221 protein-coding genes, 1 tRNA gene and 1 pseudogene are annotated in these 223645 nt (G+C 63.8%); 120 read left to right on the top strand and 103 right to left on the bottom strand.

Going from position 1 to position 223645, the window contains the following annotated elements:
• Positions 1-401: 401 nt before the first annotated feature.
• Positions 402-1436, top strand: coding sequence for an aspartate-semialdehyde dehydrogenase (locus NP503_RS17095; RefSeq protein ID WP_023814446.1), 1035 nt, complete (start codon positions 402-404; stop codon positions 1434-1436).
• A gap of 162 nt (positions 1437-1598) precedes the next feature.
• On the opposite strand, the gene NP503_RS17090 is transcribed toward NP503_RS17095, so the two are convergent.
• Positions 1599-2006, bottom strand: coding sequence for an ACT domain-containing protein (locus tag NP503_RS17090; protein WP_127268219.1), 408 nt, complete (start codon positions 2004-2006; stop codon positions 1599-1601).
• A gap of 162 nt (positions 2007-2168) precedes the next feature.
• Here NP503_RS17090 and NP503_RS17085 point away from each other — a divergent pair, with 162 nt between their 5' ends.
• From NP503_RS17085 to NP503_RS17075, 3 genes are all read left to right on the top strand, one after another.
• The gene (locus tag NP503_RS17085; RefSeq protein WP_236382962.1) at positions 2169-3098 is read left to right on the top strand and encodes a bestrophin family protein; all 930 of its coding nucleotides are present in this window, start codon (positions 2169-2171) and stop codon (positions 3096-3098) included.
• Between the two features lie 111 nt (positions 3099-3209).
• Positions 3210-3620 (top strand): DoxX family protein, encoded by a 411-nt coding sequence (locus NP503_RS17080; protein WP_127268218.1) that lies wholly within the window; start codon positions 3210-3212, stop codon positions 3618-3620.
• Between the two features lie 133 nt (positions 3621-3753).
• Positions 3754-4017: a YMGG-like glycine zipper-containing protein gene (locus tag NP503_RS17075; RefSeq protein ID WP_127271330.1), complete on the top strand. Its 264-nt coding sequence runs from the start codon at positions 3754-3756 to the stop codon at positions 4015-4017.
• A gap of 80 nt (positions 4018-4097) precedes the next feature.
• Here the strand turns inward: NP503_RS17075 and rpsP are convergent, their stop codons facing one another.
• From rpsP to NP503_RS17030, 9 genes are all read right to left on the bottom strand, one after another.
• Positions 4098-4499 carry a 30S ribosomal protein S16 gene (gene rpsP / locus NP503_RS17070; RefSeq protein ID WP_013528800.1) on the bottom strand — a complete coding sequence of 134 codons (402 nt, stop codon included), beginning with the start codon at positions 4497-4499 and terminating at the stop codon, positions 4098-4100.
• A 51-nt stretch (positions 4500-4550) separates the two neighbouring features.
• Complete coding sequence (locus NP503_RS17065; protein WP_023811329.1) at positions 4551-4877, bottom strand: chorismate mutase; 327 nt, start codon at positions 4875-4877, stop codon at positions 4551-4553.
• A 7-nt stretch (positions 4878-4884) separates the two neighbouring features.
• On the bottom strand, positions 4885-6444 hold the full coding sequence (gene ffh / locus NP503_RS17060; RefSeq protein ID WP_127271191.1) for a signal recognition particle protein: 1560 nt from the start codon (positions 6442-6444) through the stop codon (positions 4885-4887).
• A 344-nt stretch (positions 6445-6788) separates the two neighbouring features.
• Positions 6789-7076 (bottom strand): addiction module antidote protein, encoded by a 288-nt coding sequence (locus tag NP503_RS17055; RefSeq protein ID WP_127269503.1) that lies wholly within the window; start codon positions 7074-7076, stop codon positions 6789-6791.
• 2 nt (positions 7077-7078) lie between these two features.
• Positions 7079-7366 (bottom strand): type II toxin-antitoxin system RelE/ParE family toxin, encoded by a 288-nt coding sequence (locus NP503_RS17050; RefSeq protein WP_127269504.1) that lies wholly within the window; start codon positions 7364-7366, stop codon positions 7079-7081.
• A gap of 92 nt (positions 7367-7458) precedes the next feature.
• Positions 7459-8391, bottom strand: a complete 933-nt coding sequence (locus tag NP503_RS17045; protein ID WP_127269502.1) for a CPBP family intramembrane glutamic endopeptidase — start codon at positions 8389-8391, stop codon at positions 7459-7461.
• A gap of 154 nt (positions 8392-8545) precedes the next feature.
• Positions 8546-9145 carry a DUF1236 domain-containing protein gene (locus NP503_RS17040; RefSeq protein ID WP_127269501.1) on the bottom strand — a complete coding sequence of 200 codons (600 nt, stop codon included), beginning with the start codon at positions 9143-9145 and terminating at the stop codon, positions 8546-8548.
• Positions 9146-9208: 63 nt separating this feature from the next.
• The gene (locus tag NP503_RS17035; RefSeq protein WP_127269500.1) at positions 9209-10306 is read right to left on the bottom strand and encodes a putative zinc-binding metallopeptidase; all 1098 of its coding nucleotides are present in this window, start codon (positions 10304-10306) and stop codon (positions 9209-9211) included.
• A gap of 90 nt (positions 10307-10396) precedes the next feature.
• Positions 10397-11644 carry an NAD(P)/FAD-dependent oxidoreductase gene (locus tag NP503_RS17030; protein WP_127271188.1) on the bottom strand — a complete coding sequence of 416 codons (1248 nt, stop codon included), beginning with the start codon at positions 11642-11644 and terminating at the stop codon, positions 10397-10399.
• Between the two features lie 141 nt (positions 11645-11785).
• Between NP503_RS17030 and NP503_RS17025 the strand changes: the two genes are divergently transcribed.
• Positions 11786-12583 (top strand): lytic transglycosylase domain-containing protein, encoded by a 798-nt coding sequence (locus NP503_RS17025; RefSeq protein WP_127271186.1) that lies wholly within the window; start codon positions 11786-11788, stop codon positions 12581-12583.
• Between the two features lie 73 nt (positions 12584-12656).
• Here the strand turns inward: NP503_RS17025 and NP503_RS17020 are convergent, their stop codons facing one another.
• Both NP503_RS17020 and NP503_RS17015 read right to left on the bottom strand, forming a co-directional pair.
• Entirely contained in the window at positions 12657-13178 is a 522-nt protein-coding gene (locus NP503_RS17020) for a hypothetical protein (RefSeq protein WP_127273228.1), read from the bottom strand.
• Between the two features lie 5 nt (positions 13179-13183).
• On the bottom strand, positions 13184-14407 hold the full coding sequence (locus tag NP503_RS17015) for an argininosuccinate synthase (protein WP_127271182.1): 1224 nt from the start codon (positions 14405-14407) through the stop codon (positions 13184-13186).
• A 298-nt stretch (positions 14408-14705) separates the two neighbouring features.
• Here NP503_RS17015 and NP503_RS17010 point away from each other — a divergent pair, with 298 nt between their 5' ends.
• Together NP503_RS17010 and NP503_RS17005 are read left to right on the top strand one after the other, a co-directional pair.
• Positions 14706-16781, top strand: a complete 2076-nt coding sequence (locus NP503_RS17010) for a bifunctional diguanylate cyclase/phosphodiesterase (protein ID WP_236382960.1) — start codon at positions 14706-14708, stop codon at positions 16779-16781.
• Positions 16782-16906: 125 nt separating this feature from the next.
• Positions 16907-17548: a LysE family translocator gene (locus tag NP503_RS17005; RefSeq protein ID WP_127271180.1), complete on the top strand. Its 642-nt coding sequence runs from the start codon at positions 16907-16909 to the stop codon at positions 17546-17548.
• Positions 17549-17554: 6 nt separating this feature from the next.
• Here NP503_RS17005 and NP503_RS17000 read toward each other — a convergent pair whose 3' ends face one another.
• The 3 genes from NP503_RS17000 to rlmN are packed head-to-tail and all read right to left on the bottom strand — an operon-like array spanning position 17555 to position 19718.
• Positions 17555-18034, bottom strand: coding sequence for a hypothetical protein (locus NP503_RS17000; RefSeq protein ID WP_127271178.1), 480 nt, complete (start codon positions 18032-18034; stop codon positions 17555-17557).
• Positions 18031-18447: a hypothetical protein gene (locus NP503_RS16995; protein ID WP_236382957.1), complete on the bottom strand. Its 417-nt coding sequence runs from the start codon at positions 18445-18447 to the stop codon at positions 18031-18033. Before NP503_RS16995 ends, NP503_RS17000 begins: the two co-directional genes overlap by 4 nt.
• A gap of 35 nt (positions 18448-18482) precedes the next feature.
• A complete protein-coding gene (gene rlmN / locus NP503_RS16990) occupies positions 18483-19718 on the bottom strand; it encodes a 23S rRNA (adenine(2503)-C(2))-methyltransferase RlmN (protein ID WP_127271171.1) in 1236 nt (411 codons plus the stop codon).
• A 158-nt stretch (positions 19719-19876) separates the two neighbouring features.
• On the opposite strand from rlmN, the gene NP503_RS16985 reads away from it, so the two are divergent.
• Positions 19877-21232: a chloride channel protein gene (locus NP503_RS16985; protein WP_127271175.1), complete on the top strand. Its 1356-nt coding sequence runs from the start codon at positions 19877-19879 to the stop codon at positions 21230-21232.
• Between the two features lie 68 nt (positions 21233-21300).
• On the opposite strand, the gene NP503_RS16980 is transcribed toward NP503_RS16985, so the two are convergent.
• From NP503_RS16980 to NP503_RS16970, 3 genes are all read right to left on the bottom strand, one after another.
• Entirely contained in the window at positions 21301-21804 is a 504-nt protein-coding gene (locus NP503_RS16980; protein WP_127268363.1) for an invasion associated locus B family protein, read from the bottom strand.
• Between the two features lie 270 nt (positions 21805-22074).
• Positions 22075-22437, bottom strand: a complete 363-nt coding sequence (locus NP503_RS16975; RefSeq protein WP_127268362.1) for a YkvA family protein — start codon at positions 22435-22437, stop codon at positions 22075-22077.
• Between the two features lie 123 nt (positions 22438-22560).
• The gene (locus NP503_RS16970; RefSeq protein WP_127268361.1) at positions 22561-22857 is read right to left on the bottom strand and encodes a 4a-hydroxytetrahydrobiopterin dehydratase; all 297 of its coding nucleotides are present in this window, start codon (positions 22855-22857) and stop codon (positions 22561-22563) included.
• A gap of 50 nt (positions 22858-22907) precedes the next feature.
• Here NP503_RS16970 and NP503_RS16965 point away from each other — a divergent pair, with 50 nt between their 5' ends.
• A complete protein-coding gene (locus NP503_RS16965; RefSeq protein ID WP_127268360.1) occupies positions 22908-23426 on the top strand; it encodes a low molecular weight protein-tyrosine-phosphatase in 519 nt (172 codons plus the stop codon).
• Here the strand turns inward: NP503_RS16965 and thpR are convergent.
• Both thpR and NP503_RS16955 read right to left on the bottom strand, forming a co-directional pair.
• Positions 23330-23926, bottom strand: coding sequence for an RNA 2',3'-cyclic phosphodiesterase (gene thpR, locus NP503_RS16960; RefSeq protein ID WP_127268359.1), 597 nt, complete (start codon positions 23924-23926; stop codon positions 23330-23332). The two genes, NP503_RS16965 and thpR, sit on opposite strands and share 97 nt — an antisense overlap.
• A gap of 125 nt (positions 23927-24051) precedes the next feature.
• Positions 24052-24696 carry an arylesterase gene (locus tag NP503_RS16955; protein WP_127268358.1) on the bottom strand — a complete coding sequence of 215 codons (645 nt, stop codon included), beginning with the start codon at positions 24694-24696 and terminating at the stop codon, positions 24052-24054.
• Positions 24697-24781: 85 nt separating this feature from the next.
• Between NP503_RS16955 and NP503_RS16950 the strand changes: the two genes are divergently transcribed.
• The 4 genes from NP503_RS16950 to NP503_RS16935 all read left to right on the top strand — a co-directional run bounded on the left by NP503_RS16950 (position 24782) and on the right by NP503_RS16935 (position 29713).
• On the top strand, positions 24782-25477 hold the full coding sequence (locus NP503_RS16950; protein ID WP_127268357.1) for an ABC transporter ATP-binding protein: 696 nt from the start codon (positions 24782-24784) through the stop codon (positions 25475-25477).
• Positions 25477-28026 (top strand): ABC transporter permease, encoded by a 2550-nt coding sequence (locus NP503_RS16945; protein ID WP_127268356.1) that lies wholly within the window; start codon positions 25477-25479, stop codon positions 28024-28026. Before NP503_RS16950 ends, NP503_RS16945 begins: the two co-directional genes overlap by 1 nt.
• Before the next feature lie 228 nt (positions 28027-28254).
• Positions 28255-29034, top strand: a complete 780-nt coding sequence (locus tag NP503_RS16940; RefSeq protein WP_127271172.1) for a Bax inhibitor-1/YccA family protein — start codon at positions 28255-28257, stop codon at positions 29032-29034.
• Between the two features lie 106 nt (positions 29035-29140).
• Positions 29141-29713 (top strand): GNAT family N-acetyltransferase, encoded by a 573-nt coding sequence (locus NP503_RS16935; protein WP_127269005.1) that lies wholly within the window; start codon positions 29141-29143, stop codon positions 29711-29713.
• Between the two features lie 108 nt (positions 29714-29821).
• Here the strand turns inward: NP503_RS16935 and NP503_RS16930 are convergent, their stop codons facing one another.
• Both NP503_RS16930 and NP503_RS16925 read right to left on the bottom strand, forming a co-directional pair.
• Positions 29822-30208, bottom strand: coding sequence for a DUF2794 domain-containing protein (locus NP503_RS16930; RefSeq protein ID WP_127269004.1), 387 nt, complete (start codon positions 30206-30208; stop codon positions 29822-29824).
• A 607-nt stretch (positions 30209-30815) separates the two neighbouring features.
• Complete coding sequence (locus NP503_RS16925; protein ID WP_127269003.1) at positions 30816-31616, bottom strand: thioredoxin family protein; 801 nt, start codon at positions 31614-31616, stop codon at positions 30816-30818.
• A 172-nt stretch (positions 31617-31788) separates the two neighbouring features.
• Between NP503_RS16925 and NP503_RS16920 the strand changes: the two genes are divergently transcribed.
• Positions 31789-32466 (top strand): ceramidase domain-containing protein, encoded by a 678-nt coding sequence (locus NP503_RS16920; RefSeq protein ID WP_127269002.1) that lies wholly within the window; start codon positions 31789-31791, stop codon positions 32464-32466.
• A 49-nt stretch (positions 32467-32515) separates the two neighbouring features.
• On the opposite strand, the gene acnA is transcribed toward NP503_RS16920, so the two are convergent.
• Positions 32516-35206 (bottom strand): aconitate hydratase AcnA, encoded by a 2691-nt coding sequence (acnA, locus tag NP503_RS16915; RefSeq protein WP_127273510.1) that lies wholly within the window; start codon positions 35204-35206, stop codon positions 32516-32518.
• Between the two features lie 280 nt (positions 35207-35486).
• Here acnA and ccmA point away from each other — a divergent pair, with 280 nt between their 5' ends.
• From ccmA to NP503_RS16895, 4 genes are all read left to right on the top strand, one after another.
• On the top strand, positions 35487-36110 hold the full coding sequence (ccmA, locus tag NP503_RS16910) for a heme ABC exporter ATP-binding protein CcmA (RefSeq protein ID WP_127268182.1): 624 nt from the start codon (positions 35487-35489) through the stop codon (positions 36108-36110).
• A 25-nt stretch (positions 36111-36135) separates the two neighbouring features.
• Positions 36136-36801 (top strand): heme exporter protein CcmB, encoded by a 666-nt coding sequence (ccmB, locus tag NP503_RS16905; protein WP_127268183.1) that lies wholly within the window; start codon positions 36136-36138, stop codon positions 36799-36801.
• A gap of 124 nt (positions 36802-36925) precedes the next feature.
• Positions 36926-37093 (top strand): heme exporter protein CcmD, encoded by a 168-nt coding sequence (gene ccmD, locus NP503_RS16900; RefSeq protein ID WP_127268184.1) that lies wholly within the window; start codon positions 36926-36928, stop codon positions 37091-37093.
• Positions 37090-37668 (top strand): DsbE family thiol:disulfide interchange protein, encoded by a 579-nt coding sequence (locus tag NP503_RS16895; protein ID WP_127268185.1) that lies wholly within the window; start codon positions 37090-37092, stop codon positions 37666-37668. The genes ccmD and NP503_RS16895 overlap by 4 nt, the downstream gene beginning before the upstream one ends.
• A 157-nt stretch (positions 37669-37825) precedes the next feature.
• Here NP503_RS16895 and NP503_RS16890 read toward each other — a convergent pair whose 3' ends face one another.
• A complete protein-coding gene (locus NP503_RS16890; protein ID WP_013528833.1) occupies positions 37826-37993 on the bottom strand; it encodes a hypothetical protein in 168 nt (55 codons plus the stop codon).
• A gap of 261 nt (positions 37994-38254) precedes the next feature.
• Between NP503_RS16890 and NP503_RS16885 the strand changes: the two genes are divergently transcribed.
• Positions 38255-39175 carry an SMP-30/gluconolactonase/LRE family protein gene (locus NP503_RS16885; RefSeq protein WP_127268186.1) on the top strand — a complete coding sequence of 307 codons (921 nt, stop codon included), beginning with the start codon at positions 38255-38257 and terminating at the stop codon, positions 39173-39175.
• Between the two features lie 91 nt (positions 39176-39266).
• On the top strand, positions 39267-39473 hold the full coding sequence (locus NP503_RS16880) for a 4-oxalocrotonate tautomerase family protein (protein ID WP_127268187.1): 207 nt from the start codon (positions 39267-39269) through the stop codon (positions 39471-39473).
• 25 nt (positions 39474-39498) lie between these two features.
• On the opposite strand, the gene NP503_RS16875 is transcribed toward NP503_RS16880, so the two are convergent.
• From NP503_RS16875 to NP503_RS16840, 8 genes are all read right to left on the bottom strand, one after another.
• Complete coding sequence (locus tag NP503_RS16875) at positions 39499-40029, bottom strand: NADPH-dependent FMN reductase (RefSeq protein ID WP_127268188.1); 531 nt, start codon at positions 40027-40029, stop codon at positions 39499-39501.
• A 36-nt stretch (positions 40030-40065) separates the two neighbouring features.
• Entirely contained in the window at positions 40066-40686 is a 621-nt protein-coding gene (locus NP503_RS16870; RefSeq protein WP_127268189.1) for a pyridoxamine 5'-phosphate oxidase family protein, read from the bottom strand.
• Positions 40687-40781: 95 nt separating this feature from the next.
• The gene (locus NP503_RS16865; RefSeq protein ID WP_127268190.1) at positions 40782-41456 is read right to left on the bottom strand and encodes a septation protein A; all 675 of its coding nucleotides are present in this window, start codon (positions 41454-41456) and stop codon (positions 40782-40784) included.
• 61 nt (positions 41457-41517) lie between these two features.
• Positions 41518-43473, bottom strand: coding sequence for a signal recognition particle-docking protein FtsY (ftsY, locus tag NP503_RS16860; RefSeq protein WP_127272404.1), 1956 nt, complete (start codon positions 43471-43473; stop codon positions 41518-41520).
• Between the two features lie 11 nt (positions 43474-43484).
• Complete coding sequence (gene mtaB, locus NP503_RS16855) at positions 43485-44798, bottom strand: tRNA (N(6)-L-threonylcarbamoyladenosine(37)-C(2))-methylthiotransferase MtaB (protein ID WP_127268400.1); 1314 nt, start codon at positions 44796-44798, stop codon at positions 43485-43487.
• The gene (gene dapF, locus NP503_RS16850) at positions 44798-45682 is read right to left on the bottom strand and encodes a diaminopimelate epimerase (RefSeq protein WP_127268401.1); all 885 of its coding nucleotides are present in this window, start codon (positions 45680-45682) and stop codon (positions 44798-44800) included. Before dapF ends, mtaB begins: the two co-directional genes overlap by 1 nt.
• Positions 45683-45776: 94 nt before the next feature.
• Complete coding sequence (locus tag NP503_RS16845) at positions 45777-45938, bottom strand: DUF1328 family protein (RefSeq protein ID WP_013528842.1); 162 nt, start codon at positions 45936-45938, stop codon at positions 45777-45779.
• 83 nt (positions 45939-46021) lie between these two features.
• Positions 46022-47041 carry an MBL fold metallo-hydrolase gene (locus NP503_RS16840; protein ID WP_127268402.1) on the bottom strand — a complete coding sequence of 340 codons (1020 nt, stop codon included), beginning with the start codon at positions 47039-47041 and terminating at the stop codon, positions 46022-46024.
• Between the two features lie 262 nt (positions 47042-47303).
• On the opposite strand from NP503_RS16840, the gene NP503_RS16835 reads away from it, so the two are divergent.
• The 12 genes from NP503_RS16835 to lpdA all read left to right on the top strand — a co-directional run bounded on the left by NP503_RS16835 (position 47304) and on the right by lpdA (position 61003).
• Positions 47304-47843, top strand: coding sequence for a protease inhibitor Inh/omp19 family protein (locus NP503_RS16835; protein ID WP_023811288.1), 540 nt, complete (start codon positions 47304-47306; stop codon positions 47841-47843).
• Between the two features lie 53 nt (positions 47844-47896).
• Positions 47897-49096: a cell division protein ZapE gene (zapE, locus tag NP503_RS16830; RefSeq protein ID WP_127268404.1), complete on the top strand. Its 1200-nt coding sequence runs from the start codon at positions 47897-47899 to the stop codon at positions 49094-49096.
• Positions 49097-49491: 395 nt separating this feature from the next.
• Complete coding sequence (gene mdh / locus NP503_RS16825; protein ID WP_013528846.1) at positions 49492-50460, top strand: malate dehydrogenase; 969 nt, start codon at positions 49492-49494, stop codon at positions 50458-50460.
• Positions 50461-50503: 43 nt separating this feature from the next.
• Positions 50504-51697 (top strand): ADP-forming succinate--CoA ligase subunit beta, encoded by a 1194-nt coding sequence (sucC, locus tag NP503_RS16820; RefSeq protein ID WP_024504973.1) that lies wholly within the window; start codon positions 50504-50506, stop codon positions 51695-51697.
• Between the two features lie 4 nt (positions 51698-51701).
• Positions 51702-52073 carry a cupin domain-containing protein gene (locus NP503_RS16815; protein ID WP_127267774.1) on the top strand — a complete coding sequence of 124 codons (372 nt, stop codon included), beginning with the start codon at positions 51702-51704 and terminating at the stop codon, positions 52071-52073.
• Positions 52074-52114: 41 nt separating this feature from the next.
• On the top strand, positions 52115-53017 hold the full coding sequence (gene sucD / locus NP503_RS16810; RefSeq protein ID WP_063173365.1) for a succinate--CoA ligase subunit alpha: 903 nt from the start codon (positions 52115-52117) through the stop codon (positions 53015-53017).
• A 119-nt stretch (positions 53018-53136) separates the two neighbouring features.
• Positions 53137-56124 carry a 2-oxoglutarate dehydrogenase E1 component gene (locus NP503_RS16805; protein WP_127267775.1) on the top strand — a complete coding sequence of 996 codons (2988 nt, stop codon included), beginning with the start codon at positions 53137-53139 and terminating at the stop codon, positions 56122-56124.
• Positions 56125-56171: 47 nt separating this feature from the next.
• Positions 56172-57452: a 2-oxoglutarate dehydrogenase complex dihydrolipoyllysine-residue succinyltransferase gene (odhB, locus tag NP503_RS16800; protein ID WP_127267776.1), complete on the top strand. Its 1281-nt coding sequence runs from the start codon at positions 56172-56174 to the stop codon at positions 57450-57452.
• A 95-nt stretch (positions 57453-57547) separates the two neighbouring features.
• Positions 57548-58246, top strand: coding sequence for a DUF4241 domain-containing protein (locus NP503_RS16795; RefSeq protein WP_164748784.1), 699 nt, complete (start codon positions 57548-57550; stop codon positions 58244-58246).
• A gap of 51 nt (positions 58247-58297) precedes the next feature.
• The gene (locus tag NP503_RS16790; protein ID WP_236382951.1) at positions 58298-58765 is read left to right on the top strand and encodes a hypothetical protein; all 468 of its coding nucleotides are present in this window, start codon (positions 58298-58300) and stop codon (positions 58763-58765) included.
• Entirely contained in the window at positions 58762-59517 is a 756-nt protein-coding gene (locus tag NP503_RS16785; RefSeq protein ID WP_127267778.1) for an SDR family oxidoreductase, read from the top strand. Before NP503_RS16790 ends, NP503_RS16785 begins: the two co-directional genes overlap by 4 nt.
• Before the next feature lie 55 nt (positions 59518-59572).
• Positions 59573-61003 (top strand): dihydrolipoyl dehydrogenase, encoded by a 1431-nt coding sequence (lpdA, locus tag NP503_RS16780; RefSeq protein WP_329608532.1) that lies wholly within the window; start codon positions 59573-59575, stop codon positions 61001-61003.
• 98 nt (positions 61004-61101) lie between these two features.
• On the opposite strand, the gene NP503_RS16775 is transcribed toward lpdA, so the two are convergent.
• The gene (locus tag NP503_RS16775; protein ID WP_127273296.1) at positions 61102-61449 is read right to left on the bottom strand and encodes a hypothetical protein; all 348 of its coding nucleotides are present in this window, start codon (positions 61447-61449) and stop codon (positions 61102-61104) included.
• Positions 61450-61526: 77 nt separating this feature from the next.
• Between NP503_RS16775 and NP503_RS16770 the strand changes: the two genes are divergently transcribed.
• On the top strand, positions 61527-62120 hold the full coding sequence (locus NP503_RS16770) for a DUF2867 domain-containing protein (RefSeq protein WP_127270062.1): 594 nt from the start codon (positions 61527-61529) through the stop codon (positions 62118-62120).
• Between the two features lie 10 nt (positions 62121-62130).
• Here NP503_RS16770 and NP503_RS16765 read toward each other — a convergent pair whose 3' ends face one another.
• Together NP503_RS16765 and NP503_RS16760 are read right to left on the bottom strand one after the other, a co-directional pair.
• A complete protein-coding gene (locus NP503_RS16765; RefSeq protein WP_127270060.1) occupies positions 62131-63201 on the bottom strand; it encodes a TraB/GumN family protein in 1071 nt (356 codons plus the stop codon).
• Between the two features lie 380 nt (positions 63202-63581).
• Positions 63582-64520 (bottom strand): tyrosine recombinase XerC, encoded by a 939-nt coding sequence (locus NP503_RS16760; protein ID WP_127270058.1) that lies wholly within the window; start codon positions 64518-64520, stop codon positions 63582-63584.
• Positions 64521-64920: 400 nt separating this feature from the next.
• On the opposite strand from NP503_RS16760, the gene rimM reads away from it, so the two are divergent.
• Both rimM and trmD read left to right on the top strand, forming a co-directional pair.
• Positions 64921-65526 (top strand): ribosome maturation factor RimM, encoded by a 606-nt coding sequence (gene rimM, locus NP503_RS16755; protein ID WP_127267360.1) that lies wholly within the window; start codon positions 64921-64923, stop codon positions 65524-65526.
• On the top strand, positions 65523-66227 hold the full coding sequence (trmD, locus tag NP503_RS16750; RefSeq protein WP_127267361.1) for a tRNA (guanosine(37)-N1)-methyltransferase TrmD: 705 nt from the start codon (positions 65523-65525) through the stop codon (positions 66225-66227). Before rimM ends, trmD begins: the two co-directional genes overlap by 4 nt.
• Here trmD and NP503_RS16745 read toward each other — a convergent pair.
• A complete protein-coding gene (locus NP503_RS16745) occupies positions 66209-66961 on the bottom strand; it encodes a sulfite exporter TauE/SafE family protein (RefSeq protein ID WP_127267362.1) in 753 nt (250 codons plus the stop codon). The two genes, trmD and NP503_RS16745, sit on opposite strands and share 19 nt — an antisense overlap.
• Positions 66962-67289: 328 nt before the next feature.
• Here NP503_RS16745 and rplS point away from each other — a divergent pair, with 328 nt between their 5' ends.
• The 7 genes from rplS to leuC all read left to right on the top strand — a co-directional run bounded on the left by rplS (position 67290) and on the right by leuC (position 73290).
• Complete coding sequence (gene rplS / locus NP503_RS16740) at positions 67290-67841, top strand: 50S ribosomal protein L19 (protein WP_013528861.1); 552 nt, start codon at positions 67290-67292, stop codon at positions 67839-67841.
• Between the two features lie 154 nt (positions 67842-67995).
• Positions 67996-68409: an organic hydroperoxide resistance protein gene (locus NP503_RS16735; RefSeq protein WP_127267363.1), complete on the top strand. Its 414-nt coding sequence runs from the start codon at positions 67996-67998 to the stop codon at positions 68407-68409.
• Entirely contained in the window at positions 68406-68915 is a 510-nt protein-coding gene (locus tag NP503_RS16730) for a MarR family winged helix-turn-helix transcriptional regulator (RefSeq protein ID WP_127267364.1), read from the top strand. Before NP503_RS16735 ends, NP503_RS16730 begins: the two co-directional genes overlap by 4 nt.
• Before the next feature lie 177 nt (positions 68916-69092).
• The gene (locus tag NP503_RS16725) at positions 69093-69890 is read left to right on the top strand and encodes a basic amino acid ABC transporter substrate-binding protein (protein ID WP_127267365.1); all 798 of its coding nucleotides are present in this window, start codon (positions 69093-69095) and stop codon (positions 69888-69890) included.
• 201 nt (positions 69891-70091) lie between these two features.
• A complete protein-coding gene (locus tag NP503_RS16720) occupies positions 70092-70901 on the top strand; it encodes an amino acid ABC transporter permease (protein WP_127267366.1) in 810 nt (269 codons plus the stop codon).
• A 55-nt stretch (positions 70902-70956) separates the two neighbouring features.
• Positions 70957-71592 (top strand): class I SAM-dependent methyltransferase, encoded by a 636-nt coding sequence (locus tag NP503_RS16715; RefSeq protein WP_127267367.1) that lies wholly within the window; start codon positions 70957-70959, stop codon positions 71590-71592.
• A gap of 288 nt (positions 71593-71880) precedes the next feature.
• Positions 71881-73290, top strand: a complete 1410-nt coding sequence (gene leuC, locus NP503_RS16710; RefSeq protein WP_127267368.1) for a 3-isopropylmalate dehydratase large subunit — start codon at positions 71881-71883, stop codon at positions 73288-73290.
• Positions 73291-73329: 39 nt separating this feature from the next.
• Here leuC and NP503_RS16705 read toward each other — a convergent pair whose 3' ends face one another.
• Positions 73330-73647 carry a hypothetical protein gene (locus NP503_RS16705; RefSeq protein WP_127267369.1) on the bottom strand — a complete coding sequence of 106 codons (318 nt, stop codon included), beginning with the start codon at positions 73645-73647 and terminating at the stop codon, positions 73330-73332.
• Between the two features lie 160 nt (positions 73648-73807).
• Between NP503_RS16705 and NP503_RS16700 the strand changes: the two genes are divergently transcribed.
• Entirely contained in the window at positions 73808-75004 is a 1197-nt protein-coding gene (locus tag NP503_RS16700) for a diguanylate cyclase (protein ID WP_127267370.1), read from the top strand.
• Between the two features lie 75 nt (positions 75005-75079).
• The gene (locus NP503_RS16695; protein WP_127270056.1) at positions 75080-76297 is read left to right on the top strand and encodes a diguanylate cyclase; all 1218 of its coding nucleotides are present in this window, start codon (positions 75080-75082) and stop codon (positions 76295-76297) included.
• Between the two features lie 62 nt (positions 76298-76359).
• Here the strand turns inward: NP503_RS16695 and NP503_RS16690 are convergent, their stop codons facing one another.
• A complete protein-coding gene (locus tag NP503_RS16690) occupies positions 76360-76722 on the bottom strand; it encodes a hypothetical protein (RefSeq protein WP_127269290.1) in 363 nt (120 codons plus the stop codon).
• Between the two features lie 263 nt (positions 76723-76985).
• Between NP503_RS16690 and NP503_RS16685 the strand changes: the two genes are divergently transcribed.
• The 6 genes from NP503_RS16685 to NP503_RS16660 all read left to right on the top strand — a co-directional run bounded on the left by NP503_RS16685 (position 76986) and on the right by NP503_RS16660 (position 81982).
• Complete coding sequence (locus NP503_RS16685) at positions 76986-77414, top strand: hypothetical protein (protein WP_127269291.1); 429 nt, start codon at positions 76986-76988, stop codon at positions 77412-77414.
• A gap of 260 nt (positions 77415-77674) precedes the next feature.
• Positions 77675-78094 (top strand): succinate dehydrogenase, cytochrome b556 subunit, encoded by a 420-nt coding sequence (gene sdhC / locus NP503_RS16680; RefSeq protein ID WP_032900823.1) that lies wholly within the window; start codon positions 77675-77677, stop codon positions 78092-78094.
• A gap of 2 nt (positions 78095-78096) precedes the next feature.
• The gene (sdhD, locus tag NP503_RS16675) at positions 78097-78492 is read left to right on the top strand and encodes a succinate dehydrogenase, hydrophobic membrane anchor protein (RefSeq protein WP_127269292.1); all 396 of its coding nucleotides are present in this window, start codon (positions 78097-78099) and stop codon (positions 78490-78492) included.
• Position 78493: 1 nt separating this feature from the next.
• The gene (gene sdhA / locus NP503_RS16670; protein ID WP_127269293.1) at positions 78494-80329 is read left to right on the top strand and encodes a succinate dehydrogenase flavoprotein subunit; all 1836 of its coding nucleotides are present in this window, start codon (positions 78494-78496) and stop codon (positions 80327-80329) included.
• 9 nt (positions 80330-80338) lie between these two features.
• The gene (locus NP503_RS16665; protein WP_013528877.1) at positions 80339-81118 is read left to right on the top strand and encodes a succinate dehydrogenase iron-sulfur subunit; all 780 of its coding nucleotides are present in this window, start codon (positions 80339-80341) and stop codon (positions 81116-81118) included.
• A 234-nt stretch (positions 81119-81352) separates the two neighbouring features.
• Complete coding sequence (locus NP503_RS16660) at positions 81353-81982, top strand: YceH family protein (protein WP_127270053.1); 630 nt, start codon at positions 81353-81355, stop codon at positions 81980-81982.
• Between the two features lie 51 nt (positions 81983-82033).
• Here NP503_RS16660 and NP503_RS16655 read toward each other — a convergent pair whose 3' ends face one another.
• The gene (locus tag NP503_RS16655; protein ID WP_127270051.1) at positions 82034-82459 is read right to left on the bottom strand and encodes an OsmC family protein; all 426 of its coding nucleotides are present in this window, start codon (positions 82457-82459) and stop codon (positions 82034-82036) included.
• Between the two features lie 159 nt (positions 82460-82618).
• Here NP503_RS16655 and NP503_RS16650 point away from each other — a divergent pair, with 159 nt between their 5' ends.
• The 3 genes and pseudogenes from NP503_RS16650 (at position 82619) to NP503_RS16640 (ending at position 83937) form a co-directional block, all read left to right on the top strand.
• On the top strand, positions 82619-82918 hold the full coding sequence (locus NP503_RS16650) for a hypothetical protein (protein WP_236382945.1): 300 nt from the start codon (positions 82619-82621) through the stop codon (positions 82916-82918).
• Positions 82915-83270: pseudogene (locus NP503_RS16645) on the top strand (YciI family protein). Before NP503_RS16650 ends, NP503_RS16645 begins: the two are co-directional and overlap by 4 nt.
• A 139-nt stretch (positions 83271-83409) precedes the next feature.
• Complete coding sequence (locus NP503_RS16640) at positions 83410-83937, top strand: hypothetical protein (protein ID WP_127270047.1); 528 nt, start codon at positions 83410-83412, stop codon at positions 83935-83937.
• Between the two features lie 112 nt (positions 83938-84049).
• Here NP503_RS16640 and NP503_RS16635 read toward each other — a convergent pair whose 3' ends face one another.
• The gene (locus NP503_RS16635; protein ID WP_164748783.1) at positions 84050-85327 is read right to left on the bottom strand and encodes a ubiquinone biosynthesis hydroxylase; all 1278 of its coding nucleotides are present in this window, start codon (positions 85325-85327) and stop codon (positions 84050-84052) included.
• A 97-nt stretch (positions 85328-85424) separates the two neighbouring features.
• Here NP503_RS16635 and tesB point away from each other — a divergent pair, with 97 nt between their 5' ends.
• The 4 genes from tesB (at position 85425) to NP503_RS16615 (ending at position 88839) form a co-directional block, all read left to right on the top strand.
• Complete coding sequence (gene tesB / locus NP503_RS16630) at positions 85425-86300, top strand: acyl-CoA thioesterase II (RefSeq protein WP_127267326.1); 876 nt, start codon at positions 85425-85427, stop codon at positions 86298-86300.
• A gap of 217 nt (positions 86301-86517) precedes the next feature.
• Complete coding sequence (locus NP503_RS16625; protein WP_013892292.1) at positions 86518-86856, top strand: P-II family nitrogen regulator; 339 nt, start codon at positions 86518-86520, stop codon at positions 86854-86856.
• 31 nt (positions 86857-86887) lie between these two features.
• A complete protein-coding gene (locus NP503_RS16620; RefSeq protein WP_127267327.1) occupies positions 86888-88309 on the top strand; it encodes an ammonium transporter in 1422 nt (473 codons plus the stop codon).
• A 254-nt stretch (positions 88310-88563) separates the two neighbouring features.
• Entirely contained in the window at positions 88564-88839 is a 276-nt protein-coding gene (locus NP503_RS16615) for a hypothetical protein (RefSeq protein WP_127267328.1), read from the top strand.
• Between the two features lie 88 nt (positions 88840-88927).
• On the opposite strand, the gene NP503_RS16610 is transcribed toward NP503_RS16615, so the two are convergent.
• Positions 88928-89299, bottom strand: coding sequence for a hypothetical protein (locus NP503_RS16610; RefSeq protein ID WP_127267329.1), 372 nt, complete (start codon positions 89297-89299; stop codon positions 88928-88930).
• Positions 89300-89503: 204 nt separating this feature from the next.
• On the opposite strand from NP503_RS16610, the gene NP503_RS16605 reads away from it, so the two are divergent.
• The 3 genes from NP503_RS16605 to NP503_RS16595 all read left to right on the top strand — a co-directional run bounded on the left by NP503_RS16605 (position 89504) and on the right by NP503_RS16595 (position 93985).
• Entirely contained in the window at positions 89504-92173 is a 2670-nt protein-coding gene (locus tag NP503_RS16605; protein ID WP_127267330.1) for a DNA translocase FtsK, read from the top strand.
• A gap of 151 nt (positions 92174-92324) precedes the next feature.
• Positions 92325-93008: an outer-membrane lipoprotein carrier protein LolA gene (locus tag NP503_RS16600; RefSeq protein ID WP_127267333.1), complete on the top strand. Its 684-nt coding sequence runs from the start codon at positions 92325-92327 to the stop codon at positions 93006-93008.
• Between the two features lie 170 nt (positions 93009-93178).
• Positions 93179-93985, top strand: coding sequence for an exodeoxyribonuclease III (locus NP503_RS16595; protein ID WP_127267331.1), 807 nt, complete (start codon positions 93179-93181; stop codon positions 93983-93985).
• A gap of 130 nt (positions 93986-94115) precedes the next feature.
• On the opposite strand, the gene NP503_RS16590 is transcribed toward NP503_RS16595, so the two are convergent.
• From NP503_RS16590 to NP503_RS16575, 4 genes are all read right to left on the bottom strand, one after another.
• Positions 94116-94790 (bottom strand): hypothetical protein, encoded by a 675-nt coding sequence (locus tag NP503_RS16590; protein WP_127267332.1) that lies wholly within the window; start codon positions 94788-94790, stop codon positions 94116-94118.
• A gap of 243 nt (positions 94791-95033) precedes the next feature.
• Positions 95034-96101 carry a glycosyltransferase family 9 protein gene (locus NP503_RS16585; protein WP_164748787.1) on the bottom strand — a complete coding sequence of 356 codons (1068 nt, stop codon included), beginning with the start codon at positions 96099-96101 and terminating at the stop codon, positions 95034-95036.
• A 147-nt stretch (positions 96102-96248) separates the two neighbouring features.
• Complete coding sequence (locus NP503_RS16580; protein WP_023811239.1) at positions 96249-96704, bottom strand: cyclic nucleotide-binding domain-containing protein; 456 nt, start codon at positions 96702-96704, stop codon at positions 96249-96251.
• Positions 96705-96824: 120 nt separating this feature from the next.
• Entirely contained in the window at positions 96825-97508 is a 684-nt protein-coding gene (locus tag NP503_RS16575) for a response regulator transcription factor (RefSeq protein WP_013528898.1), read from the bottom strand.
• A 144-nt stretch (positions 97509-97652) separates the two neighbouring features.
• Between NP503_RS16575 and NP503_RS16570 the strand changes: the two genes are divergently transcribed.
• Positions 97653-98189: a L,D-transpeptidase gene (locus NP503_RS16570; protein ID WP_206517156.1), complete on the top strand. Its 537-nt coding sequence runs from the start codon at positions 97653-97655 to the stop codon at positions 98187-98189.
• A 112-nt stretch (positions 98190-98301) separates the two neighbouring features.
• On the opposite strand, the gene NP503_RS16565 is transcribed toward NP503_RS16570, so the two are convergent.
• On the bottom strand, positions 98302-98568 hold the full coding sequence (locus NP503_RS16565; RefSeq protein ID WP_127269720.1) for a hypothetical protein: 267 nt from the start codon (positions 98566-98568) through the stop codon (positions 98302-98304).
• Positions 98569-98698: 130 nt separating this feature from the next.
• Here NP503_RS16565 and gcvA point away from each other — a divergent pair, with 130 nt between their 5' ends.
• Positions 98699-99634, top strand: a complete 936-nt coding sequence (gcvA, locus tag NP503_RS16560) for a transcriptional regulator GcvA (protein WP_127269718.1) — start codon at positions 98699-98701, stop codon at positions 99632-99634.
• 99 nt (positions 99635-99733) lie between these two features.
• Here gcvA and NP503_RS16555 read toward each other — a convergent pair whose 3' ends face one another.
• From NP503_RS16555 to tsaD, 6 genes are read right to left on the bottom strand one after another with little or no spacing between them, the layout of a single operon-like run.
• Positions 99734-100150: a DUF1761 domain-containing protein gene (locus tag NP503_RS16555; RefSeq protein ID WP_127269716.1), complete on the bottom strand. Its 417-nt coding sequence runs from the start codon at positions 100148-100150 to the stop codon at positions 99734-99736.
• Between the two features lie 50 nt (positions 100151-100200).
• A complete protein-coding gene (locus NP503_RS16550; RefSeq protein ID WP_206517149.1) occupies positions 100201-100899 on the bottom strand; it encodes a methyltransferase in 699 nt (232 codons plus the stop codon).
• Positions 100854-101279, bottom strand: a complete 426-nt coding sequence (locus NP503_RS16545) for an EVE domain-containing protein (protein ID WP_023811233.1) — start codon at positions 101277-101279, stop codon at positions 100854-100856. The genes NP503_RS16550 and NP503_RS16545 overlap by 46 nt, the downstream gene beginning before the upstream one ends.
• A gap of 37 nt (positions 101280-101316) precedes the next feature.
• Positions 101317-101613 (bottom strand): YciI-like protein, encoded by a 297-nt coding sequence (locus NP503_RS16540; protein WP_127269714.1) that lies wholly within the window; start codon positions 101611-101613, stop codon positions 101317-101319.
• Positions 101614-101645: 32 nt separating this feature from the next.
• Positions 101646-102668 (bottom strand): NAD(P)H-dependent glycerol-3-phosphate dehydrogenase, encoded by a 1023-nt coding sequence (locus NP503_RS16535; protein WP_127270042.1) that lies wholly within the window; start codon positions 102666-102668, stop codon positions 101646-101648.
• Positions 102665-103750, bottom strand: a complete 1086-nt coding sequence (gene tsaD, locus NP503_RS16530) for a tRNA (adenosine(37)-N6)-threonylcarbamoyltransferase complex transferase subunit TsaD (protein ID WP_206517155.1) — start codon at positions 103748-103750, stop codon at positions 102665-102667. Before tsaD ends, NP503_RS16535 begins: the two co-directional genes overlap by 4 nt.
• Before the next feature lie 101 nt (positions 103751-103851).
• Here tsaD and hemC point away from each other — a divergent pair, with 101 nt between their 5' ends.
• The 6 genes from hemC to NP503_RS16500 all read left to right on the top strand — a co-directional run bounded on the left by hemC (position 103852) and on the right by NP503_RS16500 (position 109981).
• Positions 103852-104778 (top strand): hydroxymethylbilane synthase, encoded by a 927-nt coding sequence (hemC, locus tag NP503_RS16525; RefSeq protein WP_127269866.1) that lies wholly within the window; start codon positions 103852-103854, stop codon positions 104776-104778.
• A 1-nt stretch (position 104779) separates the two neighbouring features.
• Positions 104780-105496: a uroporphyrinogen-III synthase gene (locus tag NP503_RS16520; protein WP_127269868.1), complete on the top strand. Its 717-nt coding sequence runs from the start codon at positions 104780-104782 to the stop codon at positions 105494-105496.
• Between the two features lie 110 nt (positions 105497-105606).
• A complete protein-coding gene (locus NP503_RS16515; protein ID WP_127270037.1) occupies positions 105607-107121 on the top strand; it encodes a COG4223 family protein in 1515 nt (504 codons plus the stop codon).
• A 10-nt stretch (positions 107122-107131) separates the two neighbouring features.
• A complete protein-coding gene (locus tag NP503_RS16510) occupies positions 107132-108736 on the top strand; it encodes a heme biosynthesis protein HemY (protein ID WP_127270035.1) in 1605 nt (534 codons plus the stop codon).
• 36 nt (positions 108737-108772) lie between these two features.
• Positions 108773-109252 carry a TerB family tellurite resistance protein gene (locus tag NP503_RS16505; RefSeq protein WP_127268697.1) on the top strand — a complete coding sequence of 160 codons (480 nt, stop codon included), beginning with the start codon at positions 108773-108775 and terminating at the stop codon, positions 109250-109252.
• Positions 109253-109267: 15 nt separating this feature from the next.
• Positions 109268-109981: a glutamine amidotransferase gene (locus NP503_RS16500; RefSeq protein WP_127268698.1), complete on the top strand. Its 714-nt coding sequence runs from the start codon at positions 109268-109270 to the stop codon at positions 109979-109981.
• 78 nt (positions 109982-110059) lie between these two features.
• Here NP503_RS16500 and NP503_RS16495 read toward each other — a convergent pair whose 3' ends face one another.
• The 8 genes from NP503_RS16495 to NP503_RS16460 form a co-directional block, all read right to left on the bottom strand.
• Entirely contained in the window at positions 110060-110368 is a 309-nt protein-coding gene (locus tag NP503_RS16495) for an NIPSNAP family protein (RefSeq protein WP_127268699.1), read from the bottom strand.
• Positions 110369-110419: 51 nt separating this feature from the next.
• A complete protein-coding gene (locus NP503_RS16490) occupies positions 110420-111658 on the bottom strand; it encodes an MFS transporter (RefSeq protein ID WP_127268700.1) in 1239 nt (412 codons plus the stop codon).
• Between the two features lie 463 nt (positions 111659-112121).
• Positions 112122-113222, bottom strand: coding sequence for an aminotransferase class I/II-fold pyridoxal phosphate-dependent enzyme (locus NP503_RS16485; protein WP_127270033.1), 1101 nt, complete (start codon positions 113220-113222; stop codon positions 112122-112124).
• Positions 113223-113445: 223 nt separating this feature from the next.
• Positions 113446-113907 carry a MucR family transcriptional regulator gene (locus NP503_RS16480; protein WP_127270031.1) on the bottom strand — a complete coding sequence of 154 codons (462 nt, stop codon included), beginning with the start codon at positions 113905-113907 and terminating at the stop codon, positions 113446-113448.
• Between the two features lie 215 nt (positions 113908-114122).
• Entirely contained in the window at positions 114123-114842 is a 720-nt protein-coding gene (locus tag NP503_RS16475; protein WP_127267459.1) for an ROK family protein, read from the bottom strand.
• Positions 114843-114854: 12 nt separating this feature from the next.
• On the bottom strand, positions 114855-116231 hold the full coding sequence (gene zwf / locus NP503_RS16470; protein WP_127267460.1) for a glucose-6-phosphate dehydrogenase: 1377 nt from the start codon (positions 116229-116231) through the stop codon (positions 114855-114857).
• A gap of 22 nt (positions 116232-116253) precedes the next feature.
• Complete coding sequence (gene gnd / locus NP503_RS16465) at positions 116254-117267, bottom strand: phosphogluconate dehydrogenase (NAD(+)-dependent, decarboxylating) (RefSeq protein ID WP_127267461.1); 1014 nt, start codon at positions 117265-117267, stop codon at positions 116254-116256.
• 63 nt (positions 117268-117330) lie between these two features.
• Entirely contained in the window at positions 117331-119751 is a 2421-nt protein-coding gene (locus NP503_RS16460) for a glucan 1,4-alpha-glucosidase (protein ID WP_127270029.1), read from the bottom strand.
• Between the two features lie 331 nt (positions 119752-120082).
• On the opposite strand from NP503_RS16460, the gene NP503_RS16455 reads away from it, so the two are divergent.
• The 9 genes from NP503_RS16455 to NP503_RS16415 all read left to right on the top strand — a co-directional run bounded on the left by NP503_RS16455 (position 120083) and on the right by NP503_RS16415 (position 131005).
• Positions 120083-121354, top strand: coding sequence for a histidine kinase (locus NP503_RS16455; RefSeq protein WP_127267463.1), 1272 nt, complete (start codon positions 120083-120085; stop codon positions 121352-121354).
• Complete coding sequence (locus tag NP503_RS16450; RefSeq protein WP_127267464.1) at positions 121354-122076, top strand: response regulator transcription factor; 723 nt, start codon at positions 121354-121356, stop codon at positions 122074-122076. The genes NP503_RS16455 and NP503_RS16450 overlap by 1 nt, the downstream gene beginning before the upstream one ends.
• A gap of 80 nt (positions 122077-122156) precedes the next feature.
• Entirely contained in the window at positions 122157-123158 is a 1002-nt protein-coding gene (locus NP503_RS16445) for a YihY/virulence factor BrkB family protein (protein WP_127267465.1), read from the top strand.
• A 195-nt stretch (positions 123159-123353) separates the two neighbouring features.
• A complete protein-coding gene (locus NP503_RS16440; RefSeq protein ID WP_127267466.1) occupies positions 123354-124244 on the top strand; it encodes an SMP-30/gluconolactonase/LRE family protein in 891 nt (296 codons plus the stop codon).
• A 96-nt stretch (positions 124245-124340) separates the two neighbouring features.
• On the top strand, positions 124341-125354 hold the full coding sequence (locus NP503_RS16435; RefSeq protein WP_023811211.1) for an ABC transporter substrate-binding protein: 1014 nt from the start codon (positions 124341-124343) through the stop codon (positions 125352-125354).
• A 49-nt stretch (positions 125355-125403) separates the two neighbouring features.
• Positions 125404-126873, top strand: coding sequence for a sugar ABC transporter ATP-binding protein (locus NP503_RS16430; protein WP_127270027.1), 1470 nt, complete (start codon positions 125404-125406; stop codon positions 126871-126873).
• Between the two features lies 1 nt (position 126874).
• A complete protein-coding gene (locus NP503_RS16425) occupies positions 126875-127855 on the top strand; it encodes an ABC transporter permease (protein ID WP_164748786.1) in 981 nt (326 codons plus the stop codon).
• Positions 127856-127858: 3 nt separating this feature from the next.
• A complete protein-coding gene (locus NP503_RS16420; protein WP_127270023.1) occupies positions 127859-128806 on the top strand; it encodes an ABC transporter permease in 948 nt (315 codons plus the stop codon).
• 126 nt (positions 128807-128932) lie between these two features.
• The gene (locus NP503_RS16415; protein ID WP_127270021.1) at positions 128933-131005 is read left to right on the top strand and encodes a 3-hydroxyacyl-CoA dehydrogenase NAD-binding domain-containing protein; all 2073 of its coding nucleotides are present in this window, start codon (positions 128933-128935) and stop codon (positions 131003-131005) included.
• 347 nt (positions 131006-131352) lie between these two features.
• On the opposite strand, the gene NP503_RS16410 is transcribed toward NP503_RS16415, so the two are convergent.
• Positions 131353-132159, bottom strand: coding sequence for a LuxR C-terminal-related transcriptional regulator (locus NP503_RS16410; protein WP_127270019.1), 807 nt, complete (start codon positions 132157-132159; stop codon positions 131353-131355).
• Between the two features lie 114 nt (positions 132160-132273).
• Here NP503_RS16410 and NP503_RS16405 point away from each other — a divergent pair, with 114 nt between their 5' ends.
• The 6 genes from NP503_RS16405 (at position 132274) to NP503_RS16380 (ending at position 138129) form a co-directional block, all read left to right on the top strand.
• Positions 132274-133410: an ABC transporter ATP-binding protein gene (locus tag NP503_RS16405; RefSeq protein WP_127270017.1), complete on the top strand. Its 1137-nt coding sequence runs from the start codon at positions 132274-132276 to the stop codon at positions 133408-133410.
• On the top strand, positions 133391-134554 hold the full coding sequence (locus tag NP503_RS16400) for a PotD/PotF family extracellular solute-binding protein (protein WP_127266979.1): 1164 nt from the start codon (positions 133391-133393) through the stop codon (positions 134552-134554). Before NP503_RS16405 ends, NP503_RS16400 begins: the two co-directional genes overlap by 20 nt.
• Before the next feature lie 64 nt (positions 134555-134618).
• A complete protein-coding gene (locus tag NP503_RS16395; protein WP_127266978.1) occupies positions 134619-135482 on the top strand; it encodes an ABC transporter permease in 864 nt (287 codons plus the stop codon).
• A complete protein-coding gene (locus NP503_RS16390) occupies positions 135482-136294 on the top strand; it encodes an ABC transporter permease (RefSeq protein ID WP_127266977.1) in 813 nt (270 codons plus the stop codon). The genes NP503_RS16395 and NP503_RS16390 overlap by 1 nt, the downstream gene beginning before the upstream one ends.
• 10 nt (positions 136295-136304) lie before the next feature.
• Positions 136305-137066, top strand: a complete 762-nt coding sequence (locus tag NP503_RS16385; RefSeq protein ID WP_127266976.1) for an SDR family NAD(P)-dependent oxidoreductase — start codon at positions 136305-136307, stop codon at positions 137064-137066.
• A 298-nt stretch (positions 137067-137364) separates the two neighbouring features.
• Entirely contained in the window at positions 137365-138129 is a 765-nt protein-coding gene (locus tag NP503_RS16380; protein WP_127266975.1) for a hypothetical protein, read from the top strand.
• Positions 138130-138274: 145 nt separating this feature from the next.
• Here the strand turns inward: NP503_RS16380 and NP503_RS16375 are convergent, their stop codons facing one another.
• The 9 genes from NP503_RS16375 to NP503_RS16335 all read right to left on the bottom strand — a co-directional run bounded on the left by NP503_RS16375 (position 138275) and on the right by NP503_RS16335 (position 146169).
• Positions 138275-139783, bottom strand: a complete 1509-nt coding sequence (locus NP503_RS16375; protein WP_127266974.1) for an aldehyde dehydrogenase — start codon at positions 139781-139783, stop codon at positions 138275-138277.
• A 20-nt stretch (positions 139784-139803) separates the two neighbouring features.
• Entirely contained in the window at positions 139804-140148 is a 345-nt protein-coding gene (locus tag NP503_RS16370; protein ID WP_013528939.1) for a cupin domain-containing protein, read from the bottom strand.
• 23 nt (positions 140149-140171) lie between these two features.
• Positions 140172-140513 carry a cupin domain-containing protein gene (locus tag NP503_RS16365; protein WP_127266973.1) on the bottom strand — a complete coding sequence of 114 codons (342 nt, stop codon included), beginning with the start codon at positions 140511-140513 and terminating at the stop codon, positions 140172-140174.
• A gap of 17 nt (positions 140514-140530) precedes the next feature.
• Entirely contained in the window at positions 140531-140881 is a 351-nt protein-coding gene (locus tag NP503_RS16360) for a cupin domain-containing protein (RefSeq protein ID WP_127266972.1), read from the bottom strand.
• Positions 140878-142152, bottom strand: coding sequence for a glycosyltransferase (locus NP503_RS16355; RefSeq protein ID WP_127266971.1), 1275 nt, complete (start codon positions 142150-142152; stop codon positions 140878-140880). Before NP503_RS16355 ends, NP503_RS16360 begins: the two co-directional genes overlap by 4 nt.
• A 12-nt stretch (positions 142153-142164) precedes the next feature.
• Positions 142165-143238: an ABC transporter ATP-binding protein gene (locus NP503_RS16350; protein ID WP_127266970.1), complete on the bottom strand. Its 1074-nt coding sequence runs from the start codon at positions 143236-143238 to the stop codon at positions 142165-142167.
• Positions 143235-144029 carry an ABC transporter permease gene (locus NP503_RS16345; RefSeq protein ID WP_127266969.1) on the bottom strand — a complete coding sequence of 265 codons (795 nt, stop codon included), beginning with the start codon at positions 144027-144029 and terminating at the stop codon, positions 143235-143237. The genes NP503_RS16350 and NP503_RS16345 overlap by 4 nt, the downstream gene beginning before the upstream one ends.
• A complete protein-coding gene (locus NP503_RS16340; protein ID WP_127266981.1) occupies positions 144022-144864 on the bottom strand; it encodes an ABC transporter permease in 843 nt (280 codons plus the stop codon). The genes NP503_RS16345 and NP503_RS16340 overlap by 8 nt, the downstream gene beginning before the upstream one ends.
• 240 nt (positions 144865-145104) lie before the next feature.
• The gene (locus NP503_RS16335; protein WP_127266967.1) at positions 145105-146169 is read right to left on the bottom strand and encodes a spermidine/putrescine ABC transporter substrate-binding protein; all 1065 of its coding nucleotides are present in this window, start codon (positions 146167-146169) and stop codon (positions 145105-145107) included.
• A gap of 18 nt (positions 146170-146187) precedes the next feature.
• Between NP503_RS16335 and NP503_RS16330 the strand changes: the two genes are divergently transcribed.
• The 4 genes from NP503_RS16330 to NP503_RS16315 are packed head-to-tail and all read left to right on the top strand — an operon-like array spanning position 146188 to position 151331.
• Positions 146188-147348, top strand: coding sequence for a GntR family transcriptional regulator (locus tag NP503_RS16330; protein WP_236382938.1), 1161 nt, complete (start codon positions 146188-146190; stop codon positions 147346-147348).
• A 10-nt stretch (positions 147349-147358) separates the two neighbouring features.
• Complete coding sequence (locus NP503_RS16325) at positions 147359-148642, top strand: glycosyltransferase (RefSeq protein ID WP_127266966.1); 1284 nt, start codon at positions 147359-147361, stop codon at positions 148640-148642.
• Positions 148643-148647: 5 nt separating this feature from the next.
• Entirely contained in the window at positions 148648-150027 is a 1380-nt protein-coding gene (locus tag NP503_RS16320; RefSeq protein WP_127271820.1) for a glutamine synthetase family protein, read from the top strand.
• Positions 150028-150029: 2 nt separating this feature from the next.
• Positions 150030-151331, top strand: a complete 1302-nt coding sequence (locus tag NP503_RS16315) for an FAD-binding oxidoreductase (protein WP_127271818.1) — start codon at positions 150030-150032, stop codon at positions 151329-151331.
• Positions 151332-151551: 220 nt separating this feature from the next.
• Here NP503_RS16315 and NP503_RS16310 read toward each other — a convergent pair whose 3' ends face one another.
• Complete coding sequence (locus tag NP503_RS16310) at positions 151552-152322, bottom strand: IclR family transcriptional regulator C-terminal domain-containing protein (protein ID WP_127268265.1); 771 nt, start codon at positions 152320-152322, stop codon at positions 151552-151554.
• A gap of 121 nt (positions 152323-152443) precedes the next feature.
• Between NP503_RS16310 and NP503_RS16305 the strand changes: the two genes are divergently transcribed.
• From NP503_RS16305 to NP503_RS16275, 7 genes are all read left to right on the top strand, one after another.
• Complete coding sequence (locus NP503_RS16305) at positions 152444-153301, top strand: CoA transferase subunit A (protein WP_127268264.1); 858 nt, start codon at positions 152444-152446, stop codon at positions 153299-153301.
• On the top strand, positions 153298-154095 hold the full coding sequence (locus NP503_RS16300; protein WP_127268263.1) for a CoA-transferase subunit beta: 798 nt from the start codon (positions 153298-153300) through the stop codon (positions 154093-154095). Before NP503_RS16305 ends, NP503_RS16300 begins: the two co-directional genes overlap by 4 nt.
• Position 154096: 1 nt before the next feature.
• The gene (gene pcaF / locus NP503_RS16295; protein ID WP_127268262.1) at positions 154097-155302 is read left to right on the top strand and encodes a 3-oxoadipyl-CoA thiolase; all 1206 of its coding nucleotides are present in this window, start codon (positions 154097-154099) and stop codon (positions 155300-155302) included.
• Positions 155303-155456: 154 nt separating this feature from the next.
• Entirely contained in the window at positions 155457-156488 is a 1032-nt protein-coding gene (locus NP503_RS16290; protein WP_127268261.1) for a BMP family protein, read from the top strand.
• Positions 156489-156739: 251 nt separating this feature from the next.
• Positions 156740-158251: an ABC transporter ATP-binding protein gene (locus NP503_RS16285; RefSeq protein ID WP_127268260.1), complete on the top strand. Its 1512-nt coding sequence runs from the start codon at positions 156740-156742 to the stop codon at positions 158249-158251.
• 205 nt (positions 158252-158456) lie between these two features.
• Positions 158457-159512, top strand: coding sequence for an ABC transporter permease (locus tag NP503_RS16280; RefSeq protein WP_127269072.1), 1056 nt, complete (start codon positions 158457-158459; stop codon positions 159510-159512).
• A complete protein-coding gene (locus NP503_RS16275; RefSeq protein WP_127269071.1) occupies positions 159509-160453 on the top strand; it encodes an ABC transporter permease in 945 nt (314 codons plus the stop codon). The genes NP503_RS16280 and NP503_RS16275 overlap by 4 nt, the downstream gene beginning before the upstream one ends.
• A gap of 97 nt (positions 160454-160550) precedes the next feature.
• Here NP503_RS16275 and NP503_RS16270 read toward each other — a convergent pair whose 3' ends face one another.
• Positions 160551-161318 carry an SDR family NAD(P)-dependent oxidoreductase gene (locus tag NP503_RS16270; RefSeq protein WP_127269070.1) on the bottom strand — a complete coding sequence of 256 codons (768 nt, stop codon included), beginning with the start codon at positions 161316-161318 and terminating at the stop codon, positions 160551-160553.
• 290 nt (positions 161319-161608) lie between these two features.
• On the opposite strand from NP503_RS16270, the gene NP503_RS16265 reads away from it, so the two are divergent.
• Positions 161609-161764: a hypothetical protein gene (locus NP503_RS16265; RefSeq protein ID WP_127269069.1), complete on the top strand. Its 156-nt coding sequence runs from the start codon at positions 161609-161611 to the stop codon at positions 161762-161764.
• Between the two features lie 109 nt (positions 161765-161873).
• Complete coding sequence (locus NP503_RS16260) at positions 161874-162815, top strand: LLM class flavin-dependent oxidoreductase (RefSeq protein WP_127269073.1); 942 nt, start codon at positions 161874-161876, stop codon at positions 162813-162815.
• 6 nt (positions 162816-162821) lie between these two features.
• On the opposite strand, the gene NP503_RS16255 is transcribed toward NP503_RS16260, so the two are convergent.
• The 5 genes from NP503_RS16255 to NP503_RS16235 all read right to left on the bottom strand — a co-directional run bounded on the left by NP503_RS16255 (position 162822) and on the right by NP503_RS16235 (position 170546).
• The gene (locus NP503_RS16255) at positions 162822-163508 is read right to left on the bottom strand and encodes a cysteine hydrolase family protein (protein ID WP_127269068.1); all 687 of its coding nucleotides are present in this window, start codon (positions 163506-163508) and stop codon (positions 162822-162824) included.
• 98 nt (positions 163509-163606) lie between these two features.
• Entirely contained in the window at positions 163607-165331 is a 1725-nt protein-coding gene (locus tag NP503_RS16250) for an ABC transporter ATP-binding protein (RefSeq protein WP_127273365.1), read from the bottom strand.
• Between the two features lie 109 nt (positions 165332-165440).
• Positions 165441-167444, bottom strand: coding sequence for a Fe(3+)-hydroxamate ABC transporter permease FhuB (gene fhuB / locus NP503_RS16245; RefSeq protein ID WP_127276541.1), 2004 nt, complete (start codon positions 167442-167444; stop codon positions 165441-165443).
• Entirely contained in the window at positions 167441-168301 is an 861-nt protein-coding gene (locus NP503_RS16240; RefSeq protein WP_127272291.1) for an ABC transporter substrate-binding protein, read from the bottom strand. Before NP503_RS16240 ends, fhuB begins: the two co-directional genes overlap by 4 nt.
• Before the next feature lie 25 nt (positions 168302-168326).
• Positions 168327-170546: a TonB-dependent siderophore receptor gene (locus NP503_RS16235; RefSeq protein ID WP_127270619.1), complete on the bottom strand. Its 2220-nt coding sequence runs from the start codon at positions 170544-170546 to the stop codon at positions 168327-168329.
• A 181-nt stretch (positions 170547-170727) separates the two neighbouring features.
• On the opposite strand from NP503_RS16235, the gene NP503_RS16230 reads away from it, so the two are divergent.
• The 4 genes from NP503_RS16230 (at position 170728) to NP503_RS16215 (ending at position 173984) form a co-directional block, all read left to right on the top strand.
• The gene (locus NP503_RS16230) at positions 170728-171519 is read left to right on the top strand and encodes an ATP-binding cassette domain-containing protein (RefSeq protein ID WP_164748715.1); all 792 of its coding nucleotides are present in this window, start codon (positions 170728-170730) and stop codon (positions 171517-171519) included.
• A 65-nt stretch (positions 171520-171584) separates the two neighbouring features.
• Positions 171585-172556 (top strand): tonB-system energizer ExbB, encoded by a 972-nt coding sequence (gene exbB, locus NP503_RS16225; RefSeq protein WP_127272292.1) that lies wholly within the window; start codon positions 171585-171587, stop codon positions 172554-172556.
• 4 nt (positions 172557-172560) lie between these two features.
• Positions 172561-173028: a TonB system transport protein ExbD gene (gene exbD / locus NP503_RS16220; RefSeq protein WP_127268059.1), complete on the top strand. Its 468-nt coding sequence runs from the start codon at positions 172561-172563 to the stop codon at positions 173026-173028.
• Complete coding sequence (locus tag NP503_RS16215) at positions 173025-173984, top strand: energy transducer TonB (RefSeq protein WP_127268060.1); 960 nt, start codon at positions 173025-173027, stop codon at positions 173982-173984. The genes exbD and NP503_RS16215 overlap by 4 nt, the downstream gene beginning before the upstream one ends.
• Positions 173985-174134: 150 nt before the next feature.
• On the opposite strand, the gene NP503_RS16210 is transcribed toward NP503_RS16215, so the two are convergent.
• From NP503_RS16210 to NP503_RS16185, 6 genes are all read right to left on the bottom strand, one after another.
• Positions 174135-174455: a hypothetical protein gene (locus NP503_RS16210; protein WP_164748714.1), complete on the bottom strand. Its 321-nt coding sequence runs from the start codon at positions 174453-174455 to the stop codon at positions 174135-174137.
• Between the two features lie 109 nt (positions 174456-174564).
• Positions 174565-174825 carry a hypothetical protein gene (locus NP503_RS16205; RefSeq protein ID WP_127268062.1) on the bottom strand — a complete coding sequence of 87 codons (261 nt, stop codon included), beginning with the start codon at positions 174823-174825 and terminating at the stop codon, positions 174565-174567.
• 4 nt (positions 174826-174829) lie between these two features.
• Positions 174830-175084: a hypothetical protein gene (locus tag NP503_RS16200; RefSeq protein ID WP_127268063.1), complete on the bottom strand. Its 255-nt coding sequence runs from the start codon at positions 175082-175084 to the stop codon at positions 174830-174832.
• 68 nt (positions 175085-175152) lie between these two features.
• Positions 175153-176115, bottom strand: coding sequence for a SagB/ThcOx family dehydrogenase (locus tag NP503_RS16195; RefSeq protein ID WP_236382936.1), 963 nt, complete (start codon positions 176113-176115; stop codon positions 175153-175155).
• Positions 176116-176645: 530 nt separating this feature from the next.
• Positions 176646-177395 carry a helix-turn-helix domain-containing protein gene (locus tag NP503_RS16190; protein ID WP_127268065.1) on the bottom strand — a complete coding sequence of 250 codons (750 nt, stop codon included), beginning with the start codon at positions 177393-177395 and terminating at the stop codon, positions 176646-176648.
• A gap of 346 nt (positions 177396-177741) precedes the next feature.
• Positions 177742-177817, bottom strand: a tRNA-Ala gene (locus NP503_RS16185).
• Positions 177818-178073: 256 nt separating this feature from the next.
• Between NP503_RS16185 and NP503_RS16180 the strand changes: the two genes are divergently transcribed.
• Positions 178074-178364: a YggT family protein gene (locus NP503_RS16180; protein WP_023811703.1), complete on the top strand. Its 291-nt coding sequence runs from the start codon at positions 178074-178076 to the stop codon at positions 178362-178364.
• 13 nt (positions 178365-178377) lie between these two features.
• Positions 178378-178695, top strand: a complete 318-nt coding sequence (locus NP503_RS16175; protein WP_127268066.1) for a DUF167 family protein — start codon at positions 178378-178380, stop codon at positions 178693-178695.
• Between the two features lie 19 nt (positions 178696-178714).
• Here the strand turns inward: NP503_RS16175 and NP503_RS16170 are convergent, their stop codons facing one another.
• From NP503_RS16170 to NP503_RS16160, 3 genes are read right to left on the bottom strand one after another with little or no spacing between them, the layout of a single operon-like run.
• The gene (locus tag NP503_RS16170; protein ID WP_127268067.1) at positions 178715-179596 is read right to left on the bottom strand and encodes a MurR/RpiR family transcriptional regulator; all 882 of its coding nucleotides are present in this window, start codon (positions 179594-179596) and stop codon (positions 178715-178717) included.
• Positions 179593-180660 (bottom strand): ABC transporter ATP-binding protein, encoded by a 1068-nt coding sequence (locus NP503_RS16165; protein WP_127268068.1) that lies wholly within the window; start codon positions 180658-180660, stop codon positions 179593-179595. The genes NP503_RS16170 and NP503_RS16165 overlap by 4 nt, the downstream gene beginning before the upstream one ends.
• Before the next feature lie 2 nt (positions 180661-180662).
• The gene (locus NP503_RS16160) at positions 180663-181469 is read right to left on the bottom strand and encodes an SDR family oxidoreductase (RefSeq protein ID WP_127276572.1); all 807 of its coding nucleotides are present in this window, start codon (positions 181467-181469) and stop codon (positions 180663-180665) included.
• 179 nt (positions 181470-181648) lie between these two features.
• On the opposite strand from NP503_RS16160, the gene NP503_RS16155 reads away from it, so the two are divergent.
• The 4 genes from NP503_RS16155 (at position 181649) to NP503_RS16140 (ending at position 186250) form a co-directional block, all read left to right on the top strand.
• Positions 181649-182881, top strand: coding sequence for a sugar ABC transporter substrate-binding protein (locus tag NP503_RS16155; RefSeq protein ID WP_127268520.1), 1233 nt, complete (start codon positions 181649-181651; stop codon positions 182879-182881).
• Positions 182882-183041: 160 nt separating this feature from the next.
• The gene (locus NP503_RS16150) at positions 183042-183911 is read left to right on the top strand and encodes a carbohydrate ABC transporter permease (protein ID WP_023811708.1); all 870 of its coding nucleotides are present in this window, start codon (positions 183042-183044) and stop codon (positions 183909-183911) included.
• On the top strand, positions 183908-184732 hold the full coding sequence (locus tag NP503_RS16145) for a carbohydrate ABC transporter permease (RefSeq protein ID WP_013528984.1): 825 nt from the start codon (positions 183908-183910) through the stop codon (positions 184730-184732). Before NP503_RS16150 ends, NP503_RS16145 begins: the two co-directional genes overlap by 4 nt.
• Before the next feature lie 24 nt (positions 184733-184756).
• The gene (locus NP503_RS16140) at positions 184757-186250 is read left to right on the top strand and encodes a M81 family metallopeptidase (protein ID WP_127268519.1); all 1494 of its coding nucleotides are present in this window, start codon (positions 184757-184759) and stop codon (positions 186248-186250) included.
• A 147-nt stretch (positions 186251-186397) separates the two neighbouring features.
• Here NP503_RS16140 and NP503_RS16135 read toward each other — a convergent pair whose 3' ends face one another.
• The 6 genes from NP503_RS16135 to NP503_RS16110 all read right to left on the bottom strand — a co-directional run bounded on the left by NP503_RS16135 (position 186398) and on the right by NP503_RS16110 (position 191688).
• Positions 186398-188452, bottom strand: coding sequence for a M3 family metallopeptidase (locus NP503_RS16135; RefSeq protein ID WP_127272099.1), 2055 nt, complete (start codon positions 188450-188452; stop codon positions 186398-186400).
• 95 nt (positions 188453-188547) lie between these two features.
• Complete coding sequence (locus NP503_RS16130) at positions 188548-188982, bottom strand: nuclear transport factor 2 family protein (RefSeq protein WP_127269640.1); 435 nt, start codon at positions 188980-188982, stop codon at positions 188548-188550.
• On the bottom strand, positions 188979-189623 hold the full coding sequence (locus NP503_RS16125) for a carbonic anhydrase (protein ID WP_023811712.1): 645 nt from the start codon (positions 189621-189623) through the stop codon (positions 188979-188981). The genes NP503_RS16130 and NP503_RS16125 overlap by 4 nt, the downstream gene beginning before the upstream one ends.
• 148 nt (positions 189624-189771) lie before the next feature.
• Positions 189772-190542, bottom strand: coding sequence for a DUF429 domain-containing protein (locus NP503_RS16120; RefSeq protein WP_127269641.1), 771 nt, complete (start codon positions 190540-190542; stop codon positions 189772-189774).
• Positions 190539-191423 (bottom strand): pyridoxal kinase PdxY, encoded by an 885-nt coding sequence (gene pdxY, locus NP503_RS16115; RefSeq protein ID WP_127269643.1) that lies wholly within the window; start codon positions 191421-191423, stop codon positions 190539-190541. Before pdxY ends, NP503_RS16120 begins: the two co-directional genes overlap by 4 nt.
• 13 nt (positions 191424-191436) lie before the next feature.
• Positions 191437-191688 (bottom strand): hypothetical protein, encoded by a 252-nt coding sequence (locus NP503_RS16110; RefSeq protein ID WP_127269645.1) that lies wholly within the window; start codon positions 191686-191688, stop codon positions 191437-191439.
• A gap of 162 nt (positions 191689-191850) precedes the next feature.
• Between NP503_RS16110 and NP503_RS16105 the strand changes: the two genes are divergently transcribed.
• From NP503_RS16105 to ppa, 6 genes are all read left to right on the top strand, one after another.
• On the top strand, positions 191851-192489 hold the full coding sequence (locus tag NP503_RS16105; protein ID WP_127269647.1) for a LemA family protein: 639 nt from the start codon (positions 191851-191853) through the stop codon (positions 192487-192489).
• 258 nt (positions 192490-192747) lie between these two features.
• Positions 192748-193599 (top strand): YgcG family protein, encoded by an 852-nt coding sequence (locus NP503_RS16100; RefSeq protein ID WP_127272093.1) that lies wholly within the window; start codon positions 192748-192750, stop codon positions 193597-193599.
• A gap of 4 nt (positions 193600-193603) precedes the next feature.
• Entirely contained in the window at positions 193604-194485 is an 882-nt protein-coding gene (locus NP503_RS16095; protein ID WP_127272090.1) for a YgcG family protein, read from the top strand.
• An 8-nt stretch (positions 194486-194493) separates the two neighbouring features.
• Complete coding sequence (locus tag NP503_RS16090; protein ID WP_127271483.1) at positions 194494-195132, top strand: TPM domain-containing protein; 639 nt, start codon at positions 194494-194496, stop codon at positions 195130-195132.
• Between the two features lie 307 nt (positions 195133-195439).
• Entirely contained in the window at positions 195440-195946 is a 507-nt protein-coding gene (locus tag NP503_RS16085) for a GNAT family N-acetyltransferase (protein WP_013528996.1), read from the top strand.
• 112 nt (positions 195947-196058) lie between these two features.
• Positions 196059-196592 carry an inorganic diphosphatase gene (ppa, locus tag NP503_RS16080; protein ID WP_013528997.1) on the top strand — a complete coding sequence of 178 codons (534 nt, stop codon included), beginning with the start codon at positions 196059-196061 and terminating at the stop codon, positions 196590-196592.
• A 225-nt stretch (positions 196593-196817) separates the two neighbouring features.
• On the opposite strand, the gene NP503_RS16075 is transcribed toward ppa, so the two are convergent.
• Together NP503_RS16075 and NP503_RS16070 are read right to left on the bottom strand one after the other, a co-directional pair.
• Positions 196818-197411 (bottom strand): hypothetical protein, encoded by a 594-nt coding sequence (locus NP503_RS16075; RefSeq protein WP_127267936.1) that lies wholly within the window; start codon positions 197409-197411, stop codon positions 196818-196820.
• 45 nt (positions 197412-197456) lie between these two features.
• Positions 197457-198074, bottom strand: a complete 618-nt coding sequence (locus NP503_RS16070; protein WP_127267937.1) for a TetR/AcrR family transcriptional regulator — start codon at positions 198072-198074, stop codon at positions 197457-197459.
• A gap of 72 nt (positions 198075-198146) precedes the next feature.
• Between NP503_RS16070 and NP503_RS16065 the strand changes: the two genes are divergently transcribed.
• Both NP503_RS16065 and NP503_RS16060 read left to right on the top strand, forming a co-directional pair.
• Positions 198147-199430 carry an MFS transporter gene (locus NP503_RS16065; RefSeq protein ID WP_127267938.1) on the top strand — a complete coding sequence of 428 codons (1284 nt, stop codon included), beginning with the start codon at positions 198147-198149 and terminating at the stop codon, positions 199428-199430.
• Positions 199431-199692: 262 nt separating this feature from the next.
• Positions 199693-201267, top strand: coding sequence for an alkaline phosphatase (locus NP503_RS16060; protein WP_127267939.1), 1575 nt, complete (start codon positions 199693-199695; stop codon positions 201265-201267).
• A gap of 91 nt (positions 201268-201358) precedes the next feature.
• Here NP503_RS16060 and NP503_RS16055 read toward each other — a convergent pair whose 3' ends face one another.
• A complete protein-coding gene (locus NP503_RS16055) occupies positions 201359-201640 on the bottom strand; it encodes a hypothetical protein (RefSeq protein ID WP_236382934.1) in 282 nt (93 codons plus the stop codon).
• Between the two features lie 197 nt (positions 201641-201837).
• Here NP503_RS16055 and typA point away from each other — a divergent pair, with 197 nt between their 5' ends.
• Positions 201838-203667, top strand: coding sequence for a translational GTPase TypA (typA, locus tag NP503_RS16050; protein WP_023811726.1), 1830 nt, complete (start codon positions 201838-201840; stop codon positions 203665-203667).
• Positions 203668-203727: 60 nt separating this feature from the next.
• On the opposite strand, the gene NP503_RS16045 is transcribed toward typA, so the two are convergent.
• Complete coding sequence (locus NP503_RS16045; protein WP_127267941.1) at positions 203728-204354, bottom strand: DUF1062 domain-containing protein; 627 nt, start codon at positions 204352-204354, stop codon at positions 203728-203730.
• Positions 204355-204748: 394 nt separating this feature from the next.
• Here NP503_RS16045 and NP503_RS16040 point away from each other — a divergent pair, with 394 nt between their 5' ends.
• Positions 204749-205360, top strand: a complete 612-nt coding sequence (locus NP503_RS16040) for a LysE family translocator (RefSeq protein WP_127272477.1) — start codon at positions 204749-204751, stop codon at positions 205358-205360.
• 147 nt (positions 205361-205507) lie between these two features.
• Here the strand turns inward: NP503_RS16040 and NP503_RS16035 are convergent, their stop codons facing one another.
• Positions 205508-206071, bottom strand: a complete 564-nt coding sequence (locus NP503_RS16035; protein ID WP_127269517.1) for a peroxidase-related enzyme — start codon at positions 206069-206071, stop codon at positions 205508-205510.
• Positions 206072-206207: 136 nt separating this feature from the next.
• Between NP503_RS16035 and NP503_RS16030 the strand changes: the two genes are divergently transcribed.
• Positions 206208-210998: an NAD-glutamate dehydrogenase gene (locus NP503_RS16030; RefSeq protein WP_127328088.1), complete on the top strand. Its 4791-nt coding sequence runs from the start codon at positions 206208-206210 to the stop codon at positions 210996-210998.
• A gap of 84 nt (positions 210999-211082) precedes the next feature.
• On the opposite strand, the gene NP503_RS16025 is transcribed toward NP503_RS16030, so the two are convergent.
• A complete protein-coding gene (locus tag NP503_RS16025; RefSeq protein WP_127268917.1) occupies positions 211083-213227 on the bottom strand; it encodes a TonB-dependent siderophore receptor in 2145 nt (714 codons plus the stop codon).
• Between the two features lie 354 nt (positions 213228-213581).
• On the opposite strand from NP503_RS16025, the gene NP503_RS16020 reads away from it, so the two are divergent.
• Positions 213582-214958, top strand: a complete 1377-nt coding sequence (locus tag NP503_RS16020; protein ID WP_127268919.1) for an MFS transporter — start codon at positions 213582-213584, stop codon at positions 214956-214958.
• A gap of 142 nt (positions 214959-215100) precedes the next feature.
• Here the strand turns inward: NP503_RS16020 and purH are convergent, their stop codons facing one another.
• The 4 genes from purH to htpX all read right to left on the bottom strand — a co-directional run bounded on the left by purH (position 215101) and on the right by htpX (position 221286).
• Positions 215101-216717: a bifunctional phosphoribosylaminoimidazolecarboxamide formyltransferase/IMP cyclohydrolase gene (purH, locus tag NP503_RS16015; RefSeq protein ID WP_127273763.1), complete on the bottom strand. Its 1617-nt coding sequence runs from the start codon at positions 216715-216717 to the stop codon at positions 215101-215103.
• A 294-nt stretch (positions 216718-217011) separates the two neighbouring features.
• Positions 217012-218736 (bottom strand): heparinase II/III family protein, encoded by a 1725-nt coding sequence (locus NP503_RS16010; RefSeq protein WP_127271388.1) that lies wholly within the window; start codon positions 218734-218736, stop codon positions 217012-217014.
• Positions 218737-218884: 148 nt separating this feature from the next.
• Entirely contained in the window at positions 218885-220312 is a 1428-nt protein-coding gene (locus NP503_RS16005) for an RsmB/NOP family class I SAM-dependent RNA methyltransferase (RefSeq protein ID WP_127272502.1), read from the bottom strand.
• Positions 220270-221286 carry a zinc metalloprotease HtpX gene (gene htpX, locus NP503_RS16000; RefSeq protein ID WP_127271031.1) on the bottom strand — a complete coding sequence of 339 codons (1017 nt, stop codon included), beginning with the start codon at positions 221284-221286 and terminating at the stop codon, positions 220270-220272. Before htpX ends, NP503_RS16005 begins: the two co-directional genes overlap by 43 nt.
• A 119-nt stretch (positions 221287-221405) precedes the next feature.
• On the opposite strand from htpX, the gene NP503_RS15995 reads away from it, so the two are divergent.
• Positions 221406-221627, top strand: a complete 222-nt coding sequence (locus NP503_RS15995) for a DUF1674 domain-containing protein (protein WP_127271030.1) — start codon at positions 221406-221408, stop codon at positions 221625-221627.
• Positions 221628-221634: 7 nt separating this feature from the next.
• Here NP503_RS15995 and NP503_RS15990 read toward each other — a convergent pair whose 3' ends face one another.
• Positions 221635-222300: an HAD-IA family hydrolase gene (locus NP503_RS15990; protein WP_127301864.1), complete on the bottom strand. Its 666-nt coding sequence runs from the start codon at positions 222298-222300 to the stop codon at positions 221635-221637.
• A 171-nt stretch (positions 222301-222471) separates the two neighbouring features.
• Here NP503_RS15990 and NP503_RS15985 point away from each other — a divergent pair, with 171 nt between their 5' ends.
• Positions 222472-223341 carry a transglutaminase family protein gene (locus NP503_RS15985; protein WP_127269220.1) on the top strand — a complete coding sequence of 290 codons (870 nt, stop codon included), beginning with the start codon at positions 222472-222474 and terminating at the stop codon, positions 223339-223341.
• The last annotated feature ends 304 nt before the right edge of the window (positions 223342-223645 follow it).

Raw genomic sequence — 223645 nt, 5'->3', positions numbered from 1 at the left:
AATGGGCCTGTCTTCGGCGGGCGTCGGGACGCTCCATGAGCCGGATGGTCATGCCGTTCGTACTTCGTGCCGCCGCCATTGTACAGGGCAACAGGACGCTCATCGCAATTGACTCTTGACGCAAACCGCGTAAAAGCCCGCTTTGAACGGGATCGTTTTTCGATGCGCGGCCTTTTGATGGCTCTTCTTGCATTCGATGCCCCCAGCCTCAATGCACATCATTGGGCCGGGCGCGTCGGCGCGTCCCCTCGTTCCAGCAAAACTATGGCCAAAACCACCACCAAAACGGTGTGACTCCCTTGGCCTAACCACCCTCTCCCGGGTTCGGCCCGGGGGACGGAACCCGCATCGGCCAGCGGGTTTCTCCAAAAACCAAGCGGAGAGGGACAGGAGATTTTTCGATGAGTTTCAAGGTAGCGATCGTCGGCGCCACGGGCAATGTGGGCCGGGAAATGCTCAACATACTGGAAGAGCGCGGCTTTCCGGTAAGCGAAGTCGTGGCGCTGGCGTCGCGGCGCAGCCAGGGCACGGAAGTGTCGTTCGGCGACCGCACGCTGAAGGTGAAGACGCTCGACCAGTATGATTTTTCCGACACCGACATCTGCATCATGTCGGCCGGCGGCAGCGTCTCCAAGGAATGGTCGCCGAAGATCGGCAAGCAGGGCTGCGTCGTCATCGATAATTCGTCGGCCTTCCGCTACGACCAGGACGTGCCGCTGATCGTGCCGGAAGTGAACCCGGACGCGATCTCGCTGTTCACGCGCAAGAACATCATCGCCAATCCGAATTGCTCGACGGCGCAGCTGGTGGTGGCATTGAAGCCACTGCATGACTTCGCCACCATCAAGCGTGTCGTCGTCGCCACCTACCAGTCGGTGTCGGGCGCCGGCAAGGAAGGTATGGACGAACTCTTTACCCAGACCCGCGCGGTCTTCGTCGCCGATGGCGTCGAGGTCAAGAAGTTCACCAAGCGCATCGCCTTCAACGTCATCCCGCACATCGACGTGTTCCTCGACGACGGCTCCACCAAGGAAGAGTGGAAGATGGTCGCCGAGACCAAGAAGATGCTCGACCCCAAGATCAAGCTGACGGCGACCTGCGTGCGCGTGCCGGTGTTCATCGGCCATTCGGAAGCGGTCAACATCGAGTTCGAAAAGCCGATCACCGCCGACGAGGCGCGGGATATCCTGCGTGAAGCCCCAGGCTGCCAGGTCTTGGACAAGCGCGAGGACGGCGGCTACATCACGCCGCTGGAATCGGCCGGCGAGGACGCCACCTTCATCTCGCGCATCCGCGAGGATTCGACCATCGACAATGGCCTGTCGATGTGGATCGTCTCCGACAATCTGCGCAAGGGCGCCGCACTCAACGCGGTGCAGATCGCCGAGTTGCTGGTCGAGCGCGGCCTGATCCAGCCGAAGAAGAAGGCGGCTTAGTTTTCGCTCACGGGCCGTATCGCCGCTGCCGCGGCGGGCCCTCCGCGGGGGCGCCGAACGATCGGCGGCCCGCAGTCGCGTGCTCGGCCTTTGGCCGTTAGCTCCCTTCTCCCCGTTCACGGGGAGAAGGTCCCGGCAGGGGGATGAGGGGCAGCACCAGCCTCAGCTTCGATTCTCAGCCGCCAACCCAACCAGCAGCTCCAGCGCTTCCTCCGCCCGGTCGGCGGGGACGAACAGATGGTCGTGGTAGAAGGCCGAAACCGGGTTCACGCCCATGCCGGCGGCGGCGAGGCGCGTGGTGATGGCGGCGAGGAAGCCGACGGCCTCCAGCGACGAATGGATGTTCAGCGTGACCATCCGGCAGCGGAATGACGCGGTCAGTGCCGCAGCGATGGCCTTCTCCTCGGTTACGATCAGCGTCACGCCCTCGCGCTCGCGAAACACCATCACCGGCTCGAGGCCTTCCGGCTGAGCGACGCCAGGCGCCAGCGTGGCGAAGACATAGGTGCCGGCCAGCAGTTCCGGCGTCATCGATGCCAGCAGTGTCTTCAGATCGGTCTCGCCGGTCATTCGTTTCTCTCGCCTGCAGAAATGGGCCGCAGCCCACGTGCTCTTCAATATCCGCGACCGGCGCGTGCCGATAGTCCTGGCGCTGCAAGGACGACATGGCGATGTCGCTGGCGGCTGGGCTTGCGGACCTGTCGCATCGCACAATAGAGGAGCTGAGGGCCGATGCCGGTCCGTGAAAGGCCTTCGATGATCGTTCGCCCGCGCCCCACATTCCTGCAGCTGTTCTTCATCATGCGCGGTTCGGTCGTGCCACGCATCCTGCCGCAGATATTGGGCTTCGCGCTCTATTCCGCGATCATCCTGGCCGTGGCGCGCCGGTTCCAGCTTGATTTCAGCGTCTTCAACATCACGCCTTTCGGCCTCGTCGGCGTGACATTGTCGATCTATCTCTCGTTCCGCAACAACGCCGCCTACGACCGTTGGTGGGAGGCGCGCAAGCTGTGGGGCGCGCTGGTCTTCGAAATGCGCAACCTGGCCCGCGCCACCACCAGCCTCATCCCGGACCAGACCGAGCAGCGCGCCCTGCTGATGGAAGCGCTCGCCTTCTGTCATTTCCTGCGCGGGCAGTTGCGCAAGATCGACAGCATGAAGGATGCCCGCGCCTTCATCGACGCCGAGGCGGACAAGGCCGCAGCCTTTTCCAATCCGGCAGATGAGATGGTCAGGCGCATGGGCCGGCGTGCCAATGCGCAGCGCCGGGCGGGCGATGTCGACTCGATCGGCTTTCGTATCCTCGATGAGAGGCTCGCGTCGATCGCCGCCATCCAGGCCGGCTGCGAGCGGATCGCCGGTACGCCGTTACCCTTCGCCTACACGCTGCTGGTGCATCGCACGGCCTATATCGTCTGCCTGCTGCTGCCGATCGGCCTGATCTCGACCACCGGTTGGGCAACGCCGCTGTTCACGGCGCTGATCGCCTACACCTTCTTCGGCCTCGACGCGCTTTCGGAAGAGCTCGAGGATCCGTTCGGCACCGAGGCCAACGACCTTGCACTCGACGGCCTCTGTCGTGTCTGCGAAATCTCGGTATTCGAAGCGCTGGGCGAGACCCCGCCGAAGATGATGCCGGCGGAAAAGTTCTATTTTTCGTAGGCGAAGGCGCGCGGGCTTAAAACAATCCGGACCTCTGTCGGATCGCAGCCCCATGCCACGTCCTTGGTTCGACCCCAGCGAAAAGGGCTCGAACCACTAGGAGGGACCACCATGAGCATTTCCGAAACCGCGCCCGTCTCGCCGGGCGCTTTATGGACCGGCCGCGCGCTCAGCGGCGTTATCGTGCTGTTCATGATCTTCGATGGCGTCATCAAGCTGCCGCCGCTCGATGTCGTCACCCAGACGATGGTGCCGCTCGGCTGGCCGGCCGATGCCAATGTCGCGCGCATGCTGGGCGTCATCAGCCTGATCTCGACCGCTCTCTATGCACTGCCGCGCACCTCGGTGCTCGGCGCCATCCTGCTCACCGCCTATATGGGCGGCGCTATCGCCACCAATGTCCGCGTCGACAACCCGCTGTTCTCGCACATGCTGTTCGGCGTCTATCTCGGCATTATCCTGTGGGGCGGCCTGTATCTGCGCGATGCCAGGGTCCGCGCGCTGATCCCGTTCAGCCGTTAGATCCAGATCGAAGCATCGCTTTCCGCTGAAAGCCTGACCCTTTGCCGGGTAATGTCTCAGGGATCGAATCGCGGAGTTGCGAGTTAGAGATTCGCCTGGCGGCGGAGGCGGCTCCTATCGGAGAGGAACGATGATGAAGAAAATGATGCTTTTGATGGCGCTGCTGGTGCCGCTCGCCGCTTGTTCGCAAACGGAAAAAGGCGCGGCCGTAGGCGGCCTCGGTGGCGCTGCCGTCGGTGCGGCGGTCGCTGGCGATCCGGTTGAAGGCGCCGTCGTCGGTGGTGCTGTCGGCGCCGTTGCCGGCGCGCTGATCGGCCGGGCGAGCGAGCGTGGCGAATGCCGCTACCGTGATCGCCGTGGCCGCGTCTACGTCGACCGCTGCCCGGACGGTTATTGATCGGCAGCTCTTACAGACAGAACTGGACAGGAAAACGGCGGGCACATGGCCCGCCGTTTTCCTGGATGCGAATAGAGCAATTATTCGGCGGTGGCGGCTTCCGCCTCGGCCGGTGCAGCGGCGGCGGCCGCAACAGCAGCAGCGGCATCTTCCTGCGCCTTCTTCAGAAGGGCAGCGCGTTCCTGCGCCTTCTTGCCCGGCTCGGCCTTCTTCGGGTTGGAACGGGCGTCGCGCTTGACGAGGCCGGCCTCGTCGAGGAAGCGCAGCACGCGGTCGGTCGGCTGGGCGCCATGCGCCAGCCAATGCTTGACGCGGTCGGCGTCGACCTTGACGCGTTCGCCGTCCTTGGGCAGTAGCGGGTTCCATGAGCCGATCGACTCGATGAACCGGCCGTCACGCGGCGAACGGGCGTCGGCAATGACGACGTGGTAGTAAGGACGCTTCTTCGAGCCCGCACGGGCCAGTCGGATCTTCAAGGGCATTTATTTTCTCCTAAAAAGGCTGATTTGGTTGGTCGGTTGGTGGCTGGTTTCTCAGCCGGCTTTCATCACGCCGTTGGAAGCGGCGATCTGTTCGTGGTGGCGGATCACTTCGCGGACGACGAAGTTGAGGAATTTTTCCGCGAAATCCGGGTCGAGATGGGCATCCTTCGCCAGCTGGCGAAGCCGGGCGATCTGCTGCTGCTCGCGTGCCGGGTCGGCCGGCGGCAGGCCATGCGTCGCCTTCAGCACGCCGACCGCCTTGGTGCAGCGGAAGCGCTCGGCCAGCATGTGGATGAGGGCCGCGTCGATGTTGTCGATCGAGGCGCGGTAATCGGCCAGGAGAGCGCGGGCGTCGGCCATGTCCTTCTCTTCGTTCATGGCGTCCTCACTTCTTCTTGCCAAGGCCGGGCAGCCCGCCACCGCCGAGGCCGGGGAGCCCGGGGAGTTTCATGCCGCCGGGCAGACCGGGCATTCCGCTGGGCAGGCCACCGCCGCCAGGAAGGCCTTTCATGCCGCCGCCGAGGCCGGCTGCCTGTGCCTGCTTCTGCAAAGCTTCGAGCTGCTTGGGGTCCATCTTCGACAGGTCCGGCATGCCGCCGCCCATCATGCCGCCCATCATGCCGCGCATCAGGCCGCCGCCTTTGCCCTTGCCGCCCATCGCCTTCATCATGTCGGCCATGCCGCGGTGCATCTTGAGCAGCTTGTTGATTTCGGCCGCGTCGGTGCCGGAACCGGCGGCGATGCGCTTCTTGCGCGAATGCTTGAGCAAATCGGGATTGGCGCGCTCGGCCTTGGTCATCGACGAGATGATGGCGAGCTGGCGGCCGAACATCTTGTCGTCGAGACCGGCGGCGGCCATCTGGTCCTTCATCTTGCCCATGCCGGGCATCATGCCCATGATGCCGCCCATGCCGCCCATCTTCGACATCTGCTGAAGCTGACCGGCGAGATCGTTCAGGTCGAACTTGCCCGACTGCATCTTCTTGGCCATCGCCGCCGCCTGTTCGGCGTCGATGTTCTCGGCGGCCTTTTCGACGAGCGAGACAATGTCGCCCATGCCGAGGATGCGGTCGGCGATGCGCTTGGGGTGGAATTCCTCCAGCCCGTCCATCTTCTCGCCAGTGCCGATCAGCTTGATCGGCTTGCCGGTGACGGCGCGCATCGAAAGAGCCGCACCGCCACGGCCGTCGCCGTCCATGCGGGTCAGGACGAGGCCGGTGATGCCGACGCGCTCGTCGAAGCTCTTGGCCAGGTTGACTGCGTCCTGGCCGGTCAGCGAATCGGCGACCAGCAGGATTTCGTGCGGGCTCGACACCTTCTTGATGTCGGCCATCTCGACCATCAGCGGCTCGTCGATATGGGTGCGGCCGGCGGTGTCGAGGATGACGATGTCGTGGCCGCCGAGCTTGGCCGCCTGCACGGCGCGGCGGGCGATGTCGACCGGCGACTGGCCGTCGATGATCGGCAGCGTGGCGACCTTGACCTGTTCGCCGAGCTGGCGAAGCTGCTCCTGCGCGGCGGGGCGCCGCGTGTCGAGCGAGGCCATCAGGACCTTCTTGTTCTGACGCTCGGAAAGACGCTTGGCGATCTTGGCCGAAGTGGTCGTCTTGCCCGAACCCTGCAGGCCGACCATCATGATGACGATCGGCGCCGGGGCATTGAGATCGATGGCGACGCCTTCGGCGCCGAGCATCTCGACCAGTTCGTCATGGACGATCTTGACGACCATCTGGCCGGGCTTGATCGACTTGACCACGGCAGCGCCGACGGCCTTCTCGCGCACCTTGTCGGTGAAGGAGCGCACCACTTCCAGCGCCACGTCTGCTTCGAGCAGCGCACGGCGCACCTCGCGCAGCGCCGCCGAGACATCAGCCTCCGATAGCGCGCCGCGGCCGGTCAGGCCGTTCAGGATCGAACCAAGACGTTCCTGTAGCGATTCAAACATTCGTTTTCCTTTTCCCTGGCATCCGGATGATGCCCGAGAGGTAATGCGTTCGCGCCCAGTGTCCAACCAAAAGCCAAAACCAAAAAGCACCCGGGGGCGCTCAGCGCTGCCGGGTGTTGGCCTCCAGGATCGATTTACAGCACTTCACCTCAAAGAGGTTTCGGCGTCCTGGTCGGCTTGCTCGGAGGGATACTCGTCGCGGAATTCGGGGCGTGTAGACAGGAAATCGGACACGGAGTCAAGACGAAGACCGGATTGCAGGGCGTGCGGCAGCCACGGCAGTGGTTGCCGGCATGCGAATTGGGCAAACAATTCTGCGCGCGAGGGGTCTTTGGAAACCCTGATTAACTAGACGGCTCGGCTGTGATCTTCACCCCGAGCGCCTTTGTGACACCCAGTAGCGTCGAAAGGCGCGGGTCACCGTCTGGCCTCAGTGCTTTGTAAAGAGCTTCACGAGTGACGCCTGCTTCCTTTGCAACAGCGGTCATGCCGCGCGCACGAGCAACAATGCCGAGCGCGTTTGCTATATAGCCAGGGTCGCCGGTCGCAAAGGCGTCGGCCAGCAGCTCGGCCTGCCCTTCGGCGCTGCCAAGATGCTCGGCGGGATCAAACGGAACGGTTTCGATTGCCATGATCATAGCTCCCTGGCCATCTGAATGGCCTTTTTGATGTCGCGGCCCTGGCTGGACTTGTCGCCGCCGCAAAGCAGGATAATGATTTCGTTGCCGCGCTTGATGAAATAGAGGCGGTATCCAGGGCCAACGTCCAACCGAAGTTCGCCGATGCCATCGAAATACTTCACGTCTCCGATGAGGCCGGACTGGACGCGGGCGATGCGGATCGCGATCTTTTCGGCGGCCCGCTTATCCCTCAGGCTGTTGAGCCAGTCGCGAAAGTCGGTGGTTTGGCGAACCTCGACCATCTGTGAACTATAGTTCACAGGCTTGATGTGTCAATCCATATGTGAAGAATAGTTCACAGTCCGCAACAGCCTAGACGGATTTCCCGGCTCGACTATGGAAATTCGGCGGCGACCTTGAGCGGCGAACGCGGATGTAGAAGCAGCACGATGGTCAGCATGCTGCAGGCGATGCCGATGAAGGCGATGAGAACCGCATCCGACGTCGCCCAGCCCGGTCCCTCGAGCGGCCTGGCATTGAACAGGGCGAAGGAATTGTAGCTTTCCTGATGCGAGATCAAGAGAAACCCGGTCAGGTTGTTGCCGAGATGAGCACCCAGTGCGGCGCCGAGATTGCCGGTTGCGTAGACGATAAGCGTCAGCAGCAGCGCGAAAGCGGCGATCGACGCCAGCACGCAAGCATTGATGGCTGGTGACGAACTCGCGCTCCAATGCAGCGAGGTGAACAGCAGGGCCGGCAGCAGGGCCCAGATTACCGGGCTCGTGAACCGGCTGGCGAGACCGCGCAGCAGATAGCCGCGAAACAGCAGCTCTTCCGAAGAGGTCTGCACCAAGGTGAGCGCGGCGATCGGGATCGCAAACAGCAGCCAGGATGACAAGCTGATCGGGCCACGCGTGATCTGCGGCTGCAAGAGATAGAGCAGGACCTCGGATATGAACGACGTGATCAGCACGGCGATCAGCCCTTTGAGGAAGTCGGGCCATGAAACTCGTCGGCTGTTGCCGATCAGCGCCGACAGCTTCTCGCCATGCACCCAGCGCATCGCGACCCACAGGCCGATCCAGATGCCGGCAAACGAGACGAGCGCGGTGAGGATGCCGAGGGGCGAAGCGAGGAAGCCCTGAATGCCGGATGATGGGGTCGCCTGCCAGGCGATGAACGCATAGGTGCCGCCGACCAGCACGGCCACGGTGGTTGCTGCCCAAAAAAGGACCACGATCCCCGTTCCGAGCAACAGGCGCGGTAAGGTCGTCCTGGCGTTCGGCGAATGCCTGTAACGCTCGAAGGCGGCCGGATCGATGGTCACGCGGGCTCCCTTGCCAAAGTCATCGCCTATTGACTAACCGATGGCCGGGAAAATCGGAATGGTTTTCCGCAAAGGACTAGGCCAGAGCGCAGGAGAGCGCCGCGCGGCGGCGCGGCCTGCTGGCGGCCGCTGCTGTCACAGCGGCCGCTTGTCGTCAGCGAACGACGTACATGATGCGCCGGGTCTGCGGATCGATCAGCGCCCGCTGGCCGTTCACATAGACATAGCGGTAATTGTAGTCCGGAATCTCGCGCAGCTCGACGGTGTCGGGCAGGGTCGCGCCGGTCACCACTTCGCCTTCGAGATAGATGGGATCGAGGCGATGTGTATCGACATAGGTGCGGACTTCAGCCGGAGGCGGCGGGAAGTCATCCACGACCGGATCGCTGGCGATGATCGCGCCGGTATAATCGGTCGAGTAGTTGCCGATGTCCTCCGGCGGCGAGACGACAGCAACGCTGGAGCGCCGTTCCGTCAGCACCACGCGGCTGCCGCCGATATCGGCCGTCACATAGTCGGAATAGACCCAGCCCTGGCCGCCGGCCTCGGCTATGGTGCACCATTTGCTGTTTTCGATGCAGCCATTGAGCGTTGCCGACTGGCCGGCGGCGAGCACGCCGATCACGGGATATTGCGGGCCGGGTCCGGCGCGCACGTTAAGATCGGTGACGGCTGAGACGGCGGTATCGGCAAACGCGGCGCCTGACATCACGGTCAGCATTCCGGCTACCGCAGGAAACAACAGGGATTTCATGGTTTCTCTCCGTTTTCATGGTCCCTCGCCAGCGAAAACGGGGCAGCAGCTCATGCGTTCCCGCTAAAGCGCCTGCGCCAACTCACGATTTGTTCCGTGTTCTCCAGGCAAATCGGTCAGAAGTTCGTGAACGAATTCCAATTTCCGTGCCGTGACGTCCGAAATGACAAAGGGGTAGAGGTCGGGCAGGCCCATGCAGCGGTTGATCGAATTGGAGGCTTCCGACAGCACCAGCCAGCGGGGAAGAATCTTTTCGAAAGGCTGGGGCGCGGTCGCCGGCTCCGAGGGTGCGGCCTGCAACCCGCCGCCTGTGTCGCCGCGCGGCAAGTCGTTGGCCTCCACCGTCTCCAGCCGGCCGAGCGGAAAGTTCAGCGCGTGCACCATTTCCAGCGTGTCGGTGATGTGCAGGTGATGAGCCCAGGTCTCGGCCCAGTCTTCCCATGGATGCGAGGTCGCATAGGCCGAGATGTGGCCTTGCTGCCAGTCGGGCGGCGCACCATTGGCATAATAGGCCTTCAGCGCCTGTTCGTAATCGGCGCGGTCGTCGCCGAACAGTGCGCGGAAAGCTTCGAGCCTGTGCGGATCGTCGCGGATGAGGCGGTCCCAGTAATAGTGCCCGAGCTCGTGGCGGAAATGACCGAGCAAGGTGCGGTAGTTCTCGCCCATCTCGACGCGCCGCTTCTCGCGCTCGGCCGAATCCGCCTCGGCGACGTTGAGCGTGATCAGGCCATTGTCGTGGCCGGTAAGAATCCGCTCGCCGCCGGGGCCGCCGCCGATCGGATCGGCGAGGAAGTCGAATGCCAGGCCGATCTCGTCGGCCGGGTTCTGCTTGGGCGCCACCGGCAGCCCGAAGGCCAGCAGCGAGTAGATGGCGCGCTTCTTCGCCGCTTCGACACGGATCCAGCGGCGGCGGTTGCCGTCGACGGAGAGATCCGGGATCAGCTGGTTCAGCACGCAAGCGCGGCAAAAAGCGTGACCCGGTTCCGCCATCCAGTTGCAGGCGCATTCATCGGCGTTGGTGCACTGGAAGACGCCATCGACGCCCGCCAGCGCAAAACAGGCGTGCTCGGGATCGTAGAGCACGGGGTTCCCGCAGTTCAGGCACTGGGCGTTCTCGAAATAGATGCGATGGCCGCAATGCGGGCAGTCGAAGAGTTTCATGTCGGTCTCAATTCACCGGAGGTGACACAAATGTTCACGGCGGCCCGTGCCCAACGCGAACAGCCGCGCGGTGTTCCACATTACCTGAAGCTATTTGGCCGCAAGCTGGGCGACAACCTGCCTTGCCACCGCCTCGCCCGACAGCCGTGCGCCGCCGCAGGTCTGGACCAGCGAGCCGGCCAGATGCTCGCCGGCGAAGAAGATCTTGTCGGCCACCGGCTGCATGAGTGCGGCGCGCGCCAGTGAACGGCCGGGGCGGGCCGCGGCATAGGCGCCGCGCACGAAGCGCTCGCCGCCCCAATTGGTCATCATTGCGCGTCCGACATGCTTGCGCGTATCGCCGCCGAAGATGCCGCACAGCCGGTCGACGACGAAGTCGATGCCGGCCGCCTCGCCGGCCGCCGACATTTCCCAGGCGAAATCGCCGCCGACGAAGCCGACCATCAGGTCAAGGTCGAACGGGAAGCAGAGGAAATAGATGTCGTGCCTGGCCATCCGCTCGATCAGCAGGTCGTCGAAGGGCTGCAGCCCGAGCCTGGTGCCCGATATCTCGACCGGCAATTTGGTCAGCATGCCCATCGGCAGGTCGAAGAAGGCGCCGAAATGCGTGTCGGGCAGGGCCGGCGAGAACGCGATCTCCTCGAAGGCGAGCACCGCCGGCGAAGCGGTGACGATCACTGCTTTGGCGCGGACGGTGCCGCGATCGGTGACGCAGGCGACGCCGGGCACGTCCCACAGGATCTTGCGCACCGGCGTCGACAGTTCGACCGGCACGCCGGCGCCGAAACGCGCCACCAGCGCGCCAAGGCCCTCCTTGCTGAAGTAGTTCGGGTCGAGATCGGCCGCGGCCTGGAAGTCCAGGATCGAGATTTCGTCCTCGTCGGCACCGAAATCCATCGGCCCGGCGAAGGTGGCGGCGGCGCGCGGCGCATGGCCTTTTGCCAAAAGCGCCGAAAGACGATCGTCATCTCCGTCCTTCACTTCATGCCTGGCCAGCAGTTCGAACAGCTTTGCGTCGGCGGCCTTCATGTCGGCTTCTTCCGCTTCGCTCGCCTTGCGCTCGCGGTAGTAGAGATGATCAACGTTCATGTCGTGATGATGCAACGTCCAGCCTGCCGCCTGGGCTTCGGGAAAATAGGGATTGCGGTCGGCGGCATGCAGCCAGGCGCAGCCGATGTCGAAAGGCACGCCGAAATGCTGGTCGCTGGTCCAGGCTCGCCCGCCGATTCGGTCCATCGCTTCGAGCAGCGTGAAGGAAAGCCCCGCGGCCTGCAGGGTCCTGGCGGCGGCAAGACCCGCCGAGCCGGCACCGATGATGACGACATCAACGTCTTGCATGCAGCCCCCTTGCCACAATAATCACTTGATCCTAGGCAAATTCCACGGCATTCGCCAGCATTGCAGCGGTGACAGTGACAAGTGCGCGTTTCGCTGGCAAGTTCGCAATTGGGACGTGATTCAGGCAACCAGGAGATCAACATGGCAATTCTTGCCAAGGGAAAGATGTTTGCAGCGGCCGTGGTGGCGGTGCTTGCGCTGGCGACGGGCGCACAGGCAGCGGCCAGCTGCGGCAAGACCGGCGCCGGCTTCGAGGCCTGGAAGCAGGATTTTGCCGCGCAGGCCAGGTCGGAAGGTGTAGGCGCCAAGGGGCTGGCCGCTCTGGCCGGGGCGAACTACGCGACCAAGACGATCTCCGTCGACCGCGGCATTCACAAGGCTTTCAGCGGCTCGGTGGACGATTTCATGCGGCGGCGCGGCGGCGCGGCGATTATTTCCAAGGGCCGGTCGCTGAAAAAGTCGAATGCGGCGCTGTTCGCCAAGATCGAAGCGAATTACGGCGTGTCGCCGGGCGTGTTGCTCGCCATCTGGGGTATGGAAACCGGCTTCGGTTCGGCCATGGGCAACCAGAACACCGTCTCTGCCATTTTGACGCTTGCCTATGATTGCCGCCGCCCGGGGTTCTTCTACCCGCATGCCATCGCAGCCCTGAAGCTGGTTGATCGCGGGGCGTTGTCAGCCTCGTCGGTCGGCGCCGCGCATGGCGAGATCGGACACACGCAGTTCCTGCCAGGAAACGTCCTGAAATATGGCGTCGGCGGCGGAAACCTGCGCGACAAGGGCACGGCGCTGGCTTCCACCGCCAACTTCCTCAAGGGCCATGGCTGGCGGGCGGGCGCGAGCGCGAGTGCGAATATGGGCGCGATTGCCGGCTGGAATTCCGCGAGCGTCTATCAGCAGGCCATCGCCCGCATCGCCACGGCGATCGACGGCGATTGACGGACCATGCACCGGGCAGAAGGGCCCCGGCCATTTCTGACTTGATCGAAAACCCGGCGCGAATGCCGGGTTTTTATTTGATTTCGAGCGTGTAGGAGCAGCCGGCCAGGGTCTTGCCGGGGTGGGACTCGACGGTCGAGACGTTAAGCTTGACGTCCGTGGAGAAGGTCAATCCTTCCGACTCTTCGGTGCTGTGGACAACGACCTTCTCGCCAAGGAATTTTTGCGGCGTGGAAAAAACGGCCATGACGTTGAGTTCTTCGGCAAGCTCCGGCGCGGCAACGCCGTCGAGCACGGCCATCGGCCCCGCAGCGGTAAACACGATCGATCCTGTCTCGCGGTTGAACACGCGGATTTTGGCCGGCAGTTCGTATTGGCTGAGAAACGGATTGCCCGAGGCAACCTCCTTCCAGCCAAGCGTTTCAACGGCGCCCGGTGCGCTGGACAGCCACAGGGCAAAGTCGTTGTAGGTCGGAACGTCCGCCCTGCACTCGATCAGCGCCGGAAGGTCGAGAGAGGCGGGGTCGAACTCCTGGCCCGCCGCCGGCGTCGCCAGAACAACCAGGGGCGCCAGGCAGCGACCGAAACCGCGCATCCGCCCTACTTGGCGCGGTTGCGCGCGGCCAGCGTCCTCAGCCGCAGCGCATTGAGACGGATGAAGCCGGCGGCGTCCTTCTGGTCGTAGGCGCCGCGGTCGTCCTCGAAGGTGACCAGCGCATCCGAATAGAGCGTCTTCTTCGACTTGCGGCCGGTGACCATGACGTTGCCCTTGTAGAGCTTGAGGCGCACCGTGCCCTCGACCTCTTCCTGGCTCTTGTCGATCATCGCCTGCAGCATCAGCCGTTCGGGCGCGAACCAGAAGCCGTTGTAGATCAGCTCAGCGTAACGCGGCATGAACTCGTCCTTGAGATGGGCGGCCCCACGGTCGAGCGTGATCGATTCGATGGCGCGGTGGGCGGCAATCAGGATCGTGCCGCCTGGTGTTTCGTAGACGCCACGCGATTTCATGCCGACGAAGCGGTTCTCGACCAGGTCGAGCCGGCCGATGCCATTGTCGCGGCCAAGATCGTTGAGTGCCGCCAGCATGGTCGCCGGCGACAGCTTCTTGCCGTTCAGCGCGATCGGATCGCCCTTCAGGAACTCGATCTCGATCTCGGTGACGGTATCAGGTGCGTCCATCGGCGAAACGGTGCGCTGGTGGACGAATTCGGGCGGCTCCACCCACGGGTCTTCCAGCACCTTGCCCTCGGAGGACGAATGCAAAAGGTTGGCGTCGACCGAGAACGGTGCGTCGCCCTTCTTGTCCTTCGGCACCGGGATCTGGTGCTGCTCGGCGAAATTCATCAGGTCGGTGCGCGACTTGAATGACCAGTCGCGCCACGGCGCGATGACCTTGATGTCGGGGTTCAATGCGTAAGCCGAAAGCTCGAAGCGCACCTGATCGTTGCCCTTGCCGGTGGCGCCATGCGCGATCGCGTCGGCGCCGGTTTCCCGCGCTATATCGACCAGATGCTTGGAGATCAGCGGCCGCGCGATCGAGGTGCCAAGCAGATAGGTGCCTTCATAGACGGTGTTGGCGCGGAACATCGGGAAGACGAAGTCGGACACGAATTCCTCGCGCACGTCGACGACGCGGATGTCCTTGATGCCCATCATCTCGGCCTTGCGACGGGCCGGCTCGAGTTCGCCGCCCTGGCCGAGATCGGCGGTGAAAGTCACGACTTCGGCGCCGAGTTCAGTCTGCAGCCATTTCAGGATGATGGATGTGTCGAGACCGCCTGAATAGGCAAGCACGACTTTTTTGACGTCTTTGGCCTTGGACATTTCTACTCCGTCGATGGCGGACGCCCCAGCCTGGGCGTCACGGATTGTCGCAGCGCCTTTTAGCAGGAACGGCAGAGCGAGCAAGCACGCGTGCATGCACGGCTTCTGGTCCAGCGCATGGCCGGGGGCGGCCGGCAGCGAAAACAATCTGCTGCAATCAAAGGCTGCATTTGCTGGAGGGACTTAATCAAGTTTTCACGCCGTGCCGCTAACACTTACGACAAAGCCGCCTTGACCACGTTCCGGGCGGCTTCTTGCCTGCTTTGTCGTGGGTGTCCTCGGACTCGGGCCGTTCTTGATGCGCGTTATATCATGCATCGCCATGGAGCATAATCTGTGGCTTGTCCTGCTGGCGGCGCTGATGTGCGTCACCGGCTGCTGGGTGACGATCGGCCTCTTCGACCGTTCGAGGAAAACCGCCGGCGTGCAGATGAAGGGCTGGCTGTTCCTGACCGCGGTCGCCGCCGGCTCGTCGATCTGGTGCACCCATTTCATCGCCATGCTGGCCTACCAGCCCGGCGCGCCGATCACCTTCGATCCGGTCCTGACCATGGCATCCCTGGTCATCGCCATCATCGGCACCGGGCTGGGCTTCACCCTCGCATCCGGCAAGAGCCGGCGCCTGGCTCCGGAATGGGGCGGCATCGTCGTCGGCCTGGCGATTTCGTCCATGCACTACACCGGCATGATGGCTTATCATGTTGCCGGCATCGTCGAATGGGACGGCTCCTATGTCGTGGCCTCACTGGTCATCTCGGCCGTGTTCTCCGCCTTGGCCGTCGGCCATGCCGTGCGCCGGCCATACCGCTGGTCGCATTATCTCGCCATCGGGCTGCTGGTGCTGGCGATCGTCGGCCTGCATTTCACGGCTATGGCCGCGGTGGCGGTGACGCCGCTGTCCTTCATCAGCACAGGCACCAATCCCGATATTCTGGTGGCAATGGCGGTCGCCGTCGCCGTGGTGGGCCTGATCGTCGCGGCCACCGGCTTCGCCAGCTATCTGATCGATGAGCGTGGCCGTCTGGAGAGTTTCGAGCGGCTTCAGCATCTCGCCCTCAACGACGCCCTTACCGGCCTTCCCAACCGGGTCTCCTTCAACGACCGCCTCGACCATGAGATCGACCGGGCACGCGAGGGCGAGGACACAATGACGGCGGTCATCGTCATCGATCTCGACCGCTTCAAGGAGATCAACGACCTCAGGGGGCATGCGGCCGGCGACCAGGCGCTCAAGATCGTCGCCCGCAGGCTGGCGAAACTCACCGGCGAGGGCGAGTTCGTCGCCCGGCTCGGCGGTGACGAGTTCGCCGCGATCAAGCGCTTCAAGGATCAGAAGGACCTTCTCGGGCTGGTCTCGCGGCTGGAGAAATCCCTGTTCGAACCGTTGCGGCTCGACGATTTCGAGATCGCCGCGGGCGCCAGCATCGGCGTCGCCGTCTATCCGCGCGACGGGGCCGACCGCGAGCGGCTGGTCAGCAACGCCGATCTTGCCATGTACCGGGCGAAGAACGACGTCACGCGAGCCGTCTGCTTCTACGAATCCGCCATGGACGAGACGGCGCGGGCGCGCCGCGCCTTGGCCACCGACCTTCGCCAGGCGATCGACCGCGGCGAGCTTTCGCTGCACTATCAGGTGCAGACCTCGGTCCCGACCGGCGCCACCTGCGGCTACGAGGCGCTGCTGCGCTGGACCCATCCCGTGCACGGCATGATTCCGCCCGCTGAATTCATCCCGATTGCCGAAGAGAACGGCTCGATCATGGCGATCGGCGAATGGGTGCTGCGGACCGCGTGCCGCCAGGCGGCCTCGTGGGGCAATGGCCACAAGATCGCGGTCAATCTGTCACCGGTACAGTTCGCCCATGCCGATCTCGCCAAGCTCATCCATCAAATCCTGATCGAGACCGGGCTGTCGCCGAAACGGTTGGAGCTGGAGCTCACCGAATCGACGATCGTCGCCGACAAGGTGCGCACGCTGCATGTCCTGCGCCAGATCAAGGCGCTGGGGGTGACGATCGCGATCGACGATTTCGGCACCGGCTATTCATCGCTCGATACGCTGCGCTCGTTTCCCTTCGACAAGATCAAACTCGACCGCTCGTTCATGGCTGACGTCGAGCGAAGCCCGCAGGCCAAGGCCATCATCCGGGCGGTGCTGACGCTGGGCCGCAGCCTCGACATTCCGGTGCTTGCCGAAGGCGTCGAGACGCATGTCCAGCTCACCATCCTGCAGGTCGAAGGCTGCAACGAGGCGCAAGGCTATTTCCTCGGCCGGCCCAAGCCGATCGACCAGATCACCGGGGACGCCGATGTTAGCAACGATCAACTCGTCGCGGAGGAGCCGGCGAGGATGCGGCTGAGCAGGCAGGCATAGGACGCCGCGGCCGGCCGTCCAGCGAATGCCTTGCGGACGCCTGCTGGATCGACATCGGGTGGCTGCTGTGTCTGGCATCGTCATGGCGCATCCTGTATAGGCCTCCCAATTCCCTGGGGCCGCTCATGTCGTTCATTCCAGACACCGCCACGCTGATCCAGTTCGCCATTGCCACGGTCATCCTGGCGATCACGCCGGGTCCGGACATGACGCTGTTCGTCTCGCGCACGCTCAACCAGGGCCGTGCCACCGGCTTTGCCTCGATGGCCGGCGCGCTGTGCGGCACGCTGATCCACACCACGCTGGTGGTTGTCGGTGTCTCGGCACTGATCGTCGCCTCGCCGATGGCTTTCTTCGTGCTGAAGATCTTCGGCGCGGGCTATCTCGTCTTCCTGGCCTGGCAGGCGATCACCAGGGGCTCGGCCTTTTCGCCGGAGAAGAAGACCGGCCCCGAGATTTCGCTGTTGCGCAGCTGGGCGGCGGGACTCGGCGTCAATCTGCTCAACCCGAAGATCATCCTGTTCTTCATGACCTTCCTGCCGCAGTTCGTCTCCGCGCATGATCCGAACGCCCCGGGAAAGCTGTTTTTCCTCGGACTCATGTTCATCGTGTTGTCGGTCCCGGTGACCGTGCCGATGGTGCTGGCGGCGGAAAAGTTCTCGGCGGCGATGAAGGCCAGCCCGCGCGTCACGCGGGTGGTCGACTATCTCTTTGCCGGCGTGTTCTCCGCCTTCGCGCTCAAGATCCTGACGGCCCAGGCGAAATAGCGGCCGTCATCCTGCTCGACCACCATCGCCGGATTCTGGTTCGCCTTGCCACCAGCTTCCGGCCCAGCGCCCGGCGCTGAGCCAGTAGAAGATGCCGCCGACCATGCCGCCGCCGATCACCGCCATGATGGCGCTGGTGTCCCTGACCGTGAAGGCGGTGTCACCGCTGTGGTCGGCAAGCCCGAGGAAAACGCCGGCAACCGCCGCGCCCGCCAAGGCATAGTACAGCCAGTCTCGCCGGCCGAGGATCTCGGCAAGCAGGATGACTATGCAAGCCGGCATCAGGGCGAAATAGGCGACGAACAGGGCGACGAAGGGAATCGAGAAATACAGGGAAGCCGTCACCGCCGGTTGCGCTTGCTCCGGTGCGTAGCCGAGAGAGGCCAGGAACAGGATGTTGAGGAAGGCGCTCGCCGCCAGCGAGGCGATGGCATAGCCGAACAGGATGACGGTGAAACGGATGAGGTAGCCGACGAGACGGGTCATCCCAGATCTCGGCCCAAATCCCGGCGCATGCCCGACTTGCGTCCGGCCAGAAGCCAGTAGACCGAACCGGCGGCAATGCCGGCGGTGGCCAGGAAACCGAGAAAGCCCGGATTGAAGATAAAACTGCCGGCCGAGCGCGGCATGGACACGCCAAAGGCGATGGACGTGATCGCACCCGTGGCGGCAAAGTAGAACCATCCCCGAAGCGAAAACCATTCAGCGACAAAGAGCGCCGGGCCGACGATTAGCAGCGCGGCGATCGTCACGGTCAACACCGCGAGCGGGAAGGAACCCAGCCAGTCGAAAGCGAAAATGATGGACCAGTTGCCATCTTCCAAACCTTCCAGAAGAGCGATCAGCAGCACCGGGACCAGGATCGAGGTCAGCACGGCGGCGATATAGCCGACCGCCATCACGGCGAGGCGCTTCAGCCAGGCGACGGGGCGGCTCACGCCTCGCCGTGCCCCGCTATCATCATCGCTTCCAGCGCCAGCCGGTCGACCTTGCGCATGCGCTCGGAGTCGGACTTGAGCTGGCCGCAGGCGGCGAGGATGTCGCGGCCGCGTGGCGTGCGGATCGGCGAGGCATAGCCGGCGTTGTTGATGTAGTCGGCGAATTTCTCGATCGTCTCCCAGTCCGAGCACTGGTAGTTGGTGCCAGGCCACGGGTTGAACGGGATCAAATTGATCTTGGCCGGAATGCCCTTGAGCAGCTTGATCAGCCCCTTGGCGTCCTCGATGGAATCGTTGACATCCTTCAGCATCACATATTCGAAGGTGATGCGCTTGGCGTTCGACAGGCCGGGATAGGCGCGGCAGGCGGCGATCAGCTCCTTCAGCGGATACTTCTTGTTGATCGGCACAAGCAGGTCGCGCAGATCGTCATTGGTGGCATGCAGCGAGATCGCCAGCATGACGCCGATCTCCTCGCCGGTGCGGAAGATTTCCGGCACGACGCCGGAGGTCGACAGCGTGATGCGGCGCTTCGACAAGGAAAGGCCGTCACCGTCGGAAGCGATCAGCAGCGCCTTCTTGACCGCTTCGAAATTGTAAAGCGGTTCGCCCATTCCCATCATGACGATGTTGGACACTTTGCGGCCCTCGGCCGGCACGATGGCGCCGTCGGGCGTGTCGCGGTCGGGAAAATCGCCGAGCCGGTCGCGGGCGGTGAGCAGCTGGGCGAGGATCTCCTCAGCCGTCAGATTGCGCACCAGCTTCTGCGTGCCGGTGTGGCAAAACGAGCAGGTCAGCGTGCAGCCCACCTGCGAGGAGATGCACAGCGTGCCGCGACCCTCTTCGGGAATGTAGACAGTCTCGATCTCGACCGGCCGGCCGGCGCCGCGCGGCGGAAAGCGGAACAGCCATTTGCGCGTGCCGTCGGCGGAAATCTGCTCCTCGACGATCTCGGGCCTGGCGACGGTGAAGTGCTTGTCCAGTTCGGCGCGCAGATCCTTGGAAATGTTGAACATGCCGGCGAAATCGGAGACGCCGCGCACATACATCCAGTGCCACAGCTGCTGGGCGCGCATTTTCGCCTGGCGCTCGGGCACAGTGCCTGATGCAACCAGAGCCTCGGCGAGCTCGACCCGCGTCAGGCCGATCAGCGACGGCTTTTCGGGCTGTGCCGCGCGGGCGCGCAACGCGTCGCGGGCGCCGTCAGTGGTGAGATCGAATGAAAGGGTCATGGTTGCACTGATATAAGCGGTTTGCGGCCGATTTCACGCATCGTGCCGGAAAGGAAGCGCGGCGCATAGCACAGGTTGAGGGCAGAGTCATGGGTTGTGCCGGTTTAACCTCTGGCCTGCACGTGTTAGGGCTCGATACTCCCCGCTCGAGGACAGACATGGCCGGCACATCGCGAAGATATCCCATGCTGCGGCGTTCGCGCGCGATGTGGGGCTCACGGCGGGTGTGGCAGCCGCGCCTGGTGTTCTGGGCCGGGGCGCTTGGCATCGGTGTGATCAGCGTGCTGTTCGCGGTGCTGGCGGACAGGGCGCAGGAACTGTTTCACCTGATGACAGGAGACGGAGGCGGCTGGCGTTTCTATCTGCCGCTTGCCGTTACGCCGTTGGGTTTCGTGCTGTGCGCCTGGCTTGCCCACACCTTCGTTCCCGGCTCGCAAGGCAGCGGCATTCCGCAGGCGATCGCCGCCCGCCATCTTCGCGACGACGAGGACCGAAGTCATATCCTGTCCCTCAAGCTGGTGGTCGGCAAAATCATGCTCACCATCGTCGGCCTGTTCTGCGGCGCCTCGATCGGCCGCGAGGGTCCGACCGTGCAGGTCGGCGCGTCGCTGATGCTGCAGGCGGCGCGCTGGGGCGGCATGGTGCAGGCGCGGGGCCTGATTCTGGCCGGGTCGGCCGCCGGTATCGCCGCCGCCTTCAACACGCCGCTGGCCGGCATCGTCTTCGCCATCGAGGAGATGGGCCGCACCTACGAGGCGCGTACCAACGGGCTGGTGCTGACGGCGGTGATCCTGGCCGGCCTCGCCTCGCTCGGCCTGCTCGGCAACTACACCTATTTCGGCGTCGCCAAGGACACGATCTCGTTTGCCGCCGAGTGGCCGCTGGTGATCGCCTGCGGCGTCATCGGCGGCGGGCTCGGCGCGCTGTTTTCGCTGCTGGCGTTGAAGGCGACACGCCGGATCCGGCGCTGGAACACTGGGCAGCCTTTGCAGCGCGCTTTGCTGGTCGCGGCCGTCTGCGGGCTGCTGGTTGCAGTGATCGGCATCGCCTCGGGCGGGCTGACCTTCGGCACCGGTTACGTGCAGGCACGGGGCGCCGTCGAAGGCACGCCGCTGCCATGGTTCTTCTTTGCCGAAAAGTTCCTGGCGGGACTGCTGTCGATGATCTCGGGCATTCCGGGCGGCATCTTCGCGCCCTCGCTGGCGGTCGGCGCCGGCATCGGCAGTTCGCTCGGCCTCCTCTTCGGCGCCAGCACGGGGGCTGCGGCACTGCTCGGCATGGCCGGCTATTTCGCCGGGGTGGTGCAGGCGCCGATGACGGCTTTCGTCATCATCCTGGAGATGACCGGCAATCACGACAATGTCATCGCGCTGATGCTGGCCTCGATGCTGGGCTACGGTACGGCGCGGATGATCTCGCACGAGCCGCTCTACCACGCGCTGTCGCGTGTTTTCATCGCCGAGGCGATCCGGCGGCGGCGGGCGGAGGCCGGGCCGGGATCGGCGCAAGGCTGAAAGCAAAAAGGCCGGGCTTCGCGGCCCGGCCTTTCATTCAAAGCGAAGTGCGTGCCTGCACTCCTTGCCTATTTGCACTTGGCAATCGACGTCAGCGCCGCCGAAATACCTTTCAGCGAGAAGACATAGGAGGTGGGATTGCCGCGGCCGGACTTCGCCGTCACCTTCATGTCGGTGCCGGTCTTCATGGCGGCGATCAGCACCGGCTCCTCGGCGGCATTCTCGACCCAGGCCGATTTTCCGCGGGTGAACATCGAAAACGTCTTCTTGTCGATGGTCACGGTGGCCTTGGAGCCGTCCTGGAAGTTGTAGCCGGCAATGAATTGCGGCTCGTAGGACACTTGCTGGCCGGGCCGCTGGCTGACGAAGAAGAACATGTCGCCATGATCGAGCGTAGGCGGCTGCTTGTCGGTCGGCACGGTCAGGACATAGCAGACCTTGCCGCCCGATGCCTGGTAACTGTAGGTGCCCCAGGCATTGTGCTGGCCGATCTTGGTCGCCGACTGCGCCAGCGCCGGCGCTGCCACGGCCACCAGGACCAGGCTCGAAACTAGTGCAATTAATCCGCGCATCGCTTTTCCCGTATTCCAAATGGTGCGGAGGCAGGCCGGCTTGGCGTCCTGCCCGTCGCTTCATTTTGATTTAATCTGGGTTACCAAACGGTGAATTTCCGAAGAGAAAAGGACCCTCACCCCGAGGAAACCGCCGCCATTGCCGCGCCGCCGCCTTGCGAGCGGCTGGCGCGACATCCCTTTGGCGACTTGGAGGCCACGAAAGCGGCAAGAGTTTGACTTTTTACGCTGCCGCAGAAAGCCGGCTTCAACGGCGTTCCGTGCGTGAGTTCAGCCCTTGTCGGCCATGGCGTCCCTGGCGGCTTGCCGGTGCGCAGTGGTGATGTGGGCGCTGACGGCGGTGATCGCGGCGGTGAGCACGGCGATGTCGTCGGTGAAGCCAAGCCCGAAGACGAAGTCGGGGATGACATCCACCGGCAGCACGAAATAACCGAGCGCCGCGAGCAGAATGCCTTTGGCGCGCAGCGGGGTGTTCTTGTCCATGGCGCAGTAGTAGGCGGCCACGACCTCTTCCATGTAGGGGATCTGCAGCGCGGCCTTCTTGGCTGTGCGCCAGAATTTCTCGCGCACTTCGCTCTCGTTTGCCAGCTTGCCGCCAAAGCCGAAGAAATCAAAACCGGATTGTTGCGCCATCAGTGTCTCCTTGCGAGCGCCCATGCGCATCCGGCGCATGCCCGCGGGGGAAAATGTGGTGAAACCCGACCCCCGCTACAAGATGCTGGTGCCGATTTGGGCCTGCCGAGGCGATACCAGGCCTCAGGCGCCGGCAAAGCGGTTCATTTTCTTGGCCAGATCGATATCGAGCGTGGTGACGCCGCCGGCGTCGTGAGTGTTCAGCGTCACATCGACGGTCTTGTAGACATTCGACCAGTCGGGATGATGGTCCATCGTCTCGGCGGCAAGCGCGACGCGGGTCATGAAGGCGAAAGCCTCGGAGAAATTCGCGAAGGTGAATGTGCGCTTGATGGAAGCGCCGTCTTCCGCCAGCGCCCAGCCGTCAAGACCGGTCAATGCGGCTTCAGCGGCTTGCCTGCCCAGTTTCTCTCTCGCCATGTCCATATCCTGTGCTATTCGAAAACGACCCTTACCATAGCGACGGATCGATGAGCGCGAAGCCCATAAACTCCATTCTCTTCGTCTGCCTCGGCAATATCTGCCGGTCGCCGTTGGCGGAAGGTGTCTTCCGCGCGGTTTGGGCCGAGCGCGGGTCGGCCCGGGATATCCTGCTCGATTCAGCGGGAACCAGTGACTGGGAGGCCGGCTCTGCCCCCGATCGACGCGCGATCGCGATCGCGGTGCGGCACGGCGTCGACATTTCCGGGCAAAGGGCGCGCAAGGTCACGCCGCAGGACCTCCACCGTTTCGACCTGATCCTCGGCATGGACCGGTCGAATGTCGCCGACCTGAAGGCGCTGGCGCCGGCGGCCGTGCAGGACCGCATCCATCTGTTCCTGGAGTTCGCGCAGGGAAAGGCACGCGACGTGCCGGATCCTTATCATGACGAGGCAGAAGCCTTCGCTTCCGCCTATCGCATGATCCGCGAGGCGTCGGAGGCGCTGGCGACAAGGCTGGACGCGCGGGCGTCCGTGCCTGACAGCGGCCAGGCTTCCTCGACGATGTAGGGTCCACCGCCGACCGAATCGCGCGACGACATCAGCACGAAACGGCCGACGCGGAACGGCAGCGTCGAGAAATTGCCGCGCGCCGACAGATATTGGGCGACGTCCAGCGGGGTCGAATTGCGTAAGCGTGCCAGCGTGACATGCGGCATGAACTTGCGGGGATCGGCCGGGATGCCGAGCCGCTGGCAGATGCGGTCGATCTCGCCCTGAAGGGCGGCCAGACCGGGCGAGGCGGAAGCGCCTGCCCACACCGCATGTGGCTTCTTCTGGCCGAAAGCGCCGACGCCGGACAGCGCCAGCGAGAAGGAAGGGCGGTGGACGCGGTCGAGCGCGTTGGCGATCTCGTCGGCGACATGGCCGGGAACATCGCCGATGAAGCGCAGCGTCAGATGGTAGTTTTCGACATCGATCCAGCGGGCTCCCGGCAAGCCGCCCCGCAGCAGGGACAGCGAAAGGGCAGCGTCACGCGGAATTTCGAGGGCGGTGAAAAGACGCGGCATGAAGAGCCTCCCTTCCTCGAATCGAACTGTCATCCCCAGCGAATCATCGATAGTCAAACGGAGCAAGAGGTTTGTTGGCCACAGTCCCTGTTAAAAGCCCCCTGCGCGGAAACAGTTCCAATCCGCTAGGAATCGCCCGGCACTGCAGCGATCACCTTCTCGACCGTCGGCAGGATGCGTTCGACTATCTGGTCGACGCCTTCAACGCTCGGATGCAGGCCGTCCTCGAGTTGCATGCCGGGCTGGCCGGCGACGCCGTCGAGAAAGAACGGGTAGAGTACGACGTCGTATTTCTTCGCCAGGTCCGGAAAAATGGCGTCGAACGCATTCTGGTAGTCGGGGCCAAGATTGGGTGCGGCACGCATGCCGGCCAGAAGCACGGCAATCTTGCGCTGCTTCAGCTTGCTCAGCATCTCGTCGAGGTTCTTCCTGGTGATGTCGGGCGAAACGCCGCGCAGCATGTCGTTGGCGCCGAGTTCGAGGATGACCAGTTGCGTGCCGTCGGGCACCGACCAGTCGAGCCGCGCCAGGCCACCGCTCGTCGTGTCGCCGGAAACGCCGGCATTGGCGACGCTCACATCATGGCCTTTGGCGCGAAGGGCAGCCTGCAGCCTGTCGGTAAAGCCCTGGTCAGGCCCAAGGCCATAGCCCGCCGTCAGGCTGTCGCCGAAGCCGACGATTTTGAACGGCTCGGCACGCGCTGACGGCATGGCGCCGCAAATGGCGAGGAAAACCATGAGGCCTGCGGCAATACTGCGTTTGAAAGACATGCGGCAGGCCCCATATGAGCTAGGAATTCTTCAGTCGACGGCTTCCGGCAAGCAGAGCCTTCCCAGATTATAGGACGATTTCATTTTGACAGAAGCCGTCATCGCGCTGAAAGATGTATCCCTGACCCTTGGCGAGGGCGCTTCATCGGTCCATGTGCTGAAGGGTGTCAGCCTTGATGTGGCGACCCGGGAGGCGACCGGCATCGTCGGGCCTTCGGGCTCCGGCAAGTCGACATTGCTGATGGTCCTGGCAGGCCTGGAAAGGGTCGATTCGGGTACGGTCCGAATCGCTGGTGAGTTGCTCAACGGCAAAAGCGAGGACCAGATTGCTTCGTTTCGAGGCCGAAACATTGGCATCGTGTTCCAGTCCTTCCATCTCATTCCCAACATGACGGCGCTCGAAAATGTCGCGGTGCCGCTGGAGCTGGCCGGCCATGCCGATCCGTTTTCGGTGGCGGCGCGCGAGCTGGAGGCGGTTGGCCTCAGCGACCGCGTCACCCACTATCCCGGCGAATTGTCGGGCGGCGAGCAGCAGCGCGTGGCGATCGCCCGCGCATTGGCGCCGTCGCCGCGCATCCTGATCGCCGACGAGCCGACCGGCAATCTCGACCAGGCGACCGGGCGGCAGGTCGCCGACCTCCTGTTTGCCAAGGCGGCCGAGCGCGGCATGACGCTGGTGCTGGTGACCCATGATCCGGCGCTCGCGGCACGCTGTTCGCGCCAGGTATCGATGCGCTCGGGCCGGATCGAGGCGCCGGCGCCTGTCAAGGTGACGGCCTGATGCCGCTGTCCCGGACGTTGAGGCTCGCGGTCCGCTTCTCGTTGCGCGAGATGCGCGGCGGCCTGTCCGGCTTCCTGATCTTTCTCGCCTGCATCGCGCTCGGCGTCGCGGCCATCGGCGGCGTCAACTCGGTGGCGCGTTCGATCACCGCCGGTGTCGCAAATCAGGGCCAGACGCTGCTGGGCGGCGACCTTCGCTTCGAGATCAATCAGCGTGACGCCAGCCAGGCGGAGCGCAGCTTCCTTGACGGGCTCGGCACAGTTTCCCGGACCGCCAGCATGCGTTCGATGGCGCGTCTGGCCGACGGATCCGACCAGGCGCTGGTCGAGGCCAAGGCGGTCGACCATGCCTATCCTCTCTATGGCACGCTGGAGACCGAGCCGGCACTGTCGAAACAGGAACTGTTCGGCGAAGAGTTCGGCGTCTTCGGTGCGGCGGCACCCGACCTTCTGTTCGAGCGGCTGCACGTCAAGATCGGCGACCGGCTGAAGCTTGGTACCGCCACTTTCGAACTGCGCGCCAGGCTGGTCGCCGAACCGGACGCCGTGTCCGACGGTTTCGGCTTCGCGCCAAGGCTGATGATCTCGACGGACGGGCTGGCGGCCACTGGACTGATCCAGCCGGGCAGCCTGGTCGAGAATGCCTACAAGATCCGCCTACCGGCAGACGCCGACGAGGCGCGACTGAAGGGCGTCCAGGACCAGGCGGCCACGGATTTCCCCGAAGCAGGCTGGTCGATCCGCACACGCAGCAACGCGGCGCCCGCGCTGTCGTCGAACATTGAACGTTTCTCTCAGTTCCTGACCCTGGTCGGGCTGACGGCGCTGGTGGTCGGCGGTGTGGGCGTCGCCAATGCGGTGCGCGCCTATCTCGACGGCAAGCGCGGCGTGATCGCCACCTTCAAGAGCCTGGGCGCTTCGGGCGGCTTCGTCTTTGCCGTCTATCTGGTGCAGATCCTGATCATTGCCGCATTGGGTATCGTGCTGGGCCTTGTGCTCGGCGCGCTGATGCCGTTCGCAGCGAGTGCGGCCTTGCAATCCGTCATTCCGGTGCCGGCCGCAGGCGGCTTCTATCCCGGCGCGCTCGGCATGGCGGCGCTGTTCGGCCTGCTGGTGACGTTGGCTTTCGCGTTGCTGCCGCTCGGCCGCGCCCGCGATGTGCCGGCAACCGCGCTGTTTCGCGAGATGGGGCTGGAAGGCCGCGGCTTGCCGCGCCCCGCCTATGTCGCGGCGGCCATAGGCATCGCGCTGTTGCTGGCGGCGCTGGCCATTCTGTTTTCCGGCGACCAGCGCATCGCCTCGATCTTTGTCGGCGCTACCGTCTTCGCCTTCCTGGTGCTGCGCGTGGTCTGCGCACTGGTGCAATGGGCGGCCAGGAAGAGCCCGCGCGTGCGCTTCGTGGCGCTCAGGCTCGCTATCGGCAACATCCATCGGCCAGGCGCGCTGACGCCATCGGTGGTGCTGTCCTTGGGGCTCGGCCTGACGCTGCTGGTGACGCTGGCGCTGATCGACGGCAATCTCAGGCGGCAGATCTCCGGCAGCCTGCCGGAACGGGCGCCGAACTTCTTCTTCGTCGACATCCAGAGCGCCGATGTCGCGTCGTTCTCGGCGCTGATCGGCAAGGAGGCGCCGCAGGGTGTGCTGGCCAAGGTGCCGATGCTGCGCGGCCGGGTGATGGCGCTGAACGGTATCGATGTCGACAAGGTGAAGGTGCCGGCGGAAGGCGCCTGGGTGCTGAGGGGCGACCGCGGCCTGACCTATGACACCCGGCAGCCGGAGAACGCGACGTTGACCGAGGGCAGTTGGTGGCCCGAAAATTACAGCGGCGAGCCGCTGGTTTCGTTTTCGGCGCAGGAAGGCAAGGAGATCGGGCTGAAGCTCGGCGATACCATCACCGTCAACGTGCTGGGACGCAATGTCACCGCCAGGATCGCCAATTTCCGCCAGGTCGAGTGGGAGACGATGGGCATCAATTTCGTCATGGTGTTCTCGCCCAACACATTCGCGGGCGCCCCGCATGGCTGGATGGCGACGCTGACCGAAAAGAGTACCTCGACGGCCGACGACGCCCGCATCCTCAACGCCGTCACCCGCGCCTTCCCGGCGGTGACGACGGTGCGGGTCAAGGACGCGCTCGATGTCGTCAACCGGCTGGTCGGACAGCTCGGCTCGGCGATCCGAGCCGCGGCCGGCGTGGCGCTGATCGCTTCGGTGCTGGTGCTGGCCGGCGCGCTCGCCGCCGGCAACCGGGCGCGCATCCATGATGCGGTGGTGCTGAAGACGCTGGGGGCGACACGCACGACGCTGATATCGGCCTTCTCGCTCGAATACATGCTGATCGGACTGGCCACCGCCATCTTCGCGCTGGCGGCGGGCAGTGCGGCGGCCTGGTTCGTCGTCGCGCGCATCATGACATTGCCGTCGCATTTCATGCCCGAGGTGGCAGTGGCGACCATTCTGTTTTCGCTGGTGATCACGGTCGGCATTGGTCTTGCCGGCACCTGGCGGGTGCTCGGCCACAAGGCAGCACCGGTGCTGCGCAATTTGTGACGACAGGCCCGGAAATGGGCATCCTGGATTAAATCTTGGTAAGAAAGCCCTCCGAAAAGCCGAAGAATCGGCACTTCGCCCTGTCACGAACCGTTACATCCGGTTACGGACTTGTTCTTGACGCGAATAACCATCATATTTCGCCACAGGCATGCTGGAGCCCTGCCAGCGGCGCCTGGGTCCGGAAGGACCTGACACCCGACGGGGCAGAAGCAATAGAGGACTACAATGGCTGATCCCATTCGCAACTACCAGACGCGCGCCGTGCCCGGCGTCAGCGTCGGTGCCGACATCGATCAGGGCCTGCGCGCCTATATGATCAGGGTCTACAATCTGATGGGGCTTGGCCTCCTCATCACTGGTCTTGCCGCGATCGGCACGATCATGCTGGCCACCACCACCGATCCGGCTTCGGCTGTCGCGACGCTGCCAAGCGGCGAGATGCTGACCTCCTTCGGCTACGCGATCTTCGGCTCGCCGCTGCGCTGGGTGGTGATGCTGGCGCCGCTGGCTGCCGTGCTGTTCCTGTCGTTCCGCGTTCAGTCGATGAGCGTTTCGGCGGCGCAGACGACGTTCTGGGTCTATGCCGGTCTCGTCGGCCTGTCGCTGTCTTCGATCTTCCTGGTCTACACCACGGCCAGCATCTCACAGACCTTCTTCGCCACGGCCGCCGCCTTCGGTGCGCTGTCGCTGTTCGGCTACACCACCAAGCGCGACCTGACGGCGATGGGCTCGTTCCTGATCATGGGCGTGTTCGGCATCATCATCGCGTCGGTGATCAATATCTTCCTGCAGTCGTCGGCGCTGTCCTTTGCCGTGTCGGCGATCGGCGTGCTGGTCTTCGCGGGCCTGACCGCCTATGACACGCAGAAGATCAAGGAGATGTATTTCGAGGGCGACACTTCCGACGTCGCCGGCCGCAAGGCGATCATGGGCGCTCTGACGCTCTATCTCGACTTCATCAACCTGTTCATGTTCCTGCTGCAGTTCATGGGCGACCGCCGCTAAAGCGGCATTGGACCATCAACTTCCGGAAGGGCGGCCCAACGGCCGCCCTTTTCTTTTGTCTTGGCCTTTGCTGTTATTGCGAGCAGAGAAACGGCATGCATAAACAATGAGCAATATTGCGATCCGGCCTGCCACGGTGGCCGACCTCGACAGCGTCACGGACATCTATGCCGATGCGGTGACCCAAGGCACGGCGAGCTATGAGCTGGAGCCGCCGAGCCGTGCGGAGATGGGTGTTCGATTCGACAGCCTGACGGCCGGCGGCTTTCCTTACCTGGTGGCGGAGAAGGACGGGACCGTTCTCGGCTACGCCTATGCCGGCGCCTTCCGGCCACGCCCGGCCTATCGCTTCATCGTCGAGGATTCGGTCTATGTCGCGCCCGAGGCCAAGGGCCAGGGCGTCGGGCTCAAGCTGATGCAAAGCCTGATCGAGGCAGTGACGACGGCGGGCTTTCGCCAGATCATCGCGGTGATCGGCGATGGCCGTCCCGACAGCGCCTCGGTGCGGTTGCACGAAAAGCTCGGCTTTCGCCATTCGGGACGCCTTGAAGGTTCCGGCTACAAGCATGGGCGCTGGCTGGACACGGTGTTCATGCAGCTGTCGCTGAATGGCGGTGCGACGCTGCCGCCCGATCCCGAATCGCTGCCGGAGCGGAAGTTTCGCCTTAGGGGGAACTGAAGAATTGAAGAATTGAAGAATTGAAGAAGATAGCGTCAGGCGCCGAGTGCCTTTTCATCAATTAATCAATTCTCCAGCTCTTCAATTCCCCTGCTCTAATTCCCCAGCTCAGGCTTCGACCAGCTTCAGCTTGCTGTCGAACACACCAAGCACGCGGCCAAGTTCCTGACCACGCTTCAAGATGCGGCCGCCGGCGGCGATGACGGCAAAAGCGCCCTGCTTGCGGGCCAGTTTCGGATCCTTGACGATCTGGAACAGCGGCACTTCGCTGGTGCGGCGGAATACGGAAAACACAGCGCGGTCCGCAAGATGGTCGATGGCGTAGTCGCGCCATTCATTGGCGGCGACCATGCGGCCGTAGAGCCTGAGGATCTGGTCCAACTCGCGGCGGTCGAACCGCACCGGCTGATCGAGACGTTCGCGTCGCGCCTCGTGCAGCGGGATCAATATCGCGGATGCGTCCCCATCCCCCGTCCCGCCGCTGTCATCGGTCATGCCTCGATCCTTCAAAATGAATCTTTGCCAACCAAAGTTGGCGTGTTCGCGACTGAATTGCAAGGCCCGGCGAACCAAGCCCCGCGCCGCGCTGTTTCCGTCACGTCCAGTCACTTTTATGAAACGCCGTGTTGGAATTGGTGATGTTCCGCCACATTTCTGCCTTTTTTTATCCGCGCTCATGCCCCAATGTCCGACGAATTTACCGGTGTTGCCTGAGACGGTTCGGTCCGGCACCGGCTCGTAAACCCCAAGCCCCCCGCCCACGGGTCTGCGTCGGATCGAACCAACCTCGGTTCTTCTTCGGAAGAATCGGGTGCGACGATCCCAAAACCTAAATGACCGACGTCAGAAGCAAGCTGACGTCGGTTTTTTATTGGGTGAGAAGCGGTTCGCGCAGCGAACGAAAAGCCAATTGCTTGGCTTTTCGAGCTTCGAACGCCCTGAGCCTGCGAAGGGCCGGGCGTGGTTAGTCGATCCACCCTGCCGGGTCCGCGCTGCTTCGCAGCGTCCCGGCGTTCGCCGGCCTTCATCGTGCCACCGGCACGATGAATTCGCCTTCGACGAACCGGCTGCTCGCCCCACAAGGGGAGAAGGAAAGAAGGCCTTAAGGCTTGTGGATGAACGCGGCGCCGAGAATGGGACCGGGCATGCCGTCCTTGCCGACCGACTGCAGCAGCACGGCGCAGCCGCCCTTTTTGGCAATCTCGCTCATCGGCAGTTCGTAGCGTTGTGCCTTGCCATGCCACATGCCGGCGGTCTGTATCCCGGTGACGGCGTTCCAGTAGGTCATCTTGCGGCCGGTGTTCTCGCCCTCGCCGACCTTGACCGTCTGCGGCGGGTCGAAATAGACGATGACGACATGGGCGTCGCTGGGGCCGTTGCCGGCATCGCCGGCGTCGATCGTCACACGGTCGCTGGTGCGGCTGACCTTGACGGCGACGCGCATGCCTTCGCCGCTCTTGGCCATGCGGGCGAGCGCGCCATCGACCTCGCCGCGGCTGGCACCGTTGACGTGGACACGGCCATTGATAACGGCCTGCGGCGTATAGACGGAGCGGCTGCCGAAGGCGCGCATGTAGTCGTATTGCCGCTCGGTGTTCTCCTTGCGGCCCAGCGTATCCTGCCAGCCGAGATAGTCCCAATAGTCGACGTGATAAGCGAGCGCGACGATATCTTCCTTGGCGGCAAGTTCGGAGAACAGCGTATCGGCCGGCGGGCAGGAACTGCAGCCCTGGCTGGTGAACAGTTCGACCACGCCCAATGGCCTGTCGATCTGGGGCCTGTCGATCTGGACCCGGTCGGCATGGGCGCGATCGGATTCGCCGGCATGCCCGGCGCCGGCAGACGCCGAGAAGGCCAGCGCAAGAGCTGCCAGCCACAATGATTTTCGCGAGGCCATGGCCATTCCGATTCCCGCCGGTGGTGCCGGCTTTATCTTGATTGCTAAAATATGTGGCAGAACCGGAAGTCAACGGGAAGTCACGTTGCGGTGAAATTTTGCCATTGCAGCCGACCGCAACCCCGCAATAGGAAGGATCTGCGCTTCAGGATAGAAACCGATTCGGGCGGCAATCACGATGTGGCAAACGTTTTTGGCGCCAGTCGACCTCTATTGCGAGCGGACCGGCCCGGAATTCTGGTCCGAACCGGTAAACGCCCTGACCAACCTCGCCTTCATCGCCGCCGGCCTGTGGGGCGTGCGCGAGGTACGAAGGCTGGGCACCGGCGCCTTCGCCGAGGTGCTGGCCTGGTGGGTGGTGGCGATCGGCATCGGTTCGACGATCTTCCACACCTTTGCCACCAAGGGCACAGTCTGGGCCGACGTGCTGCCGATCGCCGGCTTCACGCTGGCCTACACGCTGTTCAATCTGCGCCGCTTCCTCGGCATGCGATGGGGCAAGGCCATTGCCATCTTCATTGCCTTCTATGTGCTTGCCGGGGCGATAACCCTTGCCGTGCCTGACTGGCTGCGCCAGGCGTCGAACGGTACGACGGGCTATCTGCCGCCGTTCCTGGCGCTCGCCTTCTTCGGTGTCTGGGTGACGGTGAGCGGCAATCGCGCCGGCTGGTATAATCTGGCGGGATCGGCGATCTTCGTCGTGTCCGTCATCTGCCGGATGATCGACCCGGTGATCTGCGGCAGCTTTCCGCTCGGAACGCACTTCCTCTGGCACATCCTCAACGGCGTGATGCTCGGCGTGCTTTTGGCGGCAGCGGCGCGGTTTGGGAAGCCTAAGGTAGGCAGTAGGCAGTAGGCAGTAGGCAGTAGGGGTCTCTATTCCCTACTGCCTAGTCCCCTATTCCCTAAGCTGCAAGATCGCGCAGCACGTATTGCAGGATGCCGCCGTTCTTGAAGTAATCGAGCTCATCCAGCGTATCGATGCGGCAGATGATCGGCACGTTCTTCACCGTGCCGTCGCCATAGGTGACCTTGGCGATCATCGTCTGGCGCGGTTTGATGGTGCTCAAGCCGTCGATCTCGACCAGCTCGTCTCCCTTGAGGTTGAGCGATGCCCATGAGGTGCCTTCCTCGAAGACGAAGGGAATGACGCCCATGCCGACCAGGTTCGAGCGATGGATGCGCTCGAAGGACTGGGCGATGACCGCGCGGACACCAAGGAGATTGGTTCCCTTGGCCGCCCAGTCGCGCGACGAGCCGTTGCCGTATTCGACGCCGGCGAAGACAACCAGCGGCACGCCTTCCCTTTTGTATTCCATCGCCGCGTCGTAGATCGATTCCTCTTCCTTCGACGGGTAGTGGATGGTGTAGCCGCCCTCGCGGCCATTCTCGCCCAGCATGTGGTTGCGGATGCGGATGTTGGCGAAGGTGCCGCGCATCATCACCTCGTGGTTGCCGCGCCGCGTGCCGTACTGGTTGAAGTCGGCGACGCCGACGCCGTGGTCGGTGAGGTATTTGCCGGCCGGCGAGGCCGCCTTGATCGATCCGGCCGGCGAAATGTGGTCGGTGGTGATCTTGTCGCCGAACAGGCCGAGCACGCGGGCGCCCTTGATATCGCCGATCTTGCCGAAACCTGACGTCATGCCGGCGAAATAGGGCGGGTTCTGCACATAGGTCGAGTTGTCGTCCCACGCATAGGTCTGGCCTTCCGGCGCCTTGACGTTCTGCCAGTACTCGTCGCCTTTGAAGACATCGGCATATTTGCGGGCGAACAGCTCGCGGGTGACGTTCTTCTCGATGAACTCCTGGATTTCGGCCGAGCTCGGCCAGATATCCTTGAGGTAGACCGGCTCGCCGTTCTTGTCCTCGCCTAGCGGCTCGGTGGTCAGGTCCTTTGTGACGGTGCCGGCCAGCGCATGCGCGACGACCAGCGGCGGCGACGCCAGATAGTTGGCCTGCACGTCGGGCGAGACGCGGCCTTCGAAGTTGCGGTTGCCGGACAAGACCGCGGCAGCGATCAGGCCCTTGTCGTTGATGGTCTTCGAGATCGGCGCCGGCAGCGGCCCGGAATTGCCGATGCAGGTGGTGCAGCCGAAGCCGACCAGGTTGAAGCCGATCTGATCGAGTTCCTTCTGCAGGCCGGATTTCTCCAGATACTCGGCCACCACCTGGCTGCCCGGCGCCAGCGAGGTCTTCACCCACGGCTTCTGCTTCAAACCGAGGCGGTTGGCGTTGCGGGCCAGGAGGCCGGCGCCGATCAGCACGCTCGGGTTCGAGGTGTTGGTGCACGAAGTGATGGCGGCAATGACGACATCGCCGTGACCGAGATCATGGTCGGTGCCTTCGACTGCGTAGCGCTTGGAGATTTCGGCGGCCTTCTTGTATTCGGTCTCCATCGCCTTGGCGAAACCTTCCGGAATGCCTTCAAGGGCGACGCGGCCCTCGGGCCGCTTGGGTCCGGCCATCGACGGCACGACGGAGCCAAGTTCCAGCTCGAGCAGATCGGTGAACACCGGATCGGTCGAGCCGGTCTCACGCCACATTCCTTGAGCTTTGGCATAGGCCTCGACCAGCGCGATGCGGTCCTCGCTGCGGCCGGACATTGTGAGGTAGCGGATGGTTTCCGAGTCGACGGGGAAGAAGCCGCAGGTGGCGCCATATTCGGGCGCCATGTTGCCGATGGTGGCGCGGTCGGCCAGCGTCATGTTGGAGAGGCCCGGCCCGAAGAACTCGACGAACTTGCCGACGACGCCCTTCTTGCGCAGCATCTGGGTGACGGTGAGCACGAGGTCGGTGGCGGTGACGCCCTCTTTGAGCTTGCCGGTGAGGCGGAAGCCGATCACCTCAGGCAAAAGCATGGAGACAGGCTGGCCGAGCATGGCCGCCTCGGCCTCGATGCCGCCGACGCCCCAGCCGAGCACGCCAAGGCCATTGATCATGGTGGTGTGCGAATCGGTGCCGACGCAGGTGTCGGGATAGGCTGTCGTTTCGCCGTCCTCGGTGTTGGTCCACACCACCTGGCCGAGATATTCGAGGTTGACCTGATGGCAGATGCCGGTGCCGGGCGGCACGACGCGGAAGTTGCGGAATGCCTGCTGGCCCCATTTCAGGAATTTGTAGCGCTCCTCGTTGCGCTCATATTCCAGCTCGACATTGCGGGCGAAGGCCATCGGCGTGCCGAATTCGTCGACGATGACGGAATGGTCGATGACGAGGTCGACCGGCACCAGCGGGTTGATCTTCTGCGGATCGCCGCCGAGCGAGGCCATGGCGTCGCGCATCGCGGCAAGGTCGACCACGGCCGGAACGCCGGTGAAATCCTGCATCAGCACGCGGGCCGGGCGATAGGCGATCTCGACGCCGGCGGTGCCCTTGTCGGTCAGCCAGCCGGCCACCGCCTGGATCGATTCCTTGGTGACGGAGCGGCCGTCTTCGTTGCGCAGCAGGTTTTCCAGCAGCACCTTCATCGAATAGGGCAGCTGCGAGATGCCGGTGAGGCCGTTCTTCTCGGCCTCGATGAGGTCGAAATAGGCATACTCCGCGCCGCCTGCGGTCAGCGTGCGGCGGCAATTGAAACTGTCGAGGGATTTTGACACGTGCGATCCTTGTCTGTTCAGCCTGAAAGGGAACGGACGCCGATGGCATGCAATCACGCGCAAAGGTGCGGGTACGGCCATTTCCGCTGTCCGTTCCCAAGCAACCCGAGCCGTTCAAGGCGGCGCGTGCGCTGGTTCGGCGCTAATTCTGTTCCCGTGCCGACCGCTGGCACGGATGCACCGCATATAGAGAATTTTCTGGAATAGTTCTAGACAGTTGGAAAGCAAATTTGTGCGATGCGGCAGCGGCCGCGACACATGGTTTCAGGGCAGGCGAGGAATGCGGCTGATCGCCGAAAATCTGGGCGGCGAGCGAGGCGGCGAGGCGGTGTTTTCCGGCATCGATTTTGCCTTGGAGGAGTGTCAGGCGCTCATCGTCACCGGGCCGAACGGATCGGGCAAGTCGACCTTGCTGCGAGTCATCGCCGGGCTGCTGCCGGTGGCGCAAGGCAGCGTGAGGATCGAGGGTACCATGAAGATTGAAGACGGGGACGAAGCGTTCCCGTCTGTTGCCTCGGCCTGTCACTACCTTGGCCACCAGAACGCAATGAAGCCGGCGCTCAGCGTGGCGGAGAATTTGCGCTTCTGGCGCGACTTCAACGGCGACGGACAGCTCGGCGTCGAAGAGGCGCTGGAAACGGTCGGGCTCGGCGGCATCGGCCACCTGCCGTTCGGCTATCTATCGACCGGGCAACGCCGGCGCGCGGCGATCGCGAAACTGCTGGTCAGCCACCGGCCATTGTGGTTGCTGGATGAGCCGACAGCAGGGCTGGACAAGGCGTCGGAGGCGCGGTTTGCGGGGTTGATGGCCAAGCATTGCACGGATGGCGGGATGATTGTCGCGGCGACGCATCTGCCGCTGGGGATCGAGGGGACGGAGTTGAGGATCGGGGGAACTGGTTGATGATGGCGCGCGAGCATCTCATACCATGCTAGCGCTCTTCCTGCGCGACATCCGCCTCAACATCCGTGCCGGCGGCGGGGCGCTGACCGGGGTCATCTTCTTCCTCGCCGTCATCGCCACCATCCCGTTCGGAGTAGGGCCAGACCTGAAGCTGCTGGCCCGCATCGGACCGGCCATCCTGTGGATCGGCGCGCTGCTGTCCTGCCTGCTCGGCCTCGACCGGCTGTTCCAGGCCGACCGCGAGGACGGCTCGCTCGATCTCCTGGTGCTCGGCAATGATCGCCATATGCTGGCCTTGACGGTGCTGGTGAAATGCCTGGCGCATTGGGCGGGCAGCGTGCTGCCGCTGGTCATCGCCGCGCCCCTGCTCGGCCTGTTCATGAACATGGAGCCGCTCGGCATCGGCGCCACGTCGCTGACGCTGCTGGTCGGCACCCCGGCAATCACGTTCATCGGCGCCGCCGGTGCTGCGGTGGCAGTGGCGCTGCCGCGTGGCGGGCTGCTGATCTCGGTACTGGTGCTGCCGCTGACCATTCCGGTGCTGATCTTCGGTGTTTCGGCGAGCTATGGGGCGACCGCCAATCCCGATCCGTTTCTGCAGCCCTTCCTCATTCTTGCCGCGCTGACCCTGTTTCTTGGCGTGCTGGGCCCGGTCTCGGCGGCGCTGGCGCTGCGGCATGGAACGGATTGATGTGGCGTATGACTGCGGCGCGGCGACCGATTGCGAAGCCGACGGAGCGAGGCTAAGGGAAAGGCATGTCTAGACTGGGCGACATGATCGGCTTGGAAGCCCCCACTTCAGCGAGGCCCGTCGCATGAGCGCGCATGCACTCTACGTGACCGCCGCCTATGGCATTACGGCCGTGGTGCTGGCCGGATTGATCGGCTGGATCCTGCTCGACCAGCGGGCGCGCAAGCGCGAACTCGCCGAACTGGAGGCATCCGGCGTGCGGCGGCGCTCCGACAAGGCGGCAAAGCCATGACCACAGAAACGGAAACGCCACCCCCACGCACTCGTCGCCTGTTCGTGCTGTTGCCGCTGCTGATCTTCCTCGGCCTGGCCGGACTGTTCCTGTCGCAGCTGCTGTCGGGGCGCGATGCTTCGGAAGTGCCATCGGCCCTGATCGGCCTGCCGGCGCCGCAAACCAGCCTGCCTGCGCTGGAGGGGTCAAACCTGCCGGGGCTCGATTCGAAAACCTTCGCCGGCAAGGTCACATTGGTCAACGTCTTCGCGTCGTGGTGCGCGCCATGCCGCGAAGAGCACCCGGTGCTTCTGGCGCTGTCGCAGGATAAGCGTTTCACCATGGCGGCGCTGAACTACAAGGACCGGCCGGAAAATGCACGCCGGTTCCTCGGCGATCTCGGCAATCCGTTCCAGGCGATAGGGGTTGACGAAGCGGGCCGCGCGGCGATCGACTGGGGCGTCTACGGCGTGCCGGAGACCTTCGTCATCGGCAAGGACGGCAAGATCGCCTACAAGCATGTCGGCCCGCTGACGCCCGAGACGGCGAGGGATCTCTTGCTGCCACAGATCGACAAGGCGCTGGCGGCACGTTGATATTCAGGTGATGCCGGGCTGCAAACGGCGGCTTCCTGCGCTTCCGGTGCTCACGTACTTAAGTACGCTCCGCTCCGGTTCTCGGAAACCACCGTTTTCGTCTCGGCCTGACCTGAATCTCAACGCACCTTGGCGGTGCGTCTTATCGGACTCGAGATCAGCCGTAGATCTGCTTGTGGATCTGGTAGAGCATTTCCGAGCGGTCGGCGCGCATGTCGGCCAGATCGCGGCTGGAAAAGCTGTCGATTTCGGCGACAAGGCGGTTGTAGTGCTTGCGCTTGGCAATGCTGTTGCGAGCGCGGGTCATGAGACTGTCGAGGATCATAGCAAGGTTCCTTTTTTGGCGCCGCGTTTCGGCGGCGGTTTCTTCCTCCCTTGATCGATACGAAGCATGACATAGTAATGGTGCATTGCAAAAAGAAGATGTTGCAATGCACCATTGCGCTGGACGCATAGCCGGTTAATACGGCGCTAACGTCATGCGCAGAGCCGGCAAGCGATCTTTTGCATGACACTGTGCGTACCCACATTGCCTTCTGTCCCTCCGGCTGGCTTGATCCGGTGTCATTGATGCCGGGAGGAAAGCATGGCGGCCGCAGACTATTATGAAATTCTCGATCCGCGCTTCGCGCGCCTGTTCAACGGCAACGCGCAGGTCGAGAAGCTGTTCACCGGATGCCAGTGGGCGGAGGGGCCGGCCTGGTTCGCCGCCGGCCGCTATGTCGTCTGGTCCGACATCCCCAACAACCGCATGCTGCGTTATGACGAAACCGACGGCAATGTCAGCGTCTTCCGCCAGCCGTCCGGCAATTCGAACGGCAACAGCGTCGACCGGCAGGGCCGGCTGATCACCTGCGAGCATTCGGGCCGCCGTGTCAGCCGCACCGAGTTCGACGGCTCGGTCACCACGATCGCGTCCAAATGGAAGGGCAAGCGGCTGAATTCGCCCAACGACGCGGTGGTGAAATCCGACGGCTCGATCTGGTTCACCGATCCGAGCTACGGCATCGATACGGATTATGAGGGCGACAGGGCCGAGAGCGAAATCGGCGCCTGCCATGTCTACCGGGTCGATCCCGGCACGGGCGAGGTCGAAGCCGTCATCACCGACATGGTCCGGCCCAACGGCCTGGCTTTCTCGCTCGACGAGAGCAAGCTTTATGTCGTCGATACCGGCCGCACGCATGGCGCGCAGAATCCGGCGCATATGCGGGTTTTCAATGTCGGCAAGGGCGGCAAGAAGGTTTCGGGCGAGAAAATCTTTGCCGACTGCACGGCCGGCCTGTTCGACGGCTTCAGGCTCGACGAGGACGGCCGCATCTGGACGAGTGCCGCCGACGGCATCCATTGCTACGATCCGGACGGCACGCTGATCGGCAAGGTCAAGGTGCCGGAAGTCACCGCCAACTGCGTGTTCGGCGGCAACAAGCTGAATTGCCTCTATATCGCCGGCACCACGTCGCTCTACATGGTGCGGCTGATGGTCAACGGCGCCAAGACATACTGAGACTGGAGCACTGGCTGAGACTGGAGCACTGGCGGCCGTTCGACGGTTTCATCGAAGCGGGTCGCGAGCACGAACATCCCGGGAGGACAAAATGCCATTCGTCAACATCCGCATCGTCAAGGAAGTGATATCAGCCGATCCGGCGGGCAAGAAGGCGGACATCGCCAAAAAGGTGACGGCGGCCATCATGGACGCCACCGGGCTGAGCAACGACGATGTCTGGGTGGTTTTTGAAGAGATCAACGCGCGCGATTGGTACGTTGGGAAGACTGATGTGGAGACGCTGCGAAAGGGCTAGCTCGAAGGTCTGGGGTGGCCGCCGCTCAACGCGAGCGGATAAACTCCGCGAAGGCATTCAGCGCATCATGCATCGCCTGCCGGTTCCCCGGCTCGTCGAGGATGCCCTCCACCTCCGGTGGCTTCTTGCCGAGCAGGGCAATCTCCAGCACGTCGTCGCAAAGTGCGAACGACATGGTGCGCATGATCTCGGCCAGTGCGGCGCGGGCGAACAGCGAGCGCGGCGAGGCGTGTGCCAGCATGGCGGGCTTGGCGACAGCGGCATCGCGCGAGACCAGCCAGTCGAGGGCGTTCTTCAGCCCGCCCGGTACGCCATGGGCATATTCCGGACAGGAGACGATCACGCCGTCGGCTCGGCTGACGGCATCGATCAGTTCGGAGGCTTCGAGCGGCGTCCGCTCGCCCTCGTCGTCGGGATTGAAGATCGGCAGACAGCCAAGCCCGTCATAGACGCTGACGCGGCAGCCGGGCAGTGCGTTGCGCGCCAGTGCTGCGATCAGGGCCGAATTGGTGGAAGCCGCGCGCAGGCTTCCGGAAATGGCAAGGATGTTCAGCAAGATGGACCAGTCAGGACGAATCGTGGGTCGAAAAACCTACCACATCGTCTTCTTGTATTCCTCGTCGAGCCAGCGATCGGTCGCCTCGGCGGAATCGGCAACCGCCAGCTGATCGCGCATGATCTGGCCGAGCGTCGGCAGCGTCGCGCGGTCGTACCAGGTTTCCGGCTTCCACAAATCCGAGCGCATGAAGGCTTTTGCGCAGTGCATGTAGGCGGCCTTGACGCTGACCACGACGACGCTTTGCGGCTCCCTGCCGTCGACGGCGAGCCGTTCGCGCAAATTTGCGTCGACGGTGATGCGGGCATCGCCGTTGACGCGCAGCGTCTCGTTCATGCCGGGAATGAGGAAGAGCAGCCCGACCGAGGGATTGAGGAGGATGTTCTCCAGCGTGTCGAGCCGGTTGTTGCCGGGCCGGTCGGGAATGGCGATGGTGGTGTCGTCGAGAACGGTGGCAAAGCCCGGCTTGTCGCCCTTCGGCGTCACGTCGGCGTTGCCGGCACCGTCGGACGAGCCGATCAGCACGAACGGGCTCTTGCCGATGAAGGAGCGGCAATGGCCGTCAAGTTTTTTCAGCTCCTTGCGGATAGAACCGTCGGTTGGCCGTGGCGTCTTGTAGATCGTCCTCAACTGGTCGTGCGTGGTGATGAATTCCATGTCCCTCTCCCCAGAACGGTTCATTGTCTCACGAACGCAGAACCGCTGTTTCCCTTTGTTTTGACGCAGCTCCGGACACTTTTCTTGGAGTTGCTCTATTTCCCGGCCTTCTCTTCTTTGCCGGCCTTGTCCTCGAGTGAATGACGCAGGATCAGCGGCATCTGGCTGAAGGTGAATAGAAGCGTGATCGGCATGATGCCCCAGACCTTGAAAGTAACCCAGGCGTCGGTGGAAAAATTGCGCCACACCACCTCATTGACGATGGCCAGGAACAGGAAGAACAGGCCCCAGCGGAAGGTCAGTTTCCGCCAGCCATCGGCGTCGAGGCTGAAGGCTGAATCGAAGACATAGCCAAGCAGCGACTTGCCGAAGTAGAGGCCGCCGAGCAGCACGCCGCCGAACAGCGTGTTGACGATGGTCGGCTTCATCTTGATGAAGATGTCGTCCTGCAGATAGAGCGTCAGCGCGCCGAAGATGAAGACGACGACGCCCGACACCATCGGCATGATCGGCAAGGTGCGGGTGAGCAGCCACGAGGCGATCAGCGCGATTGCCGTGGCGGCCATGAACAGCCCGGTGGCAACGAAGATCGGCCCGCCGAACTCGGCCAGAACAGGGAATTTCTGCACCAGCCATCCGCTGCGCGCATTGGCGAAGAAGAACACCATCAACGGCCCAAGCTCGAGCACCAGCTTGAGCAGCGGATTGACGCCTTCCTTCTTCTGCTTCTGCGGGTCCGACGGATCGCGTTCGAGAATGGGTGGGTTCATGGAATCTCTTTCTTGCGCATGATCTGATCCAAAAAGTCTGCACCTTTTTGGGACATGCTTGTTAGGCTACTCCAGCGATCGCCCTGGCGAATTCGCTTGCTGAGAACGGTTCGAGGTCGTCGACCTGTTCGCCGACGCCGATGAAATAAACCGGCAATTTGTGTTTTGCCGCGATCGCCACCAGAATACCGCCGCGTGCCGTGCCGTCCAGCTTGGTCATCACCAGGCCGTTGACGCCGGCGATATTGCGGAAGATCTCGACCTGGTTGAGCGCGTTCTGGCCGGTGGTGGCGTCGACCGTCTGCAGCACGGTGTGCGGTGCTTCCGGATCGAGTTTGCCCAGCACGCGAACGATCTTTTCGAGCTCGGCCATCAGTTCGGTCTTGTTCTGCAGGCGGCCGGCGGTGTCGATGATCAGCACGTCGGAACCGGCTTCCCTGGCCTTCTCGAAGGCGTCATAGGCGAGCCCTGCGGCATCGGCGCCGATCTTGGAGGCGATGACCGGCGATTTCGTCCGCTCGCCCCAGATCTTCAGCTGCTCGATCGCAGCGGCGCGGAAGGTGTCGCCGGCGGCGAGCATCACCGACAGGCCGCCATCGGTGAGCTTGGCGGCGAGCTTACCGATCGTGGTGGTCTTGCCGGTGCCGTTGACGCCGACCACCAGGATGACATGCGGCTTGTGCGAGAGATCGAGCTCCAGCGGCATGGCGACATGGGTCAGCACTTTTTCCACCTCGGCCGCCATGATGGCGCGGACCTCGGTGTCGGAGACGTCCTTGCCGTAGCGGCTGGCGGCCAGCGCGTCGGTAACGCGCAAGGCCGTTTCCATGCCGAGATCGGCGCGGATCAGCACATCCTCCAGATCCTGCAGCGTCTCCTCATCCAGCTTGCGCTTGGTGAAGACGCCGGCAATGTTGCCGGTGAGCTCCTTGGAGGAGCGGGCAAGCCCGTCCTTCATGCGCTGGAACCAGGAGCGCCTCGGTGCCGGTTCGGGCGCCTTCTGCGGCTCGGCTTTCTGCTCGACCTTCTTGGTGACGGTCACCTTGCCGGGGGCGGCTTTCGGCTCCGGCGCGGGTTGTGGAAGAGGCTGCGGCTCGGGCGCGATTTCCGCAATGACCGGCTGCGATTCGACCGGGGCCGGCTGGCGAATGAGAGGTGCGATTTCGGCGGCGGGCGCTTCGGCCACGAGAGCAGCCGGCATGGCTTCCACGGGTGGCGCCGAATCTTTCGCAAGTTCGTGCTGCCCCTCACCCCTACCCTCTCCCCGTGAAGGACGGGGAGAGGGAGGCGTCAGCGTTGAGGCTTCGTCTTCGATGTTTGCAAGAGGAGGCGCAGCTTCACCGCTAGCCCCCTTCTCCCCGTCTCTATACGGGGAGAAGGTGCCGGCAGGCGGATGAGGGGCTGCGCTGACCTCTGAAGACGGCTGAAGAGGGGACGGCGCCGGTGTCGGCACCTCGATCGGGGCTGGTGTTTCGGCTGGGACCTCGACAGGCGTCGGCACTTCGACCGGGGCCGGCTCCGGCTGCTTTTCCGGCCGCGACGGGATGATCTCCGGCTCGGCCGGCGCCGGAGCAGGGACTTCTTGCGGCTGCGGTTCGGGCGTGGGTTCCGGAACGGCGGGAGGTGTTGGTATCTCCTCGGGCGCCGGCGGCTCGGCTGGCGTCTCGGGCGCTGGTTCTTCTTCCGGCTCGGGCTCCGGCAGAGGTTCTGGCTCTGAGGGAACAGCCGGCTCCGGTACTGGCGGGATGGTTGGCTCCGGCTCGGGCGCCGGTTCCTCGACAGGCGCCGGTTGCGGCGCAGGAATTACCTCCGGCTCGACTACCGGCGCCGGCGTCGTTTCCGCCTCGGGCAGCGGCTCGTCGCGCTTCAAGAACTCCGGAACGACCTGTTCGGCCGCCGGCTTCAGCGCATCGAGTGCTTCCCATTTGATCGGCGGCAGCGGGGCGGTCTCGTCGATCCGCTCCTCGACAACCTCTTTCTTGCCGAACGAAAATATCTTCTTGAAAAAACCAGCCATGCTTTGCGTTCTCAGGCGGCGCGGGCGGCAAGGGGCGCCGCGATCAGCCTGCTACCATCGTGGCCTGATATCTCAGCCTCGACGATCTCACCCGGTGCGCCCGTGCCGAGTGCGGCAAGCGTAAAACCCTCGGTGCGGCCAAGGCCGTCGCGCTCGATCAGGATCGACTGGCGCGTTCCGGTGAGCGACGACAGATGCCTGAAATAGGCAGCTTCACCGGCGGCACGCAGCCGGGCGGCGCGCTGCTTGACGACCTCGCGGCGGAGCTGCGGCATGCGCGCGGCGGGCGTGCCTTCGCGTGGGCTGAAGGGGAAGACGTGGAGATGGGTCAGGCCACACTCCTCGACAATTTTTTCCGAGTTCTCGAACATTTCGTCGGTCTCGGTCGGGAAGCCGGCGATGATGTCGGCGCCAAAGACGATACCGGGGCGCAGCTTGCGCACATCCTCGCAGAAGCGGATCGACTGATCGCGTAGGTGCCTTCGCTTCATCCGCTTCAGGATCATGTCGTCGCCCGATTGCAGCGACAGATGCAGATGCGGCATCAGCCTGGGCTCGGTGGCGATGGCATCGAGCAAATCGTCGTCAGCTTCGATCGAATCGATCGACGACAGCCGCAGCCGCTTCACGTCGGGCACCTGTTTCAGGATTGTTTTCACCAGTTTGCCGAGCTTCGGCGCCCCCGGCAGATCGGCGCCGAATGATGTCATGTCGACGCCGGTCAGCACGATCTCGGCATAGCCGTTGCCGGCGAGCCGCTTGACCTGCTCGACCACGGCGCCCATCGGCACCGAGCGCGAATTGCCGCGGCCGTAGGGAATGATGCAGAAGGTGCAGCGGTGGTCGCAGCCATTCTGCACCTGGACGAAGGCGCGCGCCCGGCCCTCGATGGCGTCGACCATGTGGCCTGCGGTCTCACGCACCGAAAAGATATCGTTGACGCGCGCCTTCTCGGTGTCGTTGACGCCGAAATCCGGCAGCGCGCGATAGGAATTGGCGTTCAGCTTCTCTTCATTGCCAAGCACGAGATCGACCTCGTCCATGGCGGCGAATTTTTCAGGCTCGGTCTGCGCGGCGCAGCCGGTGACGATGATGCGTGCCCGTGGGTTGTCGCGGCGGGCCTTGCGGATCGCCTGCTTGGCCTGGCGCACTGCTTCGCCTGTCACGGCGCAGGTGTTGAAGATCAAAGCGCCGCCTTCCAGCGCGCCCAGACCGGCACTTTCAGCCTCGCGGCGCATCACCTGCGATTCATAGGTGTTGAGCCGGCAGCCGAAGGTGACGACATCGATGCCCTTGGACACCGGGCTCTTGGGCAGAGCGGACATCAGGCCGCGCTTTCGGTGTCGCGGGCCCATGTCCCGTTCGACGGGTCGAAGCTGCCGGAAAATTCCCATTCGGCGGCGCCGGTCAGCACCACATGGTCATCGTCGCGCCATTCGACATGCAGCGTACCGCCGCCTGGCGTCAACAGGCTAACGCTGCGGCCGGTCCGGTTGGTGCGGGCCGCGGCCACCACGGCCGCGCAGGCGGCCGAGCCGCAGGCCTTGGTCAGTCCGGCGCCGCGCTCCCAGGTGCGGATGATCATGGTTTCGGGCGAAGTAACCTGAGCGATGGTGATGTTGGCGCGCTCGGGGAACATCGGATGGTTCTCGAGCAGCGGGCCGAAGCGGTCGAGCTCATAGGACCAGACGTCATTGTCGACCCAGAAGATGGCGTGCGGATTGCCCGTCGAGACGACCGAGGGGGAATGCAGCACCGGCGCGTCGATCGGGCCGATCTGCAGCTCGATCATGCGGGTGTCGCGGAATTCCTCGGCCAGCGGGATATCCTGCCAGCCGAAGCGTGGCGTGCCCATATCGACCGAGATCGAGCCGTCGGCATGTTCGCGCGCATTGAGGATGCCCGCCACGGTTTCGAAGGTGAAGATCTTCTGGCCGGTCTCGGCGGCGAGCGCCTGGACGACGCAGCGCATGCCATTGCCGCAGGCCTGCGCGCCAGTTCCGTCGGAATTCAATATGTCGATGAAAAAGGCGGTGCCCGGCGTCCTTGCGTCGTGGATCGCCATGATCTGGTCGAAGCTGGTCGCGGCATCGGCGTTCAGCGCAATCGCCGCCGCCCCCGTCACTCGATCGGCACGGCCGCGCATATCGGCAACGATGATCTCGTTGCCGATGCCGTTCATCTTGGCGAAAGGGGCAGTGCTGGCCATTGCTCCGGAAATCCGTGTCCGTTTGGCGCTATATGGCGGAAACGGGCAGGAATTACCAGTGCGCAGCCGCTTGGTCACGGCGAAAGCGCCGGACTCACGTGACGGCGAAAATGCCCAGCACCACCAGCAGGAAGATGATCAGAACGATGCCGATAAGGATCCGCGCGCCGGTGGCGGCGGCACCTGCCAGCGCCGGCATGCCGAGCAGGCTGGCTGCGGCGGCGACGATCAGGAGAATGATGATCCATTTGAGCATGGCAATGCCTCGCAAACCGACAGATTTTTCAACCACTTGAAAACGCGGTTGCCGCGCTGGGGTTCCGTCGAAACCGATGCGGATCAGGGCGCTATGTGCTCCGGCACATCCCAGACCTCGCCCGGCCGCAAGGCGCGAAAGCGCTCGCGCGGGATGCCTTGATCGTCAAGCGCCTCGGTCAATTTGCGCGCAGGCTCGTCGATCGGCTCGTCGGTGAGCTGGAAGGTGCCCCAATGACAGCCGGCGGCATGGGCGGCATTGCACAGCGTCATGCCTTGCACCGCCTCCTCCGGATTCTGGTGCTGCGGCGCCATGAACCAGCGCGGCTCATAGGCGCCGATCGGCAGGATGGCGAAGCGGAAACCGCCATGTTTCTCAGCCATCAGCCGGTAGTTGATGCCATTGTGAAAGCCGGTATCGCCGGCGAAATAGAGCTTGCTGTCAGGCGTTTCGACGACGAAGCCGGCCCACAGCGCCATGCGCCGGTCGCGGGCGCCACGCGCCGACCAGTGATGCACCGGCTCGACATGGACGGCGGCGCCATCGCCGATCCCGACCCTGTCGCCCCAGTCATGCGCCGACAGTCGCATGCCGGGCACGGCGGCTTCGATGATGGCGTCGTTCCCGAGCGGAGTGAGCACCAGCGGGTCGTGGCCGGCCTTCAGCCGCTTCAACGTGGCGAGGTCGAGATGGTCGTAATGGTTGTGGCTGACCAGCACGAGGTCGATCGGCGGCAGGTCGGCAAAGGCGATGCCTGGCGCATTGATGCGTTTTGGTCCGGCGAAGGAAAGCGGCGACGCGCGCAGCGACCACACCGGATCGGTAAGAATGTTCAGACCGGCCGTCTGGACCAGCAAGGTGGAATGACCAACCATGGTCACTTCCAGCGCGGCGCCCTCGACCCGAGCCGTCGGTTTCGCCTGCGGAAAGGGGCTTGCATCGCTCGCCGGCCATTTCGAGCGCTGGCCATTCAACTGCCATTTCAGCAGGTCGGCGAAACGGCCGGGTGGCCGGCCGTCGGGATTGAAGAACAATGCGCCGTCGAAATGGTCGCTGGGCGGGCCGCTGTAATAGCGATTGGCGGCAGTCTTTCTCGCGGCCAATTTGCGGCTCCAGCAGGGTTTCGTTTTCCAGACATAGGCGCTAAGGCGGTTCGCGCAAGCGTCCACCGACGAAGTGTTGACCGGAATTCCCAAGCGACGCGCGACAAACGGTCAGCCGTCGCGATTGCGATAAATTTGCAACAATTCTTGCTGCAAACTGTATTTTAACCATATCGGGTTGAAATTTCGCCACCTTCTCCATCTTGGTGGGGGTGAGATTGTGCGGACGGCTTCCCCCCAGCCGGATCCGACGGAGGTTGGAATGACTTTTTCGAAAACCGGTCTGGTGGCCGTATCGCTGGCGGCGCTCGTTGCGAGTGGCTGTTCGACCTCACGTTTTTCCTCGATGGATGACCAGCAGCCGGCACCGCTGGAGGCCGCGCCCGCCGGCAAGGTGACGGCGAACCAACTGCCGCCGCCGGCATCGCCCGGCACCACCGACCCTTCGCAATTCCCGACCGCGCCGGCGAACACCCAGGTCGCCGCGCTGCCTTCGGACGGCTCGGCGCCGGCCGGCGCTTCGGACGTGACCGCCGCCAGCGTCGCCGGTGTCTGGAACGCCAGCGTTGCGGGCCAGAGCTGCAAGGTGGCGACACCGCAGACCAAATTCGGCGCCGGCTTCCGCGCCGGGCCGCTGCATTGCCCGGCGCCGATGGACGGCATCAAGTCGTGGAACGTCGCCGGCAAACAGCTGACGCTCTATGACGAGAGCGGCGGTGCGCTGGCGCGGCTCTATTCCTCGGGCGGCTCGAAATTCGACGGCCAGACTTCCAACGGCCAGCCGATTTCGCTTACGAGATAGTTTTTGTTTTACGCAATTCCGGTTCCCGGAATTGCTCCAGAACGACGTGACCGATGCATCTGCGTGACGGCCTCCAGACCCATGCGACCGTCAGGCAGCGCTACGACCATCTGGTGGAAACCGGTACGATCGACCGCGATCCGGCGCAGGAACGGATCGTTGCGGCACTCGACCGGCTGACCGATGAGATTTCGGCCAAGCGGCTGGCGCATAAGTCGAGCGCGCTGGGCTGGCTGTTCGCCCGCAAGCGCGAGACGGATGAGGCCGTCAAAGGCCTCTACATCCATGGCGGCGTCGGTCGCGGCAAGACCATGCTGATGGACATGTTCTTCGACTTGCTGCCGGTGCGGCGCAAGCGCCGCGTCCACTTCAACGACTTCATGGCCGACGTGCAGGACCGTATCCAGAAGCACCGGCAGGCGCGCAAGAATGGCGACGTCAGGGAAGACGATCCGATCCCGCCGGTGGCCAAGGCCCTTGCCGAGCAAGCCTGGGTGCTGTGCTTCGACGAGTTCTCGGTCACCGACATTGCCGACGCGATGATCCTGTCCAGGTTGTTTTCGGCGCTGTTTGCCAGCGGCGTGGTGCTGGTCGCCACCTCGAATGTGGCGCCGGAAAACCTCTACAGCGACGGGCTGAACCGCCAGCTTTTCCTGCCCTTTATCGGCATACTGGAGCGGCACACACAGGTGCTGGCGCTCGATGCCGACAAAGACTACCGGCTGGAAAAGCTCGCCCGGACACCGGTCTATGTCACGCCGGCCGATGCGGCGGCGGACCAGCTACTCGACGAGGCCTGGCAAGCCATGACGCGGGGCGCGCCGACCGCCGAGACATCGATTGCCCTCAAAGGACGGCAGGTGATCGTGCCGCGCGCGGCGGGCGATGCGGCGCGGTTCTCCTTTGCCGATCTCTGCGAAAAGCCGCTTGGCGCGCGCGATTTCCTGGCGATCGCCGGTCGCTTCTCAACCATTTTTATCGACCATGTCCCGGTGCTCGGCGAAGGCAAGCGCAACGAGGCCAAGCGCTTCATCCTTCTGATCGACACGCTCTACGACCATCATGTGCGGCTGGTGATGAGCGCCGATGCGCCGCCGCAAGCGCTTTATGCAGCCAAGCGCGGCGTCGAAGTCTTCGAGTTCGAGCGCACCGCATCGCGGCTGATCGAGATGCAAAGCCGCGACTGGCTGGAGGATTGGGCGGCGCGGCAGAAGGGGAAGCCGGCGCCAGGGGCACAGCAGGCGCAGGCCTGAATTTCCAGAGAATCCGTCGGTAGCAATCCTTCGTGTCCCCTCCCTCGGCAGGACAGAGGGGGGGCGCTGTCCCGCCGACGTCTACAACTCGAACCTCCTCGGTTACCCGCATCACAAGGGTGTCATCGCCCGCATTCGGCCTTACGATTTCCGTCTTCATCGGTTATTTCTTCCAAAGTCGGCTTACAAACTTTGACGTTTACGTAAATCCCAAGTGATCTAACCGATTGAAAATACTGACACCAAAATAATCGTTTGAATTTTTTCCGTGCCGGGGCTATTGGGTGCGGCGAAAATTCGCGGTTCCCCGCAGCATTCCGGCCTCTTCTTCGACGCCGCCATCAAGTCACCAGAGATTTGAGACGTCGTCACCGACAAAGGGAAAACATCCTCACATGGCACGCAACAAGATAGCGCTTATCGGCTCTGGCATGATCGGCGGCACGCTCGCTCACATGATCGGCCTCAAGGACCTCGGCGACGTGGTGCTGTTCGATATTGCCGAAGGTATCCCGCAGGGCAAGGGGCTCGATATCGCGCAGTCGTCGCCGGTCGATGGCTTCGACTCCAGGCTCACCGGCATCAACGACTATGCCGGCATCGAAGGCGCCGATGTCTGCATCGTCACCGCCGGCGTGCCGCGCAAGCCCGGCATGAGCCGCGACGACCTTTTGGGCATCAATCTCAAGGTCATGGAACAGGTGGGCGCCGGGCTGAAGAAGTATGCGCCGAAGGCCTTCGTCATCTGCATCACAAACCCGCTCGACGCCATGGTCTGGGCGCTGCAGAAGTTCTCAGGACTGCCCAACAGCCATGTCGTCGGCATGGCCGGCGTGCTCGACAGCGCGCGCTTCCGCTATTTCCTGGCGGAGGAATTCAAGGTCTCGGTCGAGGACGTCACCGCGTTCGTGCTCGGCGGCCACGGCGATTCCATGGTGCCGATGATCCGCTATTCGACGGTATCGGGCATTCCGCTGCCCGATCTCATCAAGATGGGCTGGACCTCGAAGGAAAAGCTCGACCAGATCGTGCAGCGCACCCGCGACGGCGGCGCCGAGATCGTCGGCCTGCTCAAGACCGGTTCGGCCTATTACGCGCCGGCCGCTTCGGCGATCTCGATGGCCGAAGCCTATCTCAAGGACAAGAAGCGCGTGCTGCCCTGCGCGGCGTATCTCTCCGGCCAGTATGGCGTCAAGAACACCTATGTCGGCGTTCCCGTGGTGATCGGCGCCGGCGGCGTCGAGCGTATCATCGAGATCGAGCTCAACAAGAGCGAGCAGAAGATGTTCGACTCCTCGGTGGCGACGGTGCAGGGTCTGACCGAGGCCTGCGTCAAGATCGCGCCGCAACTCGCCTCCAAATGAATCTCCAGCAAGTGAACCCCCAGTCGATCCGGAGACCTTCCAGATGAACATCCATGAGTATCAGGGCAAGGCGCTGCTGAAGAGCTTTGGCGCGCCCGTGGCCGAAGGCGTGCCGGTGTTCAAGGCGAGCGAAGCGGAAGCCGCCGCCAAGGCGCTGCCGGGCCCGCTTTATGTGGTGAAGAGCCAGATCCATGCCGGCGGCCGCGGCAAGGGCAAATTCACCGAACTCGGCCCGGACGCCAAGGGCGGCGTGCGGCTGGCGAAATCGGTGGCCGACGTCGTCGCCAACGCCAACGAGATGCTGGGCAACACACTGGTGACCAAGCAGACCGGCCCGGCCGGCAAGCAGGTCAACCGCCTCTATATCGAGGACGGCGCTGACATCGAACGCGAGCTCTATCTGTCGATCCTGGTCGACCGTTCGGTCGGCCGCATCGCCTTCGTCGTCTCGACCGAGGGCGGCATGGACATCGAAGCGGTCGCGCATGACACGCCGGAGAAGATCATCACTGTCGCCATCGATCCGGAAAAAGGCGTCACATCGGCCGACCTGAAGGCGCTCAACGGTGCGCTGAAGCTCGACGGCGATGCTGCCAAGGACGGCGATACGCTGTTCCCGATCCTCTACAAAGCCTTCGTCGAAAAGGACATGAGCCTGCTCGAGGTCAACCCGCTGATCGTCATGAAGAACGGCCGGCTGCGCGTGCTCGACGCGAAAGTGTCGTTCGACAACAACGCGCTGTTCCGCCACCCTGACGTGCTCGAACTGCGCGACACCACCGAAGAGGACGAGAAGGAGATCGAGGCGTCGAAATACGACCTCGCCTATGTCGCGCTCGACGGCAATATCGGCTGCATGGTCAACGGCGCCGGCCTCGCCATGGCGACGATGGACATCATCAAGCTCTATGGTGCCGAGCCCGCCAACTTCCTCGATGTCGGTGGCGGCGCATCCAAGGAAAAAGTCACGGCGGCGTTCAAGATCATCACCCGGGATCCGGCGGTCAAGGGTATCCTGATCAACATCTTCGGCGGCATCATGAAGTGCGACATCATTGCCGAGGGCGTCATTGCCGCGGTCAAGGAAGTCGGACTGGAAGTGCCGCTGGTGGTGCGTCTGGAGGGCACCAATGCCGAGCTCGGCAAGAAGATCATCAACGACAGCGGCCTCAACGTCGTGTCGGCCGACGATCTCGACGATGCAGCCAAGAAGATCGTGGCGGCGGTAAAGGGCTGAGCGGATGCCTCCGCGCAAGATAAACTTGGTCGAGGCGGCGGATCAAAAGATCAAGAAGGTCTTCGATCCGCATATCGCCGGCGACGTCAACGACAGCCAGGCGAAGGTCGCCAAGTTCGGCGAGGTCTTCGATTGGCACGCGCATGACAATGAGGACGAAGCCTTCCTCGTGCTGCGCGGGCGCATCGCCATCGATTTCCGCGACGGTCCGGTCGAACTCGGCGAGGGCGACTTCATCGTCGTGCCGCGCGGTGTCGAGCACCGGCCGCGTTCGCTCACCGCGGAACCGGTCGTGCTGATGTTCGAGCCGGCGACGACGCTCAACACCGGCAATGCCAAGAGCGACCTCACGGTCGCTGACCTGAAGCGGCTCTGACCATGTTTTCCTCGATCAACGGTTTTTAGAAAAGGGCTCCCATGTCCATCCTCGTCGACAAGAACACCAAGGTGCTGGTGCAGGGCCTGACCGGCAAGACCGGTACGTTCCACACCGAGCAGGCGCTGGCTTATCACGGCACGAAAATGGTCGGCGGCATCCATCCCAAGAAGGGTGGCGAGACGTGGACCGGCGCCAAGGGTGAAAGCCTGCCGATCTTCGCCACCGTCGCCGAGGGCAAGGAAAAGACCGGCGCCAACGCTTCGGTCGTCTATGTGCCGCCGGCGGGTGCCGCCGAAGCCATCCTCGAAGCGATCGAGGCCGAGATCCCGCTGATCATCTGCATCACCGAAGGCATACCGGTGATGGACATGATCAGGGTCAAGGCCAGGCTCGACCGCTCGACCTCGCGGCTGATCGGGCCGAACTGCCCGGGCGTGCTCACGCCCAACGAATGCAAGATCGGCATCATGCCCGGAAACATCTTCCGCAAGGGCTCGGTCGGCGTTGTTTCGCGGTCGGGAACGCTTACCTATGAGGCAGTGTTCCAGACCACCAATGTCGGCCTCGGCCAGACCACCGCCGTCGGCATCGGCGGCGACCCCGTCAAGGGCACCGAGTTCATCGACGTGCTCGAGATGTTCCTCGCCGACGAGGAGACCAAGTCGATCATCATGATCGGCGAGATCGGCGGTTCGGCCGAGGAAGACGCCGCGCAGTTCCTCAAGGACGAAGCCAAGCGTGGCCGCAAGAAACCGATGGCCGGCTTCATCGCCGGGCGCACGGCGCCGGCCGGCCGCACCATGGGCCACGCCGGCGCGGTCATCTCCGGCGGCAAGGGCGGCGCCGAAGACAAGATCGCGGCGATGGAATCGGCCGGCATCAAGGTATCGCCCTCGCCGGCAAGGCTGGGCACGACACTGGTCGAGGCGATCAAAGGTTAAGGGAATAGGGGAGTAGGGCAGTAGGGAAAATAGCAGCGGCAAAAAGCGCTACTCCCCTATTCCCTTATTCCCCTACTCCCTCCAAAAACAGGAGACGGAGCCGGGCTCCGCGGACAAAAATGGCAAGACAAGATCAGGCCAACGACCAATTTTCGCTCACCTCTTTCCTTTACGGCGGCAACGCCGATTACATCGATGCGCTCTATGCCGCCTATGAAGACGATCCAGCCTCGGTCAATCCCGAATGGCAGGAGTTCTTTGCCGGGCTGAAGGACGATGCCGGCGATGTGCGCAGGAATGCCAAGGGTGCCTCATGGGCCAAGCCCTCCTGGCCGCTGCAGGCCAATGGCGAACTGGTGTCGGCGCTCGACGGCAATTGGGGTATCGTCGAGAAGACGATCGAAAAGAAAGTCAAGGACAAGGCGGTCACCAACGGCGTCGTCCTGTCCGACGCCGACGTGCATCAGGCGACGCGCGATTCGGTGCGCGCCATCATGATGATCCGCGCCTACCGCATGCGCGGCCATCTGCATGCCAATCTCGACCCGCTCGGCATCGCCAAACCGCTCGAGGACTACAACGAGCTGTCGCCGGAAAATTACGGCTTCACCGCTGCCGACTATGACCGGCCGATCTTCCTCGACAATGTGCTCGGGCTCGAATTCGGCACCATCCGGCAGATGCTGGAAATCCTGACGCGCACCTATTGCTCGACGCTCGGCGTCGAGTTCATGCATATTTCCGACCCCGAGGAAAAGGCCTGGATCCAGGCCCGCATCGAAGGTGCCGACAAGGAGATCACCTTCACCGCCACCGGCAAGAAGGCGATCCTGCAGAAGCTGGTCGAGGCCGAAGGTTTTGAGCAGTTCATCGACGTCAAGTACAAGGGCACCAAGCGCTTCGGCCTCGATGGCAGTGAAGCGCTGATCCCGGCGCTGGAGCAGATCGTCAAGCGCGGCGGCCAGCTCGGCATGAAAGAGATCGTGCTCGGCATGGCGCATCGCGGAAGGCTGAACGTGCTTTCCCAGGTGATGGCCAAGCCGCACCGCGCCATCTTCCACGAGTTCAAGGGCGGCTCGGCCGCACCCGACGAGGTCGAGGGTTCGGGCGACGTCAAGTACCATCTCGGCGCCTCGTCGGACCGCGAGTTCGACGGCAACAAGGTGCATCTGTCCCTGACCGCCAATCCCTCGCATCTGGAAATCGTCGATCCGGTGGTGATGGGCAAGGCGCGCGCCAAGCAGGATTATCTGTTCGGCCGCAGCCGCGAGGAAATCGTGCCGCTGGAAGAGCGCGCCAAGGTGCTGCCGCTCTTGCTGCATGGCGATGCCGCCTTTGCCGGCCAGGGCGTGATCGCGGAAATCCTCGGCCTGTCCGGCCTGCGCGGCCACCGCGTCGCCGGCACGTTGCATTTCATCATCAACAACCAGATCGGCTTCACAACCAATCCGCGCTTCTCGCGCTCGTCGCCCTATCCGTCCGACGTCGCCAAGATGATCGAAGCGCCGATCTTCCACGTCAATGGCGACGATCCGGAAGCCGTGGTGCACGCCACCAAGGTGGCGATCGAATTCCGCATGAAGTTCCACAAGCCTGTTGTGGTCGACATGTTCTGCTACCGCCGCTTCGGCCACAATGAGGGCGACGAGCCGGCCTTCACCCAGCCGATCATGTACCGCAACATCCGCACCCACAAGACGACCGTGCAGATCTACGGCGACCGGCTGATCGCCGAGGGTCACCTCACCCAGGCCGAGCTCGACCAGCTCAAGGCCGACTGGCGAGCGCATCTGGAATCCGAGTGGGAAGTCGGCCAGCACTACAAGCCCAACAAGGCCGATTGGCTCGACGGCGCCTGGTCTGGCCTGCGCACGGCCGACAACCAGGACGAACAAAGGCGCGGCAAGACCGCCGTGCCGGTCAAGACGCTGAAGGAAATCGGCAAGAAGCTGACCGAGGTGCCGAAGGATTTCGAGGCGCACAAGACGATCATCCGCTTCCTCGAAAACCGCCGCCAGGCGATCGAGTCGGGCGAAGGCATCGACTGGTCGACGGCCGAGGCGCTGGCCTTCGGCGCCATCCTGCTCGACGGCAATCCGATCCGCCTGTCGGGGCAGGATTCCGAACGCGGCACCTTCTCGCAGCGCCATTCCGTGCTCTACGACCAGCGCGACGAGACCCGCTATATCCCGCTCAACAATCTGTCTGCCGCTCAAGCCGGCTACGAAGTCATCAACTCGATGCTGTCGGAAGAGGCGGTGCTGGGCTTCGAATATGGCTACAGCCTTGCCGAGCCGAAGGCGCTGACCTTGTGGGAAGCGCAGTTCGGCGATTTCGCCAACGGTGCCCAGGTGGTGTTCGACCAGTTCATCTCTTCGGGTGAACGCAAGTGGCTCAGAATGTCGGGCCTCGTCTGCCTGCTGCCGCATGGCTATGAAGGCCAGGGTCCGGAACATTCTTCGGCCCGGCTCGAACGCTTCCTGCAGCTTTGCGCCGAAGATAACATGCAAGTGGCCAACTGTACGACGCCGGCCAACTACTTCCACATATTGCGCCGGCAGCTGAAGCGCGACTTCCGTAAGCCGCTGATCCTGATGACGCCGAAGTCGCTGCTGCGCCATAAGCGGGCGGTGTCGACGCTGCCGGAAATTTCGGGCGAAAGCTCGTTCCACCGATTGCTGTGGGACGATGCGCAGCTGCTTTCCGGCCAGGCGATCAAGCTGACCAAGGATTCGAAGATCCGCCGCGTCGTGCTGTGTTCGGGCAAGGTCTATTACGACCTCTACGAGGAGCGCGAGAAGCGCGGCATCAACGACATCTATCTGCTGCGCGTCGAGCAGCTTTATCCGTTCCCGGCCAAGGCGCTGATCACCGAACTGTCGCGTTTCCGCAATGCCGAGATGGTGTGGTGCCAGGAGGAGCCCAAGAACATGGGCGCATGGTCGTTCATCGACCCCTATCTGGAATGGGTGCTGGCGCATATCGATGCCAAGCATCAGCGGGTGCGCTACACCGGCCGTCCGGCCGCCGCCTCGCCGGCGACCGGACTGATGTCGAAGCATCTCGCCCAGCTCGCCGCCTTGCTCGAAGACGCGCTCGGCGAATAGAGAAGATCTGGGCGAATAACAGAACCGAAAGAAAACGGACAGGCACAATGGCTACCGAAATCCGCGTTCCCACTCTCGGCGAATCCGTCACCGAAGCGACCATCGGCAAATGGTTCAAGAAGGTCGGCGACGCGATCGTCGCCGACGAGCCGCTGGTCGAGCTCGAGACCGACAAGGTGACGGTGGAGGTGCCTGCCGCCGCCGCTGGAACCTTAAGCGAAATCACCGCCAAGGAAGGCGAGACGGTCGGTGTCGGTGCGCTGCTCGGTTCGATTTCGGCAGGTGGCGCTGCCGCCGCGCCAGCGACCAAGCCGCAGGCGGTGTCGCAGGCCTCGTCGCCGGATGCGGCATCGACCGGCAAGCAAGCCGCGGCCGAGACCGCCAAGATCGCCGGCGATGCCGGCCCGGTCGAGCCGCGCACCATGCCACCGGCACCGGCCGCAGCGAAACTGATCGCCGAAAGCAATCTCTCGGTCGACCAGATCTCCGGTTCGGGAAAGCGTGGCCAGGTGCTGAAAGGCGACGTGCTCGACGTCATCTCCAAGGGTGCGCCGTCGCAGCCGGCGGAGACGCCGAAGGCGGCACCTGCACCGGTTGCCGTGCGCGCGCCGTCCTCGGGCGACGACGCTTCGCGCGAGGAGCGCGTGCGCATGACCAAGCTGCGCCAGACCATCGCGCGCCGCCTCAAGGAAGCGCAGTCGACCGCAGCCATGCTGACCACCTTCAACGAGGTCGACATGTCAGCGGTGATGGCACTGCGGACCAAGTACAAGGATGTGTTTGAAAAGAAGCACGGCGTGAAGCTCGGCTTCATGGGCTTCTTCACCAAGGCCGTGACACACGCGCTGAAGGAGATCCCCTCGGTCAATGCCGAGATCGACGCCACCGACATCATCTTCAAGAACTATGCCCATATCGGCGTCGCCGTCGGCACCGAAAAGGGCCTGGTTGTGCCGGTCGTGCGCAATGCCGACCAGATGTCGATCGCCGAGATCGAAAAGGACATCGGCCGGCTGGGCATCGCCGCGCGCGACGGCAAGCTGTCGGTCGCCGACATGCAAGGCGGGACGTTCACCATTTCCAACGGCGGCGTTTACGGGTCGCTGATGTCGACGCCGATCCTCAACGCACCGCAGTCGGGCATTCTGGGCATGCACAAGATCCAGGACCGGCCTGTGGTGGTCGGCGGCCAGATCGTGATCCGGCCGATGATGTACCTGGCGCTCAGCTACGATCACCGCATCGTCGACGGCAAGGAAGCGGTGACCTTCCTGGTCCGCGTCAAGGAAAGCCTGGAGGATCCGGAACGGCTGGTGCTCGATCTGTGAGCAAGGCCAACCGCCCCGTGAGCGGCTGGCTGGAACGGTTCGGGTTCAAACTGGGCCGGGCCGCGGGCGGCGCGCAGCGGACTTTTCGGCGCAGTATTTTCTGGCTTGGCTTGTCCACTGCTGTTCCTTCGCTGGCAATCGCCGCCGGATGGAATCCGGCAAAGGTGAGCAGCAACCTCGGCATCTTTGCCCTTAGTGACGTGCAATTGGCGGAGCGGAAGATAACCGTCACCCCGATCGGCCAACTCGAATTGCCGACGGGCGAGATTATGGCCTGCGATCCTCTGGTCACAGGCGATGACTGGCCAGCATTGAGCCGCAAGGTCAAACCTGGAAGTTATCCGGTTTCTCTGTTCGAGGCCCAGGGACGTGTGGCAGCAGCGTTCCTTCGGCTCCGCCCAGGCACGCCGGTCCGCTGGGAACTGGCGACCTTGCCAGACCAGGACGTGTCGACCCTGAAGGACGACGAAATGTTCGGCTACCCCGTCGAAGCCGGCCTTGGCTCTTTCATGGACAAGACGGCGATGGCGCTGATGTCGGCCGAACAGGACAAGCTCAAGGCCGACGAGAATTACTATGACGACGTGCTGGCCGCCGAATTCGCACCCAACCAGGACAGGTTCGTCATGCATCATCCGGTTGCCGGCAACCCGCTCAACATCGCGATGTTCTGGAGCGGCTGGGGTGATGGATTTTATCCGTCATTCTGGGGACTGGACGCAGCAGGCGAGCCGTTGTTGCTGCTGACCGATTTCGGCGTGCTGGAAAACGCCGATGGCCGCGAGAGCAAGTAGGTCGCGCTGATGCAAAGCGTCCTATCGCCCACTATCCGATGTGCAGCCGGGATGCTGGCCGTGTTGTTCACCGACTCTGCCGCAAATGCCGCCTGCCCGATAGAACTCGCCGTCTATGGCGACGCCCAGAGCGGCAGCGAAATCGATTTCACGCCGACCGGCACCTCGGCGACGGTCACCAATACGTTCCGCATGATCCTCGACAACAGTGTGGTGCTCAACGGCATCGTCATGTGGAACGAGGGCGTGTCGCGGCCGAACGGCGCGCTGATGTACAAATGCCCCGAGGGCGACGTCACCGGCGAGGAGCTTGCCGCCTGCACGCCCTGGCATGGCGTCATCTACACGGCGGATGACAAGGGCAACATCGGGCTGCTGCCGGCCGAAGGTGTCGAAGCGCCGAAGACGCTGATCCTGCCGGATCTCGGGCCAGCGTTGCGCCAATCCAGTGCCTATGGCGGCAGCGGGTTTTCGAAAGTGCCGGGGGATGTGTTTGCCTTGAAGGGATGCCAGGAATGAGCGGGACGCAAAAGGTGCTGCTGGTCACCGGCGGCAGCCGCGGCATCGGCGCGGCGATCTGCCGGTTTGGATCGAAGGCCGGCTACAGGGTCGCGGTCAACTACGCTGCGAATCAGGACGCCGCCGATGCACTGGTCGCGGAGATCGAGGCTGCCGGCGGCGAGGCTTTTGCGGTCAAGGGCGATGTCGGCAGCGAGGCCGATATCGTGGCCATGTTCGAGGCCGTCGACCACGCCTATGGACGGCTCGATGCCTTCGTCAACAATGCCGGCATCGTCGACGTCAAGGCGCGCGTCGACGAGATGGACGTTTCGCGGCTGGAGCGCATGATGCGCGTCAATGTCGTCGGCTCGTTCCTCTGCGCCCGTGAGGCGGTCAAGCGCATGTCGACCCGCCATGGCGGGTCGGGCGGGTCCATAGTCAACATCTCGTCGGCGGCAGCGACATTGGGCTCGCCGGGCGAGTATGTCGATTATGCCGCCTCCAAGGGCGCCATCGACACCTTCACCATCGGGCTCGCCCGCGAGGTGGCGCTGGAAGGCATCCGCGTCAATGCGGTGCGCCCTGGCATCATCGACACGGATATCCACGCTTCCGGCGGGCAGCCGGACAGGGTGGAGCGGTTCCGCGACCTGCTGCCGATGAAAAGAGCCGGTACAGTGGCTGAAGTCGCCGGCGCGGTTCTCTATCTTCTCTCCGACGCCGCGTCCTATACGACAGGCGCGATCCTGAATGTAAGCGGCGGCCGCTGAGCGCTCTCAAGCAGATCGAGCAGGATGTTATCCGAAAACCGCGTCACACGGCATCATGCTCAAACAGAAGGACAGTATCATGGCTTATGACGTCGTTATCATCGGATCGGGACCGGGCGGCTATGTCTGCGCCATCAAGGCGGCGCAGCTCGGGCTCAGGGTCGCGGTGGTCGAGAAGAACGCGACCTTCGGCGGTACCTGCCTCAACATCGGCTGCATCCCTTCCAAGGCGCTGCTCCATGCCTCCGAGATGTTCGCCGAGGCCGGTCACTCCTTCGACACGCTCGGCGTCGAGATATCGGCGCCGAAATTGAACCTGAAGAAGATGATGGCGCACAAGGATGCGACGGTGTCGTCGAACGTCAACGGCGTCGCCTTCCTGTTCAAGAAGAACAAGATCGACAGCTTTCGCGGCACTGGCAAGGTGGTCGCGGCAGGCAAGGTGTCGGTGACGGCTGAGGACGGCAAGGTCGAGGAGATCGAGACCAGGAACATCGTCATCGCCACCGGCTCGGATGTCGCCGGCATTCCCGGCGTCAAGGTCGACATCGACGAGAAGGTGATCGTGTCGTCGACCGGCGCTTTGTCGCTTGATAAGGTTCCCGGCCATCTGGTGGTGGTCGGCGGCGGTGTCATCGGGCTCGAGCTCGGCTCGGTGTGGGCACGGCTCGGCGCCAAGGTCACCGTGGTCGAATTCCTCGACACCATCCTGGGCGGCATGGACGGCGAGGTTTCCAAGCAGTTCCAGCGCTTGCTTTCAAAGCAGGGTTTCGAGTTCAAGCTCGGCGCCAAGGTCACCGGTGTCGCCAAGGCCAAGAAGGGTGCGACCGTCACCTTCGAGCCGGTCAAGGGCGGCGCCGCCGAGACGATCGAGGCCGATGCCGTGCTGATCGCCACCGGCCGCCGCGCCTATGCCGACAGTCTCGGCCTCGGGGAAGCCGGCGTCGAGGTCGACGAGCGCGGCCGGGTCAAGACCGATGGCCATCTCAAGACCAATGTCGCGGGCATCTATGCCATCGGCGATGTCATCGCCGGGCCGATGCTGGCGCACAAGGCCGAGGACGAGGGCGTGGCGGTGGCCGAAACCATTGCCGGCCAGGCCGGCCACGTGAACTATGACGTCATTCCGAGCGTCGTCTACACCAGCCCGGAAATCGCCTCGGTCGGCAAGACCGAGGAAGAGTTGAAGAAGGCCGGCATCGACTACAAGGCCGGAAAATTCCCGTTCAGCGCCAATGGCCGGGCGCGCGCCATGCTGCACACCGACGGTTTTGTGAAGATCCTCGCCGACAAGACGAGCGACCGCGTACTCGGCGTGCATATTGTCGGCTTCGGCGCAGGCGAGATGATCCACGAGGCGGCGGTGCTGATGGAATTCGGGGGCTCGTCTGAGGATCTCGCCCGCACCTGCCACGCGCATCCGACGATGTCGGAGGCGATCAAGGAGGCGGCGCTGGCAACGTTCTTCAAGCCGATCCACATCTAAAGGCACTATCCTCGGTCAAGCCCGAGGGTGACGAACGTAGCGATCCCTACAAAACGGCCCGCCTTTCGGCGGGCCGTTCGTATTTGATATCGAGCCGATCAGTTGGCCGGTGCAGGCGCTGGGGCCGGTGCCGGAGCCGGTGCAGGCGCTGGTGCCGGGGCAGGCGCCGGTTCTGCAGGCGCCGGAGCAGGCGCGGGTGCTGGCGCAGGTTCGGCCGGCTTCATCGGTTCGGCCGGTGCCGGTGCGGGCGCCGGTGTGCTGGCCGCCGGCGGCTCGGCGGGTGCCGGGTGCTCACCGCTTCTTCCGAAAATATAATACGCGACAACCGCCAGAATAACGACGACCAGCGCAATCAGCCAGCCACTACCGCCGCCACCGCTCTGCTTGATGGTGGTGTTGGTGGTGTTGGGATTGAACGGGTCGTTTGGATTCGGTGCGTTCGCCATAAAAGTGTCCTCCGTGGATGAAAAATATCAATCAACACCATATAACGCGCAATCATTGAACTGGTTTCACGCTAGGGTTGGAAAACGCCAAAAACAAGGACAATCCCGCCGTTCCGGCGCCGGAATGGCGTCGTTTCGCCATGCAACGCGCCAAGTTGGTGCCTATTATGATCTTTTCGGAGGATTTTGCCGTGACGAATCCCCTGGCAGAGTTTGTCCCGAATCACTGCACTGCCCTCGCCGGAGCCCAGTTCGCCGACCGCTATGTGCTGGTCACCCAGGGTCTTTCTTTAACGGCACTCGGCGCGGCGGAACGCGCCCTGGGGCGAACGCCGCCCTGGGTCGGCAGGCTCATGGCGCTGCGCAACCTTGCCGTCAAGCCGTTCCGGCTGAAGACGGGCCTGGAAGCTGCGGTGTTGCCGTCAGGCCGGATCGGGATATTTCCGCTCATCAGCCAGTTTCCCGGCAAGGTTGTGCTTGGCCTCGACGACCGTCATCTCGATTTCCGTGTCCTGGTCGAAGTCAGGGATCTCGGCATGGGCCGGCAAGAGGTGGCCGCGACGACGATCGTCAAGACGCACAATTGGCTCGGGCGCGCCTATCTTGCGATCATCATGCCGTTTCACCGGATCATCGTTCCGGCGATGCTGGCCCAGATCCTGGCGAAGTAAACTGAAGTAGCTAAAGTCCAACAGGCGTGACGGTGTAACCGGCCTTGCGGAAGTCCTCGACGAGGCCTTCGGGGCCGGGAAGGTGGAGGGCGCCGACCGCCATGAAGACGTTGCCCCTAGCAAGGATCGGTTCGGCATGCTCGACCATCACCTTGTTGCGGCTGGTGATCATGGTTTCCTCGAACGCCGCATAGCCCGCGGGGTCGTCCGTGCCCTCCGGCATGGCCACGCGAAACAGCGGCCAGAACATTCCGGTGTCGCCGCGCTGGTAGAGCACGATCATGGTTTCGTTGATGTCGTTGATCTTATCGCCGAGCTTCAGCGTGTCGACGAGGCCCTTCATGTGAAACGCCAGCGGCAGCGAGGCCATGGCGCGCAACTGGCTTTCAGCAGTCTCCAATCCTTCCACCGGCTTGCCGGAAGCCTTTGCACCTTCCGCCAGCCTGACATCGAGCACCGGGGCGCCGCCTGACTGGCGGGCGAGTTCGCAGGCCGGCAGTGCCATCATGGCCGAGAGCATCCACGGCTTCATCTTGGCAACCGTTGCCGGAGGAATGCCGCGTGCGTCGAGCGCGGCGTTCATGGCCGCCGCATCGTCGGGCGACAGCAGCGACGCCAGCGTCGTCGAATCAGTGAACATCATCAGGTCCGGCTCCTTGAGCATCGCGACCATCATCTTCTGCTTGTCGAGCACGTCCGTGGTTTCGATGATGATGGTGCCGGCGGCGTCATAGGCTTTCTGCGCGTCGGGAGGCAGCGTGGTGACGCGCGGGTCGGTCATATGCATGGTGCCGAACAGGAAGGACGGCTTCTCGCCGGGCTTTTCCAGCTTCCACAACAGGCCCTTGCCGTTCGGTGTCGCGGCGGCTTCCGCTTCGATCTTGCGGTAGGTCGCCGGATCGTTCTTCTGCAAGGCCGACAGCATGTCGGCGCCGGTGCAGGTCGGGATTTCGGCATGCGCCTTGCCGGCCGCGAACAGCAGTACGGCGAGAAACGACAGGAAGAACAGAACGTTGAGCGCGACGAGCAGCTTCAGCGACACGGAAGCTGCACGGTCGGCGATGGCGATGACGCGTTTCATGATCCCATTCCTAGAACCGAAAAGCGGCAAAACGGTTAATTGGTACTGCGAAATTGTCTTCGACCGGCTATCGCCCTCAGCGGACGTCGATGGTGCTCATGACTCAATGATTAGCGGAAACGCCCATTTCTTCGTCATCCATGGGCGGAGCAAGGAGCGTAGCGACGCGGCGCAGACCCGAGGATCCATGCCGGGACTCTGGAACGCTGCAACAGTGCAGAATTCCGCTCCGCAGCACTCCATGGCAAAGGTCGCGGCATGGATCCCAGGGTCTCCGCGACGGAGCTTCGCTCCTGCTTCGCCCAGGGATGACGACGTTGGGGAGGCTTTCGGCCAATGGTGAACGTTTGGCCACCGATACTATGCGACGCTACTGGCGTTCATGCCCGTGGATGGGCTGATTCGTAAATCTCGAGCAGCCTCGCGGTGTCGACGCCGGTGTAGATCTGCGTCGTCGACAGACTGGCGTGGCCGAGCAGTTCCTGGATGGTGCGCAAATCGCCGCCGCGGCCGAGCAGATGCGTAGCGAAGGAATGGCGCAGCGCATGCGGCGTCGCGGTATCGGGCAGGTTGAGCGCCGAGCGCAGCTTGGCCATGTCGCGCTGGACAATGGCCGGGTTGAGCGGACCGCCGCGGGCGCCGCGAAACAACAGGCCCTTGGGGTCGAGATGGTAGGGGCAGAGCCGGCGATATTCGGCGATCGCCCTGAGCGCCACCGGCAGCACCGGCACCAGGCGCGTCTTGCCGCCCTTGCCGGTGACGCGAAGCACCGTGTCGGCCGCCGACGCCAGATCGGCGCCGGCGAGGCCAAGCGCCTCGGAAATGCGCAGGCCGGAGCCGTAGAGCAGTGTCAGCACGGCGGCGTTGCGCGCTGCGATCCAGGGTTCCTCCGCCAGTTGGCCTTCAATGGAAACAACATGCTTGGCATCGCTCGCTGTCAGCGGCTTGGGCAGCGATTTGGGTTGGCGCGGCGCGCGCAGTGCTGCCGCCCCGGCCGCATTGGCGAGGCCGCGCCGCTCGAGGAAACGCAGCAGCGAGCGGATGCCGGCGAGACCCCGGCCGAGCGTGCGGGCACCGGCACCGGCATTGCGCCGCGCCGCGAGAAAGCCGCGCAGGTCAGCCGGGCGCAGATCGGCGATGTCCGAAATGCCGGGCGAGCCGCCACAATGGCCGGTGAGGAAATGCAGGAACTGGCGCGTGTCGCGCTCATAGGCTTCCACCGTCTTGGGCGACAGCCGGCGCTCTCGGGCCAGCATCTTCAGCCAGCTTTCGCGTGCCGCCTGGAGATCGGGTTTGGCCGGGATCAGGAATTCCTGCATGGCGGCATTTTCGGGTATTCGGGTTAGGAAGCGGTGAAGAGCCGTCATTGAAATGACAGCCGGCTGAGGTTAGGAGACCATCGATTGGCGGCAGGTGACTACCTTGGTGATTGGCTGAAATGCCCGCCCCCTTCGTCATCCTGGGGCGGAGCAGGAGCGAAGCGACGTCGCGGAGACCCCAGGATCCATGCCGTGACCTGCGAGCGTTGCTGCGTTACAAGTCTGATAGCTTTGCGGTGGAGACCGCGCGAAGTGTTTGCAAATAGAGAGTTGGCAGGAACGAGACTCGTGACCCTTTCTGAACTGCCGTGCTTTTTGGTCGCCGTAACGGAATGGATCCTCGGGTCTGCGCAGTCGCTTCGCGCCTGCTCCGCCCGTGGATGACGAAGGTAAAAGCGCCATGAGCAAGCCCCAGAACCCTGTCCAGATGGCCGTGATCGGCGCCGCCCATGGCATCAAGGGCGAATTGCGGGTGAAGACCTTCACCGGTGAGCCGCTGGCGCTGGCCGATTACGGGCCGCTCTACGCCAGGGACGGGCGCGCCTTCCAGATCATCGACATCAGGCCTGCCAACACCGTGGTCGTGGTGCGCTTCAAAGGTGTCGCCGACCGCAACGCGGCCGAGGCGCTGGCCGGCACGGAGCTGTTCGTCGACCGTTCGATGCTGCCGGACGATGGCGAGGAAGATGAATTCTATCATGCCGACCTTGTCGGCCTCGAAGTCCGCGACGATACGGCTGCCGTGCTTGGCAAGGTGGTCGCGGTGCACAATTTCGGCGGCGGCGACATTCTCGATGTGACGCTGGGCGGGCGCAAGGGCGTGCTGATCCCGTTCACACAGGCCGCCGTGCCGCAAGTGTCGATCGCCGAGGGTTTTGTCCGTGTCGATCCGGCGGCAGCCGGGCTGGTCGACGACGAGGATGGCGATGGCGATGGCCCGCGCGAGGAAGACTTCGATCCGAAAGGCCGGCCGCGCGGACCGAGCGATGCCGGGGGCAACCGGTGAGTTTTTCCGCTTGCGTGCTGACGCTTTACCCCGAAATGTTTCCCGGCGCGCTCGGCCTGTCGTTGGCTGGCCGGGCGCTGGAGGCCGGGACGTGGTCGCTGGAGGCGATCCAGATCCGTGGCTTCGCCACCGACCGCCATCGCACCGTCGACGACACGCCCGCCGGCGGCGGCGCCGGCATGGTGATGCGCGCCGACGTGCTGGCGAAAGCCATCGACCATGCTTCGCCGGAAGGCGACGCGCGGCCACGGCTGCTGATGAGCCCGCGCGGCAAGCCGCTGACCCAGGCGCGTGTGCGCGAACTGGCCGCTGGGCCAGGCGCCGTCATCCTGTGCGGCCGCTTCGAGGGCGTCGACCAGCGGGTGATCGACGCGCGGGGATTGGAGGAGGTCTCTATCGGTGACTTCATCCTCTCCGGTGGCGAGCCGGCAGCGCTCGTGCTGCTCGATGCGGTGGTGCGGCTGTTGCCCGGCGTGATGGGCAACGCGGTGTCGGGCGAGGAGGAGAGTTTCGAAAACGGCCTGCTCGAACATCCGCACTATACGCGGCCGCAGGAGTTCGAGGGCCGTGAGATTCCCGAGGTGCTGGTTTCCGGCAACCACAAGAAGATCGCCGCATGGCGTCGGGCGGAGTCAGAGAAGCTGACGAAAGAGCGGCGTCCGGATTTGTTGGGCGCCGCCGCTCACCCTTTCCAAAAGTAATAGAAAGCCAGAAACAGACCGACAGCGACGACGAAGCCGCGCACCGCGTTTTGTGGCACGCGCTTGGCGATCCAGACGCCGGCATAGCCGCCGAGCGCGCCGCCCGGGATCATGATGATCGCCTGCGGCCAGGCGACGACGCCGCCCGAGACGAAGACGACGATAGCGACCGCCGCGATGACCATGGCCAGCATGTTCTTCAGCGCGTTCAGCCGGTGATAGTCGCCGGCCTGGGTGAGGCCGAGCGTCGCCAGCATCATCACGCCCATGCCGGCGCCGAAGAAGCCGCCATAGATGGCGGTGAGAAACTGCGCCAGGGAGCCGGCGAGCGAGCCCACCGCCGCTTCATGACCGGGCTTCGGCACTGGTTTCAGCCAGGGGCCGGCTGCGAACAGGGCTGTCGCGGCCAGGAGCAGCCACGGCACCAGAGCGCGAAACGACGGATTGTCGAGCGCCAAAAGGATCAGCGCGCCGGCCAGTGCACCCACGGCCGAAATCAGGCACAGCAGCAGCGCGCCGCGCCAGAAGTGCCTGATATCGGCCGAGTAGGCGAGGGTCGAGGTGATGTAGCCTGGAAATTGCGTCACCGAGGAGGTGGCGTTGGCGACGATCGGCGGCAGGCCGACCAACGTCATGGCGCCGAAGGTGATGAAGGTGCCGCCACCGGCGACCGCATTGGCGGCGCCTGACAGAAAGCCCGCCAGAAACAGCAGGATGGCATCGAAGACAGACATGAATTGCGGCCGCTCAAAACTGTGTTATTTCAGGCTTAGAAAGCCTGAACGACCGGCGCAACCCGGCACGGCAGGATTACGATGGTGCCATGCGAGCAGAAAATGCGCTGCCAAGGCGTGACAAAGCGGCGAAATAGCTGTATGTGCCCGCCCGTACCGGCCAGAAAGAATCTGCCGGACCCGTCAACAATGACGGTGTAGTCGCCCCTGCTGGATGTTTCAAAGACAAATGTCTTGGAGACAAAAGGCATAGCCAAGCGGTCAATGGAACTGCAAGGCGAGTGTCGGACGCTCTGACTGTCGGAAGAACAAGAAGTGGACTTTTGAGATGGATATTCTCCGTCAGCTCGAGGCCGAACAGGCCGCCAAGATCGAAGCCAAGCGCAAGCTTCCCGAATTCCAGCCCGGCGACACCGTGCGCGTCCAGGTCCGCGTGACCGAAGGCACCCGCACCCGCGTCCAGGCCTATGAGGGCGTCGTCATCGCCCGCGCAGGCGCCGGCTTCCAGGAGAACTTCACGGTTCGCAAGATTTCCTACGGCGAAGGCGTCGAGCGCGTGTTCCCGGTCTACTCGCCGATGGTTGAAGGCGTCGAGATCGTTCGCCGCGGCAAGGTGCGTCGCGCCAAGCTCTATTACCTGCGCGATCGTCGCGGCAAATCGGCCCGTATTTCGGAAAACACCGGCGTGCGCGCCCGCAAGCTGAATGATGAGGAGCGCGATGCGCTGAACGCCGAGAAGGCCCGCATCGAGGCCGAGAAGGTGGCAGCAGCCGAGGCCCTGGCCGTCGAGAAGGCCGCCCAGGACGCCGCCGAGAAGAAGGCCGCCGCCGAAGCCGAAGCAGCAGCCAAGGCCGCCGCGGAAGCGACCCCCGCCGAATAAGGTTTTCGGACATCCCATTCAAAAAGGCGGCTTCGGCCGCCTTTTTCGTTTCACCGGACTGTGAACGCTTTCAGCGCCAGAAACGGGATCCGCTGTTGACGGCACATTATCTTGTGTACTAAATAATCGTGTACAAAGTAATTGGAGATTTGATATGGCACTCTACACCACACAGGCTCACGTCACCGGCGGCCGCGCCGGTCATGGCGAGACCAGCGACGGTCTGCTCAAGGTCGATCTGGCAATGCCCAAGGAGCTCGGCGGGCCGGGGGGCGCCACCAATCCTGAGCAACTGTTCGCAATCGGCTATGCCGCCTGCTTCGAAAGCGCCATCCGCTTCGTCGCGCGCAAACAGAAGCTGTCGCTGACGGATGCCGGGGTAACCTCCACCGTCAGCCTGCTTCCCAATGGCGAAGGCTTTAAGCTCGGCGTCGCGCTCGCGGCGGAAACGAAAGGCCTTGATCAGGCGGCGGCGGAAGCGCTTGTATCGGAGGCGCACAAGATCTGCCCCTATTCCAACGCCATCAGGGGCAATGTCGACGTAGCGCTTTCGGTAAAGGCGGCATGACGGAAAAGACGACAAAGAGCACCAGCGACGTCCCGGCGGAGGCCACCGGGACGTTTCACGTTCCGCGGCTCGACCAGCAGCTGTGCTTCGCGCTCTATTCGGCAAGCGGGCTGATGACGAAGCTCTACCGCCCGCTGCTCGATCCGCTCGGCCTGACCTATCCGCAATATCTGGCCATGTTGGCGCTGTGGGAACGAGCTCCAAGCACGGTTGGCGAGCTTGGCGAAGCGCTTGGGCTGGATTCGGCGACGCTGACGCCGCTGCTCAAGCGGATGGAGGCTGGCGGACTGGTCACACGCCGGCGCGACCCCGCCGACGAGCGCCGGGTTATGGTCGAGCCGACAGCGAAGGGCCAAGCGTTGCGTGAGCAGGCCAAAAGCGTGCCGGCGGCGATGCTTTGCAACCTGCCGCTGGATGCCGACGAGTTGAAATCCCTGCACCGCACGCTGACGCGGTTCGTCTCCGGCTTGCGCAAGGCAGATGCCGGCATCGCGAAGCGGAGCTGATCGCTGCCGCGACACCGTTCAATCCTGAATCCCGGAAATGAAGGCACTGGAATCCGCTTTCGCGCATCCTGACGCAGCGGACCGTCTTGCATGACGCTTGCGGAAAGCTAAAGTCGGCGCCGTATTTTCCTGCAAGCCCGGCCATGTCCGGGTCCGTCAATTTCCGGGGAGTGTGTCATGACCAAATCGAAACTGCTGCTGGCAGGCCTGCTTGCCCTCGTCCTGACGCCCGTTGCCGCCTTTGCGCAGGCGCTGCCCGACCTCGGCGGCAAAAAGGTGGTGGTTGTGACCGAAAACGCCTATCCGCCGCTGCAGTTCATCGATGCCAAGACCGGCAAGCAGATCGGCTGGGAGTATGACGCGATGAACGAGATCGCCAAGCGGCTCAATTTCACGGTCGAGTACCAGAACACTTCCTGGGACGCGATGATCCAGGCGGTTTCCGACAACCAGTACAACATTGGCATGACCGGCATCACCATCAAGGACGACCGCAAGGAGAAGGTCGATTTCTCCGACCCCTATATGCGCTCGGAACAGTTCATGCTGGTGCGCGGCGATGAGAGCCGCTTCACTGACGACAAGACCTTCGGCGACTTCAAGGACGGGCTGATCGGCGCGCAGGCCGGCACCACGCCCTTCTACACCGCCGTCTACAGCGTGCTCGACGGCAATGAGCAGAACCCGCGCATCAAACTGTTCGAGACCTTCGGCGCGACCGTGCAGGCACTGAAATCAGGCGACGTCGATGTCGTTTTGACCGATGGCACCGCTGGCAAAGGCTATGTCGACGCCTCCGAGGGCAAACTGAAACTGATCGGCGGGCCGCTCGGCACCGAGGATTTCGGTTTCATTTTCCCCAAGGGTTCCGACCTGGTGAAGCCGATCAACGCGGCAATCGCTGCGTTGAAGGCGGACGGGACGTTCGATGCGCTGAACAAGAAATGGTTTCTTGATTACAAGATGGGGCAGTGATTTCGCGCTGACTTCGCGCTTGAACGCCCCCCTCTGCCCTGCCGGGCATCTCCCCCTCAAGGGGGGAGATCGGCTCTTTTTTCCGCTTTCGCCAATCACCAAAGTTGTAAAAAGAGTGCCGTCGACGAAGCTGCCAATCTCCCCCCTTGAGGGGGAGATGTCCGGCAGGACAGAGGGGGGCGCCTTGGCGCAATCCTTTTGATGCCTCCCGCCTCTTCGTCCAAAGCCGACTTCCCCTGGTGGCTTGTCGTTGCCGCAGCCCTCGCGATCGCGGTGGCCGTCTTCGTCGCCACCAGCAACCTCTATGCCCAGGTGTTCGCCACGGTCGCCAAGGGCATCGGCGTCACCATCTTCGTCACCGTGATCGCCTTCGTGCTGGCGTCGGCCATTGGGCTCGGCATCGCGCTGATGGGAATGTCCGGTTCGCGCTGGCTGCGCCAGATCGCGCGCTTCTATGTCGAGATCGTCCGCGGCGTGCCGATCCTGGTGCTGTTGTTCTGGATCGCCTTTGCCGGCGCGCCGGCCTTCGTCGCGGCCTGGAACGCGCTGACCGCGCCGCTGCAAAACGCCGGCCTGTTCGGCGAGCTTTTGGTGCGCGACGTGTCGCTGCTCTGGCGCGCCATCATGGCGCTGACCATCGGCTATTCGGCTTTCATCTCGGAGGTTTTCCGGGCCGGCATCCAGGCGGTGGAGAAGGGTCAGATCGAAGCGGCGAAGGCGCTTGGGCTGACACGCGCGCAGCGTTTCCGGCTGATCGTGTTCCCACAGGCAATCCGCACCATCCTGCCGCCGCTCGGCAATGATTTCGTCGCTTTGGTCAAGGATTCCTCGCTGGTCTCGGTGCTCGGCGTTGCCGACATCACGCAGATGGGCAAGGTCTACGCCGCCGGCTCCTTTCGCTTCTTCGAGACCTATTCGATAACGGCCTACATCTATCTCATCCTGACCGTCGGCCTGTCGCTGGCGCTCAGGGCGCTGGAGCGGCGGCTGCGCCGCCAGCACGAGGAATAGTTTTTCGGCCAAGGCAGCGCTACGATCCCCGAGCATTCCCCTTGAGGAGGTCCCCATGATCGTCGACAAAGCCAATGCGGCGCTGGATTCCGTCTATACGGCCGACACGCCGGAAGCGCTTGAGGAGGCCTATGCCGCGTGGGCCGCGACCTATGACAGCGAGACCGCCTCGCTCGGCTACCTCCTGCCTTTCCTGATCACCGCCTGGGTGGCGCGTCATGTGCCGGCGGGCGATGGCCCCTTGCTCGATGCCGGCTGCGGCACTGGCCTGTCGGGATCCTCGCTGAAGGCGCTCGGTTACCGCGACATTGCGGGGCTCGACCTCTCGTACGATATGCTGAAGATCGCCGGCAGCCGCAATGCCTACAGCGACCTGAAGCAGGCAATGCTCGGCGAAACGCTGCCGTGGCCGGACGGCCACTTCCGCGCCTTCTTCTCGACCGGCGTGTTCACCATCAGCCATGCGCCGGCGACAGGCCTGCACGAACTGGTGCGCATCACCCGCCAGGGCGGCCACGCCATCTTCACCGTGCGCGACCAGGTGTTCGAGAGCGGCGGCTTCCAAGCCGTGTTCGACGAGCTGGAGCAGGCAGGGAAATGGCGGCCGATCGAGGAAAGCCCGTGGTTCCGCTGCTATGCGATCGCCGAGCCTGACGCGCTGGTGAAGACGTTTGTGTTTGAAGTGTTGTGACTCCACTTACCTTCTCCCCTTGCGGGAGAAGGTAAAGGCGCTGAACGCCGCAATTGCCGAAAACCCAAAACATTGGTATGAGCCACGCCATGGAAGAGCTTTTTGGCGATCCGGCCTACAAGGGGTTCGTGCTGCAGGACAGGAAACGCCTGCCGTCGCGTTTTTCCGCGCGCGTGTCCGGGGCGCTGACCAGCCGACTACCCTAGGCCGACCTGTTCGGGTCCCTTTCGCCGGGCCTGAGGTCCGGTACCTGCTCTTTCCCATTCTCATATCGACGGATTTACGCACATGAGCGCACCGCGCACCCTCTACGACAAGATTTTCGACGACCATGTCGTCGATCGCCAGGACGACGGCACCTGCCTGCTCTACATCGACCGCCACCTGGTCCATGAAGTGACCAGCCCGCAGGCCTTCGAAGGCCTGCGCATGACCGGCCGTAAAGTCCGGCATCCGGAAAAGACGCTGGCCGTGGTCGATCACAATGTCTCGACCTCGCCCGAGCGCAAGTTCGGCATCAAGAACGAGGAAAGCCGCATCCAGGTCGAGGCGCTGGCCAAGAACGCCAGGGATTTCGGCGTCGAATATTATTCCGAGAACGATATCCGCCAGGGCATCGTCCACATCATCGGTCCGGAGCAGGGCTTTACTCTGCCCGGCATGACCATCGTCTGCGGCGACAGCCACACCTCGACGCATGGCGCTTTCGGCGCGCTGGCGCATGGCATCGGCACGTCCGAGGTCGAGCATGTTCTGGCGACGCAGACGCTGATCCAGCGCAAGGCCAAGAACATGCTGGTGCGTGTCGACGGCCAGTTGCCGGAGGGCGTCACCGCCAAGGACATCATCCTGGCCATCATCGGCGAGATCGGCACCGCCGGCGGCACCGGCTATGTCATCGAATATGCCGGCGAAGCGATCCGTGCGCTGTCGATGGAAGGCCGCATGACGATCTGCAACATGTCGATCGAAGGCGGCGCGCGCGCCGGCCTGATCGCCGCCGACGAGACGACCTTCGCCTATGTCAAGGACAAGCCGCGCGCGCCGAAGGGCGCGTCCTGGGATGCGGCACTCGAATATTGGAAGACGCTGCAGTCCGACGAAGGCGCGCATTTCGACAAGGTGATCGTGCTCGACGCGGCCAAGCTGCCGCCGATCGTCTCCTGGGGCTCCTCGCCCGAGGATGTCGTGTCGGTGCAGGGCATCGTGCCGAACCCGGACGACATCGCCGATGAAAACAAGCGCACCTCCAAGCAGCGCGCGCTCGACTATATGGGTCTGACGCCGGGCACCAAGATCACCGACATCACGCTCGACCGCGTCTTCATCGGTTCGTGCACCAACGGCCGCATCGAGGATCTGCGCGCCGTCGCCAAGGTGGTCGAAGGCAAGACGGTCAGCCCGCATGTCGATGCGATGATCGTGCCCGGCTCCGGCCTGGTCAAGGAACAGGCGGAAGCCGAAGGTCTCGACAAGATCTTTGTCGCCGCCGGCTTCGACTGGCGCGAGCCGGGCTGCTCGATGTGCCTTGCCATGAACGACGACCGGCTAAAGCCGCATGAACGCTGCGCCTCGACCTCGAACCGCAATTTCGAGGGCCGGCAAGGCTTCAAGGGCCGCACCCATCTCGTGTCGCCGGCGATGGCGGCCGCGGCGGCGATCGCCGGCCACTTCGTCGACATCCGCGAGTGGAAGTAACCCGGATTTGAACAGAACCCGAGCCGCGCCCGGCTCGGGTCAGCTCTTTCCGTCGCGGCGGACGAGCTCGTGGAACTCCTCGCGGCGTCCCGGCTGTTCGGCCGCGACCACTAGCGCAAGCTGTTGTTCCTCGAAGAGCTTGAACCATTCGTCCCATTCGACGAGTTCATAGCCTCCCGCATTGAGCGGCCGTTCAGGCTGGTCCTGATCCTGATAGGCGTGCTGGCCGAAGACCAGCCTCAACATGGGCTGCGTCCCCGCTTCCGGCGATATGTCGACGATTGCGGGAAAGCCGGCGCGCCCGGCAGCCCATGAGCGGATCGCATCGTGGTCGGTCAGTGTGATTGTGTCGGCCATGGGTCGCTCCAGATTGTGAACGGAGGAACGCTGACTGGGGACTGCGGTTCCCTGACATTATTTTGAGACGGCGGTCCTGCTTACCGCTTTCGCTTAACCGCTTGTTTGGGCTTGCCCTCTAAGCTCTTCCCTGACGTAAGCCAGGGGAAGTCACAGTCGGTTGGACACGGGTCTGCTCATTGCGCTGCTCAACCCGACGATCGCGCTGGCGCTCGGCGCGGCGTTCCTTGTGCTATGGTCCTATCAGCGCCACCGCCCCTATCTGGCCGTTTTGGCGATCAGCTACAGTCTCTCGGCGGCTGGCTTCCTGCTGCAGTATTTCACCTTGCCCATCGGGATGCCGCTGACCAAGCTTACGTCGAACATCTGCTTCACCATCGCCGCGTGCTGCCTGGCCAGCGCTGTCATCCACCGCTATGGCCGCAAGGTGCCCTATGTGGGGATCGCCGTGCTGGCCGGCGGCGGCCTGGCGTCGTTGTGCTGGTTCCTGTTCGTCGCGCCGGATCTCACCTGGCGCATCCTGGCGATGAATTTCGCATTCGGCGGCATCAGCCTTCTGGTTGCTGCCGAACTGCGCCCGGTGCGCAACAACGGCCCGACCGAAAAAATCCTGTTCGTGCTGTCGCTGCTGTCGGGCGTCAATTTCTTCGTGCGCACCCTTGCCGTCGTCATCGCGCATGGGCCCTTCGCCAGCTATGACGGGTTCTATGGCTCGTCCTACTGGACGACGGCGCTGCTGTCGCACGCGCTGCTCTCGCTGCTCATTGCGTTGTGCCTGTTTTCCGCCGCGGCACTCGACGTGTTGAAGGCATTGAAGACCGAGACCTATACCGACCCCCTGTCGGGCCTGCTCAACCGGCGTGGCTTCGAGGAACGCGGCATGCGGCTCTTGCAGCACTGCGCCTCGGCCCGGTTCCCGGTCGCGCTGGTGTTGGCCGACCTCGATCACTTCAAGGCGCTCAACGATGTGCATGGGCATGGCGCGGGCGATCGCGTGATCGCCGACTTCGCCGCCAAGCTTCGGTCGGCGGCCGGCGCGCGCGGTGTTGCCGGGCGTATCGGCGGCGAGGAATTCGCGGTGCTGCTGCCACTCAGCGATCTTGCCGCGGCCCGGCTGTTCGCCGAGGCGGTGCGCACCGTCTATTCGGCCGGTCATGTCGACGGACTTCCCCAGGGAACGAGGGTGACGGCAAGCTTCGGCGTGGCGGCCCGCAGCGGTGGCGAGGCGCTGGAGCCGCTGATGCGCCGTGCCGACGATGCGCTCTACAAAGCCAAGAAGAACGGCCGCGACAGTGTACGCCTGTCCTATGAGCGGCCGGAAACGGCGTTCCTGCCGGAGCCGCTCAAGACCGGCTGAATCTGCCCGGACGGGACGGCGTTAACGTCTTCTTCGCCCGTCGATGATTAGCTGTCGGCGCGGGTGCGGGAGAACATGAGCGGCGCCAACTTCATCCTGTTGATCAATCTGTCGGTTGCCGGCCTGCTGGCGGCATCCTTCATGGCGGTCGCCTTCCACGATGTCGGCCGCGCGCCGGCGCGCTGGCTGGCATTTGGCTATCTGCTGGGCATGGCCTATTCGGCCATCGAATTCTCCATTCCCGCTTTCTCCGACGCGCGGCTCCCGGTCGTGGCCGCCTTCGCGGTTTTCCTTGCCGCCACCATTGCGTTCAATGGCGGGCTTGCCCGCAAATACGGCGTGGCACTGCCCTGGAAGCCGATGCTGTTGTTCCTGTTGACCACCACCATAGCTGTGTATTTCGTGCAGGATCTGCCCCGCCAGTCGCTGATCCGCATCATGGCTTACCAGCTTCCCTATGCGGTCATGCAGTTTGTGGGGCTGGCCATTGTCTGGTCATCGAGGCAAAAGCTTGCCCGTCTCGATCGCATGTTGATGGCCGTGCTGGCGGCGAGCGGTCTGCAGTTTGCCTCCAAACCGTTCATCGCGCATGCGCTTGGCGGCTGGGGCGCCAATCCGCAGGCCTATCTGCAAAGCAACTACGCGCTGGTGTCGCAATCGCTCGGCACTGTCTTTGCGCTGGCGCTGGCGCTGCTGATGCTGGCCATCCTGGTTCGCGACGTGCTCGCCGAAGTGACGTCGAAGTCGGAAACGGACACGCTGTCGCGTCTGCTCAACCGCGGCGGCTTCACCCGGCATGCCGAGCTGGCGGTGCTTGGCGCGATGCGGCAAGGCGTGCCGGTCGCGCTGGTCATCGCCGATCTCGATCATTTCAAGAGCGTCAACGACAGTTTCGGCCATGCGTCAGGCGACCGGGTGATCGAGACTTTTGCAGGCTTCCTGCGCGAAGCTGCAGCCGCGCATCACGTTGCGGGTCGGATTGGCGGCGAGGAGTTCGCCATCATCCTGCCGGGGACCAACCTTGCCGCGGCGCGGCTGTTCGCCGAGGGGACGCGCAGCGCCTTTGGCGGGCTGCCCATCGACGGGCTGCCGGCAGACAACCGCTGCACCGCGAGCTTCGGCGTCGCCGAACTTCATCCGAGCGAAGACTTTGCCGATCTGATGCGGCGCGCCGACCAGGCGCTCTATCAGGCGAAGAATGCCGGGCGCGATTGCGTGCGCGTCTCCGCCGGACCGGCCGGCAACTGGTCGTCAGCCGGAATGGAAGCCAGAGCAATTTCAGGAAAAGTGTGAAACGGTTTTCCCGGGAAAGCGCATAGCGCTTTCCCTTGGGAAATTGCGTCCAAACAAAGTGTCTAGCGGCAGGGGCTGAGTTCGGGCATCTCGCCGTCGGAGAGACCGTACATATAGGAGCGGCCCTTCACCAGCACAGGCGGCCGGTAGCAATCACTGTATCCGCTGATTTCGTCGGCTTCGTTCTCGTAGATCACCTTGGGCTGGCCGGCGCTGGTGTAGTCGGATAGCTGCTTGGCCAGCTTGCCTTCGCCGACGATGATGCGCTTGTAGCCGGCGGCGCTGTCGACAACGAGATTGCCGAAGGAATCAGCGTAGACGCGATCCTGATGCCGGGCGCCGGCGAGCGCTGGCGCTGCAAGGGCTACGACCGATGCCGCCACGATGAGCGCCGCAAGGCGCGATCTGCCTGAATTCGAACGCATGGCGTCCTCCGTGTCCTGAGGGAAAGCCTCCTCGAATCAGAAATTAACGTTTTCTTAACCTTTGTTAAGAGGCCAGCGCGTTTGGCGGCGATGTCTCGGTAAACATGGTTAATATCCGTTAATATCCGACTGGATGGAAAACCCGTTGGCCATTATTCGGCCATGCTTGGCCGCACCATCGCGGCTGGTGTCCGTCTCGGCGTCGGGATGACCTTGATCTTGGCAAAGCATCGCGGCTGGTTTGCCGCGCGGGAGGACAGCATATGGCGCTACGCCGGCCGATTTGGGCGTCCGTTTTCCCGTTGCTCGGGGTCGTCGCTGGCTGTGTGCCACAGGACAGTGGGCCGAAGGCGGCCAATACCGTCGTCGTCTCACCTGCGCCGGCTCAGCAGTCCGTCGCAGCCGCGGCGCCTCCGGCAGCTGCAGCCAAGATCATCACCGACCTTACCGCGCCGCGATCCGGCATAGGCACGGCCACCTACCGATGCGGCAACAACGGTATGATCTCCATCCAAAATCTAGGCACGTCGTTGCGTGTGGTCGGGTCCGATGGCGCGACCGAGGAGTTTGCGGCGTCGCCCGCCAACCAGAGCAGCCGCTACCAGGCGGCCACGCATGACGCAATCGTGATCGACGGACGCGAGGCGCTGGTGATGAAGAAGGGGTCGACGCCGCAGACCTGCAAACGCTAGGGCTAATCTCAACACCGCCGGGCCCTTGGGCCAGACATGTTGCACTGCAGCGATATCGAGCCGGCTTCGGGCCTCCCGGCCTAATCGATTGAAGCCTAAGCCGGCCTTTTAGTCAGACTAAATTACGTTTTCGAAACGGTTTTCTGGCTTTGACGCGGTGCAAAAAGAGCATTAGAAACCGGCTGTCCGAAGTCGCAACCGGAAGCGGCAATGCCGCATTTCCACCTGAGGCTCCAGAGAGACGCCGAACTGGGGGAGCCATGAGCAAATCACCAGCCACCCGCGAATTTGCCAGACGTGAACGGCCGATTTCGCCGCACCTCACCGTGTACCGGCCGCCGATCACCATGACGATGTCGATCATTCACCGCATCACCGGTGGGGCGCTGTATTTCGGCACGCTGCTGGTCGCCCTGTGGCTGATGGCGGCGGCCAGCTCGCAGGCGACTTTCGATTGGGCCAATTGGGCCTTCGGCACCTGGCTCGGCCGGCTCATCCTGTTCGGCTACACCTGGGCGCTGATGCACCATATGCTGGGTGGCGTGCGCCATCTGGTCTGGGACACCGGCGCCGGCCTCGAGAAGCATACCGCCTCGAAGATCGCCTGGGCGACGCTGGCCGGCTCGATCCTGCTCACGCTGCTGATCTGGATCGCCGGCTATATGGCGCGGGGAGCCTGACCATGAGCGGCAAAAACACCGACATGCGCACGCCGCTGGCGAGGGTCCGCGGCCTCGGCTCCGCCCGCGAGGGCACCGGGCATTTCTGGCGCCAGCGCCTGACCGCGATCGCCAACATCCCGCTGATCCTGTTCTTCGTCGGCTTCCTGATCGCGCTCAACGGCGCCGACTACGCACATGTGCGGGCAGCTCTTGCCAACCCGTTCGTCGCGCTGGTGATGGCCCTGGTGCTTATTTCCGGGCTTACCCATATGCGGCTCGGCATGCAGGTGATCATCGAGGATTACGTGCATGGCGAAGGCATGAAGCTGGCGCTGATCGCGCTCAATACATTTTTCACCATAGCGGTCGGCGTCGCCTCGATCTTCGCCCTGCTCAAGCTGGCATTCGGAGGCTGAGTTGGCCAAGGACGCGAAACAAGCCAACACGGCAGGCTATACCTTTGTCGACCACAAGTTCGACGTGGTGGTCGTTGGCGCCGGCGGCGCCGGCCTGCGCGCCACGCTCGGCATGGCCGAACAGGGCCTGCGCACCGCCTGCATCAGCAAGGTGTTCCCGACCCGCTCGCACACGGTGGCGGCGCAAGGCGGCATTGCCGCCTCGCTGTCCAACATGGGTCCCGATTCCTGGCAGTGGCACATGTACGACACCGTCAAGGGCTCGGACTGGCTGGGCGATGTCGACGCCATGGAATATCTGGTGCGCGAAGCGCCGGCCGCGGTCTACGAGCTCGAACATTATGGCGTGCCGTTTTCGCGCACCGAAGAGGGCAAGATCTACCAGCGGCCGTTCGGCGGCCACATGATGAACTATGGCGAAGGCCCGCCGGTGCAACGCACCTGTGCCGCCGCCGACCGCACCGGCCATGCCATCCTGCACACGCTTTACGGACAGTCGCTGAAGAACAACGCGCAGTTCTTCATCGAGTATTTCGCGCTCGACCTGATCATGGAGCCGGACGGCACCTGCACCGGCGTTCTCGCCTGGAACCTGGATGACGGCACCATCCACCGCTTCTCGGCCAAGATGGTGGTGCTGGCGACCGGCGGCTATGGCCGCACCTATTTCTCGGCCACCTCGGCGCACACCTGCACCGGCGACGGCGGCGGCATGGCCGCGCGTGCCGGCTTTCCGCTGCAGGACATGGAGTTCGTGCAATTCCACCCGACCGGCATCTATGGCGCCGGCTGCCTGATCACCGAGGGCGCGCGCGGCGAGGGCGGTTATCTCGTCAATTCCGAGGGCGAGCGCTTCATGGAGCGCTATGCGCCGTCAGCCAAGGACCTTGCCTCGCGCGACGTCGTCTCGCGCTGCATGACGCTGGAAATCCGCGAGGGTCGCGGCGTCGGCAAGAACAAGGACCACATCTTCCTGCATCTCGACCATCTCGATCCCGCCGTCCTGCATGAGCGGCTGCCGGGCATTTCGGAATCGGCCAAGATCTTTGCCGGTGTCGACCTCACCAAGGAGCCGATTCCGGTGCTGCCCACGGTCCACTACAATATGGGCGGCGTGCCGACCAATTACTGGGGCGAGGTGCTCAATCCGACGGCGATCAATCCAGACCAGGTGTCGCCCGGATTGATGGCTGTCGGCGAAGCCGGCTGCGCCTCAGTGCATGGTGCCAATCGGCTCGGTTCGAATTCGCTGATCGATCTTGTGGTGTTCGGCCGCGCGGCCGCGATCCGCGCCGGCCAGGTCATCGACCGCAAGTCGGCGATCCCTTCGCCCAACGAAGCCTCGGTCGAAAAGATCATGGACCGCTTCGACCGGCTGCGCCACGCCAATGGCTCGACGCCGACGGCCAGCTTGCGTGAAAAGATGCAGAAGGCGATGCAGGAAGACGCGGCCGTATTCCGCACGCAGGAGTCCCTCGAAAGCGGCTGCAAGCGCGTTTCGCAGATCTGGGGCGAGTTGAAGGACATCAAAGTGTCCGACCGCTCGATGATCTGGAACTCCGATCTGGTCGAGACGCTGGAGCTGGAAAACCTGATGGCCAATGCCATCACCACGGTCTACAGCGCCGAGGCGCGCAAGGAGAGCCGCGGCGCACACGCACGCGAGGACTTTTCGGTGCGCGACGACGCTGTCTGGCGCAAGCACACGCTGGCCAGGCTCAGCGAAGACGGCAAGGTGACGCTCTCCTACCGGCCGGTGCACACCGAGCCGCAGCTGGCTGAAAAGGACGGCGGCATCAGCCTCGCCAAGATCGCGCCCAAGGCCCGGGTGTATTGAGGATCGAACATGGTTGAACTCACGCTCCCCAAGAATTCGCAGATCAAGCCGGGGAAGACCTGGCCAAAGCCGGAGGGCGCCACCAATCTGCGGGAATACCGCATCTATCGCTGGTCGCCGGACGATGACGAGAACCCGCGCATCGACACCTATTTCGTCGACATGGACGATTGCGGGCCGATGGTGCTCGACGCGCTGCTGTGGATCAAGAACAAGATCGACCCGACGCTGACCTTGCGGCGTTCCTGCCGCGAAGGCATTTGCGGCTCCTGCGCCATGAACATCGACGGTTCCAACACGCTCGCCTGCACCAAGGGCTGCGACGACATTTCCGGCGCGGTAAAAGTCTACCCGCTGCCGCATATGCAGGTGGTCAAGGATCTTGTGCCCGACCTCACCAATTTCTATGCCCAGCATGCCTCGATCCAGCCTTGGCTGAAGACGGTGTCGCCGGAGCCGGCCAAGGAGTGGCTGCAGAGCCACGAGGACCGCGAGAAACTCGACGGGCTCTACGAATGCATATTGTGCGCCTGCTGCTCGACCTCGTGCCCGAGCTACTGGTGGAACGGCGACCGCTATCTCGGCCCGGCAACGCTTCTGCAGGCCTATCGCTGGCTGATCGATAGCCGCGACGAGGCCACCGGCGAGCGGCTCGACAACCTCGAAGACCCGTTCCGGCTCTATCGCTGCCACACCATCATGAACTGCGCGCAGACCTGCCCCAAGGGCCTCAACCCGGCCAAGGCGATCGCCGAGATCAAGAAGATGATGGTGGAGAGAAGGGTCTAGGCGGAGCGGATTTGCTGCAAACCTCGGATGTCGCGATCCGTAGCGCCCCCCTCTGTCCTGCCGGACATCTCCCCCACGTGGAGGGAGATTGGCTGTCATCGCGGCTTAGCCAATCTCAAAGGTTGAAGGATGACGCGCGCTCGGCGAAGCTGGCGAGCTCCCCCACGTGGGGGAGATGTCCCGCAGGACAGAGGGGGGCGCTGTCCCGCCGGCCTCAGAAAGGATTTTAGTCCAATGAGCGACGATCTTCCCATCCTCTCTCCCAGCGAAGCCCGCATCCTCGGCTGCCTGATCGAGAAGAAAGAGCTGACGCCGGATGTCTATCCGCTGACGCTCAACGCAGCACTGGCCGCCGCCAACCAGAAGACGGCGCGCGAGCCGGTGATGGCACTGGAGCAGACCGAGGTGCACCGGGGGCTGAAGCTGCTCGAACAAAAGGGACTGGTGCGGCAGATGTTCGGCTCGCGCGTCGAGCGCTACGAGCACCAGATGGCGCAGCGCTTCTCGCTGACCACGCCGCAGACCGCTTTGATCGGCCTGCTGTTGCTGCGCGGGCCGCAGACGGCCCATGAACTGCTGGCGCGGGGCGAGCGCATGGCGCGGTTCCCGTCGATCGAAGATCTGCGCGCCGAACTCGACATGCTGATCGGCCGTCGACCGCCACTCATCCAGGAAATCCCGCGCGGACCAGGCCAGCGCGAGGACCGCTACGTTCATCTCCTCAGCGGCCCGGTGGACGTTGCCGCCCTTTCGGTGCAGCGCAGTGCATCGGCCCTGCCTGCTTCCGACCTGGAGGCGCGGTTGGAGGCATTGGAGCAGGAAGTCGCCGCACTGCGCGCTCGCCTGGACGCGCTGGGAGCATAGGCCGGCGCGCGCCTGGGCGCTCGCGCCGGGTCTTACACGGATGCAGCGCTTTCAGCCGAGCCGGGCATCAAGCGATACGTTTATGGCGCCGAGCGCCTTCGAGACCGGGCATCCGGCCTTGGCCTTCTCGGCCAGCTCCGTGAATTTCGCCGCATCGATGCCGGGCACCTTGCCGACCGCGGTGAGTGCGCTGCCGGTGATCCCCGTGCCGGGAACCAGCGTCACCACGGCCTTGGCATCGAGTTCGGTGGCTGGCGTGCCGTTCTCGGCCAGGAAATGCGAGAACTGCATGGCAAAGCAGCCTGCGTGCGCCGCCGCGATCAGTTCTTCCGGATTGGTGCCGGATTTGCCGCTCTCGTCCTCGAAGCGCGCCTTGAACGAATAGGGCGTGCCCTTCAAGGTTCCGCTCTGGGTGTCGAGCGTGCCCGTGCCCTCTTTCAGATTGCCTTTCCAGACGGCGTTTGCGGTGCGGTCCATGAATTCCTCCTTGGTTGTCGTGGTTGGGGTTCGTTGTCGAGGCCGAGCCGGCGTCCGGTCAACTATAGCGCGCGCGGACGCGAAGGCCACTGCGCTCTTTGAACCACCGCACGGTGCCGGCACCGGTGGCCAGATTTTTCCGAAAATGCCGGTGCAGAAATGTCGACTTTGATCTGCTTCGCCCGTCCTGCGGATGGCCACGGATTTGTGGCCGGATGGAAGGTTCACATGGACAGTATGTTTTTTGCATCGTGGAAAGGTGCAGGCTGCGGGGCCGGGCGACGAGAAGAAGACTTCTGGCTGCGTCCGCCGGCGTCCGGCTTTGGCCGGCTTCTGGCGGCGGTTGCCATCATCGGCATCGCGGCATGCCTTCTCGATCATGCGGCGGCGGTCAGTGGCAACACCGATGCCCTCGTCGGCGCATCCTATGGTTCACAGCGGCAAGGGGGCTGGAAATGAAATATGTCTGCCTGGTTATGGTGAGGAAAAGGATCTTCACGCGCTGACCCCGGCAAGGTCGGCCAAGCTCGACGCCGATTCGCTGGCCTACGACCGGGCGCTGGAGGAGAGCGGCCTGCTGATCGTCGCGCAGGCGCTGCAATCGGTGAAAACAGCCAAAACCGTGCGGCGGCGTCAGGGCAAGCGGCTGGTTATCGACGGGCCGTTCGCCGAGACCAAGGAGCAATTGCTTGGTTTCGTCATGATCGAGGCCGGAGATCTCGAAGCGGCGCTGGACATTGCCGCTGGTATTCCACTGGCCGAACTCGGCACGATCGAGGTCCGGGCCATCTACGACATACCGGGGTCATAGAGCCCTGCCAGCGTTGTGGCTGCTTCGAAAACCAGAGCGTCGGGCTGAGCGTTCGGGCTTCGGTTCCGTGCGCAACTTTTGCGTGTTGAAGCAAGGCGAGAGTTCTCCTATCGTCGCCGGGGTTCTTGGGGATTTCGACATGCCTTTCCTGATTGCTATCCTTGGCGTGATGGGCGCGGCGGCGTTCTGGTGGTACCGGATGAAGGCCATGAACGAGGCCGCGCGTGACGTTGCCGATGTCATTGGCCGGGTTCAGGGCTCGGTACGCCGCAAGAAGCTGCGCAAGCAGGCGGCGCTGTCGCCGCTGACGGCGATCGATGATCCAGTCGTAGCGGCGGCTACGCTGATCACATCAATCGTCTCCGAGGATGGGCCCATCCTGCCGCAGCGCGAGGCCGTCATCCGCGCGGTGATTTCCGAGATCGCCGACAAGAAGAAGACCGACGAGGCGGTGATCTATGCCAAATGGGCGGCGGCGCAAGTCGACGACGCCACCGTTGTCATCGACAAGCTGGCGCCGTTTCTACGCGAACGTCTCGATGTCGCCGAGCGAAACGATCTGCTGCAGATGGTCAACCGCGCCGCCCAGGGCGGCGAGAAACGCATCGAAATATCCGACCAGAGGATATTGCGGCTGCGGCAGAAGCTGGGTTTCGAGGTCAACTGAGCGCATACCTTGGGCGATTGGCGGAAACGCCATCGCTTCGTCATCCTGGGGTCTTCGCTCCGCTTCGCGTCGCTGCGCCCAAGGATGACGACGTTGGGGGGCGCTGAATCGATCAGATCGCCTCGCCCTTCAATAGTCGCGGCGTGCTGGCGGACAGTCCCGACGCCTGCCGGATAAAAAAATCCTTCAGGCGCGGCATGCGTTCGACGAGACCGAGGCCGATGTCGCGGACGGTGCGCAGCGGGCCGATATCGTTGGAAAACAGCCGGTTCAGCGCGTCCGTGGTGACACCCATCTGCACCGTGTCGAAGCGGCGCCACTGCTGGTAGCGCTCGAGCACGTCGAGCGCGCCGATGTCCCGGCCGAGCCGGTCGGCCTCGACGATCACCTCGGCAAGGGCCGCGACATCCTTGAAGCCGAGATTGAGTCCCTGGCCGGCGATCGGGTGGATGCCGTGGGCGGCATCGCCGGCGAGCGCGATGCGGGGTGCGACGAAGGCGCGCGCAATGGTCAGGCCGAGCGGCCAGGCGCGCGGCTTATCGGCAACGCGGATCTCGCCAAGCTTCAGGCCAAAGCGCTGTTCGAGTTCGTGTTCGAAGAGGAGATCGTCACCGGCCACCAGCTTCTCGGCGTCGGGCGTACGCTCGACCCAGACGATCGACGAGCGGTTGGTGCCGTCCTCGCCGGGCTTGAGCGGCAATGTGGCGAAGGGGCCGGCCGGCAGGAAATGCTCTTCGGCGCGACCGTTGTGCGGGCGTTCATGCGCCACGGTGCAGACGATGCCCGACTGGCCATATTCCCACTTCACCGTCTTGATGCCGGCCATGTCGCGCAGCTTCGAGTTGACGCCGTCGGCGGCGACCAGCAGGCGGGCCTTCAGGGTCGCGCCGTCGGCGAGATGCACTGTGATGCCGGCGCCGTTGGTCTCGAACCCCTGCACGGCGACGCCTTCGATGATGTCGATGCCGAGCTTTTCGGCGCTGGCCCGCAAGGCGCCGTTCAGCACCCTGTTGGCGACCATATGCGCAAAGGGCTCGCCCGGCGCCACTTCGCCGTCGAAGGTCAGAAAGACCGGACGCACCGGATCGGCGGTGCGCGAATCGGTGATGATCATCTCGGTGATCGCCTGCGCCTGGGGCACGATCTCGGCCCACACGCCGAGCTGGTCGAGCATGCGGCAGGCGGCGGCGGCGATGGCCGAGGCGCGGCCATCCCTTTGCCAGGCGCCAGCAGGTGCGGCATCGACGAGAGCGATGGCGAGACCCGGTCGCGCCTGCTTCAGCGACACGGCGGCGGCCAGGCCGACATAGCCGGCGCCGGCGACCAGGACATCGAGCCCAGATACTGTTTTCGCGTTTGCCCCTGTTTTCGTGTCCGCCTTGCGTTCCATCATCTTCGCTCCTGCGCGCCGCCGGGTCCTGCACCCTTGACTGCCTGTCCGTCCTGTCGGAAACCGCCATAACACTTCTGCGGCGAGGGCGCGAAATATGACGGCAGCCATGGACGAGCTTCTCGGCATTCTCGACCTCGAGAAGCTGGAACACAATCTGTATCGTGGTCGCAGCCCCTTGCTCGACTGGCAGCGCGTGTTCGGCGGCCAGACCATCGCCCAGGCGCTGGTGGCGGCGCAGCGGACAGTGGATCCCGATCGGCACGTGCATTCGCTGCACGGCTATTTCATGCGGCCCGGCGACACCAAGGTGCCGATCGTCTACGAGGTCGACCGTATTCGCGACGGCGGCTCCTTCACCACGCGGCGCGTGGTGGCAGTCCAGCACGGCCAGGCGATCTTTTCGCTCGAAGCCTCGTTCCAGCAGGACGAGGTCGGTCTCGAGCACCAGGTGCCGATGCCGCAGGACGTTCCGGGGCCGGACACGTTGCTGTCGCAACGCGAATTGCTGGGCAAATTCGCCGACGCGGTGCCCGATGGCATCAAACGCTACTGGGAGCGCGACCGGCCGATCGAGATGAAGCCGGTGATGCTGAAGCATTACACCAGCCGCGAAAAGCTGGAGCCGAAGCAGAATATCTGGATCCGCACCACAGGTCCGGTGCCGGCGGACCGCGCCATCCAGGCGGCGGTGCTCGCCTATCTTTCCGACATGACGCTGCTCGACACATCGACCTTCGCGCATGGCCGCGCCATTTTCGATCGCGATATCCAGGCGGCGAGCATTGACCACGCCATGTGGTTCCATCGCAGCCATGCGCTCGACGACTGGATGCTCTACACGCAGGACAGCCCGTCGACACAGGGGTCGCGCGGCTTTACACGCGGGTCGCTGTTTGCCCGCGACGGCACGCTGATCGCCTCGGTTGCGCAGGAAGGGCTGATCCGGCTCAAGCGATCGCCTGCAGAGTAGGCATTTTTCAAAAATTGCCTAAGTTTTAGGCAGATGCACCGCTGCAGCTGTGGGCAGGTTGCGTCGGTGTGCTCTCTAATCTCTTTGTTTACAACGGGTTAACACCCTGCTTCGGCACTTGGCACGGAGCTTGAATCCTCGTGGGCACTCTCCGGCTTTTTAGGATCGGTGAAGGTGTGCAAACGCGGGGGACCGCAACAGCGAAGGGTGAAACCTTATGAAAATTGTGATGGCAATCATCAAGCCGTTCAAGCTCGACGAGGTACGCGAAGCGCTTACCGCCGTCGGCATCCAGGGCCTGACCGTCACCGAAGTCAAAGGCTACGGGCGTCAGAAAGGGCATACGGAAATCTATCGCGGGGCGGAATACGCGGTCAGCTTCCTGCCGAAGATCAAGATCGAAGTCGCCGTCAGTTCCGACATGGTGGACAAGGCTGTCGAAGCCATCACCGCCGCCGCCAAGACCGGCCAGATCGGCGACGGAAAGATCTTCGTTTTCGGCATCGATCAGGCGGTGCGCATCCGCACCGGCGAAACAGACACCGACGCGCTCTGAGCGGCGATCACGTATTCCAATGGAGAGTTCAATGAATATTCCTTCCACCTTGAAGTCAGCGGCGCGCTCCGCGCTGCTCGGCTCGTTCGCGCTCGGAGCATTGGGCACGGTCGCCGCATTCGCGCAGGAAGCGGCTCCCGCCGCGGCCGCAGCAGCGCCAGCTTTCACCGTCGACAAGGGCGACACCACGTGGATGATGGTTTCCACCGTTCTGGTGCTGTTGATGACGGTTCCCGGTCTTGCGCTTTTCTACGGCGGCCTGGTTCGCAGCAAGAACATGCTGTCAGTGCTGATGCAGGTCTTCACCATCACCAGCGTGGTCATGATCATCTGGGTTTTCTACGGCTACAGCCTCGCCTTCACCCCGGGCAACGCCTTCGTCGGCGGCCTTTCCAAGATGTTTCTCTCCGGCGTCGATGTGACGACCCTGTCGGAAACCTTTACCAAGGGTGTCGCCATTCCTGAACTGGTGTTCGTCGTCTTCCAGATGACCTTCGCCTGCATCACGCCGGCCCTGATCGTCGGCGCCTTCGCCGAACGCGTCAAATTCTCCGCTTTGATCCTTTTCGTCATCCTGTGGGTCACTTTCATCTACTTCCCGATCGCTCATATGGTCTGGTTCTGGGGCGGCCCGAGCGCTTATAGCGATCCGACGGGCCTCATCTTCAGCTTCGGCGCCATCGACTTCGCCGGCGGCACGGTCGTTCACATCAATGCGGGCATTGCCGGCCTCGTCGGCGCGCTCATGATCGGCAAGCGCAGCGGCTACAAGAAGGATCTCATGGCGCCGCACTCGATGACGCTGACCATGGTCGGTGCTTCGCTGCTGTGGGTCGGCTGGTTTGGCTTCAACGCCGGTTCGAATCTTGAAGCGAACGCCTATGCGGTGCTGGCCATGATCAATACCTTCGTCGCCACGGCGGCGGCGGCGGTCACCTGGATCGTGCTTGAATCGCTGCTGCGCGGCAAAGCCTCCATGCTTGGTGCCGTTTCGGGTGCGGTGACCGGCCTCGTCGCCGTCACGCCCGCTGCCGGCTTTGCCGGCCCGATGGGCGCCATCGTGCTCGGCATCGTCGCCACCTTCGTCTGCTACTTCTTCGTCTCGGTGGTGAAGAACACGTTCGACTACGACGACAGCCTTGATGTCTTCGGCGTCCACTGCATCGGCGGCATCATCGGCGCGCTCGGCACAGGCATCCTGGTCAATCCTGCCCTCGGTGGCGCCGGCATTGTCGACTATTCGACGGCCGACTTTGCTGCCGGCTATGCCGGCACGGCCACCCAGCTCCTGGCGCAGGCCAAGGGTGTCCTGGTGACCCTGCTGTGGTCGGGTATCGGCAGCGCCATCCTCTACAAGATCGTCGACCTGATCATCGGCCTGCGTCCGACAGCCGACGCAGAGCGCGAAGGCCTCGACCTCACCTCGCATGGCGAAGCGGCCTACCACTCGTAAGCCCGTGCGGGACGGCATTGGCCGCCCCGCAATTCCTATCCCGTCGTGATGCTCCCGAAAGGAGTTCACGCATTGAGGCCCGGATCGCATCCGGGCCTCTTTTTTTGGCAAGTCATTCCGGCAATGCCCGCCTTGGCGCAATCACGTTCGTGTGATCAAGCTTTTTGAGGAAACAACGACCGCTCTGGTTCCGAACTGGGGGGACGATCGTCGTTCTGACGCTCGTGCCAAACAACAGGGAAGGAAACCATTTCATGAACCTCAAGAATATCTGCCTTGGAGCGCTCGCTCTTTCCATGGTCAGCGGCTTTGCATTTGCCGGCGCTCTGGATGAGCCCGACAACATGGCGCCGTTCTTCACGGATTCCGGCATGAAGACCATGAAGCCGATGGCGGATTTCAAGACCGCTTTCATGGCCATGCCGATGGAAAAGCAGGAAGCGATGAAGAAGGAATGCCAGGATGCGGCGATGAGCAAGCCGTATGCGGAATTCTGCGCCAATGTGCAGGCGCTCGGCGGCGCCAACTGATTTGTCCGGTCGGGCCGAGGCCCGATCTTTGTTCCAAACGACCAATGGCGGGCCCGGCAGTCCGCCATTGTTTCGGCAGGCGGCAGCTCTATCCGCCGGCGCCGTCGTCCATCATGGTGTTCGTCAGCGCTTCATACGCGCTGCTGCATGTCCGGGAATGCGGGCAATTCCTGACGATCAGCACAGGCGCCACTGTCAGGACCGCGGCGATCAAAACCCGCAGGCCGAGGCCTCGCACTGCAAATCCCTTGCCGAAAAGACCTCTGAACAGAAAATACAGACCTTGTCCGAGGCAGGCTGTGGCGAGGATGTGCAGCAGCGGACCGGTCGCTCTGGCGAAGGGCGTCACATAGCCGTCCGGGAAGCCCACCATGCCGAGTTCGACGAACCAGTGCAAAGCGAGCAGCAAACTGAGCCCTGCCCAGGCCAGTGCCGCCACGCGAAGGAAGACGTGTTGCATGCCTTTACCCAAATTGGCGACCCTCCTTCGCCTACACTCGGCGCCATTCTTCGAGCAGCAAGCGGCTCAACCAGTGGTAACGAGGTTTGATCATCTCAACCTCTTATAGTTAATGCGCCCTTAACCTTCCCACCGATAGTCTGAGACCCGAATCTGCCGGAATGCGCCACGCACCCGGCGAGACCATGACAGACGGGGAAGAGCATGCGTTCAGGGGCTTCAGCACCGCTTGCGCTGGCCGATACGGGGCACGGCATCCAGGCGTTCGCGCGGCGTCAGGTCGGGCGGCTGGTCGGCGTCGGCCTGTTCGCGCTGGCCGCCTTTGGCGTTGCCAGCCTTGCCACCTGGAATGTCGCCGATCCGAGTTTTTCCCACGCGACGAACAACACCGTCACCAATGCCATGGGCTATGCGGGTGCCGTGTTCTCCGACCTGGCCATGCAGTTCTTCGGCCTCGCCGCCGTCGCGGCCCTGGTTCCGACGGTCATCTGGGGCTTCCTGCTGTTTTCCGCGCGCGGCGTCGACAGGCTGCCCAAGCGCGGGCTGTCCTGGTTCGGCTTCGCGCTGCTGGCCGCGGCGATGGTCGGCTGCGTTGTGCCGCCCAAGACCTGGCCGCTGCCCACCGGCCTCGGCGGTGTGTTTGGCGACATGGTGCTGAAGATCCCCGGCGTCGTCATCGGCGGCTATCCGACCGGGCTGATCGCCAGCATCATCGCCATCCTGCTGGCCGCACCCGCGCTGTGGCTCTTTGCCCATGGTTCGGCGCTGATCGGTCGCAAGAACGGCTTCGCCGTGATGGAGGACGAGCCCGCCGCCGATCCGCGCGAGGACGACCTTTTGTTCGACAATGACGAGGACGAAGGCGACGAGGGTATCCTGGCGCTCGGCGCCATCACCCATTGGTGGCTGTCGCTGCGCGCGTGGATGCACCGCCGTGCCTTGCGCCGCAGGCAGGAGCGGGACGAGTACGAGCCGGAGATGGAGCAGCGCTCCACAGCCTGGCGGCGCGCCGCCGAACGGGTCGAATCGGCGGAGTTCGCCGAGCAGCGGATGAGCCAGGATGGCCGCGCCCGCGTCGAGCCCGAATTCTTCGCCGCCATGGTCAATGACCGCAGCGCCTCGCTCGACCCCGACGATGCCGACATCTTCGACGACCGCTTCGACAATGCGGGCGAGGATGCCGATTTCGACGATGAGCCTGTCGTGCAACGCCGCGGCGCGCCGACCGCCAAGGTGCAGCCGTTCCGCTCCGACGCAGCCACCCGCGTCGAGGCGCCGGCGGCGCGCCCCGTGCCCGGCGCCCGCGTCCAGCGCGAGGCGCAGACATCGCTGATCGGCTCGGAAAAGTTCGAAATGCCGTCGCTGCACTTCCTCTCCGAGCCGAAGAACGTGGTGCGCGACGCCAGCCTGTCCAAGGACGCGCTGGAACAGAACGCCCGCCTGCTCGAAGGCGTGCTGGAGGACTTCGGCGTCAAGGGCGAGATCATCGCCGTCCGTCCCGGTCCGGTGGTCACACTCTATGAGCTCGAACCGGCGCCCGGCATCAAATCGTCACGCGTCATCGGCCTGTCCGACGACATTGCGCGCTCGATGAGCGCCATCGCCTGCCGCGTCGCCGTGGTGCCCGGCCGCAACGCCATCGGCATCGAACTGCCGAACGCCAAGCGCGAAACCGTATATCTGCGCGAGATTCTGGCCAGCCGTGACTTCGAGACGACGAAGGCCAAGCTGGCGCTGGCGCTGGGCAAGACCATCAATGGCGAGGCGGTCATCGTCGACATCGCCAAGATGCCGCACGTGCTTGTCGCCGGCACCACCGGCTCGGGCAAGTCGGTCGCCATCAACACCATGATCCTGTCGCTGCTCTACCGGCTGAAGCCGGAAGAATGTCGGCTGATCATGATCGATCCGAAAATGTTGGAACTCTCGGTCTATGACGGCATCCCGCATCTGCTCACGCCCGTCGTCACCGATCCGAAGAAGGCCGTGGTGGCGCTGAAATGGACCGTGCGCGAGATGGAGGATCGCTACCGCAAGATGTCCAAGGTCGGCGTGCGCAACATCGACGGCTTCAACGCCCGCGTCAGCCAGGCGGACAAGAAGGGCGAGAAGATCTCGCGCACCGTGCAGACCGGCTTCGACCGCCAGACCGGCGAGGCGATCTACGAGACCGAGAACCTCGATCTCGAGCCGATGCCCTATATCGTCGTCATCATCGACGAGATGGCCGACCTGATGATGGTCGCCGGCAAGGACATCGAAGGTGCCGTGCAGCGCCTGGCGCAGATGGCGCGCGCCGCCGGCATCCATGTCATCATGGCAACGCAGCGGCCGTCGGTCGACGTCATCACCGGCACCATCAAAGCCAATTTCCCGACCCGCATCTCCTTCCAGGTGACGTCGAAGATCGACAGCCGCACCATTCTGGGCGAGCAGGGCGCCGAGCAGCTGCTCGGCATGGGCGACATGCTCTACATGGCCGGCGGCGGCCGCATCCAGCGCGTGCACGGCCCGTTCGTCGCTGACGAAGAGGTCGAGAAGATCGTTGCGCATCTGAAGCTGCAGGGCGTGCCGGAATATCTCGACGCCATCACCGAGGATGATGGCGAGGACGACGACGAGCCGTCGGGCAAGGGTGGGTCCGGTGGCGGCAACAGCAATTTCGAGGATTCCGACGATCCCTACGATCAGGCGGTCTCCGTGGTGCTGCGCGATGGCAAGGCCTCGACCAGCTATATCCAGCGCCGGCTGGGCATCGGCTATAACCGCGCCGCCTCGATCATCGAGAAGATGGAAAAGGAAGGTATCGTCGGCCCGGCCAACCATGCCGGCAAGCGCGAGATCCTGGTGCCGACCGAAGAGGACAAGTTCTGACCACAAAGCCTGACCCTTGTGACATCCCGGTCCGGCAACCTTGAACCTTTCAAGGCGTTGAAGCGACCAAGGGACGTCTGACCCGCCAAATTTCAGCCTAACTGGGGGTCCAAGCACAGAACAACTCAGGAATCAGATGAGAGTGACCGACATGAAAAACGATCTTTCAGCGCTCAGCACATTTGCTCCATCCCGGCGTCAGTTGCTGGGCCTCGGCCTGGCGTTTGCGGGGGCGGCAGCCTTCAACGCGGTGCCCGGCTTCCAGGTGCTGGCTTCGGCGCAGGCGGCTGTGCCGACCGCTGCGCAGAAGATCGCCGACCACTTTTCCTCGGTCAAATCGATGAGCGGCGAATTCGTGCAGTTCGGCCCCAAGGGCGAGCAGACCGGCGGCAAGTTCTTCCTCGAACGGCCAGGCAAGATCCGCTTCAACTACGACGGCTCTTCAAACTTCCGGGTGATTTCAGACGGCCAGTCGGTGGTCATCCTGAACAAGAGGCTCAACACGTCCGATCTCTATCCGCTGTCGAAGACACCCTTGAAGCTGCTGCTCGACAACAGGATCGATCTCTCCGGCGACCGCGTCAAAAGCGTCAAGCAGGAGGATGACCTCACCACCATCCAGCTCGCCGACAAATCGGTGTTCGGCAATTCGAAGATCACCATGATGTTCGATCCGAAAACCTTCGACTTGCGGCAGTGGACGATCACCGACGCGCAGGGCAAGGACACGACGGTGATGATCTTCAACACCAAGGAAGGCGTCAGCTTCGCCCCTGATACTTTCGCCATCGACTACACGGCGAACCGCGAACTCAACACCAACAAGGCGCGCTAGGCCAATCGCACCAATAGCTGTGGAAAGCGCCGGGTCACGCCTCAGCGGGCGTGGCCCGGCTTGTCTTTGCGGCTTGCGGCTGGCAGTTTCCCGGACTGACTCCGTCGAAAGGCGTCTTCCCCGCCGGGGCCCATCGGTTCTGGCCGGTCGCACGCTGTCCTGGATTGCCAATGCCCTTCTCTATCGCCACCTGGAACATCAACTCCGTTCGCCTGCGCATGCCGATCGTCGAGCGCCTGCTCGTCGAGCATGCGCCCGACGTGCTGTGCCTGCAGGAAACCAAGGTTCCCGACGAACTGTTTCCCGAAAAGGCTTTTCGCAAGCTCGGCTACGAGCACATCGCTTTCCATGGGCAGAAGGGCTACCACGGCGTCGCGACGGTGGCGCGGCGACCGATCGAGGTGGTCGAAAAGCGACGCTTTTGCGAGATAGAGGACAGCCGGCACCTCTCGGTGACGGTGCGGGCCGGCGGCAAGGCGATCCTGCTCCACAATTTCTACGTTCCGGCGGGCGGCGACGAACCGGATCCCGTCATCAACAGGAAGTTCAAGCACAAGCTCGACTTCGTCGCCGAGATGAATGCCATCCGGGCAGAACATGACGAGGTGTCCGGCTCGGTGCTGGTCGGCGACCTCAACATCGCCCCGCTCGAACATGACGTCTGGTCGCACAAGCAATTGCTCAACGTGGTCAGCCACACGCCGATCGAGACGGAAAATTTCGAGGCGATGCGCCGCGCCGGCGACTGGGTCGACCTGATGCGGCTCAACGTGCCGCATGAGCAGAAGCTCTACACCTGGTGGAGCTATCGCGCGCAGGATTGGGAGCTGTCCAATCGCGGCCGTCGTCTCGACCACGTCTGGTCGTCGCCAAACCTGGTGCCCAGCTTTTCCGGCTACGAGATCCTGCGTCCGGCGCGCGGCTGGGAGCGCCCGTCGGACCATGTGCCTGTCATCGCGCGGTTCGATCTGGACTAGAGCAATTCTAGGAAAAGTGTGAAGCGGTTTTCCGTCTAGAATTGCGTCAAAACAAAGAGTTAGAGCAGCTCGCCGTTTCCGTGAAACGGTGAAATGCTCTAGTCTGGTCGAAAATGCCCGCGTGCGGCAGTCAGTCGGCAGAGGTGGAGTCGGCTGGATCCACCCACGGACGGCCCAATCGTGTCACCATCGCCGCGTACCCAACGGCACCTGCCGCCCAAAGGAAGATGCCAAGCTCTTTGACGACGTCTTCGGCGATGGCGGCCGCAGAACCAGGGGTAGGAAACAGATCTCCGATCTGGTCGATGGATGCCGACAGCGCGAGCAGGAAGCCTGCGGCCACAAAGACGATCGTGCCGTCGAATGTCTTCCGTCGCAGCCGAAAGAACCAGAACAGCCCGGCGGCGGCGTAGACAATCATCGCAACGATCTCTGGTATCGCAACCATGGGGAGCACGTCCTCATGGATCAATAACAGGTCATCGAGCCCCAGGAACAGGGTAAGGCCGCCGAGAAACGTGCAATCCCATCGGTGCGTGAGCAGGCCAGCAAACAGGGTCACCGCGCCGGAGCCGATCCACAGTGAAGCACCCAGGGACGAAATCCACCCTGTATAGAAGCCGACTTCGGCGACCGCAGATGGATCTCGATAAAAGATCCACGCGTCCAGACCACGAATCTGCGCAACGAACAGAGCGGCTAAGAGCATCGCGACGTTAATCGCCGTCGCCGTCAGTATGACCAAGCGCCAGGCTATCGTCCATTCGCCGCCATGCTTTGTGTTCAGCGCGTTGTTCTCTGGCATTTGCTATTCTCATTGAGGACTGAGAGGAACTCCATTGGAACCAAAATGCGACAGCCGCCAGATCTGCCGCCGAGAACTCCGCCTGCATTGTGCCGGTGGTCACCATGGTTGCAGCGCTTCGCTCCACCGAACCCATTGTACCATGGCGCCGATGTTCAGGTGAGGCTGGCCTGCAAATGGCCGACCTGAATCTCAACGCGCTTCGAAGCGCGACCAAATGAATTCAAGTTCAAACGGCGCGCTTCAAGTCTTCATGCATGTCGTTGTCGCGAAATTGCTGGGCTGACAGTTTGCGAGATCCGGCAGATGGGGATGGTCGCGGCGGCGCGTCGCCAGCATGCGTTGCGCCGCTTCGATGATTGTCGGCGCAGGCACATTGGCGACCAGACCGGTCGGACTGGCATGGCGGGATTCGATCACGTCCACGCAGTTCGAAAGCGGCCTCCAACGGGCCATGTTGGCGCCGCCACTGAGGATAACCATCGGCGTCATCACGGTTGCCATGAGATGTGCGGTACCGCCTTCGGCGCCGATGTAAAGATCGGCAAACTCGCCGAGCGCCAGCAAGATGTCACCGATATCGACACCTTCGATCGCGGCGGAATCGACAAGCCGCAGCTTCGGTACGCGCTGAGCCAGTTCAGCCATATCGGGACCATCGCCTGGGGTTTTCACATAGAGAAGGTTCGCCCCGTCGGCGATCAGGCTGTCGGCGATCGCGGCAACCTGATCCGCCGACATGCGCTTGCTGGCGCTGCCGTGCGCAGCGATAATGATCAACGGAGCATGCTTGCCGTCCGCAAGGCTCCTGGCCGCCGCTCGCGCGGCCGGGCCCGGCTCTAGCCGATGATCGAAAGGCAGCCGCTTGCCGGCAAGGCGTTCGATGAGGCGGTGGTAGCGCCAGGCATTGTGCCCGGGTCGTGCTTCAGGCCTTTGGCCCAGGCGCCAGGAAAGGGCGAAAGCCGGAAAGTTTGCCTCATAGGCGATGCCGCGGCCGAGCAGTGATGCCGAGGCTTGAAGCAGCCAACGCGCCGAGATGCGGAAATCGACAACGGCCAATCGCCCCTTGCCCTTGCGGTGATCGGCGACCAGGCGCGCCAGCGGCGTGCGCACATTGATCGCATCGACCAAATGGCCGGCATGGCGATTGAGGCTATGTTCAAGGGACGACGACCGGGTGGTTCCGTAGACGATGAAACTATCGGGGAATGCCGTTCTGGCGGCGCGCAAAGCCGGAATCCGGATCAATCCGTCGCCGAACGCGTCATTGCGGGAATACAAGATAATCGTCTCGTACCGCCCTGACGGCATGGCTCGCTCCCCCCAGGAGCCTGGTGATGGCGCCTGCTGTGCCGGCCGCCTTCGGGGTGCTTTAGGATTTCACCTCGGGCCTGTCAACGGACGCTGCCGCGCTTCCGCCTTTGGCCGCGAAACAACAGCTTCGCAGGCGGGCAGCCTTCAGCCGGAGAAGCGCGGGGCCAGTTCCTCGATGCGGCGGATCATCGCCTGAAATTCCTCCGAGATGCGCTGGTGGAGCTTGACCGCGATCTCGGGATATTCCTCCAGGATGCGGCGGAACATCTTGCGGCTGAGCCGCATCACTTCCGAATCGATCTCGGCCGAGGCGCTGGTCAACCGGTTGGTGTCGGCGATCAACGCCAGTTCGCTCAGGATTGTGCCGGGGCCTGCCGTGCCAATCGGGATGCGTTCACCACCCTGCTCCCGGTAGAGCACGATGCGCCCACTGACGACGATATAGGCGGAATCGGCCTCGTCGTCCTCGCGATAAAGCTTGTGGTTGGCAATCAGCCTGGTGTTCTCGGCGCCAAAGGCGAGCAGGCGCAATTGTTCCTGCGTGAAGCCCTCGAAGAGCCTCACGGCGGACAGGACGCGGATGTCGTCATCCAGCGCCATCTAGCTATGTCCCCGAACCGACAGTCCGACTCCTCCTCTGCGAGTTCGATCCAAACCACCCTCCAACTGGATCGTACCCGAAAGCGGCCCCGCCCGACCGCTCATTGGATAATGAAATGTTTAAGGAACCAGCTTGTAGCCGCCGCTTTCTGTCACAAGAATTTCCGCATTGGAAGGATCGCGCTCGATCTTCTGGCGCAGCCGGTAGACATGGGTTTCCAGCGTGTGCGTGGTGACACCGGAATTGTAGCCCCATACTTCCTCGAGCAGCACGTCGCGCGTCACCACCTTCTGGTCGGCGCGATAAAGATATTTGATGATCGAGGCTTCCTTCTCCGTCAGCCGCACCTTGCCGCCGCGCGGGTCGAGCAGCAGTTTCTGGCTGGGCTTGAAAGTATAAGGCCCGACCGAGAAGGTGGCGTCCTCGCTCTGCTCATGCTGGCGCAGCTGCGCCCGAATGCGTGCCAGCAGCACGGCAAAGCGGAACGGCTTCGTCACATAGTCGTTGGCGCCGGCCTCGAGACCAAGAATCGTATCCGAATCGGTGTCGTGGCCGGTCAGCATGATGATGGGCGCCTTGTAGCCGCCCTTGCGCAGGATCTTCACCGCTTCGCGGCCATCCATGTCGGGCAGTCCGACGTCCATGATGAGCAGATCAATGAGGCCGCCGCGCGCTGCGGCGACACCTTTTGCCGCAGTCGATTCCTGCAGCACGTCGAATTCCTCGTAAAGGGATAATTGCTCGACCAGTGTGCCGCGCAGGTCATCATCATCGTCGACGATCAGTATGGTGCGTGAAGTCATGGATCAATCCGTTGTTTTGAAAAGAAAATTCAGTTGACCGCTGCCTGTTTATGCGGAAGCTGACCGGCGCAACAGCCGTTCACAGTGATTTGTTCCGTGGCACGATCATACAAGAAAAAACACGATCGCAATGCAGCCGGCGCAATTTTGCGAAAAGGGCTGCGTGTGCTGACCGTGCGGGCGAGGCCTGGGCATCCAAGCCAGGGCCTGTTGCAGGCCGGGAAAACGGTGTTTGCCTGTGCGTTGGGGCGCGGTGGCATCTCGGCCGGCAAGCGCGAAGGCGATGGCGCCACGCCGCTGGCCGCGATGCGGATATTGTCGGGGTATTTCCGGGGAGATCAGTTCTCCAGCGGCCGCAGGACCCGTCTGGCGATGACGCCGATCGGGCCCGATCTGGGCTGGTGCGAAGTGCCCGAAGACCGCAACTACAACAGGCCGGTCAAGATACCCTATGGCGCCAGCCACGAACGCATGCGGCGCGACGACCGGCTCTACGACGCCTGCCTTGTGCTCGACTGGAACCTGTCGCCGCGCCGGCGCGGGCGCGGCAGCGCCATCTTCTTCCATCTGGCGCGCCCCGGCTTCACGCCGACGCAAGGCTGTGTGGCTGTCACGGCGCAAACCATGGCGCGGCTGCTGCCACTGCTGTCGGACCGGACGGTGGTGAGGGTGGTGAGATAGTAGGGCAGTAGGCAGTAGGCAGTAGGCAGTAGGCAGTAGGCAGTAGGCAGTAGGCAGTAGGCAGTAGGCTACCTGTCGGCGCTGACTTAAATTTTCCTCTACTGCCTATTTCCTACTGCCTATTCCCTGACCTTCGCGGTCTCTGCCAGCCCATGTCTAGCAGGCCCAGCCGGCCAAGCTCCCTGTCCATTGCGCGAGCGACGTCACGGCGCTCGCCGCCGATATCGCGCAGTTGGCGATCGGAGAGATCCTCGACGTTCTGGTAGGTAATGTCGCGGCGGGCGAGGCGTATCGCGACCCGGGCGTGACGCAGCCAGTCGAGAGTTTCGGCCAGCCAGGCCGGGCGGGGTGTCGATGAATTCAAAACGATGATGGACATGGTGTGCTCCGTTCTCCCCGGATATCAAATCCGGCTTGATGATGTTTCGATGGATGGATGATGCCAGATTGAAATCTCTGCGAGAAACGAGTAGTTTTCTCTGGATCATCAAGTTTTATTTGAGGATAGGATGGCTCGTCTTCTGCCCGGGACTCGTGCCTTGAGGACACTGGAAGCAGCGGCCCGGCACCTCAATTTCACCCGTGCCGCCGACGAGCTCGGCCTGACGCCGGCCGCCGTCAGCCATCAGATCAAGGAAATCGAGGATCAACTCGGGCTGGTGCTGTTCACACGCACCAGCCGCACGATCCGGCTCACCGAGGCGGGGACGGTGCTGTTCGACGCCTCGGCCGACGCGCTCGACCTGCTTGGCCGGGCCGTTTCGCGGGCGCAAAAGCTGGCGCGCGGCACCGCCCTTTTGAAGGTAACGCTCGACGCGCAGTTCGCGTCAAAATGGCTGATGCGACGCGTCGACGATTTTCGCAAGCATCACCCCGATATCGAATTGCGATTCGACATTGCCTATGAAGTGCGGGATTTCGAACTCGATGACATCGATGTCGGCATCCGTTTCGGCGCCGGCAAATATCCGGGTCTTCGCACCCACCGGCTGTTCGACAACATTCTCATTCCGGTGTGCAGCCCGAGCCTCTTGACGTCCGGTCCGCCGCTGCGTGAGCCGCGCGACCTCTTCAACCACACGCTTGCGCATATTGAATGGTCGCGGCAAGGCGTGACGTGGCCGAACTGGCGGATGTGGATGGCCGCGGCCGGCATCACTGATTTCGACGACAGCCGGACCGTCGTCTTCGGCAACTCCACGGATGCCGTCCAGGCAGCGCTCGACGGCAATGCCGTTGCGCTCGCCGATTTCGCCATGGTGGCGAACGACCTTTCCCAGGGCAGGCTGGTGCAGCCTTTCGAACTCGGCCTGCGGGTGGCGCCCGAGTTCGCCTACTTCCTGGTCTATCCCGAAAATACCGCCGACGATCCACGCATCGTCGCCTTTCGCGAATGGATGCTCGAGGAAGTCGCCAAGACGCGGACCACGGACAAAGGGCAGTAGGACAGTAGGACAGTAGGACAGTAGGGCAGGGCAGTAGGGATAGGCGTCGGTGCCGTCTGCCCCTATTTCCTACTGCCTTACTGCCCTACTCCTTCTTGATCAGGTTGCCGCCGCGCCGAACCAGCCGATCACGGCGCCGATGATCAGCAGCACGCCGAGCCAGTGGCCGCCGTCGATGAGGGTCAGGTCCCAGCCGAAATTCTCGTAGCGGTGATTGACCGAGAGCGTCGTGGCGACGAAACCCAGCCAGAGCACGAAGCCGAAGACAAGTCCGGCGATCCATGTCGGCTCGCCGCCGGTCATCGCGCCGACGACCAGGGCCAATATGGTGGCCATGACCAGTTCGGCGATGAAGCTGATGACGAAGGGCAGCGGCGACTTCTTCATCATCGCCGGATCGAGCTTGGCGGCCTTCAGCCACGCCTTGCTCAGGCCCATGTACCAAGCGGCGCCGAACAGCCACGCGGCGATCGCGGCAGCGACCACCGCCAGCCAGTTCACTGCTGAAAAATCCATGAGCTCCCCCTCTGATCTGTATGTGATGGAACGCCTGTTCGGCGATCGCGTCAAGCGAACCGCCAGACCGTCGTGCGCTTGACCAGCGCATCCTCCAGCGCCCGCGTGACGGCCACTTCATACACAGAAAGCGGCTCCAGCCCTGCCTTCGGCAGATACGACCGTCCGGGATCGCCGACGAGGATCTCGGCGCCGCGCGCCTTCAGCGTTGCGAACCATGGCATCAGCCGGTCCGCGAAAGATTTGTCGTAGAAAACATCACCGGCCAGGACCACGTCCCAACCTGCATCGGTGCCGATGCAATCCGTGCCGAGGAATTCGGTCCCGACACCGTTGATCTCGCTGTTGAGCCGGATCGCGGTGGCACAGAACGGATCGATGTCGGTTGCGATCACCTTGGCGGCACCTGCCTTGGCGGCAGCGATGGCGACAAGGCCGGAGCCGGAAGCGAAGTCGAGCACACGCTTGCCCCGCGCCGTGCCGGGATTGTCCAGGACATAGCGGGCAAGGCCCTGGCCGCCGGCCCAGGCAAAGGCCCAGAAAGGCGGTGGCAGGCCGATCTCGACCAGCTCATCCTCGGTCCGCTGCCACAAATCATGCGCTTCGTCGGCAAGATGAAGCAGGATCTCCGGGACGTGCGGCGGCGCCATCAGCGCCGTGTTGTCGAGAATGAATTGCCTCGCGCTGTTGGGCGTCAGCGCCGTCACGGAGCCGGCGTCAAGCCGCCCATGCGGCAGACTTCCTTCCATTCGGCCGGCGTCACCGGCTGCACGGAAAGCCGGCCGAGCCGCACCAGCGCCATGTCGGCAAGCTTCGGATTGGCCTTGACCTGCTCCAGCGTCGGCGGGTTCGGCACATCCCTTACGGCGCGGATGTCGACGCATTCCCAGCGCGGATCGTCCGAGGTGGTGTCGGGATGGGCAAGCGCGCAGACTTCAGCGATGCCGACGACGTTCAGCCCCTCGTTGGAATGGTAGAAGAAGCCGAGATCGCCGATCTGCATCGCCTTCATGTTGTTGCGCGCGGCGTAGTTGCGCACGCCGTCCCATTGCGTGCCGGCCTTGCCCTTGGCCTTCAGCATCTCGAAGGAGAACTTGAATGGCTCGGATTTGAACAGCCAGTAGTTCATGTCTTTCTCCTCCTAGGCGTCGCGCGGGCGACCGGGATTAACTAGCCGCCGGCTTGTTGAACGTCCAGTTCCACGGGCGGATTTCGACGCTTTCGAACAGCCCGGCCTTGGCGTAGGGGTCGGCCGCCGAAAGAGCCTGGGCGCCAGCCAGGTCGGACGCTTCGACGACCACGAGGCTGCCATTGGGCTTGCCCTCGGCATCAAGGAACGGACCGGCGAAGGCCAGCTTCTTGTCGCCGTTCAACCCTTCGAGAAAGGCGATATGCTCGGGCCGCGTGTCGAGGCGCACCTGCAGGCTTCCGGGCTTGTCCTTGCAAATCACAGCAAACAGCATCTTTTTCTCCTGATCGTTCAAAGTCGTGGGGATCAATCGTTGGTTTCGGTCTTCAGCGGCCGGGTCATCAAGGCCGTCACAGCCTGCCGGACGGTGATGGCACCGTCCAGTATGGCGGCGACGGCGGCAATGATCGGCGCGTCGATGTTGCGCTCGGTGGCGATGCGGGCAGCGATCGCCGCCGTCGGCACGCCTTCGGCGAGCGGCAATCCGGCAAGCGGCTTGCCTTGGCCGAGCGCCAGGCCATAGGCGAAATTGCGCGACTGGGTGGACGAGCAGGTCAGCAGCAGGTCGCCAAGGCCGGACAGCCCCATCAGCGTTTCGGGCCTGGCGCCGAAGGCAGCGCCGATGCGGCGCAGCTCGACAAAGCCGCGCGTCACCATGGCGGCCTGGGCGCTGGCACCGAGACCCGCGCCAGTGACGGCACCTGCGGCAATGGCAAAGACGTTCTTCAAGGCGCCGCCGATCTCGACGCCGATCAGGTCGTCGTTCGAATAGCAGCGCAGGTTTTCGGCGGAAAAGCGGGCGGCGAGATCGGCGGCCAATGCCTCGTCGCGGGCAGCGACCACAACGGCCGTCGGCAGGCCGCGGGCGACGTCGGTGGCGAAGCTCGGACCCGACAGAGCGGCAACCGGATTGAGCGGCAGGATTTCTTCGACGATCGCCGACAGCAAGGCGCCGGTCTCGCTTTCGATGCCCTTGGCACACAGAACCAGCGGGACACCGGCCGGCATATGGTCCTTCGCTGCCGCCAGCGTAGTCCGCAGCGACTGGGCCGGCGTCACCGCCAGCACGCAGTCGGCACCGTCGAGCGCGGCCTGGATGTTGCTCGTCGCCACGATGCCGGGCTGGAGCGTAATGCCAGGCAGATAGCGTGGATTTTCGCCGCGGTCGATAGCGGCTACGGTGTCCGGGTCGCGCGCGTAAAGGCGGACGAAATGGCCGGCGCGCAGCATGGCCAAGGCCAAGGCAGTGCCCCAGGCCCCGCCGCCGAGCACGGCAACGCGCCAGCCGGTCGGCGCGGTGTCGTTGCCGCCCATTGCCCGCTCGTTCATGCCTTGGCTCCGCGCCGGCCGGAGCCGACCATCGGCGCCGAGATGCTATCCAGCGGCCAGCGCGAGCGCGGCACGAAATCGAAGCCGTTCTCATGCGCCATGCCGGCGCGCAGCCGCTCGACACCGGCCCAGGCGATCATCGCCGCATTGTCGGTGCAGAGCTTCAGCGGTGGTGCAATGAAGGTGAAGCCGGTCTCGGCACAGAGCCGCTCCAGCATGATCTTGATCGTGCGGTTGGCGGCGACACCACCGGCAACGACGAGGGCCGGGTTTTTCGTGCCGGGAAATGTCTCGCGAAAGCGCGTCAGCGCGCGGGAGACGCGGTCGGCCAGCGCATCGGCCACCGCTGCCTGGAACGAAGCGCAGATGTCGGCGACGTCCTGGTCGCTCAGCGGCGCAATGGCGCTCGCCGCCTGGCGCACGGCGGTCTTGAGGCCGGAGAAGGAGAAGTCGGGCTGCGCCGAGCCCTTCATCGGGCGCGGAAAGGCAAAGCGCGAGGCACTGCCGGCCTGTGCCGTCTTCTCGACATTCGGCCCGCCGGGATAGGGCAGGCCAAGCATCTTGGCCGTCTTGTCGAAGGCTTCGCCGAGCGCGTCGTCGATGGTCGTTGCCCAGCGCTGATAGTCGCCGACGCCGCGCACGGCGACGATTTGCGTATGGCCGCCGGAGACCAGCAGCAAGAGATAGGGAAAGTCGAGCCCGTCGGTCAGCCTTGCGGTCAGGGCATGGCCTTCGAGGTGGTTGATGGCGATCAGCGGCTTGTTCGCCGCAGCGGCAATCGCCTTGGCCGTCATCAGCCCGACGATCAGCCCGCCGACAAGGCCGGGGCCGGCGGTGGCGGCAATCGCGTCGATATCGGCGAGTGCCGTGCCCGAATCGGCAAGCGCCGCTTCGATGATGCCGTCCAGCGCCTCGACATGGGCGCGCGCGGCGATTTCCGGCACGACGCCGCCGAAAGCGGCATGCTCCTCGATCTGGCTGAGCACGATGTTGGACAGGATTTTTGGCGCGGCGTCGCTGTCGATGGCCACCACGCTGGCGGCGGTCTCGTCACAACTCGTCTCTATGCCCAGCACGCGGATCAATTCGTCGCTGTCCCTAAAGATTGTATCATGGGGCTTTCCCCGTTAGGAGAACCCCGGAAAAGCCTCGCTTGCCGGGGGGTTATCACGGACTGCGCGCCATGCAAACAATCTTGAGAATCGGAACACGCGGCAGCCCGCTGGCGCTGGCACAGGCGCATGAGGCGCAGGCGCGGCTGATGGCCGCGCATGGCATGCCGGCGGAGGCGTTCGAGGTGGTCGTCATCTCGACCAGCGGCGACCGCATCCAGGACCGGCCGCTGTCGGAAGCCGGCGGCAAGGGCCTGTTCACCAAGGAGATCGAGGAGGCGCTGCTGGCGGGCCGGATCGACATCGCCGTGCATTCGTCGAAGGACATGCCGACGCAACTGCCCGACGGTCTCGAACTCTCGGCCTTCCTGCCGCGCGAGGATGCACGCGACGCCTTTGTCGGCAAGGCGGCGAAGACGATCGCCGAACTGCCGCGGGGGGCGAAAGTCGGCTCGTCGTCGCTGCGGCGGCAAGCGCTGATCCGCCGGATGCGGCCGGATCTCGACGTGGTGATGTTCCGCGGCAATGTGCAGACGCGGCTGCGCAAGCTCGAAGAAGGCGTCGCCGCCGGCACGATCCTGGCCTATGCCGGGCTGAAGCGGCTTGGGCTCGAGCAGGTCGTCACCGATCTGATACCGCTCGATGTCTTCCCGCCGGCGCCGGGGCAAGGCGCGATCGGCATCGAAACCCGTATCGGCGACCGCGATGTCGAAAAAATGCTGGCAGCCGTCCATGATGTGCCGACCGGCCAGGCGCTGGCCTGCGAGCGTGCCTTCCTGGCGGCGCTCGATGGCTCCTGCCGCACGCCGATCGCCGGCTATGCGGCGATCGAGGCCGGAAAACTGTCTTTTGCCGGGCTGATCATCTCGCCCGACGGCACGCAGTCGCACACGGTCGAGCTGCAGGGGCCGGCGCAAGACGCCGCCCGCATCGGCGGTGAAGCGGCCCGGAGCGTGCGCGCCAAGGCCGGCGAAAAGTTCTTCGACGGCTGGCTCTGAAATGCTTCGCGTCCTGGTGACCAGGCCGGAACCAGGTGCTTCGCGCACGGCGCATCGGCTTGAGGAGGCAGGTTTTCAGCCGGTTCTTTTGCCCCTGACCGAAACAAAGGCGTTGCCCGTCGCCGCCGGACTGATCCCGGACAATGCCGTCGCAGTGGCCGTCACCAGCGCCAATGCCATGCGTCATGCGCCGGAAGAAATCATCGCGACGCTCGCCGCCTTGCCTTGTCATGCGGTCGGCAAAAGGACGGCGCAAGCGGCGCGTCGAGCGGGGTTTTTGTCGGTCAGTGAAGGCCCGGGCGATGCGGAGGCGCTGGCCGACAGTCTCGCCGTCGATTTTTCTGGAAAGACGATTGTCTACCTCTGCGGACGCGTGCGTTTTCCGGCGTTCGAACAGAGGCTCGGGACGGCGGGCGTTCGGGTCCACGCCGTCGAGACTTATGACACGCTGACAATGGGGTATTCGGACGAAGTCATCCTCGAACGCCTGTCGGGGCAACCTGCCGACGCGGTGTTGCTCTATTCAGCCAAGGCGGCGGCGGCGATGCAGACCTTGGCAAGACGGCCCGCTCTGCGCGGTCTCTTCGAAAAAACGTGGGTTTTTGCGCTTTCCACGCGCATCGCCGCAGCCTTCGACGATGTCGCCAGCGAAAGGATCCGCATTGCCGCGCAGCCCGACGAGGAGGCACTGCTGGCGCTTTTGCAGGCGCCGCGCTGAGCCGCGTCATCACACCGCCCCTTTTCACCGCTTGGTGATGTGCTAGACCCTTTCTGAACCATCATGCGCCGCCAGGCGTTGAGACGAAGCGAATTGTGCGGAGCCCAGGCATGGTCAAGACGCCGAAGATGCGACACTCGAAAAGCCGCCGCGAGCCGGTGACCATCGATCTCGAGCCGGGCGCCGTCTCACGCATCGCCGACGAGGACGCCGCCACGCAGGAGGCCCGGACAGACGAGGCGAAGGCCGAGGAAGCAGCGAACGCTTCGCAACCCGAGGTTCCCGAAGAGCCGGTTCACGCCGACCAGACCGATCTCGAGCCCTGGGAGCATACCGACGCCCGGGCCGAACCGGAGCAGCCGTCGGCAGCGGCGACAAAGCCCGCTAGCGAGGCCGAGATCCCCTATCCCGGATCGTCCGACGAGCCCGGATCGTCCGACGAGCCCGGATCGTCCGATGCGCCGGCCGGCAAGACCAAAGCCTACGACTACAGTTTCGAGGACGCATCGGCGAAGCGCACGCAGACCGACGGCAACAAGGCGAAACCCGAGACACGGGACGAGAAAATGGCGCCACCCCTTGAAAAGCGCGGCGGCCTCAACGGCGTCGCCGCCGGCATCATCGGCGGCGTCATCGCGCTGGTCGGCGCCGGCGGGCTGCAATTTGCCGGCCTGCTTGGCGCGCCGGGTTCCGGTGCCGGCGTCTCGCTCGATGGCGTCAACGGCGACATCGCCTCGCTGAAGACCGAAATCGCCGGTTTGAAGGACGCCGGCGGCAACGGCGATGGAGCGGCGAAGATGGTCGGCCTGTCCTCGGGCCTTGAACAGGTCAAGGCCGATGTGGCGGCGCTGAAATCGGCTGTCGAGAAAGGTGGAGCAGGCGACGCGGCCGGGGTCGCCGCACTGGGCGACAAGGTTGCGCAGATCGAGACGGCGGTCGCCGCCCTCGGCAAGGCCGGCAGCTCGGCGCCGGTCGATCTCGGTCCGCTCAACGAGAAACTGGCTGGCCTCGACGCGCTGGTGAAGTCGGCCGGCGAGGCTACGACGGCGCAGGAGGGCCGGCTGACAGCGCTGGAGCAGTCTGTGTCGCAGCTGTCCGGCAAGGTCGAGGCGGCGGCGGGGCAGCCGAAGGTTGCGCTTGCCATCGCGGCGTCGGCCTTGAAAGCGGCGCTCGAGCGTGGCGGGCCGTTTTCGGCCGAACTCGAAACCCTCGCGGCGATTTCGCCCGATGCGCCGCAGCTTGCGGCACTGCGCCCCTATGCTGAAAAGGGCGTTCCGACCCGCGCCGAGATCGCATCGCAGGCTGATGCCGCCGCCAATGCCATGGTCACTGCCGCGACGCCCGTCGATGAGAATGCCGGCTTCCTGCAGAATCTGATGTCGAGCGCCGAATCGCTGGTCAAGGTCAGGCCGATCGGCGCCGTCGAAGGCGCCGGCGCACCGGAAACCGTCGCGCGCATGGAGGCGGCGGTCAACCAGGGCGACTACGCGAAGGCACTCAGCGAGTATGAAACGCTGCCCGAGGCCGCCAAGGCCGCTGGCGCGGACTTTGTCGGCAAGCTGAAGGCACGCATCGAGGTCGAAACCCAGGTCGATGCGCTGATCTCGGGCGCGATGAAGGCATGAGGGCAACACAATGATCCGCCTGCTCGCCTTCCTCATCGTCGTTTTCGCGCTCGGGCTGGGCTTTGCCTGGCTGGCCGACCGGCCGGGCGACATGGTCGTCACTTTTAACGGCTATCAATACCAGGTCAGCCTGATGGTGGCGGCGGTGGCCGTCGTTGCCGTGGTCGCCGCGGTGATGATCCTGTGGTGGCTGCTCAAGTCGCTGTGGAACAGCCCCTACACCATCTCGCGCTATTTCCGTGTCCGCCGCCGCGATCGTGGCTATCAGGCGCTGTCGACCGGCATGATTGCCGCCGGCGCCGGTGATGGCGCGCTGGCCCGCAAGAAGACCAAGGAAGCCGCCAAGCTGATCCGTTCCGACCAGGAGCCGCTGATCCACCTGCTGGAAGCGCAGGCGTCGCTGCTCGAAGGCGATCATGAAGGCGCGCGACAGAAATTCGAGAGCATGCTCGACGATCCCGAAATGCGGCTGCTAGGCTTGCGCGGGCTTTATCTGGAAGCCGAACGGCTTGGCGACCGCAACGCCGCCAGGCATTATGCCGGCCGTGCCGCGGTGATGGCGCCGCAGCTGGCCTGGGCAGCGGAATCGACGCTGGAAGAGCTGACCGCGCGCGGCGACTGGGACGGCGCCCTGAAACTGGTCGACGCGCAGAAATCGACACGGCAGATCGAACGCGATGCCGCCAACCGCCGCCGCGCCGTGCTGCTGACCGCCAAGGCGCAGGCGCTTGCCGACAGCGATCCCGCCGCCGCCAGGACTGCGGCGATCGAGGCCAACAAGCTGCGGCCGGACTTCGCGCCCGCCGCCGTTGCCGCGGCTGCCGCATTGTTCAAGCAGAACGATGTGCGCAAGGGCTCGAAGATACTCGAGGCAGCCTGGAAGGCCGAGCCGCATCCGGAAATCGCCGAGCTTTATACCCATGCAAGGCCGGGCGACGCGGTGCTCGACCGCCTCAACCGGGCGAAGAAGCTGCAGGAAATGAAGAAGAACCACGCCGAATCGTCGATGACGGTGGCGCGCGCCGCGCTCGACGCACAGGACTTCTCGACCGCCCGCCGCGAGGCCGAGGCGGCGATCCGGATGGACCGCCGCGAGGGCGCCTATCTGCTGCTCGCCGACATCGAGGAGGCCGAGACCGGCGATCAGGGCAAGGTGCGGCAGCTGCTGTCCAGGGCGGTGCGGGCGCCGCGCGATCCGGCCTGGGTCGCAGACGGCGTGGTATCGGAACGCTGGGCGCCGGTGTCGCCGATCACCGGCCGGCTCGACGCCTTCGAGTGGCGTGCGCCGATGGAGCGTCTCGGCCAGTTGATCGACAGCCATGACGACATGCCAGCCGGTGCGGCGCCGGTCATCGAAGCATTGGCAAAGCCCACGAGCGAAAAAGGGCCGATCGAGGTGATCGATGACGCCGGTGGCGAGACGTCGGCGGGCAAGCAAGCTGAAAGTCGCGAAGAAGATCATGTCAGGCCGATCACGGCAGCGGCCTTCGCCGCGGTGCCGGGCGATGCCGAGGGCGTCGATCCGGCCGAGGAGCTTGCGCGGTTGCCGGACGATCCCGGCGTCGATCCGGACGAGGAAGCGGAGAAATCGCCGCGCCGGTTTCGGTTGTTTTGAGTTGGGCAGGCCGTCAGGCCGTTGGGGTATGGATCTATGTTTGAACGCGTTCTGTCGTTTCTCAGGGATTTGCCGGCCGGCGCCGGCACTCGTGCCAGCACGGACGATCCGCGCATCGCCGCCTCGGCGCTGCTCTACCATGTGATGAATGCCGATGGCGTGCGCCAGGATGTCGAGTGGGAACGGTTCAAGGCGGTGCTGGCGGAGAGCTATTCGATCAGCGGCACGGAACTTGAGGCGCTTGCCGCCGCCGGCGAGCGGGCCGACAATGAGGCGATCGATCTCTATGCCTTCACCAGTGTCCTGAAGCGCCATCTCGATGCCGATGCGCGCAAGGCCTTCATCGGCCTGATGTGGGAAATCGTCTATGCCGACGGCGAGTTGCACGAGCTCGAGGACAACACCGTCTGGCGCGTCGCCGAGCTGATCGGCGTCGAACGCCATGATCGCGTCGAGGCGCGCCGCAAGGCAGCGGCGCACGCGCCCGGCGCCACCGGAACATCGAGCGACGAATAGGATTTTCGCCTTCCCATGCCGCGCCAAACGAGTTCGAAGCCAAAGATACTGATCGTGCTGCATCAGGAGAGTTCGAGCCCAGGGCGTGTCGGCCACATGTTGCTGGAAGAAGGGTTCGACCTCGATATCCGCCGGCCGCCGCTTGGCGACGCCTTGCCCGAAACACTGGACGGCCACGCCGGCACGGTGGTGTTCGGCGGTCCGATGAGCGCCAATGACGAGGACGAGTTCGTTCGCCGCGAGACCAACTGGCTGGAAATACCGCTGAGGGAGAACCGGCCATGTCTCGGCATCTGTCTCGGCGCACAGATGCTGGTCAACTATCTCGGCGGCAAGGTCGAAGGACACGGCGAAGGGCTGGTCGAGGTTGGCTGGTATCCCCTGAAAGCGACCGAAGCCGGCAAGCAACTGATGCACTGGCCGGAGATGGTCTATCAGTTCCACCGCGAGGGTTTCTCGCTGCCCAGGGACGCGACGCTGCTGGCGACGGCCGAGACCTATCCCAACCAGGCCTTCCGCTACGGCGACAATGCCTGGGGCATCCAGTTCCATGGCGAACTGACCAGGGTGATGATGCAGCGCTGGGTGGTGCGCGGCGCGCATCGCTTCGAATTGCCCGGTGCCCAGCCCGGCCGCGATCATCTCGGCGGCCGGCTGATCTGGGACATGCATCTCAAGCGCTGGCTGGACGAGTTCCTGCGGATGATTTTCGGCAAGCCGAGCAGATAGCTAATGCATGTCGCCCAAAAGCGACCTCGGTTTTGGGAAAACGACATGCATAAAACAAGACTTAAAGCGCGACGCGCTTTAAGGTTCGAGCACCGGCCGCAGGAAGCTGCGCTCGTAGCTGAGAATGCTGCGATTGCGTTTTTCCATTTCAAACACTTCCTGGCATTCCGGGTCGGCAGCCATACGCTTGCGATAGACCTCGTAGTCGGCAAGGCTCGGAAAGCTGAACATGGCAAAAGCGATATTGCTCGCCCCCTCGCTCGGAAGGAAATAGCCGTGATGGTTTCCGCCGAGGCGGTTGACCAGAGCTATCCAGCGACGGCCATAAACTTCGAACTCGGCAAGCTTGTAGGGGTCGATGACATATTTCAGGTAGCAAGTGATCATGAGAGCTCCTGTGGCATGGGCGAGGCATGTCGGCTGTCAAACGTAGGAAGATCAGTTGCGTCCGTCGAGATGGCGCACCTTGCGCAGTTGCGGGAACAGCACCATCCACAGGCCCGCTACGGCGATGGCGCCGATGCCGCCGATCACCACGGCCGGCACCGTGCCGATCAGCGCGGCCATCGTGCCGGCGCGGAATTCGCCGACCTCGTTGGAGGCGCCGACAAAGACCTGGTTGACGGCGTTGACGCGGCCGCGCACATGGTCGGGCGTCCACAGCTGAATTAGCGTTTCCCTGATGTAGACGCTGAACATATCGGTGGCGCCAAGGAAGACCAGCGCCACGATCGACAGCCAGGTGATGGTGGAAAGGCCGAACAGCACGGTGAAGGCGCCGAACGAGGCGGCGGCGACCAGCATGATCATGCCCGCGTGGTTGCGAAGCGGATGCCCGGCCAGCCAGATGGCGACGCAAATGGCGCCGATGCTGGGCGCCGAGCGCAGCAGGCCGAGGCCCCAGGGGCCGAGCTGGAGGATGTCGCGCGCATAGACCGGCAGCAGCGCCGAGGCGCCGGACAGGAGCACGGCGAACAGATCGAGCGAGATGGCGCCGAGCACGATCTTCTCGCTCCAGATGTAGCTGAACCCGCCGAGCAGGTGCTGCATCGTCGGCTTTTCCGACTCGGTCCGCTGCGACGGCTTCGGAATGGTGAAGATCAGCAGCCCGGACACGAGCATCAGGACGGCGGCGGTTCCGTAGGCCGCTTCCGGCGACACGCCGTAGAGCAGGCCGCCGGCGACCGGGCCGACGATGGTCGCCGTCTGCCAGGCCGATGAATTCCAGGCGATGGCGTTGGCGAAATCCTGAGGCGGCACCAGATTGGCGAACAGCGAGGCGGAGGCCGGACCGAAAAAGGCGCGGGCGACGCCGAACATGGCAAGCACGCAGAAGATCGGCAGCGGCCCGCTGATGCCGCGCAGCGTCAGGAACAGCAGCGCCAGCGCGCACATCGCCTCCACCACGACCGCCAGCGCCATGATCAGGCGGCGGCCGAAGCGATCAGCGACGACGCCGGTGACCAGCACCAGAAGCAGCGACGGCAGGAACTGGACGATGCCGACAAGGCCGAGATCGAGCGGGTCGCGGGTCAAATCGTACATCTGCCAGCCGACCGCGACGGACACGATCATGGTGGCGAATGTGGTGAGGAAACGCGCCGCCCAATAGCTCAGGAAGGAGCGGTGGCGGAACGCGGCATAGCGCTGGTCCGGCGATATCTGTTCTGCTGTCATGATTTAAGAGGCCCCGTTCGAATGGCATCAGCTGGCGGGGCACTTCCACGATGGGCGCTGGTCCGGCTGGCGGAACTTTTAGCTCAGTTCGCAGCGGATATGCGTCAAAATCAGTGCTGGATCAAGGAATTTTCAGCCTAAAGCGCGTCGCGACTTTTGAGCGAGATGCATTAGCGCTACTGCGTCATGAGTTTCTGGCCGAACGGAGCAATCGTTGACGTTGGCGCTGCCCCTCACTGTCCTGCCGGACATCCTATAGTGACGGGGAGAGAGGGGCGGGCGGCGACGCCGGCATTTCTCCCGCAACGCTGGAGATTGGCGAAATCGCCGATGACAGCACCCCTCTCCCCGTCACTATACGGGGAGAGGATGCCGGCAGGCAGGTGAGGGGCGGCGCAGACGCTGGCCACTATGAACGGTCGCTGTGACGCAGTAGCATCAACCGGTCGCTGGCACGGGAAACTTACTGCCGCAGCGCGGCGGAGATGGCATCAAGGCCGCCGCGCAATTCGGCTTCCGTCGGCCAGCCAAAGCCGACGCGGAAGAAGCATTTTTCCATCTCGAACCAGTGGCCGGGTCCGACATAGGTGCCGTGGTTTTCCAGCAGGTTCACATAGAACCGGTCGAGGTCGAAGCCGGGTTCGACATTGAGGCGCGGGAAGCCGACCACGCCGCCTTCGGGCCGCACCCAGTCGACCAGCGGTTCGCGATCGATCCAGGCCTGGACGATGTCGCGGCGCCCCGCCATTTCGGGCAGCAGCGTCGCCAGGAAAGCGTCCCGGCGTTCGAGCATGCCGCGGGCAATGCCTTCGTCGATAACGCTGCCGCAGATGCCGATCTGCTCCTTGGCGGCGAGGAATTTCTCCTGAAGCTCAGCGTCCCTGGTGATCAGCCAGCCGATGCGGATGCCGGGAATGCCGAAGGCCTTGGACAATGACGAGACGCTGATCGCCTTCGGGCTGAGTGAGGCAGCCGTCGGCAGCCGCCGGCCGTAGGAAAGGTCGCGATAGGTCTCGTCGACCAGCAGACGGCAGTTGCTGCTTTCGGCAAGCGCAACCAGCGCATCGAGCTCGGTTCGGCTCATCATCGTGCCGGTCGGGTTGTGCGGGCAGGTGACGCTGATCAGCTTCGTGTCCGGCCGCAGCGCCGCCTTGACGCGTTCGACATCAATGGCGAAGCCTTCCTCGAAGGCCAGGTCGACAAAGCTGATGGCGCAGCCGATCGCCCTTGGGGTTTCGATGTTGGTGGCGTAGTTGGGCCTGATGACGACGAGATGGTCATTGGCCGACAAGAGCGAGGTCGAGATGATGAACAGCGCGCCCGCGGCACCGGCAGTGACCAGGACATCATCCGGCGAAATGCCGGCATCCTGCGCCGAGATCAGTGCACGCAACTGCTTGTCGCCGCGATGCTCGCCATAGAAAAGCGTGAGATCAGGCAGCGACAGGCCGATGTCGGAGAGCTTCTGGTCGGCGATCGAACTTTCCGAAAGATTGTAGCGGATACGGTCATAGCCGTATTCTTCCGGCGCTTCTTTCTCGATCACCATCCTGGTGTAGTTCATGGCTCGCTCCCCTAGAGCAGTTCACCGTTTCACGGAAACGGCGACCCGCTCTAACTCCTTGTTTTTAGGCAATTCCGGACGGAAAACCGTTTCACAATTTTCCTGGAATTGCTCTAGCAACCCGTCCACCTATCCAAGCCATAAAAACATGAAGCCTGCCAAGGCGAATTCGCCGGCAGGCTTCTGTTCCAGTCGTCCTAACTGTTGGCTCAGGACTGAATGTTCAGGCCGAGGCCTTGGCCTTCCTGCCCTTGGCGGGTGCCTTCACGGGGGCAGCCTTGCGGCCGAGGCCGATGGATTTCGCCAGCAGCGAACGCGAGGCCGCGTAGTTGGGAGCGACCATCGGATAGTCCGACGGCAAGCCCCATTTGGCGCGATAGGCGTCCGGTGTCAGGCCGAAATGCACGCCCAGGTGACGCTTCAGCGATTTGAACTTCTTGCCGTCTTCGAGGCAGATGATGAAATCGGGTGTCACCGACTTCTTGGGGTTGACCGCCGGGACCAAGGGGGCAGCCACCGGGACCGCAGGCTTGCCGAGCGCGTTTATCGAGGCGCTGACGCTGGCGATGAGGTCGGCCAGGCCGGAGGCGGGCAAGCGGTTCTTCTCGACGTAAGCGGACACGATGTGAGCGGTCAGCTCGAGCAGATCGATGTCTTTACGGGCACTGTTGCTATCGTCGGTCACTCTATTTCTCCGTCTACAGCGAATGACCTGAAAATCGGATTCGACTTCCGGAAAGGATCATGCGCGAAATCAAAATGCTATGGCGTCCTTCGTGCGTCCACGGGACGAATGGCGTTGGTGTAGCGCGGAATTCCTAGTCGGCAAATCTGCGTATTGCAACGACTTGATGTCAGGTCACACGTTATTTTGAACAACTATATTAAACAATAACAGTATCAGACTATCAGCGCTTTGTCGCGCCACAAACGAAACCCGCCTTCGAAGGCGCGTGTGTTGTCGCCGCGCCTGGAGTCGGCGGGCAATTCATCGAGCTTGTCGACGTTGCCGCCGCCAATCACGACATAGTCCGGCTGCATGGCGGCACGGAGCCGGTCGACGACGTCGAAGACGTATTTGCGCCATTTCTTCTTGCCGCGCTTTTCCAGGCCGCGTTCGCCGACATAATCCTCGAAACTCCTGCCCTTCTTGTAGGGCAAATGCGCGAGTTCCATCGGTTGGGCGACGTTGTCGGCGATCATCGCCGCACCGAGACCGGTGCCGAGCCCGAGGAACAGCATGCGCCCGCCCTCGTAGCTGCCGATGGCTTGCATCAGCGCATCATTGACCACTTTCACCGGTTTGCCGAACGCGCCCGCAAAGTCGAATCCAGCCCAGCCCTTGCCGAGATTGGCGGGGTCGGCGAGCGGCCTGTTGTGATTGACCGGGCCGGGATAGCCCATCGAGACGACGTCGTAGGACAGGCCTTCGGCGAGCTTGTTGACCACGTCGATCATCTGCTGCGGCGTCAGGCCCGGCCCCGAATCGGCGCGGCGCTCCTCGCCGCCGGCGCTGGTGAGGATCTTGACGTGCGAGCCGCCGATGCCGATCGTGAGCACGATCTTTTCAGTGTCCGGCTTCTCGGTGCCCGATGCAGGTTGCTTCACCGCCTTGGCCATCGTGTGGTCCTCTCACTTCACCGGATCGATCCAGCCATTGGGCGGCCCGAACCCGGCCATGACGTCCGCCGGTCCCCATGTGAGCGGCTCGTAGAGATGCGGCGGCGTGGTGTCGCCAAGCACCGGGCCGACGATGCGCCAGGCCAGTTCGCTGGCGTCCTGGCGGGTGAACAACTGCCCGTTGCCGTTCATGGCGTCGCCGATCAAGCGCTCATAGGGCGGCATGTCGCCCTTTGAATCGTCGAGCGCCGTCAGTTCGACCTGCTCGCCGATCATGTCGTCGCCCGGCGCCTTGCGCTGTGCTCCGATGGCGATCACCACCTGTGGGTCGATGCGGAAGCGGACGTAGTTCTGGTCGGCGGGCTTGATCGGATCGAAGACATCGAGCGGCGGCCGCTTCAGCCGCACCACCACTTCGGTGACATGCACCGGCATGTTCTTGCCGGCGCGGATGAAGAACGGCACGTCCTGCCAGCGCCAGGTGTCGACGAAGAAACGCACCGCCGCGAAGGTCTCGACGGGCGAGTTCGGCGCCACGCCGGGCTCGGCGAGATAGCCGGTGAACTGGCCACGCACGACATCGTCTTTTGTCAGCGTCCTGATCGCGCGCAGCACCTGCACCTTCTCATCGATCAGGTCGTCGGCGGAACGGCCGACAGGCGGCTCCATGGCAAGCAGCAAAAGGATGTTGAGCAGATGGTTCTCGATGACGTCCCTGATGCAGCCGACATCGTCATAGAAGCGGCCACGTCCCTCGACGCCGAAATCCTCGGCCATGGTGATCTGCACGCTCTCGACGTAGTTGCGGTTCCAGATCGGCTCGAGCAGCGAATTGGCGAAGCGGAAATAGAGCAGGTTCTGGATCGCTTCCTTGCCCAGGTAATGGTCGATGCGGAAGATCGACTGTTCGTCGAACACCAGATGCAGGACCCGGTTCAGCCAGCGCGCCGATTGCAGATCGTGACCGAAGGGCTTTTCCACCATCAGCCGCGCGCCATGCGCCGTGCCTGATTGCTCCAGCCCCTGGACGACGGTCTCGAACATGGTCGGCGGCACCGCCATGTAATGCAGCGGCCGCTGCGCGGTGCCGAGGGCGTTTTTCAGTTTCTCGAACGTCGCTCCGTCACGGTAGTCGCCGCTGACGTAGCGCAGCAGCGAGGCGAATTTGGCGAACGCTTTCTCGTCGATCTTGCCGAGCGCATTGACGATGCCGTCACGCGCGCGCGCCTGCAATTGCTTGAGGTCCCAGGCATCGAAGGCGACGCCGATCACCGGTTCGGTGAGCGTGCCCTTGGCGACCATCTGGTAAAGGGCTGGAAATATCTTCTTGTGGGCGAGATCGCCGGTTGCCCCGAAGAGCACCAGCGTGTCGGACCGTTCCTGGCTCATGCGCGTGTCTCCCCCCGTGTCGTCACTTGCCGGCCTTCGGCTTCTCGACATGGCCGCCAAAGGCATAGCGCATGGCGGAGAGCAGCTTGTCGGCGAATTCGGATTCGCCCTGCGAGGAGAAGCGGTCGAACAGCGCCGAGGACAGCACCGGAGCCGGCACGCCGGTGTCGATCGCCGCCTTCAGCGTCCAGCGCCCTTCGCCGGAATCCGAAACGCGGCCGCCGAAATTCACCAGGCCCGGATCGCTTTTCAAGGCGCCGGCCGTCAAGTCGAGCAGCCAGGAGCCGATAACGCTGCCATGCCGCCAGACCTCGGCCACCTGCGGAAGGTCGATGTCGAACTGGTAGTATTGCGGGTTTTCCAGCGGACTGGTCTCGGCGTCCGCCGTCCGTTGCCGCTTGCCGGCATTGGCCGACTTCAGGATGTTCATGCCTTCGGCATAGGCGGCCATGACGCCATATTCGATGCCGTTGTGCACCATCTTGACGAAGTGGCCGGCACCGCTCGGTCCGCAATGCAGATAGCCAAAGGGCGCGGTGCCGGCATCCCCAGGCGGATTGGCGCCGACGTCGGCGCCCGGTGCCAGCGTGGCGAAGATCGAATCGAGGTGCTGCACCGCCACGTCGGGGCCGCCGATCATCAGGCAGTAGCCACGCTCCAGGCCCCAGACGCCGCCGCTGGTGCCGACATCGACAAGATGGATACCCTTGCCGGCCAGTTTCGCGGCCTGGTCGACGGCGTCGTGGTAGTAGGAATTGCCGCCGTCGATAACGATGTCGCCGGGCTCCATCAGGGCCGCCACCTGATCGATGATCCTGCCGGTGATCGCCGCCGGCAGCATCAGCCACACGCAGCGCGGCTTGGCCAGCTTGCCGACGAATTCTTCCAGCGAGGCCGCCCCTGACGCGCCGTCGGTCACCAGGGCGGCGACGCTGGCCGGGTTGATGTCGTAGACGACGCATTCGTGGCCGTCGCGCATCAGGCGCCGGACCATGTTGGCGCCCATCCGGCCCAGTCCCATCATTCCGATCTGCATGGTTTCGTCCCTGTTTTCTACGAGATTTGCGGGGTTATCGAGGGAAGGTCTACTGGCTGTGATCTACTGGCCATCTTGGTCGCCCGATATGACGGAGAAGTCGACATTCTCCCAATCGCCGGTCCCGGGCCAGAAAAAAGTGAAGAGCAGCGTGCTTCCCTCGGGGAGGCTTGCCGCGGGCAGATCGGCAAGATGGATGCCGAAGGCGTTCTCCACCGTCTGGCTGTCATGGGCGGTCGCCCAGTTGTCGGTGCTCCAGTGAACTGTAGCCGGGTCCAACAATTCGACGCGCAACGTCTTGCCCTCCGGCATGGTGCGGATCTTGTTGTTGAACCGCCAGGTCCTGAACGAGGATACGGTCTTGTCCTCGATATAGCGCTTGACGCCTTGCGGCGGCATGTCGAAGACCGCGCCGTCGCGCAGCGAGCGCAGCAGCTTGATATGCTCCGAATGCGCCCAGACCAGCGGCATGGCGCTGCCCGAGGGTCGGCCGTGCAGCAGTTCGCGTTCCGGCAGATCGGCGCCGTCCCAGACCTGCTCCGGCAACAGGCCGCCCGGTCCGGCCGAGCCTTCCAGCGCTGCCAGCAGGCTGGCTGCCTTTTCCCTGCGCCCAGCCGCCAGCTCATAGTGGGCGCGTTCGCCGGCCAGCAGCGGCCAGGGGCGACCCTGGCCGGTGCCATCGAAAGGCGCGCCGTCTTCGTGCTCGCCATAGCCGTCACCATTGTAGCGGTACCAGAGCGGCCCTTGCGGCAGATCGCAGCGCAATTGCGCGTCGATGACCTTGACCGTGTCTGTCATGCGCGGATCGTCAGCCGCCCGCAGACCGAAGCGGACAAGTGCCAGTGCATCCGGGCTGACGATTTCCTCGGGCGGCCGGTCGGTGTCGCCAGGCGGCCGGTTCTTGATCGGGACATAGCCGTCCTTCGGCGAACCGGCCTCGGCGCTGTCGGGTGGTGCTATGCGGACATAGTAGCCTTCGACGCCGACTTGACTGCAGATCGCCGTGCCGGTGACGTAGGTCCAGCGCTCGACCTGGTCGTTCCAGACGTCTGATGTCTCGCGCAGATACGTCGCGGCGTCTGTCTTGCCGCAGGCGTCGAGCAGGTCTGCCGCGGCAAGCAGTGCGGCGATTTCGACGGCGAGCGTGAACGGGCTGTAGCCGGCATCCTCTTCCCAGCGGTCCTCGCCGGTGACGGGCCCGTTGCGCACGACATAGCCGGCGGCGCGCTCGATCATCGGCAGGAAGGTCATGAGCCTGGCGCGGGGCAAATGGCCGGCGCGGCGCAAAGCGTCGGCCAGCAGCAGCGGAAAGGCGCATTCGTCCATCTGGATGCCGGGCCAATAGGCCGATCCGTCGAGCCAGGCGTTCTGCGGCCAATGGCCGTCCGGCTGCTGGATGGAGCTGAGGTAATCGAGGATTTGCAGGGCCGAGGCAGCATCGCCGGCAGCAAGAAAGCCGCCCGCCGTCTCGACCAGATCGCGCGGCCAGACCAGATGGTAGCCGCCGAGGTCGTCGTCACCCTTGTTGAAGCCCCACGGGATCGACAGGCTGGCGACCGCGGCGCCTGGTGTCGCGATCGACCGGTGCGTCGCCAGTACCGCGGTGCTGGTGCGATAGAAGTTGATCCCGGGCACCGCGTGCCGGTCGTCCAGCGGCAGCAAGCCCTTTTGCCAATTGCGCCAGTTCTGAAGATAGGAGTTCGCCGCGGGTTCAAAACCCTGCTTCAGGCTGGCGAAAGCATGTTCCGCGGCCTCCTCAGGCGTCGCGCCAAATCCCAGCGCCAGCAAAGCCTTGGTCCTGGTCGCGGAAAAGCCGATCTCGCCCGTCAGCGCAACATTGCCGTCCTCGGCCCGCTGGTATGCAGCGTCGAGCTCACCTGTATTGTGGAGTTGCTGCCAACCGTCGGAAAAGCCGACATAGCCGGCCGAACCGGTTCGCCAGGGCAGCGACGAGGCCAGCGCCAGGCAAGAGCCGCGCCCCGAGGCGAACAGCATGGGCTTTCCCTCGTGCTCGCCGACCCAGGCGGTGTTGCCCATGCCGGCATTGACCAGATGCGGCGCCAGAAGCGCGTAGACGCGGTAGTCACCGGGCACCCCTTTCAGCGCCGTGAAGGTGATTTCCTGCAGCAGCGCCGGGCGCTCCGGGTCGGCGAGGATACGCTTTTCGATCCGCCAAGCGCCGTCATTCGCCGTATTGACCAGCCTGTAGGCGGGCACGCCGTCCTCGAACGGTTCGATCGTATGCCCGGCATCGCGTTTCTCTTCCGAAAAATAGCCGCCGGGACCGGTGACGATCAAGCCGAGGTCGCGGGTGCAGGCGCTGTCGACGCGCGGATAGTAGACTTCGTTGAGGATGCCGTGGCTGATCGTAAACCAGATCCGGCCGGCCGGCGAAAGCGACGTTCCGACGCCACTCTTGGCGCTTGATGTCCAGCGCGCCGGGATCCCCGGGGCGCCCGGAGCAACGTTTTGCGTCACTGGCATTCTGTTTCGCTCTCCTGGCCTCCTCCCTAGACCAGGACGCGAACCCTTTACAATCATTGCACCGCAAGTTGATCGGCCGGTCCAACGGCAGGGCAACGAACTCGGGCTGACGGGTTTCTTCGGAGCCTTCGCCCGCCATTGGCTGACGGAGCATCAAGCGAACAACCCGCCTGTGCGGCGGGTCACTGGCGCAAATCAGCACCATGGACAAAAATGTACCATAGCTGAGGTCACCGAGTCAAGAAAAAATTCCTATAGTCAACGGCGCCGTCGTTGACAGCGGCGGCGGCATGCGTCCACTATTTCGCGGCACGGGAGGATCGTGAAAGCAATGGCGGAAGTGTCCCTGGTCCTGATCGACCGGCTGCTGGCGATATCGCGGGCGCTTGCCGGCCATATCGATCCCGGCACGGCGTTCCGCGCGACCGCCATCGAGATCGGCACGCTCATCCCGCACGACCATATCGATCTGGCTGTGCTGTCTCACGATGGGCGCATGCATGCCTGCTACGAAGCCGGTTTCCACACCAGTTGGAGCGAGCTCGCCCAGCATCCGGTGGAAGGCAGTCCGATTCGCTTCGTGTTGTGGGGCAAGACGCCTTACCTGTTGTCGGACAACGCGCTTGTCGACGACCGTTTTCATTTTGCCGGCGCTTTCGACGAGCCGATTTTCGCGGCCAAGCTGCGCAGCCGCATCATCGTGCCGCTCAGGGCGCGCGGTAGCGTCATCGGCGCGCTCAACATCAGTCGGCACGAAATCGGCTGCTACACGCTTGCCGATGTCGCGGTCGCCCAGCAATGCGCCGATCTGATCGCGCCCTATATCTTCGCGCTGATCCAGACCGAGGAGGCGCGCCGCGCCATGCTGGCCGAGAGCGAGGCGCGCAACCGCGTCGAACTGCTGCGCGTAGGCGCCTCGCAATTGACCGAGGGCATGGAGCGCGAACGCCGCCGCATGGCCATGGACCTGCACGACCAGACGCTTGCCGATCTCGCCCGCATCGCGCGCCAGCTTTCGGCCTTGCGCGGCCAGGGCGTGGCGCGGGCCGCGCAGCTTGCCGACCTCGAGCAGGAGGTCGCCGGCTGTCTGACGGAACTGCGCCACATCGTCGACGCCATGCGGCCGAGCGTGCTCGAACTGTTCGGCCTGCGCGATGCGGTCGAAGCGCATCTCAACCGCAGTGTCAGCAAGGCCAAGCCGCCGATCGCCGTGCGCATCGCCGACACCAGCGACGGCGGCGCCGACAGTTTGCCGGAGCCAGTGCGGACCGCGCTCTACCGGATCGTGCAGGAAGCGATCAACAATGCCGTTCGCCATGCCGCGCCGCACCGCATCGACGTGCTGCTGGCGTCGACCGCAAGCGTGCTGCGGGTGATCGTGACGGATGACGGCCAGGGCTGCGGCACCGTCGACCCGGCTGCGTATGGCGGCATCGGCCATATGCACACGCGGGCAGCCCTTATTGGGGCGCGGCTGCGCATCGGCCAGGCCGGCCGCAAGAACGGCGGCACCCGTGTCGTCGTCGAGATCGACCGCCAGCCGTCGCGAGAATTGGCGGCGGCAGCGGTGCCTGGCGAGTTCGCCGTATCGGAGGCCATGTGATGCTTGTGATGATCGCCGAGAATGACGGGCTGCACCGTAGCTTCGCGCGGCGGACGGTGGAGCAGCTGTGGCCCGGCGACGTCGAGGTGATCGAGGCGAGCGACGGCGAGGACGCCATCAACCTGGCGGCCCAACGCGAGCCACTGCATGTCGTGCTCGATTTGCAGATGCCGAAGGCGACGGGAATCGAAGTTGCCAAGGCGATCTGGAACCGCCGCGCCGGCACGCACATCCTGTTCTGGTCGAATTTCGCCGACGAAGCCTATGTGCGCGGCGTGGCACGCATCGTGCCGCCCGGTTCGGTCTACGGCTATGTGCTCAAATCGGCGACGGAGGAGGGCATGCGGTCCGCGCTGCGCGGGGTTTTCCGCGAAGGCCACTGCATCATCGACCGCGAGATCCGCGGCATCCAGCACCGCGTGCAGGACAAGTTCGAGGGCATCACCGACGGCGAATATGAGAGCCTGATCGACATCGCGCTCGGCCTGACCGACCGGGCGATCGCGGCGCGGCGCGGCCTGTCGATCCGTGGTGCGCAGAGCCGCATCAAGCATGTCTATGACAAGCTCGGCATCGTGCCGGCGGACGACGGCGCCGGCGATGCTTCCGTGTTCAACTCGCGGACGCGGGCGATCTATCTCGCCATGGCGCGTGGCCTGATCAACATCGACGCACTGCGCCGCGAACAGGACCGGCTCGATGCCTGGCTGGCGGAGCACTGAACAGCGGCGGCCACGCCCCGGAACTTCGGAAGGTCAGGCGCATTGCTAGTGAACGCCAACTCAATGCCTGCGGACCCGAAGTGCGACCCTCAATCACAGATTCATGGCATCTGGTGCGTGAAAGCATAGTCGGCTTCATCAACGACAATGCGCTTAGCCATGGTGCTGCGATGGCTTTCTATGCCACCACCTCGCTGGCGCCGATCTTGCTGATCGTGGTTGCGATTGCTGGTCTCGTCTTCGGCCACGATGCCGCACAATTGGCCTTGTCCGCGCAGATATCAGGGCTGATGGGACCGGAAAGCGCCGATCTCCTGAAGACTGCGCTGGAAAGTGCATCCGACAGTCTGTACGGCACCTGGGCCGCGATCATAGGGCTGGTCACCTTGCTGGTGGCCGCGTCTGGTGTCTTCGGCGAAATGCAGCAATCGTTGAACACGATCTGGAAGATCGAACCGCAAGGCAATTCCCTGTCGCGTCTGGTGCGGGCGCGGGCCGCCAGTCTGGGGTTGGTGGCCGCACTCGGGTTCCTGTTGCTGGTCTCTCTCATCGCAAGCACTGCGATTTCGGCACTGGGCGATTTCATCAACGCCTATCTGCCGTTCGGAACGATCATACTCAGCGGGATCAATGGCGTCGTTTCGTTTGCACTTATCTCGGTGATGTTTGCCGCCATCTACAAGGTTCTACCCGATCGAACCCTGGAATGGCGCGATGTGGCAATTGGCGCTATCGGGACCGCGGCCCTGTTCACACTGGGGAAATCGCTTATCGGCTGGTATATCGGCACCAGCGCGGTTGCGTCTTCGTATGGCGCCGCCGGCGGCCTGCTCGTCATACTGCTCTGGGTTTACTACTCGTCGGAAATTTTCCTCCTCGGTGCCGAGTTCACGCGCGCCTATTCCGTTCGGCACGGCAGCCGGTCCGATCTGAAAACCTTGGTTCACAGCCCTTTACCCGCGCAGCACGACTCGGCTCGAACACAACAGGAGTCCAACGCTGCAGGCGTGGTCGTGCTCGTGGCTGTGGCGTGCGCGAGCGCAACCTTGACCGCGCTTTTGCGGAGTGGTCGCCGGCCCTGATCTGACGTCGTCGCTATCCCGTGCTCGATAGGCACGGCCGACTGTGCAAACGCACAGTCGGCCGTGCGCTTTGACCCGTATCGGCTCGTCGGTACCGCGCCTACGCTCTGCCCCAACAAGAAGCCTATATCGGGAAGCGCTCATGCCATTTGTCACCATGCGGAGTAGCACGGCTGTTCGCGCCGGGAGCCGATGATGTCGGTGTCGGCGCGTGCGCGCCATTCCGGCTTCGACGACGTCGTCGGCGATGCGACCATTGAGACCCTGGCGAGCGGCTTCGGCTTCCTCGAAGGGCCGGTCTGGCACCCCTACGAGAAATGGCTGGTCTTCTCCGACATTCCGGAAAGCCGGATCTATCGCCGCAGTGCCGAAGGCGAGATCGAGCTGTTCCGCGCGCCGAGCCACAAGGCCAATGGCAACACGCTGGACCGCCAGGGGCGGCTGGTCACCTGCGAGCACGCAACGAGCCGGGTGACCCGCGCCGAACCCAACGGCAGCGCGACGGTGCTTGCCACGCACCATCAGGGCAAGCAGCTCAACAGCCCGAACGACATCGTCGTTGCCACCGGCGGATCGATCTATTTCACCGATCCGGGCTATGGCCGGAGGGAATTCTATGGCGTGCCACGGCCACAGGACCTGCCGTTCCAGGGCGTCTATCGCATCGATGGCGATGGCGCCCGGCTGACATTGCTGGCTGACGATTTCGGGCAGCCGAACGGGCTGTGCTTTTCGCTGGACGAGTCGCGGCTGTTCATCAACGACACCGAACGCGGGCATATCAGGGTGTTCGGCGTCGAAGCCAATGGCGACCTCGATGGCGGCGCGGTGTGGGCAGTGACCGAGGGCGAGGGGCCGGGGGCGCCCGACGGCATGAAGATCGACAGCCGCGGCAATCTTTACTGCACCGGACCCGGCGGCATCCACATTTTCGACGCCTCGGGCGCCATTCTTGGCGTCATCCGGACGCCCGAGGATTGCGCGAATTTCACCTTCGGTGACGACGATCTGCAAAGCCTCTACATCACCGCGTCGACGTCGCTGTACCGGCTCAGGGTGCGCGTGCCGGGATTGAGACTGTTTTGAGCTCGCGACAATCCGTGCTCAAATCAGAGTTGGGAGTGAGGCCGGGGTCAAAGCCGGTGGGAATGCAGCAGTCAACACATCTGGGAGGATAACGACATGAAGAAACTGTTCGTTCTGGGCGCTCTGGCGGCAATGCTCGCCTCGGGCACGGCGCTGGCCGACACCAGTGGCAAGAAGATCGCTTTTTCCAACAATTATGCCGGCAATTCCTGGCGGCAGGCGATGCTCGACAGCTATGGCATTGTCACCAAGAAGGCGGTCGCCGACAAGATCGTCGGCGCGGCCGACATCTTCACCACCGCCGACAAGGAGGTGCCGACACAGGCGGCGCAGGTGCAGAACCTGATCCTGCAGGGCTATGACGCGATCGTCATCAACGCGGCCTCGCCGGATGCGCTCAACGGCGCCATCAAACAGGCCTGCGATGCCGGCATCGTCGTCGTCTCCTTCGACGGCACCGTGACCGAACCTTGCGCCTACCGTGTCGTCGTAGACTTCAAGGACATGGGCAAGCAGGAAATCGAGCAGATGGCCAAGTTCCAGCCCAAGGGCGGCAATCTGCTGGAAATCCGTGGCCTTGCCGGGACCTCGATCGACGATGCCATCCATGCCGGCATCCTCGAAGGTGTCGCCGCCCATCCCGAGTTCAAGATCGTCGGTTCGGTGACCGGCGACTGGGACCAGACGACAGCGCAGAAGGCGGTGGCAACCATCCTGCCGTCGCTGCCCGACATCGTCGGCGTCGTCGACCAGGGCGGTGACGGTTACGGCGCGGCCCAGGCCTTCGCCGCCGCCGGCAAGCCGCGCCCGACCATCATCATGGGCAACCGCCAGGACGAGCTGCAGTGGTGGAAGGAGCAGAAGGACAAGGACGGCTACCAGACCTGGTCGGCTTCGATCGCGCCCGGCGTGTCGTCGCTCGCCTTCTGGGTGGCGCAGCAGGTGCTCGACGGCCGCACCGACATTCCGCACGATCTGCTGGTGCCGTATCTGGCCTTCACACAGGACGATTTCGAGGCCGAGCTGCCGAAGATCCCCAAGGGCGGCGTCGCCAGCCACGAATACACGCAGGAAGACGCGATCGCGGCCATCAAAGCCAACATCAAGTGAGCCTTGAACAAGCGTTGCCCTCCGGATCATCGAGCGGATATCGTTGAGCATGCCTGAAGGGAACGCTGACATCATCAGACTGAACGGCGCCGAAAAGCATTTCGGCGCCGTTCGCGCGCTGGGCGGCGTCGATTTCCATGTCGGCCCCGGCGAGTGCGTTGGTCTCGTCGGCCACAATGGCGCCGGCAAATCGACGCTGATGCACATGGTGGCTGGCACGCTGGTGCCCGACAGTGGCAAGATCGGCGTGCATGGCGACACCGAGGACAACTACTCGGTGTCGCGGGCGCAGCAGCTCGGCATACGCTGCGTCTTCCAGGAACTGTCGCTGTGCCCCAACCTCAGCGTCGCCGAGAACACGCGCATCAACCACGCGTCGCTGCGCGGCTTCGGCTGGCGGCGCAAGGCGGCGGATCTGATCGCCGCCAAGCTCGACGAGATCTTTCCGGGCCACAGCATTTCGGCGTCCGATATTGTCGGCGATCTGTCGATCGGCCGGCGCCAGATGGTGGAAGTGGCGCGCGCCTTCACCGTCACTCAGGATCGGCTCGACCTCGTCATCCTCGACGAGCCGACATCGTCGCTCGATGCGCATACGGCGGGCCAGCTGCTGGCCTTCGTGCGCCGCTTCGTCGCCGGCGGCAAAAGCTGCATCCTGATCTCGCATGTGCTGGGTGAGGTGCTGCGCAACGCCGATCGCATCGTGGTGATGCGCGACGGCAAGGTGGTTGTCGCCGACGCCGCCAGTGCCTTCGACCGCGACCGGCTGGTGACGGCGATGGGCGGAGCGGAGGCGCGCCAGAAGATCGCGGCGCAAATCGCGGCTGCCAAGCCCGCCGCCAGTCCGCTACGGGTCCGGGCGCGGCCCGCCGCGCAGAAGGACGGCACCGACCTCGTCGCCTGCGCCGGCGAGATCATCGGCCTTGCCGGTCTGGCGGGACACGGCCAGACCGATCTGCTGCTGGCGATCTTCACTGCTGCATCGCGCGCCCGGGCCGGTATCGAGGTGACCGCACCGGTGGCGCTGGTCGCCGGCGACCGCCAGTCGGACGGCATTTTTCCGCAATGGTCGATCGCTGAGAACATCGGCATCCGCTCGCTGGCGCGGTTGCGCAGCGGGCTGCTGATCTCGCCGCAGCGCGAGGCCGAGCTCGCCGCATTCTGGCAGAAGAAGATCGGCATCCGCACGCCCGATATGAACAACAACATTTTCTCGCTGTCGGGCGGCAACCAGCAGAAGGCGCTGTTTGCCCGCGCGCTCGGCTCGGACGCGCAGATCGTGCTGATGGACGACCCGATGCGCGGCGTCGATATCGGCACTAAGCTGGAGGTCTATGACCTCGTGCGCGAAGAGGCTGCCCGAGGCCGCACCTTCCTCTGGTACACCACGGAAACCGAAGAGCTCGACAATTGCGATCACATCTATGTCTTCAAGAACGGCCGCATCGTCGCCAATCTGCGCCGCGACGAGTTGACCGAAGAGAAGATCATCCAGTCCTCATTCGGCGATGCGGCCTGAGATGACGGCCGCCAGCCTCGACACCGCCGCCAGGACGTCCGCCGAGCGAGGCGCACTGGCCCGTGCCCGTCTGTTGCGCGGGCTGCTGCCGGCGCTGTCGCTGGCGCTGGTGCTGCTCGCCATCGCCTGGCTCAACCCGCGCGCCATCAGCTATTTCGGGTTCAGCCTGATGCTCAATTTGGCGATCCCGATCGCGCTGGCGACCATCGCGCAGATGTTCGTTATCGCCGGAAACGAGCTCGACCTGTCGATCGGTACTTTCGTCGGCTTCGTCGGCTGTGTCACGGCGACCTGGCTGAAGGACGCGCCGCTCATCGGCGTGATGATCCTGCTCGGGTCGATAGGCGTCTATGCGCTGCTCGGCGCGCTGATCCATCTGCGCAATTTGCCTTCGATCGTGGTGACGCTCGGCATGAGTTTCGTCTGGCAGGGGCTTGCCATTCTCGTCTTGCCCAAACCGGGCGGCAAGGCGCCGGACTGGCTGCTCGGGCTGATGGCGTTCAAGCCGCCCTTCATTCCGTTCCCGATCATCGCCGCGCTGCTGATCGGCCTCATCGTTCATTTCGGCCTGATGCGCACTTCCTATGGCGTGATCCTGCGCGGCTCCGGCGGCAATCCGGCGGCACTCGGCCGCGCCGGCTGGTCGCTGCTCAAGACCAAGATCGTGCTGTTTGCGCTGGCCGGTCTGTTCGGCGTGCTGTCCGGCATGGCGCTGATCGGCATCACCACCTCGGCCGACGCCAATATCGGCAATGGCTACACGCTGCTGGCGATCGCCGGCGTCATCCTCGGCGGCGGCGAATTCGTCGGCGGCCGGGTGTCGCCGATAGGTGCTGTGATCGGCGCGCTGACGCTGGCGCTGGCGGCCTCGCCGCTGCTCACCTTCATGCACATTCCACCCGATTGGCAGGTTGCCGCCAACGGCGCCATCCTCATCATCGTGCTGGCGGCGCGGGTGCTGATCAGCCGCAAGGAGAGGTGAGCGATGACATCGGTGAAATCGCTGCTCGCCAAACCCTGGATCTGGTCGTTCATTGGCGCGCTTCTGGTGTGGCTGGCGACGATCGCCTTCACCGGCGGTTATGGCGCCGGCGGCATGGTGACGGCGGCCCTGTCGCTGGCGGTGTTCACCGTCATTGTCGGCGTCGGCCAGATGTTCGTCATCACACTCGGCCCGGGCAATGTCGACCTGTCGCTGCCGGCCAATATCGGCCTTGCCAGCGCCGTCGCGATGAAAGTGATGGACGGCAATGATTCCATGATCGTGGTCGGGCTGCTGGCGGCGCTTGCCTGCGGGGCGGCGATCGGCGCCGCCAACTATCTGCTGATCTGGGCGCTGCGCATCCCGCCGATCATCGCCACGCTGTCGGCCAGCTTCATCATCCAGTCGATCGACATCAGCTACGGACGCGGCTTGCAGATCAAGCCGCCGCCGGGCTTCGCCGATTTCGCCAACCGGCAGATACTCGGCATTCCGGTGCTGGCCATCCTCACCGTGCTGTTCACCATCGGTGCGGCCATCGCCCTGCAGCGCATGATCTATGGCCGCTCGGTGCTGGCGATCGGCCAGAATATCCGCGCCGCCTGGCTCGCCGGCGTCAATGTCGGCCGCATCCGTTTCCTCACCTACACGCTGTCTGGTGCGCTCGGCGGCATCGACGGCGCGCTGCTCGCCGGCTATTTCCGTGGCGCCAATGTCGATATCGGCAATGAGTATCTGCTGGCCTCGATCGCGGTCGTCGTCATCGGCGGCACGTCGGTCGCCGGCGGCAAGGCCAATGTGCCCGGGGTCTGGGGCGCGGCGCTGTTCCTGGTGCTGCTTTTGACCATGCTCAACACGTTTGGGGTGAGTGCCGGGGTGCGATTGCTGCTCACGGGGCTGATCATTGTCGGGGTGATCACGGCGGCGGGCGGGCAGAAGGCGCCGCGGTAGGCTCCGCCTTCGTCGTCCCAGGCCTGTAATCATTGTGCCAGGCCGACATCCGGTTCCAATCGGCGTCATAGCGCTGTAAATCCCGTTCGCGCGGCCACGGCCGCTGAATAGCGCTGGGAGGTTTGCGTGTCCGATTTCGTGAAGGTCAGCCGCCACGGCGATGTCGCCGTCGTCACCATCGACAACCCGCCGGTCAACGCGCTGAGCTTCCATGTCCGCGAGCCGCTGATGCAGGCGCTGGTTGAGTTGCGCGACGATGCTTCGGTTGCCGCCATCGTCATTGCATGCGCCGGCCGGACCTTTGTCGCTGGCGCCGACATCACCGAATTCGGCAAGCCGATGCAGCAGCCGGAGCTGCGCGCCATCGTGGCGACGCTGGAAACCATCGCCAAGCCAACGCTAGCCGCCATCCACGGCACCGCCCTCGGCGGCGGGCTGGAGCTGGCGCTCGGCTGCCATTTCCGTATCGCCGACGTCGGCGCCAAGCTCGGCCTGCCGGAAGTCAAGCTCGGCCTGTTGCCGGGCGGTGGCGGCACGGTACGGCTGCCGCGCCTTGTCGGCGCGACGAAGGCGCTCAGGATGATCGTCTCCGGTACGCCGATCGGCGCGACCGAGGCGCATGAAGCCGGCCTCGTCGACGCTGTCTTCGATGGCGATCTGGCCACGCATGCCGTGAACTTCGCTGGGGAAATCGCCCGCAAGGGTGGCCCCTTCACGCCGGTGCGTGATCGCAATCAGGGACTCAAGGAGACCGACCTGGCGGCTTTCGACGCCGAGGCTGCGGATCTTGCCAGGAAAGCGCGCGGGCTCGAGGCGCCGATCGCCTGCGCGCAGTCGGTGCGCAATGCCGTCACGCTGCCCTTCGATGCGGCGCTGGCGGCGGAACGTGCGTTGTTCGTGAAACTGGTCGGCAGCGACCAGTCGCGGGCGCAGCGGCATTTGTTCTTCGCCGAACGTGAGGCGGCAAAGGTTTCGGGAAAAGACATCGTCAAACGCAGGATTGCCCGCGTCGGCGTCATCGGCGCCGGCACGATGGGCGGCGGCATCGCCATGGCCTTCGCCAATGGCGGCTATCCCGTGACTTTGCTGGAAACCAGCCATGAGGCATTGCAGCGCGGCTTGGCGACGATCGACAGAAACTACTCGGTGTCCGTCACGCGCGGTTCGCTAAGCGAAGTCGCCAAGCGCGAGCGGCTCGCCCAGTTCAAGGGCTCCACCGATTATGCCGATCTCGCCGATTGCGACCTGATCGTAGAGGCGGTGTTCGAGGACATGGCGGTCAAGAAGGAGGTGTTCGGCAAGCTCGAAGCGGTGGCCAAACCGGGCGCGATCCTCGCCACCAACACCTCCTATCTCGACATCAACGAAATCGCCGCCTCGACCTCGCGGCCGCAGGACGTGCTCGGCCTGCATTTCTTCTCGCCGGCCAATGTCATGAAGCTCCTGGAGATCGTGCGCGCCGACAAGACCGCGCCCGATGCGCTGGCGACCGTCGTCGACCTGGCGCGGCGGATCGGCAAGGTGGCCGTTGTCGTCGGCGTCTGCCACGGCTTCGTCGGCAACCGCATGCTGGCCGCGCGCGGCTCGGAATCGGAAGCGCTTCTTCTGGAAGGCGCGACGCCCAGCCAGATCGACCAGGTCTTCACCGATTTCGGCTGGCCGATGGGGCCTTTCCAGATGGGCGATCTCGCCGGTCTCGACATTGGCTGGCGCAACCGCAAGGCGCGTGGCCTGTCGGCCGTGATCGCCGACACGCTGTGCGAACAGGGGCGTTTCGGCCAGAAGACCGGCCGGGGTTTTTACCTTTACGAGGCTGGCGCGCGTACACCAGTGCCGGATCCCGAGGTTGAAGCGCTGATCCGCGACAAGGCCGCGGAGAAGGGCATCGTGCCGCGCGCGATCAGTGCGGAGGAAATCATCGAGCGCACGCTTTACCCCCTGGTCAACGAGGGCGCCAAGATCCTTGAGGAAGGCATAGCGGCCCGTGCGTCCGACATCGATGTCGTCTGGGTCAATGGCTACGGCTTTCCCATCGGCAAGGGCGGGCCGATGTTCTGGGCTGGCCTCGAAGGCCCGGCCAGGATCATCGAGCGGCTCGAGTACTGGCATCAACGGACAGGCAAGGACGTGTTCAAGCCGGCGCCCCTGCTGAAGCGGATGGTCGAGACCGGGTCGTGGAACGGCGACGCGATAGCCTGATCAATCGTCATGGGCAATCCACCCAATTGTCGAGGTCTGCGCTGCCCCTCATCGCCCTGCCGGGCGTTCGTTGTTCGAAAAGCCAAGCAGTTGGCTTTTCGTCCGCTGCGCGGACCACGCCTCGACTCCCCGTATAGTGACGGGGAGAAGGGGCTCGCGATAACCTCGTCGCCTGTCTTGCAACGTTGGACATTGGCGAAACCGGTAATTACTGCGCCCCTCTCCCCGTCCCTATACGGGGAGAGGATGCCGGCAGGCAGGTGAGGGGCAGCGCCGGCGTTCGCAAAAAAGTGACGCGAATTCGAAATCCGAAGCGATTGCCCAGGTAAGCGGCGGGGGCGAAGTAGCTACCTTATCCGCGCGTCGATGATCTCGACGAAACGTGCGAACAGGCCAGCCTGCGACTTGATCTTGAGCTTGCGGTAGATGTTGCGGCGATGGACCTTCACGGTTCCCGGCACGATGCGCATGGCCCTGGCGATCGATTCCGTCGAATGCCCCTGCAGCACAAGGTCGACGACATGTTTTTCGCGCGGCGTCAGCGACAGGCTCTGCCAGATGTGGGCGCGGTCGAACTCGTTGACCGGAGTGGTTGTCTCGTCCTGCTGCGCCTCTGCCGGTTCGTCGGCCGGAAGGGCGGGCCAGCGCAGCCTGGCGAAGCTGATCACCGCCGGCGCCATGTCGCGCAGCAATCTGGCATCGGCGGTGCCGAACGGGCCTGAAGCGCGCAGCCGCATCAGTGAGAGCACCAGCGCATCCTTGCCCGGTAACGGCACGAAGAAGCCGACCTCCTCGGCCAGCCTGGTCTGGCTGTAGTAGGAGCGGAAATACTCGCTGGCATAGAAGCGGTCCGGCGCCAGTTCGCGCATGCGCCAGAACCCTTCCTTGCGCTCGACCGCCGCGTGATGGAACGGGTCGAGCAGATAGGGTCCCTCCTGGTAGAGCGCGACGAAGACGTGGCTTTCGGCCGGCGAGAAGGTTTCGAACAGCAGCGGCGGGCGCGCCGCGCCGCGATAGCCGAACACCACGCAGTGGTCGAAGCTGACATGGAGCCGCAGCCAATCGACCAGCGCATTGCCGAACAGGTCGCCACTGGTCTCCCGCGTCGCCGCGACGAGCGTGGCGAGCTGGCTGTATTCGTCGCTGCGGGACAATCTATACCCCCTTAAACGAGAAAATAGATCAGATATACCACCTGAGAGGTATATACTAGCCGCCATTGGCTCTGGTAGCGTCCCGATATTGCCCTGTTGCTGGAGCCATCAGCCTTGACCGCAGTGCCGGACATCGAGTTTCGCGGCGTCACCAAGCGCTATGGCGCGGTGACCGCGGTCAGCGGCATCGATCTCGCTGTCCCGCCCTCCGCCTTTGTCGCGTTGCTCGGGCCGTCCGGCTGCGGCAAGACCACCTGCCTGCGCATGATCGGCGGCTTCGAGCAGCCGAGCGAAGGCCGGGTGTTCATTCGCGGCCAGGACATGGCCGGCACGCCGCCCTACCGGCGGCCGGTCAACATGGTGTTCCAGCAATACGCGCTGTTTCCGCATCTCGATGTCGAGGACAATGTCGCCTACGGGCTGCGCCAGGCGCGGCCAAGGCTGTCTTCGCGCGAGATCGCCTCAAGAGCGGGCGAGGCGCTCGAAATGGTGCGGCTCGCCGGCTATGGCCGCCGCAAGATCCACGAACTGTCGGGCGGCCAGCAGCAGCGTGTGGCGCTGGCACGAGCCCTGGTCAACAAGCCGGCGGTGCTCTTGCTCGACGAGCCGCTGGCTGCGCTCGACAAGAAGCTGCGCACCGACATGCAGATCGAGCTGCAGAACCTGCAGCGCGAGATCGGCATCACCTTCGTGCTGGTCACGCACGACCAGGAGGAAGCGCTGTCGATGAGCGATTTCGTCTGCGTCATGAACGGCGGCCGCATCGTCCAGCTCGGGCAGCCGAGCGAGATCTATGACGAACCGGCCGATTTGTTCGTCGCCGATTTCGTCGGCAAGACCAACCTCTTGAGCGGTACCGTCGCCGGACATTCGGGCGATCTGGTGGAGGTGGCGCTTGCCGACGGCACCGTCATTGCAGCGCGCAAGCGCACCGCCCTGCAGCAAGGTGAGGCCGTTTCGGTCAGCCTTCGTCCTGAATCGCTCAGCCTTGGCGCTCAGACGGGCGGCCCTTTCAAGGGCATCGTCCGCAACCGAATTTTCCTCGGCTCGACAGCGGAATACGCGATCGAGGTCCAGGGCATCGGAACGCTGCTGGCCAAGGCCGATCACCTGATCGGCCACGGCAATCTCTTCAAGCCGGGTGAACCCGTCGCCATCGGCTTTGCCTCCGGAACGCCGCTGGCGTTTGCGGAGACCAAGAACAACGGGGCCAACCAGAGGGTAGATAAACATGTCGAAATCATATCGTGACGGACTGCCGATAAGTTCCGAGAAATTCGTCGACCAGTTGATGCGCCTCAAGCGCGGCTCGATCGGCCGCCGCGACTTCCTCGGCCTTACCGGCCTTGGCATTGCCACGGCGGTGATGGCGCGCGAGATCGGCATCATGCCGACACCGGCCTTCGCCGCGGAAAGCCTTGGCGACCGCATGTCGATCGCCACCTGGCCGAACTATCATGATCCGGCGACCTTCGAGAACTTCAAGAAGGACACCGGCGTCGCCGTCGAGGTCAATGTGTTCGGCTCCAATGAGGAGATGCTGGCCAAGCTGCAGGCCGGAGCCTCGGGCTGGAGCCTGTTCGTGCCGACCAACTACACGATTTCCACCTACAAGAAACTCGGCATCATCGAGCCGCTGGAGATGGCGAAGCTGCCGAATTTCGACGGCTCGCAGCAAGATCCCCGCTTCACTGGGGAAGGCACGATCGATGCGGTGACCTATGCGGTGCCGAAGAACTGGGGCACCACCGGCTTTGCCGTCAACACGAAGAAGCTGACCAAGCCGATGACCACCTGGAAGGAGTTCTGGGATACCGCCATGGCCGAAGGCGACAGCCGCACCATGGTGCACGACTACCAGCTGACCACGATCGGCAATGCGCTGAAATATTACGGCTATTCGTTCAACTCGTTGAAGCAAGACGAGCTCGCCAAGGCGGAGGAACTGCTGCTCAAGGTCAAGCCGCATCTGTTCGCGGTCTCCTCCGACTACCAGCCGGGCATGCGCGCCGGCGACGCCTGGATGACGATGTGCTGGACGAACGATGGCGCGCAGTTGCATCGCGACATTCCCGAGATCGCCTATGTGCTGGGCAAGGAAGGCGGCGAGATCTGGACCGATTTCTACGCCATTCCGAAAGATGCGCCGAACAAGCCGGCCGGCTACGCCCTGCTCAACTACCTGATGAACCCGCAGGTGGCGGTGAAGGAGCATCTGGCCAATGGTGCGCCGTCGACCGATGCGCGGGTCAACAAGCTGCTGCCCAAGGAAGTGCTCGACAATCCGATCCTCTATCCGGCGGCCGACCTGTTGACGCCGCTGGAATTCGGCGCGGCGGCAACGCTGACAGATCCCGGCCGCGCAGAGCTGATGGCGCGCTTCAAGTCGGCCTGAGGGGCGGTCTGGCGCGGACAATTGACCGGCGGGCATATGTCCGCCGGTATCGGGGCGGTTTTCAATGCGCGGCAATAGATTTCGTCACAACCTCACGACCGCCATGCTGCTCGGTCCGGCGACCGCGTGGCTGGTGGTGTTTCTGGTGCTGCCATTCATTGCCATCGCGGTGTTCAGCGTCGGCGAACGGGCGCCGGAAGGCGGCTATCAAGCGGCTTTCACCTTCGCGCAATATGCCAATCTTCCGGCGCGGGCGGCTGCCTTCTGGAACACGATGGTGCTGGCGCCGATAGGGGCGCTCGCCTGTCTGCTCGTCGCTTATCCCGTTGCTTATTATCTTGCTCTGCGCGCACCGCAGCGCTGGCGGCTGATCCTGCTGGCGCTAGTCGTCATTCCGTTCTGGACCAGCCTTTTGATGCGGACCTATGCCTGGATGTATATCCTGGGCGGGCGCGGCATCCCGGCTCTGCTGTCCTATATCGGTTTCGAGGATATCAGGCTGATCAACACGCCGGGCGCGGTGCTGCTCGGCATCGTCTATGGCTACCTGCCGCTGATGATCCTGCCGATCTATGTCAGCCTTGAGCGGCTCGACCGCCGGCTGCTGGAAGCCTCCGCCGATCTCGGCGCGACGCCGCTCTCGACCTTCCTCGGCGTGACCCTGAAACTGTCGCTGCCGGGCGTGATGACCGGCTTCTCGCTGGTCATGATCCTGCTGCTGGGCGAATATCTGATCCCGACGCTGCTTGGCGGCGGCAAGGTGTTCTTTATCGGCAATGCGCTGGTCGACCTGTTCCTGCAATCGCGCAACTGGCCGTTCGGTTCGGCCATCGCGATCACGCTGGTGCTGGTTTCGGTGGTGGTGCTGATTGCCGCCAATCGCATTTCGACCCGGGTTTCGGGCGCCCGCCGGGTGGATTTGATCTGATGCGCGCCTTCGTCATTGTGGTGTTCGCCTTCCTCTATCTGCCGATCGCACTGGTCGTGCTGTTCTCCTTCAACGCCGGCCACCATGCCAGCGAGTTCACCGGCTTTTCGGTGCAATGGTACGGCAAGGCGCTGGCGAACCCGTTCCTGGTCGAAGCGCTGAAGAACAGCCTGTTCATCGCCACCACCAGCGCCTTGCTGGCGGCGTTGTGCGGCACTGCGGCGGCACTCGGCCTGGCGCGCGTCGGCATCAGAACACGCGCGGTCTTCGATGCGCTTCTGGGCGCCGCGATCGTCGTTCCGGGCGTCGTCATCGGCATTTCGACACTGGTCGCGCTCGTCCAGCTGTTCACGGTCGTCAATCCGTTCCTCGCCTCGATCTGGCCCGACGACCAGCCGCCGCGCCTGGCGCTCGGCTACGGCTCGATCATCGCGGCGCACGGCCTGTTCTCCATGGCGCTGGTGACGATGATCGTCGGCACGCGTCTCGGCAGCCTCGACCGCAATCTGGTCGAGGCGTCGAGCGATCTCTACGCCACGCCATTGACGACGTTCCGCTCGATCGTGCTGCCGCAGATCATGCCGGCCGTCGTTGCCGGTTTCCTGCTCGCCTTCACCTTCTCCTTCGACGATTTCATTGTGGCCTTCTTCGTCGCCGGGGCGCAGACGACGCTGCCGATCTATGTCTTCGCGTCGATCCGGCGCGGCGTGACGCCGGAGATCAACGCCATCGCGACGATCGTGCTCGTCGCTTCCGTGCTGCTTGTGGTGCTTGCCCAATGGCAATTGCGCCAGCGCAAGCCGTCGAACTGAAAGTCGCATCATGATCCTCAAAGACCGCATCGCCGTCGTGACCGGCGCCGGCTCCGGCATCGGGCGCGCCGGCGCCATGATCATGGGCAGGGAAGGCGCGGTGGTCGTCATCGCCGACAGGGATCAGGCCGCCGGCGAAGCAACGGCTTCGGACATAAGGGCAGTGGGCGGGCAGGCCGAGGCGATCGCCACTGACGTCGCGGACGATGGGGCGCTGGAAAAGCTCATTGCCGGCACGATCGAGAGGCACAGGCGCATCGACATCCTGCACAATCACGCCGGCATCCAGGTCGGCGGAACGCTGACCGAGGTCGAGGTCGGCGGCATGGACGCGTCATGGCGGGTCAATGTGCGGGCGCAGTTCCTGGCGGCCAGGATGGTCATGCCGTCGATGGTCGCACGAGGCGGTGGTGTCATCCTCAATACCGCCTCCAATTCGGGCGTGTTCTACGACCGCGAGATGATCGCTTACGCCACTTCCAAACACGCGGTAGTGGCAATGACGCGGCAGATGTCGCTCGACTATGCCCGGCACAATGTCCGCGTCAACGCGCTCTGCCCGGGCTGGGTCGACACGCCGTTCAACGAACCGTTCATCGCCCAGATGGGCGGACGCGAGGCGATCGAAACCTATGTCCGCACCAAGATTCCGATGGGACGCTGGGCCAGCGCCGATGAGATCGCGGAAGCGATCCTGTTCCTCGTCTCCGACCGCTCATCCTTCATGACCGGCCAGGCGCTGGTAATCGACGGCGGTGAAAGTATCGGCTGAGACTTGTGCTTTCTTTATCAATTGCCCTGTTTCAAAGCCTTTCCGATATACCACGTCACGACTTTCACCCATGCCGCTGGATTCCGGCAGGACTATAGTCCTGCCGGCATGGGACTTCAGTGCCATCGCCGTTCAAGAGCGCTGATTCGTGTTTAATATCAGATGGTTATGCTTCGGGCTGATCGGCAGATCGCGTATTGAGACAGCATTTGTCTAAAGTTTACTCTGTACAATTAGCGATTTCTCATAGGACGGTCACTAGCGGTCGGGCCAGGTGACGATTCCCGAGGAGATTACCATGACAAACCGGAAAACTCTGTTCGCGGCGCTTGCCGCATTGGCGCTTCTGGCGTCTCCGGCGCTCGCCGGAGCCGGCGGCAACGGGCACGGCGGCGGCAATGGCGGTGGCAACGGCAACGGCGGGGGCAATGCCGGCGGTAACGGCGGCAATAGCAATGGCAAGAGCGGCGGTTCGCACGGCAAGTCTTCGTCGGCTCGGGGGCAGGTGGCAAAGGCCAAAACGGACGACACCACGGTCGACAAGACCACAAAGGTCTCGTCGGTTCCCAAGGAGAAGAACATCCACGCCAAGCTCGGTCGGCTGAACTCGCTTCAGCGCAACATCAACGCCTATATGAACTCGAAGAGCAAGAAGTTCGCTGCCATCCAGGCCTTCGTGACGCAGTCCGCCAAAGCCAAGGTTGCTCAGGCCGCCGCTGAAGCGGCCCAGGAGAAGCTGGATGCGCTGAATTCTCAGTTGACCGCGCTGACGTCGCTGACGCCCGAGCAGATTGCGGCCATGACGCCCGAAGATCAGGCGGCCTTGCCTGGGAGGATAACGGATCTGGAGGCCGAAATCACTGCCCAGGAGGCAGAGGTCACCGCCGCCAATGAGGCGGCTGCCGCGGCAGAGGTCGGCACCGATGATGCATCGCTCGACGCGGCACTGGCGGATATGGCCAACAAGCCGGTCGACGCTGCGGTCACGTCCTGGGCTCAGGGCGTCCTTGCCGACAAGATCGACCAGACGGCCGCCGCGATGGAAGCAGAAACGACGCCGTAACGACTTGCCGTTGAAACGGCAGTAGCCAATCGAAGAAAGATGCCGCCGGGTTTCGCCCGGCGGCATCGCTTTTTCCCGGCCATGGACTGGCTATCCCAGGATAGCCACCGAGCTGGCTATCCGGAGCTGGCGAGGTTCGAAACACTCAGACGTGCTTGCGGCCACCGGTCTCGCGGAACCAGCTGTCGGGGTACGGATACCACCATTCCTGGATTGCAGGCTTGTGGTCGATGATCACCATTTTGGAGCGGCGGAAGGCGTCGAGCCCCTGGCGTCCGAGCTCGCGGCCGAGGCCCGAGGCCTTCCAGCCGCCGAAGGGCAGGGCATCATTGTCGATCAGCGGGTTGTTGACCCAGACCATTCCGGCTTCGAGCCGTTCAGCCGCCTCGTGGGCTTCGGCCAGATCGGTGGTGAAGACAGAGGCGCCGAGCCCGAACGGGCTGTCATTGGCAAGCCGGATCGCCTCGTCGAAATCCCTGACCCGGCAGATGGCGGCGACCGGTCCAAAGCATTCTTCGCGCACGATTGCCATGTCCGGGGTGACGCCGGTCAGGATCGTCGGCTCGTAGAACCAGCCCGTGTTGTGTGCCGGAGGGATGCGTCCGCCGGTGACCGCCTCGGCGCCGTGGGCGATGGCATCGTCGACCAGCCGCATGACCTTGGTGCGAGCGGCCTCGCTGACCAGCGGGCCGATCTCGGTCTTGTCCATGCCGTTGCCGATGCGCAGCGCCCGGGTCCTTTCGGCGAACAGCGCGACGAAGCGGTCATGAACGGCATCGACGACGAAGAAACGCTCGGCGGAGGTGCAGACCTGGCCGGTGAGATGGAAGGCCGCGGTGACGCTGCCGGCCGCCGCGATCTCAAGCGGGGCATGCTCGCTTATGATCAGCGGATCGCTGCCGCCGGCCTCGATGACGCAAGGTTTCATGCGTTCGGCGCAGGCCACCGCCACCGCCTTGCCGGCGGCGACCGAGCCGGTGAAGGCAACCGCATGGGTGCGTTCGGAGGCGATCAGCGCCTGCGCCGTGGCCGCTCCACCAGGCAGGCAGGAGACCAGCCCTTCCGGCAGCGAGCGGAACACGGTCATGTAGTCCAGCGTCGACAGCGTCGTCGCCTCGGCCGGCTTGATGACGCAGGCATTGCCGGCGGCGAGCGATGCGGCGACCGTCCAGCACATCAGCAGGATCGGGAAGTTGTAGGGCATGATGTGGACGGATACGCCATAGGGCTCGTAGCGCGCATACTGGAACGAACCGGCCTGCGTCGTGCCGGCGATCTTGCCGGCATCGTCGCGCGCCATCTCGGCGTAGTAGCGGAAGATCGGCGCGCAGTTGGCGATCTCGCCGATCGCTTCGGGGTAGGGCTTGCCCATCTCGCGCACCATCAGCTCGGCGCAGCGGGTGAAGTTGGCCACCTCGATGGCGTTGGCGACGGCATGCAGGTGCTTGGCGCGGCTCTTGGCGTCGAGCTTTTTCCAGGCGGCCTGCGCCCTGGTCGCGGTGGTGAGCACGGCATCGATCTCGCTATCGCTGGCTGCAGCGATGGCGCCGACTGTTTCGATCGTCGCCGGATCGATCACCGGCTTTGCCGTGCCTGCCATCGGCTGGTAGTCCGGGTTGACGAAGAAGGTCGGCCGGTCAGGGGAGAAATCCATGGACATCCTCTCGGATCCGCTCAGCGGATCATGTAGACCTTCTTGATCGTCTCATGGACGGTGCAGACGCCCTTCCAGTCCTGCGGGAAGAAAGCTGCGGTGTCCGGTTCGATCTCGATGACCTCGCCGGATTCGTGGACGTAGGTGCAGCGTCCTTCGAGGAAGTGGCAGAACTCGTCGCGGGTGACATGGCAGTGCCATTTGCCTGGTGTGCAGACCCAAAGCCCGCATTCGGAGCGGCCTTCCGGCCCCTTGTACAGCAGCTTGCCCGAGGTGTGGGATTGCCCCTCGATCATGGTCGGGATGACGCCCCAGTCGACGAGGTCGGTAATGGTGAGCGGGGATTTCATGATGGGTGTGGTCATGTCGATTTCCTTGAAAAGAGTGCTCAGCGGCACATGAAGGCCTTGGTCAGCGTTTGCCTGATGATGGAGATGCCGGTCCAGCCGGCGGGGAAGAACACCAGCGTGCCGGCCTCGACCGGGATCTCTTCGCCGTCGTCATGGACATAGCTGCCACGGCCTGAGAGGAAATGGCAGAACTCGTCGGCGCCAAAGGTGACCTTGCGCGTACCCGGCGTGCATGACCACAGGCCGCATTCGCTCGATCCGTCCGGGTTCCGGGACAGGACCCTGCCCGAGGCGCGCGGCGAACCGGCGAGCGTGTTGCTGCCCGCGCCCCAGTCCTCCAGTTCCACGCTCGAGGCCTTCGGCCAGTACGGTGTCGGCATGTCGTCAAGCTCCGTGGTCAGGCCAGCATGTAGACGTTGCGCATGGTCTCATGCACGGTGCATTCACCCGTCCAGCCGGCAGGGAACATGACCACGGTCCCGGCGGAGATTTCTATCAGCTCACCGACATCGGACCGGTAGGTCGCGCGGCCGGCGACGAAATGGCACAATTCATCGCGCGGGATGCTCAGGCGCCAGCGGCCTGGCGTGCACACCCAGATGCCGGATTCCGGCTGGTTGTTCGGGCCTTTGTGCACGAGTTTGCCGGTCGAGTGGGAGGCACCGTCCAACGCATCCGGCTGGGCGCCCCAGTCGACGAGATCGGCGCGGGTGGAGGCCTGGTGGAGGTGGGGAGCGGAGGAGGTCATAGCAGCGTCTCCAGCAACCCGGCTGCTTTCTCCGGCCCATTCTGCGCGCGCATCTGCGCCGATGTCTTCGCCAGCTTGGCTTTCATCGCCGGGTCGGTCAGGCAGGTTTCGATCTTGGCAATCAGCTCGGCATCGGTCCAGTCGTAGCGCGGCATGCCGAAGCCGTGGCCGGTTTCCTCTACGCGGGTGGCGTTGTCGTGGCCGTCCCAGACATAGGGCATGATGATCGCCGGCTTGCCGAAATAGAGGCACTCGGTGAAGGAGTTGTTGCCGCCATGGTGGATCACCGCATCGACCTGCGGGATAACCGAAGGCTGCGGGAACCAGCTCTCGACGATCACGTTGGCGGGCACGTCCGTGTACTGGTCCTTGTAGCCGCCGACATTGACCAGAGCCCGGTAGCGCGTCTTGCCCAGCGTCGCGATAATGCGCTTCAACAGGTCGACATCGCCGGCGCCGAGGCTGCCGAAGGAGACATAGAGCAGCGGCCCGTCATTGTTTTTGGCGAATGTCGGCACCGTGTAGGGTTTCTCCTGCCGCACGCAGCCTTCCAGATACTGGAACTTTGCCGGGTCGAGCGGGTGGCGGCGCTTGAACTTTGCCGCTTCGGGATAGAGCAGCAGGTTCAAATAGGGCGAGGCCTCGAAGAACTGGCCGATCGGATAAGGCGCCTCGTTGTTGGCGGCGAGGAAGGCGTTGAAGTCGTCATGGATCGGCTTGATCACCGCGTTGAAATGATCGCGGTAGCGCTGGTGACCGGCGTGGTCGTTCTCGCCGCAGCCGGAGAGATGGGGCGGGATGTCCTCGTCGTCGATCTCGTTTTCCGAGCAGGAGATGACGCGCACCCAGGGTTTGCCGAACTGCTTGATGGCCGGAAACAGGATGACGTTGTCGACGCAGATCACATCCGGCTTGATGGCTGAGAGAACGCGCGGCAGATCCTTCTGCGCCCATTTGGCGCTGTCGACGATCGCCGTCCAGCAATCCTTGACGTAATTGTCGACCTGATCGTAAGGCGATTTGCGGAAGTTCGGGATGTGGCCGTTGATGAAATCCTCCCAGAATTTCGCCATCTGCTCGGGCGGCATCGGCTCCGACAGGTTCACCGGATGCGCCTCGAAACCGTAGCCCTTGTAGACATCGACAAAGCCGGGGTCGGACAGGAAAACGGCTTTGTGGCCGCGCGCCTCGACCGCCTGGGCGATGCCGACGGAATTGAGCGCCGGGCCGTAGGCCGCTTCTGGAAAAAACGCGATCGTCTTCTGCGCCATCAGGCTTCTCCTTTATTCTGCGAAAACTCTGACATCGGCGGCGTCCCAGCCGAGTTCGACCTGATCTCCCGACGCGACCGGCCGGCGGTCGGCGGCATCAGCGGTGACGCGCACCAGGAACGGCTTTGGGGACAGAGGTGTGCGGACATGCAGCTGTAGGTCGAGCCCCTGATAGGCCAGCGCCTCGACCGTGCCGGTGGTGCGGTTGGCGGTCTCCACCGATGGGAACAGCCGGATGCGCTCGGGCCGCACCGACGCGACAGCAGATGCACCGGCTGTGAGTGTGGCGGGCACTTTGCCGGCGATACGCGCTCCGTTGGCAGCCACTACACCGTCGGTGGCGGCTTTACCGGGCACAAAATTCATCACGCCGATGAAGTCGGCGACGAAACGGTCGGCCGGATGCTCGTAGATCGCGTGCGGCGTGTCGCATTGCAGCAGTCTGCCGTCTTTGAGCACCGCCATGCGGTCGGCCATCACAAGCGACTCCTCCTGGTCGTGGGTGACGATGACGAAGGTAATGCCGACCTCGTGCTGCAGGCGCTTCAGTTCCAGCTGCATGGCGCCGCGCAGTTTCTTGTCGAGCGCGCCAAGCGGCTCGTCGAGCAGCAGCAGGCGCGGCCGCTTGACCAGCGCGCGGGCGAGCGCGACGCGCTGCTTCTGGCCGCCCGACAGTTGCTCCGGCTTGCGGTCGGTGAAGGGGACCAGCTCGGTTGTCGCCAGGATGGCGTCGACGCGGGAGCGGATTTCCGACGCCGGCAAGCGCTCCATCTCCAAGCCGTAGGAGACGTTGGCGCGGACGCTCATATGCGGAAACAGCGCGTAGGACTGGAACATCAGATTGACCGGCCGCTTGTTGGGCGGGGTTTTGGCAATGTCGCGGCCGTCGAGCAGGATGCGCCCCTCATTGGGCGTCTCGAAGCCTGCCAGCATGCGCAGCAGCGTGGTCTTGCCGCAGCCCGACGGGCCGAGCAGCGCGAAGAACTCATTCTCGCGGATGTCGAGCGAGATGCCGTCGACGGCGGTCACCCGGCCGAAATTTTTCGACACATGATCGATGGCCAGAAGCGTGCGGGGTTCGCTCATTGGCCTATGATCCCACGGTTGAGCCGCTGCGACAGGGTCAGCGCGGTGATCGAGACCGCCATGACTATGGTCGCCAGCGCGTTGATCTCCGGCGTGATGCCGAAGCGGATCATGGCGTAGATCTGCATCGGCAGCGTCGTCGATGCGCGGCCGGCGCCGGCGGTGAAGAAGGCGATGATGAACTCGTCGACCGAGAGCGTGAAGGCGAGCAGCGCGCCGGCGATCACCGCCGGCGCGATGACCGGCAATGTCACCCGCCTGAACGTGGTGAGCGCGGAGGCGCCGAGATCAGCGGAGGCCTCGACGATCGACCAGTCGAAGCTCTTCAGCCTTGCGCGCACCACCGAGCAGACGAAGGCGAGATTGAAGACGACATGGGCGAGGATGATCGTGTGCAGGCCCATGGTCAGGTTGAGCATGGAGAACAACGACAGCAGCGCGATCGCCAGCACGATGTCGGGAATGATCATCGGCGCGAAGATCAGCGCTTCGAGGCCCTTGCCGTACTGCCGGCGCATCTCGATGCCGATCGCCAGCAGCGTGCCGAGCAATGTTGCGATTGCGGTCGACACCAGCGCCACGATCAGCGTGTTGAGCGCAGCGGACAGGATGGCGCTGTTCGAGGCCAGCGAGGCATACCATTTCAGCGAGAATCCCGACCATGCGGTCGGCAGCCCACCTTCGTTGAAAGACAGCGCCACCAGCACGGCGATCGGGATGTAGAGGAAAGCGAAGACCAGGCTCAGCACGAGCCAGAGCGTGCGCCGCGTGGCGGGGGAGCGCTCAGCCATCGGTGCCTCCGCCGGCTTGCGCGGCGTGGCCCGAGGCGCGATTGGCGGCCAGCGCCTGCGCCATCAGCACCAGAAGCATGATGGCGATCAGCGCCATCGCGAGCGCGGCGCCGAACGGCCAGTCGTTGGCGGTCAGGAACTGGTCGTAGACGAGGTTGCCGATCATCTGGAAGCGGCCGCCGCCGAGCAGCGCGGGCGTGACGAAATTGCCGATCGACAGCACGAAGACAAACACTGCGCCGGCGGCAATGCCCGGCACGGTCAGCGGCAGGATGACACGGCGGAATGTGGTGGCGGCGGAGGCGCCGAGGTCACGCGAGGCCTCGGCGAGTTCCGGGTTGAGGCGCGACAGTGGCGCGTAGCAGGCGAGGATGACGAAGGGCAAATAGTTGTAGACGAGGCCGGCGATGACCGCGCCTTCCGTATAGAGCATCGATGGTGGCTCGCCGGTGTAGCCGAACCAGCGCAACAACTGCGTGATCAGGCCTTCGCGGTTGAGCAGCACGATCCACGCATAGGTGCGGATGAGGTAATTGGACCAGAACGGCAGCACGGCGAAGAACAGGAACACCGGCTGCCACCGGCGCGGGGCGGCTGCGATGGCGTAGGCGGCGGCATAGCCGATCACCACCGCGATCAGGGTGGCGGTGCCGGCGATGCGCGCCGAATTGAGGAAGATGCCGGCATAGAGCGGGTCGAAGACCAGGCCGAAATTCTCCAGCGTGAAGGTGTATTCGATGCCGCCATAGATGCCGCGCCGGAAGAAGGCGAGCGCCAGCACCAGCGCGCACGGCACCACTATCAAGGCGGCGAGCCATGCCAGCGCCGGGGCCATCAGGAGGGAGGAGCGGGAGGGGGTGTATTTCACGGAGGAGCGCCCCCCTCTGGCCTGCCGGCCATCTCCCCCTCAAGGGGGGAGATCAGCAGCTCGAACCTCTCGCTTACATCCAGATATCGAAGATTGGCGAAAGCGACGCCACAGCCAATCTCCCCCCTTGAGGGGGAGATGGCCGGCAGGCCAGAGGGGGGCGACATGGAACGCAAGCTTAATTCCAAGATGCTGTTGGAACAGTCCCTACTGCGCCGCCTTGATCTCGCTGACGATCTTCGAATAGTCGCGCTGGGCGTCGCCGACGTCACGCAACTGCTCGAACTTGACGAGATCGGCCACCGGCATCGCCATGTTGGGGAATTTGGCCAGGAAATCGGCCGGCAGGCTTTCCATGGCTGGCTTGTTCGGCACCTTGTAGTCGATGTTCTGCGCCGCCCAGGCGTGGTTCTTGGCGTCGAGCATGAAGTTGATGAACTGGAAGGCGGCATCCTTGTTGGCGGAGGCCTTCATCACCACCATCGTGTCAACCCAGAGGTCGGAGCCTTCCTTGGGAATGACGTATTTGATCTCTGGCTTTTCGGCGATGCCGTAATTGCACCAGCCGTCCCATGCCTGCACCATCAGCGCCTCGCCGGACACCAGCTTGGAATAGAAGGTGGTGTCGTCATAGGCGAGCAGGGTCTTCTTGGCCGAGATCAGCAGATCCTTGACCTCAGCCATCTTGGCCGGGTCGGTTTCGTTGACCGAATAGCCCTTGTCGAGCTGGCCAGCAGCCAGCAGCCAGCGGTCGGTCGCCAGCATGGTGGTCTTGCCCTTCAATTCGTCGGATGGCGCGAGCAGGTCGCTCCAGCTGGTGGGCGCAACCTTCATCAGGTCCGAACGGTAGCAGAGGCCGGTCGTGCCCCAGGTGTAGGGCACCGAGAATGCATTGCCGGCATCGTGCGGCAGCTTGGTTGCCTCGGGATAGAGATTGGTGAGGTTCGGGATCTTGGCGTGGTCGATCGGCTCGGTCAGGCCGAGCTTGTTCAGCACCTCGGCGAAGGGCGAAGAAACGAAGACCACGTCATAGCCCTTGCCGCCGGCGGCGATGAGCTTGCCCATGATCTCTTCATTGGTGGCGTGCACCACCACTTCGCCCGACACGCCGGTGGCGGTCTTGAAGGCGGCCATGGCGTCAGGCGCCATGTAGCCGTCCCAGTTGGAAATGACGAGGTCGGCAGCCGTCGCCGGCGCGGACAGCGCCAAGGCCAGGCCAAGTGCGATCGAAGATGTTTTCAGCGCACGGCGCCGCAGGCTGGTAGCGGTCATGACAGACTCCCATTTCGGTTGATCGTCGAATTGCATTCGCCGGACCAACGCCTGCGACCCTTGCCGCTGCCTCGATCCCGTTCCCTCGGTCTTTTTCTCGCCGATTGCCCTGACAGTACTATTGCAGAAAAAAGTACGTCAATCCATAATTTGCTAAGCGATCGTGGAATCTGGCCGATTGCGTCCGTGCGGGCGATCGGTCAGATCAATGCGGTCATGTCGTTTTCCACGAGACCAGTCATGCAAGCCGCAGCCCGACGACCTCGCACCAACCACCTCGATCTGGCGCAGCGCATCCTGGATGTGGCGCGGCAGCGCGGTTTTGAGCCCGGCGCACGCTTGCCGGAGCAGCAGATCGCTTCGTTGTGCAATGTCTCGCGCACGCCGGTGCGGGCGGCTCTCGGCCTGCTCGCTGAACGGGGTGTCGTGCGCTGGGAGGCAGATTCCGGTTATCACCTGGCCATCGACCTCACCGCGCAGGCTTCAGTCGCCACGGAACTGCCCGCCGCCGAGGAGGACGAGTTGGCCGAGGCGATCCTGCGCGACCGGTCGGCGCGTCGGCTGGACCAGACGGTGACCGTCGCGGGGCTGATACGGCGCTACAGTGCCGAGCGCAAGACGGTACTAAAAGCACTTAACAAACTGACCGAAGAGAATTTGTTGGACCGAGCGCCTGGCCAGTCCTGGCTGTTTCGGCGCACGCCCGACGATCCAGAGGCGCAAGGCGACAGCTATGAGTTCCGCTTGCTGCTGGAACCCGCGGCCATCCTGACGCCGGGCTTCCGGCTGGACGGCGCGCGGGCGGCGACGTTGCGCCAGGCTATGGAAGCGCTGGTGGCGCTGCCGGACGCCGCATTCGATACACGCGAGTTCCAGCGGCTGGACATCGATTTTCACGGCATGCTCGCTGAGGGCTGCGCCAACCGCTTCGTTGCTGATGCGCTGGCCGATCATCTCAGGCTGCGCCGGCTGCCGGGCATCTATGCCGGCGTCAACGTCTTCCGCCTGCGGCAATCGCTGCGCGAACACCTTGTTATACTCGACCATCTTGAAAGCCTGCAGTATGAGGTGGCGGCCGATCTGCTTCGTATCCACCTGCGGCTTTCCCGCAACCAGCGACCGCAGGCGGCCAGTCGCGGGGCGCCCGCCCTGTTCGGCATGATCAGCCGGCCGGAATGACGAGGAATAATTGACGCGTAAAGCCAGCCCGACCATCGCGCTGTTTCCCGAAGCCAGTTTCGGCGCGGCGTTGAATTGCGTCGGCATCGCGCAGGCATTGCGTGCCAAGGGAGCCCGGCCCGTCTTCATTTGCCATGCCGGCTTTTCCGGCGTCTTTGCCGACTATGGTTTCCAGGAATACCAGCTGCCGACCGACGAGCCGCTGAGCGACAGCGAACGCCAGAGCTATTGGCAGGCCTTCGTGCGCCGGCACCTGCCGCATTTCCGGCTGAGCCCGATCGACCAGCTGGAAACCTATGTCGCGCCGACCTGGCAGGCCATCGTCGACACTGCGGTCAATGCCGAGGCGCCGCTGCGCCAATTGCTGGCGCGGCTGAAGCCGGACGCGGTGGTGCTCGACAATGTCATCATGTTCCCGGCGATATCAGCCGCCGGCTGTCCCTGGGTGCGTGTCGTCTCCTGCGCCGAGACCGAGCTGCCGGACACCAATGTGCCGCCCTACCTGTCGGGGCTTGGTGCGGATGACCCGCAACGCGCGGCGTTCGAGGCAAGGTATCTGGCGGCTTGCGCGCCCGCACATGACCGCTTCAATCGCTTTCGCATGGATGCCGGCCTGGCGTCGCTGCCGAAGGGCCTGTTCCTCGAGGCGTCGCCCGACCTCAATTTGCTGCTGACGCCTTCGATCGTGCGTCGTGAGCGCGCCGAGCCGCTCGATCCCACGCGCTTCGTCTATCTCGAAGGCTGCGTGCGCTCGGAAGGGCCGTTCGAAGTGCCGGTGTTTCCGCGCAACAAGGGGCCGCTAGTCTATGTCAGCTTCGGCAGCCTCGGCGCCATGGATGTCGGCCTGATCGAGCGCATGCTGGTCGTCTTCGACAGGCTGCCGGCGCGCTTTATTGTCAATGCCGGCGGCCTGCGCGACGCCTACCGTGCGGTGCCGGACAATGTCTATCTCGACGCCTGGTTTCCGCAGCCCTCGGTGGTGGCGAAGTCAGACCTGTTCATCCATCACGGCGGCAACAACAGCTTTTGCGAAGCGCTGCGCTTCGGCGTGCCGTCACTGATCATGCCCTATTGCTGGGACGGACACGACAATGCGCGCCGCGCCGGAGAAACCGGCGTCGGTGACCATATCGGCCGCGACGCCTGGACCGAAGGAGTGTTGGAGAAAGCGATTCTCGGCCTGCTGGCCGACGATGCCATGCGCGCCCGCCTCAAGGACAATGCAGCCCAAATGGCGCTGAAACCTGGAACGGATGTGGCCGCCCAAGCCATACTCTCTTTGATACGGACATGAACGAAATGCCTGACAACAACACGAATATCTCGCTCTCCAGCGGCAACGACGCCAAGGCCTGGCTGGCCCGGCACGGGATCAACGAAGTCGAGTGCCTGGTGCCCGACACGAACGGCGTCCTGCGCGGCAAGGCCTTGCCGACGGCCAAATTCCTCCAGGCGCTGGAAGATCGCGCGCTCTATCTGCCGAGCAGCGCTTTCCTGGTCAGCATCGACGGCCGCTACTCCGGCTCGATCGACGAGGGTTTTGCCTATTCGGACCCGGACATGCGCATGGTGCCCGATGTCTCGACGCTGTGCCTGGCGCCGGGTGCCGCTCCCGGCAAGGCCTATGTCTTCGCCGATGCCTTCCATATGGACGACCGGCCCTGGATGGCCTCGCCGCGCCATGTGCTGCGCGCCGTGCTCGACCTCTACGCCAGGCGCGGCTGGCGGGCGGTGGTGGCGCCGGAGCTCGAATTTTATCTGACCGCGCCCAATCCCGATCCGGACCAGCCGCTGACCGCTCCGATCGGCGCCAATGGCCGTGCCGAGGGTGTGCAGCATCCCTATGACATGGCCGCGCTCGAGGAGTTCGAGCCGGTGATCCGCCGAGTCTATGACTATGCGGCGGCGGCCGGCCTGCCGCTCGACACGCTGATCCATGAATCGGGTACGGCGCAGCTTGAGATCAACTTCCTGCATGGCGATGCGCTGCCGCTGGCCGACAAGGTGCTGCTGTTCAAGCGGCTGACGCGCCAGGCCGCGCAGCAGAGCGGAATGCACGCCACCTTCATGGCCAAGCCGATCGCCGCACAGGCGGGAAGCTCGATGCATCTGCACATGTCGGTCATCGACGAGGCCGGCAGGACTTTGTTTGCCGGCAGCGACGATGCCGACAGCGCAATGTTCGGCCATTTCATCGGCGGCCTGCAGAAATATGTCCCGGAAATCATGCCGCTGTTTGCGCCCAACGTGAACTCGTTCCGCCGCATAAGGCCGAACCACAGCGCGCCGGCCAACATCGAATGGTCGCATGACAACCGCTCCTGCGGCCTGCGCGTGCCGGCCGGGGGCCGCGCGGCGCGGCGGGTGGAGAACCGGCTTCCGGGTGCGGATTCCAATCCTTACCTGGCGATCGCCGGCTCGCTGCTTGCCGGCTATCTTGGCGTCGAACAGAAACTGGCGCGCTCGGCCGAAGCGTCGGGCAATGCCTACAAGATCAAGAGCACGCTGCCGAAAACGATGGAGGAGGCGCTCGATCGTTTCGAGGCATGTGAGCCGGTGCGGGAACTGCTCGGCGAGGATTTCTTCCAGACCTATCTGCGCGTCAAGAGCGTCGAGCTCGACCTGTTCCAGGGCGTGGTGACGAGTTGGGAACGCGACCACCTTCTGCTGAAGGTGTGAACATGGCTTCCAGTTCAACGGGTTTCAATTCGGGCCTCGATATCGCCAAATCCTATTATGTCGCCACCGCCAATCCGGCGCCGGACCATCCGGCGCTGGTCGGCGACGTCGACACCGACCTGGTTGTCGTCGGTGGCGGCTGCACCGGCCTGTCAGCCGCCCTTCACGCCGCCGAGCGCGGCGTGAAAGTGGTGCTGCTCGAAGGCGGCAAGATCGGCTGGGGCGCGTCGGGCCGCAATGGCGGCCAGATGATCCCCGGCCTGCGCAAGGGCGCCAAGGGCCTGGTCAAACTCTACGGGCCGGAGCGGGCAAAGGTGCTGTTCGATCTTGCCTTCGAGGCACGCGGGCTGGTGCTCGATATCATTGAGCGCCACGCCATCGATTGCGATCTCAGGCTGACCGGCCATCTGGTCGGCGCGGTCAATGGCTCCGACCTCAGGGATCTCGAGGAAGAGGCCGAGTGTCTGGCCACGGTGATGAAATTTCCGCATGCCGAGATCCTGTCGGCGGCGGAAGCCCGAGCCAAGGTCGACACATCCTACCATGGCGCGATGTACGAGCCGCTCGGCGGCCACATGCATCCGCTGAACTACACGCTGGGCCTTGCCCGTGCGGCAGTTGCGGTCGGCGTCATCATCCACGAGAATTCGGTGGTGGTGAAACTGGAGCGCGAGCCTTCGATCCGGGTCTCGACTGCAAAGGGATCGGTCCGGGCCAGACATGTCGTGCTGGCGGGTGACGCTCTGCTCAACGGGCTGGAGCCGCGCGTCAACAGCCGCATCATGCCGGTCGGCAACTACATCGTCGCCACCGAGCCGCTGGAGGGCACACGCAATGTCATCCCGGCCAATGTCGCGGTGTCCGACACCCGCTTCGTCGTCAATTACTACCGCATGTCGGCGGATGGACGCCTGCTGTTCGGCGGCGGCGAACGCTACACGCCGTCACCGCCGGCCGATATTGCCGGCTTCGTGCGGCCGCATATGGAAAAGACCTTTCCGCAGCTCAAGGGCTGCCGCATCGATCAGGCCTGGGGCGGCTTGGTGTCGGTGACGACATCCAGGCTGCCGCACATCGGGCACTATGGCGAGGTCTATTTTGCGCATGGCTATTCCGGCAAGGGCGTCATCCTGTCGACGCTGTCGGGCAAGCTGCTGGCCGAAGCGATCACTGGCGATGCCTCGCGGCTTGACTTGTTCTCGACGCTGACGCCGATGCCGTTCCCGGGCGGCACGGCGCTGCGTGGGCCGCTCTATGTGCTGGGGATGCTATGGTACGCGATGCGGGATCGTATCAAGCATTGATCAGAGGCAATTGTCGACGTTAGCACTGCCCCTCACCTGCCTGCCGGCATCCTCTCCCCGTCAACGGGGCGAGGGACGCTGTTGTCGCCGGTATCGCCAATGTTGCAGGAAAGGCGATGGCGTTGCGCCAGCTACTTTCTCCCCGTCACTATACGGGGAGAAATGCCCGGCAGGGCAATGAGGGGCGGCGCTGGCGTTTGAAGAGTTTTCGGGCGATTGATTAGACGACAAAAAAATCCTCGATGCGCTGCCTGGCCTCAACCAGCACCGGCAGTATCTCCCGCTCCATCTCCGTCACCGAAAACCGCGCCGATTGCGTCGAGACGTTGATGGCCGCCACTGTGCGCTCCGCCCGGTCGCGGATCGGCACGGCGATCGAGCGCAGGCCGAGCTCCAGTTCCTCATCGACGATGGCAAAGCCGTCGGCCTTCGCCTTGCCGATGGCGCCGGCCAGCAGCCTGATATCGGTGATCGTCTTCGGTGTCCGTCTCTCGATGGTCGCCTGACCGAGGAATGCGTCCAATTCCCCTGATGTCAGGCCGGCAAGCAGGATGCGTCCCATCGAGGTGCAGTAGGCCGGCAGCCTGGTGCCGACGTCGAGCGACACGCTGAGGATGCGGCGGCCGGGAATGCGGGCGACATAGACGACATCCTCACCCGACAGGATGGCCGCCGAGCAGGCCTCGTTCAGTTGTGCTGCCACAGAGCGCATGATGGGCGCGGCGAAGGCCCATAGCGAGGCGCCGCCGAGCCAGGTGCGGGCAACCGTCAGCAGGCGCGGCGACAGCGAGAACACGCGGCCGGCCTGTGTTGCATAGCCGGTGGCGGTGAGTGTCAGCAGGAAGCGGCGGGCGCCGGCGCGGGTGAGGCCCGCTTCCTCCGCCATTTCTGTCAGCGTCATGCCCGAGGGATGGCGGGCCAGGATCTCCATGACGGCGAGGCCGCGATCGAGCGAGCCGACATGATCACGGGAAACAGCCGCTTCGTCCATCTTGTCTCCGCGGAACGGCATCGGCGTCAGGATTGACTCCTCGCCCTCGCTCAGCGTAGAAAGTATCGCATACAAAACATATGTTCGCAATACGAACTTTCTGAAACCCGGAGCCGATGCGATGGTCAAGTTCCTGCCGCTCAAACAGGCCGTGGCCGAGAATTTGAAAGATGGCGACTCCGTCGCCTTCGAGGGCTTCACCCATCTGATCCCGACGGCGGCGGCGCATGAGGCGATCCGCCAGGGTTTTCGCGACCTGACCCTGATCCGCATGACGCCGGACCTGATCTACGACCAGATGATCGGCATGGGCATGGCAAAGAAAATCGTCTTCTCCTATGTCGGCAATCCCGGCGTCGGCCTGCTGCGGCGCGCCCGCGATGCCATCGAGAACGGCTTTCCGCGCTCACTCGAAATTGAGGAGCACAGCCATGCCGGCATGGCCAATGCCTATGAAGCGGGTGCTGCCGGCCTGCCCTGCGCGGTGTTTCGCGGCTATCGCGGTGCTGGCCTCGCGGCGGTCAACCCGAATATCAAGTCGGTGACCTGTCCGTTCACCGGCGAGGTGCTGGCCGCTGTCCCTTCGATCCGGCCTGACGTCACCTTCATCCATGCCCAGAAGGCCGACAGGAAAGGTAATGTGCTGGTCGAGGGCATCATCGGCATTCAGAAGGAAGCGGTTCTGGCGGCCAAACGCGCTGTGGTGACCGTCGAGGAAGTCGTCGACAATTTCGACGATCCGCACCCCAATCTGACCGTGCTGCCGCGCTGGACGATCGCGGCGATATCGGTCGTGCCCGGCGGCTCGCATCCGTCCTACGCGCACGGCTACTATGCGCGCGACAATGCGGCCTATCTCGAATGGGACGAGATCGCCGCCGACCGCGAGAAATTCCAGGCGTGGATGCAGGCCTACGTGATCGAGAAGAGCGCCGACGATTTCGCGGCCCGGGTCGAGCATTTGAGGAAAGCGGCATGAGCGACAATCCGGGATTCACCCCCAACGAGATGATGACCATCGCCGCCAGCCGCGCGCTGCGCAACGACGATGTCTGCTTCGTCGGCATCGGCGCGCCATCGGCCGCCTGCAATGTGGCGCGGCTGACGCATGCGCCTGACATCACCCTGATTTACGAGAGCGGCACGATCGGCACCGCGCCTGACGTGCTGCCGCTGTCGATCGGCGACGGCGAATTGTGCGAGACCGCTATCACCACCGTCGCGGTGCCTGAGATGTTCCGCTACTGGCTGCAGGGCGGCCGCATCTCGATCGGCTTCCTCGGTGCGGCGCAGCTCGACAAATTCGGCAACATCAACACCACCATCATCGGCGACTATTTCCATCCCAAGACCCGGCTGCCCGGCGGCGGCGGCGCGCCGGAGATCGCGACGTCGTCGAAGGAGATCTACATCACCATGGCGCAGACCAAGCGCGGCATGGTCGAGAAGATCGACTTCTTCACCTCCTTCGGCCATGGCGAGGGTGGTGACCATCGAAAACGGCTTGGCATAGACACCGCCGGCCCGACGCTGCTGATCACCGATCTCGCCATCTGGAAGCCGGACCCGGTGAGCAAGGAATTCACTGTCGTGTCGCTGCATCCCGGCGTCACGCGCCAGCAGGTGCAGGAGAGCTGTGGCTGGGTGGTAAAGTTCGCGGAGGCGCTTGACGAAACACCGGCGCCAAGCGAACTCGAACTCAAGACATTGCGCGACCTGCAGGCCCGCACCAAGGCGGCGCATGAGGGAACCGGAAAAGCAAAGGCTGCATGACATGGCCGAGGCCTATATCTGCGACTACATCCGCACTCCGATCGGCCGCTTCGGCGGTTCGCTGTCTTCGGTACGATCAGACGATCTTGGCGCGATACCGCTGAGGGCGCTGGCCGAGCGTAATCCCGGCATCGACTGGCAGGCTGTCGACGACGTCGTCTATGGCTGTGCCAACCAGGCCGGCGAGGACAACCGCAACGTGGCGCGCATGGCGCTGCTGCTGGCAGGTCTGCCGAAGGAGATTCCAGGTTCGACCGTCAACCGCCTGTGCGGCTCCGGCATGGATGCGCTGACCATAGCCGCTCGCGCCATCAAGGCGGGCGAAGCGGAATTGATGATCGCGGGCGGCGTCGAATCGATGAGCCGCGCGCCCTTCGTCATGCCCAAGGCCGACACGGCGTTCTCGCGCAATGCCGAGATCTACGACACCACCATCGGCTGGCGCTTCGTCAATCCGCTGATGAAGAAGCAGTATGGCGTCGATTCGATGCCGGAAACCGGCGAGAACGTCGCCGAGGATTTTTCGGTGTCACGCGCCGACCAGGACGCCTTTGCCGTACGCAGCCAGGACAAGGCGGTCGCCGCGCAAGCCAATGGAAGGCTGGCAAAGGAAATCACAGAGGTGACGATCCCGCAGCGCAAGGGCGATCCGGTGGTCATCTCGAAGGACGAGCATCCCCGCGCTGGCTCAACGGTCGAGACGCTGGCCAAGCTGCCGACGCCGTTCCGGCAAGGCGGTACGGTAACGGCCGGCAATGCCTCCGGCGTCAATGACGGGGCGGCGGCGCTGATCGTCGCTTCCGAGGCGGCGGTGAAGACATATGGCCTAACGCCGATCGCCCGCATTCTCGGCGGCGCTGCCGCCGGTGTGGCGCCGCGCATCATGGGCATCGGCCCGGCGCCGGCGACGCAAAAACTCTGCGCGCGGCTTGGCCTGACGCCAAAACAGTTCGATGTCATCGAGCTCAACGAAGCCTTTGCCTCGCAAGGCATAGCCGTGCTGCGCCAGCTTGGCATTGCCGAGGATGCGGAACACGTCAACCCGAATGGCGGCGCCATCGCGCTTGGCCATCCCCTGGGCATGTCGGGTGCCCGCATCTCCGGCACGGCGGCGCTGGAGCTGCGCGAACGTGGCGGCCGTTATGGGCTTGCCACGATGTGCATCGGTGTCGGCCAGGGCATCGCGATCGCGCTGGAACGGGTTTGATCGGCGGCCCTTGCTTGGCCGGCTAAGATCAAGAATCCGGTGCGCGGTTCAAATTTGACCACGTGGACAAAAGTCTGGCGTCGTTCCATACTTCCCCGTCTGACATTTTCACGAACAGCCGGCTCGACACGGCTGTCGAACAGAGGGGAATGCAATGGAAAACCGGAACAATAAATCGCAGATAAAACGCGAAGGGCTTTCGCGACGCAATGTGCTGGAGCTGGGCGCGCTTGGTTTGGCAGCTGCGATGCTGCCGGGCGCCGCTTTCGCGGCGGACAAGAAGCTGAAGGTGGCGGCGATCTTCGCCACGCCGATCGAGGAGCCGTGGGACAACCAGATCCATGTCGCCTTGCAGAGGGCCGAGAAGGAACTCGGCATCGAATACAAATGGTCCGAGAAGGTGCAGACCGCCGATTTCAGCCGCGTCATGCGCGAATATGCGCAAGGCGGCTATGAGCTGGTGCTGGGCGATGCCTTCGCCGCCGAGCGTGAATCGCGCCGCACAGCCAAGCAATTCCCGAAGACCGCCTGGCTGTTCGGCTCCGGCGCCGGCCCGGCGGAACCCAATTTCGGCGTCTTCGACAACTGGATCCACGAGCCGGCCTATCTCTCCGGATTGATCGCCGGCAAGATGTCGAAGTCGGGCACGATCGGCGCCGTCGCGGCGATGGGCATTCCGGAAGTCAACCGGCTGGTCAACGCCTTCTTCGCCGGCGCCAGGGAGGTCAATCCCAACATCAAGAAGAAGGTCGCCTTCATCGGTTCCTTCTTCGATCCGCCCAAGGCCAAGGAAGCGGCGCTCGCGCAGATCGACGCCGGTGTCGACGTCATCTATGCCGAGCGCTTCGGCGTCATCGAAGCGGCGGTGGACAAGAAGATCCTTGCCATCTCCAACATGTCCGACCAGTCGAGCCTCGGCCCCGACACGGTCATCACCGGCCCGGTCTGGGACATGTATCCGACGGTCGAGCAGGCGATCAAACTGGTCAGGGCCGGCGTCTTCACCGCGCAGGACTATGGCGACTTCTCGCGCATGGCCAAGGGCGGCTCGCATCTGGCGCCCTACCACAAGTTCGACAAGACGCTGCCGGCGGACGTCAAGGAGCTGGTCGAGAAGAAGAAGGCCGAGATCCTCGAAGGCAATTTCCGGGTGGATGTGGACGAGAATACGCCGGTTTCGGATTGACGCTCTGGCTTTTGGGGTTGGTGCTAGGCGCCCCCCCTCTGTCCTGCCGGACATCTCCCCCTCAAGGGGGGAGATTGGCGGCTTTGTCGGCGGCACTCCTGCTTCGGCGTAGAAAATTGGCGAAAGCCGAAATGACATCCGATCTCCCCCCTTGAGGGGGAGATGGCCGGCAGGCCAGAGGGGGGTGCAGCGCATCCCTCTCAATCAAAGCTGAACCGCAAAGCCAACTCCGATCAGGAGCATCCTTGCCCTTGCCCGCCCCCCTCATCGAAATGCGCGGCATCACCAAGAGCTTCGGCGCCGTCAAGGCGAACGAGGCCGTCGATCTCAGCGTGGCACCCGGCGAGATCCTGGGGTTGCTGGGCGAGAACGGCGCCGGCAAGACGACGCTGATGAATGTGCTGTTCGGCGCCTATGCGCCCGATGCTGGGGAAATCCTCATCCAGGGCAAGCCGGTGCGGATCACCAGTTCCGCCGATGCGCTGGCCGCCGGCATCGGCATGGTGCACCAGCATTTTCACCTCGCGCCGCGGCTGACTGTGCTGGAAAATCTTTTGATCGGCATTCCCGGCAAGACAGGACGGATCGACCGCGCCGGCGGGCTGGCGCGGCTGGCCGAGATCGGCCGCCAGCATGGGCTGATGCTTGACCCGAACCTGCCGGTCTCGGCGCTGTCGGTCGGCGAGCAGCAGCGGCTCGAAATCGTCAAGGCTCTGTTTCGTGGCGCCAGGCTGCTGATCCTCGACGAGCCGACAGCGGTGCTGGCGCCAAGCGAGGTCGACGGGCTGTTTTCGGCGTTACGTTCTATGGCGGCGCAAGGTCTCGGCATCATCTTCATCTCGCACAAGCTCAATGAGGTGCGGGCGCTGACGCATCGCTGCACGGTGCTGCGGCATGGCCGCGTTGCCGGCCGCGTCGATGACCCGGCCAACACGACATCCTCGGAGATGGCAACACTGATGTGCGGCCATGAGATCGTGCCGCCGGCGCGGGGACCATCGGCGCCGGGTGCTGATGTGCTGACGCTCGACGGTATCTCAACCTCGCATCATTCCGGCACGGCGCTGCGCGACATATCGCTTGCCGTTCGTGCCGGCGAAATCCTCGGCATTGCCGGGGTGTCGGGCAATGGCCAGCGGGCGCTGGCGGAGGTGATCTCCGGCGTGCGGGCGCCCGATGCCGGCCGGATGACGATTGCCGGCCAAAAAGTCTCACGGTTTTCGCCGCGCGAGGTGCAGGCGCTCGGGCTCGGACGTATCCCGGAAGACCGTATGACGACCGGACTGGTGACCAACCTGCCGCTCGCCGATTCGATGGTGTTGCCGCGCATCGGCACCGCGGCGTTCAGCAGCAAAGGCCTGCTCAAGCCGCATGCGATCCGCGCTTTCGCTGAAGAACAAATCAAGGCCTATGACATCAGATGCCCCGGACCGATGACCCGGGCCGGCGCATTGTCCGGCGGCAATCTGCAGAAGGCGTTGTTGGCACGCGAGCTTGCCTTCGATCCGAAGGTGCTTGTTGTCTCGCAGCCGACGCGTGGGCTCGATATCGGTGCCGCCCGCTTCATCCATGAAAAGTTCCTCGACATGCGGACCAAAGGCTGCGGCATCATCGTCATTGGCGAGGATCTCGAAGAGCTGCTGGTGCTCTGCGACCGCATCGCGGTGATGTATGAGGGCCGCATCGTCGGCACGCTCGACAGCGCCGATGCAACGATAGCGCGGCTCGGCTTGATGATGACCGGGGCGGAGGGGAGAGCCTAGATGGACCTTCTGGCGGCGCTGACCCCCACCCCTAACCCCTCCCCACAAGGGGGAGGGGGGCACAGCTTCCGAGCCCGGACTTCTGCTGTTTTGTCGTGGTCGGCGCCTGCGAGAGTTCCCCTCCCCCTTGTGGGGAGGGGCTAGGGGTGGGGGTCCCTCTTCGTCAGAATTCTTGTTCGACAGACAGAACAGAGGGTGCCGCCTAATGTTCCGCCTGGAAGCCCGCACAAGCACACCTGCCTGGTTCAACCTCGCTCTGCCATTGCTGGCGATCGGCGGGACGCTCATCCTATGCAGCGGCCTCATCGCGCTGGCCGGCGCCGGCGTGCTCGAAGCCTATGGCGTGATGTTCACGGCGTCGCTGGGCGACAGCTATGCGATCACCGAAACGATGGTGCGTGCAACACCCATGATCTTCACCGGACTGGCGGTCGCGGTCGCCTTCCGGGCCAAATTCTGGAACATCGGCGCCGAGGGGCAATTGCTGGCCGGCGCGGTGGCCAGCTGCTTTGTCGGCGCCATTCCAATGCCGGGGCCGCTCGCCATGGTCTTGATGGCGGTCGCCGGTGCCGCGGCGGGAGCCGCAGTCGCGCTGGTGCCGGCGACGCTCAGAGTAAAATTCAAGGTCGACGATGTCGTCAGTTCGCTGCTGCTCAACTCGGTCATCTATTATGCGCTGATGGCGCTGATCGAAGGCCCGTGGAAGGACTCCTTCAGCGGCTATCCGATCTCGCCGCCGATCGAGGATTCGGCCAATTTCCCGGTGCTGCTCGAAGGCACAAGACTGCATCTCGGCGTCGTCGCGGCGCTGATCGCGGCGCCGCTGACCTGGTTCCTGATCGTGCGCACGACGCTCGGCTTCAGGATCAGGGTCACCGGCGAAAACCCGGAAGCCGCCAGATATGGCGGCATCCATGTCGAGCGGGTGCTGATCTCGACGGCGCTGCTGTCCGGCGCGCTGGCCGGGTTGGCCGGCGTCGGCGAGGTCGGCGGCGTGCATTTCCAGGTGATGAGCGACATCTCGCCGGGCTACGGCTATTCCGGCATCGTTGTTGCCATGCTGGCGCGGCTCAACCCGCTCGGCGTGGTGCCGGCGGCGATCTTCCTTGCCGCCGTGATGACCGGCGCCGAAGCGATGTCGCGGGCGACCGGCGTGCCGGCCTTCCTCAGCGACGTCATCCAGGGCACCGCATTGCTTTCCATGCTGGTGGCGCTGCTGTTCACCGCCTATCGCATCCGCCGCGTCGGGGTTGCCCGATGAGCGCGGTGTTCGAACAGATCTTCCAGGTCGGCTTCCTGGCCGCGATCATCCGCATCGCCACGCCGCTGGCTTTTGCAACGCTCGGCGAAATGTTCTCGGAGCGGGCTGGCGTGCTCAATCTCGGCATCGAAGGCATCATGCTGTTGTCGGCGATGACCGGCTTTACCGCCGCCAGTCTCAGCGGCAGCCTGTGGCTCGGCGTGCTGGCTGCGGTGCTGACCGGCATGCTGATGGGCGCGCTGCATGCGCTGTTCACTGTGGCGCTCGGCCTCAGCCAGCATGTCTGCGGCATCGGCGTGACGCTGTTCTCGTCGGGCCTCGCCTATTTCCTCTACCGGCTGATCTTCGGCCAGCAGTCGGTGCCGCCCAACATCAAGGGGTTTCAGACACTGCCGATCCCGCTCCTTTCGGACATCCCGGTGCTCGGGACGGCGGTGTTCAGCCAGTTCGCGCTGGTCTACATGGCGATCCTGGCCATTCCGCTGGCCGCCTTCGTGCTCTACCGCACGCCATGGGGCCTGTCGGTGCGTATGGTCGGCGAAAACCCGCGCGCCGCCGATTCGGCGGGGGTCAGCGTCATTGCCACGCGCTTCCAGGCAGTCATCCTCGGCGGTGCGCTGATGGGGCTGGCCGGCGCCTTTCTGTCGATGGCGCAGTTCAACGCCTTCACCTTCGGCGTCGTCTCGGGGCGTGGCTGGGTGGCGATCGCGCTGGTCGTGTTTGGCCGCTGGGATCCGTGGCGCTCGGCGGGGGCGGCGCTGCTGTTCGCCTTCGTCGATGCGCTGCAGTTGCGCATGCAGGCCAGCGGGCTCGGACACATCCCCTACGAGGCGTTCCTGATGCTGCCGTTCATCTTCACCATTGTCGCCATGGCGGTGATGTCGCGCAACGCGACGGCACCGTCGGCGCTGCTCAAGCCGTTTCGACGGGAAGAACGGTAGACGAGCAGGACTTGGTGCCTTTCCTCTCCCCCGATCGACGGGGTAGAGGAAGGGCGACAAGCTGTCCCTGGGACGAAGAACCTGTCCCTGGAAAGCCTCACATCGCCGTAAAACCATTGTCAACGAACAGATGCGTGCCGTTGACGAAGCTCGACTCGTCGCTGGCCAGGTAGAGCGCTGCCCTCGCCACCTCTTCCGGCTCGCCGATGCGGCCCTGCTGCGCGGCCAGTGCCGCGTCGGAGACGTCGACGCCGAGCCTGCCGAGGTCGGCGACCTCGCGCAGGCCGTGCGGTGTACGGATGAAGCCGGGGCAGACGGCGTTGCAGCGGATGTTGCGGTCGCGGAACTCGACGGCGATGGCGCGGGCGAACATGTGGCAGGCGCCCTTGGTGGTGTCGTAGAGCACTTCGTTGGGAGTCGCCGCCACCGCCGAGATCGACGAAGTACAGACGATCGAGCCGCCGCCGGCCGCAATCATGCCGGGCAAAACGGCGCGCGTCATCAGGAACATCGAGCGCACATTGACGGCATGCAGCCAGTCCCATTCCTGCACCGTGGTCTCCAGGAAGGGCTTTATCACGATGGTGCCGGCGTGGTTGAACAGCACGGTGACCGGTCCGAGTTTTTCGATAGCACCCTTCACGGCCGCTTCGACCTGTGCCTCGTCGGAGACGTCGGCGACAAAATGCTCGGCGAGATGGCCGCGCGCCCTGATTGTCGCTGCGGTTGCGGCGGCCGCCTCGCCGTTGCGGTCGATGATCGCCACCTTGGCGCCTTCGGCGGCGAACAGCTCCGAAGCCGCTCCACCCATTCCCGTCGCGCCCCCCGAAATGATGGCGACCTTGCCGGCCAGTCTTGTGCCCATTTTTCTGCCCCCTGTGTGGCGATTTCGCTTTGCTGGTGGGCGATGCTACCGCGCCGGCGCCGGGCGGCCAATCCACGAATTGAGCGCAGCGAAAGCAAGGTCATAGGTCCATTCGGACGCAGAAGCAAAAAACGGACGCTCCATATGGATCGGCCGTTAGAGTGCTCCCTCTAAGCAAGTGCCTACCAACTTCCAGCACCATAGGAGAAAATTATTCCATCTTTGGCCTAAAAATAGCAATCGACAAAGTCTACAAGTTTTATAGATTAACCGCCGAGACGGAGGTCGATATGTCCTATATCCAGAACGCCCAGACGGATCGCAGTGATCAGCGGTCGGCCAATGCCCAGGCCTTTCGCCCGGCCTATGCCGGGGCTTTCGCCTATCTCGTCTTTGCCCTTGCGTTCGTGTTCACCGGGGCCGTTGTGCTGGGCCTTATTCCCTGAGTCGTCAGATCGACCGGGCTTAGCTGCCCACCGCTTTCAGGCAATCGGAGTTGAATGAACCGAATCCTCGGCGTGCTTTCGCGCGCCCGACACCACGGAGGACATGGCAATGCCGATCGAGTTCACGCATATTCCCGGTAAGACCGCCGATGCCGCGGTTCCCTTTTTCTACGACTTTGCCGAGACCGCGACCAAGCTCGGGCTGATCGAGGATGGCGGCTTCCGCAAGATCGTCATCGACGATTCGGCCGGACTGCTGACCAACATGGATTTTGCGGCCCAGGTGCTCGATCGCACCTCGTCGCTGGAAGTCGTGCTCACCCATTGGGCGGGCGTGGTCGAACCGACCGTGGCGGCCCGCCAACTGGCGTCGATCGACAGGAAAAGCGGCGGGCGCCTGGCGCTGAGAATGATCAGCGAGCCGCTGAGCGACGCCGACGCCGAAACACGGCCGGTCGGGCACACCGTCATCTGGCAGCGCATCGACGAATATCTGGTGCTGCTGAAGCGGCTGTGGTCGAACGACCGGCCCTTCGACCACGAAGGAACGTTCTACAGCATCAAGGGCGGCTATGTGCCGCGCAAGGGACCGCACGGCGCCGACCTGGTCATCCGCATGGGCGGGCAGTCCGGAACGGCACTCAAAGTTGCCGGCCGGCATGCCGATGTCTTTGAATTGGCGCCCGGCTCGATCGACGAGATCCGGCAATTGATGGAGCGGGTGCGCCGCTCCGCCGCCGAACATGGTCGGGCCGGCAAGCTGCGCTTCGCGCTTCCGGTCGGGATTCACCAAGGTGCTTCCGCCTCCGGCCACAAGGCGGTCGATGTTGCCGGGCCACCAGCCCAGGCCGCCCTGTCGCTGCTTGCGTATGCAGCCCTTGGGATCGATGAATTCATGATTGTCGGCGTCGACACGCCACGCGAGATCGCAACGCTCGGCCGGGAAACGATCGCTCTGCTGCGCAATTCGCTGGCGCGTCGCGAACACGAGGCATTCCAGCCTGGGGCATATGCGTCTCGTGCAGGATTGGAGACGCGGGCAACGGGCTGAAGTTCTTCAGCCTTTTGTTGCCTCGGGCCTGTCGCCAAGCCGCGACAGGCCTTCAATGACAGCGCTCGAACCCGTTAGCGCGCCGAAGACGCCGTCTTCAACCGTCACCATGTGAAGGGCTGCTTCGTGCGCTTGTCTGTCGCCGCTGGCGCAGGCGTCCGAAATCGTCAGGCATTGGAAATTGCGGTCGCAGGCCTCACGCAGCGTGGTGTGGACGCAGACATCCGTGGTGCATCCGGAAAACAGCAGATGCGTGATGCCTTGCGCGCGCAGCACAAGTTCGAAATCCGTATAGGTGAAAGCGCTGTTGCAGGTCTTGTCGACGATGATGTCCTGCGGGGCGACGTCGATCTCCGGAACGATCTGGAATCCTGGACCAGAGCGCAGCAGGATTTCGGTGCCTTCGAGCCCAGCGCGCTTGCGGCGCCATGTCTCGTAGGGCGTCATGTCGGCCATGTCAGCCCGGTAGCCCTGCCTGGTGTGGATGACCCTGACACCGGCCTTGCGGGCGGCTGATATCAGCCGGCTCACGGTCGGCAGGATCGCCCTGAGCGGCGAGGGATCATATCCCTGCCTGGCGAAGTAGCCCGTCGTCGACAGGAAATCCTGCTGCAGGTCGATGACGATCAGCGCGGTGGTTTCGGCCATCAGCCTGCCGTCATAGGGAAAGTCGAAGGGCGTCGCCTTGATCATTTTTGGCTCCCGTTTTTCGATCGGCACTTGTTTGCTTGACGCAATTCCGAACGGAAACCGTTTCACACTTTCCCTGGAATTGCTCCAGCGGTTTCGTATCAGCGCGACGACACCAGATGCTGGGCGTCATGCAGGCGCCGATAGATGCCGCCGGCGCGGAGCAGTTCGCTGTGCGAACCCTGTTCGACGACGCCCGACTCCGAGACGACGACGATGCGGTCGGCGCCGCGGATCGTTGCCAGCCGGTGTGCGATGACCAGCGTGGTTCGGCCCTCGGCAAGTTCGGCCAACGACTTCTGGATTTCGCGCTCGGTCTCGGTGTCGAGCGCCGACGTCGCCTCGTCGAGGATAAGGATCGGCGGGTTCTTCAGGAACATGCGGGCGATCGCCAGCCGCTGCTTCTGGCCGCCGGACAATTTTACGCCGCGCTCGCCGATGATCGTGTCATAGCCGGCCGGCAGGCCCGATATCATGCCGTCGAGCTGCGCCCGCCGCGCGGCATCGGCGATAGCCTCGTCGGAGGCGCCGAGACGGCCATAGGCGATGTTTTCGCGGATCGAGCCCCCGAACAGGAACACATCCTGCTGGACGATGCCGATCTGGCCGCGCAGCGAAGCGAGCGTCATGTCCCTGATATCGATGCCGTCGATGCTGATCGCGCCGGCGCTGACCTCGTAGAAACGTGGCAGCAGCGAGCAGATGGTGGTCTTGCCGGCGCCGGACGGGCCGACGAAGGCGATGGTTTCGCCGGCGTGGATGGTGAGATCGATACCCCTGAGCACCGGCTTGCCGTCGCCATAGCCGAAGCTGACACCGCGATATTCGATGTCGCCCTTGAGGCCGCCCACAGTCACGGCACCTGGCCGGTCGGCAATGTCGGGTTCGGTGTCGAGTAGCTCGGTGTAGCGCCGGAAGCCGGCAATACCCTTGGGATAGGTCTCGATCACCGAGTTGATCTTCTCTATCGGCCGTACGAAGACTCCGACCAAAAGCAGGAAGCCGACGAAGCCGCCATTGCTGAGGCCTCCCGTGATGACGAGATAGCTGCCGGCGATCATGACCACGAGCTGGATCAGCCTTATGCCCATATAGTTCAGCGAATTGCTGGCCGACATGATGCGGTAGGCGTCGAGCTTGGTCTGGCGGTAGCGCTGGTTGTCATGCGCGAACAGCGTGCGCTCATGCTCCTCATTGGCGAAGGCCTGGACGACGCGCATGCCGCCGACATTCTCCTCGATGCGGACGTTGAAATCGCCGACACGCCGGTACAGCGCCTGCCAGTTGCGCTCCATGCGGTCGCCGTAGCGCATCGTCACCCAGGCGATCAGAGGCACGATCACCGCCGTGATCAGCGCCAGATGCATGTTGACCGTGAACATCAGCACGAAGGCGCCGGCGAAGGTCATGATGGCGATGAACAGGTCCTCGGGGCCGTGATGGGCGATCTCGCCGATCTCCTCGAGGTCCTTGGTGACACGGCCGACGAGATGGCCGGTCTTGTGGTTGTCGTAGAAGCGGAACGACAGCTTCTGCAAATGGTCGAAACTCTTGCGCCGCATCTCGGTCTCGATGTTGATGCCGAGCATGTGACCCCAATAGGTGACGACCGCCATCAGCACGGTGTTGAGCAGGTAAATCACCAGCAGCCCGGCAGACGCGATGATGATCAAGGTCCAGTCCTGCTGCGGCAGCAGCTGGTCGACGAAGGTGCGGACCGCCATGGGAAAGCCGAGTTCAAGCAGGCCGGCCAGCACCGCGCAGGAGAAGTCGAGCGCGAACAGCCCCTTCCAGGGCGCGTAGTAGGAAAGGAAACGTCTGATCATCGAGGTGAACCGCAAGCTGTCTTGACGGGCGCGGTGAGCGCGCCGGCCGTCATCGGTGGGCGCTGCTTACAATCGGCAGCGCAAGGGCGGCAATATGCCAGGACGGACTTCATTGCCTGCCTTTCCACATCAGCGCCATGAAATAGGGGCCGCCGACGAAGGCGGCGATGAGGCCGGCCGGCACTTGCCAGGGAAAGATCAGCGTCCGCCCTGCCCAGTCGGCGGCAACGAGGATCAGCCCGCCTGTCATGGCCGAGGCCAGAAGCTGCGGCACGGCGCGGTGGAAGCCAAGCATGCGTGCGAGGTGCGGCGCCATCAGGCCGACGAAGCTCAGCGGGCCGATGACCAATGTCGCGGTTGCGGTGGCCAATGCGGTGAGCGCAAGCAATGTGGCGCGAACACGTCCCAGTCGCAGGCCAAGGCCACGCGCGGCGGTTTCGCCGAGCGGCAGTATATCGAGCCAGCGCGCGGTCAGCGGCGCCAGCGCGAGGACGGTGACCGCGACCGTTGCGGCGGTGAAGGCATCCGTTGGCGTTGCGCGATAGGTCGATCCCGACAGCCAGGCGAGCAGGAAGTCCATGCGCGGATCGCCGCTGGCCAGAAGCAGCGCGGCGAAGGCGGACGCGACCGTCGCAACGGCGACGCCGGCAAGCAGCAGCCGTTCCGGCGACAGGGCATTGCGTCGCCCGACCAGCACGACGATCGTCAGCGCCAGCAAGGCGCCCGCCAAGGCCGCGCCGAGCATTGTTGAGCGGTCGAAGCTGTCGCTGAGCAGCAGCAGCGCCAGCACGCCGAAAGAGGCGCCGCCGGAAATGCCCAGGACCTCGGGTGCGGCCATCGGGTTGCCGGTCATGCGCTGCATCAGCGTGCCGGCGACGGCGAGCAGGACGCCCGCCGACAGGGCGACGACGACGCGAGGCGCGCGCAGGGCAAGCAGCTCGGTCAAATCCGCGGATGCGATCCAGTGCCAACCGCCTGCGCCACGGCCAAAGCCGATGGCGAGGACAACCGCGAGGATGAGCGCCAGCAGGCCCGCGATCAACGGCAGGCCGTTTGTCGGCAGGCGTATCGACGACACCATGTCGGCCTGCCTTTCGGGGGTGGTTCGCATTCGCGGCAACAGGAACAGCAGCAGCGGCGCGCCGAGCAAAGCGGTCGCGGTGCCGGCGGGGATTTCGCCGGTGAACGGCAAATGCTGCACCAGCCGGTCGGTGAGCCAGAGCAGGGCACCGCCGACCAGCGGCGACCAGACCAGGCGGCGGCCAAGCGTGCGCGCTCCGGCCAGCCGCGCCAGCGCCGGGGCGGCGAGCGCCACGAAACCGATGACGCCCACCTCGGCGACGACCAGCGCGCTAAGCGAGACGGCGACTGTCATGCCGGCAAGGCGGATGACGGCCGGCCGGGTGCCGAGCGATGCCGCGCCGTCGTCGCTGAGGTCGAGCAGGCGTAGCGGTCGCCAGAGTAGGAGCGCGGCGCAGATGCCGGCCAGCAGCCATGGCGCCAGAACAAGGACCGCCGCGTCGCCATTCTGCACCAGCGAGCCGCTCTGCCAGATGAACAGCTCCTCGGTGTATTCGCGGTTGAGCGCCATCAGCAGCGCGCCGGCCGAGCCGAAAGTGAGGCTGACGACGAGGCCGGCGATGATGATCGACACTGGCGAAAAGCTGCGCCCGCGCGCCAGTGCGAAAACGGCTGATGTGGCGAGCGCGCCGCCAGCCAGCGCCACGCCTTCGCGGCCACCTTCCAGCAACCATGGTGCGTAGAGGGTGGCGGCCGCCAATGCGAGGCTCGCTCCGGCATTGGTGCCGATCGTGGTCGGCTCGGCCAGCGGGTTGCGCAGCACATGCTGCATGACGACACCGGCGAGACCAAGTGCCGCGCCGGCCAGCATGCTGACGGCGACACGCGGGAGGAAGGCATAGCGATACAGCAACTGCGCTGGATCGGATGTGTCGGGAGCGGTGAGCGCATGCCACCACAAGTGCGTCGGGAAAAGGTTGATGAGATCGAAGATGGTCAGCATCAGTGCCAGGCCCGCGGGCACGGCCACCAGCAGGATGAACGCGCCGATGCCGTCGCGCTGTCGCGGCAGGGACATTGCCTGAGCGATCATGCCGCTGCCACGAATTCGGCGAAACGCGCGGCAGCAGTGAGACCGCCGAACGGCCAGACCGGCGGAATGGTCCGCACCTGGCCGTTCCGGACGCAGGGCAGATTGGCCCAGAGCGAGCTGCGGGCAATCCTGATCCTGACGTGCGGCGGGATCGGATCGAGCGAGATCAGTTGCGCCTCGCCGACGGCGACCAGTTCCTCGATGCCGACCGTCGAAAAACCCCATTCATTGGTGGCGCCGGTCCAGGCGTTGACGAGGCCGAGCCGGTCGAGGACATCCTGCAGCAGGCTGCCGGCGCCGTAGACGCGGACATGGCGATCGTCGAACATGCTGACGACGCAGACCGGTTTTTGCACCGCCCGCTCCAGCCTGGCACGCGCTTGGGCGATCGAGGCTTCGGTGCGCCCGACAAGGTTTTCTGCTTCCGTCCTGCGGCCAAGCATGTCGCCAAGCTGCAGCGTCACCTGTTGCGCCTGCGCGTAAGGTGGAGCCTTGCCGCTGTAGAACGGCACGTTGAAGGTCGGCGCCAATCTGGTGAAGCTGTTCTCGTCCAAGCCATAGCCATAGGCGCCGACGATCAGGTCGGGCCGCAACTCCCGAAGCAGTTCGATATTGGGCTCGCTGCGCGATCCCAGGTCGATGGTGGCCTGCGGCAGCGCCGGGCCCTGCACCCAGTCGCCATAACCCCTGGTGTCGCCGACGGCGAGCGGCGACAGGCCGAGCGAGACCACCAGTTCGGCCGATGTCCATTCCAGGCAGACGACGCGGGCAGGTGCCGCGCGTGCCATGCCGCCCGGCAAAGCGAGGCCGGTCGCGGCGAGGCCGGCAAGATACTGGCGCCGTGTCAGCGCCGCCATTTTGGGCCGGCCCGCCACATTGCTTTTACCATGTGTATTTCACCGAACCGTTGATCCTGCGGCCTTCGCCGTAGAAGCAGCCGAAGCCCGAAGAGAAACAGGAGGCGACATAGCGTTTGTCCAACAGATTGCTGGCATTGAGGCTGAGCGTGGCGTTCTGCCAGGTGTAATGCACCGCCGCGTCGGCAAGCACGACCGATGGGACCTTGAAGCTGTTGGCGTCGTCGCCATAGGTCGAGCCGACATAGCGGACACCGGCGCCCAGCCCCAGGCCCTCCAGGCGGCCGCTGCCGAAGGTGTAATTCGCCCACAGCGACGCGGAATGCTTCGGCACGCCGAAGGGCGTATTGCCTTCATTGCTGATCGAACTCCCATTATCATCAACAACAGAAGTCGCCTTGGTGATCCTGGTGTCGAGATAGGTGTAGGCCGCTCTCAGGTCGAAGCCGGAATCGAGGCTGGCAACGGCCTCGAGTTCGACGCCGCGCGAGCGGATCTTGCCGGTCTGGAACATGTCGTCGGGCCGGCCCTCATTGCCATAGCGCACGACATTCTGTCGGGTCAGGTCGAAAACCGATGCCGTAATGAAGGAATTCCACCCGGTCGGCTGGTATTTCAGCCCGATCTCGTACTGCCTGCCGGTCTCGGGCACGAACAGATTGCCGTCGCTGTCGGCGCCGGCCACGGGCTGGAACGATTCGGAGTAGCTGACATAGGGCGCAAGCCCGTTGTCGGCGAGATAGACGAGCCCCGCCCGGCTGGTGAAGGCGTTGTCCTTCTGCTCGGGAATGTAGCCGCCGGCCAGATTGTCGTAGACCTTGGCGTCCGACCAATCCTGGCGGCCGCCAAGGGTCAGCCGCCAGTTGCCGAGCTTTACCTGGTCCTGCGCATAGAGACCGACTTGCTGCTGGGTGGTGTCGGTATCGGTGTAGGGCGTCAGATCGGTGATCGGGTACCCGTAAACCGGATCGAAGACGTTGAAACCGTCCTCGACGGTCCCTTCCGAGGCATAGTCGCGGTAAGTATAGCGTTTGTAGTCGAGGCCGACGAGCAGCGTGTGGGCGAGCGGCCCGGTGTCGAAATCGGCTTGTGCCTGGTTGTCGATGGTGACGCCGCTGAGTTTGGTGCCGCCGGCATCTGCATAACGGTAGTAGTCGCCGCTTGAAGGTTCCAGGCCGTTCGAGTCCGTCAGTCCGCCACCAAAGACGCCTTCCTCGGTGTGGGTAAGGTGGACGTAGCGGGCATGCTGTCGAACCTGCCAGGTTTCGTTGAAACGGTGATCGAATTCGTAGCCGATCGAGGCCTGGTCGTTGTTGTAGGAGTCGAAGCCGGGTTCGCCGACGAACATGCTGTTCGGCAGGTACTTGCCGTCCTTGCCCGGTATGACCGTGCCGTAGGCAGGCAGATACTGCATCGCCCAGCCCGAGCGATCGCGCTGATAGTTGGCGAGGATGGTCAGGCTGGTGTCGGCATCGGGCTGCCAGGTGATCGCCGGCGCGATGAAGATGCGGTCGTCCTTGACGAAGTCGGTCTGCGTGTCGCCCATGTGAGCGGCGCCGGTGAGGCGAAACAGCAGCGACTTGTCGGCGTTCACGGCACCGCTGAAGTCGAACTTGCCTTCATACCGGTTGAAGCTGCCACCACCGAATTCGACCTCGCGCAGGTTTTCCTCGGTTGGCCGCTTGCTGACATAGTTGATGATGCCGCCGGGGCTTGCCTGGCCATAAAGTACCGACGCCGGTCCGCGCAGCACCTCGTAGCGTTCCGCGCCATAGGAATCGAGTGCGGTGAACAGGGTGAAATTGCTCTCCTTGAGCTGCAGCCCGTCCCTGTAGAAGACGCCGCTGGCGTTCGAAATGCCGCGCAACTGCAGGCCGAGGCCGCGATTGTCGGTGCCGTAGAGATTGCCGGTGGCGCCGGGTGTGTAGCGCAACGCGCTGTTCAGGCTGTCGACGGCCTGCGCTTCCATCTGGTCCCTGGTGATGACCGATATCGATTGCGGCGTCTCGATCAGCGGCGTGTCGGTCTTGCTGCCGGTGGAGCCCTTTGTGGCAACGTAGCCCTTGACCGGCCCGAAAGCGCTTTCGACACGTTCCTGGACTTTGATCGGGTCTAGGGTGGTGGTGACCGTCTCCTGGGCCAGTGCATGGCCGCAGCCAAGCAGGGCCGGCAGCGACACCGTTGCGATCAGCAGGCGCTTGCGCGCTATCCGGTTCCGCCAAATCGGTCCATGTCCTGAAATCATCCTTTGCGCCCCCTGTTTCCAAATTTTCGTGCCGATATTGCCGGTCGCGACGATTTGTTGATCGTTGCAGTCATCTTCAATGTTGACTAGTAAGGTCATGTTTCATAGTCAACCGGGCACGACCCGTCGAAATGCCGGAATCTGGAAATGCGGGCGGCCGCACTGGAGAAAAGCCATGAGCATGGCTGGAATTGATGCCCAGACTGCCTTCCATATCGACGCGGTGCGCTTTGCCGTCGGCGAGCGGACGCTGCTCGGTCCGGTCTCGCTCGAACTGGAGCGCTCGCGCGTCTATGGGCTGATCGGCCACAATGGTTCGGGCAAGTCGACGCTTATCAAGCTCATGGCGCGCCAGCAGCCGACGAGTTCAGGCGCCATCACTTTCGCCAGACGTCCGTTGCCGCAATGGGGTGCCCGCGAATTTGCCCGCGCGCTTGCCTATCTGCCGCAGACGACGCCTGCGGCGACCGGCCTGACCGTGCGCGAACTGGCGACGCTCGGGCGCTATCCCTGGCATGGCGCGCTTGGCCGTTTCCGCGCCGAGGACAGGCAGCATGTCGAGGAGGCGCTGGCCCTGACCGATATGGAGGGTTTTGCCGACCGGCTGGTGGACGAATTGTCGGGCGGCGAGCGCCAGCGCGCCTGGCTCGCCATGCTGGTGGCGCAGAACGCCGGCGTCATGCTGCTCGACGAGCCGATTTCGGCACTCGACATCGCCCATCAGGTCGAGGTGCTCGGGCTGGTCAAGGAGCTCAGCCGCAAACGCGACCTATGTGTCGTCGTCGTGCTGCACGATCCCAACATGGCGGCGCGCTACTGCGACGAACTGATCGCGCTCAAGGACGGCAAGCTGCTGACGCGCGGCACGCCAGGCGAAATCATGCGTAGCGATGTGCTGAAAGGCATTTTCGGTGTGGAGATGGGCGTGTTCGCGCACCCCGTCACCGGCCAGCCTGTCGGCTATGTGCAGTGACAATATCTGATGCGGCGGCGGGAAATAGAAGGCGGCAGGCCGCTGTGAGAACAAGGAAGAAGCTGTTGTCGAGAACTGGTTTGTTGGCGGCGTTGGTCGCATCCGTCATCCTGTCGGCCGGCAGCGCGATGGCCCAGGAGCAACCCGCCGGTGCCGCGCCGGCGGTCGAAGCCCCCACCCCGGCTGCTCCCGCAGCCCCAGCGCCGATTGCACCCGCACCCTCCGCACCGGCAGTCGCTCCGCCCGCCACGATGGCGCCTTCGCAGCCAGGCACCCAGCCGAACACGGGCGCGCCGTCTGAGGCCGGACCTTCGACGGCGATGGAGTTGACCTTGCCGCATGACCTGTCGCCATGGGGCATGTTCATGGCGGCCGACATTGTCGTCAAGGCGGTGATGATCGGGCTGGCCTTTGCCTCCCTCGTCACCTGGACGATATGGCTGGCCAAGTCGCTGGAGCTTTTCGGCGGCAAGCTGCGCATCCGTCGCGCCGTGCGGGCGATCGGCGAGGCCGCCACGCTGAAGCAGGCCAGCCGCACCCTCGACCGCAGCGGCGGGCCCGGCGCGCTGCTGGTGCGGGCGGCCGAGGAGGAGACCGCACTCTCGGCCGGCGCGCTCGATCATGTCTCGGGCGATGGCCTCAAGGAACGGGTCACGTCGCGCCTGTCGCGCATCGAGGCGGCGGCGGCGCGGCGCATGTCGCGCGGCACCGGCGTGCTGGCGACGATCGGGTCGACCGCGCCCTTCGTCGGCCTGTTCGGTACGGTCTGGGGCATCATGAACGCCTTCATCGGCATCTCGCAGGCGCAGACCACCAATCTCGCAGTGGTCGCGCCGGGCATCGCCGAGGCGCTGCTGGCCACCGCGATGGGCCTGGTCGCGGCGATACCGGCCGTCGTCATCTACAACGTCTTTGCCCGCTCGATAGCCGGCTATCGGCAGATCCTCGCCGATGCCTCGGCCGGGGTCGAACGGCTGGTCAGCCGCGACCTGGACTTCCGCACCGTCGCGCCGGCAACGCCACTGGCGGCGGAGTAGCGCCATGGGAAGCAGAATCCGACAGACCATGGATGACGATCTCGAGGAAAGCCACGAGATCAACGTCACCCCGTTCATCGATGTCATCCTGGTGCTGTTGATCATCTTCATGGTCGCGGCGCCGCTGGCCACGGTGGATGTCAATGTCGACCTGCCTGGTTCGACGGCAACGCCCGCGCCGAGGCCCGAGACACCGCTGTTCCTGACGCTGAAGAACGATCTGACGCTGGCGATCGGCAATGACAGCGTGCCGCGCCCGGCTTTCGCCACGACGCTGGACGCCAAGACCAAGGGCGACAAGCAGACGCGCATCTTCCTGCGCGCCGACAAGGCGGTCGCCTATGGCGACCTGATGGAGGCGATGAATCTATTGCGCGGTGCCGGCTATCTGAAGATCGCGCTGGTGGGCCTGGAGACGGCTCCCGCGTCCAATGCCCCGGCGCCCGCAGCCACTGGTGCGGCGGCGCCATGACGCAAGCGGTCGCCGTGCCCTCGGTCCAGCTGTCGCGCTTCGGTTGGCGCGACCTTGGCTTGTGGGCCGGTGCTGCCGCGCTGGTCCTTGGAGCCCATGTCGCGGTCGCCTATGCAGTGCAGAACCTCACAATGGTCACCGAAGCGGATGGCGGTCCACCCCCCGCGCAGATGATCGAGATGGCACCGATGGTGGTGATGCCGGCCGTGGAAGAGCAGGTCGCCGCGCTGGACGCGGTGACGCCAGATCAGACCGAACCGACACCGACGACCGAGCCGACACCTGAAGAACCGGTCGAAAAGGCCGAGCCGGTTGTCGAGCCGCCGGAAGCGGTCGCGCCAGACGAGACCGAACCCACCCAGACCGAATCTACCCAGGCCGAAACGGCTGAACAGGTCGATCAGCCGCCGCCGGATGAGGTCATCCCGGATGTGGTCGAGGCTGTCACGCCAGACGTCGTCATTCCCTTGCCGCAGCCGAAACCGGTCGAAATTGTCAAAGACAAGAAACCGGTCGAGGCCAAGGCGAAGAAGCCTGTCGAGAAGCCCAAGCCGCGGCTTAAGAAGGAGAAGGCGGCTCCGTCGAAGACGGCAGCCGTCGCCAGCGCCGACGCACGGCCCGCGGCCAGGACCGCCGCGCCGAAGGCGGCGGAATCGACGTCTCGCTCCGGCGACTCCAGCAAATGGGACTCCCGTCTGGGTGCTTGGATCAAGCGGCACACACGCTATCCCAGTTCTGCCAAGGCCCGACGCGTGGAGGGCAGGCCATATGTCGCCTTCACGGTCGACTCGTCCGGCCGGGTCCTGTCTGCCAGGCTCTCTCGTTCCTCGGGGGATGCGGATCTGGACCGTGCGGCGCTCGCCGTGCTGCAAGGCGCCACGGTGCCGAAACCGCCACCGGAACTCGGCTCGCGTCTGAGCCGTACAGCGCCGTTCGTGTTCAGCCTGCGCAACTAGAGCAGTTCACCGTTTCACGGAAACGGCTAACTGCTCTAATTCTTTGGTTTGACGCAATTCCCAAGGGAAAACGCTCTGCGTTTTCCCGGGAAAACCATTTCACACTTTTCCTGGAATTGCTCTAGGACCGAATTTGTTCGGGCCGGCCTGTCAATAGGCCAGTGACAGGCTCAGGGCCTCGACCTGTTCGAGATAGAAACGGCATTTCGTGCGCAAGGGCCCGAGGCCCGGGTCATCGGCGCCGTTGATCTCGATGGTCTGCATCATGAAGTCGAAATGGGCGTGGAAAGCGTCCACTGTACCCCAGAGACTGTCGGCCTGGCAGCTGTCGGCAATCGCCATCGAGACGAGTTGGCGGGCCTCGACCCGCGCGGCGTCAGGCGATGGCGGCCGCCTGGCGATCAAGACGTCGAGCCGGCTGAAAACGCCTTCCCTGGCATCGACGCTTCTGATGTTGGCTATCATGTTCATGTGCAGGTCCCCCTTGGCATTCCAGACGCGCAATAGGTTCCGGTCTGAAATTGAAAAACTGGTGATCAGAGCATTTTCAGCGGCGCCAATGAACGCGTCGCGTTTGGCATCAAGTTTGAGCGACCGGATGCCGGTCCTGCGGGCAGGATGCAATCAGGGCCGGGATTGCGGTTGCATCGGAGGGGTGGCCCCTGATGATGTTGGCGACCTCGGCATCGGCCTGCTCGAACCAGTAGACCATGTCGGCGCGGCGCAGGTCCGTCACGGCCTTCTTCAGCAACGGCAGCAGGCTTTGCAACGCGCACAGCGTCTCCCAGCGGTTTGGCCGGGAGGTCGAGCCGGCCACCGCGCATGCGGCTGACGACTGCATGTCGCTACGCTCTCCGTGGCTGGGCGGCCCGAGTGTCCTTTGCCTGCGCCTTGGGGTGCAGCGGGTTGCCGCTGAGCTGCGCATGCCTGGCCGGCCGTGCGCCGCGAAGAACGTCGAAGGCCTCTGCATAGGCCATGCCCAGCAGATAGGAGATCATCGGAAAACGGCTTGCTTCGGCCATCTGCACGAGCTCATTGGTCATCGACGAAATATATTGAAGGCTATCGATTTCCGACTGGCGTAAGGATTGATTTGGCACGTGCTGCTCCTGTCTCTGGTTATACCCTAGGGAACGCGTTACTGGCTGTGATGCACATAGTTGGTCGGCTAATTGATGGACTGGCCCGCCGTGGACGGATCTCTTTCCGGCGTCGAGAGGGTCAAGGCATAGATCGGTGCGTCGGTGAAACTGTCGAGACCAAGCAGCCGCTTGATGGCGGAATGGCTGAGCGCGGCTGTCGGACATGCCGACAGGCCATGATTGGTCGCTGCCAGCATGATGTTCTGGCCGATATGGCCGGCCTCGATCAGCACGACACGATAGGCGTTGGCGTCCTCATATTTCCACATCGTGCGATCTAGCTTGGCGCAAAGCAGGACAAGGCACGGCATGGCGTCGGCCCACTCCTGTCCGCCGACCAGTTCGGAGATTTTCGGCAGATGGTTTGCGGAAATCCTGCCAAGGTCGTGATCCGCGGCGGAATAGTGATAGACACCGGGTTCGAGGCCATCGACGCCGAGCGCGACCACATAGGCCTCATAGGGATTTCGCGCGCCGCCTGAAGGGGTCATGCCGAGCGGCAGGGTGCCAACGCAATTGGCGGTCTCGCCGATGATGCCGAGCCCTGCGAACAGGCAATCGGAAAGCTGTTTGGCCGTGATGGTGGGCTGAGCCGCCGTGCGGTTGGTGCGGCGCCGCGCCATCAAGCTGAGAAGTTCATTGTCTTCCAGTGCATTCGGCAGCTGGATGGCGCCTGCGGAATTCTTGAGCATGAGGTTCGGCTGCGGCGTATGGCCGGCGCGTTCTATCTGCCGCTCTTCCGCTTGCTCGATGGTCATGTATTCGCTGTCCTGGACACAGAAATGCATCAGCGCCGTCGGAAGCCCCCAACTCCATTGTCCTGAAAACTGTTCCTCCTGCTCGGCGAGAGGCGATCCGGCTGTGACCAGCGCGGAGAAATCGAGCAACTGGGGAACGACAGCCTTCAACTCGGACTTCGACCATCCATGGGCGCGGGCAATGTCCGCCGTCGATGCCCATTTGTCCCACGAAGCGAGAAGGCCGACCATCTCAGGACTGCATTCAAACACGCTCCTGGTCAGGAAGTTGCATGCCGTGACCTTGTTCGGTCCGGGGTAGAAAACAAGCGTTTTCGAAGAGCGCATTTTCATGAAGCTGATTGCCATCTGTGGAGCCGAGGCGCCGACAAGCAAGACGCTCGTCGGCGCAGAACGGCTTCAGCGCTTGTTGTAGTGCATGCCCTGCGAAAAGAAGACGGTCTGCGTGCCGGCGGCAATCGTCAGCTTCGGAGCATTGGTCACTTTCTTGGCCATTTTCATCCCTTTCCTGACCCCAATTTGGGATCCGTTGAAAGACCCCCGGAACGGGATCCGCGTGAAGAAAGGTAAGGTCGGAAGAGTTAATGGTTTGTTAAAATTATAGTAAAACCACGATCCTAAGACGGACCCGTGGATTATCTTTCCTGGCATTAAAGTGTAAAATATCGATTTTATTCAGATACAGAGTAGACAATCGTTGGCATACGCTTAATTGGCGTACGCTTATTCTTATTTGGCGTAAGACACGGCGATCCGAGGGGTTAGCCCAACCCGTCCCGGGTGAGGCTGACAACCAGTTGATCGACGCCCGGATCGTCGAGATTGATGACATGCGCCATGCTGATGGCATCCCTTGGGTGGATGTTGGCAATGTCGCGCCGCATGATGACGGACACGAATGCCGGGCCGGCCTCCGTCAGAAGCATGGCCTTGCCCATCAGCACCGGTTCGGAGATGGGAGCCCATTGCACGGAGATCAGCGACGGCTCCCCGGTCTGGCGGCGATTGATGCCGCTGAAATAGATCCAGTTCAGCCGCGAGATCGCCACGCCATAGTGATTGCCGCGCGCTCGTGCCCAGGTCGATCCCCGGCGCTCCGACCATCCGGTGACCCTTCGGAAGGTGACCAGTTCGGCTTCGCGCCTCACGAAGGTCACCGAGCGCATCAGGAGGTCGAGGCGGCCCGGGATCGAGAAATAGGTGAAATAGGTGCCGCCCGCGATCGAAGGACTGGGAGGGCGGATCATCTGGTTGAACAGGCTCTCGGAAACCGGCGGCAGGCCACGCATCGCCGGCTCGGGTGCGCCGGGATCCTGGTACAGTTCGGCTTCGTCGATCCGAAAGTAATCGCATATCAGCTTGGCGGTAGCTTTGTTGGGAACGGTCTGCCCTTGCAGATAGCGTTCGAATTGCGTGCGATTGATGCGCAGCTCACGGCATACCGCACTTACGGAGGCATGGTCCTTGCACAGCCGTCTAAGGTTTGCAGCGAGATTGTCGCGAATTGACACGTCTTTGCTTCCGCAGGCGGATTTTTCATTTCGACTCGAAATCGATCTAGCGTCTCCGGTCGCCCCCGCCGAAACGCCCTGGTCACAACGCACAGAAAAAACTGATTTGGTAACGTCAATTTAGTGGGGTGGTTTCCAAAAAAAACGGAAACAATCAGCGAGCTCTTCCGCCATAAGTCCAATTGACAAAAGTTTTGCCGGATATTGCGAAATAGGCGATGTAGCGCGGCCTTTTAAGGTGCTGGCACAGCAAATGCCAACCGCGGGGGCAAGCCGGGACGAGCGTCGCGGACTGCATGTGGCGCAAAGATGGGCATCTGGCGCGCAGCGTGGAGAATTATTCCGCTGGTGGAGCTGAGGAGGATCGAACTCCTGACCTCGTCATTGCGAACGACGCGCTCTCCCAGCTGAGCTACAGCCCCGTCCAGCGGATGGGCGCATTTATCGGGCGCCGCGGTTTCCTGTCAAGGCGGAGGTTTGCCGAAATCCAGTGCCGTCAAGCGTCGATCTGGCGCCGGCGGAAAGCGGCCCTTGCCGGTTTTGTGTATTCGCGCCTTCGTTGGGGTGTCGGCGACATGCCCTACAGTCCGACCGGGCCGGTATTGGCGCTCCACAGAAAGGCGGCCCTTGCCGGTTTCGCGTGCAATGGCTACATGTCGGCAACAATTGGAGACCGGCATGCTCGCCCTCATTCAAACAATCGTCATGGCGCTTGACCTCTACTGGTGGATCATCATCGCCTCGGCGATCTTTTCCTGGCTCTACGCCTTCAACGTCGTCAATTCGAAGAACCAGTTCGTCGGCAGCATCGGCAACATGCTCTACCGGCTGACCGAGCCGGCGTTGCGGCCTATCCGCCGCTTCATGCCGGACCTTGGCGGCATCGACATCTCGCCGATCATCCTGCTTCTGATCCTGTTCTTCCTGCGGCAGTTTCTGCTCACCACGGTGGCGCCTCTGATCCTGTGAGCAGGATGACCTTATGAGCACGCCGTTTCGCCTGCGCGAAAACGGCGCCGAGCTGTTTGTCCGGCTGACGCCAAAGGCTGCGCTGGACAGGCTCGAAGGCTTCGAGGCCACGGCGGACGGGCGAAGCCATCTGAAAGCGCGCGTCCGCGCCGTGCCGGAAAACGGCGCCGCCAATCATGCGCTCGAAAAGCTGCTGGCCAAGGCTCTGGGCGTGCCCGGGTCCGCTGTCTCGGTTGTCGCCGGCGGCACCGCGCGGCTGAAGACCGTGCGCATTGAAGGCGATCCGGCGAAATTGGCGAAAAGCATCGAGGCGCTCGGCCATCAATCCTGATGTCCTTGGCCGTAGGGGTTCAATCGCCCAATGGCAAACGCGGATCGTCGACTTTCAACGTGTTAACGCTCTGCTTGATGCGGCGCAGATTCTCCAAAACCCTCGGTCCGCGCGTCTCGGCGACCGAGGTGACGATCATGTCGACGATCGACAGCAGCGCATAGCGAGACGATGTCGGCTTGTAGATATTGCCGTCCTCGAGCGACTGGAAATGGATGACCGTGTCGGCGACCTTGGCGAGTGCGGAGTCCGGCGGGGTGATGGCGATCGTGGTGGCGCCATATTGCTGGGCGACCTGCACCGCATCGATGACCGATCGCGCATAGCCGGAGACGGAGAAGGCGATCAGCGTGGTGTCGGGGGTGGCAACGGCGGCGTACATGCGTTGCAACTGTCCGTCGATCTGCGCCAGCACCGACACGCCAAGCCTGAACAGCCGGTTCTGCATTTCGGTCGCCATCATGGACGAAATGCCACCGGAGCCGATGCACAGCACATTACCGGAAACAGCGATGCGTGCGGCGACGGCGACCAGCGTCGTCATGTCGAGGTTTTCGCTGGCGCGCTGGATGGCCGATATCGCCGCTTCGGTGATGGCGGAAGCGATGCGCTGTTCGCGGGCATCGCGGCTCAACGGCTCCGGCGACAGATACTGGCCGCCGATGGCGATGGCTTGCGCCAGATAGAATTTGAAGTCGCGCAGGCCCTCGCAGCCGAGGTTGCGGCAGAACCGCGTCACCGTCGGCTCGCTGACACCGACGCGCAAGGCAATTTCCGAAATCGCCGCTTTGGAAACGAAATCGAGGTCTGCCAGCACGAAGCCGGCCAGCTTGCGATCCGACTTCGTTCCGTCCTGCGACATCAGCTGCAGCCGCGTGATGATGTCGGCCGGCGTCTTCATAGAGGCAGGCCCGTTGCCTTGTCGAACAGATGGATGTTGCCGGGGTCGACCGAGACCGGCAGCAGGTCTCCCGGCCTGACCGGCACCCTGTCGCGGAACACGGCGCGTACCGTATCAGCACCGATAGCGCCATAGACATGTGTTTCGGAGCCGGTGGGCTCGACGACATCCACTCTGATCGCCATCGCGTCGACAGCCTCGCCGACGATAAAATGCTCGGGCCGGATGCCAGCCTCCACCGCGCTGTCCGCCGGCACCTGTTTGCCGGCAAGCGCAAGCCGCCCGCCACCGGCCGATTCGAACCAGGTTTTCTCAAGCGTCGTCTTGAGCGAACCGGACACAAAGCTCATCGACGGCGAGCCGAGGAAGGAGGCGACGAACTTGTTGGCAGGCCTGTCATAGAGTTCCAGCGGCGCCCCGACCTGCTGGATTCTGCCGCGGTCCATCACGACGATGCGGTCGGCCATCGTCATGGCCTCGATCTGGTCGTGGGTGACGTAGACGATCGTCGATTTCAGCCGCTGGTGCAGCGCCTTGATCTCGACGCGCATCTGCACGCGCAATTGCGCGTCGAGGTTGGACAGCGGCTCGTCGAACAGGAACACAGACGGCTCGCGCACGATGGCGCGGCCCATGGCGACGCGCTGGCGCTGGCCGCCCGACAGCTGGCGGGGATAGCGGTCGAGATAGGAGAAGAGATTGAGGACGCCGGACGCCTTCTTGACCTTCTCATCGATCACCGTGCGCGTCTCGCCGCGGATCTTCGGGCCAAAGCCGATATTGTCAGCTGCCTTCAGATGCGGAAACAGCGCATAGGACTGGAACACCATGGCGATGTTGCGCTGCTGTGGCGGCAGCGCGTTGGCGCGCACGCCGCCGATCAACAGGTCGCCGGAGGTGATCGTCTCCAGGCCGGCCAGCATGCGCAGCAAGGTCGACTTGCCGCAGCCGGACGGGCCGACGAGGACGACGAACTCGCCGCTCTTGATATCGAGGCTGATGTTCTCGAGGATCTTGTGCTGGCCGAAGGATTTCGACAGATCGCGAAACTCGACATCGGTCATTGTCACGCTCCCAGAATGTCGTCGATGAAGGGCAGGCAGCCGGCGGTCAGTCCCGCGTCCACGGGCATCACCACGCCTGTTATTCCCGATGCGCGATCGGACGCAAGGAAGGCGACGGCTTCCGCCACTTCCGCGGCGTTGACGATGCGGCCGAGCGGATAGAGCCGCTGCAATTTGCCGAGGATTTCGGGATCCTTGGCAAGGCGGTGGTCCCAGGCGGCGGTGCGGATCGATCCGGGGCAAACGACATTGGCGCGCAGGCCGCTGCGGCCGAGCTCGACGGCGATCGCCTTGGCATAGGCGTTGATGCCGGCCTTGGCGGCGGCATAGGCCGGATTGCCGAAATGCGCGATGGCGTTGACCGAGGAGATGAAGACGACGCTGCCCGAGCCGCGGCCAGCCATCGCCTTGACCAGCGGGTCGGCGAAATTCATCACGCCAGTCAGGTTGAGATCGAGTTCCTGCTCTATTCTGTCGGGATCGAGCGCCGAAATCGTCTCGGCACGCGTCCAGCCGGCATTGTTGATGAGAATGTCGGGCACACCATCCCGGTCGAGGATCGCGCCGATCGCCGTCGCTATCGATGCCTTGTCGAGAAGATCGAAGACATGGCGGGAGGCAAGGTGCGGACTGTTCAGCGCCTCGCTTGACTGATCGCAACCGACGACCCTGGCGCCTCTTTGCGCTATCAGCGCCACGATGGCCGTGCCGAGCCCGCCGCCGGCACCCGTCACCACGACGGTCTTGCCCTCGAACTCGGCCCTGCCTTCGAACTCGGCCCTGCCCTCGAACTCGGATTGCGAAACCACCGTGCGTCATCCTCCGGGAGTTCTGACAGATCGCATAAGGCCTAGGCCTGTAAATGTAATTAAGCAACACAATAATCCGCTTGTAAGCCTTCAAATCATCGATAATGTAGGAAAGTCACATAAATCTTCTGCTCCGGCACGGAGAGGCGCGCAGGCGCAACACCAATGGGAGAGATCAAATGAGCCTTGCAAAATGGACTGTCGGCCTGATGGCCGGAATGAGCATGCTGGCAATTGCGGCGCAGGCGGATGCGGGCGAGGTGCGCGTCACCGTGGCCGAGTACAGCGCCAAGACTGCTCCCTATTTCGCCGACGTCAAGAAGGAATTCGAGGCGGCGAACCCCGGCATCAGCGTCAAGTTCGAAGTGGTGCCGTGGGATGTGCTGCTGCAGAAGCTGACCACCGACATCACCGCCGGCACCAATGCCGATCTGTCGATCATCGGCACGCGCTGGCTGATCGACTTCGTCCAGCAGGATGTCGCCGAGCCGCTCGACGGCTACATCAAGCCCGACTTCAAGGATCGCTTCATCGACACCTTCCTGTCGCCCTCGATCATGGACGGCAAGACCTACGGCCTGCCGATCGCGGCCTCGGCGCGCGCCATGTACTACAACAAGGAGCTGTTCGAGAAAGCCGGCATCGCCAAGCCACCGGCAACCTGGACCGAGCTGCAGGAAGATGCGCGCAAGATCAAGGCGCTGGGGTCGGGCACGTTCGGCTTCGGCCTGCAGGGCAAGGAGATCGAGACCGACGTCTATTACTATTATGCGATGTGGTCGCAGGGCACCGAGATCCTCAACAAGGACGGCACTTCGGGCCTGAGCACGCCAGGTGCGCTTGAGGCCGCCAAGCTCTACAAGTCGATGATCGACGAAGGCCTGACCGAACCCGGCGTCACCTCCAACAACCGCGAAGACGTGCAGAACCTGTTCAAGCAGGGCAAGGTCGGCATGATGATCACCGCACCCTTCCTGTCCAACCAGATCAAGGACGAGGCGCCGAACCTGAAATACGGCGTTGCAGCCATCCCCGCCGGCCCGACCGGCGCGCGCGGCACCTATGGCGTGACCGATTCCATCATCATGTTCAAGAACTCCAAGAACAAGGACGAAGCCTGGAAGCTGCTCGATTTCCTGTTCACCACGGAACAGCGCGCCAAGTTCACGCAAGGCGAAGGCTTCCTGCCGGTGAACAAGGAAGAGGCCAAGATGGACTACTACGTCAACAATGCCGATCTGGCGGCGTTCACCGCGCTGCTGCCCGACGCCCGCTTCGCGCCGGTCATTCCGGGCTGGGAAGAAGTCGCCCAGATCACGTCGGACGCCATGCAGAAGATCTATCTCGGCGGCGACCCTGAGGCGGGCTTGAAGGACGCGGCCGCCAAGGCCAACACCGTGCTGAAGAAATAGAGGCCGTGCTGAAGAAATAGGGCGTATCTCCCTGCGCCCGTGGCGCGCCCCAGACTCAGGCGGGGCGCGCCACACCTAGGTTCCCGGCCCGGTGCGGCGGATCCGAAATTCGCATAAGCAGAACCTTCTGATCCAGCACGCCGAGGTTGCAGGCCAGCAGATGCAAAATCGTTTCTTGCCCTATCTCCTGACCTTGCCCAGCCTGTTTCTGGCGGCGGTGGTCATCTTCTGGCCGGTCTGGGACCTGATCCAGATCTCGACGCATGAGGTCAGCCGCTTCGGCCAGCTTCGCGACTTCAACGACTTCGCCAATTTCGCGGCACTCGCTGCCGATCCCGATTTCACGGCCGCGCTCTGGCGCACCGGCCAATGGACGGTGATGGTGGTCGGCGGTGCGCTTCTCTTGTCGATCCCGGTGGCGATGATCCTCAACACCGATTTCTATGGCCGCGGCATCGCCCGCGTCATCATCATGCTGCCCTGGGCGGTGTCGCTGACCATGACCGCGGTGGTCTGGCGCTGGGCGCTGAGCGGCGAAAGCGGCATGCTCAATTCGGCGCTGATCGGCCTCGGGCTCATCGATCACAACATCCAATGGCTGGCGAGCGCCGAGACCGCTTTCCCGATGCAGGTGCTGATCGGTATCCTGGTGACGGTGCCGTTCACGACGACGATCTTTCTCGGCGGGCTGTCGTCGATTCCGGACGATCTCTACGAGGCGGCGGCGCTCGAAGGGGCGACGCCGCTGCAGCAGTTCCGCGAAATCACCTTTCCGCTCCTGAAACCGTTCATCAACATCGCCATCGTGCTCAACACCATCTACGTCTTCAATTCCTTCCCGATCATCTGGGTGATGACGCAGGGCGGCCCGGCCAACTCGACCGATATCCTGGTCACCCATCTCTACAAGCTGGCCTTCCGCATCGGCAAGCTGGGCGAAGCATCGGCGGTGTCGCTGGTGATGTTCGCCATATTGCTGGTCTTCACCATGATCTATGTGCGGCTGGCGATGCGGGAGCAACGCACATGACGAGCAAGCTGAAACGCTCCATCATCGCCTGGCTGCTGCTGGCGCCGCTGATCGTGGTGACGCTCTTTCCCTTCGCGGTGATGTTCCTGACCGCGGTCAAGCCGAGGCAGGAAGTGCTGTCGCCGACCTGGTGGCCGAGCGAATTCCGCTGGTCGAATTTTTCCGACATGTGGGTGGCGACCGGCTTTGGCCAGGCGCTGCTCAATTCGCTCTACGTGTCTGTGATCGCCACGGTTGGCGCCATCCTGATCTCGGTTCCGGCGGCCTATGCGATGTCGCGCTTCCGCTTTGCCGGCTACGGCGCCTTGCGCCAGTTCCTGCTGATTTCGCAGATGATCTCGCCGATCGTGCTGGTGCTTGGCCTGTTCCGGCTGATGGCGGCCTGGGGCTTGGTCGAGAGCACGACGGCGCTCGGCTTCATCTACATGGCCTTCAACGTCGCCTTCACGGTGTGGATGCTGCAGAGCTATTTCGACACCATTCCGCGCGATCTCGAGGAAGCCGCCTGGATGGAGGGCGCCGGCCGCTGGCTGACCTTGCGCAAGGTGTTCCTGCCGCTCTGCCTGCCGGCGATCGCGGTGACCGCGATCTTCACCTTCATCAATGCCTGGAACGAATTCGTCGTGGCGCTCACCATGCTGCGCAGCCAGGAAAGCTATACGCTGCCGATCCAGGTGTTTTCGCTGGTCGCCGGCCGCTACACCATCGAATGGCACCACGTCATGGCCGCGACGTTGCTGGCGACCTTGCCGGTGGCCATCCTGTTCATCTGGCTGCAGCGCTACCTCGTTCGCGGGCTGGCGCTCGGGGCGGTCAAATAACGCCTATTCACGGACGGAGCTTTCATGCGCATTTTCACCGCCTCGCTGGCGACGGAAACCAACACCTTCTCGCCGGTGCCGACCGATAGGGCCTCGTTCGAGATGGCCTTCTATGCCGGGCCCGGCAAACATCCGGACACGCCGACGCTGTGCTCCTCGCCGATGGTGGCGCTGCGCCGGCGGGCAGCGGCCGAAGGCCTCGATGTCATCGAGGGCACCGCCACCTGGGCGGAGCCGGGCGGCCTGGTGCAACGGCAGACCTATGAGGCGCTGCGCGACGAGATCCTTGGCCAGCTCAAGGCAGCGCTGCCGGTCGATGCCGTCATCCTCGGCCTGCATGGCGCCATGGTGGCGCAAGGCTATGACGACTGCGAAGGCGACTTGCTCGAACGGGTTCGCGCAATGGTCGGGCCGCAGGTGGTGATCGCCGTGGAACTCGATCCGCACAGCCATCTGACACCGAAGCGCGTGGCGGCCTCCGACATCCTCGCCTACTTCCTCGAATTTCCGCACACCGATTTCTACGAGCGCGGCGAACACGTCGTCGAGCTTGGCCTTGCGGCGGCGAGGGGCGAGATCAAGCCGGTCATCTCGACCTTCGATTGCCGCATGATCCAGGTGCTGCCGACCAGCCGCGAGCCGATGCGCTCCTTCGTCGACCGCATCAAGGCGCTGCACGGCAAGGACGGCGTGCTGTCGGTCTCCGTCATCCATGGCTTCATGGCGGCCGACGTGGCCGAAATGGGCACACGCATCCTGGTCGTCACCGACGATGACAAGGCCAAGGGTGACGCGCTGGCGGAAAGGCTCGGGCGGGAACTCTACGCGCTGCGCGAAAAGACGGCGATGACGATGCTGAGCGCCACCGACGGCATCGACCGGGCGCTGGCCGTGCGCGCCGAGAATCCGGGCAAGCCGGTGGTCATCGCCGATATCTGGGACAATCCCGGCGGCGGTGTGCCCGGCGACGGCACCTTCGTGCTGCGCCAGATGCTGGCGCGTGGCCTGGACAGGTTCGCCGTGGCGACGATCTGGGATCCGATCGCGGTCACCTTCTGCCTGGCGGCGGGCGAAGGCGCGGTCATCGATCTGCGCTTCGGCGGCAAGGCCGGGCCGCAGGCAGGCGAGCCGATCGACGCGCGCGTGCGCGTGCTGAAAGCGGTTGCGGAGGGCTGGCAGAGTTTCGGGCCAAGCCGGGTGACGCTGGGGCCGACGGCGCTGGTCCGCCTCGAAGGCACCGAGGTCGACATCATTCTCAACACCAACCGCACACAGACCTTCGAGCCGGATATCTTTTCCAACATCGGCGTCGATCCGATGGCCAAGGACATGCTGCTGATCAAGTCGACCAACCATTTCTACGCCGGCTTCGAGCCGATCGCCGCCGAGATCATCTATGTCTCGGCGCCGAGTTCGTATCCCAGCAATCCGGCGGTGACCGATTACAAGAAGCTGACAAGGCCGGTGTGGCCAAGGGTTGCGGATCCTTGGAAGGATGCAGGCAATCTCCCCCCTTGAGGGGGAGATGTCGCTGAAGCCGACAGAGGGGGTCGCCTGACGTAATGCGCCAACCTTCTTCTGCCGCAGCAGGCCGAGCCCGGTCGAACCGACCCCCTCTGGCCGCTTCGCGGCCATCTCCCCCTCGAGGGGGGAGATTATCCGGTGCTACACCAATCCCCGCTTCACCATCATCGCTTCGGGCGACGGCATCTTGCCGCGAAATGCGGTGTAGAGTTCTTCCGGATCCTTCGAACCGCCGGCGGCGTAGATGTTCTTGCGCAGCCGTTCGGCGAGCGCCGGGTTGAAGGGGTCGCCGGTCTCCTCGAAGGCGGCGAAAGCGTCCGCATCGAGCACTTCCGACCACATGTAGGAATAATAGCCGGCCGAATAGCCGTCGCCGGAGAAGACGTGGCCGAAATGCGGGGTGCGGTGACGCATGGCTATGGTGTCCGGCATGTGCAGCTCTGCAAGCGTTTCGGTTTCGAAACGAAGTGGTGCTTCAGGCGCATCCGGCCGTGCGTGATAAGCCATGTCCATCAGCGCGGATGCGGTGAACTCTACTGTTGCAAAGCCAGCGCCAAAAGTCCGCGCGGCCAGCATCTTGTCGAGCAGCGCCTTGGGCATCGGCTTGCCGGTCTTCACATGCAGCGCGTGTCTTTCCAGCACCGCCGGCACGGTCAGCCAATGTTCGTAGAGCTGCGAGGGCAGTTCGACGAAATCGCGGCTGACCGAGGTGCCCGAAACCGAGGGCCAGGTGACATCGGTCAGCATGCCGTGCAAAGCATGACCGAATTCGTGGAACAGCGTTTTCGCCTCGTCGACCGACAGCAGCGCGGGCTCGCCGGCCGGCGGCTTGGCGAAGTTCATGATGTTGTAGATCACCGGGCTCGCACCGTGGCCGAGCCTGTAGCCGGACTGCAGCGCGCTCATCCAGGCGCCGGAGCGCTTCGAGGGCCGGGCGAAATAATCGGCGAGGAACAGGCCGCGCTCGCTGCCATCGGCATTTTTCACCACGAAGACGCGGGCGTCGGGGTGCCAGGCAGCGATGCCCTTCTTCTCCTCGAAGGTGATGCCGAACAGCCGTGTCGCCACATCGAAGCAAGCGTCGATGATGCGGTCGAGCTGCAAATAGGGCTTCAGCTCCGCCTCGTCGAAGGCGAATTTTTCCGCACGCAGTTTCTCCTGGTAGAAGCGCCAGTCCCAGGCGGCGAATTTTTCGTTGCTGCCGGCCTCCGTCGCCAACCGTTGCAATTCGATCTGGTCGCTTGCTGCCTTCTCAAGCGCCTTTTCCCACACCGGGTCGAGCAGCGCGTGCACGGCCTTCGGTGTCTTGGCCATGGTGTCATCGAGCTTCAGCGCGGCGAAGGAGGCGTAGCCGAGCAGCTTTGCCTTCTCGGCGCGCAGGCGCAGCATGTCGCGCACCACGTTCGTGTTGTCGGTGGCGCCGCCATTCTGGCCGCGCATGGTGAAGGCGCGGAAGGCGATCTCGCGCAGATCGCGGCGCTCGGAGAAGGTCGAGAACGGCTCGTAGATCGAGCGCGACAGGGTGACGGCGTAGCGGCCCTTCTGGCCGCGTATCTCGGCGGCTTCGGCCATCGAGCTTTTCACGAAGTCCGGCAGGCCGGCAAGGTCGGCCTCATCGAGGAACAGTGCCCAGTCGCTCTCGTCGGCCAGCACATTCTGGCCGAAGCTGGTACCGAGCGAGGACAATTCCTCGCTGATCTTGGCCAGCCGCTTCTTGCCGTCGGCATCGAGTTTGGCGCCGGAGCGGACAAAACCCTTCCAGGTCTTTTCCAGGACCCGCAGGGTCTCTGCGTCGAGCTTCAGGCTCTCGCGGCGCTGGTAGAGATCGTCGATGCGGGCAAACAGCCGCTCATTCATCGAAATCGCCGAGAAATGCCTGGACATTTTCGGCGAGATGTCGCGCTCCAGCGCTTGGATCGTCTCGTTGGTGTAGGCGCCGGCGCGGCACCAGAAGATCGACGAGACGCGATCGAGCGCTTCGCCGCCGAGTTCCAGCGCGGCAAGCGTGTTCTCGATGGTCGGCGCATCCTTGTTGCCGGCGATCGCCTCGATCTCGGCCTCGTGCGCCTTCAGCGCCGCGTCGAAGACCGGGGAAAAGTCGCCATCGCCAATGCGCGTGAAATCGGGCAGGCCGAGCGGCCCTTGCCACGCGGTCAGCGGATGGGCGGCGAGGTCGACGGCTTTCGTGGAAGGCATGGACAGTCTTTCGATCGTTGACGGGGAGAGGTTTGGTCGTCCCCGATGTAGGGCGAGGCCTCGCAAGGCGCAACGGCTCGGCCCTCAGGATGGCGTCAGAAGCCGTCGCACGTCTCGGCGATTGCCGCTTGCGAACTGGCGGTGATGCGGTCGTCGGTCACCGCGAAAGTCTCATGCATGAGCTTGTCATTGTTGGGAAAGTCGTAGCAGGCGACCACGGTGGTGACCCCGCCTTCGCTCTTTTCGATCCGATGCCGGATCGCTGCGCCCGCAACCGCACCTTTCCATTCGTCCATCGAGGCGATGAATTCCTGCTTGCTTTGCACGATGCCGAGGTCGTCCAGCTTGATGCGGACATCATCGGCGAGCAGGTCGGACAGTTCGGTGCGGTCGGCGACCAGCAGCGCCGAATACCAGCGGCTGATGAGGGCACGATCATCGGCGCGGGCGGCAATAATCGCTATCAGCAGCGCGGCCGCCGTCAAAGCGGCCGACCTGATGTTTACCACCTTGCGCGCCGCTGTGTTCATCCCAGCTCCGGCCGTTCGAAATCGCCGGTTTCCTTGTTCATCGTCCAGAGTTCGCCGGTCGAGATATCGAACCAGGCCCCATGCAGCGACAGTCGCCCCTTGCCCTCGAGAATCGAGACGCAGGGAAAGGTTCTGAGGTTGGCGATGGAATAGCGGATCGAGATGCGCTCCAGCGCGGTCTGGCGCTCCGACGCGGTCATGAAGGTGCTGGAGGAGACGGTTTCGGCCGCCGGCGCGATCAGGCTCATCCACTTGCCGATGAAGTCGCCCGGCGAAAGCGGCGCGGAATTGGTGTCGAGCGCTGCACGGATGCCGCCACAGCGGCCATGGCCCATGACGACGATGTTCTTGACCTTGAGGCTCTGCACGGCGAATTCAAGCGCCGCCGAGGTCGAATGGAACTCGCCATCGGGAGCATAGGGCGGCACCAGATTGCCGACATTGCGCAGCACGAAGAGTTCGCCGGGCCCGGCGTCGAAGATCGCCTCGGGCGCCGAACGCGAATCGCAGCACGCGACGATCATCGTCTCCGGCGCCTGGCCTTCGCGAGCGAGATCGCGATAGCGCCCGCTCTCTGTGAGATAGCGGCCATTCATGAAATTGCGGTAGCCGGCGAGAAGATGTTCAGGGAGATGGGACATGGGCGGCGTCTGGAGCCTTTCCGGGTTGGATGCGGCAGCTCGTTGCGGTCTAGAGAGGCTCTAGCGGCAAAAGCCGGTCGCGAGCAATGCAGAATTATGAGGGCTGGCTAGAAATGCCATGCATCGAGCGCAACCTTGGCCAACAGCGTTACGCCCAGATGGCGACAGGAATGCCAAAGCTGTCGCGGCCCGGCGGGTCGGGCAGCGGCCGTGCCTCACCGCTGGCGATGCGACCGGCGATCAGCGTCATCGCGGCCGCGTCGAGGAAATCGTCGGCGGCGGCGCCGCGCGGTGGCGGCTGGTCGAGAAAGGCCGTGTCATAGCCATGCCGGCAAAGCAGAGCCTTGCGTTCCGCCATGCCGGCCGGATTGATGCCGCCCTTGATCTTCTTCGGCAGTTGCATGGCCTGATCGCCGTTCAGGCGGCAGAAAGCGACTTCCGGATGCGATTCGAACACGCGGCCGCGCAGATCGGGTCGCGCGATCAGCAGGGCGTCGATCTCGCGGATCTTGGCAAAAATGCCGAACGCCTGGATCGAGACTCCGCGCGGCGGGTCGGATGTGGTCAGGGCCACCTCGCTTGCCCTGATGTGCGCGGCATACCAGGCTTCGATGGTGGTGAAATCATTGGTCTCCGCATAGAGCGTGGCACGGGAGGGGATCGAGAAGACGCTGGATTGGCGCGCCCCGAGCAGCGGCCGCACCAGCGCTTCGGGGCCGCGACCGCCCTTGCCCGAAAAGTCGGGTAGGCCGATCGGCATGTCGACAGCGATGACAGCGTCTTCGGGAAGGGATGCGAGCAGGGCAGTGAAGGTTGCAAAGACACCGACCGACGGTGCCATGCCAAAAGCGCACCGGACGGCGATCCAGCCGGCCTTGCAGCCGTCGACGCCGACAAGCACGGCCTCAGTCGACGTCACGCCCGGCGGCCCCGCCCCGGATGCGTGAGGTGGCGAAGCTGGACCATCGCCATCGGATGCGACAGGCTCTGCGCATCGGTTTCGAGCTGCAGTTCGTCGCCGCCGCGCTTGGCGGTGCGCGCCAGGATCTCGTAGACCGCCGCCGTCGTCGATTGCAGCGCCTTGACCGGCGGCTGGCCGGACAGGATACGTGCCAGATAGACGGCCGCCGTCAGATCGCCCAGGCCATTCGGCGGCTTGTCGATCAGGCGATGTTCGGCGAGCAGCGCCTGGCTGCTATCGAGCAGCAGATTGCCGGTGCCGCCCGTCATCATCGACGGCGCAGAGGTGACCAGCATGGTCGATGGTCCGGCGTGGAGCGCTGCCGCGATCGCCGATTTCAGGTCGGGCAACGCGGCGCCGGCCATCCATTCCAGTTCGTAGCGGTTGGGGGTGGCTATGTCGGCGATCGGCATCAGCCGGTCGCGCATGGCGATGGCTGTCGGCTCGGGCACGTAGAGGCCGCCCGAATCACCCATCACCGGATCGCAGATATAGACGGCGCCGGGTGTCCTTGCCTTCACCGCGGCGACCAGCGAGGCGACGGCCTCGGCCTGGCCGGCCTCGCCGAGATAGCCGGACAACACGGCGCCGACTTCACCCAGCCATGGCGCCCGCTCGAGATCGGCCATCAGCGCCTTGAACTGGTCGAGCGGCGGTACGATCCGTGTTGCCCGTCCATGGCCGGGATGCCAGGGCAGGATGACGGTCGGCACCGCCCAGACCGGGAACCCCAGGGTCTCCAGCGCAAACACGGCGGCACGGTTGCCGACCGAGCCGCGCGCGACATGGCTGGAAATGACGATGACCGCACGCGGCGCGTCGGTTTGTTCGGCGCTCATTGTCGTTTGATTCCTAACTGCCCCGGATGACGTAAAGCACGAGCCAGACCATCAGGCCCAGCGCCAGCAGCAGGCCCAGCGTGCGGCCAAAGCGGGTGCCCCAAACTTCGATCGGATCGGCGCGATCGGCATCGGCCGCGGTGACGTGATCGCGCATGCCTTTCGCGGCCCGCCCCGCAAACGAGTCGCCCGCCGGATTCGTCTCGTGCGCGATGCGCTCGAGGATACGGCGCGATTCCTTCTCGCTGTCCTGGCGCTCCGCCATGATGATGTCCCGTTTTGTGGACCTTATCGCGTTCGTACGGCCAATCACAGACCCTTGCAGCGGCATCGGGCATGGCAGGCGAGGGGCTGCCGGCCCGGGCGGTTTTCTTGCGCGCTGATTGTGGTAATGCTTCGCGTGCAACTTCTACCGAGGGACCCCATCATGTTTGCCCAGCGCCTTGCCTCGCCGTCCATTTTCCGCACGCTGCCCGCCTTCCTGATGATGGCGATCGTGCTGCCGCTGCTTGCCGGCTGCGGCTACAACACCATCCCCACAGCGGAAGAAAACGCCAGGGCGGCGTGGAGCGAGGTGCTGAACCAGTATCAGCGCCGCGCCGACCTCATCCCCAACCTGGTCGAGACGGTGAAGGGTTATGCCTCGCACGAAAAGGATACGCTCGACGCGGTGGTCGAGGCGCGCGCCAAGGCAACGCAGATCACGGTAACACCGGAAACGCTGAAGGATCCCGAAGCCCTCAAGAAGTTTCAGGATGCCCAGGCGGGGCTGACCAGCGCGCTGTCGCGGCTGATCGCGGTCTCGGAGGCCTATCCCGACCTCAAGGCCAATCAGAATTTCCTGGCGCTGCAAGCCCAGCTCGAAGGCACCGAAAACCGCATCGCGGTGTCGCGGCGCGACTACATCCAGGCGGTCAGGGACTACAATCTGACGCTGAGGACCTTCCCCTCGGTGCTGTGGGCGACCTTCTGGTTCCGCGGCAATGAGCCCTTTGCCAATTTCACTGTCGCCGAAGACAAGATGCAGCCGCCGAAGGTCGATTTCGGCACGAAGCAGGGCGGGTGAACGTCGACTGTCATCGGAATAAATCCCGCGAAATGACGGGCTGCTGGCGTGCAAACACCCCCCTCTGTCCTACCGGAACCGGCCCTTCGCTGGCGCTTCGGGCGTTCGTCGTTCGGAAAGCCAAGCAATTGGCTTCCCGTCCGCTACGCGGATCAGTCCTCACCCCCCTCAAGGGGGGAGATTGGCAGCTTCGGCGCTGACGCCGATCTTGCGACGTTGCAAATTGGCGAAAGCGGAGATGACGGCCAATCTCCCCACTTGAGGGGGAGATGCCCGGCAGGGCAGAGGGGGGCGCCCCGGAACGCAAGCCTAGGGTTCCTTTTCGCTCTTCTAAGCCTCTTCTTCCTTCCCTTCACCGCCCTCGCCGCCGATCTTCCGGCGCTCACCGGCCGTGTCGTCGACAATGCCGGCATCATCGATGCCGCGACCAAGGCGGCGCTGACGCGGAAGCTTGCCGATTTCGAGACAAAAGGCTCCGACCAGATCGTCGTGGCGACGATTCCCAGCCTCGAGGGCGAGGAGATCGAGCCTTACGCCAACCGCCTGTTCCGCTTCTGGAAACTTGGGCAGGCGAAGGAAAACAACGGCGTGCTGCTGCTGGTTGCCCCGAACGACCGCAAGATGCGCATTGAGGTCGGTTATGGGCTGGAAGGTACGCTGACCGACCTGCACACCAAGCTGATCATCGAAAACGACATGGTGCCGGCTTTCCGCGCCGGGGACTTCTCCGGCGGTATCAGCAAAGCCGTAGACGACATGATCATGGTGCTGGAAGGAAATCCGGAGGAGCTGGAGGCGCGCGGCGAGCGCAACCAGGAAGCGCCCTTCGAGTCCGGCGACCTGTTCTTCACCGTGTTCATCGGCATCTGGATAACCATTATGGTCGGCAGTCTTGCTGTCTCCATCTTGCCGCCGATCTTCGGCCAGAAGCTCGGTCCCGGCCGCTACCGCTGGCTCGGCATGACCTTCGAGCCGCACCGGCGCTCCTCTCGTGGTGGCTGGTCGTCGGGAAGTTCCAGCGGCGGATGGTCTTCGGGGTCAAGCAGCGGCGGCGGTTTTTCCGGCGGTGGCGGTTCGTCCGGCGGCGGCGGCTCGTCGGGAAGCTGGTGATGGCATGACGATACCCAGCATCAGCCTGTCGAAACGCGACCGCCTCGCCTCGGCCGTCCTGATTGCTGCGGTCGTGCTGTTCTCCTGTATCACGGCCTACGCGGCCGACCTGCCGGCGCTGACCGGCCGCGTCGTCGACAATGCCGGCATCATCGATGCCGCGACCAAGGCGGCGCTGACGCGGAAGCTCGCCGACTTCGAGACAAAAGGTTCCGACCAGATCGTCGTGGCGACGATCCCCAGCCTCGATGGCGAGGAGATCGAGCCCTACGCCAACCGCCTGTTCCGCTTCTGGAAACTTGGCCAGGCGGGCGAGAACAATGGCGTGCTCCTGCTGGTTGCCCCGAACGACCGCAAGATGCGCATCGAGGTCGGTTATGGGCTGGAAGGTACGCTGACCGACCTGCATACCAAGCTCATCATCGAAAACGACATGGTGCCGGCCTTCCGCGCCGGCGACTTCTCCGGCGGCATCAGCAAAGCCGTCGATGACATGGTCATGGTGCTGGAAGGCAATCCGGAGGAGCTGGAAGCGCGAGGCAAGCGCAATCCCGCCGATGACGGCACGTCCATCGATCCGATCGTTGCCGTGTTCCTGATCCTGTGGGCGACGATGTTTTTCGGCGGGTTGGCGATGGCGTTCCTGCCGCCGATGTTGGGCACGAAGCTGTCGCCGGGCGTGTACAGATGGCTGGGCATGACGTTTCGTTACGGCCGTGGGCCGAGCGGGTACTCGGGCAGCAGTGGCTGGACAACGGGTTCGTCTTCGGGCGGCTGGTCGTCGGGGAGCTCCGGTGGTGGCTGGTCTTCGGGATCAAGCGGCGGTGGCGGGTTTTCCGGTGGCGGCGGCTCATCGGGTGGTGGCGGTTCTTCAGGAAGCTGGTGAGACATATCATGGCAACACGACCAATCAGCCCGCAGGATCATGAGCGCATCGCAACCACGATCCGCGCCGCCGAGGAGAAAACCGACGGCGAGATCTACTGCGTCGTGGCGCATGCCAGCGACGGCTATTTCTTCCCGGCCGCCTTCATGGCGACCGTGTGCATGCTGATCGTCAGCCTGGCGGTCGGCTACGGTCTGGAGGCCTGGTGGCTGTCGATCCGGCTGCCGCATTTCGTCCTCGCCCAGCTCCTGGCGCTTGCCTGCGTGCTGGCCTTGTTGTGGGCGCTGCCCGGCCTGCGCATCCATCTGGTGCCGAGGCGGCTGCGCTACCAGGCGGCGCACGCCAACGCGAGCAAGCAGTTCCTTGCCCGCAACGTCCACCGCACCACGGCGCGCACCGGCGTGCTGGTCTTCGTCTCGATCGCTGAACGCTACGCCGAAGTGGTTGCCGATTCGGGCATCGACGCCAAGGTCGGCCAGCATGTCTGGGACGGTGTCGTGCGCGACCTTACCGCGCATGCCGGCGACGACCGGCTTGCCGACGGCTTCGTCAAGGCGATCGAGCAGGTGGGTGCGGTGCTGGCCGAGCATTTCCCGGTCACGGTGGGCGACAGCAACGAACTTGACGACCATCTCGTCGAAATCTGAAAGCCCGCCTGCAAACGCTACTCAGCCGGACGCCTGACGCGGTTTTCTGCGCTTCCGGCTTTCGCCGACCGAAGCACTCACTCATAAGCGGCCTTGGCAGGCAGGCTTCGGCCGGCGTAGGCCGGTGCTCACGTGCAAAACAACGCTCCTCTCCGGTTCTCGAAGGCCACGCCATCCGCCTCGGCTGAGCGCGTTTTCAAGCAGGCTTTGCCTGATCTCATCAGTGCCATGATCGCCTGTGAGAAAGCAGCCGGCGGGCCGCCGGGACTCTTGCAATCGGGCGATGCGGGTTTATGGTTAACAAATCATGAATACGCTGACGATCGACATCCGGAAAGCCGACCCGCGCGATGCCAGTGCCATCGCCGAGGTGCATCTGGAGGCCTGGCGCGGCGCCTATTCCGGCATCATTCCGCACCGCACCCTGACATCGATGATCAACCGTCGAGGTGCCGACTGGTGGGCGAATGCGATTCGCCGCGCCGCCACTGTTCTGGTGGTCGAGATCGGCGGAAAGATCGCCGGCTATGCGACGATCGGCAAGAACCGCGCCCGTGAACTCAGGCAGCAAGGCGAAATCTACGAATTGTACCTGCGGCCGGAATATCAGGGCATCGGGCTCGGCAGCCGCCTGTTTTCGGCAGCCAAGGCGCGGTTGGCCGATCACGGGCTGAAAGGCATGGTCGTGTGGGCGCTGGAAGACAACCAGAACGCACTCGCCTTTTATGCCGGCGCCGGCGGCCGCGATGTTGCGGAAGGCGTCGAGATCTTCGAGCAGAAGGCGCTCAAGAAGGTCGCTTTCGTCTGGGAATGACAGCCCGGCCCTTCGGCCATTGCGTCTCCCGATTTCAGCCAGCACCATTCGCCGCATTGCACCATGACGCGCCGCCCGCTATCGATCGTCCATCGAGAGAGGGATTTAAGCCATGCGCATTGAAGCCATAGCCAGCGGAAAGAACCCGCCTGAGGACGTCAACGTCATCATCGAGGTGCCGATCGGCGGCGAGCCGATCAAGTATGAGATGGACAAGGAAGCCGGCACGCTGTTCGTCGACCGCTTCCTGCACACCTCGATGCGCTACCCCGGCAATTACGGCTTCGTGCCGCACACGCTGTCGGGCGACGGCGATCCGATCGACGTGCTGGTCTGCAACACGCGCGCCCTGGTGCCGGGCTGCGTCATCAACGTCAGGCCGATCGGCGTGCTGATCATGGAAGACAATGCCGGCCAGGATGAGAAGATCATTGCCGTGCCGTCGCCGAAACTGACGCTGCGCTACGAGAACGTCACCGAATACACCCAGCTGCCCGACATCACGCGCCAGCAGGTGCAGCACTTCTTCGAGCACTACAAGGATCTCGAGCCCGGCAAATGGGTCAAGATCGAAGGCTGGCACGATTCCAAATATGCCAAGAAGATGATCGTCGATGCGATCGAGCGGGCCAAGGCGAGCAAGTAGCCCAACTTCGTCATACCAGGGCGGAGCAGCCGCAAAGCGGCGTCGCGGAGACCCTGGTATCCATGCCGTGACGCCAGGCGACGTGTGCGGCGGAACGGAATTCTGCACCGCCGCGGCGGTGTTGATGTCGCGGCATGGATCCTCGGGTCTGCGCTGCGTCGCTACGCTCCTTGCTCCGCCCGTGGATGACGAAGCTACGGGTGCGATGCCCAATCTCCGCCGTGCTCAGTTATCCACCCGGCCAAAAGCCGGCACATTGCCGATGACGGTGCGCCTGTCCTTGCCGCAGGCGAAGGTGCGTGCCTTGTCGTCGGCAAGCTTGCGCGCCTGATCGTTGGCGGTGGGATTGCCGGTGGCCAGCACCAGGCCGACGGTGCAGCCGTCGCGGGCGTCCATCTGGCCGACCTTGGCGACGAGCAGCACCTCGGTCGGCTTTTTCTCGTCCTCGGGATTGCTGATCGAGCGGCGATGGATGGCTGCATAGGGCACAGCCTTGTCGCCGGTGGTCTCGATGCGCCATTCGATCTTGGCTCCGGACGAATTGAAACCGGAAAAGCTCTCCCAGACCGTTGTCATGTCGCCGCCGGGGGGAAAGCCGTAGAACAGCGATTCACGGGCATCGTCATAGGCTATCAGTACGGGATAGCCGCGATAGCCCGAACAGGCGAGTTCGGCCCAGTCGCCGTCGCCTTCCTCGGCCTGCGCGTAGGTCACGCAATCCTTTTTCGAATCCAGATCGGTGTAGGCGCTGGAAATGCCGTCGGCTTGCGCAGCCCGACCGAGACCGACCAGAACAAGCGGGATCAGAATGGCACGCATGGCGGTCAATCTCCGTTGCAAGCTGCCGCAGCGTAGCGCCAAACGTTATTTCTTCAAGCTCGCTTCAATCAGCAGGTCCGCGTTGCGGGCGACCGCTTGCGCCGGGCCGCCGAGCCCGAACAGCTGGCCACTGATATAGGCGCCTTCGATCAGCAGCAGAAGGCCGTCGCCGAGCGTGTCAGGGTCTTGCGCGCCCATCGCAACCGCCATGGCGCGTAGGCGGCGGCGCAATTCCTGCTTGTTGGCCTCGCTGACCACACGGGCCGGATGGCTGTGGTCGGGATATTCGACCGCCGCGTTGGTCATGCCGCAGCCGCGATAGTCCGCCACTTGCGTGCGCTTGCCGATGCGGGTCAGGAAAGCCTTGATCTGTGCGCGCGGGTCGCCGGGATGAGCGGCAACCGCCTCGTCGAAACGCTCCCAATATTCAAGATCGTACTGCCTGAGATAGGAGGCGGCCAGTTCATCCTTGGACGGAAAGCTGCGATAGAGGCTGGGCTTTGTGACGCCGGCACGTTTGACGATCTCGTCGACGCCGATCGCCCTGATACCGCGCCGGTAGAACAGGTCATAAGCCACATCGAGGATCTTCTTGGCTGCTTTCGGCGGCGCCGACGCATGATCGTCGCTGATGGTCAGATCAATATTTTTGTCGGTTGGCATCGTGTGGCTCGATTGACAATGTTACCGATCGGTACGTATACATACTCCACCTGCAACGTACCGGTCAGTAACATGATAGCTCAATCCCGCCCCTTTGGCCAGCGCTACGCTTTCGTCGTGGTCGGCGTGATCTTCCTTAGCCTGCTGGTCGCGGCTGGCCTGCGCTCCGCACCCTCGGTCATGATGCTGCCGCTGGAGAACAGTTTCGGCTGGCGGCGCGACATCATCTCGCTGGCCGCCGGTGTCGGCATCCTGCTTTACGGCCTGACAGGGCCATTTGCCGCAGCCCTGATGGAGCGCATCGGGCTTCGCCGCACGCTGCTGGCCTCGCTGGTGGTGATGTCGGGCTCGACCGCGCTCAGCCTGCTGATGACCAAGCCGTGGCATCTGTTCATCACCTGGGGCGTGTTCTCGGGCATTGGTTCCGGTGCTGTCGCCAGCGTGCTCGGCGCGACCATCGTCAACCGGTGGTTCAAGACCAATCGCGGGCTTGTCATGGGATTGATGTCGGCCTCCAGCGCCTCGGGCATGCTGGTGTTCCTGCCGCTGATCGCCGCGCTGGCGCAGTCGGGCGGCTGGCAGCCGGTTGTCATTGCGGTCGCGATCGCGACCGCTGCCCTGATACCGCTGGTCTGGCTGCTGGTGCCGGAGCGGCCGGCATCGATCGGCATGGTGCGCTACGGCGCCGAGGCTGACGACGTGCCGCCCACTCCGCCTGCGTCACAGGGCAATTTTCTGGCGCATACGTTCTCGACGCTGCGCCGTGCCGCCGGCACGCGGGTGTTCTGGTATCTGTTCGCCACCTTCTTCGTCTGCGGCTTCACCACCAACGGGCTGGTCGGCACGCATCTGATCGCGTTCTGCGGCGACATGGGCATCGGCGAAGTGCAGGCCGCCGGCCTGCTGTCGATGATGGGCATCTTCGACCTGATCGGCACGACGTTGTCGGGCTGGCTCACCGACCGCTACGATCCGCGCAAGCTGCTCGGCGTCTATTACGGCATTCGTGGCCTGTCGCTGATCTATCTGCCCTATTCCGGCTTCTCGGCCACCAGCTTGATCATCTTCGCCGTGCTCTACGGCCTCGACTGGATCGCCACCGTGCCGCCGACGCTGCGGCTCGCCAACGAGGCGTTCGGCGATCGCAGTGGGCCGATCGTGTTCGGCTGGATCGTCGCCGGGCACCAGATCGGTGCGGCCGCTGCCGCCGCCTTTGGCGGCACCATGCGCGAGCTGCAGGGCAATTACGAACTGGCCTTCCTGATCGCCGGCATGACGGCAATCGCCGCCGCCTGTATCTCGCTGCTGATCAACACCAGCAAGCCGGCGTTCGATCCGGAGCCGCAAGCGGCTTAGGCGCGACGCTAATCTCCCCCCTCGAGGGGGAGATGGCCGCGAAGCGGCCAGAGGGGGGTCGGTCCGACTGGGCTCGGCCTCTTGCGATAGAAGGAGGTTAGCGCTCCACGCGCGGCGACCCCCTCTGTCGCCTTTGGCGACATCTCCCCCTCGAGGGGGAGATTACCCTGTTCATTGTTATCAAAACTTCATCATCCCGAGATGCGCCTGAAACATTGACGCTGGACCTTGGTGGCGCCGTTCAAGCCACCAGGAGACAGCCATGAACAAGCTCTCGATGACCCGCCGCGCCTTCGTCACATCCGCCAGCGCCGTTGGCCTGGCCGGCGTCTCGAGCTTGGCGCTGCCCTATTATTCGCGCGCCAATCAGCGGCCTTCCTTCACCCATGGCGTCCAGTCGGGAGATGTCGACGCCACCAGCGGCATGGTGTGGACGCGCACCGACCGACCGTCGCGCGTCATGTTCGAGGTGTCGTCGACGGAGAATTTCGCCAGTGCGACGCGGCTGGCGCCGCTCGATACGTCGCCGGCCAGCGATTACACGGTCAAGCGGCTGCTCACCGACCTCGCTTCGGACCAGGATATCTTCTACCGCATGACATCGGCCGATCTCGCCGACATCAACGCCGTTTCGGAGCCGATCACCGGCCGTTTCAGGACGGCGCCAGCCTCGAAGCGCGACATCCGCTTTGCCTGGTCCGGCGACACCGCCGGCCAGGGCTGGGGCATCGATGAGACCGGCATGAAGACCTACGCCACGATCGGCAAGCACACGCCCGACTTCTTCCTGCATTCAGGCGACACCATCTATGCCGACGGCGCCATGAAGGACGAGGTCGACCTGCCCGGCGGCGGCAAGTGGAAGAACGTCGTGCTGATCGACGGCAAGCGCAAGGTCGCCGAAACGCTGGACGAGTACCGGGACCAGTGGAAATACAACATGATGGACAGGAACGTGCTCGGCCTGAGCGCCATCTGCCCGACTTTCTACCAGTGGGACGACCATGAAGTGCTGAACAACTGGTCGGATTCCAAGGATCTCAGCGCCGACAGCCGCTACACGGAAAAATCCATCCACGTGCTGGCGGCCCGCGCGGCGCGGGCTTTCCACGAGATGACGACGATCCGCTACGAACCGTCCGAGCCCGGCCGCGTCTATCGCAAGATCGCTTATGGGCCGCTGCTCGACGTGTTCTTCCTCGACATGCGCTCCTATCGCGGCCCCAATGGTCCCGACATGCAGGATGAGATGACGCCGCAGTCGCGCATGCTCGGCGAGCAGCAGACGAAATGGCTGAAGCGCGAACTGGCGAATTCGAAGGCGACCTGGAAAATCATCGCCGCCGACGTGCCGCTCGGCCTCGTCGTCTGGGACGACGGCACCAAGAAGGTTGGCGCCGAAGCGGTCAGCAATGGCGACAATGGCTTGCCAAAAGGGCGCGAGCTCGAGATCGCCGACCTGCTGCGCTTCATAAAGAATGCCGGCATCAGCAACACCGTCTGGCTCACCGCAGATGTGCATTACACGGCCGCGCATTATTACAACCCGGACAAGGCGCAGTTCCAGGAGTTCAATCCGTTCTGGGAATTCGTCTCGGGTCCGATCCATGCCGGCACGTTCGGTCCCAACGATTTCGACATGACGTTCGGTCCGGAGCTGAAGTTCATCAAGGCGCCGACCGCCGAACAGGGACAGAACCTGCCGCCCTCGGCCGGGCTGCAATTCTTCGGGCTCGTCGATATTTCAGGCGCCAGCGAGCAGATGACGGTGCGGCTGATGGATCGCGACGACAACGAACTCTACAAGGTGACGCTCGACCCGGTGCGGTCGGCGTAAGCGCGCTTCTCAACCCTCCCCCTTGTGGGGAAGGTCGGCGGCGGCTTCGCAAAGCGAAGCTGGCGAGACGGGGCGGGGGGTGAAGCGCTGACTAGTCCGGGTAGCAGACCATGGGAATATTCGGCCAGACGGCGCTGTCGCAGTTGGCGGAGTCCTGGCGCTGCTTGAAGGCGGCGCTGACCGGGCCGGTCACCATCGGGTCGACGCCGTCTGGTGCGTCGGCGAAAATCTGCTCGGCCGACTGTGCCTCTGACAGCAAGGCAGGCCGTGATTCCTTCATCGTCGCGGCTGACTGTGCGGCGTTGGCCGCCAGCAGGACGGCGAAGGCAACAGACGCGATGAGCGGCCAGAATCGGTTGAGTTTATCGGTCATGACGTTTGAACTGCCCGGGCCCCAAAGGGTTCCCGCCTTGGTTAACAAAATCATCTCACACGCAGATGCTTAAGATTTGATGAGTATTTGGTGACGCTCCTCCTCTTTCGCAACTGCGAAAAACCCTGTATGAGCCGCGCAACCGAAAGAGGCAGCGCCTTTTGGCCTGCTGCCTGCAACGCTTCCGAGACCAGAACATGAAAATCCGTAATATCGCGATCATCGCGCACGTCGACCATGGAAAGACCACCCTGGTCGACCAGCTTTTGAAGCAGTCCGGCTCCTTCCGAGACAATCAGCGCGTCGCCGAGCGCGCCATGGATTCCAACGACCTCGAAAAGGAACGCGGCATCACCATCCTGGCCAAGGCGACTTCGGTCGACTGGAAGGATACCCGCATCAACATCGTCGACACCCCCGGCCACGCCGATTTCGGTGGCGAGGTCGAACGCATCCTGTCGATGGTGGACTCAGCCATCGTGCTGGTCGACGCAGCCGAAGGGCCGATGCCGCAAACCAAGTTCGTCGTCGGCAAGGCGCTCAAGGTCGGCCTGAAGCCGATCGTCGTCATCAACAAGATCGACCGTCCGGACGCCCGTCACGTCGAGGTGGTCAACGAGGTGTTCGACCTTTTCGCGGCGCTCGACGCCACCGACGAGCAGCTCGACTTCCCGATTCTGTACGGTTCAGGCCGCGATGGCTGGGTTTCGGAAAATCCGGAAGGACCCAAGGACCAGCAGCTGGGACCGCTGTTCGACCTCGTCATCAAGCATGTGCCGGAGCCGACCGTTCATCCCGGCCCGTTCCGCATGATCGGCACCATCCTGGAAGCCAATCCGTTCCTCGGCCGCATCATCACCGGCCGTATCGAGAGCGGCACGCTGAAGGCCAACCAGCCGGTCAAGGTGCTGCACCATGACGGCACCCAGATCGAAACCGGCCGTATTTCGAAGATCCTGGCCTTCCGCGGCCTTGAGCGCCAGCCGATCGAAGAAGCGCAGGCGGGCGACATCGTCGCCATTGCCGGCCTGTCGAAGGGCACCGTCGCCGACACGTTCTGCGACCCGAGCGTAAGCGAACCGCTGCATGCGCAGCCGATCGATCCGCCCACCGTGACGATGTCGTTCCTGGTCAATGACAGTCCGCTGGCCGGCACCGAAGGCGACAAGGTGACCAGCCGCGTCATCCGCGACCGCCTGCTGCGCGAAGCCGAAGGCAATGTCGCGCTGAAGATCGAGGAATCGCCCGACAAGGATTCGTTCTTCGTCTCCGGCCGCGGCGAATTGCAGCTGGCCGTGCTGATCGAGACGATGCGCCGCGAAGGCTTTGAAATCGCCGTGTCGCGTCCGCGCGTCGTCATGCAGAAGGGCGAGAACGGCGAATTGCTGGAGCCGGTCGAAGAAGTCGTCATCGACGTCGATGAGGAGCATGCCGGCGTCGTCGTGCAGAAGATGTCCGAGCGCAAGGCCGAGATGGTCGAACTGCGCCCGTCCGGCGGCAATCGCCAGCGCATCGTCTTCCACGCGCCGACCCGTGGCCTGATCGGCTACCAGTCGGAGCTTTTGACCGACACGCGCGGCACCGCCGTGATGAACCGGCTCTTCCACGCCTATGAGCCCTACAAGGGTGAGCTGCCGGGCCGCACCAATGGCGTGCTGATTTCCAACGAACAGGGCGAATCGGTCGCCTACGCCATGTGGAACCTGGAAGATCGCGGCCCGATGGTCATCGATCCGGGCGTCAAGGTGTATCAGGGCATGATCATCGGCATCCATAGCCGCGACAATGATCTTGAAGTGAACGTGCTCAAGGGCAAGAAGCTGACCAACATCCGTGCCGCCGGCAAGGACGAGGCGGTCAAGCTGACGCCGCCGATCCGCATGACGCTGGAACGCGCGCTGGCCTGGATTCAGGACGATGAACTGGTCGAAGTGACGCCCAAGACCATTCGGCTGCGCAAGCTCTATCTCGATCCGAACGAGCGCAAGCGGTTCGAGAAGTCGTCCAAGGTGGTCGGCGCGGCGTAAGCTCTCTATTTTCCGACAGTCGATAGGGGCGGAGCAACCAGTGTTCCGCCCCTTTTTCGTTCATCCACCGGCAGCCGAGATGATGGCCTGCCGATCGGCCTCGCCGGCCAGATCGATGCGGATCGCGATTCCCGCGCGGGTAGGCTTGCGCAGGGCCTTTGCGCCATCCGGGTCAACGATGAGCAGCCGCCTCTCCTCCAGCGCCTGAAGCCGTGATCGCGAGATGCCGAGTTCGCCAGCGAGCAGCCGGTCGAGTCGCAGCGATGTCGGCATTTCCAGTCCAAGCTGGATCTCCAACACGGTCGCGGCTTCCCCGGTGTCGCCGAGCCTGCGCTTGTGAATGCTGACATCGGAGAACTCCTCGACGCGCCCGATCCGGTTGCGCAACGCGATTACATCGAAGGCATGACGGTGAGCGAGTGCAGGATCGTTGCGTTCGAGCGCCGCCAGCAGCGTCGGGTCGATGTCGCGGCGGTTGCAGCGCTCGAAAATGCCGAAATTCCAGGAGTTGTCGCAGTCGATGCAGCGATAGATCAGCCACACGTCGATGCGTTTGCCGTTGGCGTTGACGCGGAATTTCCCGCTGCTGCAATAGGCCTTCACAGTGCCGCAACGACTGCAGCTGATGAGCGGCCGAGGTGCGGTCTTGGGCGCGATTGCCCAGTGGATACGCTGGAGTCCAGACATGCCGATAAGCCCTTCCCGTCGGGAAGTTCATCAGGCCGGCGATGTCGAGATGCCCATGCGGGCGCGGCGTGGCGGTCGCTTGCTATGATCGGAAATCGGATGTCACGGGCGGCAGCGCGCAACAACGGTTCAGCAGTGCCAAACCGGTCTCGAACCGCCGCCCAGAAGAACACATGAAATGAAAACAGACACCGCGAATGCGGAGTCATGCAGTGTGTCGGGGGAGTTGACGAGACCGGCGGCTACGTAGGCAAAGTGACGCTCAAAATTGTTTCGCGGCGGCCTTTCTAGCCGCGAGATGCTGGACCGACAAGGGTCTTTTGTCGGTGCTACCGCAGCCGAGCCACTTGCGCTAATATCCGAAATCGAAGGTTTTCAACCAGAGACCCCGGTTATGCACCCCACCTCGCTCCTGATCTTCGCCGCCGCTTTGTTCGTTGCCGCCGGTTCGCCCGGCCCCTCGATCGCGGCGCTCGTTGCGCGCGTTATCTCGAAAGGGTTTCGCGACGTGTTCCCGTTCCTGCTCGCCATGTGGATCGGCGAGGGCATCTGGCTGTCGCTGGCGGTGTTCGGCCTGGCTGTCGTGGCGCAGACCTTCCATTTCGCTTTCGTCGTGGTGAAATGGGTCGGCGTCGCCTATCTCGCTTACCTCGCCTGGAAAATGTGGACCGCGCCTGTCGATGCAGAAGGGGGCGAGATGCCGCGCGAGGATTCTCCGGCAAAGCTGTTCTTCGCCGGCATGGCGGTGACGCTTGGCAATCCCAAGATCATGATGTTCTACCTGGCGCTGCTGCCGACCATCATCGACCTCGCTTCGGTCAGCATCGTCGGCTGGGTCGAGCTGACGGCGACCATGGCCGTGGTGCTGGTCGCCATCGATCTCGCCTGGGTGCTCGCCGCATCACAGGCGCGCAAGCTTTTGAAGAGCAAACGCGCCATGAAGATCGCCAACCGCGTCAGCGCGACGACGATGGCCGGCGCCGCGGCGGCGATCGCTGCTCGGTGACGTTCCCTCGCCCCGCTTACGGGGAGAGGGTGTCCCGAAGGGTCGGGTGAGGGGCAGCGCAAAGTTGGCCCTCGATTCACAGACGTTGGTGCCCCTCGCCTGCCTGCCGGCATCTTCTCCCCGTAAAAAGGGGAGAAGAAAGCAAATTCACCGTGCCATGGCGTGGTATTCGTCGTTCGGGCGCATGTCGATTGCCGCGGCCACGCGGTTCGACATGTTGAAGAAGGCAGCGGTCGAGGCGATGTCCCAGATGTCGCGATCGGTGAAGCCGGCCTGACGCAGCGCGGCCCGGTCTGCCTCGACGATCTTGGCCGGCTCTTGCGTCAGCTTGACGGTGAATTCGAGCATTGCCACCTGCCTGGGCGAAAGATCGGCGGCGCGGAAATTCATCACCATCATTTCGCCGAGCGGCGGGTCGCCGGAGAGCTGGCGCACCGCCGCGCCATGCGCGGTCAGGCAATAGTAGCAATGATTGATCGAGGAGACGGCGACCGCGATCATCTCGCGTTCCAGCTTGGTCAGCCCGGACTCACCCAGCATCAAATCGTTGTACATGTCGGTGAAGGCGCGCAGCTTTCTGTCGTCGAAGGCATAGGCCCTGAGCACGTTGGGGACGAGGCCGAGCTTCTCCTCGCATTTGGCGAAATAGGTTTTTGTCGCCTCGCTCAGCTCTCCCTGGCCAAGATCAAGCGCGCTGATTTTGCCGGTCATGGGTCATTTCTCCTCGTTGCGCGGCATCTTGTCGCCAAATTCCGATAATTCTTGGCAAGCCGTCAAACCTTTGTCGCCAAACAGCGGTCATCTGCTACCATATTCGTAAAAGCATTCGACGGGAGGGACGTGCGTCATGGCCAGCGTGAAATCCGCGAGCAAGCCGAAGAAAAAAGCCACGGCAGCGATTAAAGCGGAGGAAAGGCCGGCCAGGCTTGCAGACTATCTGCTCGCCCGCGCGCCAGCTGAAGACATTGCTCCCTACGATGTGGCCGACCTGGAGCGGGCTGCCGATCTCGCCGGCCAGGCAGTCGCCACTCACAGGAAAGGCGAGTGCGTCGTCGCCGTCGATGCCGATTCGGGCGTTGTGCGAGACGGCCGCCCGATGACGGTTGTCACGGTCGTCAACGACAACATGCCGTTCCTGTTCGATTCCATCCTCGGCGAGATCACCGAGACATCGGGCGAACCGACCCTGGTCACCCATCCGGTTATCGTGGTGCGCCACGGCAAGGGCGGCGTGGAAGAAATCCTCGGCGACGGCAATTTCGCCAAGGACGATGGCAGCCACGACCGGCTTAGCGTCATCCATGTCCACATCCCGCGGGTGACATCCGAGCAGGCGAGCGGATTGAGCGAGCGGCTGCGCAAGATCCTTGGCCAGGTTCATGCCGCCGTTCACGACTGGAGGCCGATGCTGGCCCGCCTCGATCAGGCGATCTCGGAATTCCGCTATACGGCCGTGCCGCTCGACAAGAAGAGCGTTGCCGAGGCCCTCGCCTTCCTGGAGTGGCTGCGCGACGACAATTTCACCTTCCTTGGCATGCGCGAGTTCAAATACACCGGCGGCGAAGAAAGCGGTACGCTGGAGCGCGCTGAAAAGCCCGGCCTCGGCATCCTGTCCGACCCCGACGTGCTGGTGCTCAGGCGCGGCACCGAAGCGGTGACGACGACGCCGGAAATCCGCGCCTTCCTGCACGGGCCGGAGCCGCTGATCGTCACCAAGGCCAATGCCAAGTCGTCCGTGCACCGCCGCATCTATCTCGATTACATCGGCATCAAGACCTACACCGCCAAGGGTACGCTCGCGGGCGAATTGCGCATCGTCGGCCTGTTCACCTCGACCGCCTACACGCGCTCGGTGATGAAGATCCCGTATCTGAGGTCAAAAGCCGAAACCATCATCGCCAAGTCCGGCTTCGACCGGCACGATCACTCCGGCAAGGCGCTGATCAACGTGCTGGAAAGCTATCCGCGCGACGAATTGTTCCAGGTGCCGGTGCCGATCCTGAGGAAGCACGCCGCTGCCATTCTGGGCCTGGTCGAGCGGCCACGCGTGCGGGCGCTGGTGCGCGCCGACCAGTTCGACCGTTTCGTCTCGATCCTCGTCTTCGTGCCGCGCGACCGTTACGACAGCGTCGTGCGCGAGAAGATCGGCTCGTATCTGAAGACCGTATTCGAAGGTCGGCTGTCGGCCTATTACCCGGCCTTCCCCGAAGGCGGGCTGGCGCGCGTGCACTTCATCATCGGCCGCTCCGGCGGCAAGACGCCGAAGGTCGAGCAAGCGACGATAGAGGCGGCGATCCGCGACATCGTGCGTACCTGGGAGGACGCCCTTTCCGATGCGGCCGAGGCCAGTGGCGGCGACCAGGCTTTGAAGGCGATTGCCGCGCGGCTGCCGGAAAGCTACCGCGATTCGTTCAGCGCGGCGGTGGCGCTGGCCGATGCCAGGCGCATTGCCAAGATCAGCGCCGGCAATCCGATCGCCATCGATTATTATCGTCATGCCGAGCAGAAACCGCATCAGGCGTCGCTGAAAATCTATCACCATGGCAGCCCGGTGGCGCTGTCGCGGCGGGTGCCGGTGCTGGAAAACATCGGCTTCCGCGTCATCAGCGAGCGCACCTTCGAGGTCGGCGACGAACAATCCGGCCTGGTCTTCATCCATGACATGGAGTTGGAGAACAGCTACGGCAAGCCGATCGACCTGACTGACGGCGGCGGGCTGTTCGAGGACGCGTTCCTGTCCGTCTGGCGCGGCGACGTCGACAATGACGGCTATAACGGCCTTGCCCAGACCGCCGGCTTGTGGTCGGGCGAGATCACGATCCTGCGCGCCTATGGCCGCTATCTGCAGCAGGTGGGCATTCCGCAAAGCCAGGATTTCATCGCCGCCGCGCTCAATCGTTATCCCGACATAGCGCGGGGCCTGCATGCGCTGTTCATCGCCCGGCTTGGCCCGACGGCCGAGACCGAAGGCGTGGTGGCCGCAAAGCACCTCAAGGCCAAGATCAAGGACGCGCTGGAGGATGTGCCGAACATCGATGACGACACCATCATCCGGCGCTATCTCAATCTGATCGAAGCCTCGCTGCGCACCAATCATTTCGTTGCCGATACGAAAGAGAAAGGCCAGTCGCTGGCGATCAAACTCGATTCGCACGCGGTCGAGGGCTTGCCGGCGCCGCGGCCGTGGCGGGAGATCTTCGTCTACGGTTCCGAGGTCGAAGGCCTGCATCTGCGCTTCGGTCCGGTGGCGCGCGGCGGCCTGCGCTGGTCCGACCGCGCCCAGGACTACCGCACCGAGGTGCTCGGCCTGGTCAAGGCACAGCAGGTCAAGAATGCCGTCATCGTGCCGGTTGGCGCCAAGGGCGGCTTCTATCCGAAGAAGCTGCCGATGAGCGCCGGTCGCGACGCGATCTTCGAGGCAGGCACCTCGGCCTACAAGAATTTCGTCTCCAGCCTGCTGTCGATCACCGACAATATCGGTCTCGACGGTGTCATCCCCCCGGCCGGCGTCATCAGACGCGACCCGGACGATCCGTATTTCGTCGTTGCCGCCGACAAGGGCACGGCGACCTTCTCCGACACCGCCAACGCGATCTCGGAGAAGCACGGCTTCTGGCTCGACGACGCCTTCGCCAGCGGCGGCTCGGCCGGCTATGACCACAAAAAGATGGGCATCACCGCCAAGGGCGCCTGGGAAGCGGTCAAGCGGCATTTCCGCGAGATCAACCGCGATATCCAGACCTCGTCCTTCACGGTCGTCGGGGTTGGCGACATGTCGGGCGACGTGTTCGGCAACGGGATGCTTTTGTCGCCGAAAACCCGGCTGATCGCCGCCTTCGACCATCGCGACATCTTTATCGACCCCGATCCCGACATGGCAGCCTCGATGGCCGAGCGCGAGCGCATGTTCGCGCTGCCGCGTTCGAGCTGGCAGGACTACGACAAGACGAAACTGTCGGAAGGCGGCATCATCGTCTCGCGCAACCAGAAATCGATCACCTTGCCGGCGGCGGCGGCGGCGGCGATCGGCCTGGCCAAGACCGCCGCCACGCCGGTCGAGATCATGACCGCCATCCTCAAGGCCCCTGTCGATCTCCTGTGGTTCGGCGGCATCGGCACCTATTTGCGGGCATCGACCGAAACCAACGCCGAAGTCGGCGATCGCGCCAACGATGCCATTCGCATCACCGCGCTCGATGTCCGGGCGAAAGTGATCGGCGAGGGCGCCAATCTCGGCGTCACGCAGCGGGCGCGCATCGAGTTCGGCCTGAATGGCGGCCGCTGCAATTCCGACGCCATCGACAATTCGGGCGGCGTCAACTGTTCCGACGTCGAGGTCAACATCAAGATCGCGCTGGCATCCGCCATGCGCAAGGGGTCGTTGACGCGCCCGGCACGCAACAAGCTGCTGGCCGAGATGACCGACGAGGTCGGCTCGCTGGTGCTGTCGAACAACTACCAGCAGACGCTGGCGCTTTCGATCGCCCGCAAGCGCGGCCTCGCCGACATCGCGCATCAGAGCCGCTTCATGACGGCGCTGGAAGCGCGTGGCCTGCTCGACCGCACTGTGGAGACGCTGCCGTCGCCGTCAGCGCTCGCCGAGCGCGAAGCGCGCGGCGAACCGCTGACGAGAGCCGAACTCGGCGTGCTGCTCGCCTATGCCAAGATCGTGCTGTTTTCCGACATCGTCGCCAGCGACGTGCCTGATGACGCGCATTTCGACCGCGACCTGATGGGCTATTTTCCCGACCGGATGGCGAAGAAATACGCCACAGAGATCCATGGCCACCGGCTGCGCCGCGAGATCATCACACGGGTCGTCGCCAACGACCTGGTCAATCGCGGCGGCCCGTCCTTCGTCAACCGGCTGCAGGAAGCCACGGGGCGCACCGCCGCCGACGTGGTGCGGACCTTCGCGATGGTGCGCGACGGTTTTGCCTTGCCGGCGCTCTATCGCGAGATCGACGCGCTCGACAACCAGATCGACGGCCAGGTGCAGCTCGATCTCTATCAGATGGTCAGCCGGCTGATCTACGTGACCAGCGGCTGGTATCTCAAGAACGATGCCGGCACGGCACCCCTCGGCCAGCGCATCGCCGAGCTGCAGGAAGCACGCAAGGCGCTGGAACCGAAGCTCGTTGCGCTGCTGCCGGCTTTCTCGCGCGAGCGCATCGAGGAGAAGCGGCACGGGCTGTTCAAGAGCGGCGCGCCGGAAGGGCTGGCCGGGCAACTGGCGCTGAGCGAGGTGGCGGAACTTATCCCCGACATCGCGCTGACGGCGCGCACCGCCGGCGCCGATATCGTCGCCGCGGCCAAGGCGTTCTTCGCCGTCAGCGATGCCTTCCGCATCCCGCGTGTCGAGGACGCCGCACGCTCGATCACGCCTTCGGACTACTATGATCAGCTGGCACTGTCGCGCGCCACCGACACGATCGGCGCGGCACGGCGCGGCATCGCGGTGGCGGCACTCACCGGCCACGCCAAGACGGCCGATCCGGTGGTTGCCTGGCTGGACGCCGGCGGCGAGCGGGTGGCGCGCATCCGCGAGCGGCTGCAGGCGCTGACCGAGGGCGGCGACATCACCGTGTCGCGGCTGTCGGTGGCGTCGGGGCTGATGAGCGATCTGACGGGGATGTGAACCGCCGACGATCACCACACGCATTACCGGATGCGTGTGGCTCTTTTCGAATGCCATCCGCTTCGAAACCGGCGTTCAAAAAGCTCACCAGGAATGTTTGAGCGTGCCGACGATCTTCAGCCGGTCGCCGTAAAATTCGGTTCCGTAATAGCTGGTTGTCAAATACTTCCGGTCGAACAGGTTCGTTGCGTTCAGGGCCAACGTCACGTCCTTGGTCATCTTGTAGCTGATCGCCGCATCCACCAGTGCGTAGCCGCCAATCGAAGTCGTGTTCGCGTCATCCCCGTAGGTTTGTCCGATATAGCGCACGCCTCCGCCGATGGTCAGGTCGCCACGCCGTCCCTCCTCGGGTAGCGTATAATCAACCCAGGCCGAAGCCAGGTGGCGAGGGACACGCTGCGGCCGATTGCCGGCATTTCCTCCAATACCGTCTTCCAGGATCTCGGCATCCCAGTAGGAATAGGCAAGCGTCAGGTTCAGGTTTTCCGCAATGGCGGCCTTGCCCTCGAGTTCGATGCCGCGGACGCCAACCTTGCCGATCTGCTGCTGGACAACAGGCGTGACATAGGTGGGAACATTGGTTTGGGTAAGGTCGAAGACCGCGGCCGTGAACAGGCCGTCGAAGCCGTCGGGCTTGTACTTGATACCTGCCTCATACTGCCTGCCCTCTTGAGGCTTCAGCGAACCCGAGACCGCATATCCGTTGCCGCTTGGCGCCACGAGCGGCTGGAAGCTTTCCGAATAGTTGGCGTAGACCGCGAGGTTCGGAGTGAATTTGTAGGTCAGGCCGGCGCGCTTGGTGAAGGCGGATGCCGTGTCGTCGTCCTGCGTTCCCGAGTCGAGATAGTCCGCCGTCGTATGCACGCGGTCCCAGCGCCCACCCAGGGTGACGATCCAGCGGTCGTCAAACGTCAATTGCTCCTGGGCATAGACACCGACTGCCTGTTGCTTGACCCGCCAGTTCACGTAGGGGCCGAGATTGATGCAGGACAGACCGCAATAGGCCGGATTGTCGATGTCGATGGGACCGGCGGTGCCGAAGAGAATGTTTTCACGGGTGTTGTCGTTGGCGTAGTCGACGCCGACAAGCGTCTTGCTGTCGATCCCGCCCCAGCCCGTATCGTATTGCAACTGATTGTCGAAGGCATAGCGGTTGGACAGGCCATCGACGGAAAATGCCGTGCGGTCCGCCGTGGGGTCAAGCGACGCGCCGTAGACCTCGGCGTAGTCGAGGCTCAAATGCGTGTAGCGGGCATTGGAGCGCAAGGTGAGGTTCTCGTTGAACTCGTGCTCGAACTGGTAGCCGATATCGACCTGCTCCGTGTTGAAGCGGTTGAAATCCGGCTCGCCCAGGAATGTGCCGATGTCGATATTGCCGCCAGCCGGGGTGCCGCGTGCGCCTGTGCCATCTCGCTTGTAATAGTCAGTCAGGATGGTGAGCGACGTTCCTTCCTCGGGCTTGATGGTCAACGCGGGCGCGATGTAAAGCCGATCGTCGTTGGAATAATCCCATCCTTGATCGCCATCCTTGGCCAGCCCTGTGAGCCGATAGGTCCACACGCCATCGGGGTCGATTGGCCCGCCAAAATCAACGCCAACCTCCTTGGTACCGTCGCCATAGGACGTGTAAATCTCCCCCTGCTTCTGGTCCAGCGGCCGCTTGGTGATGGCATTGACCAGCCCGCCAGGGCCGTTGAGACCAAAAAGCGTCGATGTCGATCCCTTCAGGACCTCCACGCGCTGAAGTCCGTAAGGCTCGAGACGGCTGGCCGTGAACCAGGCGGGGATGCGCGCCGTGAGACCATCGCGATAGGTACCGAGCGATGTCTGGTCGAAACCGCGGATGCGAATATAGTCGTATCGGTCATCGTTGCCGAACTCGTCGGTGAGGACGCTGGATGTGTAGGCCACGGCCTGCTGCAGGCTTTCGACATGGCGCGCCTCCAGTTCCTTCTGGGTTACCACTGAAACCGAGGCGGGAACGTCGACGATCGGCGTATCGGTCTTGGTGGCGGTCGCCGTATCCTCGGCGACGATCGTTTGATCGGGCCCGACAAGGCGGTCCGACTTGCCGGTGACGACGATGGTTTCCAGTTGAGTTGCATCGTCCGGCGAAACCTCCTGGGCCCGGCCGGCCCCCACCGCTCCAAAAGATGCCGCTATCAAGGCACTGCTCGCAATCAATCGCCTTACCTGAGTGCGCGGCAATGCCTGTCGACCAATCGTCATCTCTTATTCCCTGTCAGACCATATCGAGCCGTTCGACCGGCGACTTTCCGGCCCTGCGCGAGCGCAATTAGTCAAACCGGACAAAAAGAGTCAACTTAATAATCAAGAAATTCGCGCCGGCGGCAATCGCCGCGAAGCAGGGGGTGGAGGGCGGCGCCAGACCTTCGGTCCGACTTCCCTCACGAGAAAAAATAAGGGCTTGGTCCGCGTCGCGGACGAAAGCCAATTGCTTGGCTTTCGAACAGTGAACGCGCGGCAGGGGCAAGGGACGGCACACCAAGCTTGGTTCATTGCATGAGCGCATGAAACATGCAGACATGGCGCCCGACACGGAACCGGTGCCGGGGGATCATCATGACGGTAGAAACAGTGCAGCGTGCGTCCGGGCGCGGCATCTGGGGATGGATGTTGTTCGACTGGGCGGCGCAGCCGTTCTTCACCGTCGTCACCACCTTCATCTTCGGGCCTTATTTCGTGTCGCGGATGGCGAGCGATCCGGAAACCGGGCAGGCGGCCTGGGGCTACGGCATTGCTGCGGCCGGCCTTGTCATTGCAGTGCTGTCGCCGATACTCGGCTCGATCGCCGACCAGACCGGACCGCGCAAGCCGTGGATCGCATTCTTTGCCGCGGTCAAGGTCACCTGCCTTTGCATGCTTTGGTTCGCGGCCCCCGGTTCGAACCTTTTCCTGGTCGTGCTGTTCTTTTCGCTGGCGTCGGTGGCGGCGGAGTTTTCGACCGTGTTCAACGATTCGATGATGCCGCGCCTGGTGCCGAAGAGCGAGATCGGCCGGATTTCCAACATGGCCTGGGGGCTTGGCTATCTCGGCGGCATGATCGTGCTGATCTTCGTCGTCGCCTGCCTGGCCGGTTCGCCTGAGACCGGCAAGACGATCATCGGCATCGACCCGCTCTTCGGGCTCGACCCGAAGCTCGGCGAGGACGCGCGCGCAACCGGGCCTTTGTCAGCCGGCTGGTACTTCCTGTTCATCCTGCCGATGTTCTTTTTCACCCCCGACGCCATCAAGGGCCTGCCGATCGGTCCGGCTGTCCGAGAGGGGTTGGCGGAGCTGAAAGTGACACTGGGTGAGGTGCGCAAGCGCAGCGGCATCTTCCGCTTCCTGGTAGCCCGCATGATCTATCAGGACGGCGTCAACGCGCTGCTGGCGTTGGGTGGCACCTTCGCCGCTGCGATGTTCCACTGGTCGATCACCGAGATCGGTATTTTCGGCATCATTCTCAACGTCGTCGCCATCTTCGGCTGCCTGGTTGCAGCCCGTCTCGATACGGCGCTTGGCTCAAAAACCATCGTCATGATCTCGCTGGTCCTGCTCAGCATCGCCACGATCGGCATCGTCTCGACCGGGCCGGGCTACACGTTGTTCGGCCTCTGGATGATGCCTGGGCCGGACAGGGGCGGCCTGTTCGGCACGGCAGCGGAAAAAGCCTACATCTTCTTCGGCCTGTTGATCGGTGTGGCTTTCGGGCCGGTGCAGGCGTCGTCGCGATCCTACATGGCGCGCAGCGTCACGGCGGCAGAATCCGGCCGCTATTTCGGCATTTATGCACTGGCCGGGCGGGCGACCAGTTTCCTGGCGCCGTTCATGGTCGCGTCCGTCACCCTGGCCAGCGGCTCAGCGCGGCTCGGCATGGCGGTGATCGTGCTGTTCCTGGGCATCGGCATGGCGATCCTGGTCAAGACGCCCTATCCGGCGGACCGGCCGGTGGAGTGAGTTTACCCTCCCCCTTGTGGGGAGGGTCGATCCGCGAAGCGGAGCGGGGTGGGGGTGCGGCGCTGTCCCCACCCCGTCTCACGAACTTTGCTTCGCAAAGATCGTTCGCCGACCCTCCCCACAAGCGGGAGGGTAAGGGCGCTCAATGCCGGAAATGCCTGATCCCCGTAAACACCATGGCGATGCCGTGCTCGTCGGCAGCGGCAATGACGTCCTTGTCGTTCATCGAACCGCCCGGCTGGATGACGGCGGTGGCGCCGGCGGCGATTGCCGACAGCAAGCCATCGGCGAAGGGGAAGAAGGCGTCGGAGGCGACGACCGAGCCCTTGGTCAGCGGTTCGGCAAGGCCCGCGGCCTCGGCGGCGTCGAGTGCCTTGCGGGCGGCGATGCGTGAGGAATCGACCCGGCTCATCTGGCCGGCGCCGATGCCGACGGTGGCGCCGTCCCTGACGTAGACGATGGCGTTGGACTTGACGTGCTTGGCGATGCGGAAGGCGAATTTCAGGTCGGCCATTTCGGCCGGCGTCGGCGCCCGCTTGGTCACCACTTTCAGTTCGAGGTCGTCGACGACGGCGTTGTCCCGGCCCTGGATGAGCAGGCCGCCGGCGACGGATTTGACCGTCGTACCCGGCGTGCGCGGGTCCGGCAGCCCACCGGTGACCAGCAGGCGCAAATTCTTTTTCGCCGCCACGATGGCCGCTGCCTCGTCGGTGGCGCCGGGCGCGATGATTACCTCGGTGAAGGTTTTTACGATCTCTTCCGCCGCCTCGGCGTCGAGGGTGCGGTTGACGGCGATGATGCCGCCGAAGGCCGAGACCGGGTCGCAGGCCAGCGCCTTGGCGTAGGCGGCTTTCAGCGAGTCGCCTTCGGCAACGCCGCACGGATTGGCGTGCTTGATGATGGCGACGGCGGCGGAAAGGTCGGGGTCGAACTCGCCGACCAGTTCGAAGGCGGCGTCGGTGTCGTTGATGTTGTTGTAGGATAGCTGCTTGCCCTGCAGCTGGCGCGCCGTGGCGACGCCCGGGCGCTTGTCGCCGTTGACGTAGAAGCCGGCGCTCTGATGCGGGTTCTCGCCATAGCGCATCACCTCGACCAACCTGCCGCCAAAGGCGCGCCATGTCGGATGTTCGATCTCGAGCGCTTCGGCGAACCAGCCGGAGATCGCCGCGTCATAGCTGGCGGTGCGGGCGAAGGCCTTGGCGGCCAGCTTCTTGCGGAAATCCAGCGACAGCGAGCCGATGTTCATCTCCAGCGCATTCAGCACCGAGGCGTAATCGCCGGGGTCGGTGACGATGGCGACATAGGCGTGGTTCTTGGCCGAGGCGCGGATCATCGCCGGCCCGCCAATGTCGATGTTTTCGACGATCGACGCGTAGTCGGCGCCGGAGCGGCGGACCTCCTCGAACGGATAGAGATTGGAGACGACGAGATCGATCGGCTCGATGCCGTATTTGCGCATTGCCGCGGAATGCTCCGGATCGTCGCGCACGCCAAGCAGCGCGCCATGCACCCCAGGATGCAAGGTCTTGACGCGGCCGTCCATGATCTCGGGGAAACCGGTGAGCTCGGAGACGTCGCGCACCGGAAGGCCCGCGTCAGCGATCGCCTTTGCCGTGCCGCCGGTCGAGACCAGCTCTACGCCTGCGGCTGCCAGCGCTTTGGCGAAATCGATGAGGCCGGTCTTGTCGAAAACGGAGAGCAGGGCGCGACGCACGGGAACAAGGTCTGGTGCGGGAATGTTCTTGGCGGCGACGGCCATGGGCTGGCAGCCTTTCACGACTGGTGTGATGGATGCCCGCGCCCGTAGCACATGCCGTCCGGAAATCAAACCGGCGGTCAGGTGGGGCAAGGCAACGAATCCGTATTAAAACGAAAAACCCGCCTGTGCGGCGGGTCACTGGCGCAAATCAGCACCATGGGCGAATTTGTACCATAGCTGAGGTCACCGAGTCAAGAAAAAATTCCTATCGTTGCCGACGCAAGCTGCCGATGCCGCCGAACTGGTTGTCGTCAGGCCTTTTGTTAACCTGCGTTCGAAGCCCTGCCAGGAGGATCAGTTGTTTTCCGGATGACCGGCGATGCTGGTGCGCGTCAGCTGCCAGTGGACTTCGGCGATTTCCGAGGCTTTGAAGGCAAGCACGATCTGGCGGCTGCGGCGTGGGCCGCCAAGGCCGGCGAAATAGATTGATTCCTCGACTTCCGGCACCACTTCGGCTGCTGTGAACACCCAGGTATCGGCCTGATCGGCGGCCAGCACCAGGCGGTCATGCTCGTCCTGCAAAAGGTTGATGTCGGGGTGGACATGGAAGCGGACGGTGACGAAGTCGCGGCCATTGTTGCGGATCGCTGCATTGCCGGGCCGCTGGAAGCGGTCGCGACCAGCCAGCACATTGCCGTTCGCCGACAGTTTCAGCTCGCGCTCATGCAGGAAGCCGAAGCGCGGGACATAGCCGTCATGGCGGGCGATGAAGCCCTGAACACCCTTCTGGTCGGTGCGCTTGCACTGCACGTGCTGCGGGCCGCCGATCAGCGGGGAACCGAGCAGGTCGTTGACACGCAGCGAATGGCTGAAGCGCGCCGACGAGGTGTCGTTGATGGTGGCGGTCGAGTGCGCGGCGGTGGCGCGCGCCAGCGGCCGGAATTCAGCCGCGCCATAGGTGTCGATGCCGGCATTGACGATGTAGTGCTGGCGGCCGGACGACAGTTCGAAGGCAAGGCAGCTGGCGTGTGCGGCGTTGGACACATCGACCGGCGGCGGCGGGCCGGTGTCGGCGATGACCGTGGTGCCGCCCATCGACAGGCGCTCATAGCCGGAATGCGGCGCATGCAGCAGCGGCGCGCCGGCGGTGTCGTCGTGGCGCAGAATGGTGGCGATGCGGTCGTGGATGGTGGCGCCCATGCCGTTGAAGCGGGCGAGGCTGCCATCCTGATGGCGAAAGAAGCGCAGCGCCGGCAGCATGCGGTCGATGGCGCCGATCAGCGCCTGCGGCGGCGTTTCCGCCTGGTTGGCATAGGTCTGGCGCAGCGGCAGAAGGTCGGCGAGGATTTCCAGGACAACCATCGGATTGCGCGAAATATGCCCGCCATCGGCGAGGATCTGGCGGTCGAGTTCCTCGGCAAGATTGCGGGTCGCGCCACGCAGGGCCGAGGCCGGCGCCGGCAGGGACAAGGCAGCGAAGGCGAGCGCGATGCGGGCCCGCAGCCTGTCCTTGCCGTCGGGCATTTCGCGCGCCATCGACCTGAGGTAGCGGATCTGGATGGCTACCGATTTCAGGAAGGCGCGGTAGAAAGGGAACTCGGCGCCCTGCAATACGACCGAGGAGTGCTGCAACCAGGCGATGATGCGCTTGGCCGTCGTGCCGGGCTCCCAGGCGATGCCGGAAATATGGCTGCCATGCATGGTGATCCAATCGGAGACCAGGGCGCGGGCATTGGCGGCGGCAAGCTCGGTGCCGGCGGCGCGCATATGGCGCAGCCAGCGAAAGCCGTGCAGCGTCTTCTGCCAGCCGTGATTGGGCACGCTGATCTGGAAAGGCGACTTGCCGCCGGTCTCGACGAGATGCCCCGACAGGGGATAGCGGCCGTAATAGATCTCGAGTGCGATCTGCGGGTCGGCGAGGCGCAGGTCCGGCGGCGCGATCAGCACACGTTCCGGCGTGCGGCCGGAATAGCGCCAGCGATAGACAGGCCCGGCGCGCAGGCGCCGGCGCGTTTTGCGCCAGAACTCCTTCGCGACAAGCGTCCACAGACGCGTCGTGCTGCTGGCAGCAAGTGCCAAAACCCCTCCTGATCGTCCTCTACCCCGGCGCCGAGTCTACATGATTGCACGATTCGTGCGAAGGCGAATTCCACGACCCCACGCCGGTTCACCTGGCTTTGCCCCCGATCCTACCCCAAAAAGTCAGTAAATCCGGGCAATTCAATCGCTAGCCGGCTCGCCGCATGCGAGCGGCGAAGAAGCCGTCGAGGCCCGAGCGCTCCGGCACGCCGAGCTCCAGGTCGGCGGGCGTGGTGCGCAGCGTGCCTTGCGGCGTCAGGAACGAATCGATGCCGGCGATCTCGCCTTGCCGCAGCGGATCGTTGGCGACTTCAGGCGTGCCGGCCAGAAAGGCGTGATAGAGATCCTCGCCTTCGAGCGGATCGAGCGAACAGTTGGAAAAGACGATCCTGCCGCCGGGCTTCACCAGCGTGACGGCGCGGGCGAGCAGCCTGCGTTGCAGGTCGGCCAGTTTTTCGACATCAGCCGAAGTCTTGGTCCATGGCACGTCGGGGTGCCGCCGCACCGTGCCGGTCGACGAGCAGGGTGCGTCGAGGAGAACAGCGTCGAACAGTTCTTCTGGCTCATACTTGAGCAGGTCGGCCTGAACGATTTCGGCGGACAGGCCGAGACGCTCGAGATTCTGCGTCAGCCGCACGAGCCGGTTTTTCGAGGTGTCGACGGCGGTGACCTTCGCGCCGGCAACGATCAGCTGCGCCGTCTTGCCGCCGGGCGCGGCGCAGAGATCGGCAACCCGCAATCCCGCGACATCGCCGAACAGCCGGGCCGGCAGGCTGGCCGCGGCGTCCTGGACCCACCAGGCGCCCTCGGCAAAGCCAGGCAATTCAGTGACAGGACCGACAAGATTCTCGACCCGCACCGTGCCGGTCGGCAGGACGATGCCGCCGAGTTTTTCGGCCCAGAGACCGGGATCGGCCTTGACCGAGAAGTCGACCGGCGCCTCAACGCGATGCGCTTCGAGGATCTGTCTGGCCTTCTCGTTGCCGTAGGTGGTCTTCAGCCGATCGGAAAACCACTTTGGCGCTTCGTCGGTGGCGGCAAGGGCGGCAGGCAATTCCGTTTCCTTGGCACGTGCCAGTGTGCGCAGAACGCCATTGACGAGGCCGGAGAAGCGCACCGTGCGCGGATCGGACTTGGCATGGGTCACCGCAATGTCGACGGCGGCGCTGTCGGGAATATCGAGGAACAGGATCTGGGCTGCGGCGACATGCAATATGTGCGACAAAGCGGTGGCGTTGGGCGGCAGCGGCTTTTCCAGGCGCCGCGCCAGCAGCCCTGATATGGTCATGCGATAGCGCAGCGCGGTGACCAGGATGGCGCGGACAAGGCCGCGATCGCGCATGTCGAGCGCCTTGTATTGCGGGTGGCCGTTTTCGTGATCGGTCAGCCCATCAAGCGGCGTCCTGGCGTCGATGACGGCGGCAAGCAGGCGCGCCGCCGCCTTGCGTGCGGCGAGACCGGCAACGAAGTCGCCGCCGTCCCTGTGTTCCTGATCACTTGAAACTGTGCGTCGTGGTCCTCTGTCCGCCACGCTCACGACCACCGGCCCTTGGGCCCGGTCGGATTGCGACCCCATGGGTTGGATTTGGGCTTGGCGGGCTCCGCCGGCTGCTCGGGCTGCGCTGCCTCGCCCCATGGGCCGGATGGCCGCGGTTGATCTGCCTGCCGTGGCGTCGATGCCTGGCGCGGGGCGGCCTGGGTTTCGCCTTGCATCTGCTGCGCCATCGCCTGCAAGGCTGCGATGCGGTTCTCAGTGGCGGGGTGGGTGGAGAACAGGCTGTCCATGCGCTCGCCGTGAAGGGGATTGATGATGAAGAGATGCGCGGTCGCGGGATTGCGCTCGGCATCGGGGTTGCGGATGCGTTCGGCGCCGCGGGCGATCTTGTCAAGCGCCGATGCCAGCCAGAGCGGGTGTCCACAGATTTCAGCGCCACGCCGGTCGGCCTCGTATTCGCGGGTGCGGCTGACCGCCATCTGCACGACCATCGCGGCAAAGGGCGCTACGATCATCGCCGCCAGCACGCCGACAAAGCCGAACGGATTGTTGTCGCGATTGCCACTGAAAAAGAAGGCGAAATTGCCGAGCATCGAGATGGCACCGGCAAAGGTGGCGACGATCGTCATGGTGAGCGTGTCGCGGTGCTGCACATGGGCGAGCTCGTGCGCCATGACGGCTGCGACCTCTTCAGGCGTCAGCGCTTGTAACAGGCCGGTGGAGGCAGCAACCGCCGCGTTCTGCGGGTTGCGGCCGGTGGCAAAGGCGTTCGGCTGCGGGTTGTCGATCAGATAGGTCTTCGGCATCGGCAGGCCGGCCTGTTTGGCCATTGCCTGGACGATGGCGTAATATTCGGGCGCGTTCCTTTCGTCGACCTCGACGGCACGGTTCATCGACAGCACCATCTTGTCGGCATTCCAGTAGCTGAACAGATTGGTGCCGGCCGCGAACAGGAAGGCGATCATCATGCCGCCGGTGCCGCCGATCAAAAAGCCGACGCCCATGAACAGCGCCGTCATCGCGGCAAGAAGCATGGCGGTGCGGATGGTGTTCATCGTCTGCTCCTGTCGAAATGGCACCGAAAAGGGGTCGATCGTCGTGCGTTCATGGCTATATGATGGGAAACGCCAGTTCCTGTTTCAATTGACTGGGCTCAATCTGCCGAGATTATCGCATGACCGACGAAATCAGTAAAACAGGCGCCGCTTCTGCCGAAACGGCATCGCAGAGAGAGCTAACGCCGGCCGCACGCCGTGCGTTGGCCGAGGCCGCAGCGCGGCGGGAAGACTACCGCGAAAAGGAGGCCGCGCTGCCGAAGGAGATCGGTGGCCGCGGCGGCAAGGAGCCAGGGCGCTACGGCGACTGGGAGGTAAAGGGCCTCACCAGCGATTTCTAGATGCCGCCTAGGCGGCGTTGCGCTGCGGCTCGAGCGCGATCCAGCCACGCTCGTCGACGGTGATGCCGACCATGTCGTAGCCTGCGATCGCGGCATGTTGCGTTGGCAAGGGGTGCTTGTGCGTGGCGCTGATGACCATGACCGCCGCGCCCGCCGCTTCGGCTGCCGCGATGCCAGCTGGAGCATCCTCGAAGACGAGGCAATCGCGCGCGTCGAAGCCGAGCCGTTCCGCGCCAAGCCGGAAGCAATCGGGCGCCGGCTTGCCGCGGGAGACATCTTCCGCCGCGACGATGATGGCCGGGACGGGGATGCCGGCGGCCTTCATGCGCAACAGCGCCAGCTCACGTGGGGCGGAGGTGACGATTGCCCAGCGTTCGGGCGGCAGCGAATCGAGAAATGCCACGGCGCCTGATATCTGGATAATGCCATCGAGATCGGCCGCCTCGGCCTTCAGCAGCAGATCAGCCTCGTATGCCGGGTCGACGCCCGGCAGTGCCAGGCCGGTGATGGTCTCGATCGCGCGCACGCCATGGATCGTCGGCAGGAAGGCGGCGACGTCGAGCCCCTGGCGGAGAGCCCAATTGCTCCACACCCGTTCCGCCGAGGCGATGGAATTGATGAGCGTGCCGTCCATGTCGAAGAGGAAGGCCGCGAATTTTCTGCCTGAATACATGATTTTCCTTGAGTCCGGGGAGGCGCTTGGTCGGGTGGCCGAACCTAACGTCTCGACTGCGGCAGGGGAAGACACGGGGGCGTGCTTTTCGATCGGCCCAGGGAACCACGATATCCTCCGGGCGTTTGGGAAGGACTGCTTCTCACAACAACGATCGAAGGGGGACCAACGGTGCTGATCCGGCTCGGCTACGAAATCGCCATCGAATGCGTAGCCGCCACGCCGGTGATTTCAGTGCTCGAGATCCATCGGGACAGGCAGGGCGACATCAAGCGGCAGACGCGGGTGCTGACCTCGCCCGCGGTGCCGACAAGGCTGTACCACGATCTGCATGGCAATGCCTGCCGGCGCTTCACAGCGCCCGCCGGTGGTTTTCGCATCCTGTACGACGCGGTCGTCGAGGACAGCGGCGAGACGGACGAGGTAAACACGCTGGCCAGGGAAGTGCCGGTGGCGGACCTGCCGGACGAAGTTCTCGGGTATCTCCTGGGCAGCCGCTATTGCGAGACGGATCATCTGAGCAGCCTGGCCTGGCAGCTCTTCGGTGACATCCCGTCCGGCTGGGCGCGCGTGCAGGCGATCGTCGACTATGTCCACAACCGGCTGTCGTTCGGCTATGGCTATGCGCGCTCGACCCGCACCGCGGCTCAGGCGCATGAGGAGCGCGTCGGGGTTTGCCGCGACTTCGCCCATCTGGCGATCACGCTTTGCCGCTGCATGAATATTCCGGCACGCTATGTGAACGGCTATCTCGGCGATATCGGCGTGCCAGCCGATCCGGCGCCGATGGACTTCTCGGCGTGGCTGGAAGTGTTCCTCGATGGCAAATGGTACACGTTCGATCCTCGCCACAACACGCCCAGAATCGGCCGTATCGTCATCGCCCGCGGCCGCGACGCCACCGACGTGCCGCTGCTGCACAGTTTCGGCCCCCACCGGCTCAGCCTGTTCAAGGTGTGGACCTATGAACAGGAAGGCAATCTGTTCAACCCGCCCTACCACGGCATCGACAGGACCGTCAGCGCACAGATGCTGGCGTAATCGCGACGCCTACCGATGCGACAGGGTGGCAGGGAGGTTCTTTCTAGGCGCAACTTTCGGGACACATGGTCCGCTTCGGCACAGTGAGCTTGTGCCGCAACAGGACGCCGTCGATGGCGTCGCGATGCCTTGGGCCAGATCATGGTAAGCGGCCGGTAAACGCGAGCGCCACGGTGCGTTCCCGTTTACCAACCGTTCACCTTTGCGGGTTCCAAAATTCAACAAAAACAATGACTTGCTGTTGGGAGGCGAGCTCTCTGCCAGGCCAAGGCATCATCCGGCGGGAATCCTGCATTGCCCTTTC

Origin of the sequence: Mesorhizobium sp. SEMIA396, assembly GCF_024518615.1 — a bacterium.
Lineage (GTDB): Bacteria > Pseudomonadota > Alphaproteobacteria > Rhizobiales > Rhizobiaceae > Mesorhizobium.
Note: the sequence above shows the minus strand (reverse complement) of the source record. Positions and strands in the feature narration are given on the sequence as shown.

What these genes read in the sequence shown, in the direction of transcription:
- NP503_RS17095 (WP_023814446.1), top strand. Translation starts at nt 402, where the DNA reads ATGAGTTTCAAGGTAGCGATCGTCGGCGCCACGGGCAATGTGGGCCGG.
- NP503_RS17090 (WP_127268219.1), bottom strand. Translation starts at nt 2,006, where the DNA reads ATGACCGGCGAGACCGATCTGAAGACACTGCTGGCATCGATGACGCCG.
- NP503_RS17085 (WP_236382962.1), top strand. Translation starts at nt 2,169, where the DNA reads ATGCCGGTCCGTGAAAGGCCTTCGATGATCGTTCGCCCGCGCCCCACA.
- NP503_RS17080 (WP_127268218.1), top strand. Translation starts at nt 3,210, where the DNA reads ATGAGCATTTCCGAAACCGCGCCCGTCTCGCCGGGCGCTTTATGGACC.
- NP503_RS17075 (WP_127271330.1), top strand. Translation starts at nt 3,754, where the DNA reads ATGAAGAAAATGATGCTTTTGATGGCGCTGCTGGTGCCGCTCGCCGCT.
- rpsP (WP_013528800.1), bottom strand. Translation starts at nt 4,499, where the DNA reads ATGCCCTTGAAGATCCGACTGGCCCGTGCGGGCTCGAAGAAGCGTCCT.
- NP503_RS17065 (WP_023811329.1), bottom strand. Translation starts at nt 4,877, where the DNA reads ATGAACGAAGAGAAGGACATGGCCGACGCCCGCGCTCTCCTGGCCGAT.
- ffh (WP_127271191.1), bottom strand. Translation starts at nt 6,444, where the DNA reads ATGTTTGAATCGCTACAGGAACGTCTTGGTTCGATCCTGAACGGCCTG.
- NP503_RS17055 (WP_127269503.1), bottom strand. Translation starts at nt 7,076, where the DNA reads ATGGCAATCGAAACCGTTCCGTTTGATCCCGCCGAGCATCTTGGCAGC.
- NP503_RS17050 (WP_127269504.1), bottom strand. Translation starts at nt 7,366, where the DNA reads ATGGTCGAGGTTCGCCAAACCACCGACTTTCGCGACTGGCTCAACAGC.
- NP503_RS17040 (WP_127269501.1), bottom strand. Translation starts at nt 9,145, where the DNA reads ATGAAATCCCTGTTGTTTCCTGCGGTAGCCGGAATGCTGACCGTGATG.
- NP503_RS17035 (WP_127269500.1), bottom strand. Translation starts at nt 10,306, where the DNA reads ATGAAACTCTTCGACTGCCCGCATTGCGGCCATCGCATCTATTTCGAG.
- NP503_RS17030 (WP_127271188.1), bottom strand. Translation starts at nt 11,644, where the DNA reads ATGCAAGACGTTGATGTCGTCATCATCGGTGCCGGCTCGGCGGGTCTT.
- NP503_RS17025 (WP_127271186.1), top strand. Translation starts at nt 11,786, where the DNA reads ATGGCAATTCTTGCCAAGGGAAAGATGTTTGCAGCGGCCGTGGTGGCG.
- NP503_RS17020 (WP_127273228.1), bottom strand. Translation starts at nt 13,178, where the DNA reads ATGCGCGGTTTCGGTCGCTGCCTGGCGCCCCTGGTTGTTCTGGCGACG.
- NP503_RS17015 (WP_127271182.1), bottom strand. Translation starts at nt 14,407, where the DNA reads ATGTCCAAGGCCAAAGACGTCAAAAAAGTCGTGCTTGCCTATTCAGGC.
- NP503_RS17010 (WP_236382960.1), top strand. Translation starts at nt 14,706, where the DNA reads ATGCGCGTTATATCATGCATCGCCATGGAGCATAATCTGTGGCTTGTC.
- NP503_RS17005 (WP_127271180.1), top strand. Translation starts at nt 16,907, where the DNA reads ATGTCGTTCATTCCAGACACCGCCACGCTGATCCAGTTCGCCATTGCC.
- NP503_RS17000 (WP_127271178.1), bottom strand. Translation starts at nt 18,034, where the DNA reads ATGACCCGTCTCGTCGGCTACCTCATCCGTTTCACCGTCATCCTGTTC.
- NP503_RS16995 (WP_236382957.1), bottom strand. Translation starts at nt 18,447, where the DNA reads ATGGCGGTCGGCTATATCGCCGCCGTGCTGACCTCGATCCTGGTCCCG.
- rlmN (WP_127271171.1), bottom strand. Translation starts at nt 19,718, where the DNA reads ATGACCCTTTCATTCGATCTCACCACTGACGGCGCCCGCGACGCGTTG.
- NP503_RS16985 (WP_127271175.1), top strand. Translation starts at nt 19,877, where the DNA reads ATGGCCGGCACATCGCGAAGATATCCCATGCTGCGGCGTTCGCGCGCG.
- NP503_RS16980 (WP_127268363.1), bottom strand. Translation starts at nt 21,804, where the DNA reads ATGCGCGGATTAATTGCACTAGTTTCGAGCCTGGTCCTGGTGGCCGTG.
- NP503_RS16975 (WP_127268362.1), bottom strand. Translation starts at nt 22,437, where the DNA reads ATGGCGCAACAATCCGGTTTTGATTTCTTCGGCTTTGGCGGCAAGCTG.
- NP503_RS16970 (WP_127268361.1), bottom strand. Translation starts at nt 22,857, where the DNA reads ATGGCGAGAGAGAAACTGGGCAGGCAAGCCGCTGAAGCCGCATTGACC.
- NP503_RS16965 (WP_127268360.1), top strand. Translation starts at nt 22,908, where the DNA reads ATGAGCGCGAAGCCCATAAACTCCATTCTCTTCGTCTGCCTCGGCAAT.
- thpR (WP_127268359.1), bottom strand. Translation starts at nt 23,926, where the DNA reads ATGCCGCGTCTTTTCACCGCCCTCGAAATTCCGCGTGACGCTGCCCTT.
- NP503_RS16955 (WP_127268358.1), bottom strand. Translation starts at nt 24,696, where the DNA reads ATGTCTTTCAAACGCAGTATTGCCGCAGGCCTCATGGTTTTCCTCGCC.
- NP503_RS16945 (WP_127268356.1), top strand. Translation starts at nt 25,477, where the DNA reads ATGCCGCTGTCCCGGACGTTGAGGCTCGCGGTCCGCTTCTCGTTGCGC.
- NP503_RS16940 (WP_127271172.1), top strand. Translation starts at nt 28,255, where the DNA reads ATGGCTGATCCCATTCGCAACTACCAGACGCGCGCCGTGCCCGGCGTC.
- NP503_RS16935 (WP_127269005.1), top strand. Translation starts at nt 29,141, where the DNA reads ATGAGCAATATTGCGATCCGGCCTGCCACGGTGGCCGACCTCGACAGC.
- NP503_RS16930 (WP_127269004.1), bottom strand. Translation starts at nt 30,208, where the DNA reads ATGACCGATGACAGCGGCGGGACGGGGGATGGGGACGCATCCGCGATA.
- NP503_RS16925 (WP_127269003.1), bottom strand. Translation starts at nt 31,616, where the DNA reads ATGGCCATGGCCTCGCGAAAATCATTGTGGCTGGCAGCTCTTGCGCTG.
- NP503_RS16920 (WP_127269002.1), top strand. Translation starts at nt 31,789, where the DNA reads ATGTGGCAAACGTTTTTGGCGCCAGTCGACCTCTATTGCGAGCGGACC.
- ccmA (WP_127268182.1), top strand. Translation starts at nt 35,487, where the DNA reads ATGCGGCTGATCGCCGAAAATCTGGGCGGCGAGCGAGGCGGCGAGGCG.
- ccmB (WP_127268183.1), top strand. Translation starts at nt 36,136, where the DNA reads ATGCTAGCGCTCTTCCTGCGCGACATCCGCCTCAACATCCGTGCCGGC.
- ccmD (WP_127268184.1), top strand. Translation starts at nt 36,926, where the DNA reads ATGAGCGCGCATGCACTCTACGTGACCGCCGCCTATGGCATTACGGCC.
- NP503_RS16895 (WP_127268185.1), top strand. Translation starts at nt 37,090, where the DNA reads ATGACCACAGAAACGGAAACGCCACCCCCACGCACTCGTCGCCTGTTC.
- NP503_RS16890 (WP_013528833.1), bottom strand. Translation starts at nt 37,993, where the DNA reads ATGATCCTCGACAGTCTCATGACCCGCGCTCGCAACAGCATTGCCAAG.
- NP503_RS16885 (WP_127268186.1), top strand. Translation starts at nt 38,255, where the DNA reads ATGGCGGCCGCAGACTATTATGAAATTCTCGATCCGCGCTTCGCGCGC.
- NP503_RS16880 (WP_127268187.1), top strand. Translation starts at nt 39,267, where the DNA reads ATGCCATTCGTCAACATCCGCATCGTCAAGGAAGTGATATCAGCCGAT.
- NP503_RS16870 (WP_127268189.1), bottom strand. Translation starts at nt 40,686, where the DNA reads ATGGAATTCATCACCACGCACGACCAGTTGAGGACGATCTACAAGACG.
- NP503_RS16865 (WP_127268190.1), bottom strand. Translation starts at nt 41,456, where the DNA reads ATGAACCCACCCATTCTCGAACGCGATCCGTCGGACCCGCAGAAGCAG.
- ftsY (WP_127272404.1), bottom strand. Translation starts at nt 43,473, where the DNA reads ATGGCTGGTTTTTTCAAGAAGATATTTTCGTTCGGCAAGAAAGAGGTT.
- mtaB (WP_127268400.1), bottom strand. Translation starts at nt 44,798, where the DNA reads ATGTCCGCTCTGCCCAAGAGCCCGGTGTCCAAGGGCATCGATGTCGTC.
- dapF (WP_127268401.1), bottom strand. Translation starts at nt 45,682, where the DNA reads ATGGCCAGCACTGCCCCTTTCGCCAAGATGAACGGCATCGGCAACGAG.
- NP503_RS16845 (WP_013528842.1), bottom strand. Translation starts at nt 45,938, where the DNA reads ATGCTCAAATGGATCATCATTCTCCTGATCGTCGCCGCCGCAGCCAGC.
- NP503_RS16835 (WP_023811288.1), top strand. Translation starts at nt 47,304, where the DNA reads ATGACTTTTTCGAAAACCGGTCTGGTGGCCGTATCGCTGGCGGCGCTC.
- zapE (WP_127268404.1), top strand. Translation starts at nt 47,897, where the DNA reads ATGCATCTGCGTGACGGCCTCCAGACCCATGCGACCGTCAGGCAGCGC.
- mdh (WP_013528846.1), top strand. Translation starts at nt 49,492, where the DNA reads ATGGCACGCAACAAGATAGCGCTTATCGGCTCTGGCATGATCGGCGGC.
- sucC (WP_024504973.1), top strand. Translation starts at nt 50,504, where the DNA reads ATGAACATCCATGAGTATCAGGGCAAGGCGCTGCTGAAGAGCTTTGGC.
- NP503_RS16815 (WP_127267774.1), top strand. Translation starts at nt 51,702, where the DNA reads ATGCCTCCGCGCAAGATAAACTTGGTCGAGGCGGCGGATCAAAAGATC.
- sucD (WP_063173365.1), top strand. Translation starts at nt 52,115, where the DNA reads ATGTCCATCCTCGTCGACAAGAACACCAAGGTGCTGGTGCAGGGCCTG.
- NP503_RS16805 (WP_127267775.1), top strand. Translation starts at nt 53,137, where the DNA reads ATGGCAAGACAAGATCAGGCCAACGACCAATTTTCGCTCACCTCTTTC.
- odhB (WP_127267776.1), top strand. Translation starts at nt 56,172, where the DNA reads ATGGCTACCGAAATCCGCGTTCCCACTCTCGGCGAATCCGTCACCGAA.
- NP503_RS16790 (WP_236382951.1), top strand. Translation starts at nt 58,298, where the DNA reads ATGCTGGCCGTGTTGTTCACCGACTCTGCCGCAAATGCCGCCTGCCCG.
- NP503_RS16785 (WP_127267778.1), top strand. Translation starts at nt 58,762, where the DNA reads ATGAGCGGGACGCAAAAGGTGCTGCTGGTCACCGGCGGCAGCCGCGGC.
- lpdA (WP_329608532.1), top strand. Translation starts at nt 59,573, where the DNA reads ATGCTCAAACAGAAGGACAGTATCATGGCTTATGACGTCGTTATCATC.
- NP503_RS16775 (WP_127273296.1), bottom strand. Translation starts at nt 61,449, where the DNA reads ATGGCGAACGCACCGAATCCAAACGACCCGTTCAATCCCAACACCACC.
- NP503_RS16765 (WP_127270060.1), bottom strand. Translation starts at nt 63,201, where the DNA reads ATGAAACGCGTCATCGCCATCGCCGACCGTGCAGCTTCCGTGTCGCTG.
- NP503_RS16760 (WP_127270058.1), bottom strand. Translation starts at nt 64,520, where the DNA reads ATGCAGGAATTCCTGATCCCGGCCAAACCCGATCTCCAGGCGGCACGC.
- rimM (WP_127267360.1), top strand. Translation starts at nt 64,921, where the DNA reads ATGAGCAAGCCCCAGAACCCTGTCCAGATGGCCGTGATCGGCGCCGCC.
- NP503_RS16745 (WP_127267362.1), bottom strand. Translation starts at nt 66,961, where the DNA reads ATGTCTGTCTTCGATGCCATCCTGCTGTTTCTGGCGGGCTTTCTGTCA.
- rplS (WP_013528861.1), top strand. Translation starts at nt 67,290, where the DNA reads ATGGATATTCTCCGTCAGCTCGAGGCCGAACAGGCCGCCAAGATCGAA.
- NP503_RS16735 (WP_127267363.1), top strand. Translation starts at nt 67,996, where the DNA reads ATGGCACTCTACACCACACAGGCTCACGTCACCGGCGGCCGCGCCGGT.
- NP503_RS16730 (WP_127267364.1), top strand. Translation starts at nt 68,406, where the DNA reads ATGACGGAAAAGACGACAAAGAGCACCAGCGACGTCCCGGCGGAGGCC.
- NP503_RS16725 (WP_127267365.1), top strand. Translation starts at nt 69,093, where the DNA reads ATGACCAAATCGAAACTGCTGCTGGCAGGCCTGCTTGCCCTCGTCCTG.
- NP503_RS16720 (WP_127267366.1), top strand. Translation starts at nt 70,092, where the DNA reads ATGCCTCCCGCCTCTTCGTCCAAAGCCGACTTCCCCTGGTGGCTTGTC.
- NP503_RS16715 (WP_127267367.1), top strand. Translation starts at nt 70,957, where the DNA reads ATGATCGTCGACAAAGCCAATGCGGCGCTGGATTCCGTCTATACGGCC.
- leuC (WP_127267368.1), top strand. Translation starts at nt 71,881, where the DNA reads ATGAGCGCACCGCGCACCCTCTACGACAAGATTTTCGACGACCATGTC.
- NP503_RS16705 (WP_127267369.1), bottom strand. Translation starts at nt 73,647, where the DNA reads ATGGCCGACACAATCACACTGACCGACCACGATGCGATCCGCTCATGG.
- NP503_RS16695 (WP_127270056.1), top strand. Translation starts at nt 75,080, where the DNA reads ATGAGCGGCGCCAACTTCATCCTGTTGATCAATCTGTCGGTTGCCGGC.
- NP503_RS16690 (WP_127269290.1), bottom strand. Translation starts at nt 76,722, where the DNA reads ATGCGTTCGAATTCAGGCAGATCGCGCCTTGCGGCGCTCATCGTGGCG.
- NP503_RS16685 (WP_127269291.1), top strand. Translation starts at nt 76,986, where the DNA reads ATGGCGCTACGCCGGCCGATTTGGGCGTCCGTTTTCCCGTTGCTCGGG.
- sdhC (WP_032900823.1), top strand. Translation starts at nt 77,675, where the DNA reads ATGAGCAAATCACCAGCCACCCGCGAATTTGCCAGACGTGAACGGCCG.
- sdhD (WP_127269292.1), top strand. Translation starts at nt 78,097, where the DNA reads ATGAGCGGCAAAAACACCGACATGCGCACGCCGCTGGCGAGGGTCCGC.
- NP503_RS16665 (WP_013528877.1), top strand. Translation starts at nt 80,339, where the DNA reads ATGGTTGAACTCACGCTCCCCAAGAATTCGCAGATCAAGCCGGGGAAG.
- NP503_RS16660 (WP_127270053.1), top strand. Translation starts at nt 81,353, where the DNA reads ATGAGCGACGATCTTCCCATCCTCTCTCCCAGCGAAGCCCGCATCCTC.
- NP503_RS16655 (WP_127270051.1), bottom strand. Translation starts at nt 82,459, where the DNA reads ATGGACCGCACCGCAAACGCCGTCTGGAAAGGCAATCTGAAAGAGGGC.
- NP503_RS16650 (WP_236382945.1), top strand. Translation starts at nt 82,619, where the DNA reads ATGTCGACTTTGATCTGCTTCGCCCGTCCTGCGGATGGCCACGGATTT.
- NP503_RS16640 (WP_127270047.1), top strand. Translation starts at nt 83,410, where the DNA reads ATGCCTTTCCTGATTGCTATCCTTGGCGTGATGGGCGCGGCGGCGTTC.
- NP503_RS16635 (WP_164748783.1), bottom strand. Translation starts at nt 85,327, where the DNA reads ATGGAACGCAAGGCGGACACGAAAACAGGGGCAAACGCGAAAACAGTA.
- tesB (WP_127267326.1), top strand. Translation starts at nt 85,425, where the DNA reads ATGACGGCAGCCATGGACGAGCTTCTCGGCATTCTCGACCTCGAGAAG.
- NP503_RS16625 (WP_013892292.1), top strand. Translation starts at nt 86,518, where the DNA reads ATGAAAATTGTGATGGCAATCATCAAGCCGTTCAAGCTCGACGAGGTA.
- NP503_RS16620 (WP_127267327.1), top strand. Translation starts at nt 86,888, where the DNA reads ATGAATATTCCTTCCACCTTGAAGTCAGCGGCGCGCTCCGCGCTGCTC.
- NP503_RS16615 (WP_127267328.1), top strand. Translation starts at nt 88,564, where the DNA reads ATGAACCTCAAGAATATCTGCCTTGGAGCGCTCGCTCTTTCCATGGTC.
- NP503_RS16610 (WP_127267329.1), bottom strand. Translation starts at nt 89,299, where the DNA reads ATGCAACACGTCTTCCTTCGCGTGGCGGCACTGGCCTGGGCAGGGCTC.
- NP503_RS16605 (WP_127267330.1), top strand. Translation starts at nt 89,504, where the DNA reads ATGCGTTCAGGGGCTTCAGCACCGCTTGCGCTGGCCGATACGGGGCAC.
- NP503_RS16600 (WP_127267333.1), top strand. Translation starts at nt 92,325, where the DNA reads ATGAAAAACGATCTTTCAGCGCTCAGCACATTTGCTCCATCCCGGCGT.
- NP503_RS16595 (WP_127267331.1), top strand. Translation starts at nt 93,179, where the DNA reads ATGCCCTTCTCTATCGCCACCTGGAACATCAACTCCGTTCGCCTGCGC.
- NP503_RS16590 (WP_127267332.1), bottom strand. Translation starts at nt 94,790, where the DNA reads ATGCCAGAGAACAACGCGCTGAACACAAAGCATGGCGGCGAATGGACG.
- NP503_RS16585 (WP_164748787.1), bottom strand. Translation starts at nt 96,101, where the DNA reads ATGCCGTCAGGGCGGTACGAGACGATTATCTTGTATTCCCGCAATGAC.
- NP503_RS16580 (WP_023811239.1), bottom strand. Translation starts at nt 96,704, where the DNA reads ATGGCGCTGGATGACGACATCCGCGTCCTGTCCGCCGTGAGGCTCTTC.
- NP503_RS16575 (WP_013528898.1), bottom strand. Translation starts at nt 97,508, where the DNA reads ATGACTTCACGCACCATACTGATCGTCGACGATGATGATGACCTGCGC.
- NP503_RS16565 (WP_127269720.1), bottom strand. Translation starts at nt 98,568, where the DNA reads ATGTCCATCATCGTTTTGAATTCATCGACACCCCGCCCGGCCTGGCTG.
- gcvA (WP_127269718.1), top strand. Translation starts at nt 98,699, where the DNA reads ATGGCTCGTCTTCTGCCCGGGACTCGTGCCTTGAGGACACTGGAAGCA.
- NP503_RS16555 (WP_127269716.1), bottom strand. Translation starts at nt 100,150, where the DNA reads ATGGATTTTTCAGCAGTGAACTGGCTGGCGGTGGTCGCTGCCGCGATC.
- NP503_RS16550 (WP_206517149.1), bottom strand. Translation starts at nt 100,899, where the DNA reads ATGGAAGGAAGTCTGCCGCATGGGCGGCTTGACGCCGGCTCCGTGACG.
- NP503_RS16545 (WP_023811233.1), bottom strand. Translation starts at nt 101,279, where the DNA reads ATGAACTACTGGCTGTTCAAATCCGAGCCATTCAAGTTCTCCTTCGAG.
- NP503_RS16540 (WP_127269714.1), bottom strand. Translation starts at nt 101,613, where the DNA reads ATGCTGTTTGCTGTGATTTGCAAGGACAAGCCCGGAAGCCTGCAGGTG.
- NP503_RS16535 (WP_127270042.1), bottom strand. Translation starts at nt 102,668, where the DNA reads ATGAACGAGCGGGCAATGGGCGGCAACGACACCGCGCCGACCGGCTGG.
- hemC (WP_127269866.1), top strand. Translation starts at nt 103,852, where the DNA reads ATGCAAACAATCTTGAGAATCGGAACACGCGGCAGCCCGCTGGCGCTG.
- NP503_RS16520 (WP_127269868.1), top strand. Translation starts at nt 104,780, where the DNA reads ATGCTTCGCGTCCTGGTGACCAGGCCGGAACCAGGTGCTTCGCGCACG.
- NP503_RS16515 (WP_127270037.1), top strand. Translation starts at nt 105,607, where the DNA reads ATGGTCAAGACGCCGAAGATGCGACACTCGAAAAGCCGCCGCGAGCCG.
- NP503_RS16510 (WP_127270035.1), top strand. Translation starts at nt 107,132, where the DNA reads ATGATCCGCCTGCTCGCCTTCCTCATCGTCGTTTTCGCGCTCGGGCTG.
- NP503_RS16505 (WP_127268697.1), top strand. Translation starts at nt 108,773, where the DNA reads ATGTTTGAACGCGTTCTGTCGTTTCTCAGGGATTTGCCGGCCGGCGCC.
- NP503_RS16500 (WP_127268698.1), top strand. Translation starts at nt 109,268, where the DNA reads ATGCCGCGCCAAACGAGTTCGAAGCCAAAGATACTGATCGTGCTGCAT.
- NP503_RS16495 (WP_127268699.1), bottom strand. Translation starts at nt 110,368, where the DNA reads ATGATCACTTGCTACCTGAAATATGTCATCGACCCCTACAAGCTTGCC.
- NP503_RS16490 (WP_127268700.1), bottom strand. Translation starts at nt 111,658, where the DNA reads ATGACAGCAGAACAGATATCGCCGGACCAGCGCTATGCCGCGTTCCGC.
- NP503_RS16485 (WP_127270033.1), bottom strand. Translation starts at nt 113,222, where the DNA reads ATGAACTACACCAGGATGGTGATCGAGAAAGAAGCGCCGGAAGAATAC.
- NP503_RS16475 (WP_127267459.1), bottom strand. Translation starts at nt 114,842, where the DNA reads ATGGCCAAGGCGGTGAAGCAACCTGCATCGGGCACCGAGAAGCCGGAC.
- zwf (WP_127267460.1), bottom strand. Translation starts at nt 116,231, where the DNA reads ATGAGCCAGGAACGGTCCGACACGCTGGTGCTCTTCGGGGCAACCGGC.
- gnd (WP_127267461.1), bottom strand. Translation starts at nt 117,267, where the DNA reads ATGCAGATCGGAATGATGGGACTGGGCCGGATGGGCGCCAACATGGTC.
- NP503_RS16460 (WP_127270029.1), bottom strand. Translation starts at nt 119,751, where the DNA reads ATGCCAGTGACGCAAAACGTTGCTCCGGGCGCCCCGGGGATCCCGGCG.
- NP503_RS16455 (WP_127267463.1), top strand. Translation starts at nt 120,083, where the DNA reads ATGGCGGAAGTGTCCCTGGTCCTGATCGACCGGCTGCTGGCGATATCG.
- NP503_RS16450 (WP_127267464.1), top strand. Translation starts at nt 121,354, where the DNA reads ATGCTTGTGATGATCGCCGAGAATGACGGGCTGCACCGTAGCTTCGCG.
- NP503_RS16440 (WP_127267466.1), top strand. Translation starts at nt 123,354, where the DNA reads ATGTCGGTGTCGGCGCGTGCGCGCCATTCCGGCTTCGACGACGTCGTC.
- NP503_RS16435 (WP_023811211.1), top strand. Translation starts at nt 124,341, where the DNA reads ATGAAGAAACTGTTCGTTCTGGGCGCTCTGGCGGCAATGCTCGCCTCG.
- NP503_RS16430 (WP_127270027.1), top strand. Translation starts at nt 125,404, where the DNA reads ATGCCTGAAGGGAACGCTGACATCATCAGACTGAACGGCGCCGAAAAG.
- NP503_RS16425 (WP_164748786.1), top strand. Translation starts at nt 126,875, where the DNA reads ATGACGGCCGCCAGCCTCGACACCGCCGCCAGGACGTCCGCCGAGCGA.
- NP503_RS16420 (WP_127270023.1), top strand. Translation starts at nt 127,859, where the DNA reads ATGACATCGGTGAAATCGCTGCTCGCCAAACCCTGGATCTGGTCGTTC.
- NP503_RS16400 (WP_127266979.1), top strand. Translation starts at nt 133,391, where the DNA reads ATGTCGAAATCATATCGTGACGGACTGCCGATAAGTTCCGAGAAATTC.
- NP503_RS16395 (WP_127266978.1), top strand. Translation starts at nt 134,619, where the DNA reads ATGCGCGGCAATAGATTTCGTCACAACCTCACGACCGCCATGCTGCTC.
- NP503_RS16390 (WP_127266977.1), top strand. Translation starts at nt 135,482, where the DNA reads ATGCGCGCCTTCGTCATTGTGGTGTTCGCCTTCCTCTATCTGCCGATC.
- NP503_RS16385 (WP_127266976.1), top strand. Translation starts at nt 136,305, where the DNA reads ATGATCCTCAAAGACCGCATCGCCGTCGTGACCGGCGCCGGCTCCGGC.
- NP503_RS16380 (WP_127266975.1), top strand. Translation starts at nt 137,365, where the DNA reads ATGACAAACCGGAAAACTCTGTTCGCGGCGCTTGCCGCATTGGCGCTT.
- NP503_RS16375 (WP_127266974.1), bottom strand. Translation starts at nt 139,783, where the DNA reads ATGGATTTCTCCCCTGACCGGCCGACCTTCTTCGTCAACCCGGACTAC.
- NP503_RS16370 (WP_013528939.1), bottom strand. Translation starts at nt 140,148, where the DNA reads ATGACCACACCCATCATGAAATCCCCGCTCACCATTACCGACCTCGTC.
- NP503_RS16365 (WP_127266973.1), bottom strand. Translation starts at nt 140,513, where the DNA reads ATGCCGACACCGTACTGGCCGAAGGCCTCGAGCGTGGAACTGGAGGAC.
- NP503_RS16360 (WP_127266972.1), bottom strand. Translation starts at nt 140,881, where the DNA reads ATGACCTCCTCCGCTCCCCACCTCCACCAGGCCTCCACCCGCGCCGAT.
- NP503_RS16355 (WP_127266971.1), bottom strand. Translation starts at nt 142,152, where the DNA reads ATGGCGCAGAAGACGATCGCGTTTTTTCCAGAAGCGGCCTACGGCCCG.
- NP503_RS16350 (WP_127266970.1), bottom strand. Translation starts at nt 143,238, where the DNA reads ATGAGCGAACCCCGCACGCTTCTGGCCATCGATCATGTGTCGAAAAAT.
- NP503_RS16345 (WP_127266969.1), bottom strand. Translation starts at nt 144,029, where the DNA reads ATGGCTGAGCGCTCCCCCGCCACGCGGCGCACGCTCTGGCTCGTGCTG.
- NP503_RS16340 (WP_127266981.1), bottom strand. Translation starts at nt 144,864, where the DNA reads ATGGCCCCGGCGCTGGCATGGCTCGCCGCCTTGATAGTGGTGCCGTGC.
- NP503_RS16335 (WP_127266967.1), bottom strand. Translation starts at nt 146,169, where the DNA reads ATGACCGCTACCAGCCTGCGGCGCCGTGCGCTGAAAACATCTTCGATC.
- NP503_RS16320 (WP_127271820.1), top strand. Translation starts at nt 148,648, where the DNA reads ATGCCTGACAACAACACGAATATCTCGCTCTCCAGCGGCAACGACGCC.
- NP503_RS16315 (WP_127271818.1), top strand. Translation starts at nt 150,030, where the DNA reads ATGGCTTCCAGTTCAACGGGTTTCAATTCGGGCCTCGATATCGCCAAA.
- NP503_RS16310 (WP_127268265.1), bottom strand. Translation starts at nt 152,322, where the DNA reads ATGGACGAAGCGGCTGTTTCCCGTGATCATGTCGGCTCGCTCGATCGC.
- NP503_RS16305 (WP_127268264.1), top strand. Translation starts at nt 152,444, where the DNA reads ATGGTCAAGTTCCTGCCGCTCAAACAGGCCGTGGCCGAGAATTTGAAA.
- NP503_RS16300 (WP_127268263.1), top strand. Translation starts at nt 153,298, where the DNA reads ATGAGCGACAATCCGGGATTCACCCCCAACGAGATGATGACCATCGCC.
- pcaF (WP_127268262.1), top strand. Translation starts at nt 154,097, where the DNA reads ATGGCCGAGGCCTATATCTGCGACTACATCCGCACTCCGATCGGCCGC.
- NP503_RS16290 (WP_127268261.1), top strand. Translation starts at nt 155,457, where the DNA reads ATGGAAAACCGGAACAATAAATCGCAGATAAAACGCGAAGGGCTTTCG.
- NP503_RS16280 (WP_127269072.1), top strand. Translation starts at nt 158,457, where the DNA reads ATGTTCCGCCTGGAAGCCCGCACAAGCACACCTGCCTGGTTCAACCTC.
- NP503_RS16275 (WP_127269071.1), top strand. Translation starts at nt 159,509, where the DNA reads ATGAGCGCGGTGTTCGAACAGATCTTCCAGGTCGGCTTCCTGGCCGCG.
- NP503_RS16270 (WP_127269070.1), bottom strand. Translation starts at nt 161,318, where the DNA reads ATGGGCACAAGACTGGCCGGCAAGGTCGCCATCATTTCGGGGGGCGCG.
- NP503_RS16265 (WP_127269069.1), top strand. Translation starts at nt 161,609, where the DNA reads ATGTCCTATATCCAGAACGCCCAGACGGATCGCAGTGATCAGCGGTCG.
- NP503_RS16260 (WP_127269073.1), top strand. Translation starts at nt 161,874, where the DNA reads ATGCCGATCGAGTTCACGCATATTCCCGGTAAGACCGCCGATGCCGCG.
- NP503_RS16255 (WP_127269068.1), bottom strand. Translation starts at nt 163,508, where the DNA reads ATGATCAAGGCGACGCCCTTCGACTTTCCCTATGACGGCAGGCTGATG.
- NP503_RS16250 (WP_127273365.1), bottom strand. Translation starts at nt 165,331, where the DNA reads ATGATCAGACGTTTCCTTTCCTACTACGCGCCCTGGAAGGGGCTGTTC.
- fhuB (WP_127276541.1), bottom strand. Translation starts at nt 167,444, where the DNA reads ATGATCGCTCAGGCAATGTCCCTGCCGCGACAGCGCGACGGCATCGGC.
- NP503_RS16240 (WP_127272291.1), bottom strand. Translation starts at nt 168,301, where the DNA reads ATGGCGGCGCTGACACGGCGCCAGTATCTTGCCGGCCTCGCCGCGACC.
- NP503_RS16235 (WP_127270619.1), bottom strand. Translation starts at nt 170,546, where the DNA reads ATGATTTCAGGACATGGACCGATTTGGCGGAACCGGATAGCGCGCAAG.
- NP503_RS16230 (WP_164748715.1), top strand. Translation starts at nt 170,728, where the DNA reads ATGGCTGGAATTGATGCCCAGACTGCCTTCCATATCGACGCGGTGCGC.
- exbD (WP_127268059.1), top strand. Translation starts at nt 172,561, where the DNA reads ATGGGAAGCAGAATCCGACAGACCATGGATGACGATCTCGAGGAAAGC.
- NP503_RS16215 (WP_127268060.1), top strand. Translation starts at nt 173,025, where the DNA reads ATGACGCAAGCGGTCGCCGTGCCCTCGGTCCAGCTGTCGCGCTTCGGT.
- NP503_RS16210 (WP_164748714.1), bottom strand. Translation starts at nt 174,455, where the DNA reads ATGAACATGATAGCCAACATCAGAAGCGTCGATGCCAGGGAAGGCGTT.
- NP503_RS16205 (WP_127268062.1), bottom strand. Translation starts at nt 174,825, where the DNA reads ATGCAGTCGTCAGCCGCATGCGCGGTGGCCGGCTCGACCTCCCGGCCA.
- NP503_RS16195 (WP_236382936.1), bottom strand. Translation starts at nt 176,115, where the DNA reads ATGGTCGGCCTTCTCGCTTCGTGGGACAAATGGGCATCGACGGCGGAC.
- NP503_RS16180 (WP_023811703.1), top strand. Translation starts at nt 178,074, where the DNA reads ATGCTCGCCCTCATTCAAACAATCGTCATGGCGCTTGACCTCTACTGG.
- NP503_RS16175 (WP_127268066.1), top strand. Translation starts at nt 178,378, where the DNA reads ATGAGCACGCCGTTTCGCCTGCGCGAAAACGGCGCCGAGCTGTTTGTC.
- NP503_RS16170 (WP_127268067.1), bottom strand. Translation starts at nt 179,596, where the DNA reads ATGAAGACGCCGGCCGACATCATCACGCGGCTGCAGCTGATGTCGCAG.
- NP503_RS16165 (WP_127268068.1), bottom strand. Translation starts at nt 180,660, where the DNA reads ATGACCGATGTCGAGTTTCGCGATCTGTCGAAATCCTTCGGCCAGCAC.
- NP503_RS16155 (WP_127268520.1), top strand. Translation starts at nt 181,649, where the DNA reads ATGAGCCTTGCAAAATGGACTGTCGGCCTGATGGCCGGAATGAGCATG.
- NP503_RS16150 (WP_023811708.1), top strand. Translation starts at nt 183,042, where the DNA reads ATGCAAAATCGTTTCTTGCCCTATCTCCTGACCTTGCCCAGCCTGTTT.
- NP503_RS16145 (WP_013528984.1), top strand. Translation starts at nt 183,908, where the DNA reads ATGACGAGCAAGCTGAAACGCTCCATCATCGCCTGGCTGCTGCTGGCG.
- NP503_RS16140 (WP_127268519.1), top strand. Translation starts at nt 184,757, where the DNA reads ATGCGCATTTTCACCGCCTCGCTGGCGACGGAAACCAACACCTTCTCG.
- NP503_RS16135 (WP_127272099.1), bottom strand. Translation starts at nt 188,452, where the DNA reads ATGCCTTCCACGAAAGCCGTCGACCTCGCCGCCCATCCGCTGACCGCG.
- NP503_RS16130 (WP_127269640.1), bottom strand. Translation starts at nt 188,982, where the DNA reads ATGAACACAGCGGCGCGCAAGGTGGTAAACATCAGGTCGGCCGCTTTG.
- NP503_RS16125 (WP_023811712.1), bottom strand. Translation starts at nt 189,623, where the DNA reads ATGTCCCATCTCCCTGAACATCTTCTCGCCGGCTACCGCAATTTCATG.
- pdxY (WP_127269643.1), bottom strand. Translation starts at nt 191,423, where the DNA reads ATGAGCGCCGAACAAACCGACGCGCCGCGTGCGGTCATCGTCATTTCC.
- NP503_RS16110 (WP_127269645.1), bottom strand. Translation starts at nt 191,688, where the DNA reads ATGGCGGAGCGCCAGGACAGCGAGAAGGAATCGCGCCGTATCCTCGAG.
- NP503_RS16105 (WP_127269647.1), top strand. Translation starts at nt 191,851, where the DNA reads ATGTTTGCCCAGCGCCTTGCCTCGCCGTCCATTTTCCGCACGCTGCCC.
- NP503_RS16095 (WP_127272090.1), top strand. Translation starts at nt 193,604, where the DNA reads ATGACGATACCCAGCATCAGCCTGTCGAAACGCGACCGCCTCGCCTCG.
- NP503_RS16090 (WP_127271483.1), top strand. Translation starts at nt 194,494, where the DNA reads ATGGCAACACGACCAATCAGCCCGCAGGATCATGAGCGCATCGCAACC.
- NP503_RS16085 (WP_013528996.1), top strand. Translation starts at nt 195,440, where the DNA reads ATGAATACGCTGACGATCGACATCCGGAAAGCCGACCCGCGCGATGCC.
- ppa (WP_013528997.1), top strand. Translation starts at nt 196,059, where the DNA reads ATGCGCATTGAAGCCATAGCCAGCGGAAAGAACCCGCCTGAGGACGTC.
- NP503_RS16075 (WP_127267936.1), bottom strand. Translation starts at nt 197,411, where the DNA reads ATGCGTGCCATTCTGATCCCGCTTGTTCTGGTCGGTCTCGGTCGGGCT.
- NP503_RS16070 (WP_127267937.1), bottom strand. Translation starts at nt 198,074, where the DNA reads ATGCCAACCGACAAAAATATTGATCTGACCATCAGCGACGATCATGCG.
- NP503_RS16065 (WP_127267938.1), top strand. Translation starts at nt 198,147, where the DNA reads ATGATAGCTCAATCCCGCCCCTTTGGCCAGCGCTACGCTTTCGTCGTG.
- NP503_RS16060 (WP_127267939.1), top strand. Translation starts at nt 199,693, where the DNA reads ATGAACAAGCTCTCGATGACCCGCCGCGCCTTCGTCACATCCGCCAGC.
- NP503_RS16055 (WP_236382934.1), bottom strand. Translation starts at nt 201,640, where the DNA reads ATGACCGATAAACTCAACCGATTCTGGCCGCTCATCGCGTCTGTTGCC.
- typA (WP_023811726.1), top strand. Translation starts at nt 201,838, where the DNA reads ATGAAAATCCGTAATATCGCGATCATCGCGCACGTCGACCATGGAAAG.
- NP503_RS16045 (WP_127267941.1), bottom strand. Translation starts at nt 204,354, where the DNA reads ATGTCTGGACTCCAGCGTATCCACTGGGCAATCGCGCCCAAGACCGCA.
- NP503_RS16040 (WP_127272477.1), top strand. Translation starts at nt 204,749, where the DNA reads ATGCACCCCACCTCGCTCCTGATCTTCGCCGCCGCTTTGTTCGTTGCC.
- NP503_RS16035 (WP_127269517.1), bottom strand. Translation starts at nt 206,071, where the DNA reads ATGACCGGCAAAATCAGCGCGCTTGATCTTGGCCAGGGAGAGCTGAGC.
- NP503_RS16030 (WP_127328088.1), top strand. Translation starts at nt 206,208, where the DNA reads ATGGCCAGCGTGAAATCCGCGAGCAAGCCGAAGAAAAAAGCCACGGCA.
- NP503_RS16025 (WP_127268917.1), bottom strand. Translation starts at nt 213,227, where the DNA reads ATGACGATTGGTCGACAGGCATTGCCGCGCACTCAGGTAAGGCGATTG.
- NP503_RS16020 (WP_127268919.1), top strand. Translation starts at nt 213,582, where the DNA reads ATGACGGTAGAAACAGTGCAGCGTGCGTCCGGGCGCGGCATCTGGGGA.
- purH (WP_127273763.1), bottom strand. Translation starts at nt 216,717, where the DNA reads ATGGCCGTCGCCGCCAAGAACATTCCCGCACCAGACCTTGTTCCCGTG.
- NP503_RS16005 (WP_127272502.1), bottom strand. Translation starts at nt 220,312, where the DNA reads ATGGGGTCGCAATCCGACCGGGCCCAAGGGCCGGTGGTCGTGAGCGTG.
- htpX (WP_127271031.1), bottom strand. Translation starts at nt 221,286, where the DNA reads ATGAACACCATCCGCACCGCCATGCTTCTTGCCGCGATGACGGCGCTG.
- NP503_RS15995 (WP_127271030.1), top strand. Translation starts at nt 221,406, where the DNA reads ATGACCGACGAAATCAGTAAAACAGGCGCCGCTTCTGCCGAAACGGCA.
- NP503_RS15990 (WP_127301864.1), bottom strand. Translation starts at nt 222,300, where the DNA reads ATGTATTCAGGCAGAAAATTCGCGGCCTTCCTCTTCGACATGGACGGC.